Source organism: Rhodococcus sp. MTM3W5.2 (genome assembly GCF_001984015.1).
GTDB classification, from domain to species: domain Bacteria; phylum Actinomycetota; class Actinomycetes; order Mycobacteriales; family Mycobacteriaceae; genus Rhodococcus_G; species Rhodococcus_G oryzae.
On sequence record NZ_CP019572.1, the window covers coordinates 3195343 to 3426028 of the forward strand.

The following is a 230686-nucleotide window of genomic DNA, read 5'->3' on the forward strand; positions in this document are numbered from 1 at the left end:
CGGCGACGGCGCTCGCATTGTGGACCTTTCCCACCGGTTTGCTCACCATGGTCTGCGGACCGCTCGGCGGCGCCGTCGCGCGCCGGAGGGGCGCCCGACTGACCCTCATCGGTGCCGTCTGCGCCATGATCACCGGCCTCGTCGCCGCCGCGGCGCTGGCCGAACATCGTTGGCAGATCATGGTGATCTCCGCGGTCTTCGGCATCGGGATGGGGCTGTACTACGCGTCCGGTCCGAACCTGGTGATGGATGCCGTGCCCGCCGAGCAGAGTGCGGTGGGCGCGGCCATGCTCGGGGTGGTCGGCCAGCTCGGCAATGCGGTCGCGGTAACGGTCCTCAGCGTCGTCATGGCACAGAACATCGCGAGCCAGAACCCCAAAACGGGACGAATCACCTACACGGACACGGCGTTCCAGCAATCCTTCATTCTCGCGGCGGTGGTCGGCCTCGCGGGCCTCGCTGTCGCGATAAAGATGCGACACGGCCGGGCTCCCGCCACAGGGGGTGCCGCAACGCGCTGAGCAGCGTCGAGCGAACCAGCCAACCGGCAAGTCGACACCACTCCTCGGACCGATCGCTATAGCTATCCTCGACTTCGAGAACGCCAATCTCGCCACAACCATGAGGACACACAAGGTGACTTCCGCAGACCAAGAGGCTGTGAACCCCATCGCGACCGCCGCCGTCGATCGGCTGTTCGACCGGCAGCGCGACGAATATCTCACGGAAGCGCAACGCCTCATCCGCGCTTGCAGCAGCCTCATCGCCGAAACCGGTCAGGTGGATCCCCTGTCGCCGCGATCCTCGAGCGCGCGGGCCTGGCAACCCGCGCGTTCTACCGGCTCTTCAACTCGAAGGAAGAGCTGATCATCGCCGTCTTGCAAGATGGCACCACCACGAAAACCAGCTACGTCATCGAACGTATGTCGTCGGCGAGCACACCGCTCGAACGAGTCGACGCATGGGTTCGAGCCGTCGTCGTCCCCTACACCCAGGACGTGTTGCAGGGGTATCGAGCAATCCTGCTCCACACGTACCGGTGGGAGACGATGTTTCCCACCGAACTCGCAGCGATGCGCGAGCAGCTCTTGCAGCCGCTGGTTCACGCAATCACCGACCTCCGCGGTGACAATGACCCGAAGAACGCTCAAACCGCAGCCGAGATCATTTTCGACGCATTCTTCGGCGTCGCATGCCGTGCAGAGGCACAACGGCGGCTGGTCGATCCGGACGAGGTCACTGCCCTCACCCGGATGGCCACACTCATCGCCACGTCATTCAGCGCCACGGAGTGAACGACTAGTCACCTCGGGGTAACCCTCGTCAGTTCGACCTGACGGCGGCGCGATCGCGACACACAACTCTTCAATGCCTGGCCGTATCTGCGACCAGGTCTCTTCGGCGACCGCTTTTGCATTGTCGAAGCCCAGAACTCCACCCACATCGAGAAGGAACCCATGAATTCGAACTGTTCCCGTGGGCGCCGCGGCGCCCACCGCGCAACGTGCCTCCGTGTAAGCGCAAGCGCCGCCGCAGCACTGGCGATCGGCCTGATGTCCACCGGCGCGGCCAACGCCGACACCTTCGTGCCGCTGCCCGACGGGCAGAAGGCCGGACCGGGAGCGGTCGTCTCCCGCACGGGCGAAAGCGCCCTGATCTCCCCGTCGCTGGCCGCCAATGGCGCAGGCCGCACCGCCTGGGTCTCGGGCACCGTCACCACCGACGTCACCGGGATCACCAAGGAAGGCGAAGCCGGACCGTTCAACGCCGCCGCGAACACCCCCGGCACCAACAACTCCTCGACGCACGGGGTCTCGCGGATCAGCACCGGCTACATCGTCGGATGCCAGGTCGACATCACCGGACTCGGCGGCTCTATCGGCGCCTCGATGGACCTGTCCGGACCGTCCATGTCGGGGTCGCTGACCGTCCCGGTCTCCGCCGGCCAGGTCAAGTTCGTCAACGTCGCAGGCAAGGACATCAAGAAGAACGGCAAGTACGCCGTCCAGTACCAGGACACCCAGCTCGAGATCCAGAACTGCGGCGGCTTCGCCCAGGCCCGCTCCTACACCGTGGTCGAGATCGTCGGCAACGACTACTCCAAGACCACCCTGTACGGCCAGCCCTTCAGCATCGGCTGACCCCAGTCCACACCCGAGCCTGAAACCTGAACCCTCAAAGGGGAATTCATGAACACCAGCAAGAACAGTCTGCGTCGCGGGCTCAAGATCGCGAGCGCAGGCAGCGCCGCCGCCATCGCCCTCGGATTCTTCTCCGCGGGCGCGGCCAACGCCGACACCCTCGTCCCGCTGCCCGACGGCTCGATCACCGAGACCCTCGTCGACGGCACCGTCGTCACCGTCACCCGCACCGGAGAATCCGCCAACATCTCCCCTCGATGGGCTCGACCCCGCTGCACCGCAACGTCTGGGTCTCCGGCAGCGCCAAGGTCGAGGTCTCCGGCGGCGGCGCCGGCACCATCCAGCCCGGCTACATCGTCGCCTGCCAGCTCACCCTCGGCGGCAAGGGCGGCACCGACGGCGGCATGAGCACCACGTGGGCCGACCCCGACGGCGCCGCCAAGCAGACCGCCAAGGGCGCCGGCAACCTGTCCATCGGACCCGGCCAGGCCGTCGACTACAAGATCCTCGACCTCGAACTCGCCGACGCCTTCGGCGCCGAGCAGCACCGCGCCGCCAACCCCTACAAGGGCAAGGGCAGCGTCACCTGGGCCGACTCCACCCTCGGCGTCAGCGGCTGCGCCGGCTACGCCCAGGCCCGCTCCTACGTCAAGGTCACCGTCAACACCGCCAGCGTGACCAGCAACGTCACCCTGTGGGGACAGCCCTTCAGCATCGGCTGACCCGATGAGTCGAGGCTGCCCATCGTCGCCAGCGGTGGGCAGCCTCGAACCGTGCGACCTCTACTGCGAATCGCGGAGAATGCGTTCGATGTCGTCGAGAACAGTGAGACCACCGAGCGGCCCGACACCGGTGATCCAGTAGGACATGTCGACCAGGTGCAGGCTGGGGAAGGCCGATAGGAGCAGGCTCGGAACTGTCGTGCGGTCGGCGGGGTTCGGCGTGGTGACGACCACGACATCGGCGCGGGCTTCAGCGACCCGCTCCGGCGACAGGTCGATCGATATCGACCCCTCCCAGTCCCGTTCCGGCGTCCGGAATCCTGCGCATTCCAAGGTGCTTCCCGCGAAGGAAGTGGGTCCATACAGCGTGAGGTTGCCGTCACGCGGACGAATGAGTTGCGCGGTCTTGCCCTCGGTTCCGAACTTTGTCGCGATCTCCTCGCACCGCTCCTGATAGCCATCGAGAAGCGCATCGGCCTCCTGAGACTTGTTCAGCGCCTTGGCAACCAGTCGTACGTTGTCCTGCCAGGGATCAGCCTGCGAGGCCATGTACACCGTCGGGGCAATGGCTGCGAAGCGGTCATAGAGTTCGGAGTGCCTAGTCTCGGTTCCGATGATCAGATCGGGGCGAAGCGCCGCGATCTCCTCCACATTCGGCTCGGGGACGGTTCCCACGGTCTCCACCGACGCGGCCTCGGTTCCGAGATAGGCGGGCACACCCGTCGCTTCGCTCAGGACCGTGGTGCCGATGGGGATGACCCCGAGTGCGACTGAGGTATCGAGATGGACCGGCTCGAGAACGACCACCCGCTGCGGGGACACCGGCACGTCAGTGGCACCGCGGGCATGTTCGACGAGGTGTACGGACTCCGTCGCGGCCTGCTCGGACACATTCGTCGCGTCGGTGCCGCCAGAACACGCGGTCGCCACCGCTACAGAAATGGTCGCAAGTATGAGGCCTGCCGCGACCCTGCCTCCGCGTGATCGACTGCCACTCAACGAAATACTCCCAACTTGTTCGAGAATCCCCTGGTGGACGAGGGTTGTGCCACCTGTGGTGACCGACTCCCGCCTCCCGGCTTCAAGATCGTATGCTTAGCCTAAGCTACTAACTTTGGAGGGTTCGTCGGCGTGCCGTCGCGCAGTGGAGACCGTGGACGTCTGTGTGGGACGACCGATGCGTCCGCACCCCCGTGTTGGCCCACGTCGGTGGTGCAGAACCCCCAGACGAGTCGCCGCAGCGGGGCCTGTGTGAACCAGTCGTCGCTCGCCGGTGAAGCGATGGTCGGTCGCGCCGGCCCGACGGACTGCTGGATTCTGATCGAGCATCCCGGACCGTGGCCCGCGTCAGCGCCGGACGGCGAACTGCCGCCGTCCTTGTCGCAGACACTGGACTCGGTTGTGGGTCGACTGCGTGTGCTGTTCATCCGCCGACCTCGATCCAGGCAGGTCGCCGACCCGCTGTGCGTGATCAGCTGGTCCGACGGGACGAAGCACTGGATGCGCGAGAAGCGCATCCAGAACTACCACGAACTGGACGGACTCGACTTCGATTCGATCGCGGCGGGTATCGAACCGGACTTCGGTGTCGCTCGCACCGAGGCGCTCGTCGCCGTCTGCACCCACGGGAAGAAGGACGCGTGTTGCGCCGAGCTGGGGCGGCCCGTACTGGCCGCGCTGACCTCGACCGCCGACGATGTGTGGGAGTGCACTCACGTCGGCGGTGACCGATTCGCTGCGAACCTTGTCATGTTTCCACATGGCCTGTACTTCAGTCGCCTCGGCGCCGACTCGGCCCGCCAGACGGTCGATGACTATCGCAACGGCGCGATCGCATTGCCGCACTTCCGCGGCCGCTCCGCACTGTCCCAGCCGGCCCAGGCCGCCGAACATGCCGTCCGCGACTTCACCGGGATCACGCGAACCGACGCGCTTCGGGAGGTCGTCGAATGCGAGGTCCCGAATTCGGGCGACAGGCTCGTTCAGATCCGCCTAGATTCACGAAGGTTCGGGGTCGTCGTGCGCTCTGAACCACAGCACGAGGAGTTTCGCCATGGTTGCGGCGCCGGGGGTCCGGTTGCCTGGAACCGTTGGGTGATAGTCGGACTCGACGAAGTACCGGACTGAAGGCCCACCGAAGGATGCCTCGTGGTGATGTCATCCCGGGCTCTGGATCCGGTCGGTCGACCCGGCCTGCATGATATTCGCGCGGCTGAGAACGACCGGGATCCACAGCGCGGTGAGGGCGGCCATCCCCACCCAGGTGAGGATCAGTCCGTATTCGATTCCGTTTGGACGGATTCCGGGCGGCAGGCTCTGTTGTGACCAGTAGCCGAGCAGTCCGATCACCGTCCCCACACCCGTTCCCATCACCGCTGTCTGCGCGATGGCCCATCGTCGCGACCAGGTGCCCAGCATCGAGACGATGACCCCGAAGATCACGACGAACACGATGAACAGCCGCAGTGGCGCGGGCGTCGCGACGTGTTCCGGGTTGGGCCCTCCCGCGAGTACGGCCCACGCCGGCAGCGACCCCGCATGGGGTAGCGCGAGGCCGACGGTCAGAACGAGGACCATCGCGGTGATCGCCGGGCGGCGCCACCCGGCCACGAACTCTCGGGTGACTCGATTCTCGATCTCGCGGAAGTCGGCACGGTAGTGGGACAGATCGTCGGTCACGACGTCCTCCTTGGATCGATACCGGGTGAGGCGGCCCGCCAGGGACTTGCGGGCCGCCTCGACTCATCGGATCAGCCGATGCTGAACGGCTGGCCCCACAGGGTGACGGTGCTGCTGACGTTCTTCGTGCTCGCGGTGACCTTCACGTAGGAACGAGCCTGCGCGTAGCCGGCGCAGCCCTCGACGCCGATGGTGGAGTCGGCCCAGGTGACGCTGCCGCTCTTGCCCTTGAAACCGTTGGCACCGGAATGCGACTCGCCACCGAAATCGTCGGCCTTCTCCAGGTCGAGGAGCTTGACGTTCTTGGCCTGGCCGGGAGCGATGGACAGGTTGCCCGCGCTCTTGGCGGTCTGCTTGACGCTCTCGCCCTCCCAGCCGGAGGACATTCCGGTGTCGGCGCCGCCCTTGCCGCCCAGGGTCAGCTGGCAGGCCACCACGTAGCCGGGCTCGATCTTGCCGCCGTCGGCGTTGGCGCCGGACAGCTCGACCTTCGCCGAGCCCGACACCCACACGTTGCGGTGCAGCGGGGTCGCACCCATCGACGGCGAGATGTTCGCGGACTCACCGGTCATGGTGACGGTGACGACGGTGCCGTCGACGAGGGTCTTGGAGATGGTCCCGCCGGGCAGCGGCACGAAGGTGTCGGCATTGGCCGCACCCGCGGACAGGAAGCCGACCGCGACGGCCGTGGCCGCGCCGACGGCGGAGATCTGCAGCCCGCGACGCAGGCCGTTGTTGCTGGAGTTCATGAATTTTCCTCTGAGGGTTCAGGTATCGAGTTCAGGCGTGGACTGTGCGCGCGTTGTACCCCAGTCGGGGTGCAACACGCGCACGGGCGGCGGAGCCGCTATCCGATGCTGAAGGGCTGGCCGTACAGGGTGGTCTTGGAGTAGTCGTTGCCGACGATCTCGACCACCGTGTACGAGCGGGCCTGCGCGTAGCCGCCGCAGTTCTGGATCTCGATCTGGGTGTCCTGGTACTGCACGGCGTACTTGCCGTTCTTCTTGATGTCCTTACCCGCGACACCGACGAACTTGACCTGACCGGCGGACACCGGGACCGTCAGCGACCCGGAGATCGACGGACCGTCCATGCTCACGCCCATCCCGATGGACCCACCCAGACCGGTGATGTCGACCTGGCAGCCCACGATGTAGCCGGTGCTGATCCGCGAGACCCCATGCGTCGAGGAGTTGTTGGTGCCCTTGTCGTTGGTCGCACCGTTCCACGGACCAGCCTCGCCCTCACCGGAGACACCGGTGACATCGGCGGTGACCGTGCCCGAGACCCACGCGGTGCGGCCGGCACCATTGGCGGCCAGCGACGGCGAGATCAGGACACTCTCACCGGTACGCCCGACGACCGCACCCGGCCCGGCCTTCTGCCCGTCCGGCAGCGGCACAAACGTGTCGGCATGCGCCGCACCGGTCGACATCAGGCCGATCGCCACGGCGGCGGCAGCGCCGACGCCGGCACTACGGAACTTGCTCATTGAATCCCCTTCATAGGCCGCGGCTCATGGGCGCGCGGCACCAAACTCAAATGAAAATGGTTTCCATTAACCTAGGGAGGGCGGCGGACGCTGTCAAATGCGCCCCCGAGGAAGGGCTTTCGGCCCGGGTCCGCGGCCTCCTGGGCACGCTCCACCGCGCGGGCTCTGGTGAGCACCACACTGACGGCGGAACGGCGAAGGTACGCGTCAACATCACACCTGCTCGGACTGGCGCCCAGACAGGGATGTCGGTTGACGTCGACTAGGCAGACGGCGGCGGACCGCGGGTGCCGGTTCCCGAGCCGATCAGCAGCCAGCGGGCGAGCGGCAGCGAATCCTCCGGGACGCAGACCGCGACGGGTACCAGGACCGGCACCTCGGTGAACGGCGCCGGGACTCTCCGGCTCAGCGCCGAAAGCGCTGAGATACATCCGCGTTCACCGGCTCGGATCAGTACGGCGGTCACCGCGACGGCGGCGGCGTGCGCGGCCACCATCTCCGGACCGAGCTGCGGTCCGTGGAGGTGAACCGCGCCCATCGCGAGCACAACGTGCCCGATCGCCTGCCCCAGGGTCAGCGCGGCGGCCACGAACAACAGCTGATGCCGCGCCACCCGCACCGATGCGATGACGGCACCGATCGCCGCGCAGCCCAGCATCAGCAGGACCACCGAACTCTCTTTCGGAGCCGTGCCGCCGCCCAGCGCGTGTGCGGCGACGCTCACCGCGCCGGAGGTCGAGCCCACGAAGGCACCGCGCATCCGCGCGATCGTCGTCTTCGGTGAGCCCACACGCGAAGAATACAAGGCTCTACTACAACGGCTAGTACCCAGGATCGGTTGTCGGCGAAGAGATCTACCGGGGCTGCTCGGTCTGGTAAGAGTCCACCGCCCGTTGCAGCCGGTCGAGCGCCTCACGGAGTTCCGCGATGGCCCTGTTCAGCTCATCGGCCGTCGCCGGATTCGCGACCGCGGGCGGCGGCGCACCCGCCGGCTCCCCCGCAGGCGGTGGCGCGGGCGGCGGCCCCGCACCAGATCCCGGCGCCGTGGCCGCGCCGCCGGTGCCCGCCCCGAACACCTGGTCCAGCGCCTCCGCCAGGGTTGGCGCGTACCCCACCCGGACCCCGCCCGTCGCCCCCGGCTCCCGGTAGCTGACCAGCAGGCGCGCGAGCTGGGGGAAGGTCGACGTGTTCTGCTCCGACGCGATCCGCTCGGTGAACAGCGGCTCCACGTAGAGCACTCCGCCGTCGGCGATCGGCAACGTCAGCAGGTTGCCGTACTGGATCCGGTTCGACCGCTCCAGCAGGGTCCGCTCCGACGCCACCCGGGTGTCCGAGATCATCGAGTTCTGGATCTGTTGTGGGCCCTGCGTCAGTGTGTCGGTCGGCAGTTCGAGCACGGTCAGCTTGCCGTAGTCCTCGGGATCGGAGTGCGCGGAGATGTAGGCGGAGAGGAACTCGCGACGGAAACCGACCATGGTGCTGGCCAGCCGGAACGACGGCTCCGCGGTCGCCTGGTCACCCACCAGCACATAGAACGGCATCTGGTACGGGTTGGACTCGACGGTCGGGTCGCTCGGGACCGACCAGAAAGCGTTGGTGGTGAAGAACTCTCGCGGATCATCGACGTGATACTTCGCGAGCATCTCGCGCTGGATCTTGAACAGGTCCTGCGGGTACCGGAAGTGCGCCCGTAGCTCGGCGGGAACGGAACTCTCGGGCTGCACCGTGCCGGGGAAGGCACGCATCCACGCCTCGAGCACCGGATCCTGTTGGTCGACCTGGTACAAGGTGACCGTGCCGTCGTAGGCATCGACGGTGGCCTTCACCGAGTTACGGATGTAGGACACCTCCCCGCCCGACCGCACGGGCGTCGGCTCTGCACCGACCACCAGGTCCTCGAGCGAACTGCGCTGCGCGTACGGGTAGTTGTTCACCGTGGTGTACGCGTCGACAATCCACACGATCTTCCCGCCCACCACGGCGGGATAGGGGTCGTGGTCGGTGGTCAGCCAGGGGGCCACCAGATGCACGCGCTCGGCCGGGGACCGATTGAAGATGATCCTCGATCCGGAGCCGATCGCCTTGGAGAAGATGATGTTGCGCTCGGAGTACTTGACGGCGAACGCCATCCGGTTGAACCAGTTCCCGATCGAGACTCCGCCGGTCCCGTCGTAGGTGTAGGTGGAGGTGTCGGTGTCGTACTCGCGCGGCGCGGTACCCTCCGGACCACCGACGACCGCGTAGTCGGGGTCGGTCCTCGCGATCAGTTCACCGAAGTAGATGCGCGGCTGGTCCACTCGGATGACCTGGTGACCGGAGCCCTGGCTGGCGATGTCACTGACCGTGTACACCGGATACCCGCTATTGCTACTCGACGTGTCGCCCACCGCCTCCCGCACCGCGGCGTTCACCCGGTTCGCAGGCGCCGCGACGAATCCGTCGCCGTGGGTGTACACCGTGTGCTGGTTGACCCACTGGGTCTGATTGCCGCTCAGGCTGCTCGGGGTCAGCTCGCGGGCCGCGACGACGTAGTCGCGCAGCGTGCCGTCGATCACGTACCTGTCGAGGTCGAGCGTGGCGGGGAACGCGTAGAAGTTCTTGAGCTGTTGCTGCTGGATGAAGGTGTGCGAGAGCAGGTTCGGATCGAGCAGCCGGGCGTTCGCGATGGTGGTCACGTCGGCGGGCACTCCCCGGGGCGATTTGGTGCCGATGCCCGGATACGGCAGGAATTCGACCTTGTCCGCGCCGACCCCGTATGCCTGGCGGGTGGCCTCGATGTTGCGCTCGATGTACGGACTCTCCCGGTCGGCGGCGTTGGGTCGGACCGAGAACTGCTCCACGGCCAGCGGCCAGACCGCGCCGACCAGGATCGAGGACAGCAGCAGGAGGATCGCGGCCAACGCGGGCACCCGGAGGTCGCGCAGCACGATCGCGGCGAAGAAGGCGGCGGCGCAGATGAGGGCGATCGCGAGCAGGATCAGCCTCGCAGGGAGCACCGCGTTGATGTCGGTGAAGCCACCGCCGGTGAACGTGGGCTCCTTGCGGCCGCTCGAGAGCAGCGCGTACCGGTCGAACCAGTACGCGACCGCCTTGAGCAGGATGAACGTCCCCGCGAGCACGGCGAGCTGGACCCGGGCGGCCCTGCTGACCCCGCCGTCGCTCCAGGAGATCCGCACCCCGCCGAACAGGTAGTGCGTCGCCAGGCTCGCCAGGAAGGCGAACACGGTCGCCACGAACAGCCAGTTCAGGACCGACCGATAGAAGGGAAGGTCGAAGACGTAGAAGCCGACGTCGAGACCGAACTGTGGATCCGTGACCCCGAACGCGCCGCCGTGCAGGAACAGCTGAACCGTCTCCCAGCTCGACTGCGCGATCAGGCCGCACAGCAGCCCGAGGACGATGGGGATGCCCAGACCGAACAGGCGCGGCCTGCGCCGCACGAAGTCGCGATAGATCCGGATCGGATCGTCCTCGGCCCGCCCCGGCAGGAACACCGGTCGGGCGCGAAACGCCAGCAGCACCGCGAGGAACACGGCCCCGCCGACCAGCACGGCCACCGCGGCGAACAGCAGCAGCCTGGTCACCAGCATGGTCACCCAGACGGTCCGATATCCGACCTCACCGAACCACAGCCAGCTGGTGTACATGCCCACCAGCACGGGGAGCACGATCAGGGCCGCGAGCAGGCCAACCGCCGACAGCAGCAGGATCCGACCGCGCCGGGACAGCTGCGGTAGACCTTCGACCGGCCGATTGCCCACTTCCCACGCTCCAGGTCCGAGCGCGTCGCGGCCTACCGGCCTGTTCTCACCAGCGTCACCGCCGACGTGTGTCCGTTTCGCCCCATTCTACGGGCGCGGGCGGGGTCAGGAGTCGGCGAGCAGCACGTCCGTGTCGAAGCAGGTGTGGGTGCCGGTGTGACAGGCCGCGCCCTCCTGGTCGACGATCAGCAGCACGCTGTCGCCGTCGCAGTCGAGCCGCACCTCGTGCACGTACTGGGTGTGCCCGGACGTCTCGCCCTTGACCCAGTACTGCTGACGGGATCGCGAATAGTAGGTGCCCTTGCGGGTTTCCAGGGTGCGCGCGAGCGCCTCGTCGTCCATCCACGCGACCATCAGCACCGCGCCGGTGGCCCGTTCCTGGGCGACCGCGCTGAACAGGCCGGCATCGTTTCGCTTCAGCCGTGCGGCGATTGCGGGATCGAGACTCATCGGACCACGATACCTTCGGCCCGCATGGCGTCCTTCACCTGCGGGATCTCCAGCTCGCCGAAGTGGAAGACGCTGGCCGCGAGCACCGCGTCCGCGCCGGCCTGCACGGCAGGGGCGAAGTGGTCCACCGCGCCCGCGCCGCCGCTGGCGATGACCGGCACGTGCACCGCGGCCCGTGCGGCCCGGATCATCGGCAGGTCGAAGCCGGCCTTGGTGCCGTCCGCGTCCATCGAGTTCAGCAGGATCTCCCCCACCCCGAGCTCGGCGCCGCGCAGCGCCCACTCGATCGCGTCGATCCCGGTGCCGCGCCTGCCGCCGTGCGTGGTGACCTCCCAGCCGGACGGCGTCGGCTCCTGCCCCTCGGGCACGGTCCGCGCGTCCACCGACAGCACGATGCACTGCGACCCGAACCGCTGGCTGAGCTCGCGCAGCAGCTCCGGGCGCGCGATCGCTGCGGTGTTGACGCTGACCTTGTCGGCGCCCGCCCGCAGCAGACGGTCCACGTCCTGCTCGGTGCGCACCCCGCCGCCGACGGTGAGCGGGATGAAGACCTGCTCGGCCGTGCGGGTCACCACGTCGATCATGGTCCCGCGGTCCGAGGTGGACGCGGTGACGTCGAGGAAGGTCAGCTCGTCGGCGCCCTGCGCGTCGTACAGCGCCGCCAACTCCACGGGATCGCCCGCGTCGCGCAGGTTCTCGAAGTTCACGCCCTTCACGACGCGGCCCGCGTCCACGTCCAGACACGGGATGACCCGAACCGCCACCGTCATTGCGTCAGCCTTCCTGCCGGTAGCCCCGGGTCCCGGTCCAGGTAGTCACCCGGATCGCCCAGAGCCACAAGAATATTCAACACCTCTTCGTGCACCCCCGGCGCCGCGGCGAGCACCGACGTCGACCCGATGTGCCAGGGCGCCCCCGCAAGGTCGGTGACCACACCGCCCGCCGCTCGCACCAGGGCGACGCCAGGCGCGTTGTCCCAGGGGTTGTGGCCGAACACCACCGACGCGCCGAGCGCGCCACCGGCGGTGAAGGCCAGGTCTGCGCCGGTGCTGCCGTGCATCCGCAGCCGCCTGCTCACCCGGCTCAGTTCGCCGAGCGCCCGTAGCCGGTAGGGACCGGGGATCGGTCCCCTGCCGTCGACGTTGAACGCGCCGAACCCGACCAGCGAATCGGACAGCGACGCGCTCGCCAGCGGCGGCAGCGCCTCCCCGTTGCACAGCACCGGGCCGTCGACAGCCGCCGCGTAGCGCCGGCCCATCGCAGGCAGCCAGGTCAGGCCGAGCACCGGGACCCCGTCGTCGAGCAGCGCCAGCAACATCCCCGCGGTCGGCAGGCCGGACGAGTAGTTCAGCGTGCCGTCGATCGGGTCCAGCACCCACACCGGCCCCTCGGTCAGGTCCGGTCCGCCGAATTCCTCACCGTGCACACCGATTCCGGTCAGCTCGGTCAGTTCCGCGCTGAGCCGTCGTTCCAGCTCGAGGTCGAGCTCGGTGGCGAAGTCGCGGGCGCCCTTGCTCACGGCGCTCGGCGCGCCGACGCCGTCGAGAAAGCGCTCCTGCGCCGCGTCCAGCAGACCGCTCGCGATGGAGAGCAGCTCGTGCGGGTCGCGGGGCAGGCTCATGTCCGGCGCTACCGTGAGACCGCGGCGAGTGCCTCGGGAAGCGTGAACCGCCCGGCGTACAACGCCTTTCCGACGATGGAGCCCTCGACGCCCAAGTCGACGAGGCCGGCGATCGCGACGAGGTCCTCGATGCTGGAGACGCCGCCGGAGGCCACGACCGGCGCCTTGGTGGCGCCGCAGACCTCGCTGAGCAGCTCCAGGTTGGGGCCGGTGAGGGTGCCGTCCTTGCCGACGTCGGTGACGACGTAGCGCGAGCAGCCATCCCGGTCGAGACGCTCGAGGGTCTCGAACAGGTCGCCGCCCTCGGTGACCCAGCCGCGTCCACGCAGCTGGTAGCGGCCGTCGACGTTGCGGACATCGAGGCCGACCGCGATCCGGTCGCCGTACTCACCGATGGCCCTGGCGCACCACTCGGGGTTCTCGATGGCGGCGGTGCCGAGGTTGACGCGCGCGCAGCCGGTGGCCAGCGCGGCCCGCAGCGACTCGTCGTCGCGGATGCCGCCGGACAGTTCGACCTTCACGTCGAGTTCGCCGACCACCCCGGCGATCATGTCGCGGTTCGACCCGCGGCCGAAGGCGGCATCCAGGTCGACCAGGTGCACCCACTCGGCACCGTCGTTCTGCCACGCGAGGGCGGCATCCCTGGGGGATCCGTAGCTTGTCTCGCTGCCTGCCTCTCCCTGAACGAGGCGAACAGCTTCACCGTTGGCAACATCTACAGCAGGCAAAAGGACCAGGCTCACGTGCGCCTACCCTAGTCCGTCATCGCGGCGAGCCGGTTCCCGGGTCGCCGCCCTGTTCGCCCGCGCTCTGTTCGTCCTCCGCGGAGTCGTCGAGCGCGCGCCGGGTCATCCGGGTGGAGACGAGGCCCATCGCCGCGATCGCACCCGCGACCCCGGCGAGGACGATGACCAATCCCACCACCGGGCCCGGCTTCAGCACCGCCAGCAGGACGGTCGCCAGCGCGAGGACGGCGGCGGCGGAGCCGAGCGAGAACAGGGCGAGGCGCCCCATCGACAGGCCGCGCCGCTGCCCGGTCACAGGCTGCGGACCCAGTTCTCCAGCAGCGCAGCACCGGCGTCGCCGGACTTCTCCGGGTGGAACTGGGTGGCGGAGAGCGGTCCGTTCTCCACCGCGGCGAGGAAGGGCCCGCCGTGGTCGGCCCAGGTCAGCTTCGCGGGCGCGATCAGGTCGGAATCGGCGAGCTCCCACTTCTGCGCAGCGTAGGAGTGCACGAAGTAGAACCGGGTGTCCGCGTCGATGCCGTCGAACAGCACGCTGTCCGCCGGGGCCTGCAGGGTGTTCCAGCCCATGTGCGGGAGCACCTCGGCCTGCAGCATCTCGACGGTGCCCGGCCACTCACCGCAGCCGTCGGCCTCCACGCCGTGCTCGACGCCGCGCTCGAACATGATCTGCATGCCGACGCAGATGCCGAGGACCGGCCTGCCGCCCGCGAGCCGCTGGCCGATGATGCGCTCGCCGCGCACGGCGCGCAGGCCCTCCATGCAGGCCGCGAAGGCGCCGACGCCGGGGACCACCAGTCCGTCCGCGGCCAGGGCGACGGCACGGTCCGAGGTCACCTGGACGTCCGCACCGACGCGGGCGAGGGCTCGTTGGGCCGAGTGCAGGTTGCCGGAGCCGTAGTCGAGGAGGGCGACGGAGGTCATGCGGCAACTCTATCGGCCCGGACCCACGCCACCGGAATCACCAGCGCGATGGCCGCCGCGGCAATCGCGAACACCCAGGTGTACCCGGCTAAACCGGCGACCACGCCGAGCGTGAGCGCACCGATCCCGGTCCCGGCGTCGTAGCTGATGTTCCATGCCGCGCTGGCCGCCCCGAGCCTGCCCGGACCGGCACCGCTGAACAGCGAGACCAGCGCCTCGTTCTGGACGGCCCCGAAGCCGAGCCCGAACGCCACCGCGCCCGCCATCAGCAATCCGACGTGGCCGTCGCCGATCACCCCTGCCGCGAACAGCCCGGCACCGAGCGTCGCGCAGGCCAGCGCGGGCACCATCGAACGGCCGTGCCCGATCCGGTCGGCCAGTGCGCCCGCGCCGTACCTCCCGACCAGGATCGCACCGCTGACCACCGCGAGCGCCACGCCCGCTATCGCCGCCCTGTCCTCGACCGCGATCGGGAGCAGGCTGGTGACCCCGCCGTAGGCCGAGGCCACCACGATCATCGCCAGGCAGGGCACCAGCAGCAGACCCAGCGGCAGCCGTCCCCTCGGACCGGACCCCGCGGGCCGCGGGATCGACGGCAGCGCGGCGATCGAGGCGATGGACAGCAACGGCACCAACGCCCCCAGCACGAACACCAGCGAGGACTGACCGCGACCGAACAGCGCCAGACCCAATGGCAGCGCGACCATCTGGGCCAGCGAGATGGCGATGCCCTGGGCCCCGGTCGCCCGGCCGAGGATCTCCTTGGGCGCCAACTCCCCGATCAGCGCGCTGCCCGCCACCGTCACCAGACCGAAGCCGATTCCGCGCACCGCCGAGATGATCAGCGCGGGACCGGCTTCGGTGGACAGCAGGAAGGCGAGGGACGGCAGCCCGAGCAGCAGGCAGCCGACGGCGAGCACCCACCGGTATCCCAAGCTCCGCAGCAGGGTCGGCGTGCAGAGTTGGGTGGCGACCGTGGCGCCCATGAAGATCGCGGTGCTCGCGCCCGCGAGCGCGTCCGAGCCGCCCGCCTGCGAGATCGCCAACGGGACCACCGGCAGCAGCAACGACCACCCGCCGAAGGTGGTCGCGCCCATGAGGAACGCCACCGGCAGCCCTCGGGTACGCCAGAGGCCGCCGGGTGCCGTCGCCCCGGAGACCGCGCCCATCAGATCAGCCGCAGGACCCCGCCCGCGGCCGCGATGATCGCCAGTGCGAGCAGCACGCCGGAGGCGAACTTGTTGACGGTCCACATCGAGTACGCGCCGCCGAGCGCGAAGCCGGCCGCGATGAACAGGACGTAGATCAGCGCGTCACTCATCTACAGCGCGCCCTTGGTCGACGGCACCCCGGACACCCGCGGGTCGGGCTCGACGGCCTCGCGCAGCGCGCGGGCGACGGCCTTGAACTCGGCCTCGGTGATGTGGTGCTGGTCGCGGCCGTAGAGCACCCGCACGTGCAGCGCGATCCGCGCGTTCGAGGCGATCGACTCGAACACGTGCCGGTTGATCACCGTGGCGTAGGGAACGCCCGGGTAGCCGCCGATGACGGCGTGCAGCATGTGCTCGGGTTCTCCGGTGTGCACGCAGTACGGACGGCCGGAGACATCCACGGATGCGTGCGCGAGGGTCTCGTCCATCGGGATGAACGCGTCACCGAAGCGGCGGATGCCCCGCTTGTCCCCGAGTGCCTGACCGAGCGCCTGGCCCAGCACGATCGAGGTGTCCTCGACGGTGTGGTGTGCCTCGATCTCGATGTCGCCCTCGGCCTTGACCGTCAGGTCGAAGCTGGCGTGGCTGCCGAGCGCGGTCAGCATGTGGTCGAAGAACGGCACGCCGGTGGAGATGTCGACGATCCCGGTGCCGTCGAGGTTCAGCTCGACGGCGATGCTCGATTCCTTGGTGGTGCGCTCGACCTTCGCGATCCGCCCGGTCATCGTGTCTCCTCAGTGATCTCCGTTGTGACGAGCTCCGTTGCGAGGAGCTTCTTGCTCACCCGCAACAGTTCGTCGTTCTCCGCGGCCAGGCCAATGGTCGCACGCAGATAGCCCTCGATCCCCACATCCCGGATCAGCACGCCCTCGTCGAGGTAGCGACGCCAGGTGACGGCCGCATTGGAGAACTGGCCGAACAGCAGGAAGTTCGCGTCCGACTCGATCACCCGGAAGCCCATCGCCGTGAGCTCCGCCGACACCCGGTCGCGCTGCGCGGCGAGCTCCGCCACGCTGGCCAGGGTCTCGTCCGCGTGCCGCAGCGCGGCCCTGGCCGCGGCCTGGGTGATCACCGAGAGGTGATACGGAAGACGCACCAGCAGAAGCGCTTCCACCACGGCGGGCGACGCCGCCAGATAGCCCAGCCGACCGCCCGCGAAGGCGAAGGCCTTGCTCATCGTGCGGCTCACGACCAGCTTGGTCGGGAACTCGTCGATCAGCGTGATCGCACTCGGGCCCGAGGAGAACTCCCCGTACGCCTCGTCCACGATCACGATGCCCGGCGCCGCGGTCAGGATGCGACGCAGGTCGGACAGCGGAACACTGTGCCCGGTGGGGTTGTTCGGGCTCGTGACGAACACGACGTCCGGCTTCTGCTGGGCGACGGCCGCGATCACCGCCTCCGGGTCGAGCGAGAAGTCCGACCGTCGGAACACCGGCAGCCACCGGGTCTCGGTGCCGTCCGAGATGATCGGGTGCATCGAGTACGACGGCACGAAACCCATCGCGCTGCGACCGGGCCCACCGAAGGCCTGCAGCAGCTGTTGCAGGATCTCGTTGGAGCCGTTGGCCGCCCACACGTTGTCGACGGTGACCGCGACACCGGTCTGCCGGGTGAGGTATGCGGCCAGGTCGGTCCGCAGCGCCACCGCATCGCGGTCCGGGTACCGGTGCAGCTCGGCGGCCGCCTCCCGGACCGACTCCGCGACATCATCGATCAACGCGCGGGTCGGCGGGTGTGGGTTCTCGTTGGTGTTCAGCTGCACGGGCACCGTCAACTGCGGTGCGCCGTAAGGAGACTTTCCGCGCAGGTTCTCCCGGATGGGTAGCTCGTCGATGCTCGCCGCCGAACCGGGTACCGGACCGCCGCTCACCGAAGCGCCTCGACGGCGGTGCCGTCCGTCAAACCCTCGAAGCGCAGCCGCACGGCCTCGCCGTGCGCAGGCAGGTCCTCGGCGTTCGCGAGGGCGATCACGTGCCCGGAGACGTCCTTGAGGGCCGCCTCCGAGTAGTCGACGACGTGGATGCCGCGCAGGAACGTCTGCACGCTCAGCCCCGACGAGTGCCTCGCGCAGCCGGCGGTCGGCAGCACGTGGTTCGAGCCGGCGCAGTAGTCACCGAGGCTGACCGGCGACCACGGGCCGACGAAGATCGCGCCCGCGGAACGGACCCGGGCGGCCACCGCCGAGGCGTCCTCGGTCTGGATCTCGAGGTGCTCCGCCGCGTACGCGTTGACCACGCGCAGGCCGTCCTCGACGGAGGAGACCAGCACGGTGCCGGACTGGCTGCCCGCCAGCGCCGTCGCGACCCGCTCGCTGTGCTTGGTGAGCTCGAGCTGGGCGGTGAGCGCGTCGTCCACCGCGTCCGCGAGTTCCACGCTCGTGGTGACGAGCACGCTGGCGGCCATCACGTCGTGCTCCGCCTGGCTGATGAGGTCCGCGGCGACGTGCACCGGGTCGGCGGTGTGGTCGGCGAGGATCGCGATCTCGGTCGGGCCGGCCTCGGCGTCGATCCCGACCAGCCCGCGGCACAGCCGCTTGGCCGCGGTGACGTAGATGTTGCCGGGCCCGGTGATCAGGTCCACCGGCGCAAGCTCGGCCCCATTGGTGTCCGTGCCGCCGTAGGCGAGCAGCGCGACGGCCTGGCCGCCGCCGACCGCCCACACCTCGTCGACGCCGAGCAGCTCGGCCGCCGCGAGAATCGTCGGGTGCGGCAGGCCACCGAAGGCGGCCTGAGGCGGTGACGCCACGACGAGCGACTCGACGCCCGCGGCCTGCGCCGGGACGACATTCATCACGACGGACGACGGGTAGACCGCGTTGCCGCCGGGCACGTAGAGCCCGACACGGTCCACCGGCACCCAGCGCTCGGTCACCGTGCCGCCGGGCACCACCTGCGTGGTGGTGTCGGTGCGCCGCTGGTCGGCGTGCACGAGCCGGGTGCGCTCGATCGCGACCTCGAGGGCGGCGCGCACCGCCGGATCGAGCTCGGCCAGCGCCTTGGTCAGCTCGGCGCGCGGCACCCGGACCCGGTCAGGGCGGACCCCGTCGAACTTCTCGCCGAACTCGAGGGCCGCCTCGGCGCCCCGGTCGCGGACCGCCTCGACCATCGGACGCACCTGATGCAGCACCGCGTCCACATCCACTCCACCTCGGGGCAGCGCGGCCCGGAGTTCGGCCGTGGTGGGTGTTCGACCGCGCAGATCCACGCGGGCGAGCTCGGTGCGGGCAGGCATGAGGGTCCCTTCAGAGGAATGGGTTTGTACTGATTATTCAGGATAGGTCCACGCGATTTCCCGCTGGCCGCCGCGACCGCGGGTTTCGTCCGTCGCCGGCCGTGCGCGGACACGGCTGCGCGTACGCTGACAAGGCGGTTCGTGGAGAGGACCGACCATGACTCACGACGCGCGATCGATCGCAGAACAGAACACGGCATTGCCCCGGACGACGGCCGGGAACGATTCGCGGGCTACGGGGTGATGGGGGCGCCGTTCGCCAGCGGACACTGCCTGGCGCTGCGGCATTTCCCTGCCAGCTCCGTCGGCGACGGCTACGACTCGGTGTGGCATCGGGACCCCGCGGGCGAGTGGACGATCTACAGCAGCGTTCGGCCCGAGGCCAGCTGCGCCCGGTACTTCGGCTCCGCCACCGAGGACGCGCGGACCGCGGACATCTCGGTGAGGTGGACAGGTCCGGCTGCCTTCACGGTCAGGGTGGACGACAGGCTCGTGTGGGATCTCGAGCTGGGAAAATCGGCGGCGACGGCCGCGATGACGGGCCTCGGCAGGCTGATGCCCTCCGCGCTGTGGCGAAGCGACGCCGTCCTCTCGATGATGGGGCACGTGGCCGGACCCGCACTCGGGTCGGCCACGTCCGGCTGACCGGCAACGCCGCCAACGGCCAGCGATTCCGGGCGAACCCCCGGATGCTGTGGACCGTCGACCAAAGCCGGGCGACCATCGACGGAGTCGATCTCGGACCACCCGGGCCGCTCCCCGAACAGGCACACCTCGGCGACTTCTGGATCCCGCAGAAGGGGATGTTCGTCGTCGGCGAGGCCTACTTCGAGGGTTGACGCGACCATCGCCGTCGAGCGAGTGCGCCGAGAGCCAGCAGCGCGACGATCAGCGCACACGATGCCGGCACCCAGTTCCCGAGGCGGTCGAACACGGTGCCCTCCCCGCCATCGGCACGTCGACGATCAGCGCGCCGCTCTCAGCGGCAGGCATCCACGCGAGCCGGTTGCCCCGCGCGTCGAAGGCCGCGGAGACGCCGGTGAGCGCGGCCGCGGCCACCGGGCGTCCGGTCTCGGCGGCCCGCAGCGCGCCGAAGCTGGCGAGCTGTGCGGGCGCCCAGCTGCCCTGGAAGGTCGCCGTCGACGACTGGTAGACCAGTAGCGCGGCGCCGTTCCTCGCCTGTGCGCGGGCCAGGTCGGGGAAGGTCTGCTCGAACGAGATCAGCGGCCCGATCGCCAGGCCGTCGACGTCCATCACCACCAACCTCTCGCCGGCCTCACGGTTCTGGCCTGCCGCCGCGGTGAACCGGGTGAGCCACCCGAGCTGGTCGCGGAACGGCACGTACTCGCCGAACGGCACCAGCCGGGTCTTCCGGTACTCGGCCTCGATCCCGTCCGGGCCGATCAGGGTCGCCGTCTTCGCGATGGCTCCGCTGCCTGCGACCCGCGCGTCGACGTTCACCAGCAGTTCGGACCCGGCGGAGCCCGACAGCGCGGTGAGCCGGGCCAGCACGTCGGGCCGGGCGGTGAGGTCCTCGCCGACGCTGCTCTCGCCCCACACCACGAGATGCACCGGGCGGCTCAGCCCGCGGGTCAGCTCTTCCTGGCGGATCAGCAGGTCGTCGTGCACGATCTCCGGTTGCACGAGCGCCACGGGCACGGCAGGGGCATCGGGCAGCTCGGGCCGTGTCGCGGACCAGAGCGGGCCGGCGGCGACCGCCACGAGGACGGCCGCCGCGCCGACATACCGCGCCGTTCCTCGGCCGACGAGAAGGATCGCGAGCCCGACATTGGCCGCGACCACGGCGAAGCCCACCAGCCAGACCCCACCGACCGACGCGAGCGCCAGCACACTCGGGCGGCGCCACTGCGTCGAACCGAACAGCGACCACGGCCCGCCGAGCCAGTGCCAGGACCGCGCGGCCTCGATCAGCACCCAGCCGGCGGGCACTCCGACCACGGCCAGGGCCGCCCGCGCCGGTCTCTCGGCACCGCGCAGCAGTGCCCACGCCAGAATCCCCCACCCGGTCCACAAGAGCGCGAGCAGACCGATCGCAAGCGGGAAGAAGTAGACCAGGTTCGGCGCCAGCCAGTATTGCGTCGCGGCCAGGAACCCGACACCCGCGAGCCATCCGCGCAGCGCCGCCTCGCGTGGGGTGTCCGAGGCGCGCAGCAGCAGCAGAACCGGCACCAGCGCCACCCAGGCCAGGAGGTCGAGGCCCGGCGCGGGGAAGGCGACCAGCGGCAGTGCCCCGGCGATCAGGACGGCGCCGCGGGCCGACCAGCGCGAGCGCACCGCTCAGACGGCGGTGAGGGCAGGCGCCTCGGCGGCGGGTGTGCAGGAGCGGATGAACTCGCCGACCCTGGCGATCGCCCGCTCCGCCTCCGGGATCAGACCGGCGGCCGCGTGGAAGACGTGGACCTGACGATCCCAGACCTCCAGGGTCACCGATACCCCCGCCGCCCCCAGGCGCTGCGCCATCAGCTCCGCGTCCGGGTAGAGGATCTCGGTCGAGCCGACGTGGATGAGCACAGGCGGCAACCCCGCCAGCACCCCGTTCACCGGGCAGGTTCGCGAGTTCGCGCCGGCCGTCGCGGCGGCCACGTCCGCCAGTACACGCAGGACCGAACGCGGGATCAACGGGCAGCCGTCGGCTGCCGGGTGCGCCAGCTTGGTCGCGGGGTCGATGTCGGTCAGCGGCGAGAGTGCGACGAGTCCGGCAGGACTGGGCAGGCCCAGTTCGGCGATCGCGATGGCCGTCGCGAAGGTCAGGTAGCCACCGGCGGAGTCGCCCGCGATGACGATCCGCTTGCCCTCGAATCCCTGCTCCAGCAACCACCGGTACCCCGCGACGCCGTCCGCGATGGCCGCGTCGATCGGGTGCTTCGGCAGCATCCGGTAGTCGACGGCGAGCACCGGCGCTCCGGCCGCGGAAGAAATCCGGGAGACCAGATTCCGGTGAGTGTTCAGCCCGCAGGTGAGGAATCCGCCCCCGTGCAGGTACAGCACCACCGCGTCCCGCATCGCGTCGCGGGCCTGGAGCCATTCGGCGCCACAGTGCTCGAGGCGAATCCGGCGTCGGCCCACTCCCCGGCCAGGAGGAACGATCCTGGCCGCGAGGTCCAATGCGCCCGCGGGCCACAGCGGACTCGGCCAGCGGGCCCACACCTCGAGGGCGGGCTTGACGGTGAATCGGATGGACTCGGCCAGGATCCTGGACCGGAGGCTGGCACCGGCGATGAACCGCGGCTCCGCGGCGACCGCGATCCGTGGGGATCGCGTCGATCGTGCCCGGCGGACGGACCGCCCCGACGGCGATGTGTTCGCAGTCATGTGAGCTCCCGGCATTGCGCCTGTCAACCACTGCCGAAAGTTCAAAGGCAGTTGAATCATGGTACGTGATCCAGAACACATTTACGAGGACGTAACAATCCCGACCGCAGGTCAGCAGGTCAACGCGGCGGTCTCGGAGGCGGGTCACGCGGCCGGTGGCCGCGGCGCGTGCACCGGATTACCGTGGAGTCGAGGGTTCGGCCGCGAAGTGGCTATGCGAGCGGCCGGGCCCCCTACGAGCGTTGATCGTGGGAGTCGAGATGACCGCGTTGGGCCTGCTGGCATTGGTGGTGGGCATCCTGCTGATCGTGGTCGAGGCCCACACCCCGACCGCGGGGATCGTCGGGGCCGGGGGCGCGCTCCTGTCCGCCGCGGGCGTGTGGATGTTGTTCGCCGCCGATGGCGCCGGGTCGGCGATCGCGGTCCCGGTGACGGTGGGTGTCGCGGTGGTCGGGCTCGGCGTGATGGCACTGGCAGGCCGAAAGGCGCTGGTCGCGAGGCGCCTGCCCGTACACAGCGGGCCCGAGTCCCTGATCGGCACCAACGCCGTCGTCCGGAACTGGACCGGATCGCACGGACAGGTGGAGACGGCCGGCGGGCTCTGGCGAGCCAAGGTGGAGTTCGGATACGAGCAGGACCCCGAGCCGTCGGAGGGCGAGTCCGTCGTCGTCGAGCGGATCCGTGGCCTCACGCTGTCCGTGCGCCGCCGCGAACCGTGGGAGTGGTCGCCGTGACCGCAGTCTTCGCCCTTCTCGTCATCGTCGCCCTGCTGCTGTTCGTCCTGCCCGGCACGTCGGTCCGGATCCTGCGCGAGTACGAACGGGGTGTGGTCTTCCGGCTCGGCCGGGTCCTCGACTCCAAGGGTCCCGGGCTGGTCCTGCTGGTCCCGGCGGTCGACCGGATGGTGCGCGTCAGCCTGCGCACGGTGACGCTGAAGATCCCGTCCAGGAGGTGATCACCCGCGACAACGTGCCCGCGAAGGTCACCGCGGTCGCGTATTTCCGGGTGATCGATGCGGACCGGGCGATTGTCGAGGTGGAGGACTTCCTGCTCGCGACGCTGCAGATCGCGCAGACCACGCTGCGCTCGATCCTGGGCAAGGCCGAGCTCGACTCCCTGCTCGCGGAGCGGGAACGGCTGAACGAGGACCTGCAGCAGGTGATCGACCAGCAGACCGAACCGTGGGGCGTGAAGGTCACCACGGTCGAGATCAAGGACGTCGAGATCCCCGAGAACATGCAGCGGGCCATCGCGCGGCAGGCCGAGGCGGAGCGCGAACGGCGGGCCAAGATCATCAACGCGGAGGGCGAGTTCCAGGCGGCGGAGAAGCTCGCACTCGCGGCCGACATCATCAGCCGCAATCCGACGACCCTGCAGCTGCGGTATCTGCAGACGCTGCGGGAGATCGGCGGCGAGCACAACTCGACGATGATCTTCCCGCTGCCGCTCGACCTGGTCCGGCCCTTCCTCGGCGAGGACAGGAAGAGCTAGTTCGTCGCGGGTATCTCGAACTCGCCCTGGCCTGCGAAGTCCACCTGCCGCCGCGCGTTGGAGAGCGCGCTGACCACGCAGGTACCGATCGGGCCGCCCCTGTCGAACATCGTCGCGGTGCCCACGGCCAGACCGTCGGAGCTGATGTGGTCGTCCGCCTCGATCCCGACGTCGGGCCCCTCGGGCAGCCTGGCCAGCACGAGGGTCAGGTCGACGTTGATGTAGCCGACGCCCTCGCTGCCCCAGTTGGTCATCAGGCTGGTCGGCTCACCCGCCATGGCGGCCCGCTCGAACTGCGACGGCTCCTCCCCTGCCACCACCGGAAGATGCCTGGCCCACATGCGTTTACGGCTGACGCCCTGATGCTCGAACATCGAGGTGGACCAGCCGTCGGGGTGCGAATCGCTGCCGAAGTACGGCGGGGTGAGCGCGTCGGTCGGCGGGGCGATCGACGCAGGCGGCGGTGACGGGCGGCGATCGCGGGTCCAGACCTCGCCGGGCGGCTGCTCCGACGGCCGAAGGAAGACCGCGGACGCGCGCGCGACGGCCTCCCCGTCCTGGAGCAGCTCCGCGTCGGCGACCCGGATCCGCTTGCCCTCGCGCACCGCCGTGGTCGCGGTGGTCAGTGGCCGGGTCCGCGCCGGACGGAACAGGTCGACCGTCAGCCGCGTGGGCACGAATCCGTCACCGCCGTTGCCGTTCTCGAGCGCACGGGCGAGAAGTCCGCACAGCGCCACACCACTGACCATGTCCGGTGCCCATCGGCTGACCGCGAAGGGCAACGCCACGTATCCGTCCGGGGTCGGGTCGAAGAAGGCGAGCGGAGAATTCACGAGCGGCACCTCTCGGGTCGACGGGTCCGGCTCCCGTCGTGGGTGACCGCGGGCCCGCAGCGATGCGGAATCGTTGACACCTCGAACGTAATTCATCGGCCAAACGCCCCCACGAGCGGACCCCGCTGCCCTACCGTGCGACGCGTGACCCGAATCGCCCGGATCCTCGCCCTCGTGCTCGCGGTTGCGTCGGCTCCGTTGGCCGCCGGATCACCCGCCCAGGCCGCCCCGGCCGGACTGGGCGCGGATTTCGAATGGGGCGTTGCCACCTCCGGCTTCCAGTCCGAGGGCTCGCCACCGGACAGCAACTGGTCGCGCTACGTGTCGTCGGGCAAGACCCACGACCCGTACGGTTCCGGGCCCGACTTCCGGCACCGCTACCGGGAGGACATCGCCCGCGCGGCGGCCCTCGGCGTCGACGTGTTCCGCTTCTCCGTCGAATGGGCCCGGGTGCAGCCGACCCCTGGCGGCTGGGACGAGGCCGAGTTCGCCTACTACGACGACGTCATCGAGGAGATCCGCGGACACGGCATGAAGCCGATGATCACCCTCGACCACTGGGTCTACCCGGGCTGGATCGCCGACCGCGGCGGTTGGGCCGACCCGGACACCCCGGCCCGCTGGCTTACCAACGCCGAGCGGGTGGTAGAGCGCTATGCCGGCGCGGGGGCCGACTGGATCACCTTCAACGAGCCGACGGTGTTCGTGCAGAAGGAGCTGACCTTCGGTGGCATCTCGCTGCCAGCGGCCCCACAGATGCTGGATCGGATGGTCGGCGCGCACCGCGGTATCTACGACACCATCCACCGCCTCGACCCCGACGCCCGCGTCTCGAGCAACGTCTCCTACATCCCCGCCGCGATGGGCGCGGTGGACTCGGTCTTCGCCGACCGGGTCCGCGACAAGCTGGACTTCCTCGGCCTCGATTACTACTACGGCGTCTCGCTCGACAACCTGACCGCGGCGGCCGCCGTGACCGACGCCTTCTACGACATCCGACCGCAGCCGGACGGGATCTATCACGCCGCGATGTACTACGCGCGCAAGTACCCGGAGCTGCCGATCTACGTGGTGGAGAACGGGATGCCCACCGACAACGGCGCGCCGAGGCCAGACGGGTACACCCGCTCGGATCACCTGCGCGACCACATCTACTGGCTCGGCCGGGCCCGGGCCGACGGCGCCGACGTGATCGGCTACAACTACTGGTCGATCACCGACAACTACGAGTGGGGCACCTACCGGCCGCGGTTCGGCCTCTACACCGTCGACACGTTGACCGACCCGACACTGACCCGCAGGCCGACCGACGGCGTCGCCGCGTACCGGGACCTGATCGCCGCAGGCGGCGTGCCCGCGGACTACCGGCCGGTGATGGCGCCTGCATTCTGTTCGCTGGTCAGCCCGCCGCAGAGCTGCCTGAGCCCGACCGGCTCGTAGCCGCGGTGGTCAGGCGTATCGCCGCTGCAGACCCTCGAGCGTCTCCGAAATCCCCTTCGCATTCTTCTGGGGAAACCCGATGAGCTCGAAGGACTTTGCCAGCTTGGAGCCGGTGTAGTCGAAGACCTCGGTGACCTGTGTCTGCGGCACCGGCGCTTCAGCCGAGAAGACCTCGGCGAACTCCCAGCGCCACCGGTGTCCGAACGGGTGCCGCCACTCGATCAGCCTGCCGTCCTCGAACGCGGTGACGGTGCTGGTGATGCGGTAGGGAAAGCCGTACATCCGCATCGACATCGAGAACTTGTCGCCCCGCTCGAGTCGGGCGGGCCCCGAAACGGCCGCCTGCACGGTCCCCGATCCATCCAACTCGTGATGTCGTCTCGGGTCGGCAACCAGGCCGAACAGTTCGTTGACGGGGGCATTGACCAGGACGCGGCGGGCCACCCTGCGGGGTCCCAGGTCTACGGGCTCGACTGACAGTGCGGGCATGGCCACAAGATACGCGTGGCGTCCCCGTCCTATGCTCCAACCGCGGGCACGCGCGTCGCGTGTCGCCCGCTCCTCGTAGGTGAAGGTGGAGTTCTCATGGCCTGGCAGGTGTGGTTCGCATTCTTCGGCGCCGCGTGGGTGATCAGCCTGTCCCCCGGCGCGGGCGCGATCGCGTCGATGTCCACCGGCCTCAGTCACGGCCTGCGCCGCGGCTACTGGAACATCCTCGGCCTGCAGATCGGGCTGTTGCTACAGGTGGTCATCGTCGCGGCCGGGGTCGGCGCCCTCCTCGCCAGCTCGGCGCTGGCGTTCACCGTCATCAAGTGGTTCGGCGTCGCCTACCTGGTCTACCTCGGGATCCGGCAGTGGCGGGCCGCGCCAACCGAGGTGTCCGCGGAGACCGACACCCGCCGCCACTCCGCGACCGTCCTGGTCGCGCGCGGGTTCCTGGTCAACGCCAGCAACCCGAAGGCGGTGGTCTTCATGTTGGCCGTCCTCCCGCAGTTCCTGAACCCGGCAGCACCCCTGGTCCCGCAATACGCGATCATCGCCGCGACGATGATCGCCGTGGACGTCATGGTCATGACCGGCTACACCGGGCTGGCCGCGCGGGTGCTGCGGATGATGCGTTCACCGAAACAGCAGCGGGTCACCGGCCGGGTGTTCTCCGGCCTGTTCTTCGCCGCGGCGGCGTTCCTGTCACTGGTGCGGCGGGGCGCGACGGCCTAGCCGCGATACGGCGCCAGGCCGTCAGGCCTGCGGGGTTCCGATGTTGACCATCCAGCCGATGCCGAACTTGTCGGTACACATGCCGAACTCATCGCCCCACATCTGCTTCTCCAGTGGGACCGACACGGTGCCTCCGTCGGACAGCTTCGCCCAATAGCCACGCAGCTCGTCGCCGTCGTCGCCGCTCAGGCTCACCGCGATGTTCTCCCCGGGCTTGTGCTCCATCCCGGGCGGCGTGTCGGCCCCCATCAGCGTGTACCCACCGGGGGTCTCCAGCATGCCGTGCATGATCAGGTTGGCCTCGGGGCATCCGGTGCGCCGAACTCACCGAAGGTGCTCAGGTTCAGGGTGCCGCCGAAAACACCCTGGTAGAACTCCATGGCCTGCCTCGCGTTGTCGGCGAAGCTGATGTACGGGTTGAGACGAGAGCTCATCTGGTTCTCCTTCATCCGTCGCACGTTCGGTCTCTTGCAGACTAGCGCGGCCCGGTGACAGGAAACGGCTACATGTCCAGGCCGAGATCCAGCACGGTCACCGAGTGCGTCAGTGCGCCGACCGCGAGGAAGTCCACCCCTGTCCGGGCGTAATCGGCCGCGACATCGAGGGTGAGCCCGCCGGAGGACTCGAGCTTGGTCTGCGGCGCCACCGAATTGCGCCGCTGGACGGCGGTCTGCGTCTCCCAGAGCGCGAAGTTGTCCAGCAGCACCAGCTCGACATCCTCCGCGAGCACCTGGTCGAGCTGGGCCAGGCTGTCCACCTCGACCTCGCACTCGATGTCAGGAGCCGCCGACCGCACCGCGTTCAGTGCTGCGACCACCGAGCCGGCCGCCGCGACATGGTTGTCCTTGATCAGCGCCGCATCCCCGAGGCCCATCCGGTGGTTGACCCCGCCGCCCATCCAGACCGCGTACTTCTGCAACGCGCGCAGCCCGGGCAGGGTCTTGCGGCTGTCGCGGATCCGGCAGTCGGTGCCCTGCACTTCCTCGACCCAGGCCGCGGTGGCGGTCGCGATCCCGGACAGGTGGCACATCAGGTTGAGCATGGTGCGCTCCGCGGTGAGCAGGTCCCTGGTCGGGGCCAGCACGCTCAGCACCGACTCCCCCGGTCGCACGACGGCGCCGTCCCCGACCCTTGCGAGGACCTCGTAGTTGCCCGCTCCGACCACCTCGTCCAGCACCAGCAGACCCACGTCGATCCCGGCCACCGTGCCCGCCGACCTGGAGACCACGGCGGCCTTGGCCACCGCGCCCTCGGGCACCGTCGCGACCGAGGTGATGTCGGGGCCGTATCGCAGGTCTTCGCCAAGTGCCACCCGCACCAGGGTGAGGATCTCGTCGCGGTCCATGCCGTCCGCCAGCGTGGTCATCGTGCTCCTGTCGAAGTCGTCACAAGGGTCGTCTGTCTCTAGTTCGGGGCCGTCACGAGTTCGGGCAGCTCGAGTTCGCCGTCGGACCCCAGCCGCACCTCGATGCCGTGGCGCAACGACTCCGACGCCTCGGGGAAGTCGCTGCGGGTGTGGCAACCCCGGCTCTCGGTCCGCGCCCGGGCCGCCAGCACCAGGGCGGCGGCCGTCACGCTGAGCGCGGCGTCCTCGAGACCCGTCGCATCGGCCGGGACGAGCTCCGCCGACCCGGCGAGTTCTTGTGCCGCCGTCGACAATCCGGCCCCGTCCCGGACCACGGAGGCGTGAGCGGTCATCAGCGCCTGCACCCGATCCCGGGCGACATGCGGCCGCGACCTCAGGTCCGCGGAGCCCACCTCCACCGCCATCCGCGACCGCTCGACGGCCGCGATGCCGGCCCGCTCCCCGACCACGAGGCCCTCGAGCAGGCTGTTGGATGCCAGCCGATTGGCCCCGTGCAGACCGGTGCGCGCCACCTCGCCCGCGGCGTAGAGCCCGGGCACCTCGGTGCGCCCGTGCACGTCGGTCACGACGCCGCCGCACGCGTAGTGCGCCGCCGGGGCCACCGGGATGAGCTGGTGCGCGGGGTCGATCCCCGCGGCCAGGCAGGACGCGGTCACCGTCGGGAACCGCTCCGCGAACCCGGACAGCCTGCGCGCGTCGAGGTATACGTGGTCGGTGCCGAGGCGGCGGATCCGATCCGCGATGGCGCGCGAGACCACATCACGCGGGGCCAGGTCACCCATCGGGTGCACCCCGGCCGTCACCGAGTCACCGTTGCCGTCCACCAGGATCGCGCCCTCGCCGCGCACGGCCTCGCTGATCAGGGGCCGTCGACCGATGCCGCCGGGGTGAACAGCACGGTCGGGTGGAACTGCACGAACTCCACGTCCGCGACGGAGGCGCCGGCCTCCAGCGCCAGCGCGATGCCGTCGGCGGTCGCGCCGGGCGGGTTGGTGCTGCACGAGTACAGCTGCCCGAGACCACCGGTGGCCAGCAGCACCGACGGCGTGTGGATCACACCGAGCCCCCTATCGGAGAGCACCAGCAAACCCACCACACCGCGGTCGTCGGTGACGACCCGCGCGGCCGCAGCACCGAACAGCACGGGCAGGCCCGCGGCATTGAGCGCCCGCTGCACCTCGGCACCGGTGGCGTCGCCACCAGCGTGGATGATCCTGCGGGTGCTGTGCCCGCCCTCGCGGGTGCGGGAGACCGCGCCGTCGCGACCCCTGTCGAAGACCGCCCCGAGGTCGGTGAGCGCGGCGACGGCATCGGCGCCGCCCGCCACGATCGAGCGCACGGCTTCCTCGTCGCACAGCCCGGCACCCGCTGCGCAGGTGTCCGCCACATGGGAGTCGACCGAGTCCGTGCGCAGGTCGCCGACGACCGCGATGCCGCCCTGCGCGTACTGCGTGGCGGTGTCGGTCGGTCCGCCCTTGCTCACGGTGAGCACCTTCAGGCCGCGCAGCGAGGCGGCGCGGGCCGCGGTCAGGCCCGCGACCCCGCCGCCGACGACCACGAGGTCGGCGTTCGCCTCCCAGCTCGCCTCGCCGGCAGGCGTCATTACTCGCCGCCGCCCGGGTTGCCGATCTCGATCATCCGCTGCACGGACTTGCGCGCCCGCTCGGCGGTGGCCAGGTCGACGTGCACCTCGTCCTTGCCCTCGATCAGGCAGCGCAGCAGCGCGGCCGGGGTGATCATCTTCATGTACGGGCAGGAGGCGCGGTCGTTGACGGCCTGGAAGTCGATCTCGGGTGCGGCCTTGCGCAGCTGGTGCAGCATGCCGACCTCGGTCGCGACCAGCACCTGCTTCGCCTTGCTGGCGCGGGCCGCGTCCAGCATGCCGCCCGTGGACAGGATCTTGACCTTGTCCTCCGGCACGAAGCCCTCACCCGCGAGGTACAGCGCGGAGGTGGCGCAGCCGCACTCCGGGTGCACGTACAGCTCGGCGTCGGGGTGCGACTTGGCCTGCGCGGTGAGCTCGTCACCGTTGATGCCTGCGTGCACGTGGCACTCGCCCGCCCAGATCTGCATGTTCGTCCGGCCGGTCACCCGCTTGACGTGCGCGCCGAGGAACTGGTCCGGCAGGAACAGCACCTCGCGGTCGGGGTCGATCGAGTTCACCACGTCGACCGCGTTGGACGAGGTGCAGCAGATGTCGGTCAGACCCTTCACCTCGGCCGTGGTGTTCACGTACGACACCACCACCGCATCGGGGTAGTCGGCCTTCCACGCCCGCAGGTCGTCCGCGGTGATCGAGTCGGCCAGCGAGCAGCCGGCGCGCTCGTCGGGGATGAGCACGGTCTTGCTCGGGCTGAGGATCTTCGCGGTCTCGGCCATGAAGTGCACGCCGCAGAACACGATGGTGTCCTCGGGCGCCTCGGCGGCGATCCGGGACAGCGCCAGCGAGTCGCCGACGTGGTCGGCCACGTCCTGGATGGCGGGCAGCTGGTAGTTGTGCGCGAGCAGCGTCGCGCCGCGCTCCTTGGCCAGGCGCCGCACCTCGGCCGCCCACTCCGGAGTGGCCTCCACACCTGTGTAACCGCCGGGTGCGTCCGTGATCGAACCCGCACCTGCCCACAACGTCGATGTCATGGCCTTGCTCCTTCACCGTGGATCCGGTCGGTCTGCGCCGGATCTGCCATCCGATTCCCCACACGTGCGGGTTTCGATTTTCGGGGTTTTCGACTTAGGATCGAAAACATGCCCCATCCTAGCACCGTCCACGAAGTGCTCACCGCGGTCTTCCAGGTTCGCGACTTCGACGGCCGACCCGAACTGGCGGTACTGCTGTGGCAGCGGGCCCTGGACCCACAGAAAGGCACCTGGTCACTGCCCGGCGGACAACTCGGTGACGACGAGGATCTGATCACCTCCGCCCGGCGTCAGCTGGCCGAGAAGGTCGACGTGCGCGAGGTGGCGCACCTGGAACAGCTCTCGGTGTTCAGCGATCCCGCCAGGGTCCCCGGCGACCGGCGGATCGCGTCGACCTTCCTCGGGCTCATCCCCCTGCCCTCCGATCCGCACCTGCCCCCGGACACAGCCTGGCACCCGGTCTCCGCCCTGCCCGAGATGTCGTTCGACCACGGCGTCGTGGTCGAGCACGCCAGGGCCCGGTTGGCGGCGAAGCTGTCGTACACCAACATCGCCTTCGCCCTTGCCCCTGCCGAGTTCGCGATGTCGACCCTGCGTGAGATCTATTGCGCCGCACTCGGCTATCAGGTGGACGCCACCAACCTGCAGCGGGTGCTCGGCCGCCGCGGGGTGCTCACGCCCACCGGCACCACCGCGCCGTCGGGCAAGGCGGGCGGCCGTCCGCCCGCGCTCTACCGGTTCGCCGAGTCGCGGCTGCGCGTCACCGACGAGTTCGCCGCCCTGCGACCGCCGAGCTAGGCCTCCAGCCGACTGTGCACCTGCTGGGGCATCGACCCTGGAAGGTCACCGGCAGGTGCACTCTCGTCGGGAGCCGGGGCGACACCGAGGTCGTCGCGCGGGCTCATCGAGGCGAGCACCAAGTACACGAAGGCCGCCACCAGCGGCTGCAGGATGAGCACCATCGCGGTGCCCAGCCCGGGCGAGACGGGGACGATCTGCCCTTCGACGGCGTCTGGGAGGTCGGGGAACCGGAGCCCCGCGACCCCGAGGCCGACCACCGCGGTGGTGGCGGCACCCACGGCCGATCCGATCAGCAGGCCGACCAGCACGACGGGACCACGCACCGAACGCCACAGCCAGGCCGCCGACGCGCTCAGCACGCCCACGGTCAGGCCGGCGCACAGGAACAACGCGACAGCATCGAACTGGTGCCCGCTCTCGGAGGTCAGCGACGCCGCGCGACCGCCGGAGACCACCAGGAAATGCTGGGCGGGCACGAGCAGCCCCCACCCGATCCCGGCGAGCGCACTGGCCGCGACCACCGCCACCACGATGCGCGCGGCGGCACGGATCTCCGACCTGTCGACGGCCACGGTCAGCGCTGGCCCAGGTAGCTGGAGTCGAGGACCCCGTGCCGGGAGCACTTGGCCCACCACCCGTCGGGGCTGATCTGCACGATCATCCGCCTGCCGCAGTCCTCACAGAAGCGCGGCGGCTCCAGGCCGAGCTGGGCCGCGGCCGGGATGGTGTCGTCGAATCCCGGCACCACCCGCCGGCCGGTGAACGGGTTGTAGCGCTCGACGATCTCGTCGACGGGCGCGGCATTGCTCAGCTCTTGAGGGAACGTCACGTATCCAACCCTAGATGGTGTCGTTGAGAACCTTGATCGGCATCTGCAGCTCGCCGAGCAGGTCGAGGTCCTGTTCCGCGGGGCGGCCCAGCGTGGTCAGGTAGTTGCCGACGATGACGGCGTTGATTCCGCCCAGGATGCCCTGCTTGGCGCCCAGGTCACCGAGGGTGATCTCGCGGCCGCCCGCGAACCGCAGGATGGTGCGCGGCAACGCCAGCCGGAATGCGGCGACGGCACGCAGCGCGTCGCTGGCGGGCAGCACCTCGAGGTCACCGAAGGGGGTGCCCGGGCGCGGGTTCAGGAAGTTCAGCGGCACCTCGTCGGGGTCGAGCTCGGCCAGGTTGGCGGCGAACTCCGCGCGCTGCTCGAGGGTCTCACCCATGCCGAGGATTCCGCCGCAGCAGACCTCCATACCGGCCTCGCGGACCATCTTCAGGGTGCCCCAGCGCTCCTCCCAGGTGTGGGTGGTGACCACGTTCGGGAAGTGCGACTTGGAGGTCTCGAGGTTGTGGTTGTAGCGGTGCACACCCATTGCGGCGAGCTGGTCGACCTGCTCCTGCGTGAGCATGCCCAGCGAGCAGGCGATCTGGATGTCGACCTCGTTGCGGATGGCCTCGATACCGGCCGCGACCTGCGCGAGCAGCTTCTCGTCCGGTCCGCGGACGGCGGCGACGATGCAGAACTCGGTGGCGCCGGACTTGGCGGTCTGCTTGGCGGCCTCGACCAGGCTCGGGATGTCGAGCCACGCGGCGCGGACCGGGGAGGCGAACAGCCCGGACTGCGAGCAGAAGTGGCAGTCCTCGGGGCAGCCACCGGTCTTGAGCGAGATGATGCCCTCGACCTCGACCTCGGGTCCGCACCACTTCATCCGCACGTCGTGGGCGAGGCCGAGCAGGTCCTCGAGGCTCTCGTCCGGGAGCTGCAGCACGGCGAGCGTCTGCTCCTGGGTCAGTCCCTCACCGCGCTCGAGGACCTGTTCCCTGGCGACGGCGAGAATGTCTGTGCGGGCGGGGCCTGGGTCACTGCAACTCCTCGGGGGCTGGACACAGTGCCGCAGAAACGCCGCGGCGGTGCCGCAACTTGAACACCGTGCAAGTTGAACGGCGTTCAGGTTAGGGTCGTGGTGGAATGGTGTCAAACGCCACACGACAACTAAGGGGATGACGAACAGTGCAGCTGCGACGCGGTGACGTCCTCGACGGGGCGATCGCCATCCTCGACGAGTACGGCCTCGGAGACCTCACGATGCGCAGGCTGGCCACCTCGCTCGGCGTACAGCCGGGGGCGCTGTACTGGCACTTCCCCAACAAGCAGACTCTGCTCGCGGCGATCACCGACGAGATGCTCGCGGGCGTCTCGGCGCCGATCGAGGTCAAGGACTGGGATGCCCGGCTGCGCACTGTTGCGCACCGGATGCGCGACGCACTGCTCGCACACCGCGACGGCGCAGAGCTCGCCGCCGCCTCCTACGCCGCGCGACTCGCCACGAACGGCGCGCACGCGACGCTGGCGAGCACCTGCGAGGACGCGGGCCTGCCTGACCACGAATCCGAACTCGCGGCCGACACGCTGCTGTACTACATCCTCGGCCAGACCATGGACGAGCAGTCCCGCATGCAGATGGACTCGCACGGCGCCCTCGCTGAGGACGCGTCCCCGCTGTACGACGCCACCAGCGGCACAGCGCGCTTCGACTACGGGCTGAGCCTGTTCGTGGACGGCGTGCGCAGCCGGCTGCGCGCCGCAGTCCGGGACTAGCCGCCCCGGTCAGACCCGCGGCGTCAGCGCGACCTTGCGGATCTTGCCCGCGGGCGTCATCGGCAGGCCGTCGACCACCTCGACCCGGTCGGGCACCTTGTACTTGGCCAGGGCGAGCCTGCACCGCTCGAGCAGTGACTCGACGTCCACCGCGGCGCCGGGCGCCGGCACCACGAAGGCGTAACCGCTCTCGCCGAACGTCTCGTCGGGCACCCCGATCACCGCGGCCATCGCCACCGTCGGATCCGCGGCCAGCACGTTCTCGATCTCGGCCGGGTAGACGTTGTATCCGCCCCGCACGTACATCTCCTTCTGGCGGCCGAGCAGGGTGATGTGCCCGTCCTCCGACATCGACGCGATGTCGCCGGTCGCCAGCCAGCCGTCGACGAGGAACGTCGCGGCCGACTCGTCCGGCAGCTGCCAGTAGCCCGCCGCCACACACCCGCCGCGGACCTGCAGTTCACCGGCCTCGCCCTGGGCGAGCGGAATGTTCCGGTCATCGACGATGCGGCCCTCGAAGTCGCCGGTCATGGTCCCGATGCTGCGGCCGACCGTCTCCAGCGAGTCACCCGGCGGCGAGATCACGCAGGCACCGGAGGTCTCGGACATGCCGTACAGGTTCGCGATCCGGACGCCGTCGAATCGCGCCGCAACCTGCTCGGCCAGGGCCGGCTCGAGGTTGGACCCACCGACCACACACAACCGCACGCTCGACATGTCCACGCCCGCAACGGAGTCCGCGCCGAGGACCATCTTGTACATGGTGGGGACGCCGACGAACATCGTCACCCCGGCGCCTGCCATCGCGTCGACCACCAGGTCCGGATGGAACCTCGGCAACAGCGCGATGGCGCCGCCGGTGACCAGGGTCGAACCCAACGTGCACGTCAGCCCGCCGACGTGATTGAACGGCATGACGCCGAGAATCACGTCCGCGGCCGTCTGTTCGAAGCGCTCCGCCTGCGCGCCGGCCGAGGCGAGCAGGCTGGCGTGAGTGATGGTGGCACCCTTGGGCGTCCCTGTCGTTCCTGAGGTGTAGAGGATCACCGCGGGGTCCGCGGGGCGGACGCCCTCGGCGGCGCGGGCGAGCAGCGCCGGATCGGGCTCGGTGGCCGCAAGGTCCGCCCACCGTCGTCCGCCCTTGACCTCGTCAGCACCGAGGAACACCAGGTGCTCGACCGTCGGGATGTCGGGGCGGAGCTGATCGAGAAAGGGTCCGAACTCGAATCCGTTCGACTCCGCGTCGCAGATCAGGGCACGAGCCCCCGACTGCGTGAGCATGTGGGTGAACTCGCGCTCGCGGTAGACGACGTTGAGGGTGACCAGCACGGCGCCGATCTTCGCCGCGGCGAGGTGCGCGACGATCCAGTCAGGCGAGTTCGTCGCCGCGATGGCGATGCGGTCGCCGTGGCCGATACCCAGACGCAGCCAACCGGTGGCCGCGCGGTCCGACCGCACGTCGATCTCGGCGTAGCTGATCGCCTCACCACCGAAGTGGACGAAAGTCGCCTCGGGCGCTGTCGCGACCCTGGCCGCGAGCGCCGCGGGAATCGTGGGAGAGTTGCCAATTCCGTTGTCCATCAAGCATTCCGATCAGTCGCCGGGAGGGCGCCGGCACCACCGCCGCCACACCCAACCGGAGTCGGGCGGCGTGACTGCGATCACATCCGGCAAGCTTGCGCCACTGTAAGCGGACCTAACGAACTAAGCAAGCATGCTTGCTTGTTTTCCGCCCCTCCCCCCGCGCGGCCCGCATTGCGCCCACAATGGGTGAATGGTCGGCCGGTTCGATCTCGGTACCCATCCGTCGGGGCGTTTCGCGCGCTCCGCGGGCGCGATGCTGGTCGCGGCGGCACTGACGCTGACCCTGCCTGCACACGCCGCACCCGCTGGACGACCAGGCACCGTCGTCTCGTCGGGACCACTCGTGCGTGAGTACTGGATCCCCGATGCGGCCGCCGCCCACCTGGTGACCTACCGGTCCACCGGCCCTGGCGGCAGGCCGGCGCTGAGCACCGGCGCGGTATTCATCCCGCCGGGCCAGGCCCCGCCTGGCGGCTGGCCGGTGGTGTCCTGGGGGCACGGCGCGATCGGGCTCGCCGACGAGTGCGCGCCCACGGCCACCGGGGTTCTCGGCGGCGGCTACCTGACGCGCTGGCTGACACAGGGATACGCAGTGGTCGCCACCGACTACGTCGGCCTGGGCACCCCGGGGATCCATCCGTATCTCGACGGCCGATCGCAGGCATACAGCCTCGTCGACATGGTCCGCGCCGCGCGCGCGGTGGACCCGTCCCTCTCTCGAAAATGGGTGGCGCTCGGCCAGTCTCAGGGCGGCCAGGCCGCGATGGTCGCCGCCTCGCTGGCCACCTCGTACGCACCTGAACTCGACTACCGGGGCGCCGTCGGCCTCGGGGTCCCGTCGAACATCGAGAACCTCGCGCCGCTCGGCGGGCCCGGCTTTCCTGAGCTCCCGCTGACCGGCACCACCGTGTTCATCTCGTACCTGCTGGCCGGGCTGCGGGCCACCCGCCCCGATATCGGCGTCGACGGCTACCTCAGCCCGCTCGGCCGCGAGGTGCTCGACCGGGCCGAATCGCTCTGCTACCCCGAGGCGGCGGAGGCGTTCGCGGGGATCTCGATCGGCGAGCTGCTCTCCCGGCAGCTGGACGACCAGGTGATCCTGTCCGCGCTGCGCGAGATGCTGGAGATCCCCACCCGCGGCTACGACCGCCCGTTCTTCATCGGGCAGGGGATGCTGGACGAGGTCGTTCCTGCGCCGCTGACCCTGAAGCTGGCCGCGGACCTGACCGGAAACGGGGAGCGCTTCACCTTCCGGCCGTACCCGGCAGGCCACCTCGGGACGATGCGGTTGTCGCTACCCGACGCGACGGACTTCGTCCGCGAGGCCTTCAGGGCTCCATGAGCCCGCGGGCGCCGGGACGCTCAGTCCCCGTGCAACACCCGGTGCAGCGTCGTCGTCGCGAGCAGCATCGCGGTGCGGGCGGCATGTGTGTCCGCCAGCGCGTTGAGCATGACGAAATCGTGGATCATGCCCTGGAATCGCACCGCGGTCACCGGCACACCCGCGGCACGCAGCTTGTTGGCGAAGGCCTCGCCCTCGTCGCGCAGGACGTCGGCCTCCCCGTTGACGACCAATGCCGGGGGCAGCCCCGCCAGCATCTCCGTGCTCGCACGCAGCGGCGAGGCCAAGACCTCCGCGCGCTGGTCCGGATCGGTCGTGTACTGGTCCCAGAACCAGGCCATCGCGCCCGCGGTGAGGAAATAGCCGTCCGCGAACTGCCGATACGACTCCGTGTCCTGGCCCGCGTCGGTCACCGGGTAGAAAAGCACCTGCTGGAGGAAGTCGGGGCCGCCGCGTTCCTTCGCCATCAGGGTGAGGGCGATCGTCATGTTGCCGCCCACGCTGTCGCCCGCCACTGCGAAGCGGGTCACGTCGAGCCCCTCGCCGACACCGTTTTCGGCGATCCACCGCGCCGTGCCGTAGATCTCTTCGATTGCGGTCGGGTACTTCGCCTCGGGCGAGAGGCTGTAGCTCGGAAACACCAGCGCCGCATTCGCGCCCACCGCCAGCTCACGGATGAGCCGGTCGTAGATGTGCGTGTTGCCGAAGACCCACCCCGCACCGTGGTTGTACTGGATGACGGGCAGGGTCCCGCTCGTGCCCTTCGGCCGAACGATGCGGACCGATATCTCCCCCGACGGTCCGCCATGGATCACCCGATCGTCGATGTCGACCTCGGGGGCCGGAGCGCCTCCGGCTTGCACCTCGTCGAACTTCGCTCGACCATCGGCAACGGGGAGCTCATAGATGAACGGCGGCACTGCCGTCGCGTCGGCGAACTCTTGGGCCGCTGGTTCGAGAACAGGCTCGGGCATCGGAGCTTCCTTCCCTCGTCGAACATGGTGTCCGCCGACCGGATTCAGCTGTCGCCGCGCCGGAACAGTTTGTTGCCCAGCCAGACGATCGGGTCATAGCGCCGGTCGACGACGCGTTCCTTCATCGGGATCAACGCGTTGTCGGTGATACGGATGTTCTCCGGGCACACCTCGGTGCAGCACTTGGTGATGTTGCACAGGCCCAGTCCCTGCTCGTCCTGCGCGGCGTCGCGCCGGTCGGCGACATCGAGCGGGTGCATCTCCAACTCGGCGACCCGCATCAGGAACCGCGGTCCGGCGAAGGCCTGCTTGTTCTCCTCGTGGTCGCGCACCACGTGACAGGTGTTCTGGCACAGGAAACACTCGATGCACTTGCGGAACTCCTGTGATCGCTCCACATCTACCTGTTTCATCCGGTACTCCCCCGGCTTCAGTCCAGGCGGCGGCGTGAAAGACGGGATCTCCCTGGCCTTCTGGTAGTTGAAGGACACGTCGGTGACCAGGTCCCGGATCACCGGGAAGGTTCGCATCGGGGTGACGGTGATGACCTCGTCCTCGGTGAAGGTGGACATCCTGGTCATGCACAGCAGCCGGGGTCTGCCGTTGACCTCGGCCGAGCACGATCCGCACTTGCCCGCCTTGCAGTTCCAGCGCACGGCCAGGTCCGGCGCCTGGGTGGCCTGTAGGCGGTGGATGATGTCGAGGACCACCTCTCCCTCGTTGACCGGCACCGAATAGTCCTGCAGGTCACCACCGTCGACGTCCCCGCGCCACACCTTGAAGCTCGCGTCGTAGGTCATGACGGGCCCTCGCTTCCTATTCGGGCCGAGTCCGGGTGATCGGCGAGTTCGGCGTCCGTGTAGTACTTGGCCAGTTCGCTGAGTTCGAACAGCTCCAACAGGTCCGCGCGCATCGGCAGCTGGGGTTCGGGCGCGACCGTGACATCGGGCACCACGGTGCCCGCCCCGGTGTCGGCGCCGCCGACCACACTGCACACCAGCAACGTGCCCCGCCACCCCGAGTCCATCGCCGGGTGGTCGTCCCTGGTGTGCCCGCCACGGCTCTCGGTCCGCATCAACGCCGCCTTCGCGACGCACTCGCTGACCAACAGCATGTTCCGCAGGTCCACCGCGAGGTGCCAGCCGGGGTTGAACTGCCGGTGTCCCTCGACAGTGACGCCGGGGATCCGCCGCCTGATCTCCTCCAGCTTCGCCAGTGCCTCACGGATCTCGGCGTCCGTCCGGATGATGCCGACGAGATCGTTCATCGTCTGCTGGAGGTCGGTGTGCAATGTGTACGGGTTCTCCGCGGTCTCTCCCTCAGCAGGCGGATCGAAGGGCGCCAGCGCCATCGCCGCCGCCGCGGTCACGTCGGCCTCGTCGATCACCGGCCTTCGCTCGAGCGACTCCAGGTAGTCCGACGCCCCGAGGCCGGCACGACGACCGAAGACCAACAGGTCCGACAGCGAGTTCCCGCCGAGCCGGTTCGAACCGTGCATGCCGCCCGAGCACTCCCCCGCCGCGAACAGGCCGGGGAGGCTGGACGATCCGCTGTCGGGGTCCACCTCGATGCCACCCATCACGTAGTGACAGGTCGGCCCGACCTCCATCGGCTCCTTGGTGATGTCGACGTCGGCGAGCTCCTTGAACTGGTGGTGCATGGACGGCAATCGGCGCACGATCTCGTCGGCGGGCATCCGGGAGGCGATGTCGAGGTAGACACCCCCGTGCGGCGTCGACCGCCCCGCCTTGACCTCCGAGTTGATCGCCCTGGCCACCTCGTCGCGCGGCAGCAGATCGGGCGTGCGGCGGTTGTTGTCCGGATCGGTGAGCCAGCCGTCCGCCTCCTGCTCGGTCTCGGCGTACTGGCCTTTGAACACCGGCGGGATGTAGGAGAACATGAACCGCTCGCCCTCGGAGTTCTCGAGCACCCCACCGTCGCCGCGGACCCCCTCGGTGACGAGGATCCCCTTCACGCTCGGCGGCCACACCATCCCTGTCGGGTGGAACTGCACGAACTCCATGTTGATCAGGTTCGCGCCCGCGCGCAGGGCGAGCGCGTGCCCGTCGCCGGTGTACTCCCACGAGTTCGAGGTGACCTTGAAGGACTTGCCGATCCCACCGGTGGCCATCACGATCGCGGGCGCATCGAACAGGATGAACCGCCCGGATTCGCGCCAGTACCCGAACGCGCCCGCGATCCGCCCGTCCTCCCGGAGGAGCTCGGTGATGGTGCATTCGGCGAACACCTTGATCCGGGCCTCGTAGTCGCCGGTCTCGGCGAAGTCCTCCTGCTGCAGGGCGACGATCTTCTGCTGCATGGTGCGGATGATCTCCAGGCCCGTGCGATCCCCGACGTGCGCCAGCCGCGGATAGGTGTGGCCGCCGAAATTGCGCTGGCTGATCCGCCCGTCCTCGGTCCGATCGAACAGCGCGCCATAGCTTTCCAGCTCCCACACCCGGTCGGGCGCCTCGCGCGCGTGCAGCTCGGCCATCCGCCAGTTGTTGAGGAACTTGCCGCCGCGCATGGTGTCCCGATAGTGCGCCTGCCAGGAGTCCTTGGAGTTGGCGTTGCCCATGGCGGCCGCGCAGCCGCCCTCCGCCATCACCGTGTGCGCCTTGCCGAACAGCGATTTACAGACCACCGCGACCGAATGACCGCGCTCACGGGCCTCGATGACCGCGCGCAGTCCCGCGCCTCCCGCGCCGATCACGACGACGTCGTAGGTGTGCCGTTCGACCTCGGCCACGGGCGGTCCCCCTTGATCTCGGTTGCTCCTCGGATCGATCAGTGCATGAGCTCAATCAATGAAACGCAGGTCGGAGATGGTGCCGCTGGCGACGAGCATGATGTAGAAGTCCGTGATCATCAGCGTCGCGAGCGTCGTCCAGGCGAGCTGCATGTGCCGGGTGTTGAGCCGGCCGACCAGGGTCCAGAGCCGATACCGGACCGGGTGCGCCGAGAAGTGCTTGAGCCGGCCACCGGTGATGTGCCTGCACGAGTGACAGGACAGCGTGTACGCCCACAGCAGGATCACGTTCACCAGCAGGATGACGTTGCCGAGGCCGAAGCCGAACCCACCGCTCTCGCCGTGGAAGGCGGCGATCGCGTCGTAGGTGTTGATCAGCGAGACGATCAGCGCCGCATAGAAGAAGTAGCGGTGCGAGTTCTGCAGGATCAGCGGCAGCCGCGTCTCGCCGGTGTACCGCGCATGCGGCTCGGCGACCGCACACGCGGCGGGCGCCAACCAGACCGAGCGGTAGTAGGCCTTGCGGTAGTAGTAGCAGGTGATCCGGAAGCCGAGCAGGAACGGCAATACCAGGAAGCCGAGCGGTATCCACATCGGCAGCTCTCCGATGGGCGTACCGAAATGGCTGGACCCCGGCACGCACGAGTCGCTCAGGCACGGCGAGTAGAACGGGGTCAGGTAGTGGTACCGGTCGACCCAATAGGCGGTGCGGACCCAGGACCGGATGCTCGCATACACGACAAAGGTGGCCAGCCCCAGAGTTGTCAGCAGTGGGGCCAGCCACCATCGGTCCGTCCGCAGGGTGCGCGCGGATATCCGCGCGCGGGAGGGTCCGGTGACGCCACCGGACACCCTTGCCGGCGCGCTCACCGGCGCTCGTGGGGATGACCGCCTACGCCCTCGTCGTCCGCGCCGAGCCACAGCGTCTGGTCGTACGGGGTGTCCGGCACGGGCACCCGCTCGTGCTGCCCGCCGTGCGCCAACCGAGGAGGCGACTCGTCGAGGTCACCCGCGTCGAGTTCCAGTCGCTCCACGTCGTTGGCGAGCCTGCGGACCGCCGCGGCGTCGCCGTAGACCGTGCGGAGCGAACCGACGCACTGCCGCAGGTGCCCGATCGTGCGTTGCAGCTCCATCATTTCGGTGGTGGACATTCGAACCTCCGAGACCCGATGATGTGATTGCTATCACACTACGGTAAGCGTATGACCACGACCCCCGCATCCGACTGGGCATTTCGTCGGATCCGCTCCGGAATCGGGCGCCGTGCCGGACCGAGAGAAGGGTGTTCGCATGGTGTCGCAGCGTGGTGATCGGGTCGCTCCACGGCCGTTGATTCCCGGACTCGACCTGCCTGCGGGATTCGATTTCACGGATCCCGATCTGTACGTGACGGGTGTGCCGCACGCGCAGCTGGCCGCGCTCCGTGCGCACTGCCCGGTGTGGTGGAACCCACAGCCGCCCGATGTCGGCGGCTACCGCGACGAGGGCTATTGGGTGGTGACCAAGCACGCCGACATCCGGGAGATCTCCCGGAACTCCGAGCTCTTTTCGAGCTGGGAGAAGACCGCCATGGTCCGAGTCGACAGCGACATCACACCGGAGAACGTCGAGATGCAGCGGCTCATCATGCTGAACAAGGACGCACCGGAGCACACCACGCTGCGCAAACTCGTCGCCCGCGGGTTCACGCCGCGCGCGATCGCGAACCTGCGCGCGACCCTCGCGGAACGCGCCGAGAAGATCGTCGCGTCCGCCGCGACGGCAGGCAGCGGCGACTTCGTCTCACAGGTCGCCTGCGAGCTGCCGCTGCAGGCCATAGCCGAACTGATCGGCGTGCCGCAGGAGGACCGCCGCAAACTCTTCGACTGGTCCAACGAGATGACCGGCGGCGACGACCCCGACTACGACACCGATCCGCTCACCGCCTCCGCGGAGATCCTCGGGTACGCCTACCAATTGGCCGACGCCCGCCGTCAATGCCCGGCCGAGGACATCGTGACGACCCTGATCCAGGCCGATATCGACGGCGACGAGCTCACCCCCGAGGAGTTCGGGTTCTTCGTGATCCTGCTGACGGTGGCGGGCAACGAGACCACCCGCAACGCCATCACCCACGGGATGATCGCGTTCCTGGAGAACCCGGACCAGTGGGAGTTGTTCAAGCGCGAGCGGCCGGCCACGACCGCCGACGAGATTGTCCGATGGGCGACGCCGGTGACGGCGTTCCAGCGGACCGCGACCGCCGACACGGTGCTCGGCGGGCAGCAGATCCGCAAGGGCGACCGGGTCGCGATGTTCTACGCCTCCGGGAACTTCGACGAGGACGTGTTCGACAATCCGACGAGGTTCGACATCACCCGGGATCCCAACCCGCACCTGGGCTTCGGAGGCTCGGGCGCGCACTTCTGCCTCGGCTCGAACCTCGCCCTGCTCGAGATCGACCTGATCTTCAACGCACTGGCCGACCGGATACCGGACATCTCCCGCCTCGGCGACCCGCAACACCTGCGCTCCGGCTGGCTCAACGGGATCAAGCGGTTCGACGTCGACTACGGCAGCGGCTGCCCCGTCAAGCACTGAGCGAGCGCCGGACCGAACCACCCGGGCGCCGCGGCCGCGAAGGCCTCCCGGTCGAGCGCGGCCGAGCCTGCCGGAACCGACCCGAGCAGCGGGACGCCTGTCACCTCGGCGAGCTCCTCGAGGTTGCACCGCGCGGCGAGGTCCGGCTCCGACGGCCACGAGCCGATGACCAGCCCCACGCATGCCGCCCCGGCGGTTTCGAGCGCGCGCACCGTGAGGGCGCTGTGGTTCAGGGTGCCGAGTCCCGCCGCGGCGACCACGACTACCGGGGCGCCGAGCTCCCGCGCCACGTCGACGAGTGTGAAGCCGTCACGGCCGAGACGGACCAGCAGCCCGCCCGCGCCCTCGACGAGGGTCAGATCGTGGGTGGCGTCGAGCGCACGGGCCGCGGCGACCACATCGGCACACTCCAGCGGTGCCATCCCCGCACGGCGAGCGGCGGTGTCGGGGGCGAGCGGCTCCGGGTACCGGGCCAGCTCGACCACCTCGTCCACGCCCGAAAGGCGCTGCACCTCGACCAGATCCCCCGGCTCGCCGACGCCGACGCCGGTCTGCGCCGGCTTGCAGACGGCCACCGTGCGACCGGCGGACAGCGCGACCGAGGCGAGCGCGGCGGTCACCACGGTCTTGCCGACGTCCGTCGAGGTCCCGCTGATGAGCAGCACGCTCACGCGGGCGCCCCGGCGAGGATCTCGGTGAGAACGGTCTCGATGGTGGCCAGCTCGTCGGGGGTGATGGTCGCCCGCGCGGTCAGGCGCAGCCGGGAGGCGCCCTCCGGCACCGACGGCGGGCGGAAGCAGCCGACGTGCAGTCCGCGTTCGCGGCAGCCCTGGGCGGCGTCGAAGGCCCGCTGAGCGTCGCCGAGCACCACCGAGACCACCGCGGACTCGGGCGCCGGGACGCCGGCGATCCGCGCAAGGTCGCGGGCCCGGTCGAGCACCGCGGTCGCCAGTTCGGGCTCCCGGCGCAGCACCCCGAGCGCGGCCCGCGCGGCACCGACCGCGGCGGGCGCGAGCCCGGTGTCGAAGATGAAGGGGCGGGCGGCATCGATGAGGTGCGCGCGGATCCGGGCGTCGCCGAGCACCACGCCGCCCTGGCTGGCCAGGGACTTCGACAGCGTCGCGGTGATCACCAGGTCCGGCTCCCCCGCCAACCCGACCTCGTGGACGAGCCCGCGCCCGCCGTCGCCCCGCACCCCGATCGCGTGGGCCTCGTCCACCAACAGCACCGCGCCGTATTCGCGGCAGACCCGGTGCAGTTCGCGCACCGGCGCCAGGTCGCCGTCAGCGCTGAACACCGAGTCGGTGAGCACAAGGGCGCGCTCCTCGGTCCGGGTCGCGAGCGCGTCGCCGACCGCGTCCACGTCACCGCGCGGGCTGACCTGCACCCGCGCCCTCGACAGCCGGCAGGCGTCGACGAGGGAGGCGTGGCTGCCCGCGTCGGAGACGATCAGTGAGCCCTTGCCGGACAGCGCGGTGACCACGCCGAGGTTCGCCGCGTACCCCGAGGAGAACACCAGCCCGGACTCGGCGCCGACGAACTCGGCCAGTTCACGCTCGAGCAGTTCGTGTTCGGTGGTCGTCCCGGTGACCAGGCGCGATCCGGTCGCGCCCGCGCCCCAGCGGCGCAGCGCCGCCATCGCGCCGTCGATCACCTCCTGGTGCCGGACGAGACCGAGGTAGTCGTTGGAGGCGAGGTCGATTGTCGCCGGGGCAGGCGTGCGCGGCCGGAGCTCACGCCGCAGCCCGGCGTCGCGGCGCTGCTGCGCGACGTCGTCCAGCCAGCTCAGTGCGTCATCGTTTCCCACGATGACGCACCATACGCCAGGACTTGAACGGCGTTCAAGTCACGGCACCGCCGTGGTGTTCAAACCATGACTGATCAATCCCCCGGAGCGGTCGCCCTTGCCGCCGCCACCATCCCCGCCGCGATCGCCGCGACCTCTTCGGGTGTGCAGATGTACGGCGGCATCGCGTAGATCAGCTTTCCGAAGGGCCGCAGCCACACGCCCGCCGCCACCGCCGCGTCGGTGGTGAGCCGCATGTCCACCGGCCGCTCCATCTCGATCACGCCGATCCCGCCGAGCACCCGCACGTCCGCAACCCCTTGCAGGTCCCGGGCGGGTTCCAGTCCGGCCGCCAGCCCGGCTCCGAGCGCTGCCACCTCACCGCGCCAGTCCCGCGAGAGCAGCAGCTCGACCGCCGCCACGGCGACCGCGCAGGCGAGCGGGTTCCCCATGAACGTCGGGCCGTGCATCAGCCCACCGGCCTCCCCCGCGCTGATCGCCGCCGCGACCGCGGTGCTGCACAGCGTTGCGGCGAGGGTCATGTATCCCCCGGTCAACGCCTTGCCAACGCACATGATGTCGGGCGCGACGCCGGCGTGGTCGGCCGCGAACAGGGCCCCGGTGCGGCCGAACCCGGTGGCGATCTCGTCGAACACCAGGAGCAACTCGTGCTCGTCCGCGAGGCGCCGCAACTCGCTCAGGTACCGCGGATCGTGGAAACGCATGCCGCCAGCGCCCTGCACGACGGGTTCGACGATGATCGCGGCCAGCTCGTGCCGGTGCTCGATCAGGATCCGCTCGAACTCGGCAACGTAGGCCGGGTCGAACTCGCTCGGCGGGATCGGTGCGAACACCTGCCGGGTCAGCACGTCCGTCCACAGCGAGTGCATGCCGCCGTCCGGGTCGCACACGCTCATCGGCGCGAAGGTGTCGCCGTGGTAGCCGCCGCGCCAGGTCAGCATCCGATTCTTCGCGGGCCTGCCGAGCGCCCGCTGATACTGCAGGCACATCTTCACGGCGACCTCGACGGACACCGACCCCGAGTCGGCCAGGAACACCTTATCCAGCCCCGCCGGGGTGATCTCGACGAGCAGCTCCGCCAGCCGAGCCGCCGGCTCGTGGGTGAGCCCGCCGAACATGACATGGCTCATCCGCCCGAGCTGGGCGGCCGCGGCGGCGTCGAGCACCGGGTTGCGATACCCGTGCACGGCCGACCACCACGAGCTCATACCGTCGATCAGTTCCGTGCCGTCTGCCAGCGTCAGCCGGACCCCGCTCGCACTGTCGACCACCAACGCGCTGGTGGACGCCGGAAACGCGCCGTACGGATGCCAGAGGTGCTCGGCGTCGATGCGGGAGATCTGATCTGCGGTCAGCGGGGCTCGGGACACACCAGGACCCTAGCGAGCCGCCGCGAGCTACCCGTGTCGGACCGGGCAGCCACCCCGGTAGTCGACCTGGAGCTCCTTGATCCCGTTGATCCACCCGGACCGCAAACGCCGCGGATCGCCGATCCTGCTCAGGTCCGGCATGTGGTCCGCGATCGCGTCGAACATGAGGCCCACCTCCATGCGGGCGAGATTCGCGCCGACGCAGTAGTGGGCGCCGGTGCCGCCGAAGCTCAGGTGCGGATTGTCGGCCCTGGTGATGTCGAAGTCCATCGGGTTGTCGAAGACGTCCTCATCGAAATTCGCCGATGCGTAGAACATCACCACCCGGTCGCCCTCCGCGATCTCCTGGCCACCGAGCACGGTGTCAGTGAGGGCGGTTCGCTGGAAGCCGATCACCGGTGTCGCCCAACGGATGATCTCGTCGACGGCGGTCGCCGGGCGCTCCCGCTTGTACAACTCCCACTGGTCCGGATGGTCGAGGAACGCCATGATCCCGTGCGTGATCGCGTTGCGCGTCGTCTCGTTGCCCGCGACGGCCAGGATCAGCACGAAGAAGCCGAACTCCTCCGAGGTGAGCGCCTCGCCGTCCACATTCGCCTCGACGAGGGTCGTCAGCAGATCGCCTGCCGGACACTGCTTGCGCTGCTCCGCCATCAGGTACGAATACCCCAACAGCTCCGTCGAGGCGGTGACCGACTCAGCCGCGAACTCCGGATCGTCGTAGCCCATCATCTGATTCGACCAGTCGAAGATCTTCCCGCGATCATCCTGCGGGACGCCGATCAGCTCGGCGATCGCCTGCAGTGGGAGTTCGGCGGCCACCTGCGTCACGAAGTCGCCCGTGCCGCCTGCCGCGGCCTGCTTCACGATCGCTTCCGCGCGCGCCTGCAACGCCGGCCGCAGGTCCGCGATCGAGCGCGGGGTGAACGCCCGGGAGATCAGCTTCCTGAGCTTGGTGTGCTCGGGCGCATCCTTGTTGAGCAACAGGTTCCGCAGCAGGTCGATTGTCTCGCGCGGGGTGTCATCGGCGAACCTGGGGATCGCGGAGTTCTGCCAGGTGGAGTAGACGGCACCATTGCGCGAGACCTCCTTGACATCGGCGTGCTTGGTGACGGCCCAGTACCCGCCGTCGCCGAAGCCGCCCTTGTCCGGCGACTGGGGGCTCCACCAGACCGGCGCGGTCCTGCGGAGGTCCGCGAACTCCTCGGCGGGCAGCCGGTCTGCGTACACGGCGGGATCGGTGAGGTCGAAACCGTCCGGGATGTTGGGTGTGCGCACTGCGATCTCCTCGTCCTGGGGTGAGTGTCATGACGAGCGTCACACGGCGAAAAGGGCTCGTGCTTGGCAGATTTCGCCAAGCTCATCACCGTGATTTGTGCGACTCGCACACCGGGATCCGGATCACCGGCCGAAGGTGTCGAAGCACTCCAACGCCAGCTCCAGCGGGAGACGGTTCGTCGCGAGGTCCCGGCCGAGGACCTCTTCGACCCGCTGGATCCGGTATCGAACGGTGTTCTTGTGCACACCCAGGCGTCGCGCGGCGGCCTCGTGGTTTCCCCAGCACGCAAGGACGGCGCGGACGGTGTCGCGCAGGCGCTCGGAGGCGGCGTCGTCCCCCAGCATGCCCCGCAGCTCACGTTCGACGAGCGCGGAGCGGGCAGCGGGATCCTGCGATACCAGGGAGACGACCTCGACGTCGCGGTAACGGGTGAGCGTGCGGCGTTGCCTGCCGTTCTCGGCGATCGACCGGGCGGCGCGCGCCTCGCGGTGACTGCTCCGGAATCCGTCGATCCCGGCGCCCTCGCCACCGACCGCGATCCGGACTCCCGCCGGGACCAGCGCGGCGTGCTGCGGATCGGTACCGAGCCGATCCCCGTCGACCATCCAGGCCCACAGTCCCCTTGCGCCGGACGGTACGCAGAGCAGGTCGGTGGCGGACGCCGCCCTGGAAAGCCGGAGAACGATCGGCTCCAGATCGGCGACGGGGTCGAATCCCGGCGCGGCGTCCTCCGCCCACACGATCAGGGCGGAATGCGACCGGTGCAGCGGGTACGCCATACGGGCGGATGCCTGAGGGACGTCGACGGTTGTGCCGTCCAGGATCTCCCGGACCGTGCCGATCCGCTGCGAGAACGCACCTCGCAGCAGGCTCTCCCGCTCTCGGGTATACGTCGTGTTGAGCTCCTCGAGCATGGTGTTCATCAACTCACTGGTCTGCTCCCACATCATCGTCATCAGCGCCACCGCGAAGTCGGGCGGGAGATCCTGCTGGGCGACGAACTCGGTGGCGAACCCGAGCACGGCGCGATGGCAGGCATGGTCGAACTGGGACAGCACCCGGAGTTCGAGGCCGCGGCGGGCGATGGTCCTGGCGAGCGCGTGGCACTCACCCGAGACGGTCAGCGTCGCGCGGGCGCCGTCGACTGGGATCTCAGTGCCGAGGAACATCCGGAACTGGCTCCGGATCGCGACCTTGAGGTCGCGCTGCAGCTCCGCGTCCGCCGCCAGCTCGGGGACGTCCGCGCAGATCGACGAGTCGAGCCGGTCGATGAACCCCTCGAAATCGGCGCGACTGAACCTCGAGCTCACGTACTCCTGCATCCACCGAGCTGCGGACCCCGGACTGTCGATCGACCCCATGAGGACATTGTGTGCAGATCGCACAATCCCCCGACGTCGTATGGGATGAATGTCCAAACAGACACGGATTAATTGTGCGAATCGCACATATCGATCGAGGGTGACCCTGTCCCGCGGTACCGCGACGTCGACAGGAGGGCTCGCCCGGCGCGGGCTAGGGTCGAGTCATGGCACACACGGAGAGCCCGGCCATCGCGGTGTGGCCGGGCAGCGCCTATCCGCTCGGCGCGACCTACGACGGCGCGGGGACAAACTTCTCGCTGTTCTCCGAGGTGGCCGACGCGGTCGAGCTCTGCCTGATCGCCAAGGACGGCACCGAGACCCGGGTACCGCTCGAGGAGGTCGACGGCTTCGTCTGGCACGCGTATCTGCCCGCGATCGCACCCGGACAGCGCTACGGCTTTCGTGTACACGGCCCGCACGACCCCGACGCCGGTCAGCGCTGCGACCCGAGCAAGTTGCTGCTGGACCCGTACGGCAAGGCGTTCGACGGCGCGTTCGATGCCGATCCCGCGGTCCACACGTTCGGCTCGGACTCGCTGGGACACACCATGACCACCGTGGTGATCAACCCGTTCTTCGACTGGGCGTCCGATCGTGCGCCCCGCCGGCCCTATCACGACACGCTGATCTACGAGGCGCACGTCAAGGGGATGACGGCCACCCATCCCGCTGTGCCGGAGGAGCTTCGGGGCACCTACGCCGGCCTCGCGCACCCCGCGATCATCGACCACCTGCGCGGCCTCGGGGTCACCGCGATCGAGTTGATGCCCGTGCACCAGTTCATGCACGACCAGACACTGATCGACCTCGGACTGCGTAACTACTGGGGCTACAACACCTTCGGATTCCTGGCCCCGCACGCCGACTACGCCGCATCCACCAAGGCGGGCGGCGCGGTCACCGAGTTCAAGGCGATGGTGCGGGCATACCACGAAGCGGGCATCGAGGTGATCCTCGACGTGGTCTACAACCACACCGCCGAGGGCAACCACCTGGGCCCGACGATCAACTTCCGCGGCATCGACAACGCCGCGTACTACCGCCTCGTCGAGGGCGACCTCGCGCACTACATGGACTACACGGGCACCGGAAACAGCCTCAATGCCCGGCACCCGCACACCCTGCAGCTGATCATGGATTCGTTGCGGTACTGGGTGACCGAGATGCACGTGGACGGATTCCGCTTCGACCTGGCGTCCACCCTCGCCCGCGAACTGCACGACGTGGACCGACTGTCCGCATTCTTCGATCTGGTGCAACAGGACCCGATCGTCAGCCAGGTCAAGCTGATCGCCGAGCCGTGGGACGTCGGCGAGGGCGGCTACCAGGTGGGCAACTTCCCGGGACTGTGGACCGAGTGGAACGGCAAGTACCGCGACACCGTCCGCGACTACTGGCGCGGTGAACCGTCGACCCTCGGCGAGTTCGCCTCCCGCCTGACCGGCTCGTCGGACCTGTACGAGGCCACCGGGCGCAGGCCGAGTGCCAGCATCAACTTCGTCACCGCGCACGACGGCTTCACCCTCGCGGACCTGGTGTCCTACAACGAGAGGCACAACCAGGCGAACGGCGAGGACAACAAGGACGGCGAGAGCCACAACCGATCCTGGAACTGCGGGGTGGAGGGCCCGACGGACGACCCCGAGATCCTCTCGCTGCGGGCCCGCCAGCAGCGCAACCTGCTGGCCACCCTGATGCTCAGCCAGGGCACCCCGATGCTCGCGCACGGCGACGAGATGGGCCGGACCCAGCACGGCAACAACAATGTGTACTGCCAGGATTCACCGCTCGCCTGGATGGACTGGTCACTGGCCGAGTCGAACGCGGACCTGGTCGAGTTCACCCGCAACGTGATCGCACTGCGGGCCGCACATCCGGTGTTCCGCCGCAGACGGTTCCTCGAGGGCGGCCCGATCCGGTCCGGCGAGCAGATCCGCGACATCGCCTGGCTGACACCGGCGGGCGAGGAGATGACCGCGGAGGATTGGGGTAGCGGCTTCGGCCGGTCGCTGGCGGTGTACCTCGACGGCGAGGGCATCCAGGAGCCCGATCAGCGAGGAAGGCGCGTGGTCGACGATTCGTTCCTGTTGTGTTTCAACGCCCATGACGAGGCCCTCGAGTTCACCGTCCCCGACGACGGCGGCGGCGCACACTGGGCGGTCGCGCTCGACACAGCCACCGGCACCGGGCTCGTGGACGCAGTTGTCGGCGGCGGCGGAACGGTGAAGGTGGCGCCGCGATCGGTTGTCGTGCTGCGTTCGGTTCCGTGACCGTGCCTGCGATCACCGGGACGTACCGGCTGCAGCTACGCGGGGACGCGTTCACCCTCGACGACGCCAGGCGGTTGGCGGACTACCTCGACGATCTCGGCGTCTCCCACCTGTACCTGTCCCCCGTCCTGACCGCTGCCGCGGGGTCGACCCACGGCTACGACGTGACCGACCCGACTTCGGTGTCACCCGCGCTCGGTGGCCGGGAATCCCTGGTGGCGTTGGCGTCCGAGCTTCGCGGCCGAGGTATGGGGCTGATCGTGGACCTGGTGCCCAACCACGTCGGGGTGGCCGACCCGAGGCAGAACCGCTGGTGGTGGGACGTGCTGATGCACGGCGCCGAGTCCGATTACGCGTCGTTCTTCGACATCGACTGGGCCCAGGGACGATTCGCGATTCCGGTGCTCGGCGACGACGAACCACTCACGGTCGACCGCACCGGTCCGGAGCCCATGCTCGCCTACCACGACCACCGCTTCCCGATCGCGCCGGGAACCGACGGCGCCGACGCGGCGGCAGTGCACTCGCGGCAGGCCTACGAGCTGGTCGACTGGCGTAGCGGCCGCGTCGGCTACCGGCGGTTCTTCACCGTCAACGAGCTGGCCGCGTTGCGCCAGGAGGACCAGGCGGTGTTCGAGGACAGCCACCGCGAGCTCCGGACCTGGGTGTCGGACGGCCTCGTCGACGGGGTACGGATCGATCACCCCGACGGGCTCACGGACCCGCCCGGCTACCTGCGCCGCCTGCGGGAGCTGCTCGGAGCGGCCCGGTGGCTGGTGATCGAGAAGATCCTGGCCCCCGGCGAACCCCTCGACCCTGCGCTCCCGGTGGACGGCACCACCGGCTACGACGCACTTTGCGAGCTGACCGGGGTGTTCCTCGACCAGTCGGGCGAACGGGAGCTGACCGACCTGCACCTGCAGCGCACCGGTGACCGCGGCGACGCCGAATCGCTGCGGCGGTCCGAGCGCGAACTCAAGCGCGAGGTGCTGCGCGGCGCGCTGGCCCCGGAGGTCCGCCGCATGGTCGGCGCGGTCCGGCTCGACTCCGGCACCGACGTCGATCCGGAGACCCTGGCCTCCGCCGCGGTGGAGACCCTCGCGCTGGTCCCCTACTACCGCACCGACTACGGCCCGACGTCCGGTGCGCTCAGCGAGGCGATCGGGGTTGTGTCCGCAGAGCATCCGGAGCTCGCCGGGGCCTTGTCGGCGCTGTCCGAGGCGGTTCGCGCGGACGGCGCGGCGGCGGCGCGGCTGCAGCAGGTGTGTGGCGCCGCGATGGCCAAGGCCGTCGAGGACCGCCAGTTCTACCGGACCGCACGGTTGATCTCCCTGCAGGAGGTGGGCGGCGACCCGGGCAAGTTCGGTGTGTCGGTCGCTCAGTTCCACCTCGCGCAGGCCCGGCGAGCGCGGGACTGGCCTGCCGCGATGACGACTCTGTCCACCCACGACACCAAGCGGGGCGAGGACGTGCGGGCCCGGATCGGCGTGCTGTCGCAGGCGGCGGGACCGTGGACCCGCTCGGTGCGCGCATGGGAGGACCTCACCCCGAGCCCGGACCCCGCCACCGGGCTGTTCCTGTGGCAGACGATGTTCGGGGTGTGGCCGGTCGTCGGTGGCCCGGACGACACGGTGCGCGAGCGGCTGCACGCGTACGCGACGAAGGCCGTGCGGGAATCCGGTGTCCGGACGTCCTGGGAGCGCGTGGACGCGACCTTCGAGTCGCGGGTGCACGCGTGGATCGACGACGTGATCGCCGGTCCGGTTGCGGCGTCGATGTCGGATCTGGTCCGAACCCTCGCGCCCCACGGCCGGATCGACTCCCTCGGGCAGAAGCTGCTGCAGTTGGCCGGGCCGGGCATCCCGGACGTGTACCAGGGCACCGAATTATGGGAGGACTCGCTGGTCGACCCGGACAACAGGCGGCCGGTCGACTTCCGCGTGCGGCGACTGCTGGCTGCCGACCTGCGTCCGGTGTCGGCCGTCGATGCGGTCGCGAAACTGACGGTGACCCGGGCGGCGCTGCGGCTGCGGCGCGAACGCCCGTCGAGTTTCGTCGGTGGCGCCTACTCGCCGGTCACCGCCGACGGCGCGGCGGCCGACCACCTGGTCGGGTTCCGGCGCGGCGAGGACGTGATCGCGGTGGCCACCCGGCACAGCCTCGCACTGTCCCAGAGGGGGTGGCGCGGAACCTCGGTTGCACTGCCGTCCGGCAGCTGGACCGACCGGCTGAACGGCCACGTGTTCACCGGCACAGTTTCGGCCGAAGAACTGTTCGACCAGCTGCCGGTCGCCATGCTCGCCCGCGGCTGACCAGCCTTCATTCCACCCACCGGGATGATTCGGCACACGATGACAGAAATTCGCCTAACGTGATCTGTAACACGTTCACACTGCACGCGGGAGGCTCACAGCAATGGCGAATCGGTTCGAGGGCAAGGTCGCATTCATCACCGGCGCAGCGCGCGGTCAAGGTCGGGCCGAGGCGGTCAAGTTCGCGGAGGGCGGCGCCGACATCATCGCGCTCGACGCGTGCATCGACTTCGACTCGACGCCCTACGCGGGCGCCACCGAGGAGGACCTCGCCGAGACCGTCCGCCTGGTCGAGGAGCAGGGCCGCAAGATCGTCGCCACCAAGGCCGACGTCCGCGACTTCGCCGCCGTCACGGCCGCACTCGACGCCGGCGTCGAGGCCTTCGGTCGCCTGGACTACGTGGTCGCCAACGCCGGCATCTGCTCGGCCGCACTGTCCTGGGAGATCACCCCGGAACAGTGGCAGGAGACCATCGACGTCAACCTGACGGGCGTCTTCTTCACCTGCAAGGCCGCCATCCCGAAGCTGATCAAGCAGGGCGAGGGCGGTTCCATCGTCGTCACCAGCTCGGTCTCGAGCCTCAAGGGCGCACCGTTCTTCGGCCACTACGTCGCCAGCAAGGCCGGCATCGCCGGACTGACCCGCACCATGGCCAACGAGCTGGGCATGCACAGGATCCGCGTCAACAGCGTGCACCCCTATGGCGTCGCCACCGGCATGGTCATGTCCGACGTGCTCCCGCTCATGGAGCGCTTCGCCGAGACGCTCGCCCCCGCCTTCATCCCCTCGCTGCCCGACGGATTCAGCCAGCCCGAGGACGTGGCGAACGTCGTCGCCTTCCTCTGCTCCGACGAGGCGCACCACATCACCGGCATCAACATGCCGATCGACCTGGGCAACGCCGCGCGCTGACCCGAGCCACTCCAACGAACCGCCGACCGGGTGATCCCGGCCGGCGGTTCGTCATTTGCGATGGATCCGCTGAGGTACCGCACACGATTCGCCCGGCGCCCAAGAGATACCAAGGGTTCAAGCGCTCGTATGACAAGGTCTGATCATGAGCGCCAAGGATCATGTCGAACCCGCAGGCGGAAGCAGACCAGCGGCAGACGACGGGCCGTTCACGCTGACGGTTGACGGCGAGACGTTCACCGTAAGGCGTCGTCCAGACGGCGGATGCGCCTACGACTGGGATTCGGGACCGAACGAGGGCTACGGATTCTCCAGCGGTCGCACACGCGTAGTCGGCGACCCGGACGCCGTGGTGCCTCCGCACACGGTTGACGAACATCGCGTTTCGATCCGGGGCTTTCTCAGCATGATCAATCCGGAGACCGGGTACATCGGGGACTGAAGCTCACCGGCGGTACCGATCTCGAGTTGTTCCGGGCCACCGACACCGATCACAGGCCGAAGTCCCGTTTTGTGTCGGACCCCTCACGTATAATCGAATGTATGTTCGAGAACGGTGGCGCGGTCGGGATTGGCGAGGTGGGGTCCGGTGTCGAGGCGGAGGTCGCCTCGTTGCTGGCCGATGTCGCTGCCCTCGACGAGGTGGCCTGGTCCTGCGGGGTGGAGAATCGGTTCGCGGCGCGGAAGGTGTTGGCGGCGGGCCGGTTCTGGGAGTCGTGGATCGAACGCGATGTGCGGTTGGGTTCGGGTGACATCGTCGATTGCGGCAATGGCGCGGTCGCGGAGTTGGCGGTGCGGATGGGTTGCTCGAAGACCGTCGCCGAGTCCTATGCCTCGCTGGGGATGGACCTGCGGTTGCGGCTGCCGCTGACGCGTACGGCGTTCGAGTCCGGTGAGCTGGATCTGCCGCGGGTGCGGGCGATCAGTCGTGAGACGACGGGGCTGAAGCCGGAGACGGTGGCGGCGTTGGAGCCGGGGATCGTGGCGGCCGCACGGCGGCTGACGCCGGGCCCGTTGGCCGGTGAGATCGGCCGGCTCGTCTCGGAGTTTTCGGCGGAGGAGGCGGCCGCGCAACGGGAAACCGCGCAGGAGTTGGGGCGCCGGATCGTCAAGCGTTCCCGCGGCACCATCTCCACCATCGAGGTGAATGTGTCGCCGGAGGAGGCCGAGCAGGTGATGCAGCTGGTCGCGGAGTTCGCGGCCACGGTGTGCCCGCATGACAAGCGTGGCAAGCAGTGCCGGCTGGTGGATTCGGTGATGGCGATCATGCACGGCGAGCCGTACCTGCGCTGCAGTTGCGGGCGCGCCGACTGCACCCAGGCTGGACGGGCGGCGCTGCCGGTTCGGCGGGCGCCGCTGACGCAGATCACCATCGATATTGCGACGCTGCTCGGGTTGCTGTCTGAGCCCGCGTACCTGCACGGGCACGGACTGATCGACCCGGAGCTGGCGCGCAAACTGGCCGCGGACGGAACCTGGCAGGCACTGCTCACCGAGGCACTCAATCTGGCCGAGGAGCTGGGGCTGGTCACCCACCCGGAGGGCGACGACACCGACGGCGAGGGCAACCACCGCGCCGCCGACTGCGAGGGTGTCCACGACTCCGACAATCAGCCGACGGCGGAACCGGTCGACTACCCAACGGGAAGGGTCGGAGCGGTCAATGAGATTGCGCCGGAGTCGAAATCAGCAGACAGGTCAGCTCGGACCGAGGCCGACCCGCCCGAATTCGCTACTCCGCCACCACCGCTACCTCCGCGGTTCTGCGTGCGGTCGTATCTCGCCCGAGGCAGTCGCCGAAAAGCCGGGTACGTCCCCGAATTCGGGGCACTCCCCGTGCCGCGACCCTGCACCGCAACATCCCCGCCGAACGAGCATCAGCACCCGAACTCACCGGGCGGTGAGACACCGCCGATGCCTCCGGGCACGCCGCCCGCGACCAGTATCGGCACCATCACCGACGCGATCCTCGCCGCCATCGAAGCCGACCCCTCCCTCGCCCGACCGGAATATCCCGACGGACACGGCGGCCTCACCACCCCACCCGGCGGCGCCCTCACTTACCGCCCCGACGCCGCCACCACCGCGCTCGTCCACGCCCGCGACGGCCACTGCCGATTCCCCGGCTGCACCCGACCCGCCACCGGATGTCAACTCGACCACATCATCGAATACCGCGCTCACGACCCCATCGCAGGCGGCTGGACCATCACCAGCAACCTGCACTGCCTCTGCCAGTTCCACCACCAACTCAAAACCCTCGGCCTCTGGACCGTCACCGCACTACCCGGCCACGCCCTGCTCTGGACCTCCAGCACAGGCACCACCGCACTCACCCTCCCCACCGGCGCACACGGCAGCCACACCCTCACCACCCCGACCCGCACATCTCCAGCCGCCGCGGCCACACCCCACCACCGCGACCGGCGACGCCACCTGACCCGCCACCGTTCTGACCCCGCGACTCGACCGCGCACAACAGCCGCAGGTGACATTCTGGAGCAGTGAGCGATGACGGGAACTGGCGCGCACGCGGATTGACCCTGTCTGCAGATGCATCTGCCGGGAGCTGGCTGGCCGAGGGCGTGCGCAATTTCGACTACGACGTCGGCTCGCTGGTGCCGGTCGGATTCGAGGCGTACGCAAGGGTGTTTCACCCGGCGGCCCGTCACAGCGGAACCAGGTACGACGACTGCGAACCTGTCACCTGGCGCGCGGTCGCGGAGGCGAATGGAACCACGCCCCACCCTGCCATGGAGTGGGGTTCGATCACCGGCTCGTGGCGGCTCCAGGATCAGGCCGGCGTGTGGAACGACGAACCGAGGAAGGGCCGCCTGCCGGTCGCCGAGGTGCGACTGCTCGCCAAGGCGCTGAGGCCATTTACCACCGCGGCAGAGTCCTGCTGGTTCGCGCTCTGGGAGGGATTCAACGCCGTAGACGTTCCGGCCGATGTCGAGCGGTTGGCGATGCCGGGGCGGCCGATGATCGTCTTCACGGGACCGCTCACCGCTGCCGATGCACGCTTTTCCGTCTTCGACGAGAGTCCCAGCCTCTGGTGGCCCGAGGACCGGGCCTGGTGTGTTGCCACCGACGTCGATCTGATGACCACCTATGTTGGCGGCACCCACGGCTGCATCGACGCGATCGTCGGCGACCCGGATCTCGAGGCGCTGGCTGTCCTCGACACCCAGCGGGTGACCTGGGACAGCGATACCGTCAATCCGCTTCCCGCGCCGCCGCGGTGATGAACACCAGGATCGTCGCGCACCGGCGGCTGGCTTCCGGCATGCTGGGGCAATGACTTCCGTGCAACGTTTCGAGGTCTGGGCACCGATCCCGCAGAAAGTGCAGCTACATCTCGACGGGGAGCTGCATCCGATGTCGCGGGACGAAGACGGCTGGTGGCGCGCGGCTGTCCCCGCGAACCGGGACAGCCGCTACGGCTTCGTCCTGGACGACGATCCCACGGTGCTCCCCGACCCGCGTTCGCCGCGCCAACCCGACGGCGTGCACGCGCCCTCACAGCTGCACGAGGTGGACCCGGACGCCTGGACTGATCGCGACTGGACCGGACGCAGGCTTGCGGGCAGCGTGGCCTACGAACTGCACGTCGGAACCTTCACCCCGAGGGCACCTTCGACGCCGCCATCGACCACCTCGACCACCTCGTGGACCTCGGCGTCGGGTTCGTCGAACTGATGCCGGTGAACGGGTTCAACGGCGAACACAACTGGGGCTACGACGGCGTCCTCTGGTACACCACGCACGAGCCCTACGGCGGGCCCGACGGCCTGCAGCGGTTTGTCGACGCATGCCACGGTCGCGGGCTCGGGGTGATCCTCGATGTCGTCTACAACCACCTCGGCCCGTCCGGCAACTACCTCGACCGGTACGGGCCCTACCTCGCGGATACCGAGAACCCGTGGGGCGCAGCGGTCAACATCGCGGGCCCGTTCTCGGGCGAGGTACGCCGCTACATCATCGACAACGCACTGCGCTGGCTGCGCGAGTTCCACATCGACGGACTGCGCCTCGACGCCGTGCACGCGCTGGTCGATCTGACCGCCACCCACCTGCTCGAAGACCTGTCCGTCGAAACCGAGACGCTGTCAACGCATCTGCGCAGGCCACTGACCCTGATCGCCGAGAGCGATCTCAACGATCCCGCCCTCATCGCGCCCCGGTCAGCGGGCGGTCACGGCCTCGACGCACAGTGGAACGACGACATCCACCATGCCGTGCACGCCGCGGTGTCCGGCGAACGGCAGGGGTACTACGGCGATTTCGGCTCGATCCAGTGCCTCGCCACCACCCTGCGTCAGGGCTTCTTCCACGCGGGACCTATTCCAGTTTCCGGGGCCGTACCCACGGCCGGCCGCTCGATGTGCGGCTCACACCCGCCAGCTCACTGCTCGCGTACACCTGTACGCACGACCAGGTGGGCAACCGCGCGACCGGTGATCGTCCGGGGCGCTACCTGAACCCAGGCCAGCTGGCTGTCAGGGCGGCACTGGTGCTCGGCTCGCCGTACACGCCGATGCTGTTCATGGGCGAGGAATGGGGCGCGCGTACGCCCTTCCAGTTCTTCACCTCACACCCGGAACCGGAACTCGCCGAGGCCACCGCCTCCGGTCGCAGGCGCGAGTTCGCCGAGCACGGCTGGGAGGTCGGCGCGATACCAGACCCGCAGGACCCGCAGACTTTCCTGCGGTCGAAGCTGAACTGGGACGAGATCGCGGCGCCCGAGCACCGTCGCCTTCTCGAGTGCTATCGCGCCCTGATCGCGGTGCGAGCCGCACGATCCGACCTGACCGATCCGTGGCTCGAGCACCTGGTGGTCGACTACGACGAGGACGAGCGGTGGATCGTGCTGCACCGCGGCAGCATTCGGGTTGCTTGCAACCTCGGTCCGGACCCGGTGACGGTCCCGGTCGGCGGCCACCCACTGTTGTGGTGGGAGCCGCCGACCCAGGATGCCACCGGGTCGGCGACCGTCGTCCCCGGACACTCCTTCGCGATCCTCGACGCGGGAAGCACCGACTAGCGCGAGCGCATCATCCGGTACACCAGCACCGCGTTGGCGAAAAGGATGATCGCGGTGGCGGCCGCCGCCACGTGCATGCCGCTGACGAAGGACAGGTGCGCGGAATCGAGCAGCTGAGCTCCGACCATGTCCGGGGCGGACTTGGCGACACCCACGGCGCCGCCGAGGGTTTCCTGAGCGGAGTGAGCGTCGTCCGCGCCGAGCGCCGACACATCGAGCCCCTTGCGGAAGATGGCCAGCACCACGCTGCCCAGGACCGCGACACCCAGTGCGACACCGAGCTCGTACGCCGTCTCGGACACCGCCGACGCCGCACCCGCGCGCTCCGGCTCCACCGAGCCGACCACCAGGTCGGAGGTCAGTGTCAGCGCGACGCCGACGCCCGAGCCGGTCAGCATGAACGCGACGATGAACAGTCCCGCGCCGCCGTCGGCGTGCAGCCACAGCATCACCGCCGCACCGATCGACGAGACCGCCAGGCCGATGCTGAGCACCACGCTCGGCTTCCAACGACGGACCAACCAGGCAGCCGCCAGTGAGAAGATCACGCTCATGGCCGTGCCCGGCAACATCAACAGGCCCGCCTGCAGTGGCGACTTGCCCAGCACCAACTGCAGGTACTGCGACCCGAAGAACAGCACGCCGGACAGCGCGAACACCGAGAGCAGGTTCGTCAACACCGCGGTCGAGAACGCGGGACGAGAGAACAGGCTCAGGTCGAGCATCGGGTTCGGGAGGGTGCGCTGCCGGTGGATGAAGGCCCATCCGGCTGCCACGCCCACCGCACCGATCGCCGCGAGGGCGATGGTCGGGCCGTGCACGACAGACTCCTTGACGGCGTACACCAGCGGAATCATGGCCAGCATCGACAGACCGGCGCTCACGAGGTCGAAGCGGCCCGGGTTGGGGTCCTTCGCCTCCGCGATCACCATCGGACCGACGATGATGAGCACCGCCATCACCGGGATATTGATCAGGAACACCGAGCCCCACCAAAAGTGCTCGAGCAGCCAGCCGCCGACCAGCGGCCCTGCCGCGGCACCACCACCGGCCATCGCGCCCCACACACCGATCGCGGTGGTCCGCTGACGCGGGTTGACGAAGATGGTGCGGATCAGGCCCAGCGTCGCCGGCATCAGCGTGGCACCCGAGATGCCCTGCAGCACGCGGGCCGCGATCAGCATCTCCGGGCTCACCGACCAGGCGGCGATCATCGACGCGATGCCGAAGCCGGCAGCGCCGATCAGCAGCAGCCGACGCCTGCCGATCCTGTCGCCGAGGGTGCCCATCGTGATGAGCAACCCGGCGAGCACGAACGAGTAGACGTCGACGATCCACAGCAGCTGCGTGCTGCTCGGCGCGAGATCCGCGCTGATGGACGGCATTGCCAGGTCCAGGACCGTCGCGTCCACCGAGATCAGCAGTACGGAGAACGCGAGAACGACCAGACCGAGCCAGTCACGGGCGCTCGCCCGCACCTCGGTCGGGTCGAGCGTCGGGCCCTTGCCCGCGATGACAGTCACGATTACTCCCAAAAGTGTTGATTAAAGAAACCGACTGAACCGTCCAGCCGGTACAGTCGCTCACTCAGGTTAGCAGCCAACCGTCCAGCCGGTACAGTGATCCTCGTGACAGACAAGGCGGCAACAGGAACCCGCGACCGCATCCTCGACGCGCTGGAGCGACTACTGCTCGAACGCGGCCTCTCCCAGATCACCCTCGAGGCCGTGGCCGCGGAGGCGGGCGTGTCCAAGGGCGGGCTGCTCTACCATTTCCGCAGCAAGGACGCCCTGCTCGCGGGCATGGTCCGCCGCCTCGGCGAGCGCTCCGACCAGCAGCTCGCGGAGGCGGGCACCTCGGTCTCCGAGTGGTACCTGCAGACCGTGGACGCCAACACCACCAACGAGCTCGCCCTCTTCCAGTCCACGATCGCCGCGTTGCGCTCGGTGGACGGCCAGCCGGGCGAGATCCAGCAGGCCGTCATCGACATGATGCGGTCCTGGGACGAGGGCCTGCGCGCGGAGTTCGACGACCCGGTCCAGGCCGAGATCGTGCGACTCGTCGGCGACGGCATCTACCTCGCGGCACTCCTCGGCCTGCCCCAGCCCGACCCCGAGTTGTATCGCAAGGTCGTTGACCGCCTCCTCGGTCGCGAAACACCAGGCAAGAGCCACACTCTCGACCAATAGGCGCGGCCGGGACCGCCGGTGTGTCGCCCGGCCGAATCGCTTCCCACATTCGGCCACGAGCAGAACAGACCGTCCGGTACTCTCCACGCGGCGCGGCGGTCGCGCAGGTGGGTCTCGAGGGGGAAATCCGGATGGGAAGAGCTGTCAAGCTCATTGTCGGCCTGATCACGACGGCGGTCTTGGCGGCGGGTGCGACGACCGGCATCGCGGCCGCGGAGCCCGCGCCCGTGGACGTCACGCCCGGGACATATCTCATCTTCGACAACCACCGGGATGCCCAGGGCAAGAAGACGCCGGGCGACACCTGCACGCTCGGCGTGGTCGGCACCGATGCGGCGGGACGGAAGGTCGGCATCACCGCCGGGCACTGCAATCCAGGCCCGATCAAGCCGGGCGAGGAGGACAAGCCGTTCAATCTGCCCCAGTTCCAGGGGTGCCCGAGGCACTACACGGGCAGAACATCGCCAGTAACGAGTACGAGGTATGGAGCCGCGATCAGGTGGAGCGCGCCGACGCTCCCCCGATCGGCTGGATCCGCTTCGTCGCACCCGGCAGCGAGAGCACAACCACAAAGACCGACTACATGGTCATCGAGTTCGCCCCACACGTCGTGCTGTGGAGCACAACCCTCGACAAGGACGGCAAGACCGTCCGCAGCACCAACGGCCGGGATCTGTTCAAGGTCAACTCGATTCATCGCGACTCCAGCGGTGCGGTGGCCCTGCCCAAGACAGGCGAGAGCATCGAGAACTTCGGCGCCAGCTCGGACCGCAACGGCGGCGCCATCCGATTCGACGACATCTTCGCCCTGGCGAAGGCGCCGAACAGTGGGACGGTCACCGAGGTCAAGGACGGCATGATCCGCTCGACGGCCCAGTTCATCATCGGTGACTCCGGCGGTCCGGTGGTCATGCGAGGCACGGGCGAGTGGGTGGGGATCGTCAGCGGATCCGACTTGAACTTCGTTCTGGGCCAGTGGGTCAACACCTCCGCCAAGAACATCCTCGACAACCTCAATCCCCGCAACGTCACCGGCAGCGGATTCACGCCGATAGACCGCGAGAGCAACGCGCCGACCGCGGACCCGGCCTGCCCCAGCTCGCTGTGCTGAAGCAAACCGTCGCAGGCAGGCAATCCGTGAATGCACCTGCAGAAGATGGAACAAACCACATGAGGCCTACCACCCGATACCTGATCGGACTGGTTGCCGCGGCGGCGCTGATCGCGGGATCGACAGCGGGGGTGGCGGCGGCTGAGCCGGCGCCGAGCCCGAAGACAATCGGCCCGGGGGCGGGCCTGGTCTTCGTCAACGAGTACGGCAAAGGGAGATGCACCCTTGGCGCCGCCGGTACCGATGCCACCGGACGCAAGGTCGGCATCACCGCGGGCCACTGCCGGATCGAGGAGAAGGTCGACCCGCGGGACATCTGCAAGACGATCAAATCCGATCCCGTGAACGAACCCTGGTATCAGCCCAAGTTCTGGGGACCCGCCGAAGGCGAGCACGTCCTCGGCAATGAGTACCCGGTCTGGGACTGGCGCGACATCCTGGACGACACCTGGGACGCCTCCGCCGACAACTTCGGACTGCTGCCGGGTCGCATGGAGGCCGCCCCCATTGGCTGGATCCGCTGGGTCAACAAGGGCAGCAACGACTGCAGTCTCACCGCCACGACCGATTACATGGTCATCGAGTTCGCGCCACACGTCCGGCTCACCAGCAAGGTGACGGACAAATTCGGAAACGGGGTCCTCAGCACCCTCGGCGGGCGCCCGTTCACGATCAACTCGATCCACCGCGACGCCGAAGGGCAACCGGCGCTACCCGTGCCCATCCGCGACTACGTCGAGACCTTCGGCGCGATGTCCGACCGAAAGCCGGGGACCCTCTTCCCGCCCGAGGAAACCTTCGCCCATGCGCCCAGCTATGGGATGGTCACCGGGGTCGACAACGGTCTCATCCGTTCCTATGCAGGCTTCCGCAAGGGCGACTCCGGAGGACCCGCCGTCATTCGCGGCACCAGCAGGTGGGTTGGGATCATCACCCGAACCGACGTCAACAATGCCCCGTTTGTCATCACCTCGGCCAAGAACATCCTGGCCGACCTGAACTCGCGGGACATCACCGGCAGCGGCTTCACGCCGGTGGACAACGAGAGCACCGCGCTACCCGAGCCCGCCTGCTCCAGCTCGCTGTGCTGACGCGAAGCGGCGTCTGAGGCGGGCGGACATCGATGACTTGCACCACGACAGACAGGACGCATGCATGACGCGCACCACCCGTCTTCTCGCCGGAGCCCTTGCCACTCTCGCCCTCGTATCCGGCCTCACAGCCGGCACGGCTGCCGCCCATCCGGCACCTCAGCCCAAAACCGTCGCTCCGGGGACCCTCCTCGACTTCGACGGCGACAAGAACTGGGGAATCCCGAACGCCGACAAGACCGCTTTCGTCGACGCGCCGAAATCGGGCTTCGTCTGCACTCTGGGAGCAGTCGGCACCGATTCCGCGGGACGCAAGGTCGGTATCACCGCCGGACACTGCAACCCGGGCACCAAACCAGAGGACACAGGTCCGAAGTTCCACGGCGCGCCCCGGGGAGTTCCCATCCTCGAAAACGGCCATCCGGTCTTCGATCGAAGAGACGTCGGCACCATCGACCAAAACCTCCCAGCCCCCGCGCCAATCGGCTGGATCCGCTGGGTGTCGCCCGATGTCGGGTACACCAGCACCACCGACTACATGGTGATCGAGTTCGCGCCACACGTCACGCTGTCGAGCCAGGTCAAGGACGTGGCCGGCAACGACGTGTTCAAGGTCAGCTCGCTACACAAGGACGCAGGTGGAGCGTTGACCTCACCCAAGAACTTCGAATCCGTCGAGAACTACGGCGGGAACTGGAACACGAACATGTACGGGATGGTGTTGAACACCGGGAACGACGGAATGTTCCAGTCCCTGGCGACATTCGAAGCCGGCGACTCAGGTGGACCAGTTGTCATGAAGGACACCAACACCTGGACGGGCATCATCACCCGAACCCGCTACCTCACGATCAATCCGTTCGACTACCCCCAGTGGCAGAACACCTCCGCCAAGAACATCCTCAACAATCTGAACAATGTCACCCCTGCAGGGACCGTCGGTAGGGGTTTCACCATCACCGACAACTGACACCCGCACCGACCCCGAGGGCCCCGCGATCCGCTTCGGATCGCGGGGCTTTCGCCTACCGCCGCGCCTCGACGTCCGCCTCGCCCGAGAGCGCCGGGGTGTCCCTGGTCAGGGTGCGGCCCAGGAAGAAGTCCGGCTGGCGCAGCCGCATGATCACCATCAGCACCGCGCCCAGCAGCAGCACACCGAAGCCCATGAAGAACACCAGCCCGATGCCGCCGATCGATGCGCCGCTGCCGTTGTCCGGGTTCATGCTCTCCCCCACCGAGATCACGAACACCGCCGCCAGCATGATGCCGCCGAGGAGCGGGAACAGGAACTTGAACACGACATTCCTGGCGCTGGTGAAGAGCTCGTGCCGGAAGTACCAGACGCACGCGAACGCCGTGATGCCGTAGTACCAGCAGATCATGATCCCCAGCGCCGCAATGGTGTCCAGCAACGCCCGCTCCGACAGCAACGAGACGACGGTGTAGAAGACCGCCGTCACCACGCCCGCCACCACCGTGGCGTAGGTGGGCACCAGGAAGCGCGGGTTCACCTCGGCGAGCTTGCGTGGAAACGCCCGGTACGCGCCCATCGCCAGCATCGTCCGCGCGGCAGGCAGGAATGTCGTCTGCAGGCTCGCGACCGAGGACGCGAACACGGCAAGGAACAGCAGCATGCCCGCCCAGTGACCGAGCACCGGTTCGGCCAGCGCCCCGAACACGTTCTCGGAGTTGTCCGGATTGCCGAGACCGAGCCCCTCCTCGCCCACCCCGGCGTACATCATCACCGCGACGGCGACCAGCAGGTAGGTCACCAGGATCGACACCACGCACAGCAATCCCGCCCGGCCTGGGGTCTTCTTCGGATCCTTCGACTCCTCGCCGAGGGTGAGGCAGGTGTCCCAGCCCCAGAAGGCGAAGATCGAACCGGTCACCCCGACCACGAACGCCCCGAGGGCGAGCCCGCTGAACGGGTTGAACCAGGACGGGTCGAACGCCAGACCCGCAGGCGCCGAACCCGAAGCCACGTGCACGAACGCGGCGACGACGAAGACCAGGAGCACCACCATCTGAAAGCCGACCAGCACGAACTGGATTCGCTGGCTCGTGGTGATACCGCGGCCCGAGATCCAGGTCGCCACCGCGAGGAAGACGAGGGTGGTGGCGATGTTCACGGCCTTGTGGTCCGCCAGGTCCCGAGCGCCGGTGCGTCGAAGACCCGGGCAAGGAACAGATAGAAGAACTCCACCGCGATCGCGGCCAGGTTGGACAGCACGATGATGGTCGCCATCACCATGCCCCACCCACACATCCAGCCGACGTACGGACCGAATGCCTTGGTGGACCAGGTGAACGACGCGCCGCAGTCGGGCGATTCCGAGTTGAGCTCGCGGTACGCGTACGCGGTGAGGAACATGGGGATGAAGCCGGCGATGAAGATGGCGGGCATCTTCAGGCCGACCGCGGCGACGATCAGGCCGATGCTCGCGGTGAGGGTGTATCCGGGTGCCACGCAGGAGATCCCGATGACCGCCCCCGAGAAGGTACCGATCTTCCCCGGCGCCAGACCCTTGGCGACCAGGCCGCCCGACGCGGGCCGCTCCGCTTGATCGGTCATGGTCGTCAGACCTCCTCTTTCGGCACGACGATCATCGGAACCGGGACGACCCGGAGCATCTTGGACACCGTCGATCCGAGGAACAGGTGACGCGGGCGGGCAAGACGGCTGGAACCGACCATGATCAGATCCCCGTCGCTCCACTCGAGCTTGCTCACCGCCGACTCGACGTTCGCACCGTCCGCGATCACCGAGTCGACCGTGACGTCCTCGGGCAGTCCGGATCTCGCGGACTCGAGGACCTCGGCCGCGTGCGCGATGGCCCGTTGGCGGACCGACTCCGGTGTGTCCGAACGCCTGCGACGGGACATGTCGAGGGGCACCAGCGACACCAGCCGCAGCGGGGCCATCGACCGCCTGCTCACCCCCACCGCCTCCCGCAACAACAGCCCGGCACCCGCGCGGGTTCCCACTGCGCAGGTGACGCTGCGGATCGCCTGCGCGGTCGAATGCCGCATACCCCGCGGTGCGAGCGCCATGGGCAGGTGCGCGCAGTGCAACAGTTCGCCGGTGACCGACCCGATCGAATGGCGCCCTAGCAAACCGTCCCCGGAGGCCCCGATGACGATCATCTCCGCGTCGAGCTCGTCGGCGATGTCGAGCAACCCCTGGGCGAAGGACTCGTTGGAACGCAGGTGGGTCCGAACGGTGATGTCATCGGGAACGGTCGCGCGCGCCTCCACCAGCCATTCCACCGCCTGATCGGAGAGCAGCTCCTCGTAGGCCGAGTCGACGGGGATCCTCGTCGGCACCGGCTCCTCGTCGGGTAGCACCAGGCAGATGTCGATCTCGGCGCCGAGACTGCGGGCCAGCAGAACGCCGAGCGCAAGGCCGTCCGCGCCGCTGGGAGTCGCGAGATACCCCACTACCAATCGCATGTCGGCCACCAATCGTCGGTGAGCGGTCAGGAACTTCAGCGGTGCACGATCACGCCTCCCCCTCGCGATGGCCGCAATGGTCATCGGTGTCGCCGTGGCAGGTCTTCGCCGGCGTCGGCGCCACGTCGAGCGCCGGGTTGCGGTCGAAGAAGCCGACCGGCTTGAGCCAGAAGCTCACCGTGTCCGCCGGCATCACCGGCCAGTCCTCGGGCCGGGTGATGTGGTGGATCCCGAAGACGTACCACAGCACGACATCGGTGTTCTCGATGGATCGGTTCGCCCTGGTCCACTCGGGCAGTCCGTGGTCGACGCCGCTCTGGTTGACGAATTCGCCAGAGGGCCAACGCTCGTCCGGCTCGTTCGGCGTCACCCAGAGGGTGTGCCCGATCACCTGACTACGCTGGAAGATCGGCGACGAAGGGTCGAACATCGAGGGGAACGCCCCGCCGGGGACCAGCTTGTACGACGGCGCGGTGCCGAGTCCGTTGGTCGTGTTGTCGTTGACCACCTTCCAGGCCCGCTGGGTCTGCCAGTCGAAGTCCTGCTTGCCCTCATCCTCGGTGCGCAGCGGGGTGTTGCGCTGCCGCAACGACAGCCCGTACGGATTGTCGGAGCCCATCGGGACCATCTCGGTCTCGGTGGCGTACACGGTGTTCTCGGTGCCGTCGATGTCGAGGTCCATCCGGGCGACAAGGAAATGCTGGTGGTACGGCGCATAGGTGCGCTCGTCCACGAGCGTGCCGTGCGGGTGTGCGGCCCCCTGTTCGAAGTGGCTGACCACCATGATTCCCGTTGCGCGGACCTCACATTCGATGTTCCCGTCCTGGTAGAAGCGCCAATAGGTGAGGTACTCGTAGTTCGCCACGGTGACGTGGAAGGAGACCGTCAGCCTGCGCATCCGGCGCACCTGCGCCCCGTCGTGGTCGACGTGCTTCCAGAGGACCGCGTTGTCCTCCTCGTGGATACAGATCGCGTTCTTGATCGTGTACGGCTCCCCCTTGCTGTTGTGCAGCACGGCATCGAGGTACCGGATCTCGCCGAGGCAGTCGCAGCCCAGCTCGAGCGAGGTGGTCATGAACCCGATGCCCCACTCTCCGATGTCGAACGCGGTGCGGCGGTAGTGGTCCTCGCAATGGTCGCGATACGGCACGACCATCTCCGCAAACGAGAGCCGGTTGGCGATGGGCCTCTCGCGACCGTTGTCGTCGTAGGTGATCGCGTGCAGCGTCATTCCCTCGCGGTAGTTGAAACCCACCCGCAGCGACCAGTTCTGCCAGGTCAGCTTGTTGCCCTCGAGGGTGAAGGAGGGCCCGTCCGGCTGGGTGATCTCCAGCGGCCGCAACGGCTCGCGGTTGCCGGCGTTCCTGATCCGCTCCGGAATGTGCCGCGGCACGTACTCCCCCATGATCTCCGGCCGGTCCACGGAGAACGTGTCCTCGATCTCCAGCAACTCCATGCTGTTGACGTCGATCACACAGTGGAAGCCGTTGACCGGCCCCGCATAGGGATTCGCGCCCTCGGCGGCCTTGACCCAGGTGTCCGACCAGCCGAGCCTGCGCCCCCTGTACTTGTCGGGGATGACGGCCTCGCCGTAGGTCCAGGTGTCCATGAACACCAGGCTCATGTCCGTGATCCCCCGCTTCGCCAACGCGGCGACGACATCCGGATGGTTGCGCAGGACCTCGTCGCACTCCTCCCACTCATCGACGGTGAAGTTCGCCTGCACCCCGGGAACATGTCGCCACGTGAGCACCGCATCCGCAGTCAGCGAGACCAGGGCCTTGTATGTCTTGTTCGCGGCCCGCTCGAAACACACCACGTGCGCGCGGCGGTCCGGGGCCGTCCCTTGTACATCGAACGCGGCGACATCGGCCTTCGACGGCTCGGCGAGCTCGATCGAGGCATACCGCCAGCCCGGCCCGACCCCGTGCTCGCGGGCCAGCAACCCGGCCACCGCACGGAACTCCTCGGCCGTCAGCGGGTCGAGGGGATGGAAGGTGGCCGCTGCCGGCGGCGACGTCGATGGTTCAGCCACGGTTTCTCCCTGCAAGAGATCGGATGATGGTTTCGAGCACGTCGAGGGCCTCGCCGAGCAGTTCCTCGCCGATCACCAGCGGCGGGACCAGCCGGATCACGTTGCCGTAGGTGCCGCAGGTGAGCACGATGACGCCCTGCTCGAGCGCCTGTGCCGCAATGGCCTTGGTGATGTCCGGGTCCGGCTCGATGCCGCCCGGCCGGACGAACTCCATCGCCTGCATGGCCCCTCGGCCCCGCACCTCGCCGATCACGTCGACCTCGGCCGCCAGCGCCCGCAGCCGGCGCTGCGCCAGCTCCCCGATCTGCCGGGCCCGTCCTGGCAGATCCAGCTCGCGCATCGACTCGATCGCGGCGAGCGCCGCTGCACAGGCGATCGGGTTGCCGCCGTAGGTGCCGCCGAGCCCGCCGGGATGCACCGCGTCGAGCAGCTCGGCCCTGCCGGTGATCGCGGCGAGAGGCAGGCCGCCCGCGATGCCCTTGGCCATCGTGATGATGTCCGGCACGATGGCCTCGTCCTCGCTGGCGAACCAGGCGCCGGTGCGGGCGAAACCGGTCTGCACCTCGTCGGCGATGAAGACGACCCCGTTCGACCGTGCCCACTCGACGAGCGCGGGCAGGAATCCCGGTGCGGGCACTATGAATCCGCCCTCGCCCTGAATCGGTTCGATGATCATCGCGGCAACCGTGTCGGCACCGATCTGCTTCTCGATCTGGCTGATGACCCGACGTGCCGACTCGCCACCGTCGAGTCCGGCCTCGTCGCGGAACGGGTACGACATCGGCATCCGGTAGATCTCCGGGGCGAACGGACCGAAGTTCGCCTTGTAGGGCATCGCCTTCGCAGTCAGCGCCATCGTCAGGTTCGTGCGTCCGTGATAGGCGTGATCGAAGCAGACGACGGCGTTCCTACCAGTGGCCAGCCTCGCCACCTTGACCGCGTTCTCCACCGCCTCCGCGCCGGAATTGAACAGCACCGAACGCTTGTCGTGGGTTCCGGGGGTCAGCGTGGCCAACGCCTCCGCGACCTCGATGTACCCCTCGTACGGGGTGACCATGAAACAGGTGTGCGCGAAATGCGCTGCCTGCTCGGAGACCGCCTGTGCGACCGCAGGGTTGGAGGCGCCAACGCTGTTGACCGCGATGCCTGCCCCATATCGATGAGCGAGTTGCCGTCGACATCGACCAGCACGCCGCCGTCGGCGTCCGCCGCGTAGACGGGAACGCTCGACCCGACCCCCGCCGCCACCGAGGCCTTGCGGCGCGCGGTGAGGGCCTGCGATCTCGGCCCTGGCAGCGGGGTCAGGAGGGTCCGTTCCTGCGGCAGTCGGTACCGGAGTGTGTCCATGGTGTCGGTCCTCGAGTGTGCGGGGCGGGGGAATCGCGCTCAGTCGTGGGCACTCATGACGTGCTTGATCCGGGTGTAGTCCTCGACCCCGTAGGCCGAGAGGTCCTTGCCGTATCCGGAGTACTTGAAGCCGCCGTGGGGCATCTCCGCCACCAGCTGGATGTGGCAGTTGATCCATACGGCCCCGAAATCGAGTGCGGCGGACATCCGCTGGACGGTCCCGTGGTCTCTCGTCCACACGCTCGAGGCGAGGCCGTACCGGACGTCGTTGGCGAGTTCGACAGCATGTTTCTCGTCGGTGAAGGACTGGACCGTCAGCACCGGGCCGAAGGTCTCCTCCTGCACGATGTCATCGTCCTGTCGCACGCCGGTGACGACGGTCGGTTCGATGAAGAAGCCCTGCTCCCCCAACCGCTTTCCACCGGTGACGACCCTCGCGTGCGCGGGCAGCGCGGCGATCTTGCGGGTCACCGCCGTGAAGTGGTTGACGTTGTTGAGCGGACCGTAGAAGGTGTCCGGGTCGGTGGGCAGCCCGGTCTTGAGGCCCGTCGCCTTGGCCACCAGCGCCTCGACGAACTCGTCGTGGATCGACTCGTGCACCAGCACCCTCGTCACGGCCGTGCAATCCTGGCCCGCATTGAAGAACGCCGCCTCCGCGATCCCACCCGCTGCCTTGTCGACGTCGACGTCCGCGAACACCACCGCGGGAGCCTTGCCGCCGAGTTCGAGGTGGGCGCGTTTGAGCTGCTTCGCCGCCGACACCGCCACCGCGATTCCCGCGCGGACCGACCCGGTGATCGAGACCAGACCGAGGTCCGGATGCTCGACGAGGGTCGCGCCGGTGCCGCCGTTGCCGAGCACGACGTTCAGCACGCCGTCGGGCAGGATCCCTTGTGTGAGCCGGGCCAGAACCAGCGTGCTCTCGGGGTGGTGTCGCTCGGCTTGAGCACCACCGTGTTCCCGGCGGCGACCGCGGGCCCGATCTTCCAGATCGCCATCAGGAAAGGGTAGTTCCACGGCGTCACCTGGCCGACGACGCCGATCGGCTCGCGCCGGATGTATGAGGTGAACCCGTCCATGTACTCGCCCGCGGACTTGCCCTCGAGCATGCGGGCCGCGCCCGCGAAGAACCGGAGCTGATCCGCGCCGACCTTCACCTCGTCGCGCGCGATGACCACCCTTGGCTGGCCGGTGTTGCGGCACTGGGCGTCGACGAGCTCGTCGCTGTGCGCCTCGATCGCATCGGCGAGCGCAAGAAGCGCGGCCTGCCGCACGCCAGGAGTGGTCCGTCCCCACGACGTGAAGGCCTCCCTTGCCGCGGCGACGGCGGCATCGATATCGGCCTTGGTGGAGATCGGCGCCCTCGCCACCACCGTCTCGTCCACCGGATTGACCACCTCGATCGAATCCGTTGCCGTGGAGGCCACGAAGCGACCGTTGACGAAATTCTCGAGCAGTTCGACTGCCATTGATTCCCACACCTCCGAAGTGGCTGCGAGTTCACGAGCTGGGACAAGTGTGCGCCACATCACCGTGTCCGCGCAGGCGTACCGGGCCGAGCAGGAGGGGACAAGAGGGCTATCGTCGCGAGATGACGTGCAGCGCGGTGACATCATGGCGCGGTAGGCCTCTGACGCCCACTACGTCCGCCGACTCATCCGGGTCCGTCACCGCGACCCCGATCCTCGACTGGCACGGCAGCGACGCGGAGCGGCTCTACGACCGCGTCCTCCTCGCGCCGGAGGCTCCGGCGACGCCGACTTCCTTTCTCCGAACCGCGCACACCTGCATCCGGCGCGAGGTGCGCGGCGTCTATGCACTCGATGACCAGCAGCCTGTGTCGACGACGATTCGCCGTGGTCGCGGATCATGCAGTCAGCGTTTGGCGGTCGTCGAGGGGTTGGCCCGCCGGCATTCGATCCACACCAGGGTTCGCGGCCTTGTCCTGCACGGCGAGTTCTGGTACCCCCGTTTCCGATACCTCCACGGCCTCGTTCCCGATCGGGTCCTGCTCGCCTGGCCGGAATTCCTGGTCGACGGCCGGTGGCTCGATGCCTCCGATGTCTTCGACAGCGGCGACTGCGCGATCGATGCGGAGCCGTTCGCCAACTGCGGAGAGGAGACACTGTTCGACGCGCTCGCACGGGCCCCCATCAACTGGGGCGGGCGGTCGTCGCGGTCGTGCCTGGACCTGTCCGGTTTCGTGGCAGCGAACCTCGGCACGTTCGACTCGCGGGACGACCTGTTCGGGACCTACGGTCAGACGATCGTGCGGCCGATCCGAGCGATCATCGAACCGTTCTTCAGCCGGTGGAATGCCCGGTGATGCCGACGTCCCCGGTCGGCGGAGACGGGTTGCCCTCTGCCGGTTCACCTTCCGTCAGCACGCGGAATTCCGGGCCGGCGGCGCACCCTCGCCGGCAGTTATGACAGGAGCCCGTTCGGGCATAAGATGCCGCCTCCTGCGTCCCATCACAGTAGCCGGGATCGCACTGCTCAGAGGCGGTTTCGGCACACAACGTCGCCGGCCGTGATCGCGATCGTGGACATCTGGAGGATGGCTATTCGGGCAGCTCGGCGGTTATCATTCGAAGCGATGTTCCGGACGGTCTTAGACCAGATCGGGGCCGTCTCCTTGGAATGAGAGGAGCCCCCAAGTGAAACTTCACAAAGGCACGACGCTCTCCGTATTGGTCATCGCGACGATGGGGATCGGCGCCGGTACTTCCTACGCCGCACCGCCACCCCCGGATGACACCACCATCACCTACCAGGCACCTGAGAGCCCGGATCCGCTGACCGGTGTGCTCGAACCCCACGAGGTGTACAGCCAGGAAGCCTACGACAACCTGGTCACGCAGTTCGAGATCGGCTGGATGGGTGGCGGAAACGTCAACGCGAACATCGGTGCCGGCATCGGAGCCGTGGTCGGCTGCGTCCTGTTCCTGTTCGTGGGATGCATCCCCGGGGCCGTGATCGGCGGCGCGGCAGGCGCCATCAGCGGTTCGAGCAACGCGAATCCCGCTTTGGCACCCGCCTTCTTCGACTTCGTACGGACCCTCCCCTGACCCGATCGGTCAGCCCGACTCACGTCCTGCCTACGTGAGGTAGCGGTAGGCAGGCGAGCCGGGCTCGAGCTGCTCGACGTGCATGCCGGAGCCGTGCATTCGCCCCAGCAGCGAGTCCAGGCCCGATGCCGAGCCGAGCTCGATACCCACCAGCGCCTCACCGGTCTCGCGGTTGTTCCGCTTGACGTATTCGAAGAGGGTGATGTCGTCCTCAGGACCGAGCACCTCGTCGAGGAACCGACGCAGCGAACCCGGCTCCTGCGGGAAGTCCACAAGAAAATAATGCTTGAGCCCGAGGTGGACCAGCGAACGCTCGAGGATCTCGCCATAGCGCGACACGTCGTTGTTGCCGCCTGAGATCAGGCAGACCACCGTGCTCCCCGGCTCGACCTTCACCAGCTCCAGTGCCGCCACCGACAGCGCACCCGACGGCTCGGCGATGATGCCCTCGTTCTGGTAGAGACCGAGCAGCGCCGTACAGACCGCACCCTCGTCGGTGTGGATCATCGCGAAGGTACCTTCGCCCGGGATGCCGGAGCGCGGCTGGGCCATCAGCGGCAGCGAACCGTGCGAGACGATGCCTGCGCCCAGCGCGGCCATCACCTCGAACGGCAGGTCGCCGATCCGACGGACGGCCGTTCCGTCCACGAAGGGATCGATCTCGGGCAGCGTCACCGGCCCGCCCGCGACGAGCGCGGCCGTCATCGATGCGGCGCCGCTCGGCTCGACGCCGACGATCGCCGTGTGCGGCGAACGCTCGTGCAGGTACGTTGCGATTCCCGCGATCAGTCCACCGCCGCCGACGGGGACGATCACCGTGCCCGGCTGCTCGCCGAGCTGTTCGACGATCTCGGCCGCGATGGTGCCCTGGCCGGCCGCTGTCCGCGGGTCGTCGAAGGGCGGCACCATCGTCGCGCCGGTTCGCGCGACGTCGTCCTTGGCCGCTGCCGCGGCCGCGTCATAGGTCTTGCCGGTGGCGATCAACTCGACGAATGAGCCACCGTGCGCCTTGATCCGGTCCCGCTTCTGCCGCGGTGTGTTCGCGGGCACGTAGATCCGGCCGCGGATCTGCATCGTCCGGCACGCGTAGGCCACGCCCTGAGCGTGGTTGCCCGCGCTGGCACACACCACGCCCGACTCCCGCTCCTGCGCCGTGAGCTGGACCATCAGGTTGTAGGCGCCGCGCAGCTTGAACGACCGGACGACCTGCAGGTCCTCGCGCTTGAGGTACACCTTGGCGCCGGTGGCCGCCGACAGCCGCTCGCTGAACTGGAGCGGGGTCACCGCGACGACGTCGGAAATTCGCCTCTGGGCAGCATCGATCTCATCCGCATCGAGCGGCAGAGTGGCCATCAGGTCGGCGAGTTCCGGGGATTTCGACACCTCAATATGCTGCCACCTGCGCCCGCGGGTCGGCGACCCGACCCGGCATCTCAGCCCCTGGGGTCGAACTGGGAGGGCCTGGGGATGTTCCGCAGATTGGATTTCGCCATCTGCACGGCCTCACCGACCCCGCCGTTCATCACCATCTTCGACATCGCGAGGGCGAAGCCCTTGACCTGCCCGCCGGTGATCGTCGGCGGCAGCGACAGCGCATTCGGATCGGTCACGAGGTCGACCAACGCGGGCCCCGGATGCGCCAGCGCCTCCCGCAGGCCGGTCTCGATGTCCCCGGGTCCTCGATCCGCCGGGAGAAGATCCCCAGCGCGTTCGCGACGGCGGCGTAGTCGACCGAAGGCACGTCCACGCCGAAATCGGGCAGCCCGTCGACCAGCATCTCGAGCTTGACCATCCCGAGGGTCGAATTGTTGAACACCACGATCTTGACGGGGATCCGGAACGACGCGACGGTGACGAGCTCGCCGAGCAGCATCGACAGCCCGCCGTCTCCTGACACCGAGATCACCTGCCGGTCCGGCGCGGTGAGCTGCGCTCCGATCGCGTGCGGGAGCGCGTTGGCCATCGAGCCGTGCAGCGCCGACGACAGGAATCGCCGCGACCCGTTCGGGTTCAGGTAGCGCGCCGTCCACACGTTGCACATCCCGGTGTCTGCGGTGAACACCGCATCCTCAGCCGCGAGGTCGTCGAGAATCGACGCCGCGTACTCCGGATGGATCGGCGTGCGCTGCTTGACCGAGCCGGTGTACGCCCCGACCACCTTCTCCATCAGGGTGCGGTGCCGATCGAGCGACCGTTCGAGGAACTCCCGGTCGGTCTTGCGGTGCACCAGGGGGTTCAGCGCCCGCAGCGTGCTGACCGTGTCGCCGTGCACCGCCAGATCGAGGCTCGTGCGCCTGCCCAGCTTTTCCCTGGCAACGTCGATCTGCGCGGTGCGGACGTCGTCGGGCAGGAACTGGTCGTACGGAAAGTCGGTGCCCACCAGGAGCAGCAGGTCCGCCCCGTGCATGCCGTCGTGCGCGGCGCCGTAGCCGAGCAGGCCGGTCATGCCGACGTCGAACGGGTTGTCGTACTGGATCCACTCCTTGCCGCGCAGCGTGTGGCCCATCGGCGCGGCGACGATGTCGGCGAGCGCCAGCAGCTCGTCCCTGGCGTCGCGGACTCCCGCGCCTGCGAAGATCGCGACCCGCTCGGCGGCGTTGATCGCGTCGGCGAGGGCCCGGACGTCGGCGTCGGCAGGCACGACCGCGGGCGGCCGCGTCTTGACCAGCGTCGGCGGGGTGCCCGCGGCCGGATAGTCGGCGATGTCGCCTGGCACCGTGATCACCGCGACTCCCGACCGGCCGAGCGCGTGCTGCATCGCGGTGTGCACGATCCGCGGCGACTGCGCGGGGGTGCTGATCATCTCCGCGTACTGCGAGCAGTCGACGAACAGCCGGTCCGGGTGGGTCTCCTGGAAGTAGCCGGTGCCGATCTGGGTGCTCGGGATGTGCGAGGCGATGGCGAGCACCGGTGCCCCCGACCTGTTGGCGTCGTACAGCCCGTTGATCAGGTGCAGGTTGCCGGGCCCGCAGGATCCCGCGCAGACAGCCAGCTCGCCGGTGATCTGGGCTTCGGCCGACGCCGCGAAGGCCGCCGTCTCCTCGTGCCGGACGTGGATCCAGTCGATTCCGCCCGCGCCCGCGCCGCCGGTGCGGCGGACCGCGTCGACGATCGGATTGAGGCTGTCACCCACGATGCCGTAGATCCGGCGGACGCCCGCGGCGACGAGTTGGGACACGATCTGGTCTGCAACGGTCTCCGCGGCCACGGCGGCCCTCCTGCTACTGAGGGGTGAGCACGAATACGGGAATCTGGCGGTCGGTCTTCTTCTGGTACTCCGCGTAGTCGGGCCAGACCGCGACGGCACGCTCCCACCACACGGCCTTCTCGTCGCCTGTCACCTCGCGGGCGATCATGTCCCGCTTGACGGGGCCGTCCTGCAGTTCGACGTGCGGGTCAGCGACGACGTTGTGGTACCAGACCGGATGCTTCGGTGCGCCGCCGAGCGAGGCGACGATCGCGTACTCCCCCTCGTGCTCGACGCGCATCAGCGGAGCCTTGCGGAGCTTGCCGGATCTGGCGCCCTTGGTGGTGAGCAGGACCACCGGTTTGCCCTGCATGGTCGTGCCCTTGGTTCCGCCTGAGCTCTCGTACAGCGCGGCCTGATCGGCTGACCACTTCGTCGGACTGGGCTCGTACTCTCCTGTCAGCGGCATGCCCCCAGTGAACACCTCCGGCCACCGCGGTGCAGCCGGACGGGCCGAAGTCAGCCTGGCGAACTCAAGTGTTCGTTGGACCGAACTTCGATCTCCTAGTAGCCTGAACTCATGACCACCGCCGACTTCGCCACCACGCCGCACCGGAGCGCGCGCGGCCGTGGCGCCTCGGTGAATCTGGCGGGTACCGAATGGCCGCTCTACAAGCTCGAGGCGCTGGCCGCGGGCCTGCTGATGTTCGTCGCCCTGCTCGTCATCACCCAGGCGATGCAACCCGCCGTGCTGGCGGCCGCCGCGGCAACCGTGGTCGTGTGGTGGGCGCGCCGCCTGTACTGGGCAGGCGACAGGGTCACGCGGTCCGGCCGCTGACCACCGCCACCTGGGCCGAGCGGTTGCGCTCGATGCCGTCCAGCAGCACGTCGAGCCCGACCGCGAAGTTCTCGGTCGCCTCGTCCTCGAGATCCGGCGCCCGACCGTCCTCCAGGAACGCGTCCCGCTCCTCCGCGGCGGCCTCGACCCCGAGCCGCACCAGCATCGGAAAGCGCTCGGCGAAGTCCGGGGCCACCTGCTGCAGAAGTGCGGACCGAGTCGACCACCACTGATCGTCCGACATCCCGGTCGCGGCGGCCGCCCGCCGCGAATCGGCGACGGCTGCCGCGGCGCCGCGCACGAAGTGGAACAGCGCGCCGACGACGCGGCGCAGGACCCGAGCGGACAGTCCGGCCTCGAACAGGATCCGCACCAGCGCCTCGAGGACGGCCTGCTCGTCTGGCCCGAGTACCGGACGCGCATAGGAAACCGTGAGCGTCCACGGATGCCGGATGTAGAACGCCCACAGATCCCTGGCCCAGGATGTGACGGCCGGACGCCAACCCTCGGCGAGGTCGTAGTGGGTCGGCAGCTCGCCGTGCGCCCGGTCGTACATCAGGTCCACCAACTCCGCCTTGCTCGGCACGTAGGTGTACAGCGCCATCGCCGTGCGCCCCAGCCGGGCGCCGACCGCACGCATGGACAGACCGGCCATCCCGGCCTCGTCCGCCACCTCGATGGCGGCCGCGACGATCTCGTCCACGGTCAGCGCCTGCCGCGGACCCGGCGCGGATCTCGGGGCCTCGGGCGCCCGCCACAGCAGCGCCATCGATCGGGCGGCATCGCCGTGACCTGCAACTACACTCACCCAACTCAACTCCTTACGAGGTAAGCAATCGCGATCATTATTGCCATACGCCGTAAAGGGATGCGGAGCGGCCTGCCGCAGCGCGGCGCTCCCCCGGTCCGGCTCAGCCGGCCAGGCAGCCAGGACCGAGCAACGCCTTCAGGTCGCCCATCAACGCTGAGGACGGCTCCACTCGCAGGCTGTCGTCCAGCTTGAGCGTGGTGATGCGGTCGCCGCTGATCAGTCGCAGGTGTACGTCCGAGGTGCCCGGGTGCCGGGTCAGCACCTGCTTGAGCGCGCCGACCTTGTCCTCGGTGCACAGCCGCGTCGGCAGACTCACCGCCACCGGCTTCGCCACCCCGACCGCGGACAGGTCCGGCACCGCGAGGTCGTTGCCGATCAGCGACATCCGATCGTCCCGGATCGAGACCCTCGCCTTCACCAGCACGATGGCGTCCTCCGAGATGTCCATGCCGTAGACCGAGTAGGCCTGCGGGAAGAACAACACCTCGATACCGCCGACCAGGTCCTCGAGCTGGATGATGGCCCAGGTCAGACCGTTCTTGTTGATCCGCCGGTCCACCGAGGCGATGATGCCGCCGAGGGTCACCTGGGCGCCGTCCTTGACCTCACCCTCGAGGATCGAGGCGATCGAGGTGTCCGACTGCTGCCTGAGGATGTGCTCGACGCCGTTGAGCGGGTGGCCGGAGACATAGAGACCCAGCATCTCCCGCTCCAGCGCGAGGCGATGCTTGGTTTCCCACTCTTCTTCGGGGATCCGGATCGCGAACACCGAGGAGAGCGAGTCGTCCCCGCCGCCGCCCGCCTCTCCGAAGAGATCGAACTGTCCGACCGCCTCGGCCTTCTTCGTGCCGAGCACCGACTCGATGGCATCGGTGTGGACCAGGAACAGGCCCTTGCGCGGATGCTCGAGGGAATCGAAGGCGCCTGCCTTGATCAGCGACTCGGTGACCTTCTTGTTGCAGGCGACCACGTCGATCTTGTTGAGGTAGTCCGAGAAGTCGGTGAACTTCGACTTCTCGTTGCGCGCCTTGATGATCGAGGCCACCACGTTCGCGCCGACATTGCGCACCGCGCCCATGCCGAAGCGGATGTCGCTGCCGACCGAGGCGAAGTTGACCTCCGACTCGTTGACGTCCGGCGGCAGCACCGTGATGCCCATCTTCCGGCAGTCCGCCAGGTAGATCGCCGACTTGTCCTTGTCGTCGCCGACCGAGGTGAGCAGTCCCGCCATGTACTCGGCCGGGTAGTTGGCCTTGAGGTACGCCGTCCAGTAGGAGACGAGGCCGTAGCCGGCGGAGTGCGACTTGTTGAACGCGTACCCGGCGAAGGGCAGCACGGTGTCCCACAGCGCCTTGATGGCCTTGGCGCCGAAGCCGTTGGCCAGCATGCCCGCCTCGAAGCCCTCGAACTCGGCCTCGAGCACCGACTGCTTCTTCTTGCCCATGGCGCGGCGCAGGATGTCTGCTCGACCCAGTGAGTAGCCGGCCACCTTCTGGGCCAGCTGCATGATCTGCTCCTGATAGATGATCAGGCCGTACGTCTCCGAGAGGATGTCCTTGAGCGGCTCCTCCAGCTCGGGGTGAATCGGGCTGACCTCCTCCAGCGCGTTCTTGCGCTTGGCGTAGGAGGTGTGCGCGTTCATGCCCATCGGCCCGGGACGGTAGAGGGCGAGCGCGGCGACGATGTCGCCGAAGCCGGTCGGCTGCATCAGCTTCAGCAGCTCGCGCATGCCGCCACCGTCGAGCTGGAACACGCCGAGGGTGTCGCCCCGGGAGAGCAGCTCGTAGGTCGCCGGATCGTCCATCGGGATGGTGTCGAGGTCGAGGTCGATGCCCCGGTTCGCCTTGATGTTCTCGAGCGCGTCACCGATGACCGTCAGGTTCCGCAGACCCAGGAAGTCCATCTTGAGCAGGCCGATGTCCTCACACGACGGGTAGTCCCAGCCGGTGATGATGGCGCCGTCCTGCGCGCGTTTCCACACGGGGATCGCGTCGGTGAGCGGCTCGGACGACATGATCACCGCGCAGGCGTGCACGCCCGCGTTGCGGATCAGGCCCTCGAGACCCTTGGCGGTCTGGTAGATCTTCGCGACGTCCGGGTTGGAGTCGATCAGCGCCCGGACCTCGACGGCCTCCTTGTAGCGCTCGTGCTCGGGGTCGGTGATGCCCGAGACCGAGATGTCCTTGGCCATGATCGGCGGCGGCAGCGCCTTGGTGATCTGATCGGCGATGGCGAAACCGGGCTGGCCGAACTGGACGCGGGCCGAATCCTTGATCGCGGCCTTCGTCTTGATGGTGCCGAATGTGATGACCTGGGCCACCCGGTCGCTGCCCCACTTGTCGGTGGCGTAGCGGACCATCTCACCGCGGCGGCGATCGTCGAAGTCGATATCGATATCGGGCATCGAGACGCGCTCGGGGTTGAGGAATCGCTCGAACAGCAGCCCGTACGGGATCGGGTCGATGTTGGTGATGCCCATCGCGTAGGCGACGAGCGAGCCTGCCGCGGATCCTCGGCCGGGTCCGACCCGGATACCGACCTCCTTGGCGTGGTTGATCAGGTCGCCGACGACCAGGAAGTAGGCCGGGAAGCCCATCTCGTTGATGACGTCGATCTCGTAGTCGGCGCGGTCGAGGTACTCCTGCGGCGGGCCGTCGGGGAAGCGTCGGTCGAGGCCGGCCAGGACCTCCGCGCGCAGCCAGGTCGCCTGCGTGTGCCCGTCCGGTACCGGGAAGATCGGCATCCGGTCGCGGTGCTTCCAGACCTCGTCGTAAGGCTGGATCCGCTCGGCGATCAGCAGCGTCGAATCGCAGGCTCCGGGGACCTCGTCGTCCCAGATCGCCCGCATCTCCTCGGCCGACTTGAGGTAGTAGCCGTCGCCGTCGAACTTGAACCGGGCCGGGTCGCTGAGCGTCTTGCCGGTCTGGATACAGAGCAGCGCCTCGTGGTTCTCGGCGGCGTCCTTGGTGACGTAGTGGCAGTCGTTGGTCGCGAGCGGCGGGATGCCCAGCTTGCGGCCGATGTCGAGCAGGCCCTCGCGGACCCGGCGCTCGATGGACAGTCCGTGGTCCATCAACTCGAGGAAGAAGTTGTCCTTGCCCCAGATCTCCTGCCACTTCGCGGCCGCCTCGAGAGCCTCGCGGTCGTGGCCGAGTCGGAGCCGGGTCTGCACCTCACCGGAGGGGCAACCGGTGGTCGCGATGATCCCCTCGTGGTGCTCGGCGATGATCTCCTCGTCCATCCGGGCCCACTTGCCGAGCTGGCCCTCGATCGAGGCGCGAGAGGAGAGCTTGAACAGGTTCCGGACGCCGGTCGCGTTCTCGGCGACCATCGTCATGTGGGTGTAGGCGCCGCTACCGGAGACGTCGTCGGACTTCTGGCTGCGGTCGCCCCAGAGGACGCGCTTGGTGTTGAACCGGGACTCCGGCGCGATGTACGCCTCGATCCCGATGATCGGCGTGATGTCGTGCTTCTTCGCCTCGTTGTAGAACTCGCTGGCACCGAACATGTTGCCGTGGTCGGTCATTCCGACCGCGGTCATGCCCAGCCGCTGGGCTTCCTTGAAGAGCGGACCGACCTTGGCCGCACCATCGAGCATCGAGTACTCGGTGTGGTTGTGCAGATGAACGAACGAGTCAGCCACGCGCGCCTCTCTAGCTCTCGAAGGACTTGGAGCGCCCCGATGTTTTCAGCGACATGAGTGTAGGCGCTGGGGCCGACAGCTTCGGTCACCCGCGCCGGGGCGGAGCCCGGCCCGCGGTGTGTTGACCGCGACCCTTCCCTGCGATCGGCGATACTGGCGCCCGGTGCACCCGACCACCACCGAGGAGAGTCTGTGACCATCGACACCCAGAGCGAATCGCCCTCCCCGAGCGCCCGGCCGCGCGCGCGATGGAGGCGGCGGATCCTCTGGGTCGTCGGTACCCTGCTCGCGCTCGTCCTGGCCGCGGTCCTCGCCTTCACGCTCAGCCCGTGGCCCGGCACCATGGTCGTCCGTTTCGTCTTCGACCGAGACGCGGCGAGCACCACCAGCGCCCTCGAGAAGCATGCCCCGCAGGGCATCGCCTCGATCACCGATCAGCAGTACCGGGACGACGACTCCGACGCACTCCTCGACGTGTACTTCCCCGAGACGACGACCGAGCCGCTGCCCACGGTGATCTGGACCCACGGCGGCGCCTGGATCTCCGGCAACAAGTCGAACTACGCCCCGTACTACCAGCTGCTTGCGGAGCGCGGGTTCACCGTCGTCTCCCTCGACTATTCGCTCGGGCCCGAACGCACCTACCCGACAGCGGTGCACCAGCTCAACGACGCGCACGCCTACGTCATCGCGAACGCCGAGCGCCTGCACGTCGATCCGAGCCGAATCGTGCTCGCGGGCGACTCGGCAGGCGCGCAGCTCTCCAGCCAGCTGGCCGCCCTCGTCACCAACCCCGAGTACGCGCGTGAGCTCGACATCACCCCGGCGCTGCGACCTGAGCAGCTGCGCGGTGTCGTGCTGAACTGCGGGATCTACGACGTGGAGAAGATGACGGGCGGGTCCGGCATCGTCGGCTGGGGCGCGGACCAATCGCTCTGGGCGTACACCGGCAGCCGCGATTTCGAGGACTCCACGGCGATCGGACAGATGTCGTCGATGCGCCACGTCACCGACAGGTTCCCGCCCACCTACATCAGCGGCGGCAACGGCGATCCGCTGACCGACAAGCAGTCCAAGCCACTGGCGGCCGAGCTCGGGGGGCTCGGTGTCGACGTCACCACGGTGTTCTATCCCGAGGACCACGAGCCCGCGCTGCCGCACGAGTACCAGTTCGACCTGGACAACGAGGACGGCACGCGGGCGCTGGAGCAGACCGTCGAGTTCCTGAAGGCGCACACCGCGCCGTAGCCCCCGGCCGAACTGCGAGACTGTCCGTGCGGCCACCGTCGGGGTGACGCCGCACACCGGAAGGAACCATGATGACCGACGTCGGCGACACCTCGACTGCGCTGCGCACCCGCGGCCGATGGAAGCGGCTCGCGCTGTTCGGACTCGCCGTCCCTGCGGTGACGGCGGCGGCAGGCGTGCTCGTCGCGCGGGTCACCCCGCGACCCTTCACGAGGGCGGTGCGCTGGGGCTTCGAGTGGGACGCGGCGCGCGTCACCGCGGCGCTCGGCGCACACGAGCCCGCCGGGGTCGCGCGCGTCACGGACCAGCAGTACCGGGACGGGGACCCCGACGCCCACCTCGACGTCTACTTCCCCGAGGCGGCGCAGGGCCCGCTGCCGACGGTGATCTGGACCCACGGCGGCGGCTGGATCTCCTGCCACAAGACCGACTTCGCGCCCTACTACCGGCTGCTCGCGGCCGCGGGCTTCACCGTGGTCTCGCTCGACTACTCTCTCGGCCCCGACCAGACCTACCCCACCGCAGTGCAGCAGCTGAACGACGCGCACGCCTACCTGGTCGCGAACGCCGAACGGCTGCACGTGGATCCGCAGCGGATCGTGCTGGCAGGCGACTCCGCTGGGGCCCAGCTCTCGAGCCAGCTCGCGGCGCTGATCACCAACCCCGACTACGCCCGCGAGGTCGGCGTCACCCCCGCGCTGCGCCCCGACCAGCTGCGCGGCGTCGTGCTCAACTGCGGCGTCTACGACGTGAGGAAGGTCGTCGGCCTGCCCGGAATCCTCGGTTGGGCCATGGACCAGTTGGTCTGGTCCTCCCTCGGCACCAAGGACTTCGACGATTCCGCCGCGGTGGCGCAGATGTCCACGATCCTCCACGTGACCGGGCAGTTCCCGCCCACCTACATCAGCGGGGGCAACGCCGACCCGCTCACCGACAGCCAATCGGTGCCGCTGGCCGAGCTGCTACGCGGGCTCGACGTGGACGTGACGACCGTCTTCTACCCGGCCGGCCACAAGCCGGCGCTCGGGCACGAATACCAGTTCAAGCTCGACAACGAGGACGGCCGGTTGGCGCTGGAGCGGACCATCGAGTTCCTGCGCAAGCACACCGAGCAGGACTGACCGGGCAGGTCTTCACCGGGCAGGCACGTCGCCGTCGTCCGGGCCGGGGGCCACGGCGGAAGTCTGTTCGGGCAGCAGCGGGGTGACCGCGAACCGCCCGTACGCGGCGTCCGCGGGCAGCGCCTCCACGGCCCGGACACCGGGCCGCGCCGCCAGGGCGCGGAGCTGCGCGAGGTCGCCGCGCACGGTCATCCCGACCACGCAGGCGCACCCGTCGGCGAGGCGCCCTGCCGACACCGCATCGATGCGGGCCTGCCGGTCCCACTCCCCGCCGAGCCCTGCGATCGGCCCGCCGCGACCAGCGGGGAGCGGCGCACCGCCGCCTCGTCCGCGGGAACGTCCACGACGATCAGCGGCGTCTGCACCCGATCGATCGGCACCCGGAACAGGACCTGGGAGATCCGGGCGCCGTCGGCGAGGCGGTACGCCTGATCCACGGTCGCCTCGGGGCCGAGCGAGACCAACGCCCAGTGCTGATCGGCGTCGGAGCCGCCGAGGGAGCCTGCCGCCCGATCGAGATACTCGGTGACCGCCTCGCCGCCGTCCGGACCGAGCCGGTCCGTCGCGATCGACGTCGGCCGCGGCGGGTTGGCGAGGCCGAGCACCACGACCAGCGCCGCCAGGGCGAGAGCGCAGCAGACCGCCGCGATCGCCCCGGCCCTGTCACGCACTCCTGAGGACCTCGAGGGCGTATTGCAGATCCTTCGGGTAGTCGCTGGTGATCTCCATCCAGCGGCCGTCCGCGGGGTGCGCGAACCCGAGCGCGCGGGCGTGCAGCCACTGCCGTTCGAGGCCGAGCCGCTCCGCCAGGCGGGGGTCGGCGCCGTAGGTCAGGTCGCCGCAGCAGGGATGCCGGAGCGCCGCGAAGTGCACCCGGATCTGGTGCGTACGCCCGGTCTCCAGGTGGATGTCGAGCAGGCTGGCGGCCTGGAACGCCTCCACCGTGTCGTAGTGCGTGACGCTGGGCTTGCCGTCCGCGGTGACCGCGAACTTCCAGTCGTTGCTGCGGTGCCGTCCGATCGGCGCATCGATCGTGCCGCTGCTCGGGTCGGGGTGACCCTGCACCAGCGCGTGGTACCGCTTGTCGATGGTGCGCTGCTTGAACGCGCGCTTGAGCAGCGTGTACGCGCGCTCACTCGTCGCGACCACCATCACGCCGGAAGTACCGACGTCGAGCCGGTGCACGATGCCCTGCCGCTCGTGCGCGCCGGAGGTGGAGATGCGGAAGCCAGCGGCGGCGAGCCCGCCGATGACCGTCGGTCCGGTCCAGCCGACGCTCGCGTGCGCGGCGACGCCGACCGGCTTGTCCACGACCACGACGTCGTCGTCGGAGTACAGGATCTCCATGCCCTCGACCGGCTGCGCCTCCACCGTCAGCGGCCGCGCGGGCTCGGGCAGCTCGACCTCGAGCCAGGCACCCGCAGGCAGCCGGTCCGACTTGCCGACCGCGGTGCCGTCGAGCAGGACCGCACCCTCGTCGGTGAGCGCGGCGACCGCGGTCCGCGACAGGCCGAGCAGCCGGGCAAGGCCCGCATCGACGCGCATGCCCTCGAGCCCGTCCGGTACGGGCATCGACCGTGTCTCCCTCATGCGCCCGCCGCCTTGCCTGCATCGAGGTCGGAGTCGGCGGTGGCGTCGGAATCGGCGCCCGCCCGGGTGCCGTCGGGTTCGAACCCGAACAGGGTGAGCGCGACCAGCAGGATCGCGCCGCAGACGATGGCCGAGTCGGCGACGTTGAACACCGGCCACCAGCCGACCGAGACGAAGTCGACGACGTGGCCCTGCAGCGGGCCGGGGGCCCGGAAGATCCGGTCGATCAGGTTGCCGAGCGCGCCGCCGAGCACCAGGCCGAGGCCGAGTGCCCACCACGGCGACCGCAGGGTCCGACCGATCTTGATGACGCCGATCACCACGCCGATCGCGACCAGGGTCAGCACCCAGGTCATCCCGGTGGCCATCGAGAAGGCGGCGCCTGGGTTGCGGACCAGGGTCAGCGTCACCACGTCACCGATCAGCTCGATCGGCTCGCCGGGCTTGATGTGCCGCACCGCGAGGATCTTGGTGACCAGGTCCAGTCCCAGGATCAGCGCCGCGATCGCGACCAGCATCGGCATCCTCAGCGGCGCCTGCACGGCGGCCACCGCGGTTCCACCTCCCGTTGCCTCGCTAGCCCCGGCGTCGGGGTTCTCCGCATTTTCCGCTTCACTCACCCCGCCATCATCCCTTACGGTGGCACGCCGGGCCCCACCACACCCAACCGTGGCTAACCTGGTCTGGTGCCTGTGTTCTCTCCTCGGTCCGCCCTCCCGGCAACGGCGACGGCCCGGACCGCTCTGGTCGCCGCAACCCTCGCCCTCACCTCCCTCGTCTCCGCGTGCGGATCCGGCGGTGATGCCGCCCCACCGATGTCGCCGCCGCGTCCACCACCGAGGTCACCGTCCCGGTCTCGGCGGTGACGGCCACGGTCCTCGATCCGGGCGCGGAGCCGCGTCAGCGGGTCACCGTGCACCCGCCGATCGGTTCCGAGCAGCACGCCACGCTGACGACCAGCTCGCAGGTGTATCAGCAGATCGACGATCAGCCCCAACAGGACTTCTCGACCCCGGAGCTGCGCACCCCGCTCACCGCGACCGTGCGCGGCGGGCAGTCCGATCCGGCGATCCAGGTGGACCTGGCGCTCGGCTCGATCGGCACCCCGGACCCGAGGCTGTCCGACGCCCTGAAGGAGTCGGAGGGGTCGGGCGCGGGCTTCACCGTGCAGCCGACCGGGGCCATCACCTCGCTCCGGATCGCCCCCGACCCCGACTCGAGGGACATCGCCCGCTCCGCCGTCGAGCAGGCCTTCTACCAGTCCGTCTATCGCACGGTGTCGTTCCCGGACGCGGAGATCGGGATCGGGGCGGTCTGGACCCTCCGGCAGCAGGTCATGAGTGGGATCGCGCTCGACCAGGTGACGACGGCGACCCTGCGGGAACGGGACGGGGACCGGCTCACGGTCGACGTCACGGTGACGCAGACTCCCGAGTCGCCCGTGTGGGATCTGCCGGACAAATCGAGCCGACTCAACATCGACACGTACGTCATGACGGGGACCGGCACCATGGTCGTCGACCTGAATCAGCCGCTGCCCGTCGACGGGGACGTCACCGTCGGCGGTCACCAGAGCTACCGCGACCCGAACGGCACCACGACGCTTCGGCAGACGATCACCAACCGCGTGCAGTGGGCGGGTTGATGCGCGGCACGCGTGTCCTGGCCTGCGCGGCGGCCGCACTGCCCCTGCTCGCGGGGTGCGGCGGATCCGGCGGCGAGGAGGCATCCTCATCCTTGCCTCCGCTGCCCGCCCAGGTGACCGCCTCGGCGACGGCAGGCGCAGGCCCGATCACCGACCCTGCCCGGCTGAAGGCCGCCCTGCTCACCACCGCCGACCTTCCGACCGGTTTTGCACCCCTTGCGGATCCGGTGCAGGACCTGGGTCTGCCGCCTGCTCCGGAGTACGACGCCGCCGACCGGTCGAGCACCGATCCGCAGGCGTGTGCGGCCGTGCTGCGCGAGGTGGCGGACCAGGCGCCGGGGTCGACGGCGCGCGCGGTTGCGAGGTTCGGCGGGCCGGACTTCACCAGCATCGACATCGATGCCGCGAGCTATCCGGACGGTGGCGCTGCGGGCGCGCTTGCCCGCGTCCAGGAGACCCTCTCCGGGTGTACCGAGTACCGGGGCACGGACGCCGACGGTTTCGAGGTGCAGTACCGCCTCGGCGGCCTCGAGCAGGCCGCAGTGGGCGACGCCTCGATCGCGGTCCGGCTGCTGACGTCCAGCGACGGGGTCACGATGACCTCGGACGTGATCGTCGCCCAGGTCGGCTCCACCCTCGTGCAGCTGGTGGCCTCCGGCCAGCAGCCGATCGGCCAGGACCTCCTCGCGCGGCTGGCACGCACCGCAGCGGACCGGGTCGGCGCCGCCGCTCCCATGTGAAACGCCGAATGCCGGCACCCCTTGCGGGGCACCGGCATTCGGTCGGGTTCTAGCTGAGCGTCAGACGCAGGCAGGCGAGGTGAGGTTCGCCAGCTTGACGATGTTGCAGGCGTACTCCTTCGACAGCTTCCACTGGCCGTTCTCGACCACGAAGCCGGCGGTGCCGGCGCTGACCTGGCCGCCGATGTCCATGTTGACGGTGGCGGTGAGGGTGCCGTCGCCGTTGTCGAGGATCGGGTCAACGACGGTGACGGTGGCGTTGGACTGCTTGGCGGCCGCGGCCACGGCGTCGAACAGGCCCGGGTCCGACTCGCCGTCCTGGACGAGGGTGACCTTCTCGGCGGCCGGGGTGGCCGGGTCGAGGCCCTTGACCAGCATCGCGTTCAGCTCGACCGCGGAGGGCGCGGCCGGGTAGTCGATGCCGGTGGTGGCAGTGGTGGTGGCCGCGGCCTTCGTGGAGGGCGCCGGATCCGACTCACTGTCACCACAGGCGGCGAGCGAGAGGGCGGCCGCCACTGCGACACCGGCGATGAGGGTCTTGCGGAGCATCAATGCTTTTCCTTTTCTCGGGTGAACATGTTCTCGGTGCTCGTTGGTGCTCAGAGCGATTCAGGGGTTGCGTCCACTATGGCATCCACCGAAGTCTGTCTGTGACAGTAGTGAACACCATAAAATAAGGTGATCCTTAATGAAGGCTCGCCTCGGGGTCCGCGCGGGCAAGTCCGACGTCGTCTTCGCCAAAGGTACGCGCGAGGCCCGGCCCGGTCGAGCGGGTCTCGAAACGGACCGTGACCACGCCATGTCCGCAGCCCTGCACCCATCCGTGACCGAACTCACGGTGCGCGACGTCCTGACCGGGGCGCCAGCGAGCCGCGTCCGCGACCACAGGGACAATCGGCACAGGTGCCGCCTCCGGCCGCTCCTCTTCTGTGATGAGCATCACATCACCCTGGTCCAGGTCGGGGAACAACGAGCCCTGCCGAACGGAGGTGAGTCCCCGAGTGAGACCCCGACCAGTCGTACCGGGCCCAGCTCGAGCGGATCGATCACCTGCCGCTGCGCGGTGGCCACCAGGGTCTGCAGGTCAGCCGTCGCGTAGGGCAGGGTGGCCGACCGGGTGACGATGCTCATGTCGGACTTCTTCAGCTTCAACACCACGGTCCTGGCCGCGCGGCCGTCGCCGAGCAGCCGGGCGTGCGCGGCCGCGCCGGTGCGTTCCACCGCCGCACGCAGCTGGTCAAGGGTCATCAGGTCTGCGGCGAAGGTGGTCTCGGCGCTCACCTGCTTCGCGTCGGCACGCTCGGCCACCGGGCGGTCGTCGATCCCCTGCGCCAGTCGATGCAGGCTCGGCCCCAGCGTGGCGCCGAGCACCGAGACGATCTCGGTCGACGAGGTGGCGGCCAGCCCGCCGATGGTCTCGATCCCGAGCCTGCGCAGCTTCTCGTCCGCGACCGGGCCGATCCCCCACAGCTTCCGGACGGGCAGCGCCTCGAACAGCCCGCGCTGCTCGGCGGGGGTCACCACCCGGACCCCGTCCGGTTTCGCGAGCCCGGAGGCGATCTTCGCGATCTGTTTGCCCGACCCGGCGCCGATCGACGCCACCAGCCCGGTCCGATCCCGGATCAGCGCGCGCAACTCCTCCGCGAACACCCGTACCGCTTCTGCGTCGGCCCCGGCCAGCTCCTGCGGCTCGCCGAACGCCTCGTCCATGGAGATCATCTCGAGCACCGGCATCCGGGTGCGCAGGGCGTCGAAGACCGTCTTGCTGAGCATCGAGTAGAGGCCGCCGCGCGGCGGCAGCACCACCGCGCCCGCGCCGACCATGCGCCTGGCCTGATGCATCGGCATCGCCGACCGCGCCCCGTAGGCGCGCGCCTCGTAGCTGGCACCAGCGACCACCCCGCGACCGCCCAGCCCGCCGACGAGCACCGGCCGCCCACGCAGCGTCGGCCGGGTGAGCTGCTCGACGGAGGCGAAGAACGCGTCCATGTCGAGGTGCAGCACCCAGCGGCGCGAGTTGGTCGGCCCGGTCATCGGGGTGCGAGCGTCATCGCGATCGGGGCTTCTTCTTTCTCGGCTGCGGCAGCGCATCGGCGGTGCGCTGGATGAACTCGTGCAGCCAGTCGGTGTCGGCCAGTCGCTCCTGCGGGATCGCCAGGTAGTCCTTCGCACCCGGATAGGGCGGGGCCAATGTCACCGCACCGAGGTACTCGTCCGCCACCTCGCTCGGTTTGACGAAGACGGTGTCGTCACAGATCAGCGCGACGATCTTCTCGTCGCAGTACAACCCGTACTCGCCGAACATCGCGCGGGCGCGCACGTCCAGGGGCTCCAGCTGCCCCAGGACGTGCGCGACCGTCTCCTTGCCTGTTGTCACGATGCAAGCCTCATGGCAGCAACCTACGCCGCCACACCGACAGTTCCTGTCAGGCCTTGGTGATCACGACCCGGGCGCCCTCGCCCAGGTCGACGGCCCCTGGACCGCTGGCCTCGCCGAGCTCGAAGCTGGTTGCGAGGATCTCCCCCGCGATCAGCTCACGGTGCCTGGCGGCCCAGTCGAGCCGGTCCTCGGGCACCTGCAACGTGACGATGATCCGGTCCGAGACCTCCAGGCCCGCCGCGCGGCGGGCGTCCTGCAGCTCGCGGATGCGGTCCTTCGCCCATCCCTCGGCCTCCAGTTCCTCGGTGACCGCCGAATCGAGGACCACCAGGCCCGCGTTCTCCGGCAGGGCAGCGGTGGACTCGGGCTCGGCGGCGACCAGTCGCTGGGTGTACTCGGACGGGAGCAGCGCGATGCCGGCGGCCGTCACGACACCGTCCACCTCGGACCAGTCCCCGGCCTTGACCGCCTTGATCACCGTCTGCACGTCCTTGCCGAGACGGGGGCCTGCAGCCCGCGCATTGACGACGAGCTCGAACTTGCCGTGGACGTCCACGTCCTCGGTCAGGTCGACCTTCTTGACGTTGACCTCGTCGGCGATGATGCCGAGGAACGGACGCAGCCGCTCCGCGTCCGCCGCCGCGACGGTCACCTCGGGCAGCGGCAACCGCACCCGCAGGTTCTGTGCCTTGCGCAGGCCGAGCACGGTCGAGCAGACCGAGCGGACCTCGTCCATCGCGCTGACCAGCTCCGGATCGGACGGCAGGTCGGTTGCCTCCGGCCAGTCGGTCAGGTGCACCGAACGTCCGCCGGTGAGGCCGCGCCAGATGACCTCGGTGACCAACGGCAGCAGCGGCGCCGCGAGCCGGGTCACGACCTCGAGCACGGTGTGCAGGGTGTCGATGGCATCGCGGTCCTCGTCCCAGAACCGCGTCCTGGAGCGGCGCACGTACCAGTTGGTCAGCGCGTCGCAGAAGGTCCGCAGCTCGTCGCAGGCACCGGCGATGTCGTTGACCTCGAGCGCCTCGGTGATCGCGTCCCTGGTGCCCGACAGCTTGGCGAGGATGTACTTGTCGAGCACGTTCGGCGAATCGGTGCGCCACTGTCCTGGCTTGCCCGCGTACAGCTGCAGGAAGCTCCACGCGTTCCACAGCGGCATCAGGGCCTGCCGGGAGCCCTCGCGGATGCCCTGCTCGGTGACGACCAGGTTGCCGCCGCGCAGGATCGGCGAGGACATCAGGAACCACCGCATGGCGTCCGAGCCGTCCCGGTCGAACACCTCGTTGACGTCGGGGTAGTTGCCCTTGGACTTGCTCATCTTCAGGCCGTCGTCGCCGAGCACGATGCCGTGGGCGGCGACGGTCTTGAACGCCGGCCGATCGAAGAGCGCGGTCGCCAGCACGTGCAGCGTGTAGAACCAGCCGCGGGTCTGGCCGTTGTACTCGACGATGAAGTCGCCCGGGTTGTGGCCTTCCACGACGGCGGTGCCGTCAGTCGATTCAGTGGTGCCGCCGTCGAACCAGTCCTTGTTCTCGAACGGGTAGTGCACCTGCGCGTACGGCATCGAGCCGGACTCGAACCAGCAGTCCAGCACCTCCGGGACGCGGCGCATCATCGACTTGCCGGTCGGGTCGTCCGGGTTCGGCCGGACCAGGTCGTCGATCATCGGCCGGTGCAGGTCGGTCGGCCGCACGCCGAAGTCGGCCTCCAGCTGGTCGAGCGAGCCGTACACGTCCGTCCGCGGGTACGCCGGATCGTCCGAGATCCAGACCGGGATCGGGCTGCCCCAGTAGCGGTTGCGGCTGATGTTCCAGTCGCGGGCGCCCTCGAGCCACTTGCCGAACTGCCCGTCGCGGATGTGCTCGGGCACCCAGGTGATCTCCTGGTTCAGCTCGACCATCCGGTCCCGGAACTTGGTCACGGCGACGAACCACGAGGGCACCGCCATGTAGATCAGGGGCTGGCCGCTGCGCCAGCTGTGCGGGTACGAGTGCTCGATCGTCTCGTGCCGCAGCAGCTTGCCCGCCGCCTTGAGGTCCTTGGCGATGACCGGGTTGGCGTCGAACACCTGCAGGCCCTCGTACGGCGGCACCATCGAGGTGAACTTGCCGCCCGCGTCGAGCGGTTGCACGATCTCGATGCCGTTGGCCGTCGCGCAGTCCATGTCCTCCTCACCGAAAGCCGGTGCAAGGTGGACGATTCCGGTGCCGGAGTCAGTGGTGACGTACTCGGCGGCGAGCGTGCGGTGCGCGTTGGCGTGACCCTTGTCGGGACCGTGGAAGAAGTCGAACGGCGGCTCGTAGGACAGACCGACCAGCTCGGCACCCTTGTGCTCGGAGAGCACGGCCGGCTCCTCGCCGAGTTCGCGGGCGTAGTGGGACACCCGGTCCTTGGCGAGCACGTAACGCTTGCCGTCCTTGCCCTCGACCTGGACGTAGTCGATCTCGGGATGCACGGCGATCGCCAGGTTGGACGGCAGCGTCCACGGCGTGGTGGTCCAGATCAGGGCGTTCGCGCCATCGAGCGGCGAACCGGGCGCGACGAGCGGCATGTCGACCGTGACCGCCGGGTCCTGACGCATCTTGTACGCGTCGTCGAGCTTGGTCTCCTGGTTCGACAGCGGGGTCTGCTCGTACCAGCTGTAGGGCAGCACCCGGAAGCCCTGGTAGATCAGGCCCTTGTCGTGGAGCTCCTTGAACGCCCACATGACGGACTCCATGAAGTCCAGGTCGAGGGTCTTGTAGTCGTTGTCGAAGTCGACCCAGCGCGCCTGGCGGGTGACGTATTCACGCCACTCGTCGGTGTAGCGCAGCACCGAGGACTTGCAGGCCGCGTTGAACTCGGCGAGGCCCATCGTCTCGATCTCGGACTTGTCCTTGATGCCGAGCTGCTTCTCGGCCTCGAGCTCGGCGGGCAGCCCATGGCAGTCCCAGCCGAACCGGCGCTCGACCTTCTTGCCGCGCATCGTCTGGAAGCGCGGGATGAGGTCCTTGACGTACCCGGTGAGCAGGTGACCGTAGTGCGGCAGGCCGTTGGCGAACGGCGGGCCGTCGTAGAAGACGAACTCGGGCGCATCGGCCCGGTTGGCGATGGAGGCGCGGAACGTGTCGTCCGAGGCCCACTCGGCGAGCACCCGCTGCTCGAGCTCGGGGAAACGCACGTTCGTGTTGGCCTTGCCGCCGCCGAGATCAACTCGCGGATAGCCGGCGCCCGTCTGATCGGATCCGTTGCCGGTCGAGTTGTTCGTCAACTCAGTACTCCCTCGTGCCGTGTCTGGCACGGGGACGACGGCAGCGCCTCTGCGCTGCGACCGCGGTACCACCCCGCTTGCCCGGACGCGGCGCCGCCGCTGCCCGAACCTCTCGTGCTGGGCTGTGACGGGCCCACCCGTTCGGTTCTACTGAGCGACCCGTCCATCTCGAACGCGTGCCGTTCTTCCGAAGGCTCCCCGGTGATGGCCGGATCAACGCCACATACTGACTGCGATTCTAGTCGCCGGCGTCAAATCGCCTGTCCGACGACTCCCGGCTCGCGTCGGCCCGCCCGCCCGATGGCGGGGCACCTGGTTCGGCCGCGTCCGGTGCGGTGTTGCCGCGCAGTGAACTCACCAGCAGCAACACCGCACCGACCACGCAGACCACGATGCATCCCCACGCCCAGACGACCGATCCGGTCATCAGGGCGATCACCAGCAGCGCGAACCCAACCGCTGCCATTACGAGCGTCAGGACCAGCACGACGGGCGCTAGCGGGCTAGTTGTTGCCCTTGGCGAACGTCTGGCTCAGTCCCGGCTTGGCAGCCTCGCCACCGAACGCCTCCTGGCCGCCGTCCACGGGGACCGCGGAACCGCGCTGCTCGAGCTCCTCGAGCTGCGACTCCAGGTAGGACTTCAGGCGCACCCGGTACTCGCGCTCGAACGTCTTGAGCTGCTCGATCCGGCCCTCCAGCACGCTGCGCTGCTGGTTGATGGTGGCCATGATCTCGGTGTGCTTGCGCTCGGCGTCGGCCTGGAGCGCGTCCGCCTTCTCCTTGGCCTGACGCAGCTGCGTCTCGGAACGCGTCTGGGCGTCGGAGAGCAGGGCCTCGGACTTCTGCCTTGCATCGGAGATCATCGCCTCGGAGCGGGTCCGCGCGTCGCTGACCAGCTGCTCGGAGTTGGTCCTTGCCGTGGTGACCAGCTGCTCCGACTCGGTCTTCGCATCGCCGGTCAGGCGGTCCGCCATCTCCTGCGCGAGGCCAAGGATCTTCGCGGCCTGCAGGTTTGCCTCTTCGGTGTTGCCAGGGCGGGCGACGGGAGCGGCGGGCGCGGGGGCCGCGACCGGGGCGACCGGCTTGGGCGGCTCGACAACCCGAACGGGCTCCGGCGCGGCACCTGCCGGCCGAGGAGCCTTCTTCGCATCCGCGAGCTCCTGATCGAGCTCACCCACGCGCTGGCGGAGATCCGCGTTCTCCTCGATCAGTCGCGAGAGCTCCTGTTCGACGAGGTCGAGAAACGCATCTACCTCGTCTTCGTTGTAGCCCCGCTTGCCGATAGGCGGCTTGCTGAACGCGACATTGTGCACATCAGCTGGTGTCAGCGGCATGGAAGGATCCCTTCACGCGTCTGTTGGCGGTCGAGCAAGCATTCAGTTATAGCGCATACAGCGGGAAACCAAGCAATCCCACTGTAACTGGCGTCCATTCTGTCACACCAGACCCGTAGGTCGCGCCACGACTCAACCATCGACATCACGCGGCCAGTCCTTGAACGACCGACATCAAGATGAAGACGATGAACAGCAAGACCATGATTGATAGGTCCAACCGAACCCCGCCGAGATTTATCGACGGAATTAGCCGCCGGAGCAGCTTGATCGGTGGATCTGTGACCGTAAATATCGCTTCGAGAATGACAACCACAATGCCGGTGGGTCGCCAATCGCGAGCAAATGTCCGGATGAACTCGACGATGATCCGTCCGATGAGTAACAACCAAAAGACGAAGAGCAGGAAGTAGATCACCGCGAACAAGGGCACTCCATCACTTTGCCTGACTCGGCCGGACCAATCAAAACGAGATAGGTCCGCACCGGCCTCAGGACATCCGGCCGGACCAGCCTACTTCTGGCCCGCCCAGACCGCCTATTTCTGGTTGTAGAAGCCGGTTTCGGCGATCCGACGCCGCTCCTCGGCGGAGACATCGATATCGGCAGGTGAGAGGAGAAACACTTTTGTGGCCACCTTGTCGAAGGAGCCGCGGAGCGCGAACGCCAGGCCGGCCGCGAAGTCGACGAGCCGCTTGGCGTCGGCGTTGCTCATCTCCACCAGGTCCATGATGACCGGGGTGCCGTCGCGGAAGCGCTCGCCGATGATGCGGGCCTCACCGTAGTCACGGGGGCGGAGCGTGGTGATCTTGGACAGCGGTCCGCCCTCGTCGAATATGGGCGCGCGTCGGCTCTCGACGCGCGGCTGGGTGTCGACCGCGAGCGCGCCGCGGGTCGCGGGCGGGCGGGCACCGACGGGAGCACCGGGACGGCTGCTGCGCGCGGGCAGCGGCTCCATCCGCCGGGGCGCGACCGGGCGGTCGAGCTCGTCGAGCTCGTCGCGAGTCACGTAACCGGCATCGTCGTACTCACGGTCCAGTTCACCCTCGTAACGTCCACCGCGGGGTGCGCGACGCGGCTCCTCGAGGTAATCGTCTTCGTAATCCTCGAGGGGACCATGCCGAAGTAAGCCTTGAACTTGTGCAGAGTGCTCATCGTCGACCTTCCTTGGCGCGGCGGACAATCGGGCGGTGCGCCGATCAGTTCGAGGCTATCGGCCGGGAACCCAACAGTGCGGTTCCGACACGCACGCAGGTGGAACCGTACCGTACGGCGACCTCCAGGTCCCCGGTCATCCCCGCCGACAATGCCGTCGCCGCAGGATGGCTGCGCTGCAGCTCTGTGTGCGCGGCCTGGAGCGCCGCAAACGCCCGCTCCGGATCGGCCCCCAACGGAGGAACCGCCATCAGCCCCGAAAGCTCAAGCCCGGCCGCCGATTCGGTGCGGTCGGCGAGCTCGGGCAGCTCGTCGAGCGGTACGCCACCACGGAGCGGGTCGCCGTCCAGACTGACCTGGAGCAGCACCCGCAGCGGCTGGTCCCTGCCGCCCTCCCCCAACGCGACGGTCGCGGCCTTCGCGAGGGCGTCGACCAGCCTCGGGCTGTCCACGGAGTGAATTGCGTACGCCCACTGTGCGATAGAGCGGGCCTTGTTCCGCTGCACGCTGCCGATCATGTGCCACCGGACATCGCCGATGCCGGCTGCGTCGAGCTCACCGAGCTCGGCGACCTTGGACGAGGCCTCCTGCTCACGCGACTCACCGAACTCGCGACAGCCCAGCCCGAACAGGATCGCGACATCGGAGGCAGGGAAGAACTTGGTCACCGGCAGCAACTGGACGTCGTCCGGGTCGCGGCCTGCATCCAGGCAGGCCCGCGACAGCCGCTCGCCGACACTGGTGAGTGCGGACGCGATCTCGGCTGCACGCGGCGACGGTGCGTCATTCACCTGGCGTCGACTCCATCCAGATCACACCAGCCAACCGCCCTGTCGGCGCGCCCCGACGGTGACTGAACAGGGTGCGGTCCTCAATCGTGCAGCGCGGATCCTCCGCCACCCCGGACACGCCCGCCTGCAGCAGCTGCCGGCGCAGTCCCGCCCGCAGGTCGATCCCAGGGGTGCCGCGCACCGTCGTGGTCGCGCTGCCCGGCAGGTGCTTCTCGACGTCCGCACGCATCGCCGCGGGCACCTCGTACTGACGGCCGCTCGCCGCGGGTCCGAGAAAGGCACCGATCCGTTCGACCGCCGCGCCCTTCGCCACCATCGCGTCCAGCACCCGAGGCACGATCCCGATTCGGGCACCGACCCGGCCCGCGTGCACCGCGGCGATCACCCCGGCCGTGTCGTCCGCGAGCAGCAGCGGCACGCAGTCCGCGGACAGCGTCACCAAAGCCAGATCGGGCACGTCCGTGACCAGCGCGTCGGTCGCCTCGACGACACCCTTGACAGGCCCGTCCACGACGGTGACGTTCCGGCTGTGGATCTGCTCCATCCAGACCAACCGCTCGAACGGCAATCCGATGCCGTCCGCGAGCCTGCGACGGTTCGCGGCCACCGCGGCCGGGTCGTCGCCGACGTGGTCGCCGAGATTGAAGGAGTCATACGGGGGCGCCGAGACGCCCCCGGTTCGAGAGGTGACTACCCGACGAACCCGGAAGCCGCCCGTCACCGACGCATGAAGTCGGGCACGTCCACGTCGTCGACGTCGTCATCGGTGACGGGCACGGTTCGACTCGGTGCGCTCACGGGGACCGGCGGCAGACCGGAACCGGTGTTCTCACGACCGTCGCGACGCTCGCGTCCGTCGCGTCCGTTCGGCGCGGGAGTGGGATCGGGGGCCTGGTGCTGCGGGGGCCGACCGATTTCACCGGCGCGGCCGGCTCCGATCGCTCCGTTACCCGCAGCCGCCGAAGCCGTCGCAGCGGCGGCGGCCGGCTCGACCGGGCGACGCGTCGGCGTGCCGCCGTCGAAGCCCGCCGCGATGACCGTCACCCGGACCTCGTCGCCGAGCGAATCGTCGATGACCGTGCCGAAGATGATGTTCGCATCGATGTGGGCGGCTTCCTGCACCAGCGAGGCCGCCTCGTTGATCTCGAAAAGACCCAGGTCCGAGCCGCCCGCGATGGACAGCAGCACGCCGCGCGCACCCTCCATCGAGGCCTCGAGGAGCGGCGAGTTGATCGCCGACTCGGCGGCCTTGATCGCCCGGCCCTCGCCGCGCGAGGATCCGATGCCCATCAGCGCGCTGCCCGCTCCGGACATCACGCCCTTGACGTCCGCGAAGTCCACGTTGATCAGGCCGGGGGTGGTGATCAGGTCGGTGATGCCCTGGACTCCGTTGAGGAGGACCTCGTCGGCGCTGCGGAACGCGTCCATCAGGCTCACGGCGGCGTCGCCGAGCTGGAGCAGCCTGTCGTTGGGGATCACGATCAGCGTGTCGCAGGACTCCCGCAGGGCCTGGATCCCGTTGTCCGCCTGGCCACCGCGCCGCTTGCCCTCGAACGAGAACGGCCGGGTGACAACACCGACGGTCAGCGCGCCCAGCTTGCGGGCGATGCTCGCCACGACCGGTGCGCCACCGGTACCGGTGCCACCGCCCTCGCCTGCGGTCACGAAGACCATGTCCGCGCCCTTGAGGACCTCTTCGATCTCGTCCTTGTGATCCTCGGCGGCCTTGCGGCCCACCTCGGGGTCGGCGCCTGCGCCGAGACCGCGGGTGAGTTCTCGGCCGACATCCAACTTGACGTCGGCGTCGCTCATCAGCAGCGCCTGCGCGTCGGTGTTGACGGCGATGAACTCGACTCCCTTGAGTCCCTGCTCGATCATGCGGTTGACCGCATTTACGCCGCCGCCGCCGATGCCGACGACCTTGATAACGGCGAGGTAGTTGTGCGGGGGCGTCATGGGCTCTCGCCTTCCGTGTGTGTGAACGCGCTCGGGGTGATGCTCGTATAACTGAAATTACGTCGTGCTGGTGGGGCGGATGTTGCTGGTGATGCGGTACTTCTTGGATAAACCCTAAACCTCAACCATAGGCTTAGAGTTATGTCAAGTAGCTGACTGAAACGAAACGCTATGCACGACAGGTCCGATCCGCCAGCAGGCGCGCCGACGGGCGACACGATTTGTCGTCGCGCTCATTTGACGGTGACCAGATCGGGACTGGAGATGTCGTACACCTTGCCGGGCTGGCCGAGCAGCGGCAGCGCGATGGCGGACTTGCGTTCGGTGTTCTCGACGCTCCCCCACACCAGCTGCCGCCCGTCGAGCAGGGTGACCCGGATATCGGAGATGGAGCCTGCGGCGATCTCCCCGACCTGGGCCCGCAGCGGCGGCGGCATCGAGGTGAGCACCTTGAGCGCGTCGACCGTGACCGGATCCTCCAGACCGGGCTTCTCGACCTTCAGGCGCGGCACCCCCGGCGGCGGCGGTTCGATCGCGTAGGCGACCGCGCCCGCGTCCATCAGGTGGGTGCCCTCAGGGGCGTCGTAGAAGACGGCGGGCGCCCGCTCGACGACCGTGACCCGCACCGTGGACGGGTAGCGGCGTTCGACCCGCGCATGATCGACCTTGGGAATCGAGGCCACCCTCCTGGCGGCCGCGTCGACGTCGACCTGCAGCAGCGGCTTCCCGGCCGGGATGGCAAGGGTCGTCAGCACCTCGTCGCTGGGGACTCCGACGTTGCCGACCACCGAGACCTTGCGCACCGAGAGCACCGGGGTGAACCAGGCCGCCGCGACGAGGCCGACAAGCGCGATCACCGACAACGCGATGATCAACGGCCGCTTCCGATTACGCGGACGGCTGCCCCCTCGAGGCTTTCTGGCGGCTCGCCTGCTCTCCCTGCGGTCTCGCTTGCTCGCCTTGCGGTCTCGCTTGCTCCCCTTGCGCTCGGGGCGTGCAGCTCGCGCCTCGGGCCCGGCGGGGCCTGCGGCGCGATCCTCGCCTCCCGCAGCGGGGCGCGCGGCGCGACCCGGGCTGTCCGTCGTCACCGCGGTCGGCCCGCGGCGGGTGTGGCCCCGAGGGCGCCGAGGATCTCCTTGCCGAGCATCGTCACGTCGCCCGCTCCCATCGTGATCACGATGTCGCCGGACCGCGCGAGCGCGGCGATCTGGCGGGGGGCGAGCGAGAGATCCGGCTGATAGTGCACCGGCTTGCTGACCGCCTGCGCGACCAGCGCGCCACTGACGCCGGGCAGGGGCTCCTCCCGCGCGCCGTACACGTCGAGCACAACCACCTCGTCCGCGAGGTCGAGCGCGGCACCGAACTCCTCGGCGAACGCCAGCGTTCGCGAGTACAGGTGCGGCTGGAAGACCACGATCACCCGCCCGTTCGCCGATTCCGAGCCCGGCCGGACCAATTCGCGGGCCGCCCCGAGCACGACGCGGACCTCGGTGGGGTGATGGGCGTAGTCGTCGAACACCCGCACGCCGTTCTCGCGGCCGGTGGACTGGAACCGCCGATGCACGCCGCCGAACCCGGCGATGCCCTCGATGACCTCCTCCACCGTCGCACCCACCTCGCGGGCCGCGAGGATCGCGCCCATCGCGTTGAGCGCCATGTGCCGACCCGGCACCGCCAATCGCAGTGTGCGCACGCCTTTTTCGCCGGAGAGTTCGAACTCTGCGATGCCCCCGATGTCGCGGGCCTGCCAGCTCACCAGGCGGGCGCCGAGCTCGATACCCTCCACGGAGACGTCACCGCTGCCGTAGCCGAGGACCCGGATGCCGGGCAGGCCACGTGCCACCACCCGCTGCGCCAGCGCCGCCGAGCCCGGATCGTCGAGACACACCACGAGCAGGCCCCCAGGGGCGATCCGCTCCGCGAAATCGTCGAAGACCTGGACGTAGGCCTCGGTGGTCCCGAAATAGTCGAGGTGATCGGCCTCGACATTCGTCACGATGACCACGTCGGGGTCGTACTGCAGCAGCGAGCCGTCGCTCTCGTCGGCCTCCGCCACGAAGACGTCACCGGTTCCGTGGTGGGCATTGGTACCCGCCTCGTTGAGCTCGCCGCCGACCGCGAACGACGGGTCGACACCGCAGTGCTGCAGCGCGACCACGAGCATGGACGTGGTGGAGGTCTTGCCGTGCGTTCCAGCTACCAGCAACGTGCGGTTGCCCTGCATCAGCGAGGCGAGCACCGCCGGGCGAAGGATCACCGGGATGCCGCGCTCGCGCGCCGCCACCAGCTCCGGGTTGTCCTTCGGAATGGCCGCGTGCGTCGTCACCACGACCGTCGGGCCACCGGGCAGCAGGTCGAGCGCGCCCGCGTCGTGCCCGATCCGGACCTGGGCACCGCGCGCTCGCAGCGCGAGCACCCCGCGGCTCTCCTTGGCATCCGAGCCGGACACCTGACCGCCCCTGGCCAGCAGGATCCGGGCGATACCGGACATGCCTGCGCCGCCGATGCCGACCATGTGGACTCGTTGCAACTCGGGGGCAACTGCGCCCCGCGCACCTCGGTCATCGACCGCCCTCCGACCTCTCCGACTGCTTGGACACCCAGAGTCCCTTCGCCACGTCGAGCACGATCCGGGCCACCGCATCCGCCGCATCCCGGTGCCCGGCATCGGCGGCGGACCTGCCCATCTCGCTCAGCCGGGCGGCGTCGCCCAGCAACGGCACCACCGTATCCGCCACGAACCGCGGCGTGAGGTCCGCGTCGGCGACGATCATGCCACCCCCCGCCCGCACCAGCGGCTTGGCGTTGAGCTCCTGCTCGCCGTTGCCGTGCGGCAGCGGCACGTAGACCGCGGGCATGCCGACCGCGGAGACCTCCGCGACGGTCATCGCCCCGGAGCGGCAGATCGCGGCGTCGGCGGCCGCGTAGGCCAGATCCATCCTGGACAGATACGGCACCGCCACGTATGGCGCGGCCGGGTTCAGCTGGGCCACCTCGAGCGTGTTCTTCGGGCCGTGCGCGTGCAGCACCGAGATCCCGGCCGCCGCCAGCGCCTCGGCGGCACCGGAGACGGCCTCGTTCAGCGAGCGCGCACCCTGGGATCCACCGAACACCAGCAGTACCGGCCCGTCCGCGGGCAGACCGAAATGCGCCCGGGCCTCGGCGCGCAGCGCGGCGCGGTCGAGCCCGGTGATCGAGGCGCGGACGGGGATCCCCACGACCTCCGCGTCCGAGGCGCCTCGCGCGGCGACTCCCGAACCCGGCACGGCGGCGAGCACGCGGGCCGCGACCCTGGCACCGATCTTGTTCGCGATACCGGCGCTGGCGTTGGCCTCGTGCACGACGACCGGGACCCGTCGACGACGGCGGGTGAGCCCCTTGCCTGCCGCCAGGTACGCGGGCAGTGCGACGTAGCCACCGAACCCGACGATCACGTCGGCGTTCGTCTCCTCGAGGACCTCGCGGGTGCGCCGCACCGAGCGGACGACCCGGCCCGGCAGCCGCAGCAGATCCTTGGACGGCTTACGCGGCAGCGGCACCGGCGGGATCAGTTCGAGGCGGTAGCCACGCTCGGGAACCAGGGTCGTCTCGAGCCCACGCTCGGTGCCGAGCGCGGTGACCGTCACGGAGGGATCGAGCCTGCGCAGCGCGTCGGCAACCGCCATCGCGGGTTCGATGTGTCCGGCAGTACCCCCGCCTGCGACGACGACGGACGGACCGGTTGAGGCGCGCGACGCGACCGGGGCAGTCTCTGAAGTGCCGCTCACCTACGAAATCCTCGCTCTCCTGTGCGGCCATTCGACCGTCGTGTCCGCTCGTCTGATGCTAGTGCCCGCCCGCGTCGCGGATCCGCCCGCCGCGGGTCGGGGGCAGGCCTGCCCGCAACCGCCCGCCTGCGCGGCGGAGGGGCGGCAGCCCGCTGCTGCTGCGCGGCCCGCTGCTGGGCCGCCCGTTTCTGGGCCGCCTTCGCCTGGGCCGCCTTGCGTGCGGCCTCCGCCCTCGCCGGCGAGTACTGCTCCGGCATGGGCAGCCGCAGCATCCTGCCGAACCGTCCGACCTGACCGGCGTGCAGGGCGGCGACCGCCTCCGGCTCGTGCCTGGCGGCGTTGGCGATGACGCCGAACATGAACAGGGTGATCGCGATCGAGCTGCCGCCAGCCGAGACGAGCGGCAACTGCAGTCCGGTGACCGGGAGCAGGCCGATCACGTAGCCGATGTTGATCAGTGCCTGGGCCAGGATCCAGGTGGTCGCAGTCGCGGTGAGCAGGCGCAGGAACGGGTCGATCGAGCGCATCGCGATCCGCAGCCCCGCGTAGACGAACAGCGCGAACAGCCCGATCACCAGCATGCAGCCCAGGAAGCCGAGTTCCTCGCCGATGATCGCGAAGATGAAGTCGTTGTGTGAGTTGGGCAGGTAACTCCACTTGGCCCGGCTCTGCCCGAGCCCGCGACCGAACAGGCCGCCGTCGGCAAGGGAGAACTTGGCCTGTCTGCCCTGATAGCCGATGCCCTGCGGGTCGGCGCCGGGGTTCAGGTAGGCCTTGACGCGGTCGGACCGGTAGCCGGCGGTCAGCGCCAGCACCAGCGCGGCCGCGGCGCCTGCCCCGACGATGCCGAGGAACAGACGCAGGGGCAGTCCCGCGAACCAGAGCAGCGACGCCAGGATGATGCCGAACGCGATGGTGGTCGACAGGTTCGGCTGCAGCACGATAAGCACGCAGACCAGGAGCGCCGCGGGCACCAGCGGCACCACCATCTCCTTGACGGAGGCGTTCTGTCTGCGGGAGGCCAGCAGATGCGCGCCCCAGACCACCAGGGTCACCTTCGCCAGCTCGGACGGCTGAAACGACAGCGGGCCAAGGGTGAACCAGCGTCGGGCGCCGCCCGACAGGGTGCCGATGCCGGGGATCAGCACAAGGGCCAACAGCACCACCGACACGGCGAACGCGGGCAACGCCATCGTGCGCATCAACCGGACCGGCAGCAGCAGCGCCACGTAGAACAGCACGGCTCCCAGCGCGACGAAGATCAGCTGCGTGGTGAAGATGCCGTAGGCGGAGCCGGTGTCGGCGTAGGCCTCCACGCTCGAGGACGACAGGACCATCACGAGCCCGAGCACGGTGAGCAGGCCGGTGATCGTGACGATCAGGTGGAAGGAGGCCAGCGGGCGCGCCAGCCAGGCGCCGAAGCGGGTGCGGGGTCCCGCGGCCTGCTTCATCGCGACCGACCCGCCACTTCCGCCACGGCCTGCGCGAAGCTCCGGCCGCGGTGCCCGTAGTCGGTGAACATGTCCAGCGACGCCGCCGCAGGCGCCAGCAGCACCGTGTCCCCGGCCTGGCCATCGACGCGGCGGTGCGGACCGCGCGCGCCATCACGGCATCGGGCGATTCCGGGCTCGGCGCGGGACTCACCCCTGCATCGTCTCCCGCATCCACCCGCACGACCGGCACCTGGGGTGCGTGTCGCGCGAGTGCCTGTGCGATCTGCATCGCATCGCGGCCCAGCAGGACCGCGCCGACGAGCCGATCGGCCACCTCGGTGACGAGTTCGTCGACACTGGCGCCCTTGAGCAGACCGCCCGCGACCCACACCACCCGTGGGTGTGCCAGCAACGACGACCGTGCGGCGTGCGGGTTCGTCGCCTTCGAGTCGTCGATGTACGTGACGCCGTCCGCCTCGGCGACGAGAGCCGCGCGGTGCGGGCCGACCTGGTAGCTGCGCAGACCCTCCCGGACCGCAGCGGCACCGACGCCGATCGACCTGGCCAACGCAGCCGCGGCCAGCGCGTCCATCTGACCCGCGGGTCCCGGCGGGGTGATCTCGTCCGCCAGCGCGAGGGTCTCGTCGTCCGCGAAGGCACGGTCGACGAGGCGGTCACCGTCAACGCCGAGCTCACCGGGAGCGGGCAGGCCCAGCCGGAACCCGACGGTCCGCCCCGCTGTGGACACCCGCGACAGTCCTGCGGTGACCGGGTCGTCGAGCCCGAGCACCGCGACGTCCCCGGTCAGCACCTGCGCCTTCGCGTCGATGTAGCCCTTCATGCCGCCGTGCCAGTCCAGGTGGTCCTCGGCGATGTTGAGGATCACCCCGGCCGTCGGGTGCACCGAGGGCGCCCAGTGCAGCTGGAATGAGGAGAGCTCGACCGCCAGCACCTCGTTACGGGGGCTGCCAGCCCGGAGCGCGTCGACGATCGGCAGGCCGATGTTCCCGCATGCGACCGTCGCGATCCCAGCGGCGCGCAGGATCGACTCCAGCATCGAGGTGGTGGTCGTCTTGCCGTTGGTGCCGGTCACCACCAGCCACTTCCTGGCGGGTCCATAGACCTGCGCGCGGTCGAGCCGCCAGGTGAACTCCACGTCGCCCCAGATCGCGACCCCGGCGCCCGCGGCCGCGGACAGCACGGGCGCGTCGGGGCGCCAGCCGGGGCTCGTGACGACCAACGCGAACGCGCCGATCTCGGTCGCGGCCCGCTCCGGCGAAGTGACCTCCACCCCGGTCGCGGCTGCCAGGGCGTCGAGCGAGGCCTGGTTGCCGTCGGTGACCGTGACATCGGCGCCCAGCTCGCGGAGCGGTTCGATCAGGGCCCGGCCGGAGATCCCGGATCCCGCGACCAGGACCCGGTTGCCGTGTAGGCGGGCGAACTCGGGCGGCAGAACCGAGGGAGGCCCGGAAGGAACTGCGGCGCTGTGGAGTGACAAGCTCAGCCCCCGATGTCGGCGAGGTACTCGCTGTAGAACAGCGCGAGTCCGATGGCCGAGGCGATCGCGGCGAGCAACCAGAATCTGATGATCACCGTGGTTTCCGCCCACCCGGCCAGCTCGAAGTGATGATGGAACGGCGCCATCCGGAACACCCGCCGCCTGCTCGAGCGGAACACCGCGACCTGCACGACCACCGAGGCAGCCTCGGCGACGAACAGCGCGCCGACGACCACCATCAGCAGTTCGGTGCGGGTGACGATGGACAGCCCGGCGAGCAGGCCACCGAGGGCGAGCGAGCCGGTGTCGCCCATGAAGATCTTCGCGGGCGCGGCGTTCCACCACAGGAAGCCGATGCACGCGCCCGCCGCTGCGGCACAGATCAGCGCCAGGTCCAGCGGGTCGCGGACGTCGTAGCAGCCCGTGACGGGGTCGCGCTCGCACGAGTTGCGGTACTGCCAGAAGGTGATGATCGTGTAGGCGCCGAGCACGAGGGTCATCGAGCCGGCCGCGAGACCGTCGAGCCCGTCGGTCAGGTTCACGGCGTTCGACCAGGCGCTGACCAGCAAGTAGCAGAACAGGATGAACACAACCGAGCCCATCGAGACCGTGGCGATGTCTCGGACATAGGACAGGTTCGTGCTGCCCGGTGTCAGGCCCGTCGCGCCGGGGAACTGCAGCGCCAGGATTCCGAACAGGACCGCCGCGATCAGCTGGCCGACCAGCTTCGCGGTCTTGTTCAGCCCGAGGTTGCGCTGCTTGCGGATCTTGATGAAGTCGTCGAGGAAGCCGACGCCGCCGAGCATGGTCGTCAATCCGAGGACCAGGAGCGCGGAGGCGCTCGGGCCGTCCGCGTCGTAGCCGATCCCGATCAGGTGCGAGCCCCAGTAGCCGGCCCACAGGCCTGCGATGATCGCGACGCCGCCCATGGTGGGGGTGCCGCGCTTGGACTGATGGCTGGCCGGACCCTCGACCCGGATCTCCTGACCGAAGCCCTGGCGCGAGAACGCCTTGATCAGGACGGGGGTGAGCAGGATCGCCACGGCGAGCGCGATACCTCCCGCGAAGAGGATCTGTCTCACTGGTCTTCCTCCGTGTTAGTCCGCTGCTCGCCCTGCGGGCCCTCCAGCAATTTGTCCGCCACCGCCCACAATCCGACCGACTGCGACGCCTTGACCAGGACGATGTCATCGCCTGCCAGTTCCGCCTCGAGCACGGAGATCGCGGCCGCCTGGTCGGGGACCAGGATCGACTCCTCGCCCCAGGAACCCTCCATGACCGCGCCCTGATGCATCGCGCGGGAGGGCCTGCCGGTGCCGACCACGATCAGCCTGCTGACGTCCAGTCGTACGGCCAGCCGCCCGATGGCGTCGTGTTCGATCACTGATTCTGGACCGAGCTCGGCCATTTCCCCGAGCACCGCCCACGTACGGCGCGGCGAGCCCTCACCCGAACGTCCCATCGACACCAGGGCCTTGAGCGCCGCGCGCATCGAATCGGGGTTGGCGTTGTACGAATCGTTGATCACCGTGACGCCGTCGGCTCGGTGCCGCACGTCCATCCGGCGCACCGACGCGGCCGTCGCGGCACCGAGTGCGGCCGCGATCTGGGCGACGGTGGCGCCGCATTCCAGTGCCACCGCGGCCGCGGCAAGCGCGTTGCCGATCTGGTGCTCACCGTGCACGCCGAGCTGGATCGGCACCGTCGCGACGTCGCCCTCGTGGGCGGAACCCGCCGGGTAACGGCACTCCAGCGTGAAAGAGGGACGGGCCTCCGCATCGAGGTGCACGTCCACGGCCCGCACGTCCGCACGCTCGGACTGCCCGACCAGCACCACCCGGGCCCTTGTCCGGTCCGCCATCGCCACGACGAGCGGGTCGTCGGCGTTGAGCACCGCGACCCCGCCGGCGTCCGCCGCGGGCAGCGCCTCGGCGAGCTCGCCCTTGGCCTGTGCGATCGCGTCCCTTGAGCCGAATTCGCCGAGGTGCGCGGTGCCGACGTTGAGGATGACACCGATCCGCGGCGGGACCGTCTCCGCCAGCGCCGCCACATGTCCGGTGCCCCGCGCGGAGAGCTCGAGGACCAGGAAGTCGGTGTCCGCATCGGCGCGGAGCGCCGTCCAGGGATGGCCGAGCTCGTTGTTGAACGATCCGGGCGGTGCGACCACCGAACCGAGCGGGGTGAGCACCGCCGCCAGCAGGTCCTTGGTCGAGGTCTTGCCCGACGACCCGGTGACCCCGACCACCGTCAGGCCTCGCGCCGCCAGGTCATCGGTGCTCGCCCTTGCCAGGGCGGCCAGTGCCTTGAGCACCGCTGCCCCGGAGCCGTCGGTGTCGTGTTCGAGGGCCATCGCGTTGGTCTGCGCGGGCGGCAACGGGGCCACCACGATCGCGGGGACGCCGACCGGGCGGGCGGCCAGCACCGCCACCGCCCCCGAGGCGACGGCCGCGGCCGCATGCTCGTGCCCGTCCACGCGGGCGCCGGGCAGCGCGAGGAACAGGCCACCCGCGGTGACCTTGCGGGAGTCGAACTCCACGGTGCCGGTCACCATGGTGTCGGGATCCGGCACGTCGTGCAGGGTGCCGCCGACGATCTCGGCGATCCGGGCCAGGCTCATCGGGATCATCGGACCTGCCCTTCGTCGCTACGGCCGACCGCGTCTATCGCAGCGGCGAGGACCTCGCGGTCGTCGAATGGGTGCTTCACCCCGTTGATCTCCTGTCCGATCTCGTGTCCCTTGCCCGCGACGAGGACCATGTCCCCCGGCTCGGCCCAGCGGACGGCGTCGGCGATGGCCTCCGCTCGGTCCGCGAACTCGCGGACTTCCGCGCGCGCCGCCTCTGGTACGCCGAGCGCGCCCTCGCGGACCGCCGCGCGGATCGCGGCCGGGTCCTCGCTGCGCGGGTTGTCGTCCGTGACGATCACCAGGTCTGCTCCCCTGGCGCTCACCTCGCCCATCATCGGCCTCTTGCCCTGGTCACGGTCGCCGCCCGCGCCGACCACCACCGCCAGCCGGCCCGCCGACTGTCCGCGCAGTGTCGCGATGACCGCCTCGAGCGCGGCCGGCTTGTGCGCGTAGTCGACGACCGCGAGGAAATCCTGTCCGCGGTCGACCCGTTGCACCCGACCCGGCACGTCCACCGACCCGATGCCCGCTGCTGCCCGCTCGGGGTCGACGCCCGCCGCGGCCAGTGTCGCCAGGGCCAGCAACGCGTTGGCCACGTTGTAGTGGCCGGGCAGGCGCAGCGCGACCGGCAGCGACCCGGTGGGTCCGTGCGCGACGAACCGCTGCGAACCGTCCTCGGCCGCGACGACCTCGGAGGCGGTCCAGTCCGCTCCTCCTGTGGTCGAGACCGTCGTCGGGGCGCCTCGGCTGCGGCGGATTCTGGCGGCACCGCCGCCGCGATCTCCGCCATCCGCCTACCCCACTCGTCGTCGACGCAGACAACGGCGCGGCGGGCGCGAACGGCGGAGTCCCTGGCAAACAGCCTGGACTTGGCCGCGAAGTAGTCGTCGAGTCCGTCGTGGAAGTCCAGGTGGTCCTGGGAGAGGTTGGTGAACGCGCCGATCGCGAAGTCGGTTCCGTCCACCCGGCCGAGCGAGAGCGCGTGGCTCGAGACCTCCATCACCACGGTGTCGATCCCGCGCTCGAGCATCGCCGCGAAGAGGGCGTGCAGCTGCGGCGCCTCGGGGGTGGTCAGCGCGCTCGGCACCCGGCGCCCCTCGATCCGGGTCTCGATGGTCCCGACCAGCCCGGCCCGGCGACCGGACGCGGTCAGACCGGCCTCGATCAGGTACGCGGTGGTCGTCTTTCCCGAGGTCCCGGTGATCCCGATGACCTGCAACCGATCCGCGGGTCGCCCGTAGACGGTGGCCGACACCTCACCCAGGACCGACCTCGGATCCGGGTGCACCAGCACCGGCAGCGCGGTCTCCGGGGCGAGCGCCGTGAGCGCGGCCAGGCCGGCGGGGTCGGTCAGCACGGCAACGGCACCGCGTTCGAGGGCGGACGCGGCGAACTCGGCTCCGTGCGCACGGGCTCCTGGCAGTGCGGCGAACAGGTCCCCCGGCTCGATGCTCTGGGCGCGTAGCTCGACCCCCGTGACGGAGATCGGGGCGCCGCCCGCGGAGTCAGCGGTGGCAGTGGTGTCAGTGGCGTCTGCCACCCACTGGACCCGTGCGCCGATCAGCTCGGCCAGTGCGGTCACCGACGTCTGCGGTGGGTGTTCGGGGCGCAGGTCGCCAGGCACAGAGCCTGCGGAGCCTGCCACCTCTCCCGTCGAGTGCTGCGGAGTGTTCGTCCCTTGCACGGGCAGGTGGCTCCTCTCGGGTTCGAATCGGTGGCTGGGCTGCTGGCCGACGTGTCAGGTTACCGGCGAACTGTCACAGACTGGACTCGGTCATCGACTACGCCGTCGACAACGCGGTGTGATCTGCCCCGGGGGCCCGCTCGCCGACAGTCAGTCGGCCTGGAGCACCAATTGTCGTCCGGGATCGGCGGACAGTGGGACGCGGTCCCGCTGCAGCATCCAGGAGGCGATGTTGTGGAACAGCGGCGCAGCAGACTGGCCACCCGAACCGTCGGCGCTGCGAACCGGGGCGTCGAGCATGATGCCGACCACGAACCGTGGGTTGTCCGACGGGGCGATCCCGGCGAAGGTGATCCAATAATTCGAGTTCGAGTAGCACTTGCAGGCGGGATCCACCTGCTGCGCGGTGCCGGTCTTGCCGCTGATCTGGTAGCCGTCGACGGCTGCGGGTGCACCGGTGCCCTGCTGGTATCCCATGGGATCGCGCTGGGTGACCGACCGGAACATGTCTCGCACCGTCGTCGCGGTCTGCGCGCTGACCACCTGGATGCCCTCCGGGCGCTCGGTCTCGGACCGGTTCCCGTCCGCGTCGATCGTCGCGCGGACGACCCGTGGCGGGATCCGCACCCCGTCGTTCGCCATCGCCTGGTACATGCCGGTCATCTGCAGCAACGTCATCGACAGGCCCTGACCGATGGGCAGGTTGGCGAAGGTGCCGCCCGACCACTGGTCGCGGCTGGGGACGTCGCCCGCGCTCTCGCCCGGCAGACCGACGTCGGTGCGCTGACCGAGCCCGAAGCGGGTCAGCATGTCCGCGAAGCGGTCCTCCCCCACCCGCTGCGCGAGCATCAGCGTGCCGACGTTGGAGGACTTCCCGAAGACTCCGGTCGATGTGTACGGTGCGACGCCGTGCGACCAGGCGTCCTTCACCGACACGCCTGCCATCTGGATCGAGCCCGGAACCTGAAGCACCTCATCGGGTTTGGTGAGCCCGTACTCGATCGCCGCGGCCGCCGTGACGATCTTGTTCACCGAGCCGGGTTCGAACGGCGTGCTCACCGGCAGGTTGCCCAGCTCGGCCTTGCCACTGTTGCCGAGCCCAAGCGACGGGTTGAAGGTGTTGTCGTTCGACATCGCGAGCACCTCACCGGTGTGCGCGTCGAGAACCACTGCGGAGGCGTTCTTCGCGCCAGAGAGGTTCTTGGCCTGCTGCACCTGCTGCTGCACGTAGTACTGGAGATCCGAGTCGATCGTCAGCTCGACGGTCGAGCCGTCGACCGCGGGCTGCTTGTCGCGCCAGCTGCCGGGGATGACGGCGCCGTCCGAGCCCCGGTCGTAGGTCTGGGAGCCGTCGGTGCCTGCGAGCGTGGAGTCGAGCGAATCCTCGAGCCCGAGCAGACCGTGACCGTCCCACCCGGTCGCGCCCACCAGGTTCGCGGCGAGCGAGCCACCGGGGTACTCACGGATGTCCTGACGCTCGAGGCCGATCTCGGGGAAGTCCTCGCTGAGCTTCGCGGCCACGGCCGGATCGACGCTGCGGGCCAGGTACACGAAGGTCTCGTTGCTCTTGAGCTGGGCCAGCAGGTCCTTCTTCGGCGCCGAGTCGCCGAGCTTGGCGTTGACACCCTTGGCGATGGCCTCGAGCCGCTCGTCGACCGTCGGCGCCTTCTCACTTTTCGCGCGCGCGGCCTCGAGCTCCTTGCGCACCTTGGTCGGCTGGAAGGTCAGCGCCTTCGCCTCCATCGTGAAGGAGATGGGGTTGCCGCGGCGATCGGTGATCGAGCCCCTGGTCGCAGGCTCGATCACGGTGACCGACCGCTGATTCGCGGCCTCGGCCGAGAGCTTGGGCGCCTCGATGCCCTGGATCCAGAGCAGCTGCACCGAGGCGACCCCGAGCGCGATGAACATGGTGATCCGGCCCGTCCGGTACCGGAACCGGAACGAGGAGGTGTCGTCCTGGCGGGCACCGCGTCGAACCGGCGCACGACGCGGTGCGGGTGCGGGCGCGGTACCTCGAGTCACCCGCGACCGCCCGCGTTACCTGCCTGTCCGGTGTCCGGGGTTGGCCTGCCCATGGGTACCAATTGTTCACCCTGTGCCTGCAGCTGCGGCTGATTGGCCGCCAACGGCGCGCCGGGACGGGGCGCCGTCGTGGTCGGGGCTGCCGGCCGGGTGGTCGGCATCGGGGCCGCGGTGTTGCCGGTCCGCGGCGCCCCGCTCGACTGAGCGGGCGGCTGGGGGTTCAGCGGCGCCGCAGGCGCACCCTGCGCCGGCGTCGGCTTGCCGACGATGTCCACCGTGCCGTCCGGGTTCACGACGAGCCGAGCGACGTCCTTCGCGGGGATCATGCCGAGCTCGGTCGCCTTGCGGGCCAGCTCCGGCGCGGAGTTGCCCTCCCGGACGTCGCGCTCGAGCGCGGAGCGCTGCTCCATGAGGTCCTGGTTGTGTGCCTTGGCCGCACTGAGCTCGTAGGAGTCCTCCGCGGCCCGGGTGGTCAGCACCAGGGTCAACGCCAGCCCTACGGACAGCATGCCGATGATGGTGGCGACGAACGGGATGCGAGCCGTGAAGTGGCCGCGGCGACGGTCCGCCGCCTCGCCGACGGGCTGGATCGCGGCACGCTGCTGCCGACGCTCGTATGCGCGCTGCGCGGCGGTGGAACGCTTGCCGGCGGCAACCGCGGCGCGACCGCGCCCCCTTGGCCTGACGACACCGGCATCAGTGGATCGAGAACCGCCCGGCCTCACGGGAACTGTCATGCCGTCACCCTCCTGGAAATCCGTTCGGCACTACGCAATCGGACCGGGGCCGACCGCGGGTTTTCCTCTATCTCCTGCTCGCTCGCCCGTTCCGCCCCACGGGTGAGCAATGCGAACTCCGCACCCATGCCCGGCAGCTCCATCGGGAGCCCCTCCGGACTGCGGGACTTGGTGCGGGGTGTCAGTTCCTGCTTGACGATTCGGTCCTCCAGCGACTGGTAGGACATGAAGACCACGCGCCCGCCGATCGCCAGTGCGTCGAGCGCAGCCGGGATCGCCGCGCGTAGCGAATCGAGCTCTCCGTTGACCTCCACCCGAAGAGCCTGGAAGGTCCGCTTCGCGGGGTGTCCACCGGTACGCCGGGTGGCCGCGGGAATCGAGGCGTACAGCACCTCGACCAGCTGCGCACTGGTGGTGAACGGCTCGATCTGCCTGCGGCGCAAGATCTCTGATGCGATCCGGCCGGCGAAGCGCTCCTCGCCGTAGGTGCTGAGCACCCTGGCGAGGTCGCCGTGGCTGTAGGTGTTGAGCACGTCGGCCGCGGTCAACCCCTTGGTGGGGTCCATCCGCATGTCGAGCGGCGCGTCCACCGAGTAGGCGAAACCTCGCTCGGCCTCGTCCAGCTGCATCGACGAGACACCGAGGTCGAAGAGGATTGCGTGCACCGACTCCACCGGCGGCAGTCCCGCCTGCTCGAGCGCCGGAACGATTCCGTCATACCTGGTGTGCACCAACGTGACTCGGTCACCAAACGGCGCAAGGCGCTTGCCTGCGATCTCGAGAGCATTGGGATCGCGGTCGAGTCCGATGAGGTGCAGACCCGGGTAGGTGCGCAGGAAGTGTTCGGAGTGGCCGCCGAGGCCGAGTGTCGCGTCGATCATCACCGCGCCCGCGGCGTCCGGCGCAACCGCCGTCAGTGCCGGTCCGAGCAGTTCGTCCGCGCGACCGAGCAGCACCGGGACGTGCCCGAACTCGCCGGTGGAGGCGGGGCCGTTTGCCTCATCGTCCACCATTGCTGCCTCCGGGTCTTGAGTGCTTCGGGAATTTCCGATCGCGAAGGGGGAAGAGTGGCGAATGCCTCGAGGTCCCTGTCCGATTGACCGAACCTGGCGCTGGGGAAGTGCGTCAGGGTCGGCGTTCGGGCAGAGGCCTCGCGGCACTCGCCGTACGGCTCTGGCTGGGCTAGAAGATCTCGCCCAGTGACTCGGCTCTGGCTTGTGAGTAGCTCTCTTCGTGCTCCTCGAGGTAGCTCTGCCACGCCTGCGCGTCCCAGATCTCGAGGAAATCGACCGATCCGATCACCACGCACTCCTTCGACAACCCCGCGTAACGGCGGTGGTCGACGGACAGGGTGATCCGTCCCTGGGCGTCGGGATGCTGCTCATCGGTGCCTGCCGCAAGGCCGCGCACAAAGGCGCGGGCCTCGGGGTTGCTGCGTGATGCTGCTGCGGCTCGGCGCGCGAGAGCGGCAAACTCTTCTCGGGGATACACCGCGAGGCTGTGGTCCTGCCCTTTCGTGACCATCAACCCTCCCGCCAGTGCATCTCGAAACTTCGCGGGCAACGTCAGCCGCCCCTTGTCGTCGAGCTTCGGCGTGTAGGTACCGAGAAACATCTCGACACCTCCACCCTGCGTCCGATTCGAACGTCCTAGGCCCTTGCGGTCCGTCTGCACGTTCCGCTGCGCACCACGTTACCCCACTTTCCTCCACTTTCAATGCCAATTTAGGGTTCCGTGCCCCCAATCTGCATCAAAAGACCAGTTCACAGCGGTGGTGCGATGTGGGGAAAAACTGTGCGATCTTCCCCACTGCCGGGGCGTCACGGCGAGGTACGCCACCAGCCCGTACTGAAATCCCAGGTCAGACGGATGCGGCGAGGCACTCAGCCCGAGCCCAACCGGGCCCGGGGAGGAATGTGGGGGAAGAGTGGGGCGAATGTGGGGGGAAGGTGGGGATCCGAGCCGACACCACCGACACGACCAACGCAAAAGCGGCGTGACACCTGGGTGTCACGCCGCTCCGCTGTTGCCTGCCGTCCGGACTCTTGCCTCCGCGACGGCGTTTCGGCTACTCCTGTTCGAATCTCCGCTTGAACCGGTCTTCCATGCGCGAGGAGAATCCCCCGCTGCTGCCGCCCTTACGGCCGTCAGCGCGCTTGCCTGCGACCGACCCCTTCGCGGGCCTGCCGGCCTCGTCAGGCACTGCCGAGAGGCCCTTCTTCGATCCCCGCATGAGGAACAGAACCCCGGCTCCAAACATCACTACGAAACCGAGCAGGCTGATGATCGGGAAACCGCCCGGCTTGAACGGGAGCGCGACGCCCGCGACCAAGAGGACGAGTCCGAGAAAGAAGAGAGCTCCAGCCTGAAGTCGACGCTTGCTCGAAGCCGCACGCATACGGCCTCCCCTCACGGAGGAAGCAAATTTCGGATCTTCGGCGTAAAGCGCGCTCTCGATCTGATCGAGCATCCGCTGCTCGTGCTCGGAGAGTGGCACGGTACCTCCCCGGCACTAAAGGTGGCGACCGATCCGTTGGGACGAAGCGGCGGGTTTCCGACGTTGGCGGCTACCTGTCGTCAATGATACGAGTACACGTGGCGGCGTACCACCTAGTCCATCGACGAGATGCCAACTTATTTCGCTCGCACCGCAGATCCCCTGCTAGGCAGACCTCCCCACCAACGTGTGCGGCGTGCCATCGAGGTGATTGTCGCCACCGAGATGATCCTCGACCGCGGTGAGGAATCGAGAGACCTCGCGATGGAATTCATCGGCCTCGCCCAGCGTGATCGTGCGCGAGATGCCGGCCTCGATGGCCGCCCTGGTGGCCGAGTACCCGGCGAAGAACTCCGACCACCCCGCGAGCGACGGTTCGGCGCGCGCGAGCAGCACCCAGGCGCTACGCGATCCGGTGCGTGGCCGTTGCTCACCGCCGAGCGCGGCCCCGGCGCCACGGAGCGCGGCGAGGTACGCGGAGCGGAATCGTTCGGACGCGTCCCGCGCCCCCGCCGCCTCGGCCAGCAGCGTGTCCGCGCGATCGAGCAGCGCCCGCGCGCGGCGCGACACCGGGGCCTCCACCCGCGACACCGTGTGTCGTGCCGATGACGCAGGAGCCCCCACCCGGAGGGCTGCCGCTGCCTGAACTGCCTGACTTGCCATCTTCCGAACACCTCCTGCGCAACCACGCCACCCGCCGGTACGACCGGTCAGGCCTTAGGGTCGGAATCCGGCGAAGCCCGCTTCCCTCGCGCTTCGCCGGATTGCCGACATCGAACATTCGTTCGACATATTCAATATAGCTGCCCCCACCGACACGTCGTCAAGAGAGAGGGTGAGTCCGGTCGGTATCAACACGACACCGCTGCTGGTCGAGCTGTCCGCGCAGGAACTACGGCGCCGCATGCCCGAGGCGCTGGCCATCTACGTCGAGGCCATGGACTACCCGAAGGGGACCGAGTTCCACCGGGCCCCGATGTGGACCGAACACACCCATCGGCCCGGCTGGCGCGCGGTCGCCGCGGTCCTCCCCGACGACGGCGACGATCCCAGCTCGAGCGAGGGCACAATGGTCGGCATCGCCTACGGCTACCGGGGCGCCCCGCACCAGTGGTGGCACCAGCAGGTGCGCGAGGGGATGCACCGTTCCGGCGCCGACGAACGGCGGATCCATGAGGTCCTCGGCGACTACTTCGAGCTGACCGAACTCCATGTGGCACGTGCCGCACAGGGACACCGCACCGGCGAGGCGTTGCTCCGCAGGCTCCTCGACGACCGGCAGGAGAGTCACGTACTGCTGTCCACCCCCGAGGTCGACGACGAGGACAACCGCGCCTGGCGTCTCTATCGCAGGCTCGGATTCACCGATGTGGTGCGGCATTTCACCTTCACCGGGGACAACAGGCCGTTCGCAGTGTTGGGGCGCCTGCTGCCGCTCGCAGCCGAAGGGACCGAGAACGCGCACTCCCCCAGCCGATAGCCTGGACAGATGATCGACGCGGTGGTGGTGGGATCCGGACACAATGCGCTGGTGTCGGCGTGCTATCTCGCCCGGTCCGGCTGGTCGGTCGAGGTTCTCGAGCGCGACACCGTACTGGGCGGCGCGGTGTCCACCGTCGAACGGTTCCCCGGCCATCAGGTGGACCGGGGTTCGTCCGCGCACATCATGATCCGGCACACCGGCATCATCGAGGACCTCGACCTCGCCTCGCACGGACTGCGCTATCTCGACTGCGACCCTTGGGCATTCGCACCCGCGCCGCCAGAGTCCGGCCGGCCGGGCATCATCTTCCACCGCAGCCTCGAACGGACCTGCGCCTCCATCGCCGAGTCCTGCGGGGCCGCCGACGCGAGGGCATACCGAGAGTTCGTCGACACCTGGGGTCCGCGCACCGCGGGCGTGATGCGGGCGTTCGCCGGGCCGCCGACCGGTGGGAGGCTGGCCCGCTCGTTCGGCACCCTCGATCGGGGCGCAGGCGCCGCGGCGTTCTCACGGGAGTTCCTCGCCTCCGGGGACAGCTTGCTGGACAACTACTTCGACGATGAGCGCCTCAAGGCGGCACTGGCCTGGTTCGGCGCTCAGTCGGGGCCACCGATGTCCGAGCCGGGCACCGCCCCGATGGTCGGGTTCGCGGCGCTGATGCACACCCTGCCGCCGGGCCGGGCCGTCGGCGGCAGCGGCGCCCTCACCCGGGCCCTGGCGTCGCGGCTGGCCGCGGACGGTGGATCGGTGCGACTCGGCGACGCGGTGACCGAGCTGCGCCGCACGCCGAAGGGCTGGACGGTCCGCACCGCCAAGGGCCACGAGATCCACGCAAGGACGGTGGTGGCCGGATGCCACATCCTGACCACCCTCGACCTGCTCGAGCGCGGCGGCCACGACCGGACGCAATTGGACGGGTGGCGCCGCCGGATCCGGGTCGGGCCGGGGATCGGCATGGTGGTCCGCCTCGGAACCGATTCGCTCCCCTGCTATCCCAGCGCCCCTGCTGGCGAGACCGTCACCTCCGGGCTGCAGCTGTTGGTCTCCGATCGCGCACAGCTGAGGCTCGCGCACGGCGCGGCGCTGGCGGGCGAGCTTCCCCCGTCCCCGCGGTCCTCGCCATGAGTTTCAGCGGAATCGACCCGAGCCTGACCCCCGCAGGCGAACACCAGGCGACGCTCTGGTCGCAGTGGCATCCCTATGCCCTCACCGGCGGACGCGACTGGGCGGACCTCGCCGAATCCGAGGGTGACCGGATCGTCGCCGAGATCGAGCGGCTGGCACCGGGATTCACGGACTCGGTGCGCCACCGGCTGGTGCAGACCCCCGCGGACCTCGAGTCCGAGATGGGGTTGATCGGCGGCAACGTGATGCACGTCGAGATGTCGCTGGACCAGATGTTCATGTGGCGACCCCTGCCGGAACTGTCGGGACACCGGGTGCCCGGCGCGAAGGGGCTGTACCTGACCGGCGCGTCCACCCACCCGGGCGGCGGAGTGTCCGGGTCGAGTGGGCGCAGCGCCGCGCGGATCGCGTTGTCCGACGCCCGGTTCGGAGGCTTGCGCCGGGTGCTGCACCGATGAGCGGGCCGGGAACCACCGGATCCGCCACGCCGCGCACCCCTACCGCCTGACACCTGCATGGCTGCCTGGCACGATAACGCTGTGCAGCAGCCCCACTCCGATGTCCGAAGTCGATCCCGCGTCCGACTGTTCGCCCTGTCCGTGCTCCTCCTGATCTGCATCCCGGTGCTCAGCGGGTGCCTTCGGGTCCAGGCATCACTCGGCGTCTCACCCGACGACCGGGTGTCGGGACAGATCGTCGCCGCGACGGTTCCCGCGGACGACAACGACAAGGGCCCGGAGCTGATCCCACCGGACTCGTTGACGTCGAAGGTGCGGGTGCAGGCGTACAAGCAGGACGGCTACGTCGGCAGTCAGGCCTTCTTCAGCGACCTGACCTTCGGCGAGGTCCAGCAGCTCGGGGCGATGTCCAGCCAGACCGGCAGCTCCATCCAGCTGGACTTCCGGCGCAACGGCGATGTTGTGGTCCTCGAGGGCAAGGCGGACCTCAAATCGGTGCCCGACGGCAGCGACGTCCAGTTCAGCGTCGCCTTCCCCGCGCGGGTGAACACCACCAACGGAACCCGCGACGCCGACTCCATCGTCACCTGGAAGCTGCCGCCCGGCGAGGTGAGCACGCTCCGCGCGGAGACCCGGTACGCCGACCCCAGCACCCGCGGCTTCGCGGGCTGGGCAGGCATCGTCGCAGGCGTCACGCTCGGCGTCGCGCTCGTGGTCGGCGCGATGGCGTACTTCAGCAGGCACCCGAGGCGCTGACGCACTGTGCGCGTGTTGCACCCCGGGTGGGGTGCAACACGCGCACGGGCGCGAAGCGCTACCTGACCGAGGTGGCCAGTCCGAGGCGGGCCAGCACCTCGCGGGTCGCGCGGGCGAAGTTCAGCGTGATGAAGTGCAGGCAGGGTGCGCCCTCGGCGATCAACCGCTCGCTCATCTCGGTGGCGAGCTCGATGCCGATCTCACGGACCGCGGCGCGGTTCTCCTCCGGTCCGTGTCCCGCCGCGCGATCCAGCCGCTCCGAGAGCTCGCGCGGCAGCTGCGATCCGGACAGCTCCACCATCCGCTTGACCGAGCGCAGCGACGTGATCGGCATGATCTCCGGGATGATCGGCTTGGCACCCTGCTCGACGTCGTACCGGGAGACCCGGTCGCGCAGCCGCAGGTAGTCCTCGACGTCGAAGAACATCTGGGTGATCGAGTACTCGGCCCCGGCACGCAACTTGGAGACCAGATACCTGGTGTCGTGGTCGAGGTCAGGCGCGCGGAAGTGCCCCTCGGGGAAGGACGCGACACCGACGTGGAAGTCGCCGAGGTCGCGGACCAGCCGGACCAGCTCCTCGGCGTACTCGACGCCCTCGGGATGCCTGACCCACTCGCCGAGCGGATCGCCCGGCGGATCGCCGCGCAGCACCAGGATGTTGCTGATGCCGCGGTCCGCGTAGGCGCCGACCATCGCACGCAGCTCGTCGACGCTGTGGCCGACGGCGGTCAGGTGGGCGACCGGGAGCAACGTGGTCTCCTCGGCGAGGGCACCGGTGACGCGCACGGTCCGGTCCCTTGTCGATCCGCCTGCCCCGTAGGTCATCGAGACGAACGCGGGCTGCATCTGCTCGAACTCCCGGACCGCGCGCCACAGACGCGCCTCCGCATCGGCATCGCGCGGCGGCGAGAACTCCACCGAGAAGGGAATCCGCCCGCCGCTCGAACCGATCCGGTCCACGATCGACGGGGTCTGGGTCACCCAGCCCTCGCTTGACCGTCCCCTGACGGCATCGAATGTCACTCGACAATCATAGTGGCGGGCAGCGAGGGCGACTTCGACGGACCACTAGGGTGAGGGTGTCGATCACCTTCCCAGGGCAATTCCCGGGGCAATCACCGAGGAGGACACCCTGTCCGCCCACGCCGCCTCCCCCGAGGCCACCGAGTCGCTGCCCACCGCCGTCGAGACGGCACTGCGCGAGTTCTTCGACAGTCGCAGGCCGATCACCGATGCCGTCGGCGGCACGTTCACCGACGCAACGACCGCGCTGGAGGCCTTCGTCCTGCGCGGCGGCAAGCGGGTCCGGCCCGCGTTCGCCTGGACGGGCTGGCTGGGCGCCGGTGGCGACCCGACCGGTCCCGACGCCGCCGCGGTGCTGCGGGCGTGCGCCGCGCTCGAGCTGGTCCAGGCGTGCGCCCTCGTGCACGACGACATCATCGACTCCTCCCGCACCCGCAGGGGCTTTCCCACCCTGCACGTCGAGTTCGCCGACCGGCACCGTTCGGGCGGATGGTCGGGCGAACCGGCGAAGTTCGGTGAATCCGTGGCCATCCTGCTCGGCGATCTCGCGCTGGCCTGGGCGGACGACATGGTCCGCGAGTCCGGGGTCGACGCCGCCGCCCAGGTCCGGCTCGGCCCGGTGTGGTCGGCGATGCGCACCGAGGTCCTCGGGGCCAGTACCTGGACGTGAGCACCGAGGTGACCGCCGACGAGTCGGTGGCCGCTGCGTTGCGGATCAATCGCTACAAGACGGCGGCGTACACGATCGAGCGACCGCTGCACCTGGGCGCCGCCCTCGCCGCGGCCGATCCGGATCTGATCGCCGCCTATCGTGAGTTCGGCACCGACATCGGCATCGCCTTCCAGCTCCGCGACGACCTTCTCGGGGTGTTCGGGGACCCGGCGGTCACCGGGAAGCCCTCCGGCGACGACCTGCGCGAGGGCAAGCGGACCGTGCTGTTCGCCGAGGCCCTGCTGCGGGCCGACGCCGGCGACCGGGGCACCGCGGACGTGCTGCGGCGCAGCATCGGCACCGATCTCACCGAGGAGCAGGTGCAGCGACTGCGCGCGATCATCACCGATCTCGGCGCGGTGGACGAGGTCGAGCGCCGCATCGACGAGCTCACCGCCAGGGGCCTGCGCGCCCTGGACACGAGCACCGCAACGGAGTCGGCCAAGCAGAGCCTGCGCGCGATGGCGCTGGCCGCCACCCGTCGTACGGCCTGATCGGCGTGGGCCTGCGCACGGTCCCCGGTCGCACCGATCACGTGGTGGTCGTCGGGGCGGGGCTGTCCGGACTGTCGGCCGCGCTGCACCTGCTGGGCACCGGCCGCGCGGTCACCCTCCTCGAACGCGATCGGTCGGTCGGCGGCCGGGTCGGCGTGTATGACGGACCCGGTTACCAGATCGACAGCGGCGCAACCGTTCTCACCATGCCGGACCTGGTGGCCGAGGCGCTGGCCGCGGTCGGGGCCGACTTCGGGTCGGTGTCCCCGCCGCTGCGCCTGCACCGGCTGGACCCGGCATATCACGCGCGATTCGCGGACGGCGGGGCGATCGCCGTGCACTCGGACCCGGACGCGATGGCGGCGGAGGTCACCCGGGCGTGCGGTCCCGACGAGGCGGGCCGCTACCTGCGGCTGCGCTCCTGGCTGGAGCGGATCTTCACGGCCGAGTTCGACCGGTTCATCGACGCGAACTTCGACTCGCCGCTCGACCTGGTCGGTTCGCGCGCGGCGCTCGCGGACCTGTCGACGCTGGTCCGGATCGGCGGCTTCGGCAGGCTGGGGCCACGCGTCGAGAAGTACCTCCGCGACCCGCGGCTGCAGCGCATCTTCACCTTCCAGTCGCTCTACGCGGGATTGAGCCCGGCGCGGGCGCTCGGCATCTACGGCGCGATCGCCCACATGGACACCTCGATGGGCGTGTATTTCCCCGACGGCGGCATGCGGGCGATCGCCGAGGCCATGGCAGGCGCCTTCACCGGCGCGGGCGGCACGCTCGCACTCGGGACCGAGGTGAGCCGGATCGACTACCGGAACGGTCGGGCGACGAGGGTGATCGCCGCCGACGGATCGGGGTTCGAGGTCGACGCCGTGGTCCTGACCGCGGACCTCGGCGGCGGGAGTGCCCTGCTCCCGCGTCGGACGTGGCCGCGGCGGCCGGTCCGGCACTCCCCCTCGGCGGTCGTCGCGCACGGCACCATCCCCGCCTCCGTCGCCGCGCGCTGGACCGACTCGGGCCACCACACCATCGACTTCGGGGCGGCATGGGAGCAGACGTTCGCCGAGATCACCGCGCGCCGCGGTCGCGGCAGGCTGATGAGCGACCCGTCCCTGCTGCTCACCCGCCCCGCGGTCACCGACCCGGGACTGCTGATCGACCGTGACGGTGTGCCGCACGAACCACTGTCTGTGCTGGCGCCGTGCCCGAACCTGCACAGCGCCCCGCTGGACTGGGCCGCCCTCGGGCGGCCGTACGTCCGCGAGCTGCTCGTCGAGCTCGAGCGGCGCGGCTACACCGGGATCGCCGAGACGTTCCGGGTGGACCTGATCGACACCCCGCAGACCTGGGCCGACCGCGGGATGGCCGCGGGCACCCCGTTCGCCGCGGCCCACACCTTCGTGCAGACCGGACCGTTCCGGCGCGGAAACCTCGACACCGGAGCCGAGAACGTGGTGCTCGCCGGGTCCGGCACCACACCGGGGGTCGGGGTGCCGACCGTGCTCGTCTCCGGGAAGCTCGCCGCCCAGCGGATCGCGGGCGAACTGCGTGCCAGGTCACAGACACACCCCGCGCGATCAAGGCGTTTCCCGCTGCGGAACACCGAGCCACTAAACTAACCAGCTGTCCACGCATTCCGCCGACGAGTACTGCCCGGCCGGACCGCAGTCAACGCACAGCCATGGGGGAAGATCCGTACCGATGACGTCCCCACTTCCCGCTGCTGACAGGAAAACCGGCGACAGCCGCGACCAGGCCCCGAGCGCCGGGCGTCTCCGCGCGGTCGCCGGGTTCGCGCGCAGCGAGGCGGGGCACGCCGCGGTCCTCGGGTTGGTCGGCGCATCGATGATCACCTTCGGCGGATTCGGCTCGGGCAGCGTTCGACGTGAGGATCCGCTCCTCGAGGCGCTGCACCTGTCCTGGCTGCGCTTCGGGCACGGCCTGATCCTGTCGACGATCCTCGTGTGGGTCGGCGTGCTGTTGATGATCGCGGCGTGGGTCCGCCTCGGCCGCTGCACGCTGCGTGGCACGACCACGCTGCACGAACTGCGCTGGGTGGTCCCCGTGTGGACGGCGCCGCTGCTGCTGGCGGTGCCCATGTTCAGCCGGGATGCGTATTCGTACCTGGCGCAGGGCGCGCTGCTGCGGGACGGCTTCGACCCCTACGCGGTCGGCCCAGTGGCCAATCCCGGCATCCTGCTCGACAACGTGAGCAACGTCTGGACCACCACCACCGCTCCGTACGGACCGATTTTCCTGCTGCTCGGCCAGGGCATCACCTCGATCACCGGCGACAATGTGATCGCCGGGACGATGCTGCTGCGGCTGACCATGCTGCCCGGTCTCGCGTTGACCATGTGGGCGGTACCGCACCTGGCCCGTCAGCTCGGCGGCAACCAGGCGACCGCGCTGTGGCTTGCGGTGCTCAACCCGCTGGTCCTGATCCACCTGATCGGCGGCGTGCACAACGAGATGCTGATGGTGGGCCTGATGACGGCAGGCATCGCACTCGTGCTCGAGCGGCGCCACGTCGCGGGCATCGCGGTGGTCGCGGTCGGTGTCGCGATCAAGGCCACCGCCGGCGTCGCGCTGCCGTTCCTGGTCTGGATCTGGATGATCCACGAACGCGACCGTGCGGTGGCCGAAGGCCGGACCCCGCCCTCGCCGCTCGTCCTTTTCGCCAAGACCGCGGGCGCGGGACTCGCCGTGTTCGCCGCCGTGTTCGCCGCGGCCTCTGCCATCGCGGGTGTCGGCATCGGGTGGCTCACCGCGCTGTCGGGATCGGCGAAGATCATCAACTGGCTCTCGCTGCCGACGATCATGGCGCACATCGTCACCGTCAGCACCTCCTGGTTCACGGGGCTGCGGTTGGGCCCGGTGCTGGAGGTGACCCGCGCCATCTCGGCGGTCGCGCTGGCGGTGATCCTCGTTGCGGTGTGGTGGCGCTTCCGCCGGACTCCCAGGGAGGCCGTCATGGGCATCCTGATCGCGCTGGTCGCGATCGTGGTGCTCTCCCCCGCCGCGCTGCCCTGGTACTACTCGTGGCCGCTCGCCGTCGCCGCGGGCTTCGCCCTGTCGACGACGACGCTGATGATCCTGGTCGGCCTGTCCACCTGGCTGATGCTGGTCTTCCAGCCGGACGGCTCGATCGGGCTGTACACCCTCGTGCACGTGCTGCTCGCGACCTTCGCGGCAATCGTCGCGGCCAAGTCGCTTGTGACCGTCGACCCGCTGCGGCTGCGCTCCGCGCCCGCCGCCGACGCCGCGGACACCCGTTCCGGCGCCGGAGCGGCCCCCGGCCGGGACTGAGATGACGACGCTGGACGACCGCGGCGTGGCGAGCGATCTCGGAACCGCCTACCGATACTGCGAGCGGCTGGCCGCCGAACACGGCCGCAGCTATGCACTCGCCACCCGGCTGCTACCCGAACACCGCAGGCCGGCCGTGTACGCGCTGTACGGATTCGCCCGCACCGTGGACGACCTCGTCGACATCGACGCGCCCGCAGGCCGACCCGCAGCCGATTGCCTGGCCGAACTCGACAGGATCGAATCCGAGCTGACGGCCGCGGTCGCGGGCACCCCGGCCGACGACGTCCGGCCGGTCGTGCTGGCGGTGGCCGACACCATCGGCCGGTACTCCATCCCGCTCGAGCACTTCACCGCGTTCCTCGGGTCCATGCGGATGGACCTGCCAGGCGCGCCCGGATTCCGGGCCGTCTACACCTCGATGGACGAGCTCCGCGGCTACATGCACGGCTCGGCCGCGGCGATCGGGAAGCAGATGCTGCCGATCCTGGGCACGGTGACCCCACTCGCCGAGGCCGAGCCCGCGGCCGCCGCGCTCGGCGAGGCCTTCCAGCTCACCAACTTCATCCGCGACGTCGGCGAGGACCTCCGCCGCGGACGCATCTACCTGCCGTCGCAGGAGCTGTCCGTATTCGGTGTGGACGGCGACCTGCTGCGCCACTGCCAGTCCACCGGGGCCACGGACCCCCGAGTCCGGCGGGCCCTCGCCCATTTCGTCGCGCTGAACCGGTCCGGCTACCGCGATGCCCGGCCGGGACTGGCGATGCTCGAGCCGCGGGCTCGGCCCGCGATCACCGCCGCGTTCGACCTGTACTCCGCGATCCTCGACGAGATCGAGGCGAGCGGTCACCGGGTGCTCGACCGGCGGGCGGTGGTGCCGAGGCGGCGGCGGCTGACGCTCGTCGCGCCGCGACTGCTGGAGTCCGCGGTCGCGGCGGCCCGCAGCTGAGCTTTTACTCCTGCTCGAGCGCCTGCGTGCGGGCGCTCAGCGAGCGACCCAATCCGGCGACCTCGGCGTCCATCTGGGGCAGCAGCACCGGCGTGATCTTGCGGATGCCGCGTTCGGCGAGCGGGGTCTGCACCAGCGGCCGCAGCCAGCGCAGCGCACCGACCCAGCCCGGCACGTTGATCCGGTTCGATCGCTTCTCGATCCCCGTCACGAAGCGGCTGCCACACGCCTGCACCGACGTCGTCTTCCCCAGTGGGCCTGGCAGCGCGGCCAGCATCTTGGTGAACGCGGGCAGGTCGGCCTTGGCGTCCTGGACGAGCGGGGTGTCGATCCAGGCCATGTGGGCGGACCCGACGTCGACACCCAGGTGGGCGACCTCGAGCCGAAGGGCGTTGGCGAAGTGCTCGGACCCGGCCTTGGACGCGTGATACGCCGCCAGGCCGGGACCTGCGGCATACCCCGCGAGCGACGAGACGACCAGGACGTATCCCCTGCGCTCGATGATCGAGGGCAGGGCTGCGCGCACCGTGTGGAAGACGCCGACGACATTCACGTCGATGACGCGCCTGAAGGTGGCCGGATCGACCGCCAGGACGGATCCATAGCTCGCGATGCCCGCGTTCGCCATCACGACGTCGATGCCGCCGAACTGCTCAACCGCTTGCGCGACAGCCGATTCCATCGACGCGAGGTCGCACACGTCGGCGACGACGGACAGCGCGCGGTCGGGACCACCCAGGTCCTCGGCCAGCGCACGCAGCGGCTCAGCATCCAGGTCGGTCAGCACGAGCCTCGCGCCCTTGGCGTGCAGCCGACGGGCGACCTCCGTCCCGACACCACGCGCGCCGCCGGTGATGAGGACGACCTTGCCGTTCATGGATGTCATGGCGGAAAGCGTAGTGCCGGGAGCCCCGGCGGCGGGCTCATCGAATGGACGCGCCTAGAAGGCCATCGCCTGGGCGCGACGAACCACCTCGCGGGCGAGGTCGGTGTGCAGCGCGTCCGCCGGGGCGCCAGGAAGCGTCTCGTCCTCGGTGAACAGCCAGCGCAGGATCTCCTCCTCGCTGTAACCGCCGTCGCGCAGGACCACGAGCAGACCGGACAGCAGCCGGACCACCTCGCCGTCGGCGGTGAAGAAGGTCGCGGGCACGCCGATGACGCCGTCGCGGCGCACGGCGACCAGCTCGCCGTCGCGGAGCATCTGGTGCACCCGGGTGACGACGATTCCGAGCAGTTTGGCCACATCCGCGAGCTGCAGCAGCTCTACCGAGGGATCGAGGACGTCGTCGCTATAAGGGATTGCACTCACATGGGTAACGGTATCGGGTCGGTGCGCGGTACGTCATGGGCGGTCCGCGCGATCGCGGCCGCCGCGCCGTCGGCACCGGGCGGGCGGCCCGCTGGCTACCATCGATGCGGACATTGTCGAAACTGCTGCGGTGGATCACCGAGTAGAAGAGAAACGGGGTAAGCGCGGGTGGGGCCAGGAGATCAGGCGCTGATCGGCACACTGCTCGACCGCCGCTATCGGGTGGACTCCCCGATCGCGCGCGGCGGGATGTCGATGGTCTACCGCGGCCTCGACATGCGGCTCGACCGGCCGGTCGCGATCAAGGTCATGGACCCCAAGTTCGCGCATGACCCCCAGTTCGTCGCCCGCTTCGAGTTCGAGGCCCGCGCGGTGGCCCGGTTGACCCATCCCGGTCTGGTCGCCGTGTACGACCAGGGCGTCGACGGCGAACACGCCTTCCTGGTGATGGAGCTGGTCGCTGGTGGGACGCTGCGTGAGCTGCTGCGCGAGCGCGGCCCGATGCCACCGCACGCCGCGGCCGCGGTCACCGGACCGGTCCTCGACGCGCTCGCGGTCGCGCACCGCGCCGGCCTGGTGCACCGCGACATCAAGCCGGAGAACGTGCTGATCTCCGACTCGGGCGAGGTCAAGATCGCCGACTTCGGTCTGGTTCGCGCGGTCGCCGGATCCAATGCCACCTCCAGCAGCGTGATCCTCGGTACCGCCGCCTACCTCTCCCCGAGCAGGTCACCACGGGCAACGCCGACGCCCGCAGCGATGTGTACGCGACCGGCGTGTTGCTATTCGAAATGCTCACCGGCCGAACGCCGTTCACCGGCGACACCTCGCTCTCGATCGCCTATCAGCGGATCAACGCCGACGTGCCAAGCCCGAGTTCACAGATCCCGGGGGTGCCGCAGGAGTTCGACCAGCTGGTGCTCGAGGCCACCGCCCGTGACCCCGAGGAGCGGTTCACGAACGCAGGCGAGATGTCGGCGGCGCTGCGTTCGGTGAGCAGGCAACTGCAGTTGCCCGCCTACCGGGTGCCCGCCCCGCGACGATCCGCGCAGCACCTCAGCGCGGCCATGCAGGTCGCGGGCGCGCTGCCGCCGCCAGCGGCGACCACGGCAGGACCGAACGACGCGACGACGGCACTGGCGTCGGCCGCCCCGACCGCGGTGCACCCCGGCATCCAGCACGCGGGCCCACAGCCCACCAAGGTGGTCACCGACCTGACCGCTCGCCCTCCGGAGTTCCCGCAGCAGCCGGAGGCGGACCCAGGCGCGACTCGGCAGCACCGTCGCGACCCGGCCCAGTACGAGTTCCCCGATTTCGCGGCCGAGCGTCAGCGCTCGCGCCGCACGATCATGGTGTGGCTGCTGGTGATCCTGCTGTTGGGGTCGCCGTCGGTTTCGGCGGCTGGTGGATGGGGTCCGGCCGGTACGCGGCGGTGCCCGCCATCGACGGCCTTGACCGCGCCTCGGCGACCTCGACGATCGAGGCTGCCGGGCTGAGCACCGAGATCCGCGGCGAGTACTCGAACAGCGCCCCCGTCGACACCCTGCTCGGCACCGATCCCGCCGCCGGGTCCCGGGTGCCGAAGGAGTCGGTGGTGGCCCTGCTGGTGTCGCTCGGCAGGCCCGCGGTCCCCGAGCTACCCGCGGGCGGAGACCCGGATCAGGTGGACCGGGTGCTGCGCGAGCGCACCTTCGTGCCCGTCGAGGGCGGTGAGGCCTTCAGCACCAAGGTGCCCAATGGCGGTGTGGCGGCACTGAAGCCGGGTCCGGGCACGGTGCTCGACGTCGGGTCGCAGGTCCAGATGATCCGGAGCAAGGGTTCGCCGCCGGTCCGGATGCCGGACGTCCGCGGCAAGTCGGCCGATGAGGCAAGGGCCGCCCTTGACGCCGTCGGGATCACCGTCGGTGAGACCCGCGAGGAGTTCGACAGCGGCGTCGACGGCGGCGACGTGATCGGCACCGACCCGTCGACCGGCACGGAGGTCGGGGCGGGATCGAGCGTCACGCTGATCGTCTCGACCGCGGTCCGGCTGCCGTCGATGCTCGGGCGCACGGTGGGCTCGGCCCGCGATGAGCTCACCGGCCTCGGCCTGGTGCCCCAGGTCAGGCAGGTCACCGACTCCGACCGATCACTGGTCCTCACCCAGAGCCCAGGCCCGGGAGCCCGGGTCGAGGCGGGCACCACCGTGTCGCTGGTCGCGGTGCCGTAGCGCGGAGATCTCCACTCCACCTTTCCCTGCGGCGCACCACGTTTCGACCGACAGGTCGGTCGAACCTCCCCTTCGACCATTCTCAGGACATACAACAAAACGATCGGTATGTTCGGTGCCCTCACACAACAACGGGGGCACGTTGTTCCGTATGCTGCGCGCGGCAGTCTTGGCGTGCTCGCTGATCGCGCTGCTGGTGTCGTTCGGAACGGCGGTTCCGAGTGCGGATCCGCTTCCCGAGAAGTTCGAATCCTCGGCGGGCTTCTCGAACGAAGAGACCAATCCGGGCGGCTCGCTGACCGGGTCCAACGACTTCGGGTGCAAGCCGACCGCAGACCACCCTCGACCCGTGGTGTTGGTGCACGGAACGGCAGGCGGACAACAGATCACATGGGGCACCTATGTCCCGATGCTCAAGAATGCCGGTTTCTGCGTGTTCGCACTGACCTATGGCGCCGTCGCCGGACCGTGGCCGATCTCCGCGATCGGCGCGATGAAGCCGATCGAGAACAGCGCGCAGCAACTCGGCGAGTTCATCGATCGGATCCTCTCGGCCACCGGCGCTTCGACGGTGGACATCGTGGGGCATTCGCAGGGCACCCTCGTGCCGGCGTACTACGCGAAAGTCCTCGGCGGGCAGTCCAAGATCACCAACTACGTGTCGCTGGCTCCGCTGTGGCTCGGCACGAAGGTCGGCGGCGGCGATGGGCTTCCTGGCCTCTTCGAACGATGGGGACTTCCGGACAGTGCGTTTCCGATCTGTCAGGCATGCGGCCAGTTCGTTGCCGGATCAAAGGTGGTCAACAGGGTCAATGCCGACGGAACCCCCTATCTCAAAGGCATCAGGTACACCAACATCGGCACCCGCTATGACGAACAGGTGGTGCCGTACACCCAGGGCATGATCCCCGGCCCGCCGGGCTACCAGGTCACCAACATCGTCGTCCAGGACGGTTGTGAGCAGGACAGTTCGGACCACATCGAACTCACCGGCACCAAGCGTGCGGCGTACATGGTGCTCAATGCCCTCGACCCGGCCAATCCGCGCGAAGTGCCGTGCGGATGAGTGCGCGCCGCGACGGCACCGCTCACCGGCCGTGCGCCTCCACGAGCTCCTCGAGGTAGCGGGCGACTCCGTCTTCGTCGTTGCCGGCCAGGACGCGGTCGGCCAGCGCCCTCACCTCCGGCAGCGCGTTCGACGGGCACAGGGCTGTCCCCGCCCACGACAGCATCGGGACGTCGTTGATCCCGTCGCCGGCGACGGCGACCTCACGCGCCTCGATCCCGTCGGCCGCGCACAGCTCCGCGAGGGCACTGGCCTTCGATACCCCCGACGGCGCCATCTCGAGATACGGCGCGCCCGAATGGGTCAGTTCGACGCCGTCGACCCCCGCCGCCACAGCGGCGCGGTACAGCTCCGCGCTGGAGACCTCGGGGTGCCGCACAACGATCTTCACCATCGGCTCGTCCAGGGCGGGCAACCGCTCCGAGAGGGACATCTCGTGCGGGTGCCGGTGATGATCGGCGAATTCGCACAGCGCGGCGTACTCGGGTTCGGCGACGAAACTCGTCGGGCCGACATTCGCGAACACCACCCCCGGCATGAGCGTCCGCACCCGGCCCATCGCCGTCGTCGCCGCGGCCGTCGTGATCGAGGTCGTCGCAGTGACGAGGGCACTGCCGTCTGCGAGGTCGAGAACGACCGCGCCGTTGGCGCAGATCGCCCTGCCCCGGAAACCGCACTCGAGCGCGAGTTCGTGGACGGAATGGCGGGCTCGCGCGGTCGCCCACACGACCTCGATCCCGGACTCCCCGGCCGCCGCCATCGCCGCGGCGGTCCGGCGTGAGATCGTGCGGTCCGACCGCAGCAGCGTGCCGTCGAGATCGGTGGCGACGAGTCGAATACGAGTCACTTCCGCCATGATGCCAGCCGCCGCCCGCGCGCGGCAGGCCCGCCCATGCGGGCCTGCCGCGCCGGCTCAGTCCTGCGGGCGGAAGACCGCGAACGCGCCGCCCTGTGGGTCCGTCAGGACCGCAAACCGACCGGTGTCGGGAATGTCGGTGCCCGGCACGTGCACGGTGCCGCCCAGCCCCGTCGCCCTCTCGACTGCGGCGTCGACATCGTCCACGCCGAAGTACAGCGCCCAGTGCGGCGGAATGCCCTCCGGGAAGTCCTCTCCCATCGCCATCATGCCGCCGAAATCAGTGCCGCCGAGGCCCCACTGGGTGTAACCGTCACCCTCGGTGACCGTCCAGCCGAACACGGTGCGGTAGAACTCGATCGCCCCCGCGGTGTCTCGGGTACGCAGCTCGATCCAGCACAGCGCCCCGGTCTCGTTCAGCCTGGCCGCGCCATGGAACTTGCGGCCCTGCCAGATCGAGATGACCGCACCCGCCGGGTCGGCCAGCACCGCGAACCGGCCCAGATCGAACACGTCCATCGGCTCGGCGATCACCGAACCCCCGGCCTCCGTGGCCGCCCGCGCGGTCGCATCCACGTCGGCCACCGCGATCGAGGCCGTCCACGCTACGGGCTGGCCCTCCTGATAGAGCGGGCTGGCGGCGGCCACCGGGTCCTGCTCGAGCAGCATCATCGTGTAGCCGCCCGCTTCCGGGTTCGGATCCGTTTCCGGCTTCCAGCCGAGCAGGCCGCCATAGAACTGTCCGGCCGCCGCGACATCGGTCGTGCCGAGCTCGGCCCAACACGGGGTTCCCAGGGTCGGTTCGGTGATCTTCATGGTGTGTCCCTCACTGCGATGGTTGGGTACGCGATTCGATCGCCCCAACCGTATCGCCGGCCACCGACACCCTCCCGGCACAGCACGACGGCCCGCACCCTTCTCGGGTACGGGCCGTCGGTGGGGTTCGGACGGCTCAGCCGCGCAGCATCTCCGCCACGAGGAACGCCAGCTCGAGGGACTGCTGGGTGTTGAGCCGCGGGTCGCACGCGGTCTCGTAGCGGCCCGACAGGTCCAGGTCGGAAATGTCCTGCGCGCCGCCGAGGCACTCGGTGACGTTCTCGCCGGTCAGTTCGACGTGGATACCGCCCGGGTGGGTGCCCAGCCCGTTGTGCACCTCGAAGAAGCCCTGCACCTCGTCGACGATCCGGTCGAAGTGGCGGGTCTTGTAGCCGGTGGACGCCTCGTGGGTGTTGCCGTGCATCGGGTCGCACTGCCAGATCACCTGGTGGCCGGTGGCCTGCACCTTCTCGATGATCGCGGGCAGCAGATCGCGCACCTTGCCGTTGCCCATCCGCGAGATCAGGGTGAGTCGGCCGGGCTTGTTGGTCGGGTCGAGCCGCTCGACGTACTCGACCGCCATCTCGGGGGTCGTACTCGGGCCGATCTTGAGACCGATCGGGTTCGCGAGCATCTCGGCGAACGCGATGTGCGCCCCGTCGAGCTGGCGGGTCCGGTCGCCGATCCACAGGAAGTGCGCCGACAGGTCGTACAGCTTCGGGTGGTCGTCGTCGTTGTCGAGCCGCAGCATCGCCCGCTCGTAGTCGAGGACGAGGGCCTCGTGGCTGGCGAAGATCTGCGCCTGGTGCAGGCTCGGGTCCGTGACCCGGCACGCGTTCATGAACTGCAGGCCGCGGTCGATCTCGGCGGCGAGCGCCTCGTACCGGGCGCCCGCAGGCGACGACGCGACGAACTCCCGGTTCCAGTCGTGCACCTTGTGCAGATCGGCCATGCCGGCGCCGGTGAGCGCGCGGACGAGGTTCATCGCCGCGCTCGCGTTCGCGTACGCGCGGACCAGGCGGGACGGGTCGTGGACCCGCACCGACTCCTCGGCGACGAGCGAGTTCACCATGTCGCCCCGGTAGGACTGCAGCCCGAGCGAGTCGATGTTCGACGAGCGCGGCTTGGCGTACTGGCCTGCGATCCGCGCGACCTTGACGACCGGCAGGCTCGCCCCGTAGGTGAGCACGACGGCCATCTGCAGCAGGGTGCGGATGTTGCCCTTGATGTGCGGCTCGGTGTTGTCCGCGAACGTCTCCGCGCAGTCACCGCCCTGGAGCAGGAACGCCTCGCCGCGGGCGACCTCGGCGAGGTTGTTCTGCAGCGCCTCCACCTCGCTCGCGACCGTGATCGGCGGCACGCTCTCGAGCACGGTGCGCATCGCGGCGGCCCGGTCCTCGGGCCAGTTCGGCTGCTGGGCGGCGGGCTTGCTCAGCGCCTCATCGAGCTTCTGGCGCATCGCAGCGGGCAGCGGCGGGAGTTCGGGCAAGCGGTCGATCGGAACGTCGACAGTCCAGTTCACCAGTACAGGATATTCGCTCTGTCGAACGCGGCACGCAAAGGGGCCACCAATTCAGCGAATTGCGAGTGCTGCCCGGATCGCCTCGTACTTGACCAGGTTGTGCCTGGCGTCGGCCAGCGCGTCGTGCGCGTCGGCCGGAGCCGACGGCAGGGCGGGCGACCCGCTGTCCTCCCAGTACTGGCGCAACTCGCGGGTGAACCGCGGCAGCGAGCGCGGCAGCGCGGTCATGTCCCCCACAACTGGCAGAGCGCGACGTGGTCGTATGCCGCGATCCAGGCCCACAACTCCGGCGTGACTCCGGGGCGCGGAACGAGGAACTTGAGCAGGTCGTCGCGGATCTGGGCGCGCGAGCGCCACAAGGGCGAAGACGGCTGCGGGAGCTTCGGCAGGACGTTGGCTCGCACCCACTTCCCCGCCTTCGTGGGGTCGAACTCGGTGGAGACGGCATAGAACTCTCTGCCGTCCTCGGCGGCCACGCCGATCGAAACCAGGTCGATTGTGCGACCATCCTCGATGAACTCGCAGTCGTAGAAGTAGCGCACCCGGGCAGACTATGCCGCCCGGCACTTCCCCACGACCACCGCCCCCGACCCGAAGGACAATTGGTGCCTGGCCAGGATCAGACCGCTCCCCGCGACCACGAGAGCACCGACACACCGGCAGCCGGCACCGCGGCGGCACCAGCGGGGCACCAGAGGCGGACGACGCCACTCGCGAGCCGGGCGGCCCGGCAACGGGTATCCGGCGCCTCGTCGCCGGCCCCGCGGCCCGCGTGTGCATCCTGATCGCCGCGGCCATCGGCGTGATCTACAACCTCGTCGGCTTCCCCGGCCTGCGGCATCTCGGCAGCTACTACCGGATCGACCTCGACGTGTACCGCATCGGCGGCACCGCGCTGGCGAACGGCGTCGCGCTCTACGGTCCGATGCCGCCGACCGAGCTCGGCAAGTCGCTGCCGTTCACCTATCCCCCGCTCGCCGCGATCGTGTTCAGTCCGATGTCGGCGATCAGCCTCGGCGAGGCCAGCACCGCGCTGACCGTGCTCTCGCTGGTGCTGCTCTTCGCGACCGCTGTCGTGACCCTCACCTCCATCGGCGTGCTGCCGGAACGCACCCTGCTGTGGACCGCGGGGCGGCGTTCGCAGGGGCGCTGGCGCTCGAGCCGGTGTATTCCACCCTCGACTACGGCCAGATCAACATCGTGCTGATGGCCCTGGTCGCCGCCGATTGCCTGCTCAAGAAGACGCCGTGGCCGCGCGGCGCCCTTGTCGGTCTCGTCGCCGCGGTCAAACTCACGCCCGCGGTGTTCGTGCTCTACTTCCTGCTGCGCAAGGACTTCCGGGCCACCGCGGTCACCGCGGTGAGCTTCCTCGCGGGCACCGCCGTCGGCTTCGCGGTCTCGTTCACCGATTCCAAGCAGTACTGGACCGACACCCTCATCGACTCCAACCGGATCGGCAGGCCCGCCTACCCCGCAAACCAGTCGATCACCGGCATGCTGGCCCGCCTCGGCCTCGACCCCTCGATCCGGACCCCGCTGTGGATCCTGGCGAGCGCGGCGGTGCTGATCGTCACCGTGCTGGCCGCACGCCGGGCGCTGGCCGCGGGCATGCCGGCCCTCGCGCTCACCATGACGGCGTTGTTCGGACTCCTGGTCTCCCCGGTGTCGTGGTCACACCATTGGGTGTGGGTGGTCCCGACCCTGTTGATCCTGGCGCACCTCGCCTACACGCGTCGCAGCCTCGGTTGGGCGCTCTGGGTGGCGGCGGGAGTGGCGCTGTTCGTGGTGGCCCCGCACTGGCGACTGGCCCCCGGCCGGACCAGCGGGCTCGGCTGGCCGTTGTGGGATCAGTTCCTGGCCTCGTCGTACGTGTGGTGGGGCCTGGTGACGCTGGCGCTGGTCGCCGCGGTTGGCGTCACCGGCAGCGCGAAGCGGATCGCTGCCGACGAGCGGGCGCGGGTGCCCGCCGCGGTGGCCTAACCGGCCTGGTGGCCTGGCCTCATCACTGTTGAACTGCCGGTCTGCTCGTCTGGAAGAGTGGGAGAGGCAATGACTGACGATGATCGTCACGGCGGGGATTCGGACGTCGACTGGTTCTGGGACGTCATTGAGGAGGCCTCGCGGAGCCGTGATGACCTTCGTGACATTCTCGGACGACTGCCGAAGGACGCAATCCACAAGTTCCAAGATCTGTTCCTGGACTTCGCCGCCGAGCTACAGGACGAGCCGTATCGGTCCCACCTCGGGCCCGACGAGTCTGAAGACGGCCTCGAAGACGCAGCGCACTGGGTCGTCAGCCAGGGGCGCACGAGATATGAAGCGGTCCTCACAGGGCGTAGCCGGATGCCGGCACACGTCGACGTCGGTGATCCAGCCAACCTTGGCGGGCTTGCCTACGAGGTCTACCACCACCGGTTCGGGGAACCGCTGGACCTGATCTAGCTCGCCCGGGTGTCCGGGATCCGGTCGGCTGCGGGCGCAGGTGCGGGTACGGCCGTCTCGGCGGGCTTGTTCTTGAGCGTGGCCGCGTAGATGTCGACGTACTCCTGACCGGAGAGCGCCATCAGCTTGTACATGACCTCGTCGGTGACCGCGCGCTCGACGAAGCGGTTCCCGCCCATGCCGTTGAATCGCGAGAAGTCGATCGGTTCGCCGACCTTGATCACGATCTTCGCGAAACGCGGGAAGCGCGAGCCGATCGGGTTGAGCTTGTCGGTACCGATCATCGCGACCGGGATGACCGGCACGCCGGACTGCAGTGCCATCCGTGCCATGCCCGTCTTGCCCTTGTACAACCGGCCGTCCGGGGAACGGGTGCCCTCCGGGTAGATCCCCAGCAGCTTGCCGCCGCCGAGCACCTTCATGCCCGCGTTGAGCGCGTCCTGCGCCGCGTCGGCGCCGGTCCGGTCGATCGGCACCTGGCCGACCGCGGAGAAGAACCACCGCTGGAATCGGCCCTTGAGTCCGGTGCCGGTGAAGTACTCGCTCTTGGCCAGGAAGGTGATCCGGCGCGGCGACTTCAGCGGCAGGTAGAACGAGTCCATCACGGCCTGGTGATTGCTGGCGAGAATCGCCGGACCATCACTCGGAATGTGTTCGGCGCCTTCGATAGTCGGGCGCCCGAGCACCAGCAGGATCGGTCCGAGAAAAATGTATTTGACCAGCCAGTACCACATGGCACCCTTCCCGAAGTCATCCGTGCTCACGCTATGTTTCTCGTGTGATGACTGTACTCACGGCCGGTGCATGTGGTCCACCGGAGGGGCACCCCGGCCACCGATGCCCGCGCGAGCGGGTCAGGATTGCAGTTCAGTACGAGCGAGTTCGGCAGCACCGATCATCCCCGCCGCCTCGCCGAGCTGGGTCGGCCTGATCCGGGCCAGCGGGCGATGCCCGGATCCGGTGATGAGCGTGGCGTAGTGCTCGCGCGCGTCGTCGAGGAAGAGCGGAGCCGAACTGGCGACACCGCCGGCGATGACCACGAGGTCCGGGTCGTAGACATCGCTCACCATCGCGAGCCCGACACCCAACCAGCGCGCGAACTCCGCCATCGTCGCCATCGCGACCTTGTCGCCGTCCTGTGCTGCGCCCGCCACCCGGCGACCGGTCAGGCCCCCCGGGTCCCCTGCCACCTCGCGCGCCAGAATCGTCGACTCGGCGGGATTGGCGGCCAGCAACTCGATCGCGGTGTCCACGAGCGCGGTGCCGCTGCAATACCGCTCCCAACAGCCGCGCTTGCCGCAGGCGCAGGGGCGTCCGCCGGACATCACCTGTACGTGCCCGAGTTCGGGCGCCACCCCGTGGCTACCCCGGTAGAGCTCGCCGCCGATCAGCAGGCCAGCACCGATCCCGGTCCCGATCGACATCATCAACACGTTCTGCCCGCCCGCCGCGGCGCCGAACCGGTATTCCGCCCACGCCGCCGCGTTGGCGTCGTGCTCGAGGATCACCGGCATTCCGAGGCGATCGCTGAGGTCACGCGCGACGGGTGCGTCCACCCATGGCAGATGCGGCGCGAAACGCACCGTGGACCGATCCGGGGTGATGAAGCCCGCCACCGCGAGGCCGACCCCGACTATCTCGTGCCGCCCGCAGAGCTCCCGAACCGCGCGGTCGAGCCCGTCCTCCAGCGCCTGAGCCGACCGCGGGGTCGGTGCGAACGTCGAGTCGAGCACCTGACCGTCGACATCGACGACCGCCGCCCTGATGCTGGTCCCGCCGACGTCGATTCCGATCGTGAGTGCGGTCCGACCGCCGGTGCGCGTGCCCATGGTCACCGATTGTGCTCGACCTGAACCGAGATCGGGACGAACTTCGGGCGAGCACCCTGCGTCTCCGCGCCGGGAGCGGCCGCCGCCCCGCCGGGCCCGCCGTCGGGGTCGGGATGCGCCCCGTGCTCGTCCAGGATCTGCCGGAGCAGGGCGAGCAGCACCGCGGCCTGCGAACCGAGCAGCGTGATCAGGTCGTGCTGCTCGCCTCGGGCCAGCGCCGCGAGCGCACACACCGGGCACCAACTGCACCCGTACGGCCCCGGCTCGCCGCCTTCGGGGTTCGCGGCGGCAGCGGCGGCCTCGGACGCCTTCTGCAGCAGCGGTTCCAGCCGATCGAACGCCGCGTGTGTGAGCGCCTGCAGCTCGGCGACCAGGTCTGCGTGATCGTCGCTCACAGCGGCCAGACCTGCGGATCGGGTCGGAACCGGACGACGAGGTCGCCGTCCTCGAACTGGGCGCCGACCGTGGTGCAGCGCCGGAGCACGGACGCCAGCCTGACCCTGCGCCTGACCCCCGCCGCGCCGACCACCAGGTCGTCCTCGACCCTGCCGAGGGTCAGCGTGGACGGGTCGACCAGGGGCATGCGCAGTCGCAGCGCGTACACCGATTCCACCCCCGACCCTGACTCCAGTTCCACCCTCGCCCCCGCCGAATCGTCGTCCGCGGCGGTCAGCGGATCGACCCCGGCCGGATACAGCGCATCCGCGAGCGCGGCGAGAGAGTCAAACCCTACCGGCTCGAGGGCGTTCTCGTCGGCCGTGCGGACCGGCAGCCCGCCGAGCGAGCCCGCCAGCGAATCCAGCTGCGCGCGCTCGCGCTCGGCACGCTCCGCGTACCAGCGCAGGGCCGGATGGTCCACGCCATTGTCCGGTACCGGATCATGTTGCGGCAGAACCCTGTTCACGATCACGCCATCGACTCGCACGCCGAGCACGGACATCGCCGCCGCGGTTCGCCGCGCCTCGGCCACGCCGACCACATCCGCGGTGAGCACCATTCGCGCACAGGTGTTCTGCCGGTCCGTGAGCATCGCCCGGACCGGAAGGGTGAAGTCACTGAGACGGTCGACCAGCAGCGCGGCGATCGCCTGCCAGCGCTGCGCGCCCGGCACCGTTGCCCTGAGGTACCGGGGCCAGATCCGCTCGAGATAGTCGTGCACCATGTCGGGAATCGTCAGCAGACGCAGCAGTTCCCCGGTCGGCGGGCAGTCGACCAGCACGGCGTCCCACTCCCCTCCGTGCGCGAGCCGGGCGACCTCGGCCAGCCCGAGCAACTCCTCGGCACCGGGCAGTCCGGTCAGTTCCTGCGGGTCGGGCAGCGACAGCGCAGAACCGTGCTCGTGATCGGTGCCGCTGGGGATCAACGCCGACAGCGCGACAAGTCGATCCTCCAGCAGGGTCAGGGTGTCGAGTTCGAGCGCGTCGAAACCGTCGGCCACGGCGATGACGCCGGTGCCCACCGCTGCGTCCGCGCCCTCCAGCGCGAGCACCTCGGTCAGCGAGTGCGCGCGATCGAGCGTGACGAGCAGGACGCGGTCTCCGGTGCGCGCCAGCGCAATCGCGGTCGCGGCCGCCAGTGTCGTCTTCCCGACGCCTCCCTTTCCGATGAAGAACCGGATCTGGGTGTTCGCATCGGAGCCGCGCCCGGTCAGCCTTCGACCCTCTTCTTCAATTCCTTGAGGGCGGTGTCGGTGATCGCCTTCTCGGCCTTGCGTTTGAACAGCCCGATCATCGGTATGTTCAGGTCGACGGTCAGCTCGTAGGTGACCGTGGTGGTCCCGTCCGGCTGGTCCTCGAGGGTGTACGAGCCGTCCTGCGACTTCTGGATCTCGGCGGAGGCCAGCGACCAGCGCACGGACTTTCCGTCCGGTGCCCAGTCGAAGTCGAGTTCGTAGGTGTCCTTGACCATCCCGGCATCCAGCACGAACCGAACGCGCCGCGCACGACCGTTCGCCCCGCGGGCGAGCACCTCGACTGACTTCGCCGCGGCCACCCACTCGGGGTACGCGTCGTAATCGGCGATCACGTCCATCACCCGACTCGACGGAGCGGCGATGCTGATCGACCTCTTGGTCTTGTCGGCCATACGACCAACGCTTCCTTTCACTCCAGGACAGCCACGAAGGCACTCGAACCCATCACACACGAAACAGATGTGCGCGCACAACGACCGGCCGCACAGCGCGACACCGTCGGGCGGGCGATCATCTGGGGGTCGGCGACTCTCCCGCCGGCCGACCGGCCTCGAGCTCGCGCTTGGTACCGAAGGTCATCACCTTGCCCGCGACGCGGCGCGCCCGGGTGAGGGCCCCGAGATCGAGCTCGGCAAGTTCCGCCGGACCGGCGCCGGTCGGCTCGGCGTGCAGGAAGTAGTGCACGATCGTGCCGTCGAGCTCCGGCTCCAGCCAGACCTCCATGGTTCCGGTCAACGCGCCAGTGACCGTCCAGCGAATCCCCTTCTCGCCTCGGTCCTCCCGCACGCTGACCTGGAGATCCGGCCACCACCGGCGCCATTTCGACACCACGCCGATCGACGCCGCGACCGATGCCGGCGGCGCCGCGATGAAGGTCTGGTCCGAGACCTGAATGCTGCTCACCGGATTAGCTTCACACACTCCGCGCGGCGGGTGCGGGCCAGGGCCGATCAGCACGGGTTAAAGTGGAACCGCAGCAAAACCTACTCGTCAGTACACCGCAGTGCCGGAGGTCTTCGTGCGTGAATTCAGCGTTCCGTCAACTTTCACCATCCCTGAGGACGCGTCCGCCGTCGACTCGGTGTTCACCCATGCGGCGAACACACCCAATCTGGCCGTCTTCACTCGGCTGACCGGCGGCGCGTGGACCGATGTGTCCGCGGCCGAGTTCGCCGACCAGGTCACCGCCGTCGCCAAGGGCCTGATCGCATTCGGCGTCCAGCCCGGCGATCGGGTCGCCCTGATGTCCTCGACCCGGTTCGAGTGGCAGCTCATCGACTTCGCGATCTGGGCCTCGGGCGGTGTCACCGTGCCGGTCTACGAGACCTCAGCCCCCGAGCAGGTGCGGTGGATCCTCGAGGATTCCGCCGCCGTCGCACTGTTCGTCGAGAACGAGGGCCACACGAAGGCACTCGAGCAGGTCGCGGCTGAGTCCCCGGCGCTGCGCAAGATGCTGCAGATCGAGGGCACGCCGGGCGCGGTGGCGGAGCTGATCGCGCTCGGCGCCGACGTCAGCGACGACGAGGTCCGGTCCCGCGCCGACGCGCTCAAGGCGAGTGACCCCGCGACCCTGATCTACACCTCTGGCACCACCGGTCGCCCCAAGGGCTGCCAGCTCACCCACTCCAACCTCATCGCCGAGTCGCGCGGCATCAGCACCTCCGGATTCGGCGAGCTGCTGCGCCCGGGCCGTCGCACCCTGATGTTCCTGCCGCTGGCGCACGTGCTCGCCCGCGCGGTCTCCCTCGCCGCATTCGACGCGGGCGCCACCGTCGGCCACACCTCCGACATCCCGAACCTGGTCCCGACCTTCGGCACGTTCAAGCCAGACTTCATCCTGTCGGTGCCCCGGGTGTTCGAGAAGGTCTTCAACACCGCCCGCCAGAAGGCGCACGCCGAGGGCAAGGGCAAGATCTTCGACAAGGCCGCCGAGGTCGCTGTCGAGTGGAGCGAGGCCCAGGACACCGGCGGCGCCGGGTTCGGCCTCAAGGTCAAGCACGCGGTGTTCGACAAGCTGGTGTACTCCAAGCTGCGTGCCGCGCTCGGCGGTCAGTGCCAGCTCGCGATCTCCGGCGGCGCGCCGCTCGGCGCCCGGCTCGGCCACTTCTTCCGCGGCATCGGCGTGACCATCTTCGAGGGCTACGGCCTGACCGAGACGACCGCGGCGGTAGCGGTGAACACGCCGGGCGGCCAGAAGGTGGGAAGCGTCGGAAGGCCATTGGCAGGCAACGCGGTTCGCATCGCCGAGGACGGCGAGATCCTGCTCTCCGGGCCGGTGGTCTTCGGTGGCTACTGGCGCAACGAGGCGGCCAGTGCCGAGGCGCTCGAGGACGGCTGGTTCCACACCGGTGACCTCGGCTCGGTCGACGCCGAGGGCTACATCACGATCACCGGACGCAAGAAGGAGATCATCGTCACCGCGGGCGGCAAGAACGTCGCGCCCGCCCAGCTCGAGGACCAGCTCCGCGCGCACCCGCTGATCAGCCAGGCGCTCGTCGTCGGCGACCAGAAGCCCTTCATCGGTGCCCTGATCACTGTCGACCCCGACGCGTGGACGGGCTGGAAGCAGCGCAACAGCAAGCCTGCCGAGGCCACCGTCGCCGATCTGATCGCCGATGCCGACCTGATCGCCGAGGTCGATGCGGCCATCGCGGAGGCCAACAAGTTGGTCTCGCACGCGGAGTCGATCAAGAAGTACCGGATCCTGCCGGTGGACTTCACCGAGGAGACCGGTGAGCTCACGCCGACGCTCAAGCTCAAGCGGAACGTCATCCACCAGAGCTTCGCGAACGACATCGAGGCGATCTACGCCAAGTAGGCGGCTACGCGCCTGTGCGCGGTTGACGAGTGGCTGCACTCGTCAACCGCGCACGGGCGCGTAGCGCCTAGTGCAGCAGGCCGCTGAGCTTGGCTGCCAGCGCATCCCAGCGCCACTGCTCGGTCACCCACGCGCGGCCGGCGGCGCCCATGGCCGCCGCGCGGTCCCGGTCGGCGAGCACCGAGATCACCGAGTCGGCCACCTGCCGAACCGATCGACCGTCGACGACGTGCCCGGTCTCGTTCTCCCGCACCGTTTCCGGCGCGCCACCGGATCGACCGGCGATCACGGGGACCCCAGAGGCCGAGGCCTCGAGGAACACGATGCCCAGCCCCTCGACATCGAGGCCCGCTCCCCTGGTCCGGCACGGCATCGCGAACACATCGGCGATCGTGTGGTGCGCCGCGAGCTCGGCGGACGGCACGGTGCCCGTGAACACCACGTGCTCCTCCATCCCGGTCTCCTTGGCCAGTGCGTGGAGTCGGCCCTGGTACGGGCCGCCGCCGACGATGACGAGCACCGCGCCGTCGATGGACTCACGGATCCGCGGCAGCGCCCGGATCAGCACGTCCTGACCCTTGCGCGGGACCAGCCGGGACAGGCACAGCACCGTCGGGCGATCGCCCAGCCCGTATCGCGCCCGCAGCTCCGCCCTGGCCGCCGGGTCGGGTCGGAACACCTCGGTGTCGACACCGGGCGGCAGGTGCTCGAGCGCGGCGCCGGCGCCGAACGCGGACGCGAACCGGCCGCGCGTGTACTTGCTGACGAAGGTGACCGTGTCCGTGGTGTTCCCGATCCGGCCCAGCGCCTGCCTGGCGCCCGGCAACATCGACCAGCCGACCTCGTGTCCGTGCGTGCTGGCCACGACCCGCTCGGCGCCTGCCCGGCGCAGCCCGGGCGCCAGCAGCGCCAGCGGGGCCGCCGCGCCGAACCACACGCTGTCACATTCGCGCGACCGCACCAGCTTGGCCGCCCTGCGGGCGACCAGCGGGGTGGGCAGCATCAGCGTCGTGGGGTGGCGGACCACCTCGAACGGCTGACGCGCGTCGAACTTCTTGTGGCTGTCACCCCGCCAGCGCGGGGCGTACACCACCAACTCGTCGGCAGGCAGCGCGTTCGCAAAGGACTGGAGGTAGGACTGGATGCCTCCCGGTCGGGGCGGAAAGTCATTCGTCACCAACAGGGTTCGGCGCATGCGTTCACCGTAATTGCCGGACACGGGCGGCCGCTGCGCAGGGTCGGGTCGGCCGGCTCTCAGTCGAGGCCCTCTGCGACCCAGCGGCCCCAGTCGGTCACGAACTCGGACGCGGAGAGCCCGACGGCCTCGTGCAGCTTCACATCGAGCTCGTGGCTGTCGACGGGTCCGGTCGCCAGGTCCACGTAGAGCTCGCGCAGCGTCGGCTCGTCGAACCGGTCGGCGACATAGGCCGACACGGACCAGGCCAGCTCGTACGCCGCCTGAGCTCGCTCCCCGCCCGCCATGAAGTCCGCGTCGACGGGCAGCCGCGTCGGGGGCCCGTGCGCGACGACCGCCGCCGCCAGGATCGGCGCGGCCCGACCGACGGGAGCTTCGGCATCGCGGTGACCGGCGTAGTCCGCGAAGCCCTCCAGCATCCACATCGGCGATCCGTCGGTGGTCGCCGCGCGGGCGGCCACGTGGGTGAGCTCGTGGCGCAACACCGAGTGCCTGGTGTCCTCGTCGAGTCGCTCCGACGCGGCCGGGCTGAACACGACGCGCTGGCCCGTCGCGGAGTCGGACCCGGGCTCGACGACGTCCGAGACCGCGACCGCGGCGATATCGGAGCCGCTGTGGTCCACTCCGACCTGTTCCGTGAACTCCTCCTGGGAGGAGCTGACGACCACCAGCGCTCGCTGCGACCAGTCCGGGCCCCACAGTTCGGTCACCGAGGACACCGCGTCCGCGAGGTCCGCCGCGATCGCGTCGATCAACTCCTCCTGATCGGAGTGACCGAGTACCACCGACGAGTGCGAACCGGTCTCCACCTCTCGCACGACGACCGGACCGAAATCCCAAGGGCCCCGCCAGGTATGGCGTCCGTACTCGGGGAGTGACCGATCGGAGACCAGGGTCCAGTTCTCCCCCGCCTTGCGACGATCAGCGAGACGGGCTTGCGCGTGGAACCGGCATCCGCGCCCTCGATGGCGTAGCGCAGGTACGCGGGCACCGCCCACACGTCGGTGGCGTCGAGCTGCTCGGCCAGGTCGGTAGGGACCGGGGTCTCGGGGTCGGATCCGATCTCGTAGCCCCAGTCCGCCAACGGCACCGCGGCGAGATGTTCGCTGCGGCGGATCTCGGAGGCGAGGAACTCGGGCGCAGCGGCGCGGTCGAACAGCGCGGCGAGCGCGTCGGTGTCACCACCCCTGACCGCGCCCGCCCAGCGGTTCAGGAGATCCTGAACACCCGCGCGGCGCGCCTGTTCGTACGGATTGGCGCTGGTGGCGCTGTCGGAACCACGAGGATCCGGCTCGGCCGGCTGCGACCGGGCCGTCAACACACCGACCGCGACGACGGCAAGCAGCAGCCCCCGAGCGCAGCCGCCTCCCATTTCCGGATCCGACGCCGTGGCTGCCGCGGCGGGACGTCCGGTACGCCGTTCAGTACCTTCTGGCGCCGTAGAACGGGTACGCGTCCATCGGCGCGACCTTGACCGGAACACCGAAGGTGGACGCGTGCAGGATGTTGCCGTTGCCCGCGTACATGCCGACGTGCGAGATGTCGGGGTAGAACAGCACCAGGTCGCCCGGCTGCAGCTCGGAACGCGAGACCGGGATCCCGCCCGCGGCCTGTGCCTGGCTCGAACGCGGCAGCGTCTTGCCGACCTGCTTGTAGGCCCACACCATCAGGCCGGAGCAGTCGAAGGAATCCGGACCGGTTGCGCCCCAGACGTACGGCTTGCCGACCTTCGTCATGCCTGCCTGCAGCGCGCCGGAGTTCGACCCGGGCACGAGCCCCTTGAGCAGCGTCTGCGGATCGAAACCGGGAGGGAACGGGCTACCGGCGAGGGTGGCCCGCTCCGAACCGCTGAGCGCGCCGAACGCCTGGGTCACCTGCGCGATCTGGGCCTGCAGGTCGCTCTGCTTGTTCTGCAGGTCGTCGCTGATCGACCTGGCCTGCTCGGTGGCGGTGCGGGCGGCGTCGGCGGACTGGCGCGAGGCCTCGGCCGCGGTGGCGGCCTCGTCGGTGGCCTGCTTGAAGTGGCCGACCTGGGCCGCGGTGTCCTCGGAGAGCACGCTGAGCGTGGACATCTGGTCGAGGAGTTGCTGCGGGGAATCGGAGACCATCACCGCGAACAGTCGATTGACGCGGGCGCCCTGGTAGCTGGCCGTCGTGAGCTTGTCGACCGCGGGCTGGAACTGCGCGATCCTGGCCTTCGCCTCGGTCAACAGGTTCTCGTCGGCGGCGTGCCTGGACTCGGCGTCGCGCTGGACGGCGGTCTTGGACTCGAGGTCGATCTGGGCGTTGTGCAGCGCCTCGCTGGTCTGCTCGGACGTGCGGGAGAGTTCGGAGAGCTTCTCTAGCGCGGCCGTCGGATTCTCCAGCGCGGGATCCGCGGCTGCGGTGCCCGCGGGGACCACAACTGCTGCGAGGGACAGCAGGCCCGTTGCCAACACTGCGCTGGTGGATCGCTTCAGTCTCTGTGACGCCACGAAAGCTGGTACTCCGTTCTTCCACTGCCCGTCGGCCGGATTGGCCGGCGGGTCGGGCTGGGAAGATCAGCCCTGCCCCACGAACCGAGGTCCGAGCGGGAGATGCACCCCGGCGACTCCGTCCCCGGTGCCGGACCGGCGCCTGCGGCGCCCGGATCCAGCGTGGTGGTGACCTCCGATGCCGCGCCGGGTGACGCGGCAAGATTTCGGAAGGTCTCAGACAGGTTACGGAATGGCATACGACGATGTCCACCCAAACTGCCGAGGCATTTTGCGCTCACCCCGGGAGCCGAGCGACAGCCACAGACCCACCGACGAAAACGTGGTGGGCCCGAACCGTCAGAGACGGTTCGGGCCCACCACGAGGGGTTCGTGCGCGGCGCTCAGTAGCGGCGGGCGCCGTCCATCGGCATGGACGACAGCGGCGCGCGCTTGACGGGGGTACCGGAGGTCGCGGCGTGGATGACCTCGCCGTTGCCCGCGTAGATGCCCGAGTGCGAGCCACCGTAGAAGGAGACCACGTCGCCCGGCTTGAGGGCGGAGGTGGAGACCGGCGTACCGGCCGAAGCCTGGTCGTAGCTGGTGCGCGGCAGGTTGATGCCTGCCTGCTTGAAGGCCCACTGCACGAGGCCCGAGCAGTCGAAGGAGTCCGGGCCCGAGGCGCCGTACACGTAGGGCGAACCGATCTTGCTCGCGGCGGCCTGAACGGCCTTGTCACCTGCGGAGACCAGCGGCGCGGGGGCCGGCGCACCGGGCGCACCGGGCAGGGCCGGGAGGCCGGGGACCTGGATGGTCTGGGCAGGCACACCCGGGATGTCGAAGGTTCCGATGCCAGAGATCGTGACGGGCTCGGCGAGGGCCGGGCCGGCAGAAACTGCGATGGCACCGAAGGTCAGCGCGCTGGCAACGGCAATGCGTCGCACCGAACGCTGGGTAGTGGATGAAGCCACGAGAAGGGGTACTCCGTTTCTTCCGTTCATCCGCCGACCGAGTTAGCTGACGGGTTCGGGCTGGGAAGATCAGCCCTACCCGGCGGCACGCATATCGCGCTCCGACGGGATTCACCCCAGAGAAACTTGGGTTCCCGGCACGATCGCTCTCACGAGTGATCGATTAGGCGGTACCTGGCGATGCCGCACCGGATGGTGTGGCAAGACTCCGCTAGGTCTCAGGAAGATTACGAAAGCGTCGAGCGCCTGTCGACCCAACACGCCCGACCAATCGGCCGATTCGGACATATCGCCCATAAATGGGCGCTAGGCCACTCCCGGGTCACGGACAGATAACGACCGACCGGTCTGCGTGGCATCCGCGGCGCGCACCAACCGAAGCCTCGGCACCAGCCCGACATCGGCGAGCACGTCCAGAGCGACCCGTTCGTCCTGCTCAATACTGATACGGGCCGACCCCGCCGAGTCCACGGCCCGCTCCCCCGGCCGGACGCCTGGCGGACCGAGCAGCACCGTCACCACACAGTCGCCGCACGCGGTATTGCGAACCTCGCAGTCGTTGCAATCGACAATCACTGTGATCCTCGTCTCTACCGGTGGCCTCGCGGCGTTTCGGAAGCCTCTGCGACGGAAACTAGCGGCGCGGTCCGACACGGACTGCGCGACGGCCGCGACCAATGGGCCCTGTCGGTGGCCGCCCCTAGCCTCAGCCGGGTGAGCCCGCAGAGTCCGCCCAACGCCCAGCTGAGCTTCGACGAGCTCGATACCCCACTGCGGGACACCACCTTCGTCGTCGTGGACCTGGAGACCACCGGCAGCGCGCCGGGCGAGGACGCGATCACCGAGATCGGTGCGGTCAAGATCCGTGGCGGCGAGGTCATCGGCGAGCTGTCCACCCTCGTCGATCCCGGCCGCTCGATGCCCCCGTACATCGTCGAGCTGACCGGTATCACCTCCGCCATGCTGATCGGGGCACCGCGAATCGAGCGGGTGCTCCCGAGCTTCCTGGAGTTCGCACGCGGCGCCGTCCTTGTCGCCCACAACGCACCATTCGACATCGGCTTCCTCAAGGCCGCCACGGCCCGCTGCGAGCTGCCCTGGCCACCGTTCCAGGTGTTGTGCACCGTCAAGCTGGCCCGCCGGGTGCTCGGCAGGGACGAGGCCCCTCGGTGAAGCTCTCGGCCCTGGCCGCCCTCTTCGACGTCAGCACCAAGCCCACCCACCGGGCCCTCGACGACGCCAGGGCGACGGTGGACGTGCTGCACGCACTGATCGAACGGGTCGGCAACCTGGGCGTGCACAGTTACCCGGAGCTGGTCGACTACCTCCCCAACGTCTCCGCCGCGCAGCGCGACAAGCGCGGGTTCGCCGCGCACCTCCCCCGCACCCCCGGCGTCTACCTGTTCCGAGGCCCGTCCGACGAGGTGCTCTACGTCGGCACCGCGGTCAACCTGCAGCGCCGGGTGCGCGGCTACTTCACAGGATCAGAGACCCGTGCACGGATGAAGGAGATGGTGGCGCTGGCCACCAGGGTCGACCACGTCGAGTGCGCGCACGCCCTCGAGGCATCGGTGCGCGAACTCCGGCTGCTTGGCGCGCACGCCCCTCCCTATAACCGGCGCTCGAAGTTTCCCCGCCGGGCGTGGTGGATCACCCGGACCGCCGAACCTTTCCCACGGCTCGCGATCTCGCGCACCGCGACCCCCGACGCCCTCGGCCCGTTCGGTTCCCGAACGGATGCGGCCGAGGTCGCCGCGACGATCGCCGACATCTGCCGGATCAGGACGTGCACCAAGAGAATTCGCGACGACCAGCCCCACGGTCCCGACTGTCCGGACAGTGCGGTCGGCGGTTGCCCAGCCGGGGGCACGCCACAGAGCGCGGCCGAGTACCGCCATGCACCGGACACCGCCTACGCGCTCTTCCGCGGAACAGACGATGCGCCGCTGCACGGGCTGCGTGCCCGGATCGAAGAACTCGCCCTTGCCGAACTGTTCGAGAGTGCCGCGCGGCTCCGTGACCGCACCACGGCCCTTGCGCTCGCGCTCCGCCGGGCTCAGCGCCTCGCGAGCCTCGCCGCCGTCGACGAGCTGATCGCCGCGCGCCCCTCGCCTTCCGGTGGCTGGGAGCTGGCGGTGATCCGGGCAGGCAGGCTCGCCTCCGCAGGGATGGCGGAGCGCGGAGTGCCGCCGATGCCGGTCGTCGAGGCGTTGACCCTGTCGGCCGAGACCGTGATCGAGGAGCAGTCACCGCTGCGGGGCGCCACGGCGGGCGAGGCCGGGCTCATCGCCGGCTGGCTCGAGACGCCGGGAGTCCGGATCGTGCGCGCGAGTCACGGATACGCCGAACCCGCCCGCGGTGGTGGCGGCTGGCTGCAATGGTGCGCGGTGGCGCGGGGCGCCGCCGCCGCGGCAGGCACCGCCTAGGGTGACAGGGGAAAGAACAGAGTCGGACGCCCATCTGAGGACAAGGACCCACACGGCCCTTCCCTATAGATAGGACGCCACCGCAGCCAAGGAGCGAGATGATCAACGCCATCGTCCTCATTCACGCCAAAGCGAACCGGATCCCGGAGACCGCGCAGGCGGTGGCCGACATCGCCGGGGTGTCCGAGGTCTATTCGTGCGCGGGCGACGTCGACCTGATCGCCATCGTGAAGGTCCGAGACCACGCCCAGATCGCCGAGGTGGTCACCGGCGCGATCAACAAGGTGGACGGCGTCGAGCAGACGACGACCCACATCGCCTTCCGCTCCTACGCCAGCGCCGACGTCGAGGCCGCCTTCTCCATCGGCGAGTGATCCGGGTCGGGGACCGCCGTTCGGTTAGACCGACGGCGGTTCCCGCACCCGGCGGGCGTCAGTCCGCCAATTCGGTGGAGACCGCGACCCAGCGGTCGAGCAGCGCAGCCGCGTCGCCACTGTCGATCGCGCGTACGGCCCGCTCGAGGCCCGCACGCAGGGCGCTGTCGAGCTCACCCGACAGACCACTGTGGGCGGCGATCGCGCCCGCCGCGTTCAGGATCACCGCGTCGTGCACGGCACCCCGCTCGCCGGCGAGCACCGCCCGCGCGATCACCGCGTTCGCCTCGGCGTCCCCGCCACGCAGGGCCGACAGCGGCACCCGCTCGATCCCCAGCGCCGTCGGATCGATGCTGTCCTCGCGCACCTGCCCACCGGACACGACATACGCCGTGCTCGTGGTCGACGTGGTGATCTCGTCGAGTCCGTCGTCGCCACGCACCACCAGTGCGCTGCTGCCCCTGCGCGCCAGGACCCCGCCACCACGGGCTGCAGGTCTGCGAAGGCACAGCCGATCAGGCCGGCTCGCGGCCGCGCGGGGTTGGTCAGCGGCCCCAGCACGTTGAACACCGTCGGGATGCCGATTTCCTTGCGCGGACCCGCGGTGAACCGGAACGCGGGATGAAAGGTCGGCGCGAAGCAGAACCCGATCCCCACCTCGCGCACGCACCGCGCAACGGCGTCCGGGCTCAGGTTGATCCGGACTCCGAGCGCCTCGAGCACGTCCGCGCCGCCGCTCTTCGAGGACGCGGCCCGGTTTCCGTGCTTGACCACCCGGATGCCCGCGGCAGCGACCACGACCGAGGCCATCGTGGAGATGTTGACGGTCTGCTGCCGGTCACCGCCGGTGCCGACGACATCCACCGCGTCACCGTCGACATCGATCGTGCGCGCGTGCGCGAGCATCGCGTCGGCGATGCCGGTCACCTCGGACGGGGTCGGGCCCTTCATCTTCAGGGCGATGCCGAACGCCGCGATCTGCGCGGAGGTGGCGTTGTCCGACATGATCTCGTCCATCGCCCACGATGCGGTCCCCGGATCGAGATCGCGTCCGTCCGTCAGCGCACCGAGCACCTCTGGCCAACTCCCCATCGCAACCGCCTCTTCCGTCGCCGTCAGCACAATCGAAGACGAAGCTTAGTCAGTACGGGCAACCGGATTCCGCGGCGGCTGCAGCGCATCCCATCCGAGGACACGGCCACCCGCGCGCTGCGCCAGCCCCGCCATCCGGGAGCGCTCCTGCGAACAGTGCAGCGCGTCGAGGACCTGCACCCGCTGCAACACCAACCCACCAGTTCCTCGGCCCCCGGTTCCGCCGCCACCGGGTCGACCCCCTGCGGCGCGGGCGCGTCCGGCGCCGCGACGGTGTAACGGTCCTGCCCTGCGAGCTCGACCGCGCCCTGCACCTGATCCGCGGGCACCCTCAGGTGGTGCCGTAGGACCGCGTCCTCGTCCGCGATCCAGCCGGGCTCCGACCCCGCCGCCCGCTCCAGCGCCCTGCTGCACGCCTCGGCGTCGTCGAAGCTCGATGCCACCACCACAAGATCGCTCCGCGTCGCGTCGAGCGGCACCGCCCTACGTCGCCCGAACCGCTTGCGCCACCACCGCACTCGTTCCATGACACCAGCCTCGCATGCCCGCCTACCTGCGCAATCAGCGACCGCGCGTAGCGTGTGCAGGGCCGCGACGCGCCAACACCGGACCCGGGTTCCCTTCTCTTACGACAAGGCGTCATACTTCTGTGCGTGACGAGCGCAGTAGGGACCCAAGGATCCGCAATCACCCAGCGCGTGCACTCGCTGAACCGGCCGAACATGGTCAGCGTCGGCACCATTGTCTGGCTGTCCAGCGAGCTGATGTTCTTCGCCGGCCTGTTCGCGATGTACTTTGTCGCGCGCGCGCAGGCGGACGGACACTGGCCGCCGGAGCCCACCGAGCTGAACCTCGGCCTCGCGGTGCCCGTCACCGCGGTGCTGGTGGCTTCTTCTTTCACCTGCCAGATGGGCGTCTTCGCCGCTGAGCGTGGTGACGTCTTCGGGCTGCGCCGCTGGTACACGATCACCCTGGTCATGGGCATCATCTTCGTGCTCGGCCAGGCGTACGAGTACTACCACCTGGTTCACGAGGGCACCACGCTCGCCAGCAGCGCGTACGGCTCGGTCTTCTACATGACGACCGGCTTCCACGGCCTGCACGTGATCGGTGGTCTCGTCGCCTTCGTCTTCCTGATCGCGCGTACCAAGGTCAGCAAGTTCACCCCGGCACAGGCAACGGCCGCGATCGTTGTCTCGTACTACTGGCACTTCGTCGACATCGTGTGGATCGGCCTGTTCGCCACCATCTATTTCATCCGTTAAGAAGCTGAACGCAGTTCACAGCCCAAGCCCGTTCAGTCCGTCCCGCGAGACCAAAGGGATACAGATGAGTTCATCCCCCCTTCAGCAGCCGCCGGTAGCGCGTCTGCCACGAAAGCCCGTCGGCAGCGAAAGTTCCGGCGGCGCGTCACCGGCGCCATGGTCCTGATGATGGGCCTTGTCGGTGCCGGTTTCCTCGCCGCGGCGCTGACACCGACTCCGCAGGTGGCCACCGCGTCCGACGATTCGGCAGCGCTGATCCGCGAGGGTAAGCAGCTCTACGACACGTCCTGCATCACCTGCCACGGTGCGAACCTGCAGGGTGTCCAGGACCGTGGACCGAGCCTCATCGGCGTCGGCGAGGCCGCCGTCTACTTCCAGGTGTCCTCCGGCCGCATGCCTGCTGTGCGTAACGAGGCCCAGGCCCTTCGCAAGCCGCCGAAGTTCGACACCAAGCAGACCGACGCCCTCGGTGCCTACATCCAGGCCAACGGCGGCGGTCCGACCGTGGTCCGGGACGAGAACGGCGAGATCGCCCAGTCGTCGCTGCGCGGCGACGACGTGGCCCGCGGCAGCGAGCTGTTCCGCCTGAACTGCGCCTCGTGCCACAACTTCACCGGTAAGGGCGGCGCGCTGTCCTCCGGCAAGTTCGCCCCGCCGCTGGAGCCGGCGAGCGAGCAGCAGATCTGGCAGGCGATGGCCACCGGTCCGCAGAACATGCCCAAGTTCTCCGACCGGCAGCTGAGCCCGGACGAGAAGCGGGACATCATCGCCTACGTCAAGTCCGCGACCGAGTCCAAGAACCCCGGCGGCTACGGCCTCGGCGGGTTCGGCACCGGCCCCGAGGGCATGGCCATGTGGGCCATCGGAATCGTTGCGGTTGTTGGCGCAGCACTCTGGATCGGAGCAAAGTCATGAGCGACGCCGGTCACGGCGATACGCCTAAGAAGCACACCGAGGAAGAACTCGCCGCGATGAGTCGCGACGAGCTCGTCGAACTCGGTACCAACCTCGATGGCGTCGACATCGCATTCCGCCGCGAGCGGTGGCCCGTCAAGGACACCAAGGCGGAGAAGCGTGCCGAGCGGAGCGTGGCCATCTGGTTCACGATCGCCGGCATCTCTGCCCTCGCGTTCATCGGGATCTACCTCTTCTGGCCCTGGGAGTACAAGGGCATGGGCGAGGAGGGCTACAACGCGTACAACCTGTACACGCCGCTGATCGGCCTCACCATGGGTCTCGCGATCCTCGGTGTCGGTATCGGCGCGGTGCAGTTCACGAAGAAGTTCATCCCCGAAGAGGTCTCCATCCAGGACCGCCACGACGGCGGCTCGCCTGAGCAGGACCGCAAGACGATCGTCGCGGAGCTGAGCGACACGCTCGACACCTCGACCATCGGTCGTCGCAAGCTGATCACCCGCAGCCTCGGCTTCGGTGCGGGCGCCCTCGGCATCATGGCGATCATGCCGCTCGGCGGTCTGATCAAGAACCCGTGGGCGAAGGGCGACAAGTCCGACCTGTGGACCTCGGGCTGGACCCCGACGTTCCCCGGCGAGACCATCTACCTGCGTCGCTACACCGGTCGCACCGACGACGTCGTCCTTGTCCGCCCGGAGGATCTCGACGCGGGCGCCATGGAGACGGTCTTCCCGTTCCGTGAGTCCGAGCGCGGCAGCGAGCGCGCCCTGGCACACGCCCTCAAGCGCGCCGACAACCCGGTCATGCTCATCCGCCTGCGGACCGAGGATGCCAACAAGGCCGTCAAGCGCAAGGGCCAGGAGAGCTTCAACTTCGGCGACTACTTCGCGTACTCCAAGCTGTGCACGCACCTCGGTTGCCCGACGTCGCTCTACGAGCAGCAGACCAACCGGATCCTGTGCCCGTGCCACCAGTCGCAGTTCGACGCTCTCCAGTACGGAAAGCCGATTTTCGGTCCCGCTGCTCGCGCACTGCCGCAGCTGCCGATTACAGTGAATGAAGAGGGCTTCCTGGTCGCCAACGGCGACTTCGTCGAAGCTCTCGGCCCGGGATTTGGGAGCGTCCTTCATGACAGTGACAGACAACCAGTCCAAGGTCTCCGCTCACGCCGCCAAGGCGGCCGAGGGCATGGACTCTCGGTACCACCTTGCCGCGGGCATGCGCAGGCAGATCAACAAGGTCTTCCCGACCCACTGGTCCTTCATGCTCGGCGAGATCGCGCTCTACAGCTTCGTAATCCTGCTGATCTCGGGTGTCTACCTGACGCTGTTCTTCGACCCGTCGATGGCGGAGGTCGTCTACGACGGCGCCTACCAGCCGCTGCGCGGCGTCGAGATGTCGCGGGCGTACGCCACGACACTCGACATCTCGTTCGAGGTTCGCGGCGGCCTGTTCGTCCGCCAGATCCACCACTGGGCCGCGCTGATGTTCGCCGCGTCGATCATCGTGCACCTCCTGCGCATCTTCTTCACCGGCGCGTTCCGTCGCCCGCGTGAGGCGAACTGGGTCATCGGCTGCCTGCTGCTGATCCTGGCGATGTTCGAGGGCTTCTTCGGCTACTCGCTCCCCGACGACCTGCTGTCCGGCACCGGCCTCCGCGCCGCGCTGTCCGGCATCACGCTGAGCGTCCCGGTCGTCGGTACCTGGCTGCAGTGGCTGATCTTCGACGGCGACTTCCCCGGCCAGCTGATCATCCCGCGTCTGTACGTGGCACACGTGCTGCTGCTGCCGGGCATCATCCTGGCGCTGATCGGAGCGCACCTGGCGCTGGTCTGGTACCAGAAGCACACGCAGTTCCCCGGCCCCGGCCGCACGGAGCAGAACGTCGTCGGCGTCCGCATCCTCCCCGTCTTCGCGATGAAGGGCGGCGCGTTCTTCGCCTTCACCTTCGGCATCCTCGCGCTGATGGGTGGCCTGCTGCAGATCAACCCGATCTGGAACCTCGGCCCGTACAACCCGTCCCAGGTGTCCGCGGGCGTCCAGCCCGACATCTACATGATGTGGACCGACGGCATGGCGCGTCTGTGGCCGGCGTGGGAGATCTACCTGTGGGGCACCTACACGATCCCGGCGGTGTTCGCGGTCGCGATCATCATGGGCCTGGTGTTCACGGTGCTGATCGCCTACCCGTGGATCGAGAAGAAGTTCACCAAGGACGACGCTCACCACAACCTGCTGCAGCGTCCGCGCGACGTTCCGGTGCGCACCTCGCTCGGCGCGATGGCCCTGATGTTCTACGCGATCCTGACGATCATGTGCATCAACGACATCATCGCGTACAAGTTCGACATCTCGATCAACGCGACGACGTGGATGGGCCGCATCGGCATCATCGTGCTGCCGCCGCTGGCGTACTTCTTCACCTACCGGTTCTGCCTTGGCCTCCAGCGCAGCGACCGCCAGGTGCTCGAGCACGGCATCGAGACGGGCGTGATCAAGCGTCTGCCGCACGGTGAGTACGTCGAGGTCCACCAGCCGCTCGGACCCGTGGACGACCACGGCCACCCGATCCCGCTGGAGTACCAGGGCGCCGCGATCCCGAAAAAGATGAACAAGCTCGGTTCGGCCGGCAAGCCCGGCTCCGGATCGCTGCTCGTCGCGGATCCGGCCGACGAGGCCGCGGCACTGCTCGCGGCCGAGCACAAGAACGAGCACGACCAGATGGCGATCCTCAAGGATTACCAGGACAAGGCCCACGGTCACGGCGCGTACGCCGACGGCCAGAAGCCGCTCACGGATGGCGAGAAGCCGTCCACGGACGGCGGCCACTGACCTCGGTCAGAACCAGACGAAGGCCCCGAACCCATTGGGTTCGGGGCCTTCGTCGTTCCGGTGGCCCGGCGCCAACACCGCTCCCCCATGGCACGCCCGATGCGCTGCCGCTCACCCCTCCAGCAGCGGGTTTCCCCTGGCCGCCACGAAATCCTGTGCCGCCTCCGCGAAGGCGCGGATCCGGCTCGTCTGACCCGCTGCCCGCCAGATCAGTCGCCACTCGAGGGCGGTGCCGTCGACAACAGGCACGTACGTCACGTCCGGGCGCGCGTCGTATCGGCTGGCGTGGGTGGGCACCGGGAACACGCCCTGCCCGGCCCCGACCAGCGCCAGCATCTCCTGAACAGTCCCGAAGTCGGGTCCGCGTTCGATGACCCTGCCACTCGGAGTGGTCCGCGGCACCGTGGCCTCGTCGAGATCGTCCGGGATTCCGCGGGGCCGCAACACCTTCGCCCGGGCGAGGTCCTCGATCGTCACCGATTCCAGTCGCGCGAACGGGTGCCGGGCCGAGACCGCGAGTGACGGCTGCTCGCGCAGCAGCACCGGGCTCTGTTCGAGCTCCCGGACGTGCCCGACATCGGCCGCCGCGACCAGTCCGTCGATGTCGTCGCTCAACAGCAGCCCGACACCGTCGCTGTAGTGACTCTCCCGGATCTGGACCCGGCACCCGGGGTGCCGCTCCTGGAAGGTGGTCGCGACCTCGAGCACGAACTGTCCGAGTGCGGTCCCGACGAATCCCACCCGCAGCACGCCGTCGAGCCCCCGCCCGGCGGCGATCGCCCTGGCGACGGCCGCACGGATCTGCTCGTCCGCGGGCCTGAGGTCCTCCTCGAGCCGTCGGCCGATCGGGGTGGGTGTCACCCGGCGGCTTGTCCGCTCGAACAGCGGGGCGCCGACGCGGCGCTCGAGCGCCTTGATGGTCTGACTGACCCGGGCGGTGGACACGTGCAGTCGCTCCGCTGTGCGGCCGAAGTGCAGCTCCTCGGCAAGGGTCAGGAAGATCTCGATGTCGCGCCGCTCCATGCGGCAACCCCCTTCGTTTAGCCACAGGTTAACGATTCTTGCGCAAACAGCCGTTGTTGGCGACCTTCCCCTGAGCGATCGTAATGGGGACAACAACATTCGACCGGCAAGGAGATCCCATGAACGTCCATACACCCAACCCCGCAACCCTCGTCCTCGGCGGCACGGGCAAGACCGGTCGCCGCGTCGCGCAGCGGTTGACCGGCCTGGACCTGCCGGTACGCATCGGTACCCGCTCGGGCGGTGTCCCGTTCGACTGGGAGGACACCGCGACCTGGGAGCCGGCGCTGGAGGGCATGACGGCGGCGTACATCTCCTACTACCCGGACCTGGCGGCCCCCGGCGCGGTGGAGGCCATCGCCTCGTTCTCCGAGTTGGCGGTTGACCGCGGTGTGCGGCGCCTGGTGTTGCTCTCGGGCCGGGGCGAGATCGAGGCGCAGGCCTGCGAGAAGGCACTGACGGATTCGGGCGCGGACACCACGATCCTGCGGGCGAGCTGGTTCGCCCAGAACTTCAGCGAGGGCTACCTCCTCGATCCGATTCTCGCCGGCCAGGTGTACCTGCCCGCCGGGGACATCCCCGAACCGTTCGTCGACGTCGAGGACATCGCGGACGTCGCCCTCGCCGCGCTCACCCAGCCCGGGCACGCCGGCGAGATCTACGAGCTCACCGGGCCCCGCGCGATCACCTTCGCGGAGGCCGTCGCCACGATCGCCACGGCCGCCGGTCGGACCATCGACTACGTGCAGGTGCCAGCCGAGGACTTCGCCGAGGGACTCGCCGCCGAGCAGGTGCCCTCCGACGTCGTCGAGTTGCTGATGTATCTCTTCACCACCGTCCTCGACGGACGGAACGCGGAGCCGGGCGACGGGGTCCGGCGAGCACTGGGCCGCGCGCCGCGCGACTTCGCCGAGTACGCCTCGGCCGCAGCCGCCGCCGGTATCTGGAACGTGGGGTGACCGTGATGAACTCCAAACTCCTCCAGACGATCACGTTGCTCGGCGCAGGCGTCACCGCCGGACTCATGGCGGGACTGTTCGCCGCGTTCGCCTATGCGGTGATGCCGGGCCTCGGCCGAACCGACGATCAGACCTTCATCTCGGCGATGCAGAAGATCAACGTGGCAATCCTCAACGGCTGGTTCATGATCTGCTTCCTCGGCGGGTTGGTGCTCACCGTCGCGACCCTGTTGCTCCACCTGCGGTCCGCCCGCAGCGTGCTCCCCTGGATCATCGCCGCGCTCGTGCTCTACGTCGCGATGCTCGTCATCACCGCCGCCGTCAACGTCCCCCTCAACGACGAGCTGGCTCGGGCGGGCGACGTCATCGCCAACCCCGACGTGGTGCGCGCACAATTCGAATCCCGCTGGGTCACATGGAATATCGTGCGGGCAGTCGTGAGCACCGCGGCCTTCGCGGCGCTCGCCTACGCCCTGGTGGTGCACGGGCAGGCGACCGCCACCGACACGAGCGCGTCGGCCGCGGCCGCCGGACACACTGCCCCTGCAGCGTGGATGTACCCGACCGATCAGGTCGGCAACGGCGGAAGCCCTAGCCTGCCTGCCGTCACTGACGGGAGGTAGCGACCCGGATGACCTCCTCCGGGTCGATGAGATGGGAGTGGTCGTCGTCGCCGACCTCGATCTGCACGACGTCGATGCGACCGTTGAACCTGGTTTCTCCCGAGTACCCGACGCTGACCGGCATACCGTAGTCGTCGCCGATGTCCGTCGTCTCCTCCGCGGAGAAGACCATCGGCTGTGTCTGCTCCACCCGCCCGGTGCCGACGGGGCGGCCATCGTGGTACAGGGTGACGTCGCCGCCCTTCGCGAGGGCGCCCCCGTCGTACGCGAACTCGGCGCGGATCTGATGACCACCCGAGGGAATGTCCTCGGTCGCCTCGATCGTGAACTCCCTCATGCCGAGCAGGTTGTAGACGAACGCGGTTCGCCCCTCCTTCACGTACAGGGCCCACCCGCCGAAGCGACCACCCTGCGCGATGACGACACCGTTGGTGGTGCCGTTCGTCGCCGTCTCGACCGCCGCGGTCACCGAGAAGGATCGGTTCTTGATGTCGATGACGCTGTGTTCGCTCAGCCGCTTCATCCCGGGAAACAGCACCTGCCTGTTGCCCGAGACCAGTTGGGGGCGACCGGCGATGGTCGGGTTCAGTCGTTCGAACCGGCGATCGTCGATCGGCAGCACGTTGTATTTCACGGCCTCGATCAGCCACAGCCGCTGCAACTCGGCAAGTTTCTCGGGCATCTCGGCGGCCAGATCGTGGGCCTGGGTCCAGTCGGTGGCGCCGTCGTAGAGCTCCCACACGTCGTCGTCGAGCGCGGGCAGGACCTCATTCGGCAGCCAGGGGTGCTGTGCCGGGTGACCGCGCTCCAGCCCTTGTGGTAGATGCCCCGATTGCCTGCCATCTCGAAGTACTGCAGGTCGTGCCGCTCCGGCGCGGCCGCGTCGTCGAAGCTGTACAACATGCTGGTGCCCTCGATCGGGGCCTGCTGCACACCGTTGACGAACGTGGGCTCGGGCAGCCCGGCTGCCTCGAGCACTGTGGCCGCGACGTCGATGACGTGGGTGAACTGAGAACGGATCTCGCCCTTGCTGTTGATCCCGTCGGGCCAGTGCACGATGGTCCCGTTGCGGGTACCTCCCCAATGCGAGGCGACCTGCTTGGTCCACTGGAAGGGTGAGCACATCGCCCAGGCCCAACCCACCGAATAGTGGTTGTAGGCCTCCACCGTGCCGAGTTTGTCCTTGACGTCCGCCATGAACTCAGGGGTCTCGATCGCGGCGAGGCCGTTGAAGTTCGCCATCTCGTTGAACGCCCCGTTCAGCGTTCCCTCGGCGGAGGCCCCGTTGTCGCCGATGATGTAGTAGATCAGGGTGTTCTCGAGCGCCCCCATCGCCTCGATCGCGTCGACGACGCGGCCGACATGGAAGTCGGTGTGCTCGAGGAACCCCGCATACACCTCCATCTGGCGTTCCAGCACCGACTTGAGCGCCTCGTCCATGTCGTCCCATGCCGGGATCGCGTCGGGACGGGCGGTCAGTTCGGCGTCGGGGGCAGCAACTGTTGCTGCTTCTGCCGATCGAGGATGGATTCACGCTGCGCGTCCCAGCCGCCCGCGAACCGGCCCGCGTATCTGTCCGCCCATTCGACCGGCACGTGGTGCGGGGCGTGGGTGGCGCCCGGGCGAAGTAGACGAAGAACGGCTTGTCGGGCGCGAGCGATTTCTGGGTGCGCACCCAGTCGATCGCCCGGTCGGCCAGGTCCTCGGTGAGGTGGTAGCCCTCCTCCGGTGTCCGGTCCGGCTCGACCGGCGCGAAACCGTCGTAGAGCGCCGGGAAGTACTGGTTGCTCTCGCCCCCGATGAACCCGTAGAAATACTCGAAGCCGCCACCGCCGGAGGGCCAGGCGTCGAACGGGCCGACCGGCGAGGTCTGCCAGGGCGGCACCTCGTGGCACTTGCCGAACTGGGCGGTGGAATAGCCGTTGAGTTTCAAGGTCATCGGCAGCGCGGCCTTGGTGTTGGGACGGAGCCCGGACGAGCCCGGCGCCGAGGTCGCGGTCTCGGTGATCATGCCCATCCCGACCGAATGGTGGTTACGGCCGCTGAGCAGCGCGGCGCGGGTCGGCGCGCACAGCGCGGTCGTGTGGAACCGGGTATAGGTGAGTCCGTCGCGCTGCAGACGTTCGGCGGTCGGCGTGTTCGCCGGTCCCCCGAAGGCACTACTGGCGCCGTATCCCACGTCGTCGAGCAGGATCACCAGGACATTCGGAGCACCCTCCGGCGGAAGCAGCGGCTCGATCGGCGGGAACGCGGTGTCCGGATCCTTCGCGTCGTAGGTCGTCAGACCGATGTGCTGCCGGTCCGGAATCGGAAGAACCCCTCGGTACTCGCCCGCTCGATCCACCATGGCTACTCACATTCCGTTGTCACCCATCGGAACGCCCGTCGGCCCCGCGTCGGAACCGCCGACAGCGCCTTGCCCGTCCGACGATATCGCCGAACACACGGGAACGACGACGAATCGAATGGGCGGACTCCCGAGCCGAAACGGCGAGGGCGCCGAACCCCGTGTGGGATTCGGCGCCCTCGCCGTGCTCAGGTGTGATGCGGCTCAGTGCTTCTCGGGTCCGACGTGGTACTCGAAGACCAGGCCAACGGCGGTGGCCAGGATCAGCGCCACGCCGACCACGATCAGCCACGGCTGGAAGAAGGCCAGCGCGACCGCGGTGAAAGCCGCCGCGAAGGCGAGCAGGACAGGCCAGTAGCTGCCCGGGCTGAAGAAGCCCAGGTCGCCCGCGCCATCCGAGATCTCGGCGTCGTCGTAGTCCTCGGGGCGGGTGTCGAGTCGACGCGCCACGAACCGGAAGTACGTCCCCACGATCAGGGTCAGTCCGGCCGACAGCACGATCGCGGTCAGTCCGGCCCACTCGACGCCGGTGCGCGAGGCGGCGGTGAAGACGCCGTACACGATCGCGACGAGGATGAAAAACACCGTCAAGATCTCAAAGAGCTTGGCTTCGATCTTCATTTCAGCAAGTCCTTCAGCGGTTGATGGGTCTGGGTGCCGTCGGCACTGCTACTGGTATTCGCCCTCGAGGACGGTGGTGGCCTGCCGGTACGTCCGCTCCGTGTTGAACGGCTGCGTGGACGTGGCGACCGGCGACTCGCCGATCTTCGCGAGCGCCTCGGCTGTGGTCAGCGCCTGTCCGCCCTCGTCGAGCGGCTTGCGCAGCTCGATGTACTCGGCGAACTTCTCCGGGCTGACCGCGCGGACCTCGAAGTTCATCATCGCGTGGTACGTGCCGCACATCTCGGCGCAGCGGCCGACGAACGCGCCTTCCTTCTGGATCTCGCTGATCTGGAAGACGTTGTCGGAGTGGTTCTGCTCCGGGTTCGGCATGACGTCGCGCTTGAACAGGAACTCCGGCACCCAGAATGCGTGGATGACGTCAGCAGCGTTGAGCACGAACTCGATGCGCTTACCGGTCGGCAGCACGAGGATCGGGATCTCCGTGCTGGATCCGACGGTCTCGATCTTGTCGAAGCGCAGGTAGGAGATGTCGTTCGCGGACTTGCCCGCGTTCGGCGGCGGAACCTCTTCGCCGCGGAGCACCTGCTCGCCTGCCGGCTCCTCGGCGTACGCCTGCGCGGCGACGTCGACGCCGTCGTACTTGGCACCGCCCTCACGCAGGTCGATGCTGCGGTAGCCGAACTTCCAGTTCCACTGGTACGCGGTCACGTCGACCACCACGTTCGGGTCGTCCTTCTTCTCGTGGACGTAGTTCTGCACGACCACGGTGAAGTAGAACAGCACGGCGATGATGACGAACGGCACCGCGGTGTAGAAGAGCTCCAGCGGGACGTTGTAGGCCGTCTGCCTGGGGAACTCAGGAGAGTCCTTCTTCTTCCGGTGGAAGATCACCACCCAGAAGGTCAGGCCCCACACAATCACGCCCATGAACAGGGCGGCGATGACCGACCAGGTCCACAGTTCACGCATCCGCTCAGCCTGCGGGGTAATGCCCGACGGCCATCCGAACCGAAGCACCGAATTGTCGATCGAACATCCCGACAGCAGCATGGCAGCAAGGCCCAAAGATGCTGCGAGCCCTGCTCGTCGAAGGATCCGACTCTGCGCCACGTTCACGCCTTCCTGATCGCCGCAATGAATAAGGGCAGCCCCAGCCGGACGCCCGAATACTACGCAGCGTAGACCAAAGCTGGCGCCTCTCCACCGTCGGGTCACAACATCAGTTCCGCGAGTCTGCGGCATACTCGGCAGAGTTATTCGGCAATCCGCTGCATACCAGTGTGGAGCCTTCCCCAAGAGCGAATAGAGGTATTGGACGCCGTGTGCGGACTGCTCGGGCTACTGACCTCCTCCGGCACCACCGAAGACGCGGTTTCGCGCGTCGACTCGGCGATGCACTGCCTGCGGCATCGCGGGCCGGACGAGCACGGAACCTGGAACGACGACGACCTGATCTTCGGCTTCAACCGGCTCTCGATCATCGACATCGAACACTCGCATCAGCCGCTGCGCTGGGGCCCGCCGGAGAACCCGACCCGGTACGCGCTGACCTTCAACGGCGAGATCTACAACTACCTCGAGCTGCGGGCCGAGCTGGCCCGGGATCACGGTGCCCAGTTCACCACCGAGGGCGACAGCGAGGCGATCGTCGCGGCGTTCCACCACTGGGGAGCCGACGCGGTCCGCCGGTTGCGCGGCATGTTCGCGTTCGCGATCTGGGACACCGAGACCAAGGATCTGTTCCTGGCCAGGGACCCGTTCGGCATCAAGCCGCTGTTCCTGGCGACGGGCACCGGCGGCACCGCGTTCGGCAGCGAGAAGAAGAGCCTGCTGGAGCTGACCGAGCTGATCGGCGTCGGCACCGAGCTCGATCCCCGCGCCACCGAGCACTACACGGTGCTGCAGTACGTGCCGGAGCCCGAGACGCTGCACGCCGACATCCGTCGCCTCGAGTCCGGCTCCTATGCCTGGGTGCGGGCAGGCGAGGCGCCGCGGATCACCCGCTACTTCACCCCGAAGTTCCCGGCGAAGCCGTTCACCCCGGGTTCCGAGCAGGCCCGCTACCAGGAGATCGCCGAGGCCCTCGAGGACTCCGTCGCCAAGCACATGCGTGCGGACGTGACCGTGGGGTCATTCCTGTCGGGCGGCATCGACTCCACCGCGATCGCGGCCCTGGCCATCCGGCACAACCCGAACCTGATCACCTTCACCACCGGGTTCGAGCGCGAGGGCTACTCCGAGGTCGACGTCGCCGCCGAGTCGGCCGCCGCGATCGGCGCCAAGCACGTGGTCAAGGTCGTCAGCCCGACGGAGTTCGCCAACGCGATCCCGGAGATCATCTGGTACCTCGACGACCCGGTCGCCGACCCGGCGCTGGTACCGCTGTACTTCGTGGCCAAGGAGGCCCGCAAGCACGTCAAGGTGGTGCTCTCGGGCGAGGGCGCGGACGAGCTGTTCGGCGGCTACACCATCTACCGCGAGCCGCTCTCACTCAAGCCGTTCGAATACCTGCCCGCTCCGCTGCGCCGGGCCGCAGGCAAGCTCTCCGACCGGATCCCGGAGGGCACCCGCGGCAAGAGCCTGCTGCACCGCGGCTCGATGACGCTCGAGGATCGCTACTACGGCAACGCGCGCAGCTTCAGCGACGCCCAGCTGAGGGCCGTGCTGCGCGACTTCCGACCGGAATGGACGCACCAGGACGTGACGGCGCCGATCTACGCGCAGTCGCGGGACTGGGACCCGGTCGCCCGGATGCAGCACCTGGACCTGTTCACCTGGATGCGCGGCGACATCCTGGTCAAGGCCGACAAGATGACGATGGCCAACTCACTCGAGCTGCGGGTGCCGTTCCTCGACACCGAGGTCTTCGAGGTGGCGTCGCGGGTGCCGCTGGAGCAGAAGATCACCAAGACCACGACGAAGTACGCGCTGCGCCAGGCGCTGGAGGGCATCGTCCCGCCGCACGTGCTGCACCGCGCCAAGCTCGGCTTCCCCGTTCCGCTGCGGCACTGGCTGCGCGGCACCGAGCTGTTCGACTGGGCGCACCAGCAGATCGCGGACTCGCAGACCGACCACATCTTCGACAAGGCGGCGGTCACGGCGATGCTGAACGAGCACCGCGACGGCGCGTCGGATCACAGCCGCCGGCTGTGGACGGTGCTGTGCTTCATGGTGTGGCACGGCATCTTCGTGGAGAAGCGGATCGTGCCGCAGATCCAGGAACCGGTCTACCCGGTCCACGTCTAGAGGCGCTTCGCGCCCGTGCGCGGTTGACGAGTCCTGAGGCTCGTCAACCGCGCACGGGCGGCGTAGCCGCCTGCTACTTCAGCAGGGCGCCGATCTCGTCCGCTGCGTCGGTGCCGTAGGCCTCGGCAAGGCGCTTGACCGCGTCGTCGCGATCGAGGGTCCATTCCTGGGTGCCGACGGTCTCGAGCACCAGCACCGCCACCAGCGAGCCGAGCTGAGCGGACCGCTCGAGGCCGAGGCCCGCGCTCTGTCCGACCAGGAATCCGGCGCGGAAGGCGTCGCCGACGCCGGTGGGATCCACCTTCGCCTTCTCGGGCACGACGCCGACGCGGACCCAGTTGCCCTCGCGGTCCACCATCTCGACGCCCTTGGCGCCGAGCGTGGTCACCCGCAGTCCCACCTGCTCCGCGACCTCGGTCTCGGTGAGCTCGGTCTTCTGCAGCAGCAGGCCCCACTCGTACTCGTTCGTGAACAGGTACTTCGCGCCGCCGATCAGTTCCTTCGCCTCCGCGCCGGACAGCCGGGCGAGCTGCTGCGAGGGGTCGGCCGCGAACGGCAGCCCCAGCTCGCGGCACTGCTCGGTGTGCCGGATCATCGCGGCGGGGTCGTTCGCGCCGATCAGGACCAGCTCCACGCCCTCGGCCAGGCCCTCGAGGGAGATCTCCCTGGCCTCGCTCATCGCGCCGGGGTAGAACGACGCGATCTGCGCCATGTCCTCGTCGGTGGTGCACACGAAGCGCGCGGTGTGGGCGGTCTCGGAGACGTGCACGGAGTCGCAGTCGACACCGGCGGACTCGAGCCAGGCGCGGTACTCGGCGAAGTCGGCACCGACCGCGCCGACGAGCAGCGGGGTGCCGCCGAGCACGCCCATGGCGTACGCGATGTTGCCGCCGACACCGCCGCGCCGCACCACCAGGTCGTCGACCAGGAAGCTCAGCGAGATGTGGCTGAGCTGGTCGGCGAGGAGCTGGTCGGCGAAGCGCCCGGGGAACCGCATCAGATGATCGGTGGCGATGGAGCCGGTGACCGCAATTGTCACGCGCAGAGACCTCTCAGTAGTTCGTCGATACCGCGGCCATGTCCGTCGGCCGCGGCACTAATGTGCCGCAAAACTGCCACGGTACCGGCACGTCGCCGCCGCGGCGACCAGAGCACCCTGGCGGGTACCCCCGGATACGACTCTGACGCGGGCCCACGTGGGGCACCGCGTCAGAGGTGTCGACGGACTCACGCGACGCGGACGTCGCGGGGTCGGATCAGTTGAACGAGTCTCCACAGGCGCAGGAGCCGGTGGCGTTCGGGTTGTCGATCGTGAAGCCCTGCTTCTCGATGGTGTCGACGAAGTCGATCGAGGCGCCCTCGACGTACGGCGCGCTCATCCGATCGACCGCGAGGCTGACGCCACCGAAGTCGACGACCAGGTCACCGTCGAGGTTCCGGTCGTCGAAGAAGAGCTGGTAACGCAGTCCGGCGCAGCCGCCCGGCTGCACGGCGATGCGCAGCGCGAGGTCGTCGCGACCTTCCTGGTCGAGCAGCGCCTTGGCCTTCGACGCGGCGGCGTCGGTCATGGTGACCTTGTGCGCCTCCGTCTCGACCGGAGCTGTCGTCTCGTTCTGCACAGTCATGGGCTCTCCCTGTTCGCTCGTACCAAACCCGTGAACGCTTCAACGGTACTCTGCCGTGCAGTATTCCTGACGGGGCCGACGACCATGACGGCGCCGTCGACATTGTTCCGGGTCGGACTGCCTCCAGTGTGCCGCGCCGCGCCCCTACCGCGCCACCAGCGGCCGTGTCATCGCCCATCCGGCGGCCACTGCCGGGCCACCTTCTCGGTCAGTGCGCGCAGCTGACCAGCCGCATCGGACATCGCCAGTCGCACCGAGCCGGCGTGGTCGGACACCGAGTACACCGCGCCCAGGCCCGCTGCCTCGGCCGCGCCCGCATCGAGCTGCACCTGACCCGCGATCACCACGGTCGGCACCCCGTGCCCGGCCGCCGCCTCAGCGAGGGCGATCACCACCTTGCCGCGCAACGACTGGTGGTCGAACCGCCCCTCCCCGGTCAGCACCAGGTCGGCGGACGCCAGGAGCGACTCCTGCCCGGTGTGGGTCGCGACCACGGCGGCCCCCGATTCCCTCGTCGCGCCGAGCGCCAGCAGCGCCGCCCCGATCCCGCCCGCAGCGCCCGCACCCTCCTCGTCGGCCACCCGTTTCCCCGCGGCCGACTCCAGCACCCGCGACCACTCGGCGTTGCGTCGCTCCAGGACCTCTACGGCCGCGGCGTCCGCACCCTTCTGCGGCCCGAACACCGCGGCGGCGCCGTGCTCACCGAGCAGCGGGTTCCGCACGTCGGTGGCGGCGACCAGCCGGATCCCCGCCAGCCGCTCCCGCGCGGACGCGACGGCCGCGCGGTCGGTCCCGCCGCCGAGAGCCTCGACCAGTCCCCTGCCGCCGTCGGTGCAGCCGCTGCCGCCGAGCCCGACCACCACCGTGGTGGCGCCCGCGTCCACGGCCGCGGCGATCAGCTGCCCGACACCGCGACTGTGCGCGGCGACCGCGGTGCGCGGATCCGGCGGTCCGCCGAGCAACGCCAGTCCACAGGCCTGTGCCGATTCGAGGTAGGCGGTGTCACCGGCGGCGAGCCAGCACGCCCGCACCCGCTCGTCGAGCGGGCCGTCGACGGTCACGGCGACCGGCTCGCCGATCCGGGCCGCGAGCACGTCGACGAAACCGGGTCCGCCGTCCGACTGCGGCGCCAGGACGGGCTCGTCGTCGGGCCTGCCCGCGGACCAGCCGGCCGCCATTGCCGCGGCGGCCTGTACCGCGGTGAGGGTGTCCCCGAACGAATCCGGCGCGATCAGCACTCGCATCGGCCGAGTGTAGGACCGGCGGCGCCGCCCGGCAGCGCGGCGCGGGGCGACCCCGTGTCCATCCCGACGGGACGGGCGCGGGTCGATGCACACGCACGGCAAGTAACCTGAGGGGGTGAAGCTGCTGCGCCGAGGAAACTCCGACACCCCGACAACGGCGACCATGAGGTCGTCGAGTCGACCGCGGTCGAACTGACCTCCTCCACGTCCGAGACCGAGGGCAAGGGCAGGCCGACCCCGAAGCGACGCGAGGCCGAGAGCAAGCGACGCGGCCCGGTCGCGCCCGCGCCGCTGACCGCAAAGGAAGCACGGGCTCGCCGCAAGCAGAATCAGGGCAGCAAGGAGGAGCGCAAGCAGGCCTCCGCGGAGCGCCGGGCGACCGCCGCCGATCGGCGCGCCCGGATGCTCGCGGGTGAGGACAAGTACCTGCTGCCCCGCGACAAGGGCCCGTGCGCGCCTACGTCCGCGACCTCGTCGACTCCCGCAGGCACCTGGTCGGGCTGTTCATGCCGCTGGCGCTGCTGCTGATCATGGCGATGTTCCTGAGCCCCGCGATCCAGTCGATCGTGACGCTGGGCATGTTGGTGCTGATGTTGTTCATGCTGGCCGAGGGTACATCATGGGCCGCACCATCAATCGGCAGGTCCGCGAGAGATTCCCCGACACCATGGACGGTGGCCTGAAGCTGGGCTGGTACGCGTTCGTCCGGGCCTCGCAGATCCGGAAGATGCGGGCGCCGCAGCCCCGGGTCTCCCCTGGCGACGCGGTCTAGTCGGTACCTCTCAGCTGTGCGGCGCCCGGTGCCGCACGGCCTGGAGGTCGGCGAACATCCGTTCGGCGTCCCGATCGACGACGTTGACGGAACCCGCGGCGGCGTCGGGCCGAAAGTGGTTGAACCGGTACCGCCGGATGCCTGCAGGTTCCCGGTCCCGGCCGCGGCGGGCGACCGCCACGAAGACTCCCTGCAGCGCGATCATCAGCAGGACGAGCGCAATGAGTGTGGTCATGGCTGTAATTTTGCGGCCATAGATTTGCCGCCAACAGTGGCAGCAATGACATAGTTCGTCAATATCGCGCCATATACTGTGCTCATGCTGTCCTCGGTCGCGGTACTGCTCGTCGACCACGCCGCCATGTTCGAGTTCGGCGTGGTCTGCGAGGTGTTCGGCGTCGACCGCACCTCGGCGGGCCTGCCCGCCTTCGACTTCCGGGTCTGCGGCCCGGAGGCTGGGGTGCCCCTGACCTCCGTCACCCCCGGTATCTCCATCACCCCCGAGCACGGCCTCGACGGACTGCGCGGGGCGGACCTGGTCGCGATCCCGGCCTCCGCGACCCGCACCGACTTCCCGCCCGCCGTCGTCGCGGCGCTGCGGGAGGCCGCCGACGCGGGCGCCACCGTGCTCACGGTCTGCTCGGGCGCGTTCCTTGCCGGGGCCGCGGGACTGCTCGACGGACGCAAGTGCACCACCCACTGGGTTCACGCGGACGAGCTGGCCCGCGCCTTTCCCACCACCACCGTCGATCCGGACGTCCTCTTCGTCGACGAGGGCGACCTCATCACCAGCGCGGGCACCGCCGCCGGGATCGACGCCTGCCTGCACCTGGTCCGGCGCGAACTCGGCAGCGCCGTCGCGAACACCATCGCGCGACGCATGGTGGTACCGCCGCAACGGGACGGCGGCCAGCGCCAGTTCATCGAGCGGGCCGTGGTCGACTGCGCCGACGACAGCATCACCGACACCCTGCGATGGATGAGCGAGCACCTCGACGCCGCCCACAGCATCGAGAGCCTGGCGGCGCGGTCGACGATGTCGACCCGCACCTTCGCTCGGAAGTTCGCGGCCGAGACCGGGACCACCCCGGTCAAATGGCTGACGACGCAACGGGTGTTGCTGGCCCAGCAGCTCCTCGAGGAGACCGGCTACGGGCTCGAGGAGATCGCGGGTCGCTGCGGGTTCGGGTCCGGCGCGCTCCTGCGCCACCACTTCCACCGGCAGGTCGGGCTGGCTCCCGCCGACTACCGCCGACGGTTCGGCGACCGCGCCCCTGCCGTTGGTACCGTCTAGCCCGTGCCGTCCCCGCCCCGCAGCCGCCGCTACGCACCCTCGTGCTCGGCGGGGCACGATCCGGCAAGTCCGGCCACGCCGAGGCCCTGATGGACGGATCCGCGCCGACGGCCGTCCGCTACATCGCCACGGCCCGCCTCGACGCCGACGACGCCGACTGGGAGCAGCGGATCGAGGCGCACCGCAGCCGCCGACCGCGGGAGTGGACCACCGTCGAGAGCGCGACCGGCGCCGGGCTCGCCGAGCTGCTGCGCACCGACGCCGCCCCGACCATGGTCGACGATCTCGGCACCTGGCTGACCGCGGAGATGGACGCGGCGCAGGCCTGGGAACTCCCGCGAGGCACCCTCGCCCCCGCATCGACGACCTGGTCGACGCCGTCGCCGACCATCGCGGCAGACTCGTCCTGGTCAGCCCGGAGGTGGGCCTCGGCGTGATCCCCGAGACCCGGTCCGGTCGACTGTTCCGAGACGAGATCGGCTCCCTCAACGCGAGGATGGCCCAGGTCTGCGACGAGGTGCTGCTCGTTGTTGCCGGGCTGGCGACCAGACTCAAGTGACGCCTATTTCAAGTGACACGTTCAAGCGGTACCGCGCTGAAGTGAGAGGTCAACTGTGACAACCGAATCGGGCATCCCATCCGAGGCGGCCTTCGAGGCCGTCACGCCCCCGGACCCGGCCGTAGCGGCCGAGGCCGACGCCCGCCAGCAGCAGCTGACCAAGCCAGCGGGCTCGCTCGGCAGGCTCGAGGCGCTCGGCGGATGGGCGGCTGCCTGCCAGGGCCAGTGCCCGCCGCGGGTGTTCGCGCGCCCCCGCGTTGTCGTCTTCGCGGGCGACCACGGCGTGACCGCGCACGGCGTGTCCGCGTACCCCGCCGAGGTGACCGCGCAGATGGTGGCCAACTTCCAGGCGGGCGGCGCGGCCGTGAATGCGCTCGCCGCCACCAACGGGGCGGAGGTACGGGTGGTCGACATCGCCGTCGCGACCGACACCGACCCCACCGTCTCCACGCACAAGGTCCGGCGCTCGAGCGGCTCCATCGACCGCGAGGACGCGCTCAGCGAGGCGGAGACACTGCAGGCCATCGCCGCGGGGCGCGCCATCGCCGACGAGGAGATCGACAGCGGCGTCGATCTGCTCATCGCGGGCGACATGGGCATCGGCAACACCACCCCGCGACGGTGCTGATCGCCGCGCTGACCAACACCGAACCCGTCGCTGCGGTCGGGCGTGGCACCGGCGTCGACGACGCAGGCTGGAGCCGCAAGACCGCCGCCATCCGCGACGCGATGCGCCGGGTCCGGCCCGTCACCGCCGACCCGGTGGCGCTGCTGCGCGTGGGCGCGGGAGCGGACCTGGCGGCGATGGCCGGGTTCCTGGCCCAGGCCGCGCTGCGCCGGACCCCCGTCATCCTCGACGGCGTCGTTGTGACGGCCGCCGCCATGGTCGCGGAGGACCTGGCTCCCGGCGCCCGCGAGTGGTGGGTCGCCGGGCACCGCTCCACCGAGCCGGCGCACACGATCGCGCTCAAGCACCTGCGGCTCGACCCGATCCTCGAACTGGGCATGCGGCTCGGCGAGGGGTCCGGTGCGCTGGTGGCACTGCCCGTGCTGCAGTCCGCGGTCGCCACCCTGGCCGACATGGCGACTTTCGCCGATGCGGGTGTGAGCACCGAATCCGGTGAGCAGGCAACCGATTCCGAGGCCGACGACGAGACCGAGGCCGAGGCGCGCTGACGGTGACCAACGCGCTCGGCGGGATCCGGCTCGCACTGTCCTGGTTGACGGTGCTGCCCGCACGCCACGATCCCGATGCCCCGGTGATCGACAGGACCGCGGGCCGTCGGGCCATCGCCGCGACCCCGGTGGTCGGGATGCTGCTCGGCGCCGCCTGCGCCGGCCTGCTCTGGTTGCTGCTCGCGGCCTCGCTCGATCCGGCACTGGCCGGGCTGATCGCGGTGACGGCACTGGCGTTGCTCACCCGCGGCATGCACGTCGACGGGCTCGCGGACACCGTCGACGGGCTCGGCTGCTACGGCCCGCCCGCACGCGCCCTCGAGGTGATGCGCAGCGGGGGCATCGGCCCCTTCGGCGTGGTCGCCCTCATCGTCTGCATCGGCGCGCAGGCGCTCTCGTTCGGCTCGCTGGCCCAGTCCGGGCAGTGGATCGCGATCGGTGCCGCGGTCGCGGCGGGCCGGGTGGCGGTCGTGCTCGCCTGCAGGCGCGGTGTTCCCGCGGCGAGCCCGACCGGGTTCGGCGCGCTGGTCGCCGACAGCCAGGGCCGGTGGTCGTGCGCGCTGTGGTCGCTGGCGCTGACCGCGGCAGCCGTGTTCGCGGTGCCCGGCCGCTGGTGGCAGGGACCGGTTGTCGTGCTCGTGGCGCTGGCCGCGACCGGGCTGCTCACCCGGCACTGCGTCCGCCGGTTCGGCGGCGTCACCGGGGACGTGCTCGGCGCGGCGGTCGAGGTGACGGTCACCGTTGTCGCCGTCGGGTTCGTGCTCGGCGGCTGAGCACGAACCCCGCGACAAACGACGCCTACCCGGTGTAGGCGCCGTGGTCGTGATGCAGGTGCGCCTCGATCTCGTCGATTCCGTTGAGCCTGAGCGTGTCTTCGTCTCCGCTCCTGCGTCGTGGCCGCTATCCGGAATGGGAGCCGAAGCTCACGCCGTGAGTCCGCACGAGCTCCGCGGTGGCGACCAGGTCGAATTCGACACCGAACCGCTCGGTGAGGGCGGTCGTGTCGGGAAGACTGCCGTCGGCGGGCAACTCCGGAACCTGCTCGAACAGTCCCTCGAGGCCGCCGGGGGTGATGATCTCGAGGATTCGCGCCTCACGGTCGTCGGGGTTCCACACCGCGTGCCACTGCCCCCTCGGCTTGAAGATCATCGCGCCGACCTCGGCGTAGACCACCCGGTCGCCGAGCAGTGCCGCTACCCGCCCCGACTGCACCACCGTGTACTCGTCCTCCCTGGCATGCCGGTGCACCGGCGAGGTCAGCCGCCTCGACGGGATCCGATGCTCGACGAGGGCACAGCCGCCGTCGGTCTGATGCTCGCGCACCATGATTCGCGCCCCGGAGGCCGCGAGAGTGCCCGCCGGATCGTCGTCGGGTCCGAGCACCGTCGGTTCCATCGTCTCGCTCATGCCAACCAGCCCTTCTCGTTCGCGGCACCCGGTGCACCGCAGTGGGCCGAATCCTGTACCGATTGGTCTAGCCTGTCAACAGTTTGCCGCATATACCCATGTACAGAGCCGATTCATGGATGACCGACTGGTACAGTGATCGGCATGTCTACTCGTGATCAGCTCGTCGAAGCGGCAGCAGACCTGCTGCAGCGCCGCGGTTACACCGGGACCGGAATGGCCGAGGTGTTGTCGGCGAGCGGCACGACGAAGGGTTCGCTGTACTTCCACTTTCCCGGTGGAAAGGAAGAACTCGCGGGAGTCGCTCTGCGACACCGGGGTTCGACGATGGCGGGCTTCATCTCGCACCTGCTCGACAGCTCGCCCGACGCGGGGACCGCGGTGGCCGCCTTCGCCGCGGCGTTGGCGGCCCGGCTGGTGGAATCCGACTACGAGCGCGGCTGCGCGCTGGCCACCGCCACCCTGGACGCCGCGACCGAATCGCCCGTCATCAGGGCGTCATGCGCCGACGGGTACGAGTCCTGGCTGTCCCTGCTCGCGGTCCGCCTCGAGGCGGACGGCTGGGCGCCCGAGGAGGCCGCCGACGAGGCGGTACTGGCGCTCTCCGCGCTCGAGGGGGCGCTCGTCCTCGCCAGGGCGCAACAGGACCCGGCGCCACTGCACACCGCGGGTCGACTACTGGCGCGGCGCCTCACGCCCGGCCGCTGACCCAGTTCTCCGAACACATCGCGGACGGCGCGCCGCGCGCGCCGTCCGACCAAGGCCTCAGGCCAGCGTGGACATCCAGCCGTGGGTGTCGGCGAAGGTGCCGCGCTGGATCCCGGTGAGGGTGTCGCGCAGGGCCATCGTCACCTCGCCAGACTCCCCGTCGCCGATGGTGAACTCACCCGCGGCCGACTTCACCGTGCCGACCGGGGTGATCACCGCGGCCGTGCCACAGGCGAACACCTCGGTGATCTCGCCGGAGGCGGCCTTCTCGCGCCACTCGTCAGTGCTGATCTTGCGCTCCTCGACCGCGAACCCCGCATCGGCGGCCAGCGTCAGCAGCGAGTCGCGGGTGATGCCGGGGAGCAGCGCACCGGACAGCTCCGGGGTCACCAGTCGGGCGGACGAGCCGGACCCGAAGACGAAGAACAGGTTCATCCCGCCCATCTCCTCGACGTAGCAGCGCTCCTTCGCGTCGAGCCACACCACCTGGTCGCAGCCCTCGTCGGCCGCCTGCGCCTGCGCGACCAGCGAGGCCGCGTAGTTGCCTGCGAACTTGGCCGCTCCGGTGCCGCCGGGAGCCGCACGCACGTACTCGGTGGACAGCCACACGCTCACCGGCTTCACCCCGCGCGGGAAGTAGGCGCTGGCAGGCGAGGCGATCAGCAGGTACCGGTACTCGGTGGACGGCCGCACCCCGAGCCCGACCTCGGTCGAGATCATGAACGGGCGCATGTACAGCGAGTCCTCGCCGCCCGCGGCGGGCACCCAGTCCCGGTCCACCGCGAGCAGCTCCGTGATCGAGGCGAGGAACAGCTCGTCGGGCAGCTCGGGCATCGCGATGCGGCGGGCCGAGGCACGCAACCGGTCCGCGTTCGCGGTCACCCGGAACGAGGCGATGGACCCGTCCTGCTGGCGGTAGGCCTTGAGCCCCTCGAAGATCGCCTGGCCGTAGTGCAGCACCATGGCCGCCGGGTCCAGCTGGAGCGGGGCGTACGGCTGCACGGTCGGGCTGTGCCACCCGCGTCCCTCGGTGTAGTCGATCGTCACCATGTGATCGGTGAAGTACTTCCCGAACCCGGGAGCAGCCAGCACCCGATCGCGCTCCGCTGCGGTGGCGGGCGAGGGGTGCGGGATGCGCGTGAAGTCGAGAACACCAGTCATGGCGGGAATCCTATCGAACCGGGTGAGGACGGTTACTTGGTGTGGACGGGGACGAACGGCGGGTTGACGACCTCGCAGCGCAACGCTCTGCCGCGCACGTCGACCTCGATCTGATCCCCCGCCCCGACACCAGAATCCGAATCGATGAGCGCCAGCGCGATCCCGACCTTCAGGGTCGGCGAGAAGGTGCCCGAGGTGGTCTCCCCGATCGGGGCGCCGTCGCGCATGACGGTCTGGCCCTGACGCAGCACGCCACGGTCGAGCGCCTTGATGCCCCACATCTTGCGGGCCGGTCCGGCTTCCTTCTCGGCGACCAGAGCGGCGCGACCCCAGAACTCCGGCTTCTTCCACCCGATCGCCCAGCCGCAGCGCGCCTGCAGCGGCGAGATCTCCGTCGACAGCTCGTGACCGTGCAGCGGGTAGCCCGCCTCGGTGCGAAGGGTGTCGCGGGCACCAAGCCCGGCGACCTCGCCGCCGGCGGCACGGACCTCGGCGACGAGCGCGCGGAACACCTTCTCGCAGTCGTCCCACGCGGGTAGCAGCTCGTAGCCGTGCTCACCGGTGTACCCGGTGCGGCACACCCGGACGGTGACTCCCCCGAAGGTGGCGTCGGCGAAGGACATGTACTCCATGTCCGACGGAAGACCCAGCGCGGCAAGGATTTCCGCGGACTTCGGGCCCTGCACGGCGAGCACGCCGAACTCGCGGTGCTGGTCGGTGACCGTGATCCCGGCGGGCGCCTTGGCGGCCAGCTCGGCGACGACGGCCGCGGTGTTGGCCGCGTTCGGGACGAGGAAGACCTCGTCGTCGCTGACGTAGTAGACGATCAGGTCGTCGGTGACGCCGCCCGCCTCGGTGGCGCACAGGGTGTACTGCGCCTGGCCGGGCCCGATCTTGCCCAGATCGTTCGTCAGAGAGGCGTTCACGAACTCGGCCGCACCCGGTCCCGCGACCAGCGCCTTGCCCAGGTGGCTGACGTCGAAGACGCCGACGGTCTCGCGGACGGCGGTGTGCTCGGCCACCACACCCGCGTAGGAAACCGGCATCTCCCAGCCGCCGAACGGGGCGAAGGTGGCACCCAGTTCGGCGTGCACCGCGCGGAGGGGGCCCTGCAAGAGTTCAGCGTCGCTCATGGGCGAACACGCTAGCCGACCGGGGCATCGCCCCCGCACTAGAGTTGGCCCGCAGTTGTTCACCAACAGATCAGGAGATCGAAGTGAGTGCCGCCAAGACCCCCACCGCGCCCCTCGGCCCCGAGCTCGCGCTGGCCGGATCCGTCGCCGAGTCGGTGGAGGTCCTCGTCATCGGCCTCACCAAGGGCGCCGAGGGCCCGGAGGCCTCGGTGGGCGATGCGCTCGACGACGCGACCGCCGAGGCGGTGCTGGCCGGGCTGGTCGCGGTCGGGGCCACCGGCAAGGCGGAGGAACTGACCCGGATCCCGGCGCCCGCGGGCTCGGGCGTCGCCAGCATCCTCGCCGTTGGGCTCGGCGACCCCGACGACGTGGACGCCCAGCGGATCCGCGAGTGCGCGGGCGTCGCGGCCCGCGCACTGGCCGGGACCACCGTCGCGGCCACCACGCTGTCCGCCCTCGACCTCGGCGCGGCCGCGGAGGGCTTCTACCTGGGCGCCTACACCTTCACCCGGTTCAAGTCGGCCAAGTCGGCGCCGAAGGACAACGGCAAGCCGCTCGCCCGCGTGGAGCTGCTCGTCGAGGAGCCCGGCGACCAGGAGTCCGAGGGCACCCTCGCCCGGTCCGCCGCGATCGCCGAGGCCGTCGCCACCGCGCGTGAATTCGTGAACACCCCGCCGAGTCACCTCTTCCCGGAGGAGTTCGCCGCCCGCGCCGAGGCGCTCGGCACCGCGGCCGGGCTCGAGGTCGAGATCCTCGACGAGAAGGCGCTCGAGAAGGGCGGCTTCGGCGGCATCCTCGGCGTCGGCAAGGGCTCCTCGCGTCAGCCTCGACTGGTCCGGCTCACCCACAAGGGGTCCGGCGGCAAGTCCGTTGCCCTGGTCGGCAAGGGCATCACCTTCGACACCGGCGGCATCTCGATCAAGCCGGCCGCGGGCATGGAGAACATGACCTCCGACATGGGCGGCGCCGCGGCGGTCGTCGCGACGGTGGTGCTGGCCGCGAAGCTCGGCCTGAGGGTCGGCGTCGACGCCTGGGTGCCGATGGCCGAGAACATGCCGTCCAGCACCGCGCAGCGCCCCGGCGACGTGCTCACCCAGTACGGCGGCACCACGGTCGAGGTCATCAACACCGATGCCGAGGGACGGCTGATCCTGGCCGACGCGATCGTGCGGGCCTGCGAGGAGGAGCCCGACTACCTGATCGACACCGCCACCCTGACGGGGGCGCAGATGGTGGCGCTCGGCAACCGCACGCCCGGCGTGATGGGCACCGACGAGTTCCGTGACCGCGTCGCCCGCATCTCGCAGCAGATCGGCGAGAACGCCTGGGCGATGCCGCTGCCCGGCGAGCTGCGCGCCGACCTCAACTCGAAGGTCGCCGACCTGGCCAACGTCACCAACCACCGCTGGGGCGGCATGCTCGCCGCCGCGATCTACCTCAAGGAGTTCGTCGCCGAGGGCGTGCAGTGGGCGCACATCGACGTGGCCGGTCCGGCCTACAACACCGGCGGGCCGTTCGGCTTCACCGGCAAGGGCGGAACCGGGGTCCCGGTGCGAACCATGATCAGCGTCCTCGAGGACATCGACCAGCAGGGCTGATCGCCCCGTGAGTCCTTCCGGTCCCGCCGCGGGCCGGAAGGACTCACGGGCGGCGCAGCCGCCTAGGCCTCGCGGGCGCGGTTGCGCAGGATCTTCTGCCGCGCGTCGTAGTCGCGCATCCGCTGCGGATACCCGGTCTTGTGGACGTCGTACACGGGGATGTGCAGATCTTCGCCGAGGCGGCGGGCACCGTGCACCCCGCCGACCGGGCGTCGCGTCCATTCCCCGTCGTTCGCGACCAGCACGACCGTGACCGGCGTGACGGTGGTCTGCGGCTCGACATAGGCCTCGACCCCGGTGTGCGTGTGTACCCAGTTCGCCAGGTACTGGGCGTCGGGTCCGCGCGTGCCGTGTCGGTCGGAACCCGCCCGTCCCCTCGAGAGCCTGCTGAAAAGACCCACGTCCTACCTCCTCCCACCGTGGCGCGACCGCCCGTTCTGACCAGTTTCAAGTTTGCCAGTGCTTGCTGAGAACCGAATGTGGAACATGTGACCAGGCCCTCATAGGACGGGCGAATCCGATCAATGACAGGATGGGTCCGCGAGGTTCACGGTTCGCAACACGCCCCGTGGACCCAGTACGACACGCACAATGGATTTCGACCACAAGTCGGCAAAACTCAACAACCCGAACACAACTGTCGAGGAGTCAAAAGCATGGCCTTCTCCGTCCAGATGCCAGCTCTTGGTGAGAGCGTTACCGAGGGGACTGTCACGAGGTGGCTCAAGCAGGAAGGAGATACGGTCGAAGTCGACGAGCCCCTGCTCGAGGTCTCCACTGACAAGGTCGACACCGAGATCCCTTCCCCGGTGGCAGGCGTGCTGACCAAGATCGTCGCGCACGAGGATGAGACCGTCGAGATCGGCGGAGAGCTCGCCGTGATCGGCGCGGCCGGAGAAGCCGCCGCGCCCGCACCCGCAGCCGCCCCGGAGCCCGCCGCCGCACCCGCACCGGCCGCACCGCCTGCGCCCGCCGCAGAGGCGCCCGCCGCACCCGCGCCCGCCGCAGAGGCACCCGCCGCACCCGCACCCGCCGCGGCTGCGTCCGGAACCCCGATCAGCATGCCGGAACTCGGCGAGTCCGTGACCGAGGGCACCGTCACCCGCTGGCTCAAGGCTGTCGGCGATTCGGTTGCCGTCGACGAGCCTCTGCTCGAGGTCTCGACTGACAAGGTCGACACCGAGATCCCCTCGCCCGTCGCGGGCACGCTGCTCGAGATCAGCGCCCAGGAGGACGACACCGTCCCGGTCGGCGGCCAGCTCGCCGTCATCGGTTCGGGCGCCCCCGCCGCCGCGCCTGCCGCGCCCCCGGCCCCGCCGGCACCGGCCGCCGCGCCGCCGGCTCCCCGGTCGCACCCCCGGCACCCCCGGTCGCACCCCCGGCACCGGCCGCCGCACCGCCGGCACCCCCGGCTCCCCGGCACCGGCACCCGCTCCGGCAGCTCCGGCGGCGCCCGCTCCGGCGGCCGCACCCTCCGGTGACGGCAGCCCGTACGTGACCCCCTGGTCCGAAAGCTGGCCACGGACAACAACGTCGACCTGTCGACGGTCACCGGCACCGGCGTCGGTGGACGGATCCGCAAGCAGGACGTGCTGGCCGCAGCCGAGGCGAAGAAGGCCCCGGCCGCCGCCCCGGCAACCGCTGCCCCCGCCGCGGCCCCGGCCGCACCGGCCGCGGGTGTCCGGCCCGAGCTCGCGCACCTGCGCGGCACCACCCAGAAGGTCAACCGGATCCGCCAGATCACCGCGGTCAAGACTCGGGAATCGCTGCAGACCACCGCGCAGCTGACCCAGACCTTCGAGGTCGACGTCACCAAGATCGTCGCCCTGCGGGCCCAGGCCAAGGCCGGGTTCGCCGAGCGCGAGGGCGTGAACCTGACGTTCCTGCCGTTCTTCGCGAAGGCCGTCGTCGAGGCGCTCGGGGCACACCCGAACGTCAACGCCAGCTACAACGAGGACGCCAAGGAGATCACCTACCACGCGGCCGAGCACCTGGGCATCGCCGTGGACACCGAGCAGGGCCTGCTCTCGCCGGTGATCCACAACGCAGGCGACCTGTCGCTGGCCGGCCTGGCCCGCGCGATCGCGGACATCGCCAAGCGGGCCCGCTCCGGCGGCCTCAAGCCGGACGAGCTGGCCGGTGGCACCTTCACGGTCACCAACATCGGCAGCCAGGGCGCCCTGTTCGACACCCCGATCCTGGTGCCGCCGCAGGCCGCCATGCTCGGCACGGGCGCGATCGTCAAGCGCCCGATGGTGATCACCGACGAGAACGGCAACGAGTCCATCGGCGTCCGGTCGATGTGCTACCTGCCGCTCACCTACGATCACCGCCTGATCGACGGCGCCGACGCTGGTCGGTTCCTCACCACGATCAAGCAGCGACTCGAGGAAGCCTCGTTCGAGGCGGACCTGGGGCTCTAGCTCGACCAGTAGATCGGCAGCACAGACACGCCCGTCGGGGGCACCATCGAATCACCGATGGTGCCCCGACGGCGTCAGGAGGCAGCACGATGCGAGTGACAATCGCCGGCTCGTCCGGCTTGATCGGGTCATCCCTTGTGGCCTCGCTGCGGGCGGACGGCCACGAGATCCGGCGGTTGGTGCGGCGGCCTGCCGCGGGACCGGACGAGTTCCGGTGGGCACCCGAGCGCGGCGAGCTGGACGAACGCGCCCTCGCCGACGCGGACGCGGTGGTGAACCTGTGCGGCACCAACTTCGGCGACACCCGGTGGACCGGCGCGTTCAAGCAGACGCTGCGGGACAGCCGGATCACCTCCACCGACGTGATCGCGCGGGCGGTCGCCGATGCCGGGGTGCCGAGGCTGCTCAACGCCAGCGCGGTCGGCTACTACGGCGACACCGGCGAGCGGGTCGTCGACGAGACCGCGGCGCCGGGGAACGGCTTCCTGGCCGACCTGTGTCGGGACTGGGAGGCGGCGGCCGCGCCCGCCCGGGAGGCCGGGGTGCGCACCGTGCTGTTGCGGAGCGCGGCGGTGATCTCACCGCGGGGCGGGCTGCTGGGCCGCCTGCGTCCGCTGTTCCGGTTCGGGCTCGGCGGCCGACTCGGCACCGGGCGGCAGTACCTGTCCTGGATCTCCCTAGAGGACGAGCTCGACGCCATCGCGTTCGCGCTCCGCACCGAGACAATCAGCGGCCCGGTGAACCTCGCCGGGCCCTCACCCGCGACCAACGCGTCCTTCACCGCCGAGCTGGGCCGCGCCCTGCATCGCCCGACGCCGTGGGTGGTGCCCGGATTCGCGGTGCGCGCCCTCGTCGGCGAGATCGCGGACGAGGTCGCGCTGACCGGGCAGCGGGTCCTGCCCGCAGCGCTGGAGAGTGCCGGATTCACCTTCCACCACAACACGATCGGCGAGGCCATCGACGCCGCGCTGTCGGACTGACCGCCCTCGGCCCGGACCGCGCCGAGCCGGCCGGCGGGTCCGGCGTAACGTGTGCCCCATGGGCACCACTTCCTCGGTTCGGTTCAGCACGGATCCCCTCGAGGTGAGGAGCCTCGGCACGCTCGACTACCTGGCTGCATGGGAATTACAGCGCGAACTCGTCGCCGATCGGGCCGCCGACAGTGGGCGCGACACCCTGCTGTTGCTCGAGCACCCGTCCGTCTACACCGCCGGGCGTCGCACCGCCCCGGAGGACCGGCCCACCGACGGCATCCCGGTGATCGACGTGGACCGCGGCGGCAAGATCACCTGGCACGGGCCAGGACAGTTGGTCGGCTACCCGATCGTCAAGCTCGCCGTGCCGGTCGACGTCGTGAACTACGTCCGCCGGATCGAGGAGGCACTGATCTCCGTCTGCACCGACCTCGGCATCGGATGCGGACGCGTCGAGGGCCGCTCCGGAGTGTGGCTGCCCGCCTCGCTGACCGGCGGGTCCTGGCTGCCCGAGCGCAAGATCGCCGCGATCGGCGTGCGGATGCAGCGCGGCGTCGCCATGCACGGCTTCGCGATCAACTGCGACGCGGACCTCGGGCCTTCGACGAGATCATCCCGTGCGGCATCGCCGACGCAGGCGTCACCTCGCTCTCGCGCGAACTCGGGAGGACGGTCACCGTCGCCGAGATCACCCCGGCAGTCGTCGCCGCGGTCGCGGCCGCGCTCGACGGCGAACTCCAGGTCACCGAGCACGACATCGAGCGCATCACCTTCGACGAGGCGGCCGCGGCCGCGCCGACCCGCTTCACAACGCACCGGTTCGCCTGACGCCCATCGCCTGCCGTCTCCCGGTCGATCGGCGTCCTCGCGCCGGGCGTAGCATCGGAGCCGTGACTGTGGCCCCAGAAGGACGCAAGCTGCTCCGTATCGAGATCCGAAACGCGGAGACCCCCATCGAACGCAAACCCAACTGGATCAAGACCCGAGCGAAGATGGGCCCGGAGTACTCCGAGCTCAAGGGTCTGGTCAAGCGGGAGGGTCTGCACACGGTCTGCGAGGAAGCGGGCTGCCCCAACATCTACGAGTGCTGGGAGGACCGCGAGGCCACCTTCCTCATCGGCGGTGAACAGTGCACCCGCCGATGCGACTTCTGCCAGATCGACACCGGCAAGCCGGACGCGCTCGACCGCGACGAGCCGCGCCGCGTCGCCGAGTCGGTGCAGGCGATGGGTCTGCGCTACTCCACGATCACCGGCGTCGCCCGCGACGACCTCGAGGACGGCGGCTCCTGGCTGTACGCCGAGACGGTCCGTCAGATCCACGCCCTCAACCCCGGCACCGGCGTCGAGAACCTGATCCCCGATTTCAACGGCAAGCCGGATCTGCTGGCCGAGGTGTTCGAGTCGCGACCGGAGGTCCTCGCGCACAACGTCGAGACCGTGCCGCGGATCTTCAAGCGCATCCGCCCCGCGTTCCGGTACGAGCGCTCGCTCGGCGTCATCACCGCCGCACGCGACTTCGGACTGGTCACCAAGTCGAACCTGATCCTCGGCATGGGCGAGACACCCGAGGAGATCCGTCAGGCGCTGGTCGACCTGCACGAGGCCGGCTGCGACATCATCACCATCACCCAGTACCTGCGTCCCTCGCCGCGGCATCATCCCGTCGAGCGGTGGGTCAAGCCGGAGGAGTTCGTCGAGCACTCCCAGTTCGCCACCGAGCTCGGCTTCGCGGGCGTGATGGCCGGACCGCTGGTCCGCTCGTCCTACCGGGCCGGACGCCTCTACGCGCAGGCGATGGCGCACCACGGCCGCGAGCTGCCCGAGGGCCAGGCACATCTCGCCGACGGGGGCAGCGCCTCACAGGAAGCCAGCTCGCTGATGGAGCGGCTCGCCCGCGCCTGAGCCCGACCACCACTCGGGTGCGATCGGCCTCCGGCCAGGGACGTATCCTGTGACGTATGGCGAACGGCAAGGGCAAGCCCACCAAAGAGGCGAAGGCTGCGGCGAAAGCGGCCCGTAAGCAGGCATCGAAGGAGCGCAGGAGCCAGCTCTGGCAGGCGTTCCAGATGCAGCGCAAGGAAGACAAACTGCTGCTGCCGCTGATGATCGGTGCCGTCGTCGGGCTCGCCGTGGTGTTCTTCCTTGTCGGCCTCATCTTCGGAATCCAGTGGTTCCTGCTGCCGATCGGCATCCTGCTCGGCGTGCTCGCCGCGTTCATCATCTTCGGCAGGCGCGTGCAGAAGACCGTGTACGGCAAGGCCGAGGGCCAGGCAGGCGCAGGCGCATGGGCGCTGGACAACCTGCAGGGCGGCTGGCGGGTGTCCAACGCGATCGCGGGCACCACCCAGCTCGACGCCGTGCACCGGGTGATCGGCAGGCCGGGCGTCATCCTCGTCGCCGAGGGTTCGCCTCAGCGGGTGAAGTCCCTTCTCGCGCAGGAGAAGAAGAAGACCGCGCGGCTCGTCGGCGACACCCCGATCTACGACATCATCATCGGCAACGACGAGGGCCAGGTGCCGCTGTCGCAGCTGCAGAAGTACCTCGCGAAGCTGCCGAAGAACATCGACACCAAGCGGATGGACTCGATCGAGGCGCGACTGGCGGCGCTCGGCGCGCGCGGCGGCCCGGCCATGCCGAAGGGCCCGCTGCCCGGCGGCGCCAAGATGAAGGGCGTCCAGCGCACGATGCGCAGGCGCTGACCTCCCCTCACAACCGAAGTGCCCTCGACGTGAATCACGTCGAGGGCACTTCGCGTTCGGGTGCGGGGCGACTAGCGCGAGCGGACCAGCGCGGTGCCGGTGGCACGGTCGTGCATGCCGCGGCCGTCGAGATCGGTGATCAGCGCGGGGATGACGAACACCAGCAGCACCTGGCGGGCCAGTGCGCGCACGATGCCGACGGGCACCGGCGCGTCGACCCGGGCCACCTGCAGTCCGACGCAGTACTGGCCGGGGTGAAGGAGAACAGAGTCACCGTGAGCACGCCGACGACGAACCAGACCATCAGGATGATGGTGCCCAGCCTGCCGTCGAGCGCGTCCCCGCCGAGGATCAACAGCGCGACGCCTCCGCCCATCAGCCAGTCGATCATGAAGGCCGCGAGACGTCGGCCGGTGCCGACCAACGAGCCGCGGCCCGACTCCGGCAATCCGAGCCGCTCGCCCTTGTAGAGGTTCTCGGTGCCGTCCTCCCCTTGGGAAGGGCCGCCGAGGGGCCGGAGAGCCAGGATCCAGTGCTTCGCGCCATGCTTCCCAGGATAGGCCCAGCGTGGCGGGTCGATCACGATGGCCCGGGGAGGGTGTGAGATACACCGTTTTCCGAGACGTGTAACACTGGCGAAACACAACCTTGATTGCTGGGCAACACCAGGTCCATACCGTCTGTCTCGACGCAAGCCGCCGGAATGCACAATCGGCAGGCACCAACTGAAGGAGCACACGCGTGGCGTTCACCACGGCCGAAGAGGTCATCAACTACATAGCCGACGAAAAGATCGAGTACGTCGACATCCGGTTCAGCGACCTGCCGGGCGTTCAGCAGCACTTCTCGATCCCCGCGTCCGCATTCAACAAGGACGTCTTCGAGGACGGACTCGCGTTCGACGGTTCGTCCGTCCGCGGCTTCCAGTCGATCCACGAGTCGGACATGATGCTCCTGCCCGACGTCAGCACCGCCCAGATCGACCCGTTCCGCGCCGCCAAGACGCTGAACATCAACTTCTTCGTGCACGACCCGTTCACCCGTGAGTCCTACAGCCGCGACCCGCGCAACGTCGCGCGCAAGGCCGAGGAGTACTTGGTCAGCACCGGCATCGCGGACACCGCGTTCTTCGGCGCCGAGGCCGAGTTCTACATCTTCGACTCGGTTCGCTACGACTCCGGCATGAACGGCGCCTTCTACGAGGTCGACTCCGTCTCGGGTTCCTGGAACACCGGCAACGAGGTCAACGCCGACGGCAGCCCGAACCTCGGCTACAAGGTCCGCGCGAAGGGTGGCTACTTCCCCGTCGCGCCGTACGACCACTACGTCGACCTGCGCGACGAGATCTCCACCAACCTGCAGAACGCGGGCTTCGAGCTCGAGCGCGGCCACCACGAGGTGGGTACCGGCGGCCAGCAGGAGATCAACTACAAGTTCAACACGCTGCTCGCGGCCGCGGATGACCTGCAGCTGTTCAAGTACATCGTGAAGAACACCGCCTGGCAGCACGGCAAGTCGGCCACATTCATGCCGAAGCCGCTCTTCGGCGACAACGGCTCGGGCATGCACGTGCACCAGTCGCTGTGGAAGGACGGCAAGCCGCTGTTCCACGACGAGTCCGGCTACGCGGGCCTGTCCGACATGGCGCGCCACTACATCGGCGGCATCCTGCACCACGCCCCGTCGCTGCTGGCCTTCACCAACCCCACCATCAACTCGTACCACCGTCTGGTGCCGGGCTACGAAGCCCCCATCAACCTGGTGTACAGCCAGCGCAACCGCTCCGCGGCCGTGCGTATCCCGATCACCGGCAACAACCCGAAGGCCAAGCGCCTCGAGTTCCGTGCGCCGGACTCCTCGGGTAACCCGTACCTGAACTTCGCCGCGCAGATGATGGCCGGCCTGGACGGCATCAAGAACAAGATCGAGCCGATGGCGCCGGTCGACAAGGACCTCTACGAGCTCCCGCCGGAGGAGGCCCGCAACATCCCGCAGGCCCCCACCAGCCTGGCGACGGTCATCGACCGCCTCGAGGCCGATCACGAGTACCTCACCGAGGGTGGCGTGTTCACGACCGACCTGATCGAGACCTGGATCTCGATCAAGCGCGAGCAGGAGATCGCCCCGGTCAACCTGCGGCCGCACCCGTACGAGTTCCAGCTGTACTACGACGTGTAAGTCGGCTCCGCCGACGCGACGTGTAAGTCGGCTCCGCCGACGCGACGTGTAAGTCGGCTCCGCCGACGCGACGTCTGAGTCGTTCGAACTGCTGAACAACTGAACACACAACGACGCCCCGACCAGTTCTGGTCGGGGCGTCGTTGTCCTGAGGGGTCAGTACCGCCGGGCGGCGGTGAAGGGCATCGAGTCGAGCGGTGCCCGCTTGACCGACTGGCCTGGGGTCGGCGCGTGCACGACCATGCCGCCGCCTGCGTACAGGCCGACGTGCTCGGTGCCGTAGAACAGCACGACGTCGCCCGGCTGCAGGTCACCCTTGCCGACCGGCGTTCCGCCGTTGATCTGGTCATAGGTGGTCCGCGGCACGGACACGCCCGCCTGCCGGTACGCCCACTGGACCAGACCCGAGCAGTCGAAGGTGTCGGGGCCGGTCGCGCCCCACACGTAGGGCGCGCCGATCTTGGTCTGCGCGGCGTCGAGTGCGCGCTGTCCGTGCGTGACCACGGCGTCCGGGGTGATCGCGCCCATCGGCGGCAGGCCGGGGATCTCGAAGTTTCCCACCCCCGGGATGCTCAGCGGCTGCGCCATCGCCGGGGCGACGGGGATCATCACCGCGCCCGCGGTGATCGCCCCCAGCAACAGACCACGGGCGATTCGGTTGTTCTTCTGCAGGCGGTGCTTGCTCATGCGAGAGGTCCTCCGGGTGTTCCGCTGACCGATACCTCGTGTGGCTCGATCTACTGGCGGAACCCAGAGTCCCTTCGTTATCTAATCGAGACATCGGGAGAACTACCCGCATGGGTACCCGTTTAGTGATGTTTGGGTACCTGGCGTGATGTGTCGGTTACCCGGCCGGAATCCGTACCGACTCCCCGGTCTGGTACGCGCCGAAGCGCTCGCACCGGGTCCCGGTGCGAGCGCGACACCCGCGCTAGGGGTGTTGACGTAGTCCTCGATCGCCTTCTGCGCCTTGGGGTTTCCATTGGCGATGCCGATGAGCGCGCCGGTGACGGCACCGGTCGGCAGCCCGATCATGCAGCCGGCGAGACTGCCTGGGAACATCGAGAGGCATCCAACACCGAGCCCGATGGCCGCGCCGATCGCCGTTCCGGCCGCGCCGCCATTGGCCCAGCCGAGATTGAGCTCGTTGAGCATGTTCTCCAGCGCCGCCTGTTTCTGGTTCTGGTCGACCAGGTGCACCCCCGGGACAACAGGTCGCGGCGGGCCCTCGTCAGGGGCGATCGGGCCGGCCTGCGCGGTTCCCGCTCCGGCAATCACCGCCGCGGCGAACAGGGCCGATACTGACGTTCGGGTCATCAGTTTCATGTCGATCCTCACCTTGCAGACGAAGGACGAGCCAGGACTGACTGTAACTTCCGGTCGCGGCGGGGGTGAGCGAAACGCCGCAATTCCCCGGCCCCAACAGGCGCCGATACATGGACAATCGTCCGAGTTCCAGCGGCGTTTCGCCGAGTGTGCACCTACCGTCACGTCGGCCGAGGGCGGGCGACGGCAGCTGCACACTCGGCGGCGGGCCGAGCGCAGCGAGAGTCGGTCTCCACCGACCAGCGCACGTGCGTCACCAGCGGCTCCATGCTGAGCCGGCTGACCGCGCTCTCGAGCAACCGGTCGTCCCGTTCGTCGGCCGTCAGCTCCGCCATCACCGTCACCTCGCCGGTCTCGGGCAGATCGAACGAGCGCACGGATCGCAGCCGGAACTCCGGGCGCGAGACCGCCTGCACGGCGAGCCCGCGCACGTGGGCCTCGGCGTCGTCGCGGCACGTGACCTCGAAGACGTATTCCGCCGCAGGCAACTCACGCCCCTTGGTGGCCGGTTGGTGATCCATCAACCGCCCGAGCGGGCGCAACAGCGTGTTCGCCGTCATGATCGCCACGGTGCCGATCACCGCGGCCCAGTACATCCCGCCGCCCGCCAGCGCACCGATCGCAGCCGTCGCCCACAGCGTTGCCGCCGTGTTAAGCCCGGTGATCGAGGCGCCCTGCTTCATGATCACCCCCGCCCCGAGGAAGCCGATGCCCGAAACGATCTGTGCGGCAACGCGGGTCGGGTCCGCCCCCGGACCGTCGAAGCTGTAGGCCCCCAGGATCACGAAGAGTGTCGCCCCCAGACTGACCAATGCGTTGGTCCGGAGCCCGGCCAGCCTGGACCGCCACTGTCGCTCGATCCCGACCGCAGCGCCCAGCGTGAGGCCGAGCACGACGCGCAGGATGATCACCGTCGTATCCATCACAAACTCCTAGTTCCACGTGCCGAATCGGCGGCCGACCGCAGGTGGCGCGCAGCACGGGTTTGCTCCGCGACATCGCATGCCGCGGGCTCAAACGCGACGCCGAGGTCGCGAGGGGAATGACCGAAGTGGGCGGGGCTAGTCGCCCGAGCGACCACCGTCGGCCGAATCATGTTGCGTCAGAACTCCACTGGGCGGGTCGTCCACGGTGGTCACCTCCTCGTGCGTCTAGCTGATGCGAACGGTTGGACACCGTCGCGGGTGGAACCTGCGAGCACACGAGGCCGAATCCACCTCCAGCGATATGGATTCCGTCGACATGACACCTCCACGTAAGGGCTTTGACACTGCACGACGTATCCCGGATCACTCCGAGAAGCCACTTCGGATCACCCCTTAATCCGGGGAGATCTGTCCTAACCTTGGGCGTCTCTCGACGTCGTCAGATCAGTGGCCTGTGTTCGTGCAGGAGCCTCGCCTAACGAGGTGCTGCGTTTTCCACCGTAGGCGCGATGCATGGGCGGGGCAACCCGCCCGCAACGCCGCGCGCCGACGACGCCGACCGCCGATCCGGTCACCGCGGCCACTCCCCCGACCGAATATCAGGGCACAGATCAGGGGCAACCCCGATGACACCGATCGGCCCCGTCCGTACGGTCATCGACATGCGACACCAGAAGCCGGTGCTGACAACCGCCATCGCCGCGATCGCCCTACTGCTCAGCGGCTGTGTGGATTTCGAGCGCACCCGCACCCTGCAGAACGACCTCGACGGCTTGACGAGCGCGGGGGTCGTCGGCGCCGTGACGACCGTGAGCGCCAACCGCACCACCACGGTCCTGACGAGCGGTCTCGGCGACCGCGCGACCGGCGCCGAGATCGCCGACAACAGTCGAGTCCGAGTGGGCAGCATCACCAAGACCTTCACGTCCGCGATCATCATGCAACTCGTCGCAGAGGGAAAGATCGATCTGGACCGTGCCATCGAGGGCTACCTGCCCGGCGTGATCGCAGGCCCGGGCGGGGACGGCACGGCGATCACGGTCCGGCAGCTCATGCAGCATCGCAGCGGGCTGCCCGAGTTCGCGGGCGAGCCGGGGGCGGACGAACTGGTCGCCGCGAACGAGAACCGCACGATCACCCCGGCCCAGGCGGTGGCGATCGCGATGGCCAAACCGGCACAGTTCCCGCCGGGATCCCGATTCCTCTACACCAACACCAACTACATCGTTCTGGGCATGCTGATCGAGGCGGTGACCCGGCACAGTTACACCGACGAGCTCACCACCCGCATCCTCGGCCCGCAGGGCCTCGAGGACACCTACCTACCCGGCCCCGGCGAGCGCGCGATCCGGGGCCCGCACCCCTCCGGATACCAGGACGTCGACGGCGTCGTCACCGACGTCTCGATGATCGAACCCTCGGTCCCGTGGTCGGCGGGTGCCCTGGTCTCCACCGGCCGCGACCTCAACAAGTTCTGGCTCGCCCTGCTCGACGGGAAGGTTGTTCCCCGTGCGCAACTGGACGAGATGACGAAGGCGCTGCCTGCCGCTTCCGAGGCCGAGGGCATGGGTTACGGCCTGGGCGTCGGATCCACCGACCTGCCGTGCGGGGTCAGGTACGTCGGCCACACCGGCGGGATCCCCGGCTACTACACCCTGTCCGGCGCGAGCACCGAGGGCAGGGCGGTGACCATCACCCTCACCCAGATCCCGACCCAGCAGACCGACAGCGAGGCGCTGCTCTCGCACGCGCTCTGCCCGTGAGTCCCGGTCAGGCGCCGAAGGTGTGCTCCACCACGGCCTTCGCCCGGCGCGTGACGCGCAGGTAGTTGTCCAGGAACTCCCCTGCGTCGCCGGAATTCCAGCCTGCGACCTGCGCGACCGCGGACAGCACCCGGCCCGGCCCCGGCAGCTGGTCGGTTGGCTTGCCGCGCACCAGGACAAGGGCGTTGCGGGCCTTGGTCGCCGTGAGCCAGGCCTCGCGCAGCAGCTCGATGTCCGTCTCGCTCATCAGTTCCGCCGCGCCGATCGCGTCCAGCGTCTGGAGGGTCGAGGTGTTGTGGAGGGCGGGCACGTCGTGGGCGTGCCGGAGCTGGATCAGCTGCACCGTCCACTCCACGTCGGCCAGGCCGCCGCGTCCGAGCTTGGTGTGAGTGGCCGGATCGGCGCCGCGCGGCAACCGCTCGGAGTCGACCCTGGCCTTGATCCGCCGGATCTCGCGGACCGCCTGTTCGGAGACCCCACCCTCCGGGTACCGGGTCTCGTCGATCATGTGCAGGAACCGCAGGGCCAGGTCCGGGTCCCCCGCGGCGGTGTGTGCGCGCAGCAGCGCCTGGATCTCCCAGGCCTGCGCCCACTGGCGGTAGTACGCCTCGTAGGACACCAAGGTCCGCACCAGTGGACCGTTGCGGCCCTCGGGGCGCAGGCCGGTGTCCACCTCGAGCGGCGGGTCCGTGCTCGGCGCGCCGAGCAGCTTCTGCACCCGATCCGCGATGCTGTTGGCCCACTTGACCGCCCGGACCTCGTCCTCGCCGGGCTTGGGTTCGCAGACGAACAGCACGTCCGCGTCCGAGCCGTAGCCGAGCTCCCCGCCGCCGAGCCTGCCCATCCCGATCACCGCGAACGACGCGGGCGCGGGCCCACCCAGCTCGGCCTCGCTGGCCCGGATCACCGAGTCCAGCGCGGCACCGAGCACGGCCGCCCACACCGAGGACAGGGCGCGGCACACCTGCGGGACATCGAGCATTCCCAGCACGTCGGCCGACGCCACCCGCGCCAGCTCGTGCCTGCGCAGCGAGCGGGCGGCATTGACCGCACGCACCGGATCGTCGTAACGCGCAGAGGAGGACAGGATCCCGCGGGCGACCTCGTCCGGGTCGATGTCGAGCAGTCGGGGTCCGGTCGGTCCGTCGGCGAACAACCGCAGCACGTCCGGCGCCTTGATCAGCAGGTCCGGGATGTACGCGGACGATCCGAGCACGATCATCAGGCGCTGGGCCACCGCGCCCTCGTCGCGCAGGACCCGCAGGAACCAGTCCTGTTCGAGCATGGCCTCGGACAGCCTGCGGTAGGCGAGCAGTCCGGCGTCGGGGTCGGGCGTGTCGCTGAGCCATTCGAGCAAGGTCGGCAGCAGCAGGGCCTGGATCCGGCCCTTTCGCGATGCGCCGCCGGTCAGCGCCTTCAGGTGACCGAGGGCGTTCTCGGGCGCGGTGTAGCCGAGCGCGGCGAGCTGACGCGTCGCCGCGTCCGGGCTCAACCGGATGGCGTCCTTGTCCAGCCGGGCAACCGATTCCAGCAGCGGGCGGTAGAAGAGCTTGGCGTGCAGGCGACGGATCCGGTGCGCGTTGCGCTTGACCTCGGCGTTGAGCACGCCGAGCGCGTCCCGCTGGCCGTCGGGACGCATGTGCGCCGCTCGGGCGAGCCAGCGCAGCGCCTCCTCGTCGTCCGCGGGCGGCAGCGTATGCGTGCGCTTGAGCTTCTGCAGCTGCAGCCGGTGCTCGATCAACCGCAGGAATTCATACGACGCAGCGAGATTCGCGGCGTCGTCGCGCCCGACGTAGCCGCCGGCCGCGAGCGCGGTCAGGGCGTCGACGGTGCTCTTCACGTGCAGCGACTCGTCCGCGCGCCCGTGCACCAGCTGCAACAACTGCACCGCGAACTCGACGTCGCGCAGACTGCCGCGGCCGAGCTTGATCTCCCGCTCGCGCAACTCCGGCGGCACCATCTCCTCGACCCGGCGGCGCATGGCCTGCAGGTCGACGACGAAGTCCTCGCGCTCGGAGGCCGTCCACACCATCGGGCTCAGCGCGTCGACGTACCGCTCGCCGAGCTCGAGGTCGCCGGTCGCCGGTCGCGCCTTGAGCAGCGCCTGGAACTCCCAGGTCTTGGCCCAGCGCTTGTAGTACGCGATGTGCGAGTCGAGGGTGCGCACCAGCTCGCCGCGCTTGCCCTCCGGCCGCAGCGCCGCATCCACCTCGAAGAAGGCGGCCGAGCCCACCCGCATCAGCTCGCCGGCGAGCCTGCTGGTGGACGCGTCCGAGGGCTCCGCGACGAACACCACGTCGACGTCGCTGACGTAGTTCAGTTCGCGCGCACCGCATTTGCCCATCGCGATCACGGCGAGACGGGCCGGACACGGCCCGTCGGGGTAGATCTCGGCGACCGCGACCGCGAGCGCCCCTGTGAGCGCGGCGTCGGCCATGTCGGAGAGCTGGCGCCCGACCGTCTGATACGGCAACACCGGCTCGTTCTCCACGGTGGCCGCCAGGTCGGAGGCCGCCAGCACCATCAGCTGGTCGCGGTACGTCTTGCGCAGCGCGGCGATCGCGGCGGGGCCGGTGATCCCCGCCCGGTACACCAGGTTGGTCTCGGACGCACTGTCGTCCGGGGCGGCCTTGACGCTGGCCAGCAGCTCGTCGGTGAGCTCGTCCCGGCTCGGCAGCCGGGCCTCCCCCGCCAGCAGCTTCCACCCGGACGGGTCAGCCACCAGGTGGTCACCGAACGCGCTCGACGCGCCGATCAGTCCGAACAGCCTGCCCCGCAGGGCCGTATCGGTGCGGAGTTCGGCGTCGAGCTCGGCCCAACCGTCCCCGAGGCCGTCCTTGACGCGGACCAGGGTGCGCAGGGCCAGGTCGGCATTCGCGGCGCGCGAGAGCGCCCAGAGCAGCTCCAGGCTCTCCGGGTTGGCCCAGTCGAGGTGGGCGAGCTCGTCCCCGCGGTCGGCTCGACGAGGCCGAGACGACCGACGCTGGGGATGGTGGAACGGGCGGTAGGCGGCTTGACCATCGGTGCTTACAGACCCAGGTACGTCTTGATCTCGAACGGGGTCACCTGGCTGCGATATTCCTCCCACTCACGCCTCTTGTTGCGCAGGAAGAAATCGAACACGTGCTCGCCGAGTGCCTCGGCCACCAGCTCCGAGCGCTCCATCTCGCGCAGCGCGGTGTCGAGGCTGCTTGGCAGCTCCTTGTAGCCCATCGCCCGACGCTCCGCTGAGGTCAGCGACCAGACGTCGTCCTCGGCCTCGGGCGGCAGCTCGTAGCCCTTCTCGATGCCACGGAGTCCGGCGGCGAGCAGCACCGCGAAGGTGAGATACGGGTTGCAGGCCGAGTCTGGGCTGCGGATCTCGACGCGACGCGAGGACGCCTTGTTCGGCGTGTACATCGGCACCCGGATGAGGGCCGAGCGGTTCGACGGGCCCAGGACGCGGCGGTCGGGGCCTCGCCGCCGTGGATCAGCCGCTTGTAGGAGTTCACCCACTGGTTGGTCACCGCGCTGATCTCGTTGGCGTGTTCGAGGATGCCCGCGATGAACGCCTTGCCGGTGTCCGAGAGCTGCATCGGGTCGTCCGGGTTGTGGAAGGCGTTGTTCTCGCCCTCGAACAGGCTCATGTGGGTGTGCATGGCCGACCCGGCCTGATCGCTGAACGGCTTGGGCATGAAGGTCGCGCGCACGCCCTCGTTGATCGCGACCTCCTTCACGATGTAGCGGAAGGTCATCACGTTGTCGGCCATCGACAGCGCGTCGGCGTAGCGCAGGTCGATCTCCTGCTGCCCTGGCGCGGCCTCGTGGTGGCTGAACTCGACGGAGATGCCCATCGACTCGAGCGCGTCGATGGCGTGCCTGCGGAAGTTCGGCGCGGAGTCGTGCACGGCCTGGTCGAAGTAGCCGCCGCTGTCCGCGGGGACCGGCGGGGTGCCGTCGGCGGGGCCGTTCTCGAGCAGGAAGAACTCGATCTCGGGGTGCACGTAGCAGCTGAACCCGAGGTCGCTCGCCTTGCTGAGCTGCCTGCGCAGCACGTGCCGCGGGTCGGCCCAGGACGGCGTCCCGTCCGGCATCGCGATGTCGCAGAACATGCGCGCCGAGTGCTGCGCGCCGTCCTTGTGCGCCCACGGCAGGATCTGGAAGGTCGACGGGTCCGGCTTGGCGACGGTGTCCGCCTCCGAGACCCGAGAGAAACCCTCGATGGCCGAGCCGTCGAACCCGATGCCCTCGCTGAAGGCACCCTCGAGTTCGGCCGGGGCGATCGCCACCGACTTCAGGTAGCCGAGCACATCGGTGAACCACAGTCGGACAAAACGGATGTCGCGCTCTTCGAGGGTGCGGAGCACGAATTCCTTTTGGCGATCCATGTCCGCGAGAGTAGGCAAAGTCCGTTAAATCTGTGTTACATCGTGAAATCGGTTACTAACACGTGAGGTCGGGCTGGGGTTCGGTCAGCTCGGTGAGGTACTCGACGACGGGGTCGTCGACGCAGGAGACGCCGCTCATCGCGACCGTGTGCTGGGTCCCCGGTACGTGATCAGGGAGGCCCCGAGCTGCTTGGCCAGCTCCACTCCGGCCTGGTACGGCGTTGCGGGATCCTCGGTCGTCGAGATCACGACGAGGTGCGGCAGACCGGGGGCATCGATCGTGTGCGGGCTCCCGGAGCTGGGCACCGGCCAGAAGGCGCAGGTGTCCAGCGGTGCGTTCCCCGTGCCGCGGCCGTCGTCGAGAAAAGGCGCGGCCCGCCGGAACTCGGTGTCCGCCGCGCCTGCCTCTGCCCGATCGGTGACCGGCGGGTCGTCGACGCACCGAACCGCGTTGAACACGTCCTCGATGTTGCTGTAGCTGCCGTCCTCCTGGCGACCCTCGTACGTGTCGGCCAGCTGCAGGAGGGTGTCGCCGTGACCGTCGGCCAGCGAGTTGAGCCCGCCGCGGAGCATCCCCCACAGGTTCTGCGAGTACAGCGCCTGCTGGACCCCGGTGATCGCGTCCCGGTAGCCGAGGCCCCTTGGGTCGGTGGTGTCCGCGGGCTTGTCGACCAGCGGATCGACCAGCTCCTTGAACCGCGCGCTGAACCGGGCCGGGTCGGTGCCGAGCGGGCAGTCGTCCGACTGCGCGCAGTCCGCCGCGAACGCGTCGAACGCCTTCTGGAAGCCAGCCGCCTGCAGCACCACCTCCTGGACCTGGTCCTGGTTCGGGTCCAGCGCGCCGTCGAGCACCATCGCGCGCACGTTCGCGGGGAACGTCTCGGCGTAGCTCGAGCCGAGCCGGGTGCCGTACGAGTACCCGAGGTAGGACAGCTTCTCGTCGCCGAGCACCGACCGGATCACGTCCATGTCCCGGACCACCTCACGGGTGCCGACATGCTCGAGGAACTCGGCGCCGGTCCGCTCGGCGCACTTGCGCGCGTAGTCGGCGTTCTTGGCCTCGATCCGGGCGATACCGTCCGGGCTCATGTCCACGCCGGGATCCGCGCGCTGCGCGTCGGTCTCCGCGGGCGTCAGGCAGCGCACCTGCGGCGTCGACGCGCCGATCCCGCGCGGGTCGAACCCGATCACGTCGAACCGTTCGCCCAACGCGGTGCCCGCGCCGTCTGTCGCCATCGCCAAGCCGGATGCGCCGGGCCCACCGGGGTTGACCAGGACGGACCCGATCTTCGGACCGGTCGCCTGGCTCCGGGAGATCGCGACCTTCGCGGTGTCCCCTGTCGGGTCCGCGTAGTCGACCGGCACTGTGATCTCGGCGCACTCGAGGCTGCTGGCCAGCGGCATCCCGTCGGTGCTGTAGCCCTCGCAGGACTCCCACTGCGGGGTCTGGGTGTAGAACGCCTCCAGGCCCGCCGGGACCGCGCCCGCCCCCGCGGCGAAGTCACCCGCGGGCCGGCCTGCCGCCTCACCCTGAGCTGCCCCGTCGACCACGCTCCCGCATCCGGCGGCCATGGCTGCGACGAGCGCTCCCACGGCCAGTACGACAGGGACTCGGCGCGATATCGGCATGCCATCGATGGTGCCACGGGCAGGCGGCACCCCGGCCCGGCCCTGATCCGGCAGGGTTTCACCCGCTGCGCGGGCGAATCACTGCCGGATCAGCGATTCGACGGAACCGATCGACTCGGCGCGCGTCGAACAGTGCATGACGTCGACTCGGCTGAACGCGATCATGGCCCGCCAGGACGGCGTGATCACCCTCGGTCAGGCCCGTGCGACCGGGATGAGCGAATCCGCGGTGAGTCGTCGGGTGATGGCAGGTCAGTGGCGTCGACTCCGCCGCGGCGTTTTCCTCCGCGGGGACCACCCGTTGACCCATGCAGCGGCGTTGCGCGCGGCCGTCTACGGGTCGGGTCCGGGCGCAGTCGCATACGGTCCGAGCGCAGCGTGGTGGCACGGTCTGACCCAGGTACCGCCGACCAGGCACTGGGTGAACGTCCCACGTGGGCGCCCCGCGTCACCCGACCCGGCCATCCGAATGCGCCGCCGCGACCTGGGGTGGGAGGACATCGGGACCTTCAGGGCCCTCGGCGCGACCGAGCTGCCACTGACAGCGTTGGAGGCGGCCGTCGAACTTCGGAACGGATCAACACTTCTCGATCGCGTCCTGCAGCGGCATACGTCGTTGCCCATCCTGGTCGCTGTGCACGAGCGAAACCGCGGGCGGGCCGGTACCTCGGCCGCGGACCGGTTGCTCCGGTCGGCCGGTGAGGGTGGCCACTCCGAGGCAGAGCGGATCCTGCACCGCCTCCTCCGTTCGGCAGGGCTCACCGGGTGGGCCGCCCACGTGTGGGACCACGGGTTCGAGATCGACGTGGCGTTCACAGGGCAGCGCCTCGCGATCGAGGTGGACGGGTGGGCCTGGCACCGCGATGCCGCGAGGTTCAATCGAGACGCCGAGCGCCAGAACATCCTGGTCAATGCCGGCTGGCACGTCCTGCGCTTCACCTGGCACCGGCTCACCCTCGACCCGGACGGAGTGCTGGCCGAGATCCGGACCGCCCTCGCCCGTCACTGACGCGATCCGGCTGAGTTCCGCCCGCCATCCGGGCGAATCACTGCCGGATCCGATGTGACCAATTGCACGTCACCGCCTGTTCTCGGGGTGGTCGGCCGGTGGCAGACTGAGCTACGTCATCACCCACAACCCGGGGACCCGCACTGGGCCTCGAGGCACGAAAGGGACACTGATGTCCGATAACACTGCGCCCTACGGTTCCGCGCCCGCTCAGCCGGCCGCCAAGCGAACCAAGATCCGCACCCACCACCTGCAGACCATGAAGGCCGAGGGCGAGCGCTGGGCGATGCTCACCGCCTACGACTACTCGACCGCGCGGATCTTCGAGGAGGCCGGCATCCCGGTACTCCTGGTCGGCGACTCCGCCGCGAACGTCGTCTACGGCTACGACACGACGGTGCCGATCACCATCGACGAGCTGATCCCGCTGGTCCGCGGCGTGGTCCGCGGCGCCCCGAACGCCCTCGTCGTCGCCGACCTGCCGTTCGGCAGCTACGAGTCCTCGCCCGAACAGGCGCTGGCCACCGCCACCCGGTTCATGAAGGAGGGCCAGGCGCACGCGGTCAAGCTCGAGGGCGGCGAGCGCGTCGCCCCGCAGATCGCCGCGATCACCGCCGCGGGCATCCCGGTGATGGCGCACATCGGGTTCACCCCGCAGTCCGTGAACAGCCTCGGCGGCTTCCGCGTGCAGGGCCGCGGCGACGGTGCCGAGCAGCTCGTCGCCGACGCCATCGCCGTGCAGGAGGCCGGCGCGTTCTCCGTGGTCATGGAGATGGTGCCCGCCGAGATCGCCGGCCAGGTCACCCGGAAGCTGACGATCCCGACCGTCGGCATCGGCGCGGGCTCCGAATGCGATGCGCAGGTGCTGGTCTGGCAGGACATGGCCGGGTACACCAGCGGCAAGACCGCCAAGTTCGTCAAGAAGTTCGCCGCCGTCGGCGACGATCTGCGCGGCGCGGCGGCCGCCTACGCCGCCGAGGTCCGGTCCGGCACCTTCCCCGCCGAGGAACACAGCTTCTGACGCCGGTTTCCCCGCGCGACGACGATCCGCCCTCTCGCGGGGCGGGTTGTCGTCGCGCGATGGCACACTCGATGACAACGGCGCGCGCGGGTATCCCGTGCGCCGTCACACACTTCACCGAAAGACAGGGTGCCTACATGTTCCATCGTCGTCTCGCGGCTGCCGTCGCCGGAGCCGCTGCTGTCGTCGCACTCGCGAGCGGCTGCGCCACCGAGAACGCCCCGGCCCCCGCTCCCGCGCCGAGCGGCGGCACGGGCGCCCTGCCGGGCACCTCGGTCGCCCCTGCGCCCGGTGGCCCGGTCGCGGGCGGCGTCACCGAGGTGCAGGCCGCCCAGCTGTGCTCGGACATGCAGGCGCAGCTGCAGAGCTGGCGCACGTACACCCCGACCATCGGCAAGGGCGGGCTGAACACGGTGGTCGGCACCTGGGCCGCCCAGAACGGCATCAATGTCATCGAGCTGATGGGCAACAAGGCCCGGATCGACGCGATCACCCAGGCGCAGTGCCCGGACGTGCGCGCCGAGGCCATCGAATCGCTGCGGATCCCAGACCTCGCATCGGGCCTGATCGGGTTCTGACACCGATGCGGGACCTGTACCCCGAGATCGAGCCGCACCGCGCCGGACACCTCGACGTCGGCGACGGGCAGCGCATCTACTGGGAGGTCAGCGGTAACCCCGACGGCAAGCCCGTCGTGTTCCTGCACGGCGGGCCCGGCGGCGGCACCACCGCCGACCACCGCCGGTTCTTCGACCCCGACGCCTACCAGATCGTGCTGTTCGATCAGCGCGGCTGCGGGCGTTCGACCCCGCACGTCGCCGACGGCGCGGACCTGTCGGTGAACACCACGGCGCACCTCATCGCCGACATCGAGGCGCTGCGCACCTACCTCGGGGTGCAGCGCTGGCAGGTCTTCGGCGGTTCCTGGGGTTCGACGCTGGCGTTGGCCTACGCGCAGGCCAACCCGGACCGGGTCACCGAGCTGGTGCTGCGCGGGGTGTTCTTGCTGCGCCGCAGCGAGATCGACTGGTACTACAACGGCGGCGCGAGCGCGATCTACCCCGACCTGTGGGAAGGGTTCCTCGCCCCGGTGCCCGAGGCCGAGCGCGGCGGCGACCTCGTCGAGGCCTACCACCGCCTGCTGCACTCCCCCGACGACGACGTCGCGCTGGCGGCCGCGGTCGCCTGGTCCACCTGGGAGGGCGCCACCAGTTCGCTGCTGCCCCGGCCCGCACGGGTCGAGGAGACCGCAGAGCCGCGCTTCGCGCTGGCGTTCGCGCGGATCGAGAACCACTACTTCCGCAACCACGGATTCCTCGCGGAGGGCCAGCTGCTCCGCGACATCGCCGCGATCGACACGATCCCGGCCGTGATCGTGCAGGGCCGGTACGACGTGGTGTGCCCGGCGACCAGCGCGTGGGCCCTGCACCGGGCCTGGCCGTCGGCCCGGCTGGTGATCGTCGACGACGCCGGGCACGCCGCGAACGAGCCGGGGATCGCCCACCACCTGGTCGAGGCGACCGACACCTTTCGCGGCTGACGCCCGAATCTCTCGACAGCGACGGACACGGGCGGGTAGACCTGAGGTATGGGCAAGGGGCGCACACCGGACGGGACCGCTGCCGTGCTGGCGGCGTTACGCGATCACGCCGACGAACTGGATTCACGCGCCGACGAGGTGCGCCGCGACGAGTTCGACTCGGTGCACCAGATGCGGGTCTCGACGCGGCGACTGCGCAGCGTGCTCGGCAGCTACAGGTCACTCTTCCCGGACGGCGCGACCGACGGCGTGCGGGCCGAACTCCGATGGCTGGGTACGGTTCTCGGCAACGCCAGGGACGCCGAGGTGATGGCCGAGCGGTTTCGCGATCTCCTCGACTCGCAACCGCCCGAACTGGTGCGCGGTCCCGTCCGCCATCGCCTGGTGGCGACGAACGAGCTCGCCTACCGCGATGCGCACATCGAGGCCGTCGCCGCGCTCGACGGCACTCGCTACGAGGCGCTGCTGGCCTCGCTGGACGCCCTGCTCGCGGCGCCCCCGTGCCGAACCGACGCGGTCCGCTTCGGGCTACACCGCGCCCGTCGCAAGCTACGCAAGGCCGCGCGGAAGGCGGGACTCGCCGGACGGGGCACCGTCGAACCGACGCCGGAGCGCCTGCACACGGTCCGCAAGCGCGCCAAGGCGCTCCGGTACGCCGCGGAGGCGGCCGCATCCACCCGTCCCTCGCCCGTGCGGGCGGGTAGGGCGGCCAAGAAGCTGCAGACCGTGCTCGGGGACCACCACGATTCCGTGGTCGCACGGTCTCGACTACTGGCCGCGGCCGACCTGGCCCGCGGGGCGGGCGAGGACACCTTCACCTACGGTGTGCTGACCGCCGTCGAGGCCGACCGGGTCCGACCCGCCGTGCCGCGCTCGCGAAAGCTGGTGCGCAAGATCAGGTCTGCTAGCCGGAAGCTGTAGCCGGGTAGCCGAACTTCACCGTCCGCGCGGTGACGTCGGCCTGAACCAGGCGCACGGACACCGCCTCGCCCTCCGGCGGATCGCCGAGGCACTTGCCGATCACCGTCGCCTGCGGCGCGAACACCTCGGCCTCCCGCTTGCCGTCCACCCGCGCAGCACCACCGCGTCGAACACCTCGCCCTCGCGGCCGGCGAGCAGGGTGGCCTCCGTGAGGTCCACGCAGGCCCGATCGACCTTGTTGGCCAACGTGTCCGAGCCCCTCATCAGATCCGACAGGGAGGGTAGGGCGTCGCGAACCCATTGCGGCACCGGCGTTCCCGCGCAGATCGCCAGGCACACCTCGGTGCTGAACCGGTCCGAGAGGCGCCGCAGCGGCGCCGTCACGTGGGCGTACGGGGCGCCGATCCCGGAATGCGTGACCAGCTCCGGGACCTCGCCGTCGAACGCGGCGTAGCCCGCACCGCGCAGCAGCGAGGTCGCCTCGGTCATCATCACCAGCGTCGCGGGCGTGTTCGGTTCCAGGCCCGCGAGGAATTCGCCGACAGGGACCTGCGTCGGCCAGTCCATGCCGAGTGCGCTCGCGGCCCTGCGCAGTGCCGCGACCGCGCCGGGCGCAGGGGCGGGCAGGGTGCGCAGCAGTCCGATGCCGGCGTCGATCATCAGCTTCGCCGCACACATCCCGGTCAGCAGCGACACCTCCGCATTCCAGTCGTCGGCCTCGGTGCGCGGCTGCAGCTCGAGCCGCCAGCCGTCGCCGTCGCCGACCACCTCCTGCTCGGGCAGCTTGAGCTCGATCGCGCCGCGGTCGATCGCGGAGGCGAGCCGCAGCTTGCCGAACTCGGGCAACGCCGCGATCGAGGGATGCAACGAGCCGGACTCCGAATCCGCCTGCACCCCTGCGTAGTCGAACCGTGCGACCGAACGCACCAGGGCGCGGGAGACCTCGACCGAGACCGGCTCCGCCCGCTCGTCGAGCTCGATCCGCCACAGCGCGGCCGGCCGCACCAGATCGGGTAGCAGGCTGGCCGCACCCTCGGACATCACCCGTGGGTGCAGCGGCAGCGATCCGTCCGGCAGGTAGAAGGTCTGGCCGCGCCGCCGGACCTCGGCGTCCAGGTCGCCGCCGGGGACGACGACGGCCGCGACGTCGGCGATCGCGTAGTGCAGGACGAACCCGGTGGGCGTGCGCTCGAGGTGCACGGCCTGGTCGAGATCCATGGACGTCGGCGGGTCGATCGTGACCAGCGCCAGGTCGGTTCGGTCCGCACGCTCGGCCGCGTATCGGTCGACCGCGGACTCCGCCTCGGCGATGGCCCTCGGGGGAAGTCGGCGGTCAGCGAGAAGTCGGTCCTGATGGCACCGAAGTCGATCCCGCGGGCAGAGATACGCGTCATCACAACTGCCGAGCGTAGTGGCTCGGCTCGTCCGCGCGGCCGAACGTCAGTTGTTCCAGTCGTCCTCGGCCTTGTCGGCGGCCTTGTTGCGCTCCGCGGCGATCTCCAACGCCCGCGCGGCGGTCTCACGATCCGGATAGGGACCCATCCGGTCGAGCCCGCGGGCGTCCTTGCCCTGACGCACCGAACCGTCCGACACGCAGTAGTACCAGAGGTGCTCTTCGTCCTCGCTCATGTCTTCAGTGTGCCCGGTTCCCGGCACCCTCACCATCCGAACCGCCGCCTCGAAATCTTTTCGGCCCGTTCGCTTGAGGACTGCACGCAAGCATGAGACTCTTACGCGCGGCAGGGTACGGCGTGTCACATCCACCGCACCCGTATCCCAGGATTCGAGAGTTTCCGCGCTGCACCGCCTCAACCCGTATGAAATGGAGAATCACCCGCATGGCCCCATGTCTTACCTGCTCTACGATGCCCTCCTCCCGCATCTCGGAGCCGACGCCGCCGAGCACTGGGCGACGACCCTGGTCGTCAACCCGATCTGAGGTCGGACGTCGACAAAGATGCCCCCGCCGTTTCGGCGGGGGCATCTTTTTGCGCGCTCGCCGCCCCGGCCTGCTCCGCCAGCCTCCGATTGAGGTCCGCGATTTCCGCGGTGAGCCGGTGGATCTCGTCGTTGGTGTGCTTCGCCCCGTCCTCCTGGGCGGCGGCGACCCGTTCGACGAACCACGAGGCCAGCGACGCGGTGACGACACCGAGCAGCGCGACGCCGCCGAGCATCAGCCCGAACGCGATCAATCTGCCCTCCGCCGTCGTCGGGTACCGGTCTCCGTAGCCGACGGTGGTCACCGTCGTCACCCCCACCAGAGCGCGTCCCCGAACCCGGTGATGTTCGCGTCGGGATTGGCTCGTTCGGCGTCGAGGACCGCGAGGGCGGCGCAGAACACCAACAGCGCGGTGCCGCCCACCACGTACGCCCCGACCCTGCCCCGGAACGATCCGGCCATGCTGCGGCTGAGCGCGGCGAGCACCACCACCAGGCGCAGCGGACGCAACAGCGGGAGCAGCAGCGCCACCAGTTCGAAGAGGTTGGCCCGGACGAAGGGCCACTTCTCGCGTGCCCGCACGAGTCGGTCGCCGTAGTCGAGCGCGAAGGCCGCCCAGGTGACGATCATCGCGACGTCACAGAGGAGCCGGATTCCCGGTGCCAGACCCACCACCAGGATCGGGAGGGCATAGGCCGCCAGGAAGACGAGCGATGCGACCGTGAGAAGGGTGTCCCTCGATGACTTGAGCAGTGCCATCGGCCGAGAGTAGCGACTGCCGACGTGCACATTCTCGGTAAGTGGGCGGACGAGTTGGTCTGTAAGCCGGATCCTGTCCCCGGCGCCGAGGCGCCGGGTGGCGACCATCCATCTGGGCACACCGTTGCCGGGTACCTCGAGCGGTCCACCCGCAGGCTCGGGCGAGCAGCCCTCGAACACCTGCGCAGCCGCACCTTCGAGAAGGTGCGGCCTTCGACCTTGCTCCGGGCGGGGTTTACCTAGCCACCCCAGTCACCTGGGGTGCTGGTGCGCTCTTACCGCACCGTTTCACCCTCACCGACGCTCACGCGCCGGCGGTCTGTTTTCTGTGGCACTGTCCCGCGGGTCACCCCGGGTTGCCGTTAGCAACCGCCCTGCTCTGTGGAGTCCGGACTTTCCTCGGCCCTGGGCCTGCGCGCGCGAGCGCACGGTTCCCCGAGCCGCGGTCGCCCGACCAACTCGTCCGCCGCTACAGACTACTGCCTGACGCGCACACCTCCGACACTCGAACGCTTGTTTGACCGGCGTCGACTGTCTACCGTCTAGCCATGGCCAGATACATCGCGTTGCTGCGGGGCATCAATGTCGGCGGGATCAACATCAAGATGGCGGACCTCAAGGACGCGATCTCGGGGCTCGGTTTCGACAACGTCAAGACCGTATTGGCCTCGGGCAATGTGCTTTTCGACTCCGACCGCGTGGACCGCGAGGCGATCAAGTCCGATATCGAGGCCTGCCTGCGGGAGAGGTTCGGCTACGACGCCTGGATCGTGCTCGTGGACCACCCGAGCCTGGCCGCGATCGTCGAGGGCTTCCCGTTCGAGGCCGACCGGGACGGGTGGCACCCGTACGTGCTGCTGTCCTCGGACCCGGCGTCGCTGGACGACATGTTCGCCGCCGCACAGTCTCTCGCGCTCGGAGACGAGGCGGTCGCCCTCGGCGACGGCGTCCTGTACTGGCATGTCGAGCGCGGCGAGACGCTGCAGAGCCCGTTCGGAAAGCTCAGCGCCAAGGCCAAGTACAAGTCGACGACGACCAACCGGAACCTGCGCACGCTGCGCAAGCTGTTGTGACGGTCGGCTGAGGTACTCGCCGAATGGTCTGGCTTGTCGGCGCCCTCGTCGCCCTGGTGCTGGCCGCCGCGATCCTCCGGCCGCACGGACTGCCCGAGGTGGCCGTCGCCGCGCCCGCCGCCGTGATCGTGGTGGCCGTCGGTGCGGTCACCCCGGCGCAGGCGCTGGAGGAGGTGCGCACGCTCGGTCCGACCGTGGCGTTCCTCGCCGCGATCCTCGTGCTTGCCCACCTCACGGACGCGAGCGGCGTGTTCACCTGGACCGCGTCGGTCCTGCGGCGCGGTTCCCGGGGTCGCCCGAAGCGGCTGCTGGGACTGGCATTCACCGCCTGCGCGGTCACCACCGCGGTGTTGAGCCTGGACGCCACGGTGGTGCTGCTGACGCCCGCGATCCTGGCGACCGCGACGAGGATGGGCATCTCGGCGCGCCCGGTGAACTATGCCGCGGCGCACCTGGCCAACTCGGCATCGACGCTGTTGCCGGTCTCGAACCTGACGAACCTGCTGGCCTTCTCGGCGACGGGCCTCGGGTTCCTCCACTTCGCCTCCCTGATGGCACTGCCGTGGTTCGTCGCGATCGCGGTGGAGTTCGCGGTGTTCCGGCTCTTCTTCGCGCGCGACCTCGCCGTGCCGCCGGAACCGGCCCCGACGCCTACGCGGATCGTGCCGCCGCCGCGCTGGGCCCTGACGGTCCTGGGTCTTACCCTGGCGGGCTTCGCGCTGTCCGGGCTCGTCGGGGTGGCCCCTGCGTGGATCGCGGTCGCCGGCGCGGTCCTGCTCGGCGTGCCAGCGCTGAAGGAGGGGCGCACCAGGCCGCGGTCGATGCTCGCCGCGGCCGATCCCTACTTTGCGGTGTTCGTCCTCGCGCTGGGGATCCTCGTCGCTCCCCTGACCGACGGGGCGGTCGGTGACTGGATCGGGGGCCTACTACCGCATTCGGAGTCGTTCACGGCCCTGCTCCTGACAGCGTCGGTTGCCGCGCTCGCCGCCAACCTGATCAACAACCTGCCCGCCACCCTCCTGATGATCGGCGCCCTCGGCCCTGGCGCACCGACCGGGCTGCTCTTGGCGATGCTGATCGGGGTGAACCTCGGGCCGAATCTGACCTACACCGGGTCCCTGGCAACGCTGCTGTGGCGCCGGGTGGCGACCCGCTGTGGGCAGCCGCCGACGCTGGGCACCTTCACCGCGCTCGGCGTGATCAGCACTCCACTGACCATCCTCGGCGCCGTCACCGCGCTGTGGCTGGCGCTCTGACACGGCAGGGCCTGCCAAGTCAGCCGACGGCGAACTCGGCGGCGTGGTCCTGCGCCCACGTGGTGAAGCTGCGAGGCCCGTGGCCGGTGAGGACCCGGACGTGGTCCGTGAGCTCGACGGGCGTGCCGTCGTTGGACCGCCACCACTTCAGGAGCGCATCGGCGTAGTCCGCGGGGACATGGTCGGCCATCTCGGCCTTCCAGGCGTCACCGGTGACGTGGTCAACGGCGATGGGCGTGCCGATGACACGGGCGAGGACCTCGATCTGGTCGGCGAACGTGACGGACTCGGCACCGGAGAGGGTGTACGCGCGACCCGCGAGGCCGGGATCGGTGAGCACGGCCAGCGCGGCCTCGGCGACGTCCGCCTCGTGGATCGGGTCGTTGTGGGCGCCGGGATACGGCAGGCTCACGGGACTGCCGGACCTGATGGGCCACGCCCAGGCCTGCGCGTTGCCTGCGAAGGCGCCGGGCCGGAGCAGCGTGGTGCGGATCGGCGACGCCAGCAGGGCGTTCTCGACCTCGAGGTGGGACCTGGCCATGATGTCGGTGGCGGCGTCCGGTGCGAGGACGGACGACGAGGACAGCAGCACGATGTGCTCGACGCCCGCCGTCGTGGCGGCGGCGATGAAGGCATCGATCTGCGCGGCCGCGGCATAGAGGAAAACCGAGGTCACCCCGTCCAGCGCGGCGGCGAAGTCGGCCGCGTCGGTGAGGTCGCAGCGGATCGTGGACGGGTCCTGCGGGTTGCTCGAGGCCGCGCGATACGGCAGCCCCCTGGCGTCGAGGAGGGCGATGAGGCGCTGGGCGACGGCGCCTCGGCTGCCGGTGACGAGGATGGTCATGGGGTTCCCTTCGCTGGAGTATTCTGTGTGCACTACGCAGATTCTGCGTGACGCAATCTCTGCGTGACGCAGATAAACTTATGCAGGGAGGTCCTACGGTGTCAACCCGTGCGGAGTTGTTGAAACAGATCGCCGTCGACAGCCAGCGGCACTACGCCGACTACACGCTGTTCAATCAGGCGATGGCGGATCACCTCGGCCTGCACCCCACCGACCTGCAGTGCATCGCGCTGCTCGACGTCGAGCCGGGGCCGGTGAGCACCGGCGAGATCGCCCGACTGACCGGGCTGACCTCGGGATCGGCGACCCGGTTGGTCGACCGCATGGCCAAGGCCGGACTCGTGGAACGCCACGCCGACCCGCAGGACCGCCGCAGGTCCCTGGTCACGCTGGCCCCCGAGGCCAGGGCGCGAATCGGTGCGGCGTGGGACGTGCCGGGGACGGCCTTCGGTGCGGTACTGGAGACCTACAGCGACGACGAGCTGGCGGTCATCTCGGACTACCTGAACCGTGCCGGGGCCGTCGGGCGGGCACAGGCGGAACGCCTCGCGGGACCGGACGCGTCCTGACACGATCCCCCGAAACACGAAGCGCCCCGCCTCCACATCGGGGAGACGGGGCGCTGCGCGTCGGGGACAGTCCCCTGGGGCCAGGTCAGACGGTCGCGGGGACCTTCTCCGCGGACGGCGGCAGTTCGGGGTCCTCCTCGGCGAACGGGTCGCCGTTGCGGGGCGCGTTGTAGAGCTCCTCGTCGAGGATCCCTCCCGCTTGGCGACGATGGTCGGGACCAGCGCCTGCCCGGTGACGTTGAGCGCGGTGCGACCCATGTCGACGATCGGCTCGACGGCCAGCAACAGGCCGACACCCGCGAGCGGGAGCCCCAGGGTGGACAGGGTCAGCGTGAGCATCACGGTGGCACCGGTGGTGCCCGCGGTGGCGGCCGAACCGATCACCGAGACCACGACGATCAGCAGGTAGTCCGTCAGGCTCAGGTCGATGCCGTAGAACTGGGCCACGAAGATCGCGGCGATGGCCGGGTAGATCGCGGCGCAGCCGTCCATCTTGGTGGTCGCGCCGAGCGGCACCGCGAACGACGCGTACTCGCGCGGCACTCCCAGGTTGCGCTCGGTGACCCGCTCGGTGAGCGGCAGGGTGCCGATCGAGGAGCGGGACACGAAGCCGAGCTGGGTGGCAGGCCACACGCCTGAGAAGAACTGCTTGACCGAGAGACCGTGCGCGCGAACGAGAATCGGGTACACGACGAAGAACACGATCGCCAGGCCGATGTAGACGGCCAACGTGAACACGCCCAGCTGACCGATCGCGTCCCACCCGTACGTGGCCACGGCCTTCGCGATCAGCGCGGCGGTGCCGATCGGGGCGAGGCGGATGATCCACCAGAGCACCTTCTGCACGATCGCGAGCAGCGAAGCGTTCAGTTCCAGGAACGGCTCCGCCTTCTTGCCCACCTTCAGCGCCGCGATCCCGACCGCGATCGCGATGACCAGCAGCTGCAGGACGTTGAAGCTCAGCGACGTGGTCGCGGCACCGGAGTCCGTGACCGTCGTCTTCGCGCCGAGGGCGAGGAAGTTCTGCGGCACCAGGCCGGTCAGGAACGCCCACCAGGAGCCGGAACCCTTCGGGACCCCGGCGTCGTCGGGATTGACGGACGTGTTCGCCCCGGGCTGGGTGATCAGCCCGACCGCGATGCCGATCAGCACCGCGATGAACGCGGTGATCGCGAACCACAGCAGCGTCTGGACGGCGAGACGGGCGGCGTTGGCCACCTGGCGGAGGTTGGCGATGGAGCTGACGATCGCCGTGAAGACCAGCGGGATCACCGCGACGGTCAGCAGCGCGACGTAGCTCGAACCGATGGTCGTGACGGTGCCGGTCAGCCAGTTGGGACTGCCGTCGTCGGCGAGGGGCATCGAGCGTGCCAGCAGTCCGATGAGGACGCCGGCGATCAGGCCGACGACGATCTGTGGGCCGAACGAGGTTGCCCAGCCGGGCAGGCGCCTGGTGCGGGCGAGGGTGGGGGCCGACATGTGACGGACCTTTCGTGATGGGTGCGCAGCAGCAGGCACGCTCGTGCGAGCGTGGGTGCGCGGGGAGTGCTGACGGACGCCGGGCCCGGGACAGACGTCGACCGGGTGGCGGGAATGGATGGGTCAGCGCATACAGACAGCGCTCGCCTGCAGACAGTTGTCGACATACCGTCGACTGGTCAGCAGCGAGTTCACCCGGATCATGTTACTCCCGCTAAGAAACGCGCTTCGCGCCGGTGAGCGATTTGTACCCCGACCGGGGTACAAATCACTCACGGGCGGCGCGGCCGCACTACAGGTGCGAGGTGTCGTTGACGAGGCGTACCGAGGCGCCGCCGTCGGGGTAGAACTCGGCGATGGACAGCGAGGCCAGGTCCAGGTGCAGCCGGTAGAGCAGCGACGGCCCGACGTCCAGCGCCATCTGCAGCAGGGTCTTGATGGGCGTGACGTGCGAGACCAGCAGCAGGTTCGCGCCGGGGAACTCGGCCATGAGATCGTCGCGCGCCCGCTCGATGCGCGCCCGCACCTCGTCGAAGCTCTCGCCGCCTGGCGGCCGGACGGAGGTGTCGGAGATCCACCGACGGTGCAGTTCGGGGTCGCGCGCGGACGCCTCCCCGAAGGTCAGCCCCTCCCAGTCACCGAAATCCGTCTCGATGAGTCCCTCGTGGACCCGGACCGGCAGCGACAGCTCGGCGGCCACCGCCTCGGCGGTCTGCCGCGCCCGCCCCAGCGGCGACGCCAGGACCGCGGTGATGCCGCCGCGTTCGCCGATCCGCTTGGCGGCCGCGCGGGCCTGCGACAGACCGAGTTCGGTCAGCTCCGGGTTGCCGCGGCCGGAGTAGCGGCGCTCGACCGACAGCGCGGTCTGCCCGTGCCGCAGCAGCAGCATCCTGGTCGGCTTGCCCAGCGCGCCTGTCCATCCCGGCGACACCGGGGCGGACTCCTGCTTCTCGGTTTTCACGGCGACCGTCGTCGGGGCCGGTGCCGTCAGGTTCGTCGGCTGCCCGTCCATGGCCTCGTTCGCGAGCCGGTCGGCGTGCGAGTTCTCGGCCCGCGGGATCCACGTGTAGTCCACCCGCTCGAAACCCGCGGCCAGCTCGCCCGCCTGCCGGGCGAGCGGCTTCATGTCCGGATGCTTGACCTGCCAGCGCCCGGACATCTGCTCGACGACCAGCTTCGAGTCCATCCGCACCGACACCGAGCGGGCGCCGAGCTCCGCGGCGGCGGTCAGCCCGGCGATCAGCCCGCGGTACTCGGCGACGTTGTTGGTCGCGATGCCGATGGACTCGCCGCGCTCGGCCAGTACCCGGTCGTGGTCGGAGTCGAAGACGACCGCGCCGTAGCCGGCCGGTCCCGGGTTCCCGCGCGAGCCGCCGTCGGCCTCGACGAAGACGTGGCCAGCGGAGCGGCCCCGGGTTCAGTCACAGACCGGATTCCTTGGTACGCACCATGATCGCGTTGCACTCGGGGCAGCGGATCAGCGTCTCGGGATCTGCCTTGGCGATGCGGGAGATCTCGCCGCGGTCGATCTCGATCCGGCACGCGCCGCACCGGCGGGCCTGCAGCAACGCGGCCCCGGCGCCACCTGCGGACCGCTGACGGTCGTAGATGGCCAGCAGGTCGGCCGGGAACTCCGGCTCGAGCGCGGCCCGATCGCTCACGCACCGCTGCTCGGCCGCGTCGAGGTCGGCGGCGGCGTCGTCGCGGCGACGGCTGGCGTCGATGAGGGCGTCGTCGATCTGGCTCAGCTGCGCGCCCGCGTGCTCGTAGTCGGACTGCGAGGCCTCGCGGCGCTCCATCACCTCGAGCAGTTCGTCCTCGAGGATGGACTGCCTGCGCTCGAGGCTGCCGAGCTCGTGCTCCAGCTCGGTGAGCTGCTTGGCCCCGACGGTGCCGCTCTGCAGCAGCTTCCGGTCGCGCTCCTCGCGCTGGCGGACGGCGTCCACCTCGCCCTCGAGCTTCTTGATGTCCCGGTCCAGGTCGTCGAGGACGATCTCCACCGCGACCGCGGCGTCCTTGCGCGCCACACGGTCGGACTCGAGGCGCTGCACCTCTTTCTGCTCGGGCAGCGTCCGGCGGCGGTGCGCGATCCTCGACAGCTCGGTATCCACCGCCGCGAGGTCGAGCAGCTTGGCCTGAATCCGGGGTTCGACGTTCACGCGGGCGGGCTCCTGCTTGTGCTGAGTGGGGATATTGGCCCCGCTACCGTACCGCTCTGCGGGGCACTGCCAGTACCGCTGCGCAGCGGTCACCGCGCCCGCCCGACGAATACCTCGATTCCGTCGAGGACGCACCGCAGTCCGAGTTCGAGCCCGACCCGGTCCCCGGCTCGAATCCGCCGCCGTCGATGGACTCGATCAGCGCGGGATAGTCGTCCCGGCGCCGATCGATGATCGCGGAGACCGAGCCGAGCCACTCGCCGCGCCACCGCTCGGACAATCCGTCCGGCATCGCCGCCTGACCGGCGACGCCTCGCACGTGTCCGAGGAGCAGCAGGAACAGCTGGTGGACATCGCGATGCTCGAGCCCGGTCTCCGCGAATGCCCGCAGCGCGGAGTCCATCCAGCCGAGCTGATTCGGGCCCATCACCCCATCACCGCCGGTCGACGCGAGCAACCACGGACGCCGCACGAACAGGCGGTGGAGCTCGCGCGCCCAGGCCTCGAGCCGCGGTCGCCACCCGCCCTCGACGCCGCTCAGATCGGGCGGGGCGCCGATCGCCTCGTCCAGCATCAGCGTGAGCAGCGTCGCCTTGTCGGGGACGTAGCGGTACAGCGAGGTGGTGGTGAACCCGAACTCGGCTGCCACTCGCTGCAGCGACACCGCCTCGAGTCCACTCTCGTCGGCGATCCCGACGGCGGCCACGACCACCTCGCGGACGCTCAGGCTCGGGCGTCGCCCCCGGCGCGCGGGTTCCTCGTCTCGCCACAACAGCTCGAATGCCGACGTCATCTGCTCTCCTCCGTGGCCGCAACGGTCCGCGATTGACCGCGAACCGAAACTGTGTATAACCTACACTCAATCGTGAATGGCATTCACAGTGAATGCGATTCACAACAACTATAGGGAGGCACCCATGATCGAGTCGACAACGGCACGCCGCGGCAACGTCCTCATCTCCGGGGCCAGCCTGGCCGGCCCCGCGCTGGCGTTCTGGCTGCACCGGTTCGGTTTCACCGCCACCGTCGTCGAGCGCGCGCCGCGACTGCGCGAGGGCGGCCAGGCGGTCGACTTCCGTGGTGCGGCGCATCTGCAGATGCTCACCCGGATGGGCCTCCTCGACGAGATCCGTGAGCTCCGGACGCCGGAGGGCCGACTGAACGTCATCGACGCCGACGGCCGGACGCTGGCCAGCCTGCCGCCCGAGTTCACCGGGGGCGACGTCGAGATCCAGCGCGGCGACCTCGCCCAGCTCCTGTTCGACAAGACCGAGGCGTACACCGAGTACGTCTTCGGCGACTCGATCACCGGACTCACCGACACCGAGGAGGGCGTGCACGTCACCTTCGAGCGCGGCGCCCCGCGCACCTTCGACCTGGTGATCGGCGCCGACGGCCTGCACTCCAACGTCCGGAAGCTGACCTTCGGGGACGAGTCCCGGTTCCTCGCCCAGTCCGGCTACTACGTCGCGATCTTCAACGCGCCCAACAGCATCGGACTCGGCGACGACAGCGTCCTCTACAACGAGCCGGGCGTCGGTGTGATGGCGTACGGCACCAGGGGCGGCGACGAGTGCGAGGTCATGTGCCTGTTCGAGTCGGCACCGATCGACTACGACCACCGCGACGTCGACCAGCAGAAGCGGATCCTCACCGACGTCATGGCTGGCGTCGGCTGGCAGATGCAGACCCTGATGCGCGAGCTCGAGTCCGCGACGAGCTTCTACTTCGACTCGATCAGCGTCGTCGAGATGGACCGCTACAGCCAGGGCCGGATCGCCCTGATCGGGGACGCAGGCTACGGCGCCACCTGCGGCGGGATGGGCGCGGGCATGTCCCTGATCAGCGCCTACGTGCTGGCCGCCGAGCTGGCGGCAGCCGATGGCGACCACCGCGTCGCGTTCGCTCGGTACGAGGAGCAGATCCGCGGCTACGCGACCGCCTGCCAGAAGGTCGCCAAGGGTGCCGGTCCCACCCTGGCGCCGCCGACCGTGAAGAAGCTCGGCCAGCGCAACCGGATGTTCAAGGTGCTGACCTTCGGCCCGATGAGCAGGCTGCTGGCCTGGATGTCCACCAGGGCCGCCAACGCCATCGACGTCAGCCGCTACGAGAGCGTGCCCGAGCGGGTGCCTGCGACGAGCTAGCCGCAGGCACTGCGACCGCTAGCAGCCGCCAAGCGTCCACGGGTCGGTGCGGACCGCGGACACTGCGCTGGCCCACCCGGGGGTCCCGGCGAACCGGGCCTCGAGCACTCCCCTGGCCTGGTCGCACCAGGGGAACTCGCTGGCCCAGTGCGCGACATCGACCAGTGCCGGGCCGCCCGCGCGCAGGTGCTCGTCCGCGGGGTGATGACGCAGGTCGGCCGTCACGTAGGCGTCCACCCCTCGGGCCGCGGCGACACCGAGCAGCGAGTCGCCGGATCCGCCGCACACCGCCACCGTCCGCACCGGCGCCTCGGGGTCCCCCGCCGCGCGCACCCCCAGGTGGTCTCGGGCAGCGCCGCCCGCACCCGGGCGGTGAACTGGCGCAACGTCTCCGGCTCCGCGAGCTCACCGATCCGGCCGATGCCGCGCGGCGACCCGGTGTCGGCCAGCTCGAGGACGTCGAAGGCCGGCTCCTCATAGGGGTGGGCGCCGCGCAGCGCGCCGAGAACCCGGCGTCGCAGCGACCGCCTGGCCACCACCTCCACGCGGTCCTCGACCACCCGCTCCAGACGGCCGACCTCGCCGAGCGCCGGGTTCGCGTCCGCGCCCGGCAGGAACTGTCCGGTGCCGGTGACGGTCCAGCTGCAGTCGCGGTAGTCGCCGACCTCGCCCGCCCCGGCGTCGAACAGCGCCATGCGCACGGCGTCGGTGTCCGTCGTGGGGACCATCACCACCCACTTGTCGAGTGGCTCGGACGGCGCCGCGTCCAGCGGGCCGGTCACCGTCAGCCCCAGTGCCCGCGCCAGCGCGTCGGACACCCCGGGATCGGCGGAATCGGCGTTGGTGTGCGCGGTGTACAGCGCGCAGCCGGACCGGATCAGCCGGTGCACAAGCGCGCCCTTCGGGGTGTGCGCGCCGACGGTGTCCACCCCGCGCAGCAGCAGCGGATGGTGCACGAGCAGCAGCTGCGCACCCCAGGCCAGCGCCTCCTCGACCACCGACTCGGTGGCGTCGACCGCGATCAGCACCCGGCTGACGTCGTCGGCGGGGTCGCCGCACACCAGGCCGACGGAGTCCCAGCTCTCGGCAAGCGCGGGCGGATAGGCCCGCTCCAGCGCCTCGATCACCTCGGCCAGCCGAACAGCCATCACAGCACCTCTCTCATCGCGTCGACCAACACCCTCGCCTGGGCGGACTCCCGGACCGCGACCCGCAGGTGGTCGGGGCCGAGGCCGGGGAACGTGTCGCACCGGCGGACCGCGATCCCCTTGTCCCGCAGCCGCGCCCGCACCGCCTCGCCGTCCGGGACCCGCAGCAGCAGGAACGGCCCCCGCGCAGGCACATGCACGGCGACGCCCGCCTCGGTAAGGATCGCCACCATCTCCGCGCGCTCGGCCTCGATCACGTCGGCCTCGCGGCGCGCCCACGCGACGGCGTCCGGCTCACTACACGCCCGGATCGCCTCCACCTGCAGGCTGCCGAGCGGCCAGTGCGCGCGGCCGATCTGCAGGCGGGCCAGCAACTCCGGCGGTCCGAGCACGTACCCGCACCGCAGCCCCGCCAGCGCGAACGTCTTGGTCAGGCTGCGCAAGACCAGCACGTCGGGCAGGGACATGCCTGCCAGCGACTCCGGCTCGCCGGGCACGGCGTCCGCGAACGCCTCGTCGACGACCACGATCCGGCCGGGCCTGCGCAGCGCCAGGATGTCCGCGGCGGGGTGCAGCACCGATGTCGGGTTGGTCGGGTTGCCGATCACCACCAGGTCCGCGCCCTCGGGGACGGCGGCCGGCTCGAGCCGGTACGGCTCGTCCAGCATCACCGTCTCGACCGGGACGCCCGCCTCCCGCAGCGCCCACTCGGGCTCGGTGAACGAGGGGTGGATCAGCGCCGCCAGCGCTGGCGCGAGCCGAGGCAGCATGGCGAACCCCTCGGCGCCGCCCGAGAGCAGCAGCACCTCGTCGCGGCGGCGGCCGTGCCGTGCGGCGACCTGGTCCCGCGCGGCCTCCTCCGCCGCGACGTCCGGGTATCGACCCAGCGTTCCCAGCGCGTCGACCAGTCGTTGCCGCAGCCAGTCGGGCGGCCCGTCGCCGCGCACGTTGACGGCGAAGTCGAGCAGTCCGGGTTCGGCGTCGATGTCGCCGTGATGCCGCAGGTCGGTCCACTGCGGGGAGCGGGTGTCCACGAAGGGAGTTTATGGCGGTCGCATCGCCGTGCCGGACAACGGGCAGGATGGAGGCGTGAGCCCCAGCGTGACACTCTTCGACCTCGACGGCACCCTCACCGATTCGGCGCCCGGCATCGTGGCCGGCTTCCGGCACGCGCTGGCCGCGGTCGGTGCCCCCGAACCCGACGGCGAGGTGCTCGACCGGATCGTCGGGCCGCCGATGGTGGACACCCTGCGCTCGCTCGGGCTCGACGAGGCGACCACCCAGCGCGCGCTGGCCAGCTACTTCGAACGCTACGACGAGATCGGCTGGGCGGAGAACGCGGTGTTCGACGGCATCGGCGACCTGCTCACCGCCGCCGCGGGGCGCGGGTCCCGGCTGGCGGTCGCGACGTCCAAGTCGGAACGATTCGCGCGCCGGATCCTCGAACACTTCGCGCTCGCCGGGCACTTCGAGGTGATCGCCGGGGCCTCCGACGACGGCACCGCGCGGCGCGCGAAGGTCGACGTGATCGAGCACGCGCTGCGGGGGCTCGGCATCGAACCGATCGACGCGGGGCGCGGAGGCACGCCCGACGTGGTGATGGTCGGCGACCGCGAACACGACGTACACGGCGCCGCGCACTGGGGCATCCCGACGGTGTTCGTCGGATGGGGGTACGGCTCCGCCGCGGAGGCCGAGGGCGCCCGCTGGTCGGTGGACACCGTCGACGAGCTCGGGAGGGTCCTCGATGGCGCACGCTGACGCGCCCCTGCACATCACCTTCGTCTGCACCGGCAACATCTGCCGGTCCCCGATGGCCGAGAAGATCCTGCTCGGGCACCTGCGCGAAGCGGGCCTCGACACGCGGGTCCGGGTGTCGAGCGCGGGCACAGGCGACTGGCACGTCGGGCACGAGGCCGACCACCGCACCAACGCGGTGCTACGCGGGCACGGCTACCCCACCGGGCATCGGGCCGCGCAGGTCGACCGCGACCACCTCGACGCCGACCTGGTCGTCGCGCTCGACACCGGACACGACCGCGCGCTGGCGCATCTCGGGGTGCCCGCGGAGCGGCGGCGGCTGCTGCGCAGCTTCGACCCGGACGCGGACGGCGACTCGGTGCCGGACCCGTACTACGGCGACCGCGCCGACTTCGAGCTCGTGCGCGAGCAGATCGAGGCCGCCGTGCCCGGACTGCTGCAGTGGGTGCGCGAGCAGCGCTGAATCGGACACCGGCCGACCGGGCGGATCGGCGCGGCAAGTACCGTGGAACCGTGCGAAGGCTGAAGTTTCTGCTGCGTCCGGGCTGGTTGGCGCTGGCCGCCGTCGTCGCCGGGTTCGCCTTCATGTGCTTCACCGTGCTCGCCCCGTGGCAGCTCGGCAAGAACACCGACACCGAGCACCGCAACAAGCTCATCGAGGAGTCGAGCAACGCCGAGCCGGTGCCCGTCGAGTCGATCCTGCCCGAGTCCGGACCACTGGACCGGGACGACGAGTGGCGCCAGGTGACCGTGACCGGCAGCTACCTGCCCGGCAGCGACGTCCTGATCCGGCTGCGCTCGATCGAGGATTCGCCCGCCTACGAGGTGATCACCCCGATGCGGTTGACCGACGGCCGGATCGTCCTGGTCAACCGCGGGTACGCCCGCCCGGAGCAGGGCGCCGTGCCGCCTTCGTTCGCGCCCGCCCCCACCGACCCGGTGACGGTGACCGCGCGGGCTCGCGTCTCCGAGGGCACCGTGCCGGGCAAGGACCCGATCCGGGAGAACGGCTACGAGCAGGTCTACTTCATCGACGCCGGCCAGATCGGTTCGGTGCTCGGCCTCGAGCCGGTGGACGCCTACTTCCAGCTCGTCCCCGACCAGCCGGGCGGCCTGAACCCGATCCCGCTGCCGCAGCTCGATGCCGGCCCGTACCTGTCGTACGGGCTCCAGTGGCTGGCGTTCGGGATCATGGCCCCGCTCGGGCTGATCTACTTCGCGCGCGCCGAGATCCGCGAACGCCGCCGCTCCCGCGCGCCGGAACCGGCGGCCCCCACCGCCCCAGCGGCGCCTGCCACCGAACCCGACGCGGCCACCGACGACATCACGCTGCCGCGGCGCCGATTCAGCCGCTCACCGCAGCCGGAGCCCGCGGCGATGACCGCGACGGAGGCGAAGCTCGCCGATCGCTACGGCAAGCGCCGCTGACCCGAGCGCGGCACCGATCTGCACCGCGGACGAGAGCCGTACCACCCTCCGCAGGTCCGCGGTCGCGGGCGGCGGACCGTCGCCGAGCGTGGGCCGCTCCTCGATGCCGTGTGGATACTCCGTCCGGCCGCCCAGCCGGACCCCGAGCGCGCCCGCCATCGACGCTTCGGCGACACCGGCGTTGGGGCTGGGGTGCGCCGCCGCGTCCCGACGCCACGCCGCGGCCGCGGCGGCAGGTGATCCCCCGACGACCGGCGCGGTGAGCACGGCCAGCAGGCCGGTCGCGCGGGCGGGCGCGAGATTCACCAGGTCGTCGAGCCGGGCCGCCGCCCAGCCGAAGCGCAGGTACCGCTCCGAGCGGTAGCCGATCATCGCGTCGAGGGTGTTGACGGCCCGGTAGCCGAGCGCGCCGGGGGCGCCTGCGACGGCCGCCCAGAACAGCGGCCCGACGGTGGCGTCGGAGGTGTTCTCGGCGACCGATTCGACGGTCGCCCTGGTCAGGCCCTCGGCGTCGAGGGAGTCCGGATCGCGCCCGCACAGCGACGGGATGAGCCCGCGGGCCGCGGCGAGGTCGCCGCCCTCGACACGCGCGGCCATGTCGGAGCCGACGCGGGCAAGGGAGGTGCCTCCGAGCGCGGTCCAGGTCGCTGCCGCGGTGATCGCGGTCTCCCCCGCCCAGCCCAGCCCGCGCCCGAACCGCGCCCCGACCAGGGTCACGCCCGTGACCGCGCCGACCAGGACGGCGGTGTGCACGGCGCCCGCCGCGCGCCGATCGGAGTACGTGCGCCGTTCGAGGAGCGCCGCGGCCTGGCCGAACCCGGCCACCGGGTGCCACCGCACGGGGTCGGCCAGGGCCCGATCCGCCGCGTACCCGAGCAGGATCCCGGCCGCCCTCGCCGTCGCGCGGCCGTTGATGTTCACGCCGGTATTTCTATCAACCGCACCGGCCGCCGATTACCGTCGACCCATGACCGGTGACGTCGACGAGTACGCAGCGGGCCTCGACGACGCCGCGGTGGAGTTGCTGTACCTGTTCCGGGAACGGGTGCTCGCGCTCGGTGACGTCGACGAGCGAGTGCACCCGAGCGAGGTCGCCTGGGCACGCGCCCGGGTGTTCGCCACGGCATTCATCGTCTCGTCGAGGCTGGAGGTGGCGATTGACCTGTTGCGACGCGTCGAGCATCCGCGGCTTCGCGAGTCGTTCGCGACGACCAAGAAGGTCTGGACCCATCGCATGTCCTTCACCGCCGCCGACCAGATCGACGACGTGATCGGCGAGTTGCTCGCAGAGGCCTTCGAGACGGTGGGTCCCGGCACCCGCTGACATGTGGCGTCGTCGGGGTGATCTCCGGGTCGGGTCATACCTGGGCATGACCCGACGGCATCGAGAATCGGGCCGCGGTCCGATGCCCTGGACCCCGCTCGTCGACGACCGTGGAGGCATGAGCCTCCCGACCCCGCCACCCGTCCTGTCCGTGCACGCACTCGGCAAGTCCTTCGGGCCGACCCCCGTGCTCCGCGACGTCAGCCTGGAGATCCAGGCCGGCACCGCGACCGCGATCATGGGCCCGTCGGGGTCGGGCAAGTCGACGCTCCTGCACTGCATGTCGGGGATCGTCAAGCCGGACTCGGGCGCGGTGTTGCTCGCCGGGCAGCACATCCAGAACCTCGGCGAGAACGACCGCAGCCGCCTCCGGCGCGAGGCCTTCGGCTTCGTCTTCCAGTCCGGTCAACTTCTCCCGGAACTTCCCGCGATCGAGAACGTCGCGCTGCCGCTGATCCTGGGCGGCGCCTCCATCCGCGACGCCAAGGCCACCGCGAACGCCTTCTTCGCGCCGCTCGGGCTGGACGGTCTGCAGGACCGTCGGCCGGGCCAGATGTCCGGCGGACAGTCGCAGCGGGTGGCGATCGCCCGGGCCCTGGCGACCAAACCCTCGGTGCTGTTCGCGGACGAGCCGACCGGCGCGCTTGACGCGCAGACCAGCTGGGAGGTGATGCGCCTGCTGCGGGAGTCGGCACAGCAGATCGGATCCGCCCTCGTGGTCGTCACCCACGACCTCGAGGTGGCCCGCTGGTGCGATCGCACGCTGGTGATGCAGGCCGGTTCCCTCACCGCGCAGCAGGTGGCGGCATGAGCGCCATTGCCCGCGTCGCCCTGCTGACGGTGCGGGGCGAGGGCCGAAAGGCGATCAGCACCTACGCCCTTCCTGTCACCGCCTTCGCCGCCTCCACCGCGCTGCTGCTCACAGTCCTCGGCGGGTACGGCGCCTTCGACGGCCGCGCAGGCGAGCAGGAGGCGCAGATGTACCTCGCCCTCGCGGGCGTGGCCTCGGTCCTCATGGTCGTGCCCGCCGTGACCCTCGGCCTCGCCGCGGCACGCCTCGGCGCGCGGCGCCGGGACGAACGGCTCGCTGCGCTGCGGCTGATCGGGGCGACCCCGCGCCAGATCGTGGCCCTGTGCTCTGCCGAATCCGGTGCGCAGGGTCTGGTCGGTGCGCTGATCGGCGTGGTCGGCTACCTCGCCGCGATGCCGCTGGTCGCGCAGCTGCGGTTCCAGGGCCGCACCTTCGACCTCGCCGAGCTCTGGGTCGGCGCCCTGCCGTTGCTCGGGGTCGTGCTCGGGATGACGGCGCTGGCCGCGCTCACCTCGATGCTCGGCATGCGACAGGTGTTCGTCAGCCCGCTTGGCGTCGCACAGGGCAATCCCAGGCCCGCTCCCAAGGCGCTCATCGCGGCGCTCGCCGCCGCGGTGTTGTTCGGCTGGACCGCCGTCGGCGGCGGCGCGCCCGGTGTCGCCGCGATCCTGGTCGGGCTCGCGGTCTGCTTCGGTGTCGTCGCCCTGATCGGCCCGTTCGTGATCTCCCTGCTGGGCCGCATCATGCTCGCCCGCTCGAGGGACGCCGCCTCGCTGATCGCCGCGCGCCGGGTGCTCGACAACCCGAAGTCCGTGTGGCGCACCGTCAGCGGCGTCACGATGGCCAGTTTCGTGGCGGCAGGCACCTCGCTGCTCGCCGCGATCGGCAACGGCGAGGGCCAGGAGCTCCAGCCGGGTCAGGAGTTCCTCTTCGCGGACCTGCGGACCGGCGTGCTGTTCACCCTCGGCGCGACTTTCGCGCTCGCCGCGATCTCCTCGGCGCTCACCCAGGTGTCCACGATCCTGGACAATCGGCAGCTCTACCGCAGCCTCGCGCTGGCGGGCACGCCGCCCGAAGTGATGGACCGGGCCCGCATGCGGCAGGTCCGCACCCCGGTGGTGGTGATGGCGCTGGCGGGCGCGGGCGGCGCCCTGCTGTTCCTGTTCCCGCTCACCGGCGCCGCGATCGTGACCAGCCCGATGGCGCTGCTGCAGTTGGGAGTCACGCTGGCCGCGGGCATCGCCCTTGTGCTGGCCAGTGCGCTCCTGGCTCGACCGGTGATGCGCCGGGTGCTCGCCGATTAGGCTCGGACCGATGAACGCCCCAGCGCCCCGGCGGAAGTGGATCCTCGCCCTGAGCGCGGGGGCCGTCCTCGCTGTGGGGGTGGCGCTGGCGGCGACGGACCGGTGGACGGCCACCGAGCCCGCCGCGCCACTCGACCCGCGCGCGATGACGGTCGAGTACGTGTACGACGGCGACACGGTACGGGTGCGTGACGGCGACGGGGCGCTGACGGTCCGGGTGCTGGGCATCGACACCCCCGAGACGGTGAAGACCGGATACACCGTCGGGTGCTGGGGACCCGAGTCCAGCGCCTACGCCCGCGCCACGCTCGACGGCGCGGCGGTGCAGGTCTCGATCGATCCCCGTGCGGACGCCGTCGACGACTACGGCCGCACCCTCGCCCACCTGACTCTGCCCGACGGTTCCGACTACGGGACCGCCGCCGTCCGGGCCGGGATGGCCAAGGCATATGCCTACGGCCGCAGCACCGGTCGGCCGACCGAGGACATCGCGCGGGCCGAGAGCGAGGCACGAGCCGCGGGCGCGGGACTGTGGGGGCCGCCGTGCGAAGGGCGCACGGATTCGGTCCAGCTGGAAGGTAATTGACCGGTCAGCCGCTGCGCCGGATCCGGGCGAGGGCGCCCGCGGCGATGACGAGCCACAGCAGTCCGAGCGCGATGGTCCAGCCGACGCTCTCCAGCCGGGCCGCCGCCAGCCCGAGGCCGAAGGCCAGCACCGCGAGCCCGACCAGCGTCAGCACCGCACCCGTCTTCATCGGTCAAGCGTACGTCGGCGAACCGTCACTGGCCGGGGGAATGTCGATGCGGCGCGGCCCGTCTGATACTCATTGCGGGCACACATCCCAAAAGGAGTATCACCACCCATGACGAACCCCGGCGGACCCCCTCCCGGCTGGTATCCCGATCCCGAGCCGAGCGGAGCCACGGAATTCCAGCGGTACTGGAACGGCGACGAATGGACGTTGACCACGCGCCCCGTGCCGCCGGATTCGACCGCCACCACCCTCATCCCGGTCATCCCCGCCGAGCCGGAGCCCGAACCGGAGCCGGAGCCCGCGGCGAAAAAGAAGTCGAAGACCGTCCCGCTCCTTGCGGCCGGTGCCGTCGCTGTGGCGGTACTCGCCGTCACCGCCGGGGTCATGGGCTCGGCGACGAGCGAACCCGCCTCCTCCCCCACCATCTCGAGGACCGTGCCCACGACGGCACGCCCGTCCACGCCCGCAATCACGCCCGCCCGATCTTCGGCGGTGCCCGCGCCTGTGAAGCCGGCGCCGCTGGTCGAGGTGCCGAAGCCGACGACCTATGTCGCGCCTGCCCCCGTCACCACCCGTCCGCCCGGCGCCGCACCCGCGCCCGCCTACGTTCCGGATACCTCGGAACGGAAGCCCGCTCCGACGCCGGTGATCACGAAGCCACAGCCGCTCGTCGAGGCACCTTCTCCGTCGGGCAAGTTCTCATCGTGCGAGGACGCGATCGCGGCCGGAGCGGCCCCGATGTACAAGGGCGACCCCGGCTACAGCCCGAAACTGGATCGGGACAAGGACGGCATCGCCTGCGACAAGTAGCGCCCGATCCGTGGGGCGGCGCGAGTGCGCGCCGCCCCCGGGTGTCGACCACTGCCGGGCGTGCGAATCGCGAAGCCCGCGTGCGGGTATCCGCGATCAGGCGGGCAGGTCCCGCACCCGCCGCGCCGGATTCCCGGCGTACAGGCCGTTCGGCTCGCAGTCCTTGGTCACCACCGCGCCCGCGCCGATCATGCAGCCGGGCCCGATCGTGACGCCGGGCAGGACGGTCGCCCGCGCACCGATCCAGCAGCCGTCCCCGACGACGATCGGCAGGTCGTAGACGCGACCCCCGCGCCCGTCGGCTGGGCCCATCTCGTGGGTGCTGGTGATGAACGCGACCTGGTGCCCCACCGCGACCTGCCTGCCGAGCGTGATCGGCGCGGTGCCGTCGAAGAACACGCCCCGGTTCACGAAGGTGCCCACGCCCATCCGGATGTCCTTGCCGCCGAAGTGGCATCCCGCGTAGATCCCGGCTCCCCACACCTTTGCGCCACCGGCGAGCAGCAGCACGATGCGCAGCCACACGGGGACGAGCCGCCAGGACTGGATGATGTTGATCAGACGCACACCGTGACCCTAGTCCGCGCGACAAACACGGCATTTCGAACCGCGGCTACAGAATTTGGGAGTGTCCGGGGCACAGAAGTGGGTTCAACCCGACCACGTGGTGGCAGGATTCACGAGTCAGATCCGTCGGGAATGGAGATGCGCTGTGGCCGCAATGAAAGTGAAGACCGCAAGGAAGAGACTGAAGAAGTTGATCCGGAGGGCCAACGATGAGTCCGCCGCGATCGAGATCGGTGGCAAGCACGGCAGCGCGGTGCTGATCTCACGGTCGCACTACGAAGCCCTCCGCGAGACCTCGTACCTGCTGCGGTCGCCGGATCTGCTCGAGAGCCTGCGCCGCGCGGGTGCTCGCGAGAGGCTCCTCGACGACCTCTACGGCACGTCCACCGAGCGGGCCGACCAGATCGCGTGACCGACCGGCGAAGTCGTCACACCTCGGGTGCACCCACGGCAAGCCGCATCGCCGCATAGGCACCCTCCGCCTCGGTGTCCGGGGGACGACCAACAACGCCAGCCGTGACCCGTCGGTCCCGAACAGGTACATGACGTTCTGCGGCTGACCGTCCACTGGGCCGCAGACGAGCACTCCATCGTGTCGATCGAGGCCGCGTTGCGTGACACTGCGCGGATTCCAAGCGAAGGCAACCCGGGCCGTGCGACCGAGATGTGGTGCGACAGCGCTGATCACGTCGTGCAATTCCTGCGTCAGGTTTGTGGTCCATGGCCACCACGCACCGTCGACCAGGCCGGACGGCGCGCCTCGAGCCCGAAGGAGGACGCGCGATGTGCGGGTCGCAGGCTCGAAGGGCTGGAGGCCATCGGTCGCGTGCAGTCGCGAGCCCATGTCGAAGTGATTCCCGACACTTCGGGCCCCGTCGCGCATCATGGCCGACGCACCTTCCCTGCCCCGCCTTCCGAATCCCAGCGATGCTGGGCGGCAAGATGCGACGCTTCGCGTACCCCGACCATCAAGAGGTCGTCCGCCGTTGTCGCACTGTTCGGCTTGGCGGCGGTCATCATGGTCGCGTGCGCGTAGTCGGGTTCGGTGTAGGGCGGAACCACCAGCAGGGCCATCCTCTTCCTGTTCGCACCGACCACGTACAGGGTGTTAACCGGCTGAAATGGGTAGCCGTCCAATCGAACTTCGTTTCCTCCGCTGCGGATCCGTGCAGGCGCCGTCGCCCACCCGTTGACGTTGTAGACCACTCTGTCGATCCGACCCAGGCGGATGCCGAGCACCGCCAGTAGTCCTGGGACCTCGGCGGCCAGGTCGGGTGACCTGGGCCACCACGCGCCGTCGACGAACCCCCTGGCCGCACGCCGTGGCTTCAACCGCAGCCGCAGCGTTGGCCTCCGCCGCGCAAGGGGTTGACGGACATCGCGATGGTCCAGGGACGGGCTCGTGTGATTCAGCGTCACGACTGACGCTCCTGCCTTGGCCGCGAACCGGCCAGGTTCATTCCAATCGGAGACGACGCGATCGAAAGAATGCCGCGTTCGAGGTGCATCCGATACACCCGACTCTACGCCCGCAGTCGCCTCGACCCCTCAGAGCGGCACCGGCAGAAGCTCACAATTGACAACCTGGACATTTCGGTAGCCTTTAGGTGTGTTCACGAGATACGCGCGGCCCGCGGATGAGGGCAACATCGAAGGCGAGCAGCGTGTGGCGCTCACAGGTCCCGCGGACCGGAGCTTCGATCGCGGGTTGACCGTCACGGACGGGCAGTAACTCGGGCGCGCGCTCGAGCAGTCCAGGGCACCATGAACAAACGACTCGGCGACAGCCGGAACACTCCGATTCCCGAGCCCAGCCTCGGTACAGTGCCGCGACATCGCGGCGGCCGTGGCCGGCGCTGCCGCGTGATACCCCGCGGCCGGACAACCTGGCGCCGTACGGTCCACCTCCCCAACCGAGTTGGAAGTACCAACGAGCGAAGCCGCAGGCCCCGGTCTGGCCGCCGCCTCCGCTGCCTCCCACTCCTACGCCTCCGCTCCCCCGACACCGAGCCTCCCCGACGGCACGGCACCCCCGTCCAGGAAGCCCGCCTGGCGCCGGTGGACGAAGTGGATGGTGATCGGATTCGTCGTATGGCTCGTGGTGACGCCCGCGATCTACCGCGTGTGGACGCCGCCCCGCACGATGTTCATGCTGACGGACCCCGCGGACGGCAACACGGTCTTTCAGGAAGTCTCACTCGACCACATCAGCAGGCACTACATCGCTGCCACGCTCGCCCACGAGGACGCCCAACTCGGCACGCGCATGGGACCGTTCCACCTGGGCGACTTCATCGATCGGACACAGACGTATATCGAGACCGGTGACGATCTCTCCGGCTCGACCATCCCCCAGCAGCTCGTGAAGAACATGTTCCTCATCCGAGGCGAATGGGTCGGAACCAGAGTCTTCCGCAAGGGTGTGGAAGCCGTGCTGTCCTGGCCCTTCAACCTCATGGGCGACCAGCGGCAGCTCGAGCTGTACCTGAACTACGCCCAGTTCGGGCCGAACCTGTACGGCGTCTGCTCCGCCAGCTGGTATTACTTCAACCGTCCGCCATGGGACAGCAACCCCTGGGACGCAGCAACATTGGCCGGCCTCCTGCCGCTCGGCGAGGACGCCCGACGGGCGCCGGGTGGAGGCGTCGACGTCGAGAGCGACGGGACATGGCTGGTGGCCAGCACCGTCGCCAATGCCAGGAACAAGGTGCCGCAACGGATCAGCGAGATGGGCGGCTGGGAGGGAGCGGTCGCGACGGTGGGCATCACCGACTCGGCAGGCGACCACCCGCCGCTCGGCGCCCCGAAGAGCTGTTCCGTCATGCCCCAGGCCGTGGCCGATCGGCTCGCGGCCGAGGGCGCCTGGTGGAGTCCGCAGTACGGCGACTAGCCGCCCTGACCACACACGTCAGCCGCGGACGGTGACCGTCACGTTGCCGACCTTGTGGCCCCGGTCCACATATCGGTGTGCATCGACGATCCGATTCATCGGGAAGTTGCGGTCGACGACGATGCGCAGTCCGTCGGACTCGATCAGGTCCTTCACGAAGGCAAGTGCCGCCTTCTTCTCGACGGACATCCCTGGCCGAACGGTTCGTCCGCCGCGTAGCGCAGTCCATGCGCCGAGTGGCCAGTTGATCAGGCCGGTGGTGGGTAGGTAACAGCCGTGCTGCGTGAGCGCCCGTCGGCATCGTGCGAACGAGGTCGCGGTGATGGTGTCGAAGATGACGTCGTAGGTGTCGTGGTGGGAGCCGAAGTCCTCCCTGTGGTAGTCGACGACGTGGTCGGCGCCCAGGCTGGTGACCAGGTCGGCGTTGCGGGAGCTGCACACCGCGGTGACTTCGGCGCCGAGGTGCTTGGCCAGTTGCACCGCGTAGGTCCCGATGCTGCCGGAGGCGCCGTTGACCAATACGTGCTGGCCGCTACGGACGTGTGCCCTGTCGCGCAGGAAGTACAGCGCGGTCGACGGCCCGTCGACAGCGGCGGCCGCCTGCTCGAAGCCGATGCCTGCGGGCTGATGTTCGAGCGACCCGGCTTCCGGCAGGCAGACGTATTCGGCGCAGGCGCCGAGACGGAAGCCGGTGAATCCGAAGACCTTGTCACCCGGCGCGAACCGCCGCACGCCCGTGCCCGTCGCTTCGATCACGCCGGCGAATTCGAGCCCAAGAGTCCTCCGATTCTTCCGCGGCCGCCTGACGCCGAGGATGAGGCGTCCCCAGCGGGGGCTCCCCTGCGCATGAGAGTCTCGGCCCTGGTCACCGTTGTCGCGTGCACTCGCACGAGCACCTCGCCCTGCCGCGGAGTCGGCCGGTCGACCTCATGGATACCGAGGACTTCCGGCGGCCCGAATTCGGCGTACCTGACTGCTTTCACCGGTAGGTCCTCCTCCCCCGAATGCTCGGCCAAGGCCGTCGCCGCGACGCTAGGTCCCATCTTCGTCCTAGCCGACACGCTCGCTTTCATGACCGGAACATCATGAAGCCTTTAACGTGTCCTGGTTCACTCCAAAAACCCACGAGGAGAACCACAGTGCGGAAATCCGCAGCAATCATCGGCGCCACCATCGCCGCCGTCGGCCTCACCATCGGCACCGCAGGCATCGCCAACGCGCTCCCGGTGAGCATTCCCGGCACCACCAGCCACCCCTACGTGGCGGGCGTCGACGTGGAGCCGGGGTCGTACTACTCCCGCATGACGGACAGCACGCGCTTCACCTGCGATTTTGTCATGACCCCTGACGGTGACAATCCACCGAGCCACAGCACTGACTTCACGTACCACATCGTCGATCTGAAGATCGGCGACCGGCTCGACTCCGTCGGCTGCACCACCTGGCACCGGCAGGGCAGCCCCCTCGGCTCGGCAGGGTCGACGGACTTCGGTTCCCTCGGCGTGCTCGGCTTGGACGATGTCATCTTCGGCCACCTCCCGCTGGGTTCCTGACCAACCGGCTCGGTACCCACGTTCCCTAGGACAAGAAAACCCCCGCCTCATCGAGGCGGGGGTTTTCTTGTCCGACAGCGAGATCGACGACTCGCCTGCCAGAACCGCGGTGGGCGCGGAGGGTTTCGAACCCCCGACCGCTGGTGTGTAAAACCAGAGCTCTACCACTGAGCTACACGCCCGAAATCCGACGGTTTCCCGCCGAATTGCACTCAGGAATCTAGCGCGGCGAGCGCGTTCTCCCAAGCTGCCTGGTCACGGGCCTCTCCGGGGCCGTTCATCTCAGCGAACCGGATGTAGCCGTCCTTGTCCACGACGAAGGTTCCGCGGTTCGCGAACCCGGCCTTGTCGTTGAACACGTCGTAGGCCTGGGCCACCGCACCGTGCGGCCAGAAGTCCGACAGCAGCGGGAAGGTGTACCCCTGCTCCGCCGCCCAGATCTTGTGCGTGGGCGGCGGACCGACGGAGACCGCGAGCACCGCGGCGTCGTCGTTCTCGAACTTCGGCAGCCCGTCCCGGACCTTGCAGAGCTCACCCTGGCAGGTGCCGGTGAAGGCGAGCGGATAGAACACGATCAGGACGTTCTTCTTGCCCCGGTAGTCCGAGAGCGAGACTTCCTGGTTGTTCTGGTCCTTGAGGGTGAAATCGGGAGCGATCGCACCGACGTCGAGAGGCATGGGGGTTCCTTCTGGAGTAGTGCTGTCAGCGCTTGGCCGGGCGGGCCTTCGGCTGCACCAGCCGACTGCCGCTCCACAGGCCGAGGTTCGCCGCCGAGGTCTGGGTCAGACCCGCCGTCGGTGCCGATTCGGCGATCTCGCTGGGCTCGACATGGCCAGGCTGTCCGGTCTTGGGGCTGAGGACCCACACGAAACCCTCGTCGGCCAGCGGGCCGATCGCGTCCATGAGTGCGTCGACTAGGTCTCCGTCGCCGTCCCGCCACCACAGCAGGACCACGTCGATCACCTCATCCGAATCCTCGTCGAGGAGCTCCCCACCGATGGCCTCCTCCACGGATGCGCGCAGCGCATCGTCGGTGTCCTCGTCCCAACCCAGTTCCTGAACAACCATGTCATTGGTGATGCCGAGTTTCTGGGCATAGTTCTGGGCGTCCGCCGCGGCGACCACGGTGGTGTCCTCCTTTTGTTGTCGGGGCTGAACCTCCAGCACCCGGTCCGTGTGGATCAGTAGTGAAAGCGAACAGGTTGAACGGCTCTCGCGCAAGCCGACGCCACCGAAAAACCGAACAAAGATTTTGTGACGTACCCGATTGTGACTCGCCGTCGCCCCTCGCCGGGCAATACGGCAGGATTGAGCCAGATCACCATCACGCGTAAAGCGGACCGCCGTCACACAGGCGATTCGCATGGATTGGGCGCCGCACCGAGCGTCCTCCCCGATGAAGGAGAGTCATACGTTGTCCGAGCCCACCCAGGACCAATTCTCGCCAGCGCAGCAGCCCGCACCCAGCGGCGACGGCCGCGTCCGCGTGATTCGTGAGGGGGTGGCCTCATATCTCCCCGACATCGATCCCGACGAGACAACCGAGTGGTTGGACAGCTTCGACGGCCTTTTGCAGAACTCGGGACCGGCGCGCGCCCGCTATCTGATGCTGCGCCTGCTCGAGCGTGCGGGCGAGAACCGGGTGTCCATCCCCGCGCTGACCTCCACCGATTACGTGAACACCATTCCGACCGAGAACGAGCCGTGGTTCCCCGGCGACGAGGAGGTCGAGCGCCGCTACCGCGCCTGGATCCGCTGGAACGCCGCGGTCATGGTGCACCGCGCTCAGCGCCCCGGCGTCGGCGTCGGCGGGCACATCTCCACCTACGCATCCTCCGCGGCCCTCTACGAGGTCGGGTTCAACCACTTCTTCCGCGGCAAGGACCACCCCGGCGGCGGCGACCAGATCTTCATTCAGGGTCACGCCTCCCCCGGCATCTACGCCCGCGCCTTCCTCGAGGGCCGGATCCCGGCCGAGCAGATGGACGGCTTCCGCCAGGAGCACAGCCACGCGGACTCGGGCGGCGGGCTGCCGTCCTACCCGCACCCGCGGCTGCTGCCCGACTTCTGGGAGTTCCCGACGGTGTCGATGGGCCTCGGCCCGATGAACGCCATCTACCAGGCCCGGTTCAACCACTACCTGCACGATCGCGGCATCAAGGACACCGCCGACCAGCACGTCTGGGCCTTCCTCGGCGACGGCGAGATGGACGAGCCGGAGTCGCGCGGCCTGGCGCACGTCGCCGCCACCGAGGGCCTCGACAACCTCACGTTCGTCGTCAACTGCAACCTGCAGCGCCTCGACGGCCCTGTCCGCGGCAACGGCAAGATCATCCAGGAGCTGGAGTCGTTCTTCCGCGGCGCCGGCTGGAACGTCATCAAGGTCGTCTGGGGCCGCGAGTGGGACGCGCTGCTGCACGCCGACAAGGACGGCGCGCTGGTCAACCTGATGAACACCACCCCCGACGGCGACTACCAGACCTACAAGGCCAACGACGGCGGGTACGTCCGCGAGCACTTCTTCGGCCGCGACCCCCGCACCAAGGAACTGGTCAAGGACCTGTCCGACCAGGAAATCTGGAACCTCAAGCGCGGCGGACACGACTACCGCAAGATCCACGCGGCGTACGCGGCCGCGCTGGCGCACAAGGGCCAGCCGACGGTGATCCTGGCGCACACCATCAAGGGCTACACCCTTGGTAAGCACTTCGAGGGCCGCAACGCGACCCACCAGATGAAGAAGCTGACCCTCGACGACCTCAAAGCGTTCCGCGACCTGCAGCGGATCCCGATCTCCGACGCGGAGCTGGAGAAGGACCCGTACCTGCCGCCGTACTACCACCCCGGCGCGGACGCCCCCGAGATCCAGTACATGCTCGATCGACGCAAGCAGCTGGGCGGGTTCCTGCCCTCGCGCCGCACCGACGTCG

At 69.4% G+C, this 230686-nt stretch carries 188 protein-coding genes, 1 tRNA gene, 1 other RNA gene, 39 pseudogenes and 2 riboswitches (2 of these 231 running past the window's edge); of the genes and pseudogenes, 90 read left to right on the forward strand and 139 right to left on the reverse strand.

Annotated features, from left to right (window positions below; translation table 11 throughout):
* The 4 genes and pseudogenes from BTZ20_RS14525 to BTZ20_RS14540 all read left to right on the forward strand — a co-directional run.
* Nucleotides 1-521, forward strand: partial view of an MFS transporter gene (locus BTZ20_RS14525; RefSeq protein ID WP_083742684.1) — the 3' portion only. It extends 958 nt beyond the left edge of the window; the window shows 521 of its 1479 coding nt (coding positions 959-1479); its start codon lies off the left edge, out of view; the stop codon is at nucleotides 519-521.
* 228 nt (nucleotides 522-749) lie between these two features.
* Nucleotides 750-1295: a TetR/AcrR family transcriptional regulator gene (locus BTZ20_RS14530; RefSeq protein ID WP_077041860.1), complete on the forward strand. Its 546-nt coding sequence runs from the start codon at nucleotides 750-752 to the stop codon at nucleotides 1293-1295.
* 162 nt (nucleotides 1296-1457) lie between these two features.
* Nucleotides 1458-2141 carry an MspA family porin gene (locus BTZ20_RS14535; RefSeq protein ID WP_077041861.1) on the forward strand — a complete coding sequence of 228 codons (684 nt, stop codon included), beginning with the start codon at nucleotides 1458-1460 and terminating at the stop codon, nucleotides 2139-2141.
* Nucleotides 2142-2189: 48 nt separating this feature from the next.
* Nucleotides 2190-2863: pseudogene (locus BTZ20_RS14540) on the forward strand (MspA family porin).
* 60 nt (nucleotides 2864-2923) lie between these two features.
* Here the strand turns inward: BTZ20_RS14540 and BTZ20_RS14545 are convergent.
* The gene (locus BTZ20_RS14545) at nucleotides 2924-3862 is read right to left on the reverse strand and encodes an ABC transporter substrate-binding protein (RefSeq protein ID WP_077041862.1); all 939 of its coding nucleotides are present in this window, start codon (nucleotides 3860-3862) and stop codon (nucleotides 2924-2926) included.
* Between the two features lie 252 nt (nucleotides 3863-4114).
* On the opposite strand from BTZ20_RS14545, the gene BTZ20_RS14550 reads away from it, so the two are divergent.
* Complete coding sequence (locus BTZ20_RS14550) at nucleotides 4115-4990, forward strand: sucrase ferredoxin (RefSeq protein ID WP_223263344.1); 876 nt, start codon at nucleotides 4115-4117, stop codon at nucleotides 4988-4990.
* Nucleotides 4991-5020: 30 nt separating this feature from the next.
* On the opposite strand, the gene BTZ20_RS14555 is transcribed toward BTZ20_RS14550, so the two are convergent.
* The 16 genes from BTZ20_RS14555 to hisD form a co-directional block, all read right to left on the reverse strand.
* Nucleotides 5021-5542, reverse strand: coding sequence for a hypothetical protein (locus BTZ20_RS14555; protein ID WP_077041864.1), 522 nt, complete (start codon nucleotides 5540-5542; stop codon nucleotides 5021-5023).
* A 71-nt stretch (nucleotides 5543-5613) separates the two neighbouring features.
* Nucleotides 5614-6291 carry an MspA family porin gene (locus tag BTZ20_RS14560; RefSeq protein ID WP_077041865.1) on the reverse strand — a complete coding sequence of 226 codons (678 nt, stop codon included), beginning with the start codon at nucleotides 6289-6291 and terminating at the stop codon, nucleotides 5614-5616.
* 98 nt (nucleotides 6292-6389) lie between these two features.
* Entirely contained in the window at nucleotides 6390-7034 is a 645-nt protein-coding gene (locus BTZ20_RS14565) for an MspA family porin (RefSeq protein ID WP_077041866.1), read from the reverse strand.
* Nucleotides 7035-7296: 262 nt separating this feature from the next.
* On the reverse strand, nucleotides 7297-7824 hold the full coding sequence (locus BTZ20_RS14570) for a hypothetical protein (protein WP_317616039.1): 528 nt from the start codon (nucleotides 7822-7824) through the stop codon (nucleotides 7297-7299).
* A gap of 64 nt (nucleotides 7825-7888) precedes the next feature.
* Entirely contained in the window at nucleotides 7889-10795 is a 2907-nt protein-coding gene (locus BTZ20_RS14575) for a UPF0182 family protein (protein ID WP_077041868.1), read from the reverse strand.
* A 105-nt stretch (nucleotides 10796-10900) separates the two neighbouring features.
* Nucleotides 10901-11245: a phosphoribosyl-AMP cyclohydrolase gene (gene hisI, locus BTZ20_RS14580; RefSeq protein WP_077041869.1), complete on the reverse strand. Its 345-nt coding sequence runs from the start codon at nucleotides 11243-11245 to the stop codon at nucleotides 10901-10903.
* On the reverse strand, nucleotides 11242-12015 hold the full coding sequence (gene hisF, locus BTZ20_RS14585) for an imidazole glycerol phosphate synthase subunit HisF (RefSeq protein WP_077041870.1): 774 nt from the start codon (nucleotides 12013-12015) through the stop codon (nucleotides 11242-11244). The genes hisI and hisF overlap by 4 nt, the downstream gene beginning before the upstream one ends.
* Complete coding sequence (locus tag BTZ20_RS14590; RefSeq protein ID WP_077041871.1) at nucleotides 12012-12866, reverse strand: inositol monophosphatase family protein; 855 nt, start codon at nucleotides 12864-12866, stop codon at nucleotides 12012-12014. Before BTZ20_RS14590 ends, hisF begins: the two co-directional genes overlap by 4 nt.
* An 8-nt stretch (nucleotides 12867-12874) precedes the next feature.
* Entirely contained in the window at nucleotides 12875-13609 is a 735-nt protein-coding gene (priA, locus tag BTZ20_RS14595; RefSeq protein WP_077041872.1) for a bifunctional 1-(5-phosphoribosyl)-5-((5-phosphoribosylamino)methylideneamino)imidazole-4-carboxamide isomerase/phosphoribosylanthranilate isomerase PriA, read from the reverse strand.
* Between the two features lie 19 nt (nucleotides 13610-13628).
* Nucleotides 13629-13880 (reverse strand): hypothetical protein, encoded by a 252-nt coding sequence (locus BTZ20_RS14600; RefSeq protein ID WP_077043721.1) that lies wholly within the window; start codon nucleotides 13878-13880, stop codon nucleotides 13629-13631.
* 23 nt (nucleotides 13881-13903) lie between these two features.
* On the reverse strand, nucleotides 13904-14533 hold the full coding sequence (gene hisH, locus BTZ20_RS14605) for an imidazole glycerol phosphate synthase subunit HisH (RefSeq protein WP_077041873.1): 630 nt from the start codon (nucleotides 14531-14533) through the stop codon (nucleotides 13904-13906).
* Nucleotides 14530-15702 carry an MFS transporter gene (locus tag BTZ20_RS14610; RefSeq protein WP_077041874.1) on the reverse strand — a complete coding sequence of 391 codons (1173 nt, stop codon included), beginning with the start codon at nucleotides 15700-15702 and terminating at the stop codon, nucleotides 14530-14532. Before BTZ20_RS14610 ends, hisH begins: the two co-directional genes overlap by 4 nt.
* Nucleotides 15702-15854, reverse strand: a complete 153-nt coding sequence (locus BTZ20_RS27275; RefSeq protein WP_027503044.1) for a hypothetical protein — start codon at nucleotides 15852-15854, stop codon at nucleotides 15702-15704. The genes BTZ20_RS14610 and BTZ20_RS27275 overlap by 1 nt, the downstream gene beginning before the upstream one ends.
* Nucleotides 15855-16469, reverse strand: a complete 615-nt coding sequence (gene hisB, locus BTZ20_RS14615) for an imidazoleglycerol-phosphate dehydratase HisB (RefSeq protein WP_072751568.1) — start codon at nucleotides 16467-16469, stop codon at nucleotides 15855-15857. It abuts the gene before it with no gap.
* Nucleotides 16466-17617: a histidinol-phosphate transaminase gene (locus BTZ20_RS14620; RefSeq protein WP_077041875.1), complete on the reverse strand. Its 1152-nt coding sequence runs from the start codon at nucleotides 17615-17617 to the stop codon at nucleotides 16466-16468. The genes hisB and BTZ20_RS14620 overlap by 4 nt, the downstream gene beginning before the upstream one ends.
* A complete protein-coding gene (gene hisD / locus BTZ20_RS14625; protein WP_077041876.1) occupies nucleotides 17614-18978 on the reverse strand; it encodes a histidinol dehydrogenase in 1365 nt (454 codons plus the stop codon). Before hisD ends, BTZ20_RS14620 begins: the two co-directional genes overlap by 4 nt.
* A 141-nt stretch (nucleotides 18979-19119) precedes the next feature.
* On the opposite strand from hisD, the gene BTZ20_RS14630 reads away from it, so the two are divergent.
* Nucleotides 19120-19623: a hypothetical protein gene (locus BTZ20_RS14630; protein WP_223263345.1), complete on the forward strand. Its 504-nt coding sequence runs from the start codon at nucleotides 19120-19122 to the stop codon at nucleotides 19621-19623.
* Between the two features lie 44 nt (nucleotides 19624-19667).
* A complete protein-coding gene (locus BTZ20_RS28120; RefSeq protein ID WP_223263346.1) occupies nucleotides 19668-19817 on the forward strand; it encodes a hypothetical protein in 150 nt (49 codons plus the stop codon).
* A 49-nt stretch (nucleotides 19818-19866) separates the two neighbouring features.
* Here BTZ20_RS28120 and lnt read toward each other — a convergent pair whose 3' ends face one another.
* Nucleotides 19867-21273 (reverse strand): apolipoprotein N-acyltransferase, encoded by a 1407-nt coding sequence (gene lnt, locus BTZ20_RS14635; RefSeq protein WP_077041877.1) that lies wholly within the window; start codon nucleotides 21271-21273, stop codon nucleotides 19867-19869.
* Between the two features lie 3 nt (nucleotides 21274-21276).
* The gene (locus tag BTZ20_RS14640; RefSeq protein WP_083742686.1) at nucleotides 21277-22311 is read right to left on the reverse strand and encodes an alpha/beta hydrolase; all 1035 of its coding nucleotides are present in this window, start codon (nucleotides 22309-22311) and stop codon (nucleotides 21277-21279) included.
* A 260-nt stretch (nucleotides 22312-22571) separates the two neighbouring features.
* Here BTZ20_RS14640 and BTZ20_RS14645 point away from each other — a divergent pair, with 260 nt between their 5' ends.
* The gene (locus BTZ20_RS14645; protein ID WP_077041878.1) at nucleotides 22572-23045 is read left to right on the forward strand and encodes an NfeD family protein; all 474 of its coding nucleotides are present in this window, start codon (nucleotides 22572-22574) and stop codon (nucleotides 23043-23045) included.
* A pseudogene (locus tag BTZ20_RS14650) lies at nucleotides 23042-23802 on the forward strand (slipin family protein). Before BTZ20_RS14645 ends, BTZ20_RS14650 begins: the two are co-directional and overlap by 4 nt.
* Here BTZ20_RS14650 and BTZ20_RS14655 read toward each other — a convergent pair.
* Nucleotides 23799-24635, reverse strand: coding sequence for a thioesterase family protein (locus BTZ20_RS14655; RefSeq protein WP_077043723.1), 837 nt, complete (start codon nucleotides 24633-24635; stop codon nucleotides 23799-23801). The pseudogene BTZ20_RS14650 and the gene BTZ20_RS14655 sit on opposite strands and share 4 nt — an antisense overlap.
* A gap of 198 nt (nucleotides 24636-24833) precedes the next feature.
* Here BTZ20_RS14655 and BTZ20_RS14660 point away from each other — a divergent pair, with 198 nt between their 5' ends.
* The gene (locus tag BTZ20_RS14660) at nucleotides 24834-26075 is read left to right on the forward strand and encodes a glycoside hydrolase family 1 protein (protein ID WP_223263798.1); all 1242 of its coding nucleotides are present in this window, start codon (nucleotides 24834-24836) and stop codon (nucleotides 26073-26075) included.
* A 9-nt stretch (nucleotides 26076-26084) separates the two neighbouring features.
* Here the strand turns inward: BTZ20_RS14660 and BTZ20_RS14665 are convergent, their stop codons facing one another.
* Nucleotides 26085-26555: an SRPBCC family protein gene (locus tag BTZ20_RS14665; protein WP_077043724.1), complete on the reverse strand. Its 471-nt coding sequence runs from the start codon at nucleotides 26553-26555 to the stop codon at nucleotides 26085-26087.
* A 105-nt stretch (nucleotides 26556-26660) separates the two neighbouring features.
* Between BTZ20_RS14665 and rhtB the strand changes: the two genes are divergently transcribed.
* Entirely contained in the window at nucleotides 26661-27293 is a 633-nt protein-coding gene (gene rhtB / locus BTZ20_RS14670; protein ID WP_077041880.1) for a homoserine/homoserine lactone efflux protein, read from the forward strand.
* Nucleotides 27294-27314: 21 nt separating this feature from the next.
* On the opposite strand, the pseudogene BTZ20_RS14675 reads toward rhtB, so the two are convergent.
* From BTZ20_RS14675 to nadA, 4 genes and pseudogenes are all read right to left on the reverse strand, one after another.
* A pseudogene (locus BTZ20_RS14675) lies at nucleotides 27315-27727 on the reverse strand (VOC family protein).
* Nucleotides 27728-27795: 68 nt separating this feature from the next.
* Nucleotides 27796-28659 (reverse strand): carboxylating nicotinate-nucleotide diphosphorylase, encoded by an 864-nt coding sequence (gene nadC, locus BTZ20_RS14680; RefSeq protein WP_077041881.1) that lies wholly within the window; start codon nucleotides 28657-28659, stop codon nucleotides 27796-27798.
* Between the two features lie 38 nt (nucleotides 28660-28697).
* Nucleotides 28698-30262: pseudogene (locus BTZ20_RS14685) on the reverse strand (L-aspartate oxidase).
* Nucleotides 30262-31293 carry a quinolinate synthase NadA gene (gene nadA / locus BTZ20_RS14690; RefSeq protein ID WP_077041882.1) on the reverse strand — a complete coding sequence of 344 codons (1032 nt, stop codon included), beginning with the start codon at nucleotides 31291-31293 and terminating at the stop codon, nucleotides 30262-30264. The pseudogene BTZ20_RS14685 and the gene nadA overlap by 1 nt, the downstream one beginning before the upstream one ends.
* 108 nt (nucleotides 31294-31401) lie before the next feature.
* Between nadA and BTZ20_RS14695 the strand changes: the two genes are divergently transcribed.
* The gene (locus tag BTZ20_RS14695; RefSeq protein ID WP_077041883.1) at nucleotides 31402-32091 is read left to right on the forward strand and encodes an NUDIX hydrolase; all 690 of its coding nucleotides are present in this window, start codon (nucleotides 31402-31404) and stop codon (nucleotides 32089-32091) included.
* On the opposite strand, the gene BTZ20_RS14700 is transcribed toward BTZ20_RS14695, so the two are convergent.
* The 3 genes from BTZ20_RS14700 to bioB are packed head-to-tail and all read right to left on the reverse strand — an operon-like array spanning nucleotide 32088 to nucleotide 33980.
* Nucleotides 32088-32666 (reverse strand): DUF2567 domain-containing protein, encoded by a 579-nt coding sequence (locus tag BTZ20_RS14700; RefSeq protein ID WP_077041884.1) that lies wholly within the window; start codon nucleotides 32664-32666, stop codon nucleotides 32088-32090. The genes BTZ20_RS14695 and BTZ20_RS14700 overlap by 4 nt on opposite strands.
* A 2-nt stretch (nucleotides 32667-32668) precedes the next feature.
* Entirely contained in the window at nucleotides 32669-32923 is a 255-nt protein-coding gene (locus tag BTZ20_RS14705) for a hypothetical protein (protein ID WP_077041885.1), read from the reverse strand.
* Nucleotides 32924-32933: 10 nt separating this feature from the next.
* A complete protein-coding gene (bioB, locus tag BTZ20_RS14710) occupies nucleotides 32934-33980 on the reverse strand; it encodes a biotin synthase BioB (RefSeq protein WP_077043725.1) in 1047 nt (348 codons plus the stop codon).
* A 113-nt stretch (nucleotides 33981-34093) separates the two neighbouring features.
* On the opposite strand from bioB, the gene BTZ20_RS14715 reads away from it, so the two are divergent.
* Nucleotides 34094-34681, forward strand: coding sequence for a TetR/AcrR family transcriptional regulator C-terminal domain-containing protein (locus BTZ20_RS14715; RefSeq protein WP_077041886.1), 588 nt, complete (start codon nucleotides 34094-34096; stop codon nucleotides 34679-34681).
* A gap of 9 nt (nucleotides 34682-34690) precedes the next feature.
* On the opposite strand, the gene BTZ20_RS14720 is transcribed toward BTZ20_RS14715, so the two are convergent.
* On the reverse strand, nucleotides 34691-36262 hold the full coding sequence (locus BTZ20_RS14720; RefSeq protein ID WP_077041887.1) for a class I adenylate-forming enzyme family protein: 1572 nt from the start codon (nucleotides 36260-36262) through the stop codon (nucleotides 34691-34693).
* Between the two features lie 193 nt (nucleotides 36263-36455).
* On the opposite strand from BTZ20_RS14720, the gene BTZ20_RS14725 reads away from it, so the two are divergent.
* Nucleotides 36456-37607, forward strand: coding sequence for a lipase family protein (locus BTZ20_RS14725; protein WP_077041888.1), 1152 nt, complete (start codon nucleotides 36456-36458; stop codon nucleotides 37605-37607).
* A 20-nt stretch (nucleotides 37608-37627) separates the two neighbouring features.
* Here BTZ20_RS14725 and BTZ20_RS14730 read toward each other — a convergent pair whose 3' ends face one another.
* Genes BTZ20_RS14730 through BTZ20_RS14750 form a run of 5 tightly spaced genes read right to left on the reverse strand, consistent with a single transcriptional unit; the run spans nucleotide 37628 to nucleotide 42481 of the window.
* Complete coding sequence (locus BTZ20_RS14730) at nucleotides 37628-38581, reverse strand: alpha/beta hydrolase (protein WP_077041889.1); 954 nt, start codon at nucleotides 38579-38581, stop codon at nucleotides 37628-37630.
* A 44-nt stretch (nucleotides 38582-38625) separates the two neighbouring features.
* The gene (locus BTZ20_RS14735; protein WP_077041890.1) at nucleotides 38626-39381 is read right to left on the reverse strand and encodes a succinate dehydrogenase/fumarate reductase iron-sulfur subunit; all 756 of its coding nucleotides are present in this window, start codon (nucleotides 39379-39381) and stop codon (nucleotides 38626-38628) included.
* Nucleotides 39378-41330: a fumarate reductase/succinate dehydrogenase flavoprotein subunit gene (locus BTZ20_RS14740; protein WP_077041891.1), complete on the reverse strand. Its 1953-nt coding sequence runs from the start codon at nucleotides 41328-41330 to the stop codon at nucleotides 39378-39380. The genes BTZ20_RS14735 and BTZ20_RS14740 overlap by 4 nt, the downstream gene beginning before the upstream one ends.
* 51 nt (nucleotides 41331-41381) lie before the next feature.
* The gene (locus BTZ20_RS14745) at nucleotides 41382-42200 is read right to left on the reverse strand and encodes a hypothetical protein (RefSeq protein ID WP_077041892.1); all 819 of its coding nucleotides are present in this window, start codon (nucleotides 42198-42200) and stop codon (nucleotides 41382-41384) included.
* Nucleotides 42197-42481 carry a hypothetical protein gene (locus BTZ20_RS14750; RefSeq protein WP_077041893.1) on the reverse strand — a complete coding sequence of 95 codons (285 nt, stop codon included), beginning with the start codon at nucleotides 42479-42481 and terminating at the stop codon, nucleotides 42197-42199. Before BTZ20_RS14750 ends, BTZ20_RS14745 begins: the two co-directional genes overlap by 4 nt.
* Before the next feature lie 139 nt (nucleotides 42482-42620).
* Here BTZ20_RS14750 and BTZ20_RS14755 point away from each other — a divergent pair, with 139 nt between their 5' ends.
* Nucleotides 42621-43910 (forward strand): cytochrome P450, encoded by a 1290-nt coding sequence (locus BTZ20_RS14755; RefSeq protein ID WP_077041894.1) that lies wholly within the window; start codon nucleotides 42621-42623, stop codon nucleotides 43908-43910.
* On the opposite strand, the gene bioD is transcribed toward BTZ20_RS14755, so the two are convergent.
* The 5 genes from bioD to BTZ20_RS14780 all read right to left on the reverse strand — a co-directional run bounded on the left by bioD (nucleotide 43880) and on the right by BTZ20_RS14780 (nucleotide 49727).
* Entirely contained in the window at nucleotides 43880-44581 is a 702-nt protein-coding gene (gene bioD / locus BTZ20_RS14760) for a dethiobiotin synthase (RefSeq protein WP_077041895.1), read from the reverse strand. The two genes, BTZ20_RS14755 and bioD, sit on opposite strands and share 31 nt — an antisense overlap.
* Nucleotides 44578-45717 carry an 8-amino-7-oxononanoate synthase gene (locus tag BTZ20_RS14765; RefSeq protein ID WP_411269073.1) on the reverse strand — a complete coding sequence of 380 codons (1140 nt, stop codon included), beginning with the start codon at nucleotides 45715-45717 and terminating at the stop codon, nucleotides 44578-44580. Before BTZ20_RS14765 ends, bioD begins: the two co-directional genes overlap by 4 nt.
* A 74-nt stretch (nucleotides 45718-45791) precedes the next feature.
* Nucleotides 45792-47087, reverse strand: coding sequence for an adenosylmethionine--8-amino-7-oxononanoate transaminase (locus tag BTZ20_RS14770; RefSeq protein ID WP_077041897.1), 1296 nt, complete (start codon nucleotides 47085-47087; stop codon nucleotides 45792-45794).
* Between the two features lie 27 nt (nucleotides 47088-47114).
* A complete protein-coding gene (locus tag BTZ20_RS14775; protein WP_077041898.1) occupies nucleotides 47115-48365 on the reverse strand; it encodes a cytochrome P450 in 1251 nt (416 codons plus the stop codon).
* Nucleotides 48366-48488: 123 nt separating this feature from the next.
* Complete coding sequence (locus tag BTZ20_RS14780) at nucleotides 48489-49727, reverse strand: PucR family transcriptional regulator (protein ID WP_223263347.1); 1239 nt, start codon at nucleotides 49725-49727, stop codon at nucleotides 48489-48491.
* A gap of 167 nt (nucleotides 49728-49894) precedes the next feature.
* On the opposite strand from BTZ20_RS14780, the gene glgX reads away from it, so the two are divergent.
* The 7 genes and pseudogenes from glgX to treZ all read left to right on the forward strand — a co-directional run bounded on the left by glgX (nucleotide 49895) and on the right by treZ (nucleotide 60269).
* Complete coding sequence (gene glgX, locus BTZ20_RS14785; protein ID WP_077041899.1) at nucleotides 49895-52000, forward strand: glycogen debranching protein GlgX; 2106 nt, start codon at nucleotides 49895-49897, stop codon at nucleotides 51998-52000.
* A gap of 2 nt (nucleotides 52001-52002) precedes the next feature.
* The gene (gene treY / locus BTZ20_RS14790) at nucleotides 52003-54312 is read left to right on the forward strand and encodes a malto-oligosyltrehalose synthase (RefSeq protein ID WP_145982477.1); all 2310 of its coding nucleotides are present in this window, start codon (nucleotides 52003-52005) and stop codon (nucleotides 54310-54312) included.
* Between the two features lie 103 nt (nucleotides 54313-54415).
* Nucleotides 54416-55225, forward strand: coding sequence for a mycofactocin-coupled SDR family oxidoreductase (locus tag BTZ20_RS14795; RefSeq protein ID WP_077041901.1), 810 nt, complete (start codon nucleotides 54416-54418; stop codon nucleotides 55223-55225).
* A 145-nt stretch (nucleotides 55226-55370) separates the two neighbouring features.
* On the forward strand, nucleotides 55371-55667 hold the full coding sequence (locus BTZ20_RS14800; RefSeq protein ID WP_077041902.1) for a hypothetical protein: 297 nt from the start codon (nucleotides 55371-55373) through the stop codon (nucleotides 55665-55667).
* Between the two features lie 101 nt (nucleotides 55668-55768).
* Complete coding sequence (locus tag BTZ20_RS14805; RefSeq protein WP_077041903.1) at nucleotides 55769-57733, forward strand: HNH endonuclease signature motif containing protein; 1965 nt, start codon at nucleotides 55769-55771, stop codon at nucleotides 57731-57733.
* Nucleotides 57730-58470: a hypothetical protein gene (locus BTZ20_RS14810; RefSeq protein WP_077041904.1), complete on the forward strand. Its 741-nt coding sequence runs from the start codon at nucleotides 57730-57732 to the stop codon at nucleotides 58468-58470. Before BTZ20_RS14805 ends, BTZ20_RS14810 begins: the two co-directional genes overlap by 4 nt.
* Before the next feature lie 61 nt (nucleotides 58471-58531).
* A pseudogene (gene treZ / locus BTZ20_RS14815) lies at nucleotides 58532-60269 on the forward strand (malto-oligosyltrehalose trehalohydrolase).
* Here the strand turns inward: treZ and BTZ20_RS14820 are convergent.
* Nucleotides 60266-61792, reverse strand: a complete 1527-nt coding sequence (locus tag BTZ20_RS14820) for an MFS transporter (protein ID WP_077041905.1) — start codon at nucleotides 61790-61792, stop codon at nucleotides 60266-60268. The pseudogene treZ and the gene BTZ20_RS14820 sit on opposite strands and share 4 nt — an antisense overlap.
* A 105-nt stretch (nucleotides 61793-61897) precedes the next feature.
* Here BTZ20_RS14820 and BTZ20_RS14825 point away from each other — a divergent pair, with 105 nt between their 5' ends.
* The 4 genes from BTZ20_RS14825 to BTZ20_RS14840 all read left to right on the forward strand — a co-directional run bounded on the left by BTZ20_RS14825 (nucleotide 61898) and on the right by BTZ20_RS14840 (nucleotide 65630).
* The gene (locus BTZ20_RS14825; protein WP_077043727.1) at nucleotides 61898-62458 is read left to right on the forward strand and encodes a TetR/AcrR family transcriptional regulator; all 561 of its coding nucleotides are present in this window, start codon (nucleotides 61898-61900) and stop codon (nucleotides 62456-62458) included.
* Between the two features lie 433 nt (nucleotides 62459-62891).
* Entirely contained in the window at nucleotides 62892-63569 is a 678-nt protein-coding gene (locus BTZ20_RS27280) for a hypothetical protein (RefSeq protein ID WP_077041906.1), read from the forward strand.
* Between the two features lie 59 nt (nucleotides 63570-63628).
* On the forward strand, nucleotides 63629-64660 hold the full coding sequence (locus BTZ20_RS14835) for a hypothetical protein (protein ID WP_077041907.1): 1032 nt from the start codon (nucleotides 63629-63631) through the stop codon (nucleotides 64658-64660).
* Between the two features lie 64 nt (nucleotides 64661-64724).
* Nucleotides 64725-65630, forward strand: coding sequence for a hypothetical protein (locus BTZ20_RS14840; protein WP_077041908.1), 906 nt, complete (start codon nucleotides 64725-64727; stop codon nucleotides 65628-65630).
* Between the two features lie 55 nt (nucleotides 65631-65685).
* Here BTZ20_RS14840 and BTZ20_RS14845 read toward each other — a convergent pair.
* The 5 genes and pseudogenes from BTZ20_RS14845 to BTZ20_RS14865 form a co-directional block, all read right to left on the reverse strand.
* Nucleotides 65686-67235: pseudogene (locus BTZ20_RS14845) on the reverse strand (APC family permease).
* A 5-nt stretch (nucleotides 67236-67240) separates the two neighbouring features.
* Nucleotides 67241-68113 carry a universal stress protein gene (locus tag BTZ20_RS14850; protein ID WP_077043728.1) on the reverse strand — a complete coding sequence of 291 codons (873 nt, stop codon included), beginning with the start codon at nucleotides 68111-68113 and terminating at the stop codon, nucleotides 67241-67243.
* 49 nt (nucleotides 68114-68162) lie between these two features.
* Nucleotides 68163-70148: a primary-amine oxidase gene (locus BTZ20_RS14855; protein WP_077041909.1), complete on the reverse strand. Its 1986-nt coding sequence runs from the start codon at nucleotides 70146-70148 to the stop codon at nucleotides 68163-68165.
* A pseudogene (gabT, locus tag BTZ20_RS14860) lies at nucleotides 70141-71495 on the reverse strand (4-aminobutyrate--2-oxoglutarate transaminase). Before gabT ends, BTZ20_RS14855 begins: the two are co-directional and overlap by 8 nt.
* Nucleotides 71496-71534: 39 nt before the next feature.
* Nucleotides 71535-72964, reverse strand: a pseudogene (locus BTZ20_RS14865) (aminobutyraldehyde dehydrogenase).
* A 122-nt stretch (nucleotides 72965-73086) separates the two neighbouring features.
* Between BTZ20_RS14865 and BTZ20_RS14870 the strand changes: the two are divergent.
* Together BTZ20_RS14870 and BTZ20_RS14875 are read left to right on the forward strand one after the other, a co-directional pair.
* Nucleotides 73087-73821, forward strand: coding sequence for a hypothetical protein (locus BTZ20_RS14870; protein WP_223263348.1), 735 nt, complete (start codon nucleotides 73087-73089; stop codon nucleotides 73819-73821).
* 331 nt (nucleotides 73822-74152) lie between these two features.
* Nucleotides 74153-74563, forward strand: a complete 411-nt coding sequence (locus BTZ20_RS14875; RefSeq protein ID WP_223263349.1) for a hypothetical protein — start codon at nucleotides 74153-74155, stop codon at nucleotides 74561-74563.
* Between the two features lie 30 nt (nucleotides 74564-74593).
* On the opposite strand, the gene ilvA is transcribed toward BTZ20_RS14875, so the two are convergent.
* From ilvA to BTZ20_RS14890, 3 genes and pseudogenes are all read right to left on the reverse strand, one after another.
* Complete coding sequence (gene ilvA / locus BTZ20_RS14880; protein WP_077041911.1) at nucleotides 74594-75946, reverse strand: threonine ammonia-lyase IlvA; 1353 nt, start codon at nucleotides 75944-75946, stop codon at nucleotides 74594-74596.
* Nucleotides 75947-75996: 50 nt separating this feature from the next.
* A pseudogene (locus BTZ20_RS14885) lies at nucleotides 75997-77771 on the reverse strand (pyruvate dehydrogenase).
* A 13-nt stretch (nucleotides 77772-77784) separates the two neighbouring features.
* Complete coding sequence (locus BTZ20_RS14890; protein ID WP_077041912.1) at nucleotides 77785-78219, reverse strand: nitroreductase family deazaflavin-dependent oxidoreductase; 435 nt, start codon at nucleotides 78217-78219, stop codon at nucleotides 77785-77787.
* Between the two features lie 111 nt (nucleotides 78220-78330).
* On the opposite strand from BTZ20_RS14890, the gene BTZ20_RS14895 reads away from it, so the two are divergent.
* Nucleotides 78331-78588, forward strand: coding sequence for a hypothetical protein (locus BTZ20_RS14895; RefSeq protein WP_077041913.1), 258 nt, complete (start codon nucleotides 78331-78333; stop codon nucleotides 78586-78588).
* Here BTZ20_RS14895 and BTZ20_RS14900 read toward each other — a convergent pair.
* Together BTZ20_RS14900 and dnaE are read right to left on the reverse strand one after the other, a co-directional pair.
* The gene (locus BTZ20_RS14900) at nucleotides 78569-79396 is read right to left on the reverse strand and encodes a TetR/AcrR family transcriptional regulator (protein WP_077041914.1); all 828 of its coding nucleotides are present in this window, start codon (nucleotides 79394-79396) and stop codon (nucleotides 78569-78571) included. The genes BTZ20_RS14895 and BTZ20_RS14900 overlap by 20 nt on opposite strands.
* Nucleotides 79397-79499: 103 nt before the next feature.
* On the reverse strand, nucleotides 79500-83042 hold the full coding sequence (gene dnaE / locus BTZ20_RS14905; RefSeq protein WP_077041915.1) for a DNA polymerase III subunit alpha: 3543 nt from the start codon (nucleotides 83040-83042) through the stop codon (nucleotides 79500-79502).
* A gap of 192 nt (nucleotides 83043-83234) precedes the next feature.
* Between dnaE and BTZ20_RS14910 the strand changes: the two genes are divergently transcribed.
* Together BTZ20_RS14910 and BTZ20_RS14915 are read left to right on the forward strand one after the other, a co-directional pair.
* Complete coding sequence (locus tag BTZ20_RS14910) at nucleotides 83235-84290, forward strand: alpha/beta hydrolase (protein ID WP_223263350.1); 1056 nt, start codon at nucleotides 83235-83237, stop codon at nucleotides 84288-84290.
* A 71-nt stretch (nucleotides 84291-84361) separates the two neighbouring features.
* Nucleotides 84362-85411: an alpha/beta hydrolase gene (locus BTZ20_RS14915; RefSeq protein WP_077043731.1), complete on the forward strand. Its 1050-nt coding sequence runs from the start codon at nucleotides 84362-84364 to the stop codon at nucleotides 85409-85411.
* Nucleotides 85412-85423: 12 nt separating this feature from the next.
* Here BTZ20_RS14915 and BTZ20_RS14920 read toward each other — a convergent pair.
* The 3 genes and pseudogenes from BTZ20_RS14920 to lspA all read right to left on the reverse strand — a co-directional run bounded on the left by BTZ20_RS14920 (nucleotide 85424) and on the right by lspA (nucleotide 87525).
* Nucleotides 85424-86061: pseudogene (locus BTZ20_RS14920) on the reverse strand (hypothetical protein).
* Between the two features lie 13 nt (nucleotides 86062-86074).
* On the reverse strand, nucleotides 86075-87001 hold the full coding sequence (locus tag BTZ20_RS14925; RefSeq protein WP_077041916.1) for an RluA family pseudouridine synthase: 927 nt from the start codon (nucleotides 86999-87001) through the stop codon (nucleotides 86075-86077).
* Nucleotides 86998-87525: a signal peptidase II gene (lspA, locus tag BTZ20_RS14930; RefSeq protein ID WP_223263799.1), complete on the reverse strand. Its 528-nt coding sequence runs from the start codon at nucleotides 87523-87525 to the stop codon at nucleotides 86998-87000. The genes BTZ20_RS14925 and lspA overlap by 4 nt, the downstream gene beginning before the upstream one ends.
* A gap of 291 nt (nucleotides 87526-87816) precedes the next feature.
* Between lspA and BTZ20_RS14935 the strand changes: the two are divergent.
* Both BTZ20_RS14935 and BTZ20_RS14940 read left to right on the forward strand, forming a co-directional pair.
* Nucleotides 87817-88646, forward strand: a pseudogene (locus tag BTZ20_RS14935) (hypothetical protein); the annotation flags it as partial.
* On the forward strand, nucleotides 88646-89386 hold the full coding sequence (locus BTZ20_RS14940) for a sensor domain-containing protein (RefSeq protein ID WP_077043732.1): 741 nt from the start codon (nucleotides 88646-88648) through the stop codon (nucleotides 89384-89386). The pseudogene BTZ20_RS14935 and the gene BTZ20_RS14940, both read left to right, overlap by 1 nt.
* A 60-nt stretch (nucleotides 89387-89446) precedes the next feature.
* Here BTZ20_RS14940 and BTZ20_RS14945 read toward each other — a convergent pair whose 3' ends face one another.
* The 25 genes and pseudogenes from BTZ20_RS14945 to BTZ20_RS15065 all read right to left on the reverse strand — a co-directional run bounded on the left by BTZ20_RS14945 (nucleotide 89447) and on the right by BTZ20_RS15065 (nucleotide 117098).
* A complete protein-coding gene (locus BTZ20_RS14945) occupies nucleotides 89447-89935 on the reverse strand; it encodes a hypothetical protein (protein ID WP_077041919.1) in 489 nt (162 codons plus the stop codon).
* A 136-nt stretch (nucleotides 89936-90071) separates the two neighbouring features.
* Nucleotides 90072-91420 (reverse strand): annotated as a pseudogene (locus tag BTZ20_RS14950) (DNA polymerase IV).
* A gap of 13 nt (nucleotides 91421-91433) precedes the next feature.
* Nucleotides 91434-91763, reverse strand: a complete 330-nt coding sequence (locus BTZ20_RS14955; protein ID WP_077041920.1) for a TfoX/Sxy family protein — start codon at nucleotides 91761-91763, stop codon at nucleotides 91434-91436.
* Nucleotides 91764-91812: 49 nt separating this feature from the next.
* On the reverse strand, nucleotides 91813-95016 hold the full coding sequence (gene ileS, locus BTZ20_RS14960) for an isoleucine--tRNA ligase (protein WP_077041921.1): 3204 nt from the start codon (nucleotides 95014-95016) through the stop codon (nucleotides 91813-91815).
* A gap of 238 nt (nucleotides 95017-95254) precedes the next feature.
* Nucleotides 95255-95503, reverse strand: a complete 249-nt coding sequence (locus BTZ20_RS14965) for a hypothetical protein (protein ID WP_077041922.1) — start codon at nucleotides 95501-95503, stop codon at nucleotides 95255-95257.
* 16 nt (nucleotides 95504-95519) lie between these two features.
* Nucleotides 95520-96350, reverse strand: a complete 831-nt coding sequence (locus tag BTZ20_RS14970) for a DivIVA domain-containing protein (protein ID WP_077041923.1) — start codon at nucleotides 96348-96350, stop codon at nucleotides 95520-95522.
* Nucleotides 96351-96495: 145 nt separating this feature from the next.
* Complete coding sequence (locus BTZ20_RS14975; RefSeq protein WP_027502266.1) at nucleotides 96496-96783, reverse strand: YggT family protein; 288 nt, start codon at nucleotides 96781-96783, stop codon at nucleotides 96496-96498.
* Nucleotides 96784-96888: 105 nt separating this feature from the next.
* Nucleotides 96889-97505 (reverse strand): annotated as a pseudogene (locus tag BTZ20_RS14980) (cell division protein SepF).
* Between the two features lie 44 nt (nucleotides 97506-97549).
* Nucleotides 97550-98296, reverse strand: a complete 747-nt coding sequence (locus BTZ20_RS14985; RefSeq protein ID WP_077041924.1) for a YggS family pyridoxal phosphate-dependent enzyme — start codon at nucleotides 98294-98296, stop codon at nucleotides 97550-97552.
* Nucleotides 98289-99017: a peptidoglycan editing factor PgeF gene (gene pgeF / locus BTZ20_RS14990; RefSeq protein ID WP_077041925.1), complete on the reverse strand. Its 729-nt coding sequence runs from the start codon at nucleotides 99015-99017 to the stop codon at nucleotides 98289-98291. The genes BTZ20_RS14985 and pgeF overlap by 8 nt, the downstream gene beginning before the upstream one ends.
* Nucleotides 99014-100252, reverse strand: a complete 1239-nt coding sequence (gene ftsZ, locus BTZ20_RS14995) for a cell division protein FtsZ (protein ID WP_077041926.1) — start codon at nucleotides 100250-100252, stop codon at nucleotides 99014-99016. Before ftsZ ends, pgeF begins: the two co-directional genes overlap by 4 nt.
* Before the next feature lie 233 nt (nucleotides 100253-100485).
* Nucleotides 100486-101124: an FtsQ-type POTRA domain-containing protein gene (locus BTZ20_RS15000; RefSeq protein ID WP_077043733.1), complete on the reverse strand. Its 639-nt coding sequence runs from the start codon at nucleotides 101122-101124 to the stop codon at nucleotides 100486-100488.
* A gap of 212 nt (nucleotides 101125-101336) precedes the next feature.
* Nucleotides 101337-102767: a UDP-N-acetylmuramate--L-alanine ligase gene (gene murC, locus BTZ20_RS15005; RefSeq protein ID WP_223263351.1), complete on the reverse strand. Its 1431-nt coding sequence runs from the start codon at nucleotides 102765-102767 to the stop codon at nucleotides 101337-101339.
* Nucleotides 102768-102813: 46 nt separating this feature from the next.
* Nucleotides 102814-103917, reverse strand: coding sequence for an undecaprenyldiphospho-muramoylpentapeptide beta-N-acetylglucosaminyltransferase (gene murG / locus BTZ20_RS15010; protein WP_411269152.1), 1104 nt, complete (start codon nucleotides 103915-103917; stop codon nucleotides 102814-102816).
* A gap of 98 nt (nucleotides 103918-104015) precedes the next feature.
* Entirely contained in the window at nucleotides 104016-105470 is a 1455-nt protein-coding gene (ftsW, locus tag BTZ20_RS15015; RefSeq protein ID WP_077041929.1) for a putative lipid II flippase FtsW, read from the reverse strand.
* A pseudogene (murD, locus tag BTZ20_RS15020) lies at nucleotides 105467-106905 on the reverse strand (UDP-N-acetylmuramoyl-L-alanine--D-glutamate ligase). The gene ftsW and the pseudogene murD overlap by 4 nt, the downstream one beginning before the upstream one ends.
* Before the next feature lie 47 nt (nucleotides 106906-106952).
* Nucleotides 106953-108032 carry a phospho-N-acetylmuramoyl-pentapeptide-transferase gene (mraY, locus tag BTZ20_RS15025; RefSeq protein WP_027502257.1) on the reverse strand — a complete coding sequence of 360 codons (1080 nt, stop codon included), beginning with the start codon at nucleotides 108030-108032 and terminating at the stop codon, nucleotides 106953-106955.
* Nucleotides 108029-109576, reverse strand: a complete 1548-nt coding sequence (locus BTZ20_RS15030) for a UDP-N-acetylmuramoyl-tripeptide--D-alanyl-D-alanine ligase (protein ID WP_077041930.1) — start codon at nucleotides 109574-109576, stop codon at nucleotides 108029-108031. The genes mraY and BTZ20_RS15030 overlap by 4 nt, the downstream gene beginning before the upstream one ends.
* Nucleotides 109573-111221: pseudogene (locus BTZ20_RS15035) on the reverse strand (UDP-N-acetylmuramoyl-L-alanyl-D-glutamate--2,6-diaminopimelate ligase). Before BTZ20_RS15035 ends, BTZ20_RS15030 begins: the two are co-directional and overlap by 4 nt.
* Nucleotides 111222-111410: 189 nt before the next feature.
* Nucleotides 111411-113282, reverse strand: a complete 1872-nt coding sequence (locus BTZ20_RS15040) for a peptidoglycan D,D-transpeptidase FtsI family protein (RefSeq protein WP_077041931.1) — start codon at nucleotides 113280-113282, stop codon at nucleotides 111411-111413.
* Entirely contained in the window at nucleotides 113279-114019 is a 741-nt protein-coding gene (locus BTZ20_RS15045; RefSeq protein ID WP_223263352.1) for a hypothetical protein, read from the reverse strand. The genes BTZ20_RS15040 and BTZ20_RS15045 overlap by 4 nt, the downstream gene beginning before the upstream one ends.
* A complete protein-coding gene (rsmH, locus tag BTZ20_RS15050; RefSeq protein ID WP_077041932.1) occupies nucleotides 114016-115032 on the reverse strand; it encodes a 16S rRNA (cytosine(1402)-N(4))-methyltransferase RsmH in 1017 nt (338 codons plus the stop codon). The genes BTZ20_RS15045 and rsmH overlap by 4 nt, the downstream gene beginning before the upstream one ends.
* A 169-nt stretch (nucleotides 115033-115201) precedes the next feature.
* Nucleotides 115202-115633, reverse strand: coding sequence for a division/cell wall cluster transcriptional repressor MraZ (gene mraZ / locus BTZ20_RS15055; protein WP_077041933.1), 432 nt, complete (start codon nucleotides 115631-115633; stop codon nucleotides 115202-115204).
* 454 nt (nucleotides 115634-116087) lie between these two features.
* Nucleotides 116088-116516 (reverse strand): DUF3040 domain-containing protein, encoded by a 429-nt coding sequence (locus tag BTZ20_RS15060; RefSeq protein ID WP_077041934.1) that lies wholly within the window; start codon nucleotides 116514-116516, stop codon nucleotides 116088-116090.
* A gap of 165 nt (nucleotides 116517-116681) precedes the next feature.
* The gene (locus BTZ20_RS15065; protein ID WP_223263353.1) at nucleotides 116682-117098 is read right to left on the reverse strand and encodes an SAV_6107 family HEPN domain-containing protein; all 417 of its coding nucleotides are present in this window, start codon (nucleotides 117096-117098) and stop codon (nucleotides 116682-116684) included.
* A 253-nt stretch (nucleotides 117099-117351) separates the two neighbouring features.
* Between BTZ20_RS15065 and BTZ20_RS15070 the strand changes: the two genes are divergently transcribed.
* The 3 genes and pseudogenes from BTZ20_RS15070 (at nucleotide 117352) to BTZ20_RS15080 (ending at nucleotide 120338) form a co-directional block, all read left to right on the forward strand.
* The gene (locus BTZ20_RS15070; protein ID WP_077041935.1) at nucleotides 117352-117996 is read left to right on the forward strand and encodes a GNAT family N-acetyltransferase; all 645 of its coding nucleotides are present in this window, start codon (nucleotides 117352-117354) and stop codon (nucleotides 117994-117996) included.
* A 9-nt stretch (nucleotides 117997-118005) separates the two neighbouring features.
* Nucleotides 118006-119582, forward strand: a pseudogene (locus tag BTZ20_RS15075) (phytoene desaturase family protein).
* Nucleotides 119583-119639: 57 nt separating this feature from the next.
* Nucleotides 119640-120338, forward strand: coding sequence for an LppM family (lipo)protein (locus BTZ20_RS15080; RefSeq protein ID WP_077041936.1), 699 nt, complete (start codon nucleotides 119640-119642; stop codon nucleotides 120336-120338).
* A gap of 58 nt (nucleotides 120339-120396) precedes the next feature.
* Here BTZ20_RS15080 and metF read toward each other — a convergent pair whose 3' ends face one another.
* Nucleotides 120397-121320, reverse strand: a complete 924-nt coding sequence (gene metF / locus BTZ20_RS15085) for a methylenetetrahydrofolate reductase [NAD(P)H] (protein ID WP_223263800.1) — start codon at nucleotides 121318-121320, stop codon at nucleotides 120397-120399.
* A 151-nt stretch (nucleotides 121321-121471) separates the two neighbouring features.
* Between metF and BTZ20_RS15090 the strand changes: the two are divergent.
* The 4 genes and pseudogenes from BTZ20_RS15090 to BTZ20_RS15105 all read left to right on the forward strand — a co-directional run bounded on the left by BTZ20_RS15090 (nucleotide 121472) and on the right by BTZ20_RS15105 (nucleotide 126823).
* A pseudogene (locus BTZ20_RS15090) lies at nucleotides 121472-122568 on the forward strand (polyprenyl synthetase family protein).
* Nucleotides 122568-124184 (forward strand): phytoene desaturase family protein, encoded by a 1617-nt coding sequence (crtI, locus tag BTZ20_RS15095; RefSeq protein WP_077041938.1) that lies wholly within the window; start codon nucleotides 122568-122570, stop codon nucleotides 124182-124184. Before BTZ20_RS15090 ends, crtI begins: the two are co-directional and overlap by 1 nt.
* A gap of 82 nt (nucleotides 124185-124266) precedes the next feature.
* Nucleotides 124267-125874: an alpha-(1->6)-mannopyranosyltransferase A gene (locus BTZ20_RS15100; RefSeq protein ID WP_083742690.1), complete on the forward strand. Its 1608-nt coding sequence runs from the start codon at nucleotides 124267-124269 to the stop codon at nucleotides 125872-125874.
* Nucleotide 125875: 1 nt separating this feature from the next.
* Complete coding sequence (locus BTZ20_RS15105; protein WP_077041939.1) at nucleotides 125876-126823, forward strand: phytoene/squalene synthase family protein; 948 nt, start codon at nucleotides 125876-125878, stop codon at nucleotides 126821-126823.
* Between the two features lie 4 nt (nucleotides 126824-126827).
* On the opposite strand, the gene BTZ20_RS15110 is transcribed toward BTZ20_RS15105, so the two are convergent.
* A complete protein-coding gene (locus BTZ20_RS15110; RefSeq protein WP_077041940.1) occupies nucleotides 126828-127709 on the reverse strand; it encodes an SDR family oxidoreductase in 882 nt (293 codons plus the stop codon).
* Between the two features lie 54 nt (nucleotides 127710-127763).
* Entirely contained in the window at nucleotides 127764-128132 is a 369-nt protein-coding gene (locus BTZ20_RS15115) for an Rv2175c family DNA-binding protein (protein WP_077041941.1), read from the reverse strand.
* A gap of 168 nt (nucleotides 128133-128300) precedes the next feature.
* Here BTZ20_RS15115 and pknB point away from each other — a divergent pair.
* Nucleotides 128301-130341, forward strand: a pseudogene (gene pknB, locus BTZ20_RS15120) (Stk1 family PASTA domain-containing Ser/Thr kinase).
* 151 nt (nucleotides 130342-130492) lie between these two features.
* Nucleotides 130493-131407, forward strand: a complete 915-nt coding sequence (locus tag BTZ20_RS15125; RefSeq protein ID WP_077041942.1) for an esterase/lipase family protein — start codon at nucleotides 130493-130495, stop codon at nucleotides 131405-131407.
* Between the two features lie 22 nt (nucleotides 131408-131429).
* On the opposite strand, the gene BTZ20_RS15130 is transcribed toward BTZ20_RS15125, so the two are convergent.
* The 4 genes and pseudogenes from BTZ20_RS15130 to BTZ20_RS15145 form a co-directional block, all read right to left on the reverse strand.
* Nucleotides 131430-132254 carry an HAD family hydrolase gene (locus tag BTZ20_RS15130; RefSeq protein ID WP_077041943.1) on the reverse strand — a complete coding sequence of 275 codons (825 nt, stop codon included), beginning with the start codon at nucleotides 132252-132254 and terminating at the stop codon, nucleotides 131430-131432.
* A gap of 66 nt (nucleotides 132255-132320) precedes the next feature.
* Nucleotides 132321-133079, reverse strand: a complete 759-nt coding sequence (locus tag BTZ20_RS15135) for a VOC family protein (protein ID WP_077041944.1) — start codon at nucleotides 133077-133079, stop codon at nucleotides 132321-132323.
* A 136-nt stretch (nucleotides 133080-133215) separates the two neighbouring features.
* Complete coding sequence (locus BTZ20_RS15140; RefSeq protein ID WP_077041945.1) at nucleotides 133216-134601, reverse strand: class II 3-deoxy-7-phosphoheptulonate synthase; 1386 nt, start codon at nucleotides 134599-134601, stop codon at nucleotides 133216-133218.
* Nucleotides 134602-134652: 51 nt separating this feature from the next.
* Nucleotides 134653-135143: pseudogene (locus BTZ20_RS15145) on the reverse strand (polyadenylate-specific 3'-exoribonuclease AS).
* Between the two features lie 197 nt (nucleotides 135144-135340).
* Here BTZ20_RS15145 and BTZ20_RS15150 point away from each other — a divergent pair.
* Nucleotides 135341-136581 (forward strand): annotated as a pseudogene (locus BTZ20_RS15150) (glycosyltransferase 87 family protein).
* Between the two features lie 69 nt (nucleotides 136582-136650).
* Nucleotides 136651-137043, forward strand: a complete 393-nt coding sequence (locus BTZ20_RS15155; RefSeq protein ID WP_077041946.1) for a DUF4240 domain-containing protein — start codon at nucleotides 136651-136653, stop codon at nucleotides 137041-137043.
* Here the strand turns inward: BTZ20_RS15155 and BTZ20_RS15160 are convergent.
* The 6 genes from BTZ20_RS15160 to BTZ20_RS15185 all read right to left on the reverse strand — a co-directional run bounded on the left by BTZ20_RS15160 (nucleotide 137040) and on the right by BTZ20_RS15185 (nucleotide 141468).
* A complete protein-coding gene (locus BTZ20_RS15160) occupies nucleotides 137040-137777 on the reverse strand; it encodes a lysophospholipid acyltransferase family protein (RefSeq protein WP_077043736.1) in 738 nt (245 codons plus the stop codon). The genes BTZ20_RS15155 and BTZ20_RS15160 overlap by 4 nt on opposite strands.
* 120 nt (nucleotides 137778-137897) lie before the next feature.
* A complete protein-coding gene (locus BTZ20_RS15165; protein ID WP_077041947.1) occupies nucleotides 137898-138872 on the reverse strand; it encodes an ROK family protein in 975 nt (324 codons plus the stop codon).
* A 2-nt stretch (nucleotides 138873-138874) separates the two neighbouring features.
* Nucleotides 138875-139267 carry a hypothetical protein gene (locus BTZ20_RS15170; protein WP_077041948.1) on the reverse strand — a complete coding sequence of 131 codons (393 nt, stop codon included), beginning with the start codon at nucleotides 139265-139267 and terminating at the stop codon, nucleotides 138875-138877.
* On the reverse strand, nucleotides 139264-140544 hold the full coding sequence (locus BTZ20_RS15175; RefSeq protein WP_317616099.1) for an ArsA family ATPase: 1281 nt from the start codon (nucleotides 140542-140544) through the stop codon (nucleotides 139264-139266). The genes BTZ20_RS15170 and BTZ20_RS15175 overlap by 4 nt, the downstream gene beginning before the upstream one ends.
* Nucleotides 140520-140957: an SRPBCC family protein gene (locus tag BTZ20_RS15180; protein WP_077043738.1), complete on the reverse strand. Its 438-nt coding sequence runs from the start codon at nucleotides 140955-140957 to the stop codon at nucleotides 140520-140522. The genes BTZ20_RS15175 and BTZ20_RS15180 overlap by 25 nt, the downstream gene beginning before the upstream one ends.
* 118 nt (nucleotides 140958-141075) lie before the next feature.
* Nucleotides 141076-141468 carry an SRPBCC family protein gene (locus BTZ20_RS15185; protein WP_077041949.1) on the reverse strand — a complete coding sequence of 131 codons (393 nt, stop codon included), beginning with the start codon at nucleotides 141466-141468 and terminating at the stop codon, nucleotides 141076-141078.
* Nucleotides 141469-141583: 115 nt separating this feature from the next.
* Here BTZ20_RS15185 and BTZ20_RS15190 point away from each other — a divergent pair, with 115 nt between their 5' ends.
* Nucleotides 141584-143383: an AMP-dependent synthetase/ligase gene (locus tag BTZ20_RS15190; protein ID WP_077043739.1), complete on the forward strand. Its 1800-nt coding sequence runs from the start codon at nucleotides 141584-141586 to the stop codon at nucleotides 143381-143383.
* A 67-nt stretch (nucleotides 143384-143450) separates the two neighbouring features.
* Here BTZ20_RS15190 and BTZ20_RS15195 read toward each other — a convergent pair whose 3' ends face one another.
* The 6 genes from BTZ20_RS15195 to BTZ20_RS15215 form a co-directional block, all read right to left on the reverse strand.
* The gene (locus tag BTZ20_RS15195; RefSeq protein ID WP_077043740.1) at nucleotides 143451-144578 is read right to left on the reverse strand and encodes a glycosyltransferase family 4 protein; all 1128 of its coding nucleotides are present in this window, start codon (nucleotides 144576-144578) and stop codon (nucleotides 143451-143453) included.
* 59 nt (nucleotides 144579-144637) lie between these two features.
* Nucleotides 144638-145387, reverse strand: a complete 750-nt coding sequence (locus BTZ20_RS28130) for a hypothetical protein (protein WP_223263355.1) — start codon at nucleotides 145385-145387, stop codon at nucleotides 144638-144640.
* Nucleotides 145330-145950, reverse strand: a complete 621-nt coding sequence (locus tag BTZ20_RS28135; protein WP_223263356.1) for a hypothetical protein — start codon at nucleotides 145948-145950, stop codon at nucleotides 145330-145332. The genes BTZ20_RS28130 and BTZ20_RS28135 overlap by 58 nt, the downstream gene beginning before the upstream one ends.
* Nucleotides 145951-145999: 49 nt before the next feature.
* Nucleotides 146000-147052, reverse strand: a complete 1053-nt coding sequence (locus BTZ20_RS15205; RefSeq protein ID WP_077041950.1) for a C40 family peptidase — start codon at nucleotides 147050-147052, stop codon at nucleotides 146000-146002.
* Between the two features lie 383 nt (nucleotides 147053-147435).
* Nucleotides 147436-148032 (reverse strand): NlpC/P60 family protein, encoded by a 597-nt coding sequence (locus BTZ20_RS15210; protein WP_411269074.1) that lies wholly within the window; start codon nucleotides 148030-148032, stop codon nucleotides 147436-147438.
* Nucleotides 148018-148182, reverse strand: a riboswitch (cyclic di-AMP (ydaO/yuaA leader). Its footprint overlaps the gene before it by 15 nt.
* Nucleotides 148183-148308: 126 nt before the next feature.
* Entirely contained in the window at nucleotides 148309-148578 is a 270-nt protein-coding gene (locus BTZ20_RS15215; RefSeq protein ID WP_077041952.1) for a hypothetical protein, read from the reverse strand.
* A gap of 114 nt (nucleotides 148579-148692) precedes the next feature.
* Between BTZ20_RS15215 and BTZ20_RS15220 the strand changes: the two are divergent.
* Both BTZ20_RS15220 and BTZ20_RS15225 read left to right on the forward strand, forming a co-directional pair.
* A pseudogene (locus BTZ20_RS15220) lies at nucleotides 148693-150428 on the forward strand (DEDD exonuclease domain-containing protein).
* A 98-nt stretch (nucleotides 150429-150526) separates the two neighbouring features.
* Nucleotides 150527-150802, forward strand: coding sequence for an Lrp/AsnC family transcriptional regulator (locus BTZ20_RS15225; protein ID WP_077041953.1), 276 nt, complete (start codon nucleotides 150527-150529; stop codon nucleotides 150800-150802).
* Between the two features lie 58 nt (nucleotides 150803-150860).
* Here the strand turns inward: BTZ20_RS15225 and trpD are convergent.
* Both trpD and BTZ20_RS15235 read right to left on the reverse strand, forming a co-directional pair.
* Nucleotides 150861-151894, reverse strand: a pseudogene (gene trpD / locus BTZ20_RS15230) (anthranilate phosphoribosyltransferase).
* A gap of 45 nt (nucleotides 151895-151939) precedes the next feature.
* Nucleotides 151940-152421, reverse strand: a pseudogene (locus BTZ20_RS15235) (hypothetical protein).
* Nucleotides 152422-152547: 126 nt separating this feature from the next.
* On the opposite strand from BTZ20_RS15235, the gene BTZ20_RS15240 reads away from it, so the two are divergent.
* The 4 genes and pseudogenes from BTZ20_RS15240 (at nucleotide 152548) to BTZ20_RS15255 (ending at nucleotide 156906) form a co-directional block, all read left to right on the forward strand.
* Nucleotides 152548-153159, forward strand: coding sequence for a heme-copper oxidase subunit III (locus BTZ20_RS15240; RefSeq protein WP_072754055.1), 612 nt, complete (start codon nucleotides 152548-152550; stop codon nucleotides 153157-153159).
* Nucleotides 153160-153231: 72 nt separating this feature from the next.
* Entirely contained in the window at nucleotides 153232-154074 is an 843-nt protein-coding gene (locus BTZ20_RS15245) for a cytochrome c (protein ID WP_223263802.1), read from the forward strand.
* Nucleotides 154071-155189, forward strand: a pseudogene (locus BTZ20_RS15250) (ubiquinol-cytochrome c reductase iron-sulfur subunit); the annotation flags it as partial. The gene BTZ20_RS15245 and the pseudogene BTZ20_RS15250, both read left to right, overlap by 4 nt.
* Before the next feature lie 13 nt (nucleotides 155190-155202).
* Nucleotides 155203-156906, forward strand: a complete 1704-nt coding sequence (locus BTZ20_RS15255) for a cytochrome b (RefSeq protein WP_077041954.1) — start codon at nucleotides 155203-155205, stop codon at nucleotides 156904-156906.
* Nucleotides 156907-157017: 111 nt separating this feature from the next.
* On the opposite strand, the gene BTZ20_RS15260 is transcribed toward BTZ20_RS15255, so the two are convergent.
* The gene (locus tag BTZ20_RS15260; RefSeq protein ID WP_077041955.1) at nucleotides 157018-157929 is read right to left on the reverse strand and encodes a LysR family transcriptional regulator; all 912 of its coding nucleotides are present in this window, start codon (nucleotides 157927-157929) and stop codon (nucleotides 157018-157020) included.
* Nucleotides 157930-158048: 119 nt separating this feature from the next.
* On the opposite strand from BTZ20_RS15260, the gene BTZ20_RS15265 reads away from it, so the two are divergent.
* Both BTZ20_RS15265 and BTZ20_RS15270 read left to right on the forward strand, forming a co-directional pair.
* A complete protein-coding gene (locus BTZ20_RS15265) occupies nucleotides 158049-158888 on the forward strand; it encodes an NmrA family transcriptional regulator (protein WP_077041956.1) in 840 nt (279 codons plus the stop codon).
* Between the two features lie 5 nt (nucleotides 158889-158893).
* The gene (locus BTZ20_RS15270) at nucleotides 158894-159511 is read left to right on the forward strand and encodes a DUF1772 domain-containing protein (RefSeq protein WP_083742946.1); all 618 of its coding nucleotides are present in this window, start codon (nucleotides 158894-158896) and stop codon (nucleotides 159509-159511) included.
* Here the strand turns inward: BTZ20_RS15270 and BTZ20_RS15275 are convergent.
* From BTZ20_RS15275 to BTZ20_RS15285, 3 genes and pseudogenes are all read right to left on the reverse strand, one after another.
* Nucleotides 159495-161858: pseudogene (locus BTZ20_RS15275) on the reverse strand (sulfatase-like hydrolase/transferase). The gene BTZ20_RS15270 and the pseudogene BTZ20_RS15275 sit on opposite strands and share 17 nt — an antisense overlap.
* Before the next feature lie 204 nt (nucleotides 161859-162062).
* Entirely contained in the window at nucleotides 162063-162479 is a 417-nt protein-coding gene (locus BTZ20_RS15280) for a cytochrome c oxidase subunit 4 (RefSeq protein ID WP_027500069.1), read from the reverse strand.
* Nucleotides 162480-162527: 48 nt separating this feature from the next.
* Nucleotides 162528-163598: a cytochrome c oxidase subunit II gene (locus BTZ20_RS15285; RefSeq protein WP_077041958.1), complete on the reverse strand. Its 1071-nt coding sequence runs from the start codon at nucleotides 163596-163598 to the stop codon at nucleotides 162528-162530.
* Between the two features lie 204 nt (nucleotides 163599-163802).
* Between BTZ20_RS15285 and asnB the strand changes: the two genes are divergently transcribed.
* Nucleotides 163803-165728 carry an asparagine synthase (glutamine-hydrolyzing) gene (gene asnB, locus BTZ20_RS15290; protein WP_077041959.1) on the forward strand — a complete coding sequence of 642 codons (1926 nt, stop codon included), beginning with the start codon at nucleotides 163803-163805 and terminating at the stop codon, nucleotides 165726-165728.
* 73 nt (nucleotides 165729-165801) lie between these two features.
* Here asnB and BTZ20_RS15295 read toward each other — a convergent pair whose 3' ends face one another.
* From BTZ20_RS15295 to BTZ20_RS15305, 3 genes are all read right to left on the reverse strand, one after another.
* The gene (locus tag BTZ20_RS15295; protein WP_077041960.1) at nucleotides 165802-166767 is read right to left on the reverse strand and encodes a carbohydrate kinase family protein; all 966 of its coding nucleotides are present in this window, start codon (nucleotides 166765-166767) and stop codon (nucleotides 165802-165804) included.
* 217 nt (nucleotides 166768-166984) lie between these two features.
* The gene (locus tag BTZ20_RS15300) at nucleotides 166985-167353 is read right to left on the reverse strand and encodes a HesB/IscA family protein (protein ID WP_027500065.1); all 369 of its coding nucleotides are present in this window, start codon (nucleotides 167351-167353) and stop codon (nucleotides 166985-166987) included.
* A 167-nt stretch (nucleotides 167354-167520) separates the two neighbouring features.
* Entirely contained in the window at nucleotides 167521-168597 is a 1077-nt protein-coding gene (locus BTZ20_RS15305) for a glycerate kinase (protein WP_077041961.1), read from the reverse strand.
* 115 nt (nucleotides 168598-168712) lie between these two features.
* Here BTZ20_RS15305 and BTZ20_RS15310 point away from each other — a divergent pair.
* Nucleotides 168713-169369 (forward strand): annotated as a pseudogene (locus tag BTZ20_RS15310) (DUF3043 domain-containing protein).
* A gap of 10 nt (nucleotides 169370-169379) precedes the next feature.
* Here the strand turns inward: BTZ20_RS15310 and BTZ20_RS15315 are convergent.
* Entirely contained in the window at nucleotides 169380-169604 is a 225-nt protein-coding gene (locus BTZ20_RS15315; RefSeq protein ID WP_077041962.1) for a hypothetical protein, read from the reverse strand.
* 84 nt (nucleotides 169605-169688) lie between these two features.
* Between BTZ20_RS15315 and BTZ20_RS15320 the strand changes: the two genes are divergently transcribed.
* The 4 genes and pseudogenes from BTZ20_RS15320 (at nucleotide 169689) to BTZ20_RS15335 (ending at nucleotide 173171) form a co-directional block, all read left to right on the forward strand.
* Nucleotides 169689-170663 (forward strand): GlxA family transcriptional regulator, encoded by a 975-nt coding sequence (locus BTZ20_RS15320; protein WP_077041963.1) that lies wholly within the window; start codon nucleotides 169689-169691, stop codon nucleotides 170661-170663.
* Between the two features lie 89 nt (nucleotides 170664-170752).
* Nucleotides 170753-171222 (forward strand): annotated as a pseudogene (locus tag BTZ20_RS15325) (bifunctional adenosylcobinamide kinase/adenosylcobinamide-phosphate guanylyltransferase).
* Between the two features lie 55 nt (nucleotides 171223-171277).
* Nucleotides 171278-172398: pseudogene (gene cobT, locus BTZ20_RS15330) on the forward strand (nicotinate-nucleotide--dimethylbenzimidazole phosphoribosyltransferase).
* 2 nt (nucleotides 172399-172400) lie between these two features.
* Complete coding sequence (locus BTZ20_RS15335; RefSeq protein ID WP_077041964.1) at nucleotides 172401-173171, forward strand: adenosylcobinamide-GDP ribazoletransferase; 771 nt, start codon at nucleotides 172401-172403, stop codon at nucleotides 173169-173171.
* A 127-nt stretch (nucleotides 173172-173298) separates the two neighbouring features.
* On the opposite strand, the gene BTZ20_RS15340 is transcribed toward BTZ20_RS15335, so the two are convergent.
* Complete coding sequence (locus BTZ20_RS15340; RefSeq protein ID WP_077041965.1) at nucleotides 173299-173805, reverse strand: cupin domain-containing protein; 507 nt, start codon at nucleotides 173803-173805, stop codon at nucleotides 173299-173301.
* 144 nt (nucleotides 173806-173949) lie between these two features.
* On the opposite strand from BTZ20_RS15340, the gene BTZ20_RS15345 reads away from it, so the two are divergent.
* Nucleotides 173950-174513, forward strand: coding sequence for a TetR/AcrR family transcriptional regulator (locus tag BTZ20_RS15345; protein WP_077043742.1), 564 nt, complete (start codon nucleotides 173950-173952; stop codon nucleotides 174511-174513).
* A gap of 57 nt (nucleotides 174514-174570) precedes the next feature.
* Here the strand turns inward: BTZ20_RS15345 and BTZ20_RS15350 are convergent, their stop codons facing one another.
* Together BTZ20_RS15350 and gcvT are read right to left on the reverse strand one after the other, a co-directional pair.
* A complete protein-coding gene (locus tag BTZ20_RS15350; protein ID WP_077041966.1) occupies nucleotides 174571-175674 on the reverse strand; it encodes a branched-chain amino acid aminotransferase in 1104 nt (367 codons plus the stop codon).
* 32 nt (nucleotides 175675-175706) lie between these two features.
* Nucleotides 175707-176807: a glycine cleavage system aminomethyltransferase GcvT gene (gene gcvT / locus BTZ20_RS15355; RefSeq protein WP_077041967.1), complete on the reverse strand. Its 1101-nt coding sequence runs from the start codon at nucleotides 176805-176807 to the stop codon at nucleotides 175707-175709.
* An 83-nt stretch (nucleotides 176808-176890) separates the two neighbouring features.
* Between gcvT and BTZ20_RS15360 the strand changes: the two genes are divergently transcribed.
* Nucleotides 176891-178405 (forward strand): leucyl aminopeptidase, encoded by a 1515-nt coding sequence (locus tag BTZ20_RS15360; protein ID WP_077041968.1) that lies wholly within the window; start codon nucleotides 176891-176893, stop codon nucleotides 178403-178405.
* A 62-nt stretch (nucleotides 178406-178467) separates the two neighbouring features.
* On the opposite strand, the gene BTZ20_RS15365 is transcribed toward BTZ20_RS15360, so the two are convergent.
* The gene (locus tag BTZ20_RS15365; protein WP_077041969.1) at nucleotides 178468-178806 is read right to left on the reverse strand and encodes an oxidoreductase; all 339 of its coding nucleotides are present in this window, start codon (nucleotides 178804-178806) and stop codon (nucleotides 178468-178470) included.
* Nucleotides 178807-179061: 255 nt separating this feature from the next.
* On the opposite strand from BTZ20_RS15365, the pseudogene sucB reads away from it, so the two are divergent.
* The 5 genes and pseudogenes from sucB (at nucleotide 179062) to BTZ20_RS15390 (ending at nucleotide 184503) form a co-directional block, all read left to right on the forward strand.
* Nucleotides 179062-180828 (forward strand): annotated as a pseudogene (gene sucB, locus BTZ20_RS29850) (2-oxoglutarate dehydrogenase, E2 component, dihydrolipoamide succinyltransferase).
* A gap of 89 nt (nucleotides 180829-180917) precedes the next feature.
* Nucleotides 180918-181808, forward strand: a complete 891-nt coding sequence (locus BTZ20_RS15375) for a TIGR01777 family oxidoreductase (protein ID WP_077041970.1) — start codon at nucleotides 180918-180920, stop codon at nucleotides 181806-181808.
* 58 nt (nucleotides 181809-181866) lie between these two features.
* A pseudogene (lipB, locus tag BTZ20_RS15380) lies at nucleotides 181867-182630 on the forward strand (lipoyl(octanoyl) transferase LipB).
* A 62-nt stretch (nucleotides 182631-182692) separates the two neighbouring features.
* Nucleotides 182693-183706: a lipoyl synthase gene (gene lipA / locus BTZ20_RS15385; protein ID WP_077041971.1), complete on the forward strand. Its 1014-nt coding sequence runs from the start codon at nucleotides 182693-182695 to the stop codon at nucleotides 183704-183706.
* Nucleotides 183707-183762: 56 nt separating this feature from the next.
* The gene (locus BTZ20_RS15390) at nucleotides 183763-184503 is read left to right on the forward strand and encodes a DUF4191 domain-containing protein (RefSeq protein WP_077041972.1); all 741 of its coding nucleotides are present in this window, start codon (nucleotides 183763-183765) and stop codon (nucleotides 184501-184503) included.
* A 71-nt stretch (nucleotides 184504-184574) separates the two neighbouring features.
* On the opposite strand, the pseudogene BTZ20_RS15395 reads toward BTZ20_RS15390, so the two are convergent.
* Nucleotides 184575-185049, reverse strand: a pseudogene (locus tag BTZ20_RS15395) (RDD family protein).
* 195 nt (nucleotides 185050-185244) lie between these two features.
* On the opposite strand from BTZ20_RS15395, the gene glnA (BTZ20_RS15400) reads away from it, so the two are divergent.
* Nucleotides 185245-186681 (forward strand): type I glutamate--ammonia ligase, encoded by a 1437-nt coding sequence (gene glnA, locus BTZ20_RS15400; protein WP_077041973.1) that lies wholly within the window; start codon nucleotides 185245-185247, stop codon nucleotides 186679-186681.
* A gap of 156 nt (nucleotides 186682-186837) precedes the next feature.
* On the opposite strand, the gene BTZ20_RS15405 is transcribed toward glnA (BTZ20_RS15400), so the two are convergent.
* The 3 genes from BTZ20_RS15405 to BTZ20_RS15415 all read right to left on the reverse strand — a co-directional run bounded on the left by BTZ20_RS15405 (nucleotide 186838) and on the right by BTZ20_RS15415 (nucleotide 188930).
* Nucleotides 186838-187368, reverse strand: a complete 531-nt coding sequence (locus tag BTZ20_RS15405) for a C40 family peptidase (RefSeq protein WP_083742692.1) — start codon at nucleotides 187366-187368, stop codon at nucleotides 186838-186840.
* Nucleotides 187369-187470: 102 nt separating this feature from the next.
* The gene (locus tag BTZ20_RS15410; protein WP_223263357.1) at nucleotides 187471-187998 is read right to left on the reverse strand and encodes a hypothetical protein; all 528 of its coding nucleotides are present in this window, start codon (nucleotides 187996-187998) and stop codon (nucleotides 187471-187473) included.
* A gap of 170 nt (nucleotides 187999-188168) precedes the next feature.
* A complete protein-coding gene (locus tag BTZ20_RS15415) occupies nucleotides 188169-188930 on the reverse strand; it encodes an MgtC/SapB family protein (RefSeq protein WP_083742693.1) in 762 nt (253 codons plus the stop codon).
* 319 nt (nucleotides 188931-189249) lie between these two features.
* Nucleotides 189250-189423: riboswitch (M-box (ykoK) riboswitch) on the reverse strand.
* 172 nt (nucleotides 189424-189595) lie between these two features.
* Here BTZ20_RS15415 and BTZ20_RS15420 point away from each other — a divergent pair.
* Nucleotides 189596-190696 (forward strand): serine hydrolase domain-containing protein, encoded by a 1101-nt coding sequence (locus tag BTZ20_RS15420; protein ID WP_077043744.1) that lies wholly within the window; start codon nucleotides 189596-189598, stop codon nucleotides 190694-190696.
* A 7-nt stretch (nucleotides 190697-190703) separates the two neighbouring features.
* Here the strand turns inward: BTZ20_RS15420 and BTZ20_RS15425 are convergent.
* The 3 pseudogenes from BTZ20_RS15425 to BTZ20_RS15435 form a co-directional block, all read right to left on the reverse strand.
* Nucleotides 190704-193717, reverse strand: a pseudogene (locus tag BTZ20_RS15425) (bifunctional [glutamine synthetase] adenylyltransferase/[glutamine synthetase]-adenylyl-L-tyrosine phosphorylase).
* Nucleotides 193718-193723: 6 nt separating this feature from the next.
* Nucleotides 193724-195063, reverse strand: a pseudogene (gene glnA, locus BTZ20_RS15430) (type I glutamate--ammonia ligase).
* Nucleotides 195064-195118: 55 nt separating this feature from the next.
* Nucleotides 195119-196692 (reverse strand): annotated as a pseudogene (locus BTZ20_RS15435) (alpha/beta hydrolase).
* A gap of 136 nt (nucleotides 196693-196828) precedes the next feature.
* On the opposite strand from BTZ20_RS15435, the gene BTZ20_RS15440 reads away from it, so the two are divergent.
* The 5 genes from BTZ20_RS15440 (at nucleotide 196829) to BTZ20_RS15460 (ending at nucleotide 201183) form a co-directional block, all read left to right on the forward strand.
* Nucleotides 196829-197701, forward strand: a complete 873-nt coding sequence (locus tag BTZ20_RS15440; protein WP_077041975.1) for a DUF559 domain-containing protein — start codon at nucleotides 196829-196831, stop codon at nucleotides 197699-197701.
* Nucleotides 197702-197873: 172 nt separating this feature from the next.
* Nucleotides 197874-198722: a 3-methyl-2-oxobutanoate hydroxymethyltransferase gene (gene panB / locus BTZ20_RS15445; RefSeq protein WP_077041976.1), complete on the forward strand. Its 849-nt coding sequence runs from the start codon at nucleotides 197874-197876 to the stop codon at nucleotides 198720-198722.
* Between the two features lie 137 nt (nucleotides 198723-198859).
* On the forward strand, nucleotides 198860-199300 hold the full coding sequence (locus BTZ20_RS15450) for a hypothetical protein (RefSeq protein WP_077041977.1): 441 nt from the start codon (nucleotides 198860-198862) through the stop codon (nucleotides 199298-199300).
* Complete coding sequence (gene pip, locus BTZ20_RS15455; protein ID WP_411269153.1) at nucleotides 199297-200262, forward strand: prolyl aminopeptidase; 966 nt, start codon at nucleotides 199297-199299, stop codon at nucleotides 200260-200262. Before BTZ20_RS15450 ends, pip begins: the two co-directional genes overlap by 4 nt.
* Before the next feature lie 48 nt (nucleotides 200263-200310).
* Nucleotides 200311-201183, forward strand: coding sequence for a CHAD domain-containing protein (locus tag BTZ20_RS15460; RefSeq protein WP_077041979.1), 873 nt, complete (start codon nucleotides 200311-200313; stop codon nucleotides 201181-201183).
* Here BTZ20_RS15460 and BTZ20_RS15465 read toward each other — a convergent pair.
* The 5 genes and pseudogenes from BTZ20_RS15465 to rnpB all read right to left on the reverse strand — a co-directional run bounded on the left by BTZ20_RS15465 (nucleotide 201167) and on the right by rnpB (nucleotide 204343).
* Nucleotides 201167-202577, reverse strand: a pseudogene (locus BTZ20_RS15465) (RNB domain-containing ribonuclease). The gene BTZ20_RS15460 and the pseudogene BTZ20_RS15465 sit on opposite strands and share 17 nt — an antisense overlap.
* 46 nt (nucleotides 202578-202623) lie before the next feature.
* On the reverse strand, nucleotides 202624-202812 hold the full coding sequence (locus BTZ20_RS15470; RefSeq protein WP_077041980.1) for a hypothetical protein: 189 nt from the start codon (nucleotides 202810-202812) through the stop codon (nucleotides 202624-202626).
* Between the two features lie 296 nt (nucleotides 202813-203108).
* Nucleotides 203109-203426 carry a potassium channel family protein gene (locus BTZ20_RS28140; protein ID WP_262982479.1) on the reverse strand — a complete coding sequence of 106 codons (318 nt, stop codon included), beginning with the start codon at nucleotides 203424-203426 and terminating at the stop codon, nucleotides 203109-203111.
* A gap of 5 nt (nucleotides 203427-203431) precedes the next feature.
* Nucleotides 203432-203881, reverse strand: a complete 450-nt coding sequence (locus BTZ20_RS28145; protein WP_077041982.1) for a hypothetical protein — start codon at nucleotides 203879-203881, stop codon at nucleotides 203432-203434.
* A 46-nt stretch (nucleotides 203882-203927) separates the two neighbouring features.
* Nucleotides 203928-204343, reverse strand: an RNA gene (rnpB, locus tag BTZ20_RS15485) — RNase P RNA component class A.
* Between the two features lie 86 nt (nucleotides 204344-204429).
* On the opposite strand from rnpB, the gene BTZ20_RS15490 reads away from it, so the two are divergent.
* Entirely contained in the window at nucleotides 204430-204954 is a 525-nt protein-coding gene (locus BTZ20_RS15490) for a DUF1697 domain-containing protein (protein WP_077041983.1), read from the forward strand.
* Between the two features lie 23 nt (nucleotides 204955-204977).
* Nucleotides 204978-206210, forward strand: a complete 1233-nt coding sequence (locus BTZ20_RS15495; protein ID WP_077041984.1) for an SLC13 family permease — start codon at nucleotides 204978-204980, stop codon at nucleotides 206208-206210.
* Between the two features lie 19 nt (nucleotides 206211-206229).
* Here the strand turns inward: BTZ20_RS15495 and BTZ20_RS15500 are convergent, their stop codons facing one another.
* A complete protein-coding gene (locus BTZ20_RS15500; RefSeq protein WP_077041985.1) occupies nucleotides 206230-207054 on the reverse strand; it encodes an SDR family oxidoreductase in 825 nt (274 codons plus the stop codon).
* Between the two features lie 182 nt (nucleotides 207055-207236).
* Here BTZ20_RS15500 and BTZ20_RS15505 point away from each other — a divergent pair, with 182 nt between their 5' ends.
* The gene (locus BTZ20_RS15505; protein ID WP_223263804.1) at nucleotides 207237-207623 is read left to right on the forward strand and encodes a MarR family transcriptional regulator; all 387 of its coding nucleotides are present in this window, start codon (nucleotides 207237-207239) and stop codon (nucleotides 207621-207623) included.
* Nucleotides 207624-207708: 85 nt separating this feature from the next.
* On the opposite strand, the pseudogene BTZ20_RS15510 reads toward BTZ20_RS15505, so the two are convergent.
* The 4 genes and pseudogenes from BTZ20_RS15510 to BTZ20_RS15525 all read right to left on the reverse strand — a co-directional run bounded on the left by BTZ20_RS15510 (nucleotide 207709) and on the right by BTZ20_RS15525 (nucleotide 212054).
* A pseudogene (locus tag BTZ20_RS15510) lies at nucleotides 207709-209102 on the reverse strand (dicarboxylate/amino acid:cation symporter).
* A 292-nt stretch (nucleotides 209103-209394) separates the two neighbouring features.
* Nucleotides 209395-210495: pseudogene (locus BTZ20_RS15515) on the reverse strand (bifunctional RNase H/acid phosphatase); the annotation flags it as partial.
* A gap of 28 nt (nucleotides 210496-210523) precedes the next feature.
* On the reverse strand, nucleotides 210524-211261 hold the full coding sequence (locus BTZ20_RS15520) for a zinc ribbon domain-containing protein (protein ID WP_077043745.1): 738 nt from the start codon (nucleotides 211259-211261) through the stop codon (nucleotides 210524-210526).
* 43 nt (nucleotides 211262-211304) lie between these two features.
* Nucleotides 211305-212054: a TetR/AcrR family transcriptional regulator gene (locus tag BTZ20_RS15525; protein WP_083742694.1), complete on the reverse strand. Its 750-nt coding sequence runs from the start codon at nucleotides 212052-212054 to the stop codon at nucleotides 211305-211307.
* Between the two features lie 124 nt (nucleotides 212055-212178).
* Between BTZ20_RS15525 and BTZ20_RS15530 the strand changes: the two genes are divergently transcribed.
* A complete protein-coding gene (locus tag BTZ20_RS15530; RefSeq protein WP_077043746.1) occupies nucleotides 212179-213405 on the forward strand; it encodes an FAD-dependent monooxygenase in 1227 nt (408 codons plus the stop codon).
* Nucleotides 213406-213423: 18 nt separating this feature from the next.
* Here the strand turns inward: BTZ20_RS15530 and BTZ20_RS15535 are convergent.
* Together BTZ20_RS15535 and cobC are read right to left on the reverse strand one after the other, a co-directional pair.
* Nucleotides 213424-214553: pseudogene (locus tag BTZ20_RS15535) on the reverse strand (Nif3-like dinuclear metal center hexameric protein).
* A complete protein-coding gene (gene cobC / locus BTZ20_RS15540) occupies nucleotides 214553-215587 on the reverse strand; it encodes an Rv2231c family pyridoxal phosphate-dependent protein CobC (protein ID WP_077041987.1) in 1035 nt (344 codons plus the stop codon). Before cobC ends, BTZ20_RS15535 begins: the two are co-directional and overlap by 1 nt.
* 55 nt (nucleotides 215588-215642) lie before the next feature.
* Here cobC and BTZ20_RS15545 point away from each other — a divergent pair, with 55 nt between their 5' ends.
* The 3 genes from BTZ20_RS15545 to BTZ20_RS15555 are packed head-to-tail and all read left to right on the forward strand — an operon-like array spanning nucleotide 215643 to nucleotide 217742.
* The gene (locus tag BTZ20_RS15545; protein ID WP_083742948.1) at nucleotides 215643-216314 is read left to right on the forward strand and encodes an HAD hydrolase-like protein; all 672 of its coding nucleotides are present in this window, start codon (nucleotides 215643-215645) and stop codon (nucleotides 216312-216314) included.
* On the forward strand, nucleotides 216301-216777 hold the full coding sequence (locus BTZ20_RS15550) for a low molecular weight protein-tyrosine-phosphatase (protein ID WP_077041988.1): 477 nt from the start codon (nucleotides 216301-216303) through the stop codon (nucleotides 216775-216777). The genes BTZ20_RS15545 and BTZ20_RS15550 overlap by 14 nt, the downstream gene beginning before the upstream one ends.
* 50 nt (nucleotides 216778-216827) lie before the next feature.
* A complete protein-coding gene (locus BTZ20_RS15555; RefSeq protein ID WP_077043748.1) occupies nucleotides 216828-217742 on the forward strand; it encodes an SURF1 family protein in 915 nt (304 codons plus the stop codon).
* Here BTZ20_RS15555 and BTZ20_RS15560 read toward each other — a convergent pair.
* Nucleotides 217668-218663, reverse strand: coding sequence for a cobalamin biosynthesis protein (locus BTZ20_RS15560; protein WP_077041989.1), 996 nt, complete (start codon nucleotides 218661-218663; stop codon nucleotides 217668-217670). The two genes, BTZ20_RS15555 and BTZ20_RS15560, sit on opposite strands and share 75 nt — an antisense overlap.
* A gap of 46 nt (nucleotides 218664-218709) precedes the next feature.
* On the opposite strand from BTZ20_RS15560, the gene BTZ20_RS15565 reads away from it, so the two are divergent.
* The 4 genes from BTZ20_RS15565 (at nucleotide 218710) to BTZ20_RS15580 (ending at nucleotide 221767) form a co-directional block, all read left to right on the forward strand.
* On the forward strand, nucleotides 218710-219066 hold the full coding sequence (locus tag BTZ20_RS15565; RefSeq protein ID WP_077041990.1) for a DUF5655 domain-containing protein: 357 nt from the start codon (nucleotides 218710-218712) through the stop codon (nucleotides 219064-219066).
* 118 nt (nucleotides 219067-219184) lie between these two features.
* Nucleotides 219185-219877 (forward strand): ABC transporter ATP-binding protein, encoded by a 693-nt coding sequence (locus BTZ20_RS15570; protein WP_077043749.1) that lies wholly within the window; start codon nucleotides 219185-219187, stop codon nucleotides 219875-219877.
* Nucleotides 219874-221181 carry an FtsX-like permease family protein gene (locus tag BTZ20_RS15575; protein WP_077041991.1) on the forward strand — a complete coding sequence of 436 codons (1308 nt, stop codon included), beginning with the start codon at nucleotides 219874-219876 and terminating at the stop codon, nucleotides 221179-221181. Before BTZ20_RS15570 ends, BTZ20_RS15575 begins: the two co-directional genes overlap by 4 nt.
* Nucleotides 221182-221191: 10 nt before the next feature.
* Nucleotides 221192-221767: a thermonuclease family protein gene (locus tag BTZ20_RS15580; protein ID WP_223263358.1), complete on the forward strand. Its 576-nt coding sequence runs from the start codon at nucleotides 221192-221194 to the stop codon at nucleotides 221765-221767.
* A gap of 4 nt (nucleotides 221768-221771) precedes the next feature.
* Here BTZ20_RS15580 and BTZ20_RS27285 read toward each other — a convergent pair whose 3' ends face one another.
* Nucleotides 221772-221936 (reverse strand): hypothetical protein, encoded by a 165-nt coding sequence (locus tag BTZ20_RS27285; RefSeq protein ID WP_189636474.1) that lies wholly within the window; start codon nucleotides 221934-221936, stop codon nucleotides 221772-221774.
* Between the two features lie 108 nt (nucleotides 221937-222044).
* Here BTZ20_RS27285 and BTZ20_RS26280 point away from each other — a divergent pair, with 108 nt between their 5' ends.
* Nucleotides 222045-222746 carry an excalibur calcium-binding domain-containing protein gene (locus tag BTZ20_RS26280; RefSeq protein WP_083742696.1) on the forward strand — a complete coding sequence of 234 codons (702 nt, stop codon included), beginning with the start codon at nucleotides 222045-222047 and terminating at the stop codon, nucleotides 222744-222746.
* A gap of 96 nt (nucleotides 222747-222842) precedes the next feature.
* Here BTZ20_RS26280 and BTZ20_RS15595 read toward each other — a convergent pair whose 3' ends face one another.
* Entirely contained in the window at nucleotides 222843-223313 is a 471-nt protein-coding gene (locus BTZ20_RS15595) for an acyltransferase (protein WP_077041992.1), read from the reverse strand.
* A 154-nt stretch (nucleotides 223314-223467) separates the two neighbouring features.
* On the opposite strand from BTZ20_RS15595, the gene BTZ20_RS15600 reads away from it, so the two are divergent.
* Nucleotides 223468-223725, forward strand: coding sequence for a type II toxin-antitoxin system Phd/YefM family antitoxin (locus tag BTZ20_RS15600; RefSeq protein WP_077041993.1), 258 nt, complete (start codon nucleotides 223468-223470; stop codon nucleotides 223723-223725).
* A gap of 138 nt (nucleotides 223726-223863) precedes the next feature.
* On the opposite strand, the pseudogene BTZ20_RS28150 reads toward BTZ20_RS15600, so the two are convergent.
* Nucleotides 223864-224199, reverse strand: a pseudogene (locus tag BTZ20_RS28150) (DUF5994 family protein); the annotation flags it as partial.
* Nucleotides 224196-224732, reverse strand: coding sequence for a DUF5994 family protein (locus BTZ20_RS15610; RefSeq protein ID WP_223263359.1), 537 nt, complete (start codon nucleotides 224730-224732; stop codon nucleotides 224196-224198). The pseudogene BTZ20_RS28150 and the gene BTZ20_RS15610, both read right to left, overlap by 4 nt.
* Before the next feature lie 190 nt (nucleotides 224733-224922).
* Between BTZ20_RS15610 and BTZ20_RS29070 the strand changes: the two genes are divergently transcribed.
* Nucleotides 224923-225045 (forward strand): hypothetical protein, encoded by a 123-nt coding sequence (locus BTZ20_RS29070; RefSeq protein WP_262982481.1) that lies wholly within the window; start codon nucleotides 224923-224925, stop codon nucleotides 225043-225045.
* 186 nt (nucleotides 225046-225231) lie between these two features.
* Nucleotides 225232-226203 (forward strand): biosynthetic peptidoglycan transglycosylase, encoded by a 972-nt coding sequence (locus BTZ20_RS15615; protein ID WP_145982303.1) that lies wholly within the window; start codon nucleotides 225232-225234, stop codon nucleotides 226201-226203.
* Nucleotides 226204-226221: 18 nt separating this feature from the next.
* On the opposite strand, the gene BTZ20_RS15620 is transcribed toward BTZ20_RS15615, so the two are convergent.
* The gene (locus BTZ20_RS15620; RefSeq protein WP_262982482.1) at nucleotides 226222-226959 is read right to left on the reverse strand and encodes an NAD(P)-dependent alcohol dehydrogenase; all 738 of its coding nucleotides are present in this window, start codon (nucleotides 226957-226959) and stop codon (nucleotides 226222-226224) included.
* A gap of 383 nt (nucleotides 226960-227342) precedes the next feature.
* Here BTZ20_RS15620 and BTZ20_RS15625 point away from each other — a divergent pair, with 383 nt between their 5' ends.
* A complete protein-coding gene (locus BTZ20_RS15625; protein ID WP_077041995.1) occupies nucleotides 227343-227756 on the forward strand; it encodes a hypothetical protein in 414 nt (137 codons plus the stop codon).
* 110 nt (nucleotides 227757-227866) lie between these two features.
* Here BTZ20_RS15625 and BTZ20_RS15630 read toward each other — a convergent pair.
* The 3 genes from BTZ20_RS15630 to BTZ20_RS15640 form a co-directional block, all read right to left on the reverse strand.
* A tRNA-Val gene (locus tag BTZ20_RS15630) sits at nucleotides 227867-227938 on the reverse strand.
* Nucleotides 227939-227968: 30 nt separating this feature from the next.
* The gene (locus BTZ20_RS15635) at nucleotides 227969-228433 is read right to left on the reverse strand and encodes a peroxiredoxin (protein ID WP_077041996.1); all 465 of its coding nucleotides are present in this window, start codon (nucleotides 228431-228433) and stop codon (nucleotides 227969-227971) included.
* A 25-nt stretch (nucleotides 228434-228458) separates the two neighbouring features.
* Entirely contained in the window at nucleotides 228459-228881 is a 423-nt protein-coding gene (locus BTZ20_RS15640; protein WP_077043753.1) for a DUF3052 domain-containing protein, read from the reverse strand.
* Between the two features lie 238 nt (nucleotides 228882-229119).
* Here BTZ20_RS15640 and aceE point away from each other — a divergent pair, with 238 nt between their 5' ends.
* Nucleotides 229120-230686 carry the 5' portion of a pyruvate dehydrogenase (acetyl-transferring), homodimeric type gene (aceE, locus tag BTZ20_RS15645; protein WP_189636475.1) on the forward strand. Its footprint extends 1328 nt past the window's final position, so only the first 1567 of its 2895 coding nucleotides appear in the window; the start codon lies at nucleotides 229120-229122; its stop codon lies off the right edge, out of view.

Coding starts and splice junctions, on each gene's coding strand:
- BTZ20_RS15280 (WP_027500069.1), bottom strand. CDS start 162,479: ATGAAGATCGAAGCCAAGCTCTTTGAGATCTTGACGGTGTTTTTCATC.
- glgX (WP_077041899.1), top strand. CDS start 49,895: ATGGCACACACGGAGAGCCCGGCCATCGCGGTGTGGCCGGGCAGCGCC.
- BTZ20_RS15390 (WP_077041972.1), top strand. CDS start 183,763: ATGGCGAACGGCAAGGGCAAGCCCACCAAAGAGGCGAAGGCTGCGGCG.
- BTZ20_RS14735 (WP_077041890.1), bottom strand. CDS start 39,381: ATGACCTACGACGCGAGCTTCAAGGTGTGGCGCGGGGACGTCGACGGT.
- BTZ20_RS15155 (WP_077041946.1), top strand. CDS start 136,651: ATGACTGACGATGATCGTCACGGCGGGGATTCGGACGTCGACTGGTTC.
- BTZ20_RS15635 (WP_077041996.1), bottom strand. CDS start 228,433: ATGCCTCTCGACGTCGGTGCGATCGCTCCCGATTTCACCCTCAAGGAC.
- BTZ20_RS15490 (WP_077041983.1), top strand. CDS start 204,430: ATGGCCAGATACATCGCGTTGCTGCGGGGCATCAATGTCGGCGGGATC.
- BTZ20_RS15300 (WP_027500065.1), bottom strand. CDS start 167,353: ATGACTGTGCAGAACGAGACGACAGCTCCGGTCGAGACGGAGGCGCAC.
- BTZ20_RS14945 (WP_077041919.1), bottom strand. CDS start 89,935: ATGCTCCGCAAGACCCTCATCGCCGGTGTCGCAGTGGCGGCCGCCCTC.
- BTZ20_RS15350 (WP_077041966.1), bottom strand. CDS start 175,674: ATGACTGGTGTTCTCGACTTCACGCGCATCCCGCACCCCTCGCCCGCC.
- BTZ20_RS14640 (WP_083742686.1), bottom strand. CDS start 22,311: ATGACTGCGAACACATCGCCGTCGGGGCGGTCCGTCCGCCGGGCACGA.
- BTZ20_RS15440 (WP_077041975.1), top strand. CDS start 196,829: ATGACGTCGACTCGGCTGAACGCGATCATGGCCCGCCAGGACGGCGTG.
- BTZ20_RS15100 (WP_083742690.1), top strand. CDS start 124,267: ATGACGTCCCCACTTCCCGCTGCTGACAGGAAAACCGGCGACAGCCGC.
- BTZ20_RS15045 (WP_223263352.1), bottom strand. CDS start 114,019: ATGACAGTTCCCGTGAGGCCGGGCGGTTCTCGATCCACTGATGCCGGT.
- BTZ20_RS15575 (WP_077041991.1), top strand. CDS start 219,874: ATGAGCGCCATTGCCCGCGTCGCCCTGCTGACGGTGCGGGGCGAGGGC.
- rsmH (WP_077041932.1), bottom strand. CDS start 115,032: ATGGTGGACGATGAGGCAAACGGCCCCGCCTCCACCGGCGAGTTCGGG.
- BTZ20_RS14870 (WP_223263348.1), top strand. CDS start 73,087: ATGACGTGCAGCGCGGTGACATCATGGCGCGGTAGGCCTCTGACGCCC.
- BTZ20_RS14730 (WP_077041889.1), bottom strand. CDS start 38,581: ATGCCCGAGCCTGTTCTCGAACCAGCGGCCCAAGAGTTCGCCGACGCG.
- BTZ20_RS15315 (WP_077041962.1), bottom strand. CDS start 169,604: ATGACCACACTCATTGCGCTCGTCCTGCTGATGATCGCGCTGCAGGGA.
- BTZ20_RS14780 (WP_223263347.1), bottom strand. CDS start 49,727: ATGGGGTCGATCGACAGTCCGGGGTCCGCAGCTCGGTGGATGCAGGAG.
- panB (WP_077041976.1), top strand. CDS start 197,874: ATGTCCGATAACACTGCGCCCTACGGTTCCGCGCCCGCTCAGCCGGCC.
- BTZ20_RS14940 (WP_077043732.1), top strand. CDS start 88,646: ATGCGCGGCACGCGTGTCCTGGCCTGCGCGGCGGCCGCACTGCCCCTG.
- BTZ20_RS14750 (WP_077041893.1), bottom strand. CDS start 42,481: ATGTCCACCACCGAAATGATGGAGCTGCAACGCACGATCGGGCACCTG.
- nadC (WP_077041881.1), bottom strand. CDS start 28,659: ATGACCACGCTGGCGGACGGCATGGACCGCGACGAGATCCTCACCCTG.
- BTZ20_RS14725 (WP_077041888.1), top strand. CDS start 36,456: ATGGTCGGCCGGTTCGATCTCGGTACCCATCCGTCGGGGCGTTTCGCG.
- BTZ20_RS15160 (WP_077043736.1), bottom strand. CDS start 137,777: ATGTGGTACTGGCTGGTCAAATACATTTTTCTCGGACCGATCCTGCTG.
- murG (WP_411269152.1), bottom strand. CDS start 103,917: ATGGCGGTTGCCGACGCGCTGCGCAGGCTCGATCCCTCCGTGACGGTC.
- BTZ20_RS15420 (WP_077043744.1), top strand. CDS start 189,596: ATGCGACACCAGAAGCCGGTGCTGACAACCGCCATCGCCGCGATCGCC.
- BTZ20_RS15210 (WP_411269074.1), bottom strand. CDS start 148,032: ATGAACGGAAGAAACGGAGTACCCCTTCTCGTGGCTTCATCCACTACC.
- BTZ20_RS28145 (WP_077041982.1), bottom strand. CDS start 203,881: ATGGCACTGCTCAAGTCATCGAGGGACACCCTTCTCACGGTCGCATCG.
- BTZ20_RS15225 (WP_077041953.1), top strand. CDS start 150,527: ATGATCAACGCCATCGTCCTCATTCACGCCAAAGCGAACCGGATCCCG.
- BTZ20_RS15570 (WP_077043749.1), top strand. CDS start 219,185: ATGAGCCTCCCGACCCCGCCACCCGTCCTGTCCGTGCACGCACTCGGC.
- BTZ20_RS15110 (WP_077041940.1), bottom strand. CDS start 127,709: ATGACATCCATGAACGGCAAGGTCGTCCTCATCACCGGCGGCGCGCGT.
- BTZ20_RS14795 (WP_077041901.1), top strand. CDS start 54,416: ATGGCGAATCGGTTCGAGGGCAAGGTCGCATTCATCACCGGCGCAGCG.
- BTZ20_RS14720 (WP_077041887.1), bottom strand. CDS start 36,262: ATGGACAACGGAATTGGCAACTCTCCCACGATTCCCGCGGCGCTCGCG.
- BTZ20_RS15165 (WP_077041947.1), bottom strand. CDS start 138,872: ATGGGCACGCGCACCGGCGGTCGGACCGCACTCACGATCGGAATCGAC.
- ftsW (WP_077041929.1), bottom strand. CDS start 105,470: ATGAAGCAGGCCGCGGGACCCCGCACCCGCTTCGGCGCCTGGCTGGCG.
- BTZ20_RS15550 (WP_077041988.1), top strand. CDS start 216,301: ATGGCGCACGCTGACGCGCCCCTGCACATCACCTTCGTCTGCACCGGC.
- BTZ20_RS15410 (WP_223263357.1), bottom strand. CDS start 187,998: ATGACCCGAACGTCAGTATCGGCCCTGTTCGCCGCGGCGGTGATTGCC.
- BTZ20_RS15305 (WP_077041961.1), bottom strand. CDS start 168,597: ATGCGAGTGCTGATCGCGCCGGATTCGTTCGGGGACACCCTCACCGCG.
- BTZ20_RS26280 (WP_083742696.1), top strand. CDS start 222,045: ATGACGAACCCCGGCGGACCCCCTCCCGGCTGGTATCCCGATCCCGAG.
- hisI (WP_077041869.1), bottom strand. CDS start 11,245: ATGAGTCTCGATCCCGCAATCGCCGCACGGCTGAAGCGAAACGATGCC.
- BTZ20_RS15345 (WP_077043742.1), top strand. CDS start 173,950: ATGTCTACTCGTGATCAGCTCGTCGAAGCGGCAGCAGACCTGCTGCAG.
- BTZ20_RS15495 (WP_077041984.1), top strand. CDS start 204,978: ATGGTCTGGCTTGTCGGCGCCCTCGTCGCCCTGGTGCTGGCCGCCGCG.
- BTZ20_RS15255 (WP_077041954.1), top strand. CDS start 155,203: ATGACAGTGACAGACAACCAGTCCAAGGTCTCCGCTCACGCCGCCAAG.
- BTZ20_RS15080 (WP_077041936.1), top strand. CDS start 119,640: ATGGCTGCCTGGCACGATAACGCTGTGCAGCAGCCCCACTCCGATGTC.
- lspA (WP_223263799.1), bottom strand. CDS start 87,525: ATGCCGATGCTGGTCGCGATCGCGGCGCTGATCCTGGGACTGGACCTG.
- rhtB (WP_077041880.1), top strand. CDS start 26,661: ATGGCCTGGCAGGTGTGGTTCGCATTCTTCGGCGCCGCGTGGGTGATC.
- BTZ20_RS15340 (WP_077041965.1), bottom strand. CDS start 173,805: ATGAGCGAGACGATGGAACCGACGGTGCTCGGACCCGACGACGATCCG.
- BTZ20_RS14915 (WP_077043731.1), top strand. CDS start 84,362: ATGACCGACGTCGGCGACACCTCGACTGCGCTGCGCACCCGCGGCCGA.
- hisD (WP_077041876.1), bottom strand. CDS start 18,978: ATGCCTGCCCGCACCGAGCTCGCCCGCGTGGATCTGCGCGGTCGAACA.
- BTZ20_RS27285 (WP_189636474.1), bottom strand. CDS start 221,936: ATGAAGACGGGTGCGGTGCTGACGCTGGTCGGGCTCGCGGTGCTGGCC.
- BTZ20_RS14535 (WP_077041861.1), top strand. CDS start 1,458: ATGAATTCGAACTGTTCCCGTGGGCGCCGCGGCGCCCACCGCGCAACG.
- BTZ20_RS14600 (WP_077043721.1), bottom strand. CDS start 13,880: ATGGGGCGCCTCGCCCTGTTCTCGCTCGGCTCCGCCGCCGCCGTCCTC.
- BTZ20_RS14800 (WP_077041902.1), top strand. CDS start 55,371: ATGAGCGCCAAGGATCATGTCGAACCCGCAGGCGGAAGCAGACCAGCG.
- BTZ20_RS15505 (WP_223263804.1), top strand. CDS start 207,237: ATGGCGGATCACCTCGGCCTGCACCCCACCGACCTGCAGTGCATCGCG.
- BTZ20_RS15600 (WP_077041993.1), top strand. CDS start 223,468: ATGAAAGTGAAGACCGCAAGGAAGAGACTGAAGAAGTTGATCCGGAGG.
- BTZ20_RS15105 (WP_077041939.1), top strand. CDS start 125,876: ATGACGACGCTGGACGACCGCGGCGTGGCGAGCGATCTCGGAACCGCC.
- BTZ20_RS14695 (WP_077041883.1), top strand. CDS start 31,402: ATGCCCCATCCTAGCACCGTCCACGAAGTGCTCACCGCGGTCTTCCAG.
- BTZ20_RS14895 (WP_077041913.1), top strand. CDS start 78,331: ATGACCACCGCCGACTTCGCCACCACGCCGCACCGGAGCGCGCGCGGC.
- BTZ20_RS15260 (WP_077041955.1), bottom strand. CDS start 157,929: ATGGAGCGGCGCGACATCGAGATCTTCCTGACCCTTGCCGAGGAGCTG.
- BTZ20_RS14755 (WP_077041894.1), top strand. CDS start 42,621: ATGGTGTCGCAGCGTGGTGATCGGGTCGCTCCACGGCCGTTGATTCCC.
- BTZ20_RS15180 (WP_077043738.1), bottom strand. CDS start 140,957: ATGGCCGACAAGACCAAGAGGTCGATCAGCATCGCCGCTCCGTCGAGT.
- BTZ20_RS14840 (WP_077041908.1), top strand. CDS start 64,725: ATGACGCGCACCACCCGTCTTCTCGCCGGAGCCCTTGCCACTCTCGCC.
- BTZ20_RS15375 (WP_077041970.1), top strand. CDS start 180,918: ATGCGAGTGACAATCGCCGGCTCGTCCGGCTTGATCGGGTCATCCCTT.
- mraZ (WP_077041933.1), bottom strand. CDS start 115,633: ATGTTTCTCGGTACCTACACGCCGAAGCTCGACGACAAGGGGCGGCTG.
- BTZ20_RS28120 (WP_223263346.1), top strand. CDS start 19,668: ATGCTGTGGACCGTCGACCAAAGCCGGGCGACCATCGACGGAGTCGAT.
- BTZ20_RS15405 (WP_083742692.1), bottom strand. CDS start 187,368: ATGAGCAAGCACCGCCTGCAGAAGAACAACCGAATCGCCCGTGGTCTG.
- BTZ20_RS14805 (WP_077041903.1), top strand. CDS start 55,769: ATGTTCGAGAACGGTGGCGCGGTCGGGATTGGCGAGGTGGGGTCCGGT.
- BTZ20_RS14890 (WP_077041912.1), bottom strand. CDS start 78,219: ATGCCGCTGACAGGAGAGTACGAGCCCAGTCCGACGAAGTGGTCAGCC.
- ftsZ (WP_077041926.1), bottom strand. CDS start 100,252: ATGACGCCCCCGCACAACTACCTCGCCGTTATCAAGGTCGTCGGCATC.
- BTZ20_RS15460 (WP_077041979.1), top strand. CDS start 200,311: ATGGGCAAGGGGCGCACACCGGACGGGACCGCTGCCGTGCTGGCGGCG.
- murC (WP_223263351.1), bottom strand. CDS start 102,767: ATGGTCGGCATCGGCGGCGCAGGCATGTCCGGTATCGCCCGGATCCTG.
- BTZ20_RS15580 (WP_223263358.1), top strand. CDS start 221,192: ATGAACGCCCCAGCGCCCCGGCGGAAGTGGATCCTCGCCCTGAGCGCG.
- hisB (WP_072751568.1), bottom strand. CDS start 16,469: ATGACCGGGCGGATCGCGAAGGTCGAGCGCACCACCAAGGAATCGAGC.
- BTZ20_RS15135 (WP_077041944.1), bottom strand. CDS start 133,079: ATGAAGATCACCGAACCGACCCTGGGAACCCCGTGTTGGGCCGAGCTC.
- hisF (WP_077041870.1), bottom strand. CDS start 12,015: ATGACGGTGGCGGTTCGGGTCATCCCGTGTCTGGACGTGGACGCGGGC.
- BTZ20_RS15415 (WP_083742693.1), bottom strand. CDS start 188,930: ATGGATACGACGGTGATCATCCTGCGCGTCGTGCTCGGCCTCACGCTG.
- BTZ20_RS27275 (WP_027503044.1), bottom strand. CDS start 15,854: ATGAGTGACGCGCTGATCTACGTCCTGTTCATCGCGGCCGGCTTCGCG.
- BTZ20_RS15525 (WP_083742694.1), bottom strand. CDS start 212,054: ATGACGTCGGCATTCGAGCTGTTGTGGCGAGACGAGGAACCCGCGCGC.
- BTZ20_RS14565 (WP_077041866.1), bottom strand. CDS start 7,034: ATGAGCAAGTTCCGTAGTGCCGGCGTCGGCGCTGCCGCCGCCGTGGCG.
- BTZ20_RS14835 (WP_077041907.1), top strand. CDS start 63,629: ATGAGGCCTACCACCCGATACCTGATCGGACTGGTTGCCGCGGCGGCG.
- BTZ20_RS15500 (WP_077041985.1), bottom strand. CDS start 207,054: ATGACCATCCTCGTCACCGGCAGCCGAGGCGCCGTCGCCCAGCGCCTC.
- BTZ20_RS15450 (WP_077041977.1), top strand. CDS start 198,860: ATGTTCCATCGTCGTCTCGCGGCTGCCGTCGCCGGAGCCGCTGCTGTC.
- BTZ20_RS14645 (WP_077041878.1), top strand. CDS start 22,572: ATGACCGCGTTGGGCCTGCTGGCATTGGTGGTGGGCATCCTGCTGATC.
- gcvT (WP_077041967.1), bottom strand. CDS start 176,807: ATGAGCGACGCTGAACTCTTGCAGGGCCCCCTCCGCGCGGTGCACGCC.
- BTZ20_RS14560 (WP_077041865.1), bottom strand. CDS start 6,291: ATGAACTCCAGCAACAACGGCCTGCGTCGCGGGCTGCAGATCTCCGCC.
- BTZ20_RS14925 (WP_077041916.1), bottom strand. CDS start 87,001: ATGAGGGAGACACGGTCGATGCCCGTACCGGACGGGCTCGAGGGCATG.
- hisH (WP_077041873.1), bottom strand. CDS start 14,533: ATGACCTCCGTCGCCCTCCTCGACTACGGCTCCGGCAACCTGCACTCG.
- nadA (WP_077041882.1), bottom strand. CDS start 31,293: ATGACATCGACGTTGTGGGCAGGTGCGGGTTCGATCACGGACGCACCC.
- BTZ20_RS15565 (WP_077041990.1), top strand. CDS start 218,710: ATGACCGGTGACGTCGACGAGTACGCAGCGGGCCTCGACGACGCCGCG.
- BTZ20_RS15470 (WP_077041980.1), bottom strand. CDS start 202,812: ATGAGCGAGGACGAAGAGCACCTCTGGTACTACTGCGTGTCGGACGGT.
- BTZ20_RS15530 (WP_077043746.1), top strand. CDS start 212,179: ATGATCGAGTCGACAACGGCACGCCGCGGCAACGTCCTCATCTCCGGG.
- BTZ20_RS15030 (WP_077041930.1), bottom strand. CDS start 109,576: ATGATCCCGATGAGCCTGGCCCGGATCGCCGAGATCGTCGGCGGCACC.
- BTZ20_RS14850 (WP_077043728.1), bottom strand. CDS start 68,113: ATGCGATTGGTAGTGGGGTATCTCGCGACTCCCAGCGGCGCGGACGGC.
- BTZ20_RS14610 (WP_077041874.1), bottom strand. CDS start 15,702: ATGGGCGCGGTCTCCGGGGCGACGGCACCCGGCGGCCTCTGGCGTACC.
- BTZ20_RS15320 (WP_077041963.1), top strand. CDS start 169,689: ATGCTGTCCTCGGTCGCGGTACTGCTCGTCGACCACGCCGCCATGTTC.
- BTZ20_RS15270 (WP_083742946.1), top strand. CDS start 158,894: ATGAACTCCAAACTCCTCCAGACGATCACGTTGCTCGGCGCAGGCGTC.
- BTZ20_RS15125 (WP_077041942.1), top strand. CDS start 130,493: ATGCTGCGCGCGGCAGTCTTGGCGTGCTCGCTGATCGCGCTGCTGGTG.
- BTZ20_RS14590 (WP_077041871.1), bottom strand. CDS start 12,866: ATGAGCCTGCCCCGCGACCCGCACGAGCTGCTCTCCATCGCGAGCGGT.
- BTZ20_RS15265 (WP_077041956.1), top strand. CDS start 158,049: ATGAACGTCCATACACCCAACCCCGCAACCCTCGTCCTCGGCGGCACG.
- BTZ20_RS14970 (WP_077041923.1), bottom strand. CDS start 96,350: ATGCCGCTGACACCAGCTGATGTGCACAATGTCGCGTTCAGCAAGCCG.
- BTZ20_RS15195 (WP_077043740.1), bottom strand. CDS start 144,578: ATGCGCCGAACCCTGTTGGTGACGAATGACTTTCCGCCCCGACCGGGA.
- BTZ20_RS28135 (WP_223263356.1), bottom strand. CDS start 145,950: ATGGGAGGCGGCTGCGCTCGGGGGCTGCTGCTTGCCGTCGTCGCGGTC.